Annotated in this window: 220 protein-coding genes, 15 tRNA genes, 1 rRNA gene, 3 pseudogenes and 2 riboswitches; of the genes and pseudogenes, 175 read left to right on the plus strand and 64 right to left on the minus strand. The window is 46.5% G+C overall.

All coding sequences use genetic code 11. The features are described 5' to 3' along the window. The first annotated feature begins 180 nt into the window (after positions 1–180). The 16 genes from ACEN8J_RS01550 (at position 181) to ACEN8J_RS01625 (ending at position 4582) form a co-directional block, all read left to right on the plus strand. A 23S ribosomal RNA gene (locus ACEN8J_RS01550) occupies positions 181–3107 on the plus strand. A gap of 65 nt (positions 3108–3172) precedes the next feature. After that, positions 3173–3248: transfer RNA gene (locus ACEN8J_RS01555), tRNA-Asn, on the plus strand. A 3-nt stretch (positions 3249–3251) separates the two neighbouring features. Further along, positions 3252–3343 (plus strand) — tRNA-Ser (locus tag ACEN8J_RS01560). 17 nt (positions 3344–3360) lie between these two features. After that, positions 3361–3432: transfer RNA gene (locus ACEN8J_RS01565), tRNA-Glu, on the plus strand. Positions 3433–3500: 68 nt separating this feature from the next. Further along, positions 3501–3576: transfer RNA gene (locus ACEN8J_RS01570), tRNA-Val, on the plus strand. A 26-nt stretch (positions 3577–3602) separates the two neighbouring features. Continuing rightward, positions 3603–3679 (plus strand) — tRNA-Met (locus tag ACEN8J_RS01575). A gap of 15 nt (positions 3680–3694) precedes the next feature. After that, positions 3695–3771: transfer RNA gene (locus tag ACEN8J_RS01580), tRNA-Asp, on the plus strand. A gap of 37 nt (positions 3772–3808) precedes the next feature. After that, positions 3809–3881, plus strand: a tRNA-Phe gene (locus ACEN8J_RS01585). A 22-nt stretch (positions 3882–3903) separates the two neighbouring features. Further along, positions 3904–3979: transfer RNA gene (locus ACEN8J_RS01590), tRNA-Thr, on the plus strand. 5 nt (positions 3980–3984) lie between these two features. After that, positions 3985–4070: transfer RNA gene (locus ACEN8J_RS01595), tRNA-Tyr, on the plus strand. A gap of 7 nt (positions 4071–4077) precedes the next feature. Further along, positions 4078–4151 (plus strand) — tRNA-Trp (locus ACEN8J_RS01600). A gap of 17 nt (positions 4152–4168) precedes the next feature. After that, positions 4169–4241, plus strand: a tRNA-His gene (locus tag ACEN8J_RS01605). A 10-nt stretch (positions 4242–4251) separates the two neighbouring features. Further along, positions 4252–4326: transfer RNA gene (locus ACEN8J_RS01610), tRNA-Gln, on the plus strand. A 7-nt stretch (positions 4327–4333) separates the two neighbouring features. Continuing rightward, positions 4334–4405: transfer RNA gene (locus tag ACEN8J_RS01615), tRNA-Gly, on the plus strand. Between the two features lie 12 nt (positions 4406–4417). After that, positions 4418–4492, plus strand: a tRNA-Cys gene (locus ACEN8J_RS01620). A gap of 11 nt (positions 4493–4503) precedes the next feature. Then, positions 4504–4582 (plus strand) — tRNA-Leu (locus ACEN8J_RS01625). A gap of 44 nt (positions 4583–4626) precedes the next feature. Here ACEN8J_RS01625 and ACEN8J_RS01630 read toward each other — a convergent pair. Together ACEN8J_RS01630 and ACEN8J_RS01635 are read right to left on the minus strand one after the other, a co-directional pair. After that, positions 4627–4755: a hypothetical protein gene (locus tag ACEN8J_RS01630; RefSeq protein WP_258012605.1), complete on the minus strand. Its 129-nt coding sequence runs from the start codon at positions 4753–4755 to the stop codon at positions 4627–4629. A 678-nt stretch (positions 4756–5433) separates the two neighbouring features. After that, positions 5434–5577: a hypothetical protein gene (locus ACEN8J_RS01635; protein WP_495594192.1), complete on the minus strand. Its 144-nt coding sequence runs from the start codon at positions 5575–5577 to the stop codon at positions 5434–5436. A 289-nt stretch (positions 5578–5866) separates the two neighbouring features. On the opposite strand from ACEN8J_RS01635, the gene ACEN8J_RS01640 reads away from it, so the two are divergent. The 14 genes from ACEN8J_RS01640 (at position 5867) to ACEN8J_RS01705 (ending at position 17702) form a co-directional block, all read left to right on the plus strand. Beyond that, positions 5867–6388, plus strand: coding sequence for a MarR family transcriptional regulator (locus tag ACEN8J_RS01640; RefSeq protein WP_029518160.1), 522 nt, complete (start codon positions 5867–5869; stop codon positions 6386–6388). After that, complete coding sequence (sufC, locus tag ACEN8J_RS01645; RefSeq protein WP_029518161.1) at positions 6369–7145, plus strand: Fe-S cluster assembly ATPase SufC; 777 nt, start codon at positions 6369–6371, stop codon at positions 7143–7145. Before ACEN8J_RS01640 ends, sufC begins: the two co-directional genes overlap by 20 nt. 23 nt (positions 7146–7168) lie before the next feature. Beyond that, positions 7169–8476, plus strand: coding sequence for a Fe-S cluster assembly protein SufD (gene sufD / locus ACEN8J_RS01650; RefSeq protein WP_495594193.1), 1308 nt, complete (start codon positions 7169–7171; stop codon positions 8474–8476). Between the two features lie 43 nt (positions 8477–8519). Further along, positions 8520–9917, plus strand: coding sequence for a Fe-S cluster assembly protein SufB (sufB, locus tag ACEN8J_RS01655; RefSeq protein ID WP_495594194.1), 1398 nt, complete (start codon positions 8520–8522; stop codon positions 9915–9917). A 314-nt stretch (positions 9918–10231) separates the two neighbouring features. Next, entirely contained in the window at positions 10232–10471 is a 240-nt protein-coding gene (locus tag ACEN8J_RS01660; protein ID WP_013373004.1) for a NifU family protein, read from the plus strand. A 383-nt stretch (positions 10472–10854) separates the two neighbouring features. Then, positions 10855–11406 carry a TetR/AcrR family transcriptional regulator gene (locus ACEN8J_RS01665; RefSeq protein WP_029518165.1) on the plus strand — a complete coding sequence of 184 codons (552 nt, stop codon included), beginning with the start codon at positions 10855–10857 and terminating at the stop codon, positions 11404–11406. 153 nt (positions 11407–11559) lie between these two features. Next, positions 11560–12786, plus strand: coding sequence for an MFS transporter (locus tag ACEN8J_RS01670; protein ID WP_165148432.1), 1227 nt, complete (start codon positions 11560–11562; stop codon positions 12784–12786). 127 nt (positions 12787–12913) lie between these two features. After that, positions 12914–13225 (plus strand): LiaF transmembrane domain-containing protein, encoded by a 312-nt coding sequence (locus tag ACEN8J_RS01675; RefSeq protein ID WP_013311898.1) that lies wholly within the window; start codon positions 12914–12916, stop codon positions 13223–13225. A gap of 84 nt (positions 13226–13309) precedes the next feature. Further along, on the plus strand, positions 13310–13981 hold the full coding sequence (locus ACEN8J_RS01680; protein WP_013311897.1) for a PspA/IM30 family protein: 672 nt from the start codon (positions 13310–13312) through the stop codon (positions 13979–13981). A 7-nt stretch (positions 13982–13988) separates the two neighbouring features. Next, on the plus strand, positions 13989–14477 hold the full coding sequence (locus tag ACEN8J_RS01685) for a PspC domain-containing protein (protein ID WP_029518167.1): 489 nt from the start codon (positions 13989–13991) through the stop codon (positions 14475–14477). Then, positions 14477–15181, plus strand: coding sequence for a PspA/IM30 family protein (locus ACEN8J_RS01690; RefSeq protein ID WP_013311895.1), 705 nt, complete (start codon positions 14477–14479; stop codon positions 15179–15181). The genes ACEN8J_RS01685 and ACEN8J_RS01690 overlap by 1 nt, the downstream gene beginning before the upstream one ends. A gap of 149 nt (positions 15182–15330) precedes the next feature. Next, positions 15331–15978, plus strand: coding sequence for a cell wall-active antibiotics response protein LiaF (gene liaF, locus ACEN8J_RS01695; RefSeq protein ID WP_165148438.1), 648 nt, complete (start codon positions 15331–15333; stop codon positions 15976–15978). A 16-nt stretch (positions 15979–15994) separates the two neighbouring features. Then, positions 15995–17074, plus strand: a complete 1080-nt coding sequence (locus ACEN8J_RS01700) for a sensor histidine kinase (RefSeq protein ID WP_165148441.1) — start codon at positions 15995–15997, stop codon at positions 17072–17074. Further along, a complete protein-coding gene (locus ACEN8J_RS01705) occupies positions 17052–17702 on the plus strand; it encodes a response regulator (RefSeq protein ID WP_013372995.1) in 651 nt (216 codons plus the stop codon). Before ACEN8J_RS01700 ends, ACEN8J_RS01705 begins: the two co-directional genes overlap by 23 nt. Positions 17703–17777: 75 nt before the next feature. Here ACEN8J_RS01705 and ACEN8J_RS01710 read toward each other — a convergent pair whose 3' ends face one another. Next, complete coding sequence (locus tag ACEN8J_RS01710) at positions 17778–18242, minus strand: hypothetical protein (protein ID WP_029518171.1); 465 nt, start codon at positions 18240–18242, stop codon at positions 17778–17780. A 249-nt stretch (positions 18243–18491) separates the two neighbouring features. On the opposite strand from ACEN8J_RS01710, the gene ACEN8J_RS01715 reads away from it, so the two are divergent. The 3 genes from ACEN8J_RS01715 to ACEN8J_RS01725 all read left to right on the plus strand — a co-directional run bounded on the left by ACEN8J_RS01715 (position 18492) and on the right by ACEN8J_RS01725 (position 22879). Further along, positions 18492–19256: a YwmB family TATA-box binding protein gene (locus ACEN8J_RS01715; protein WP_495594195.1), complete on the plus strand. Its 765-nt coding sequence runs from the start codon at positions 18492–18494 to the stop codon at positions 19254–19256. Between the two features lie 187 nt (positions 19257–19443). Beyond that, a complete protein-coding gene (gene zwf, locus ACEN8J_RS01720) occupies positions 19444–21000 on the plus strand; it encodes a glucose-6-phosphate dehydrogenase (RefSeq protein WP_029518173.1) in 1557 nt (518 codons plus the stop codon). 298 nt (positions 21001–21298) lie between these two features. Continuing rightward, entirely contained in the window at positions 21299–22879 is a 1581-nt protein-coding gene (locus tag ACEN8J_RS01725; RefSeq protein WP_029518174.1) for a peptide chain release factor 3, read from the plus strand. Between the two features lie 151 nt (positions 22880–23030). On the opposite strand, the gene ACEN8J_RS01730 is transcribed toward ACEN8J_RS01725, so the two are convergent. Beyond that, positions 23031–23264: a small acid-soluble spore protein SspI gene (locus tag ACEN8J_RS01730; protein WP_016819939.1), complete on the minus strand. Its 234-nt coding sequence runs from the start codon at positions 23262–23264 to the stop codon at positions 23031–23033. 160 nt (positions 23265–23424) lie between these two features. Between ACEN8J_RS01730 and ACEN8J_RS01735 the strand changes: the two are divergent. The 3 genes and pseudogenes from ACEN8J_RS01735 to ACEN8J_RS01745 form a co-directional block, all read left to right on the plus strand. Next, positions 23425–24090 (plus strand): annotated as a pseudogene (locus ACEN8J_RS01735) (potassium channel family protein); the annotation flags it as partial. Positions 24091–24167: 77 nt separating this feature from the next. Then, positions 24168–24956, plus strand: coding sequence for a TrmH family RNA methyltransferase (locus ACEN8J_RS01740; protein ID WP_029518175.1), 789 nt, complete (start codon positions 24168–24170; stop codon positions 24954–24956). 292 nt (positions 24957–25248) lie between these two features. Beyond that, positions 25249–25728, plus strand: coding sequence for a DinB family protein (locus ACEN8J_RS01745; RefSeq protein WP_495594196.1), 480 nt, complete (start codon positions 25249–25251; stop codon positions 25726–25728). Positions 25729–25899: 171 nt separating this feature from the next. Here the strand turns inward: ACEN8J_RS01745 and ACEN8J_RS01750 are convergent, their stop codons facing one another. Then, positions 25900–27213: a hypothetical protein gene (locus ACEN8J_RS01750; RefSeq protein ID WP_029518181.1), complete on the minus strand. Its 1314-nt coding sequence runs from the start codon at positions 27211–27213 to the stop codon at positions 25900–25902. A gap of 262 nt (positions 27214–27475) precedes the next feature. On the opposite strand from ACEN8J_RS01750, the gene ACEN8J_RS01755 reads away from it, so the two are divergent. From ACEN8J_RS01755 to yunB, 15 genes are all read left to right on the plus strand, one after another. After that, positions 27476–28663, plus strand: a complete 1188-nt coding sequence (locus ACEN8J_RS01755) for a M20 metallopeptidase family protein (RefSeq protein ID WP_341039994.1) — start codon at positions 27476–27478, stop codon at positions 28661–28663. Between the two features lie 28 nt (positions 28664–28691). Next, positions 28692–29531, plus strand: coding sequence for an enoyl-CoA hydratase/isomerase family protein (locus ACEN8J_RS01760; protein ID WP_341039992.1), 840 nt, complete (start codon positions 28692–28694; stop codon positions 29529–29531). Positions 29532–30131: 600 nt separating this feature from the next. Then, positions 30132–30422: a hypothetical protein gene (locus ACEN8J_RS01765; RefSeq protein WP_318628421.1), complete on the plus strand. Its 291-nt coding sequence runs from the start codon at positions 30132–30134 to the stop codon at positions 30420–30422. Positions 30423–30549: 127 nt separating this feature from the next. Next, entirely contained in the window at positions 30550–30645 is a 96-nt protein-coding gene (locus ACEN8J_RS01770; RefSeq protein ID WP_238796269.1) for a transposase, read from the plus strand. 888 nt (positions 30646–31533) lie between these two features. Continuing rightward, positions 31534–32973: a 6-phospho-beta-glucosidase gene (locus ACEN8J_RS01775; RefSeq protein ID WP_069012595.1), complete on the plus strand. Its 1440-nt coding sequence runs from the start codon at positions 31534–31536 to the stop codon at positions 32971–32973. 276 nt (positions 32974–33249) lie between these two features. Continuing rightward, entirely contained in the window at positions 33250–34080 is an 831-nt protein-coding gene (gene licT, locus ACEN8J_RS01780; RefSeq protein ID WP_029518185.1) for a BglG family transcription antiterminator LicT, read from the plus strand. Between the two features lie 251 nt (positions 34081–34331). Further along, complete coding sequence (locus tag ACEN8J_RS01785; RefSeq protein WP_029518186.1) at positions 34332–36221, plus strand: beta-glucoside-specific PTS transporter subunit IIABC; 1890 nt, start codon at positions 34332–34334, stop codon at positions 36219–36221. Positions 36222–36441: 220 nt separating this feature from the next. Beyond that, positions 36442–37932: an alanine/glycine:cation symporter family protein gene (locus ACEN8J_RS01790; protein ID WP_029518187.1), complete on the plus strand. Its 1491-nt coding sequence runs from the start codon at positions 36442–36444 to the stop codon at positions 37930–37932. Between the two features lie 184 nt (positions 37933–38116). Then, on the plus strand, positions 38117–38686 hold the full coding sequence (locus ACEN8J_RS01795; RefSeq protein WP_495594197.1) for a bifunctional transcriptional activator/DNA repair enzyme AdaA: 570 nt from the start codon (positions 38117–38119) through the stop codon (positions 38684–38686). A gap of 16 nt (positions 38687–38702) precedes the next feature. Beyond that, the gene (locus ACEN8J_RS01800; RefSeq protein WP_449292288.1) at positions 38703–39245 is read left to right on the plus strand and encodes a methylated-DNA--[protein]-cysteine S-methyltransferase; all 543 of its coding nucleotides are present in this window, start codon (positions 38703–38705) and stop codon (positions 39243–39245) included. Then, positions 39235–40050 (plus strand): SPL family radical SAM protein, encoded by an 816-nt coding sequence (locus ACEN8J_RS01805; RefSeq protein WP_165148462.1) that lies wholly within the window; start codon positions 39235–39237, stop codon positions 40048–40050. The genes ACEN8J_RS01800 and ACEN8J_RS01805 overlap by 11 nt, the downstream gene beginning before the upstream one ends. 63 nt (positions 40051–40113) lie before the next feature. Further along, positions 40114–40731, plus strand: a complete 618-nt coding sequence (locus ACEN8J_RS01810) for a DNA-3-methyladenine glycosylase family protein (RefSeq protein ID WP_495594198.1) — start codon at positions 40114–40116, stop codon at positions 40729–40731. A gap of 19 nt (positions 40732–40750) precedes the next feature. Further along, the gene (locus tag ACEN8J_RS01815; protein WP_495594199.1) at positions 40751–41440 is read left to right on the plus strand and encodes a DNA alkylation repair protein; all 690 of its coding nucleotides are present in this window, start codon (positions 40751–40753) and stop codon (positions 41438–41440) included. Between the two features lie 89 nt (positions 41441–41529). Beyond that, positions 41530–42462, plus strand: coding sequence for an aldo/keto reductase (locus tag ACEN8J_RS01820; RefSeq protein ID WP_495594200.1), 933 nt, complete (start codon positions 41530–41532; stop codon positions 42460–42462). Positions 42463–42588: 126 nt separating this feature from the next. Continuing rightward, positions 42589–43398, plus strand: a complete 810-nt coding sequence (gene yunB, locus ACEN8J_RS01825; protein WP_165148474.1) for a sporulation protein YunB — start codon at positions 42589–42591, stop codon at positions 43396–43398. Positions 43399–43444: 46 nt separating this feature from the next. Here yunB and ACEN8J_RS01830 read toward each other — a convergent pair whose 3' ends face one another. After that, the gene (locus ACEN8J_RS01830) at positions 43445–44551 is read right to left on the minus strand and encodes a M23 family metallopeptidase (RefSeq protein ID WP_340956786.1); all 1107 of its coding nucleotides are present in this window, start codon (positions 44549–44551) and stop codon (positions 43445–43447) included. Between the two features lie 246 nt (positions 44552–44797). On the opposite strand from ACEN8J_RS01830, the gene lipA reads away from it, so the two are divergent. Together lipA and ACEN8J_RS01840 are read left to right on the plus strand one after the other, a co-directional pair. Continuing rightward, positions 44798–45700 (plus strand): lipoyl synthase, encoded by a 903-nt coding sequence (gene lipA, locus ACEN8J_RS01835; protein ID WP_029518195.1) that lies wholly within the window; start codon positions 44798–44800, stop codon positions 45698–45700. Positions 45701–45724: 24 nt separating this feature from the next. After that, entirely contained in the window at positions 45725–46639 is a 915-nt protein-coding gene (locus ACEN8J_RS01840; RefSeq protein ID WP_495594201.1) for a YutD family protein, read from the plus strand. 58 nt (positions 46640–46697) lie between these two features. On the opposite strand, the gene ACEN8J_RS01845 is transcribed toward ACEN8J_RS01840, so the two are convergent. Both ACEN8J_RS01845 and ylbJ read right to left on the minus strand, forming a co-directional pair. After that, on the minus strand, positions 46698–47501 hold the full coding sequence (locus tag ACEN8J_RS01845) for an NAD kinase (RefSeq protein WP_013372943.1): 804 nt from the start codon (positions 47499–47501) through the stop codon (positions 46698–46700). 66 nt (positions 47502–47567) lie between these two features. Continuing rightward, on the minus strand, positions 47568–48863 hold the full coding sequence (gene ylbJ / locus ACEN8J_RS01850; RefSeq protein ID WP_340886357.1) for a sporulation integral membrane protein YlbJ: 1296 nt from the start codon (positions 48861–48863) through the stop codon (positions 47568–47570). Positions 48864–49275: 412 nt separating this feature from the next. Between ylbJ and ACEN8J_RS01855 the strand changes: the two genes are divergently transcribed. Together ACEN8J_RS01855 and ACEN8J_RS01860 are read left to right on the plus strand one after the other, a co-directional pair. After that, positions 49276–49653 (plus strand): globin domain-containing protein, encoded by a 378-nt coding sequence (locus ACEN8J_RS01855; protein WP_029518198.1) that lies wholly within the window; start codon positions 49276–49278, stop codon positions 49651–49653. 21 nt (positions 49654–49674) lie between these two features. Further along, positions 49675–50406, plus strand: coding sequence for a DUF2225 domain-containing protein (locus ACEN8J_RS01860; protein ID WP_049817024.1), 732 nt, complete (start codon positions 49675–49677; stop codon positions 50404–50406). 88 nt (positions 50407–50494) lie between these two features. Here ACEN8J_RS01860 and ACEN8J_RS01865 read toward each other — a convergent pair whose 3' ends face one another. Both ACEN8J_RS01865 and ACEN8J_RS01870 read right to left on the minus strand, forming a co-directional pair. Beyond that, positions 50495–50731, minus strand: coding sequence for a hypothetical protein (locus ACEN8J_RS01865; RefSeq protein WP_029518200.1), 237 nt, complete (start codon positions 50729–50731; stop codon positions 50495–50497). Next, entirely contained in the window at positions 50728–50898 is a 171-nt protein-coding gene (locus ACEN8J_RS01870) for a YycC family protein (RefSeq protein ID WP_014277894.1), read from the minus strand. Before ACEN8J_RS01870 ends, ACEN8J_RS01865 begins: the two co-directional genes overlap by 4 nt. 97 nt (positions 50899–50995) lie before the next feature. Here ACEN8J_RS01870 and ACEN8J_RS01875 point away from each other — a divergent pair, with 97 nt between their 5' ends. Together ACEN8J_RS01875 and ACEN8J_RS01880 are read left to right on the plus strand one after the other, a co-directional pair. Beyond that, on the plus strand, positions 50996–52783 hold the full coding sequence (locus ACEN8J_RS01875) for a M3 family oligoendopeptidase (protein ID WP_029518201.1): 1788 nt from the start codon (positions 50996–50998) through the stop codon (positions 52781–52783). A gap of 261 nt (positions 52784–53044) precedes the next feature. Next, positions 53045–53446, plus strand: coding sequence for a hypothetical protein (locus ACEN8J_RS01880; protein WP_013311862.1), 402 nt, complete (start codon positions 53045–53047; stop codon positions 53444–53446). Positions 53447–53591: 145 nt separating this feature from the next. On the opposite strand, the gene ACEN8J_RS01885 is transcribed toward ACEN8J_RS01880, so the two are convergent. Then, positions 53592–53828: an alpha/beta-type small acid-soluble spore protein gene (locus tag ACEN8J_RS01885; protein WP_013311861.1), complete on the minus strand. Its 237-nt coding sequence runs from the start codon at positions 53826–53828 to the stop codon at positions 53592–53594. A gap of 90 nt (positions 53829–53918) precedes the next feature. Further along, complete coding sequence (locus ACEN8J_RS01890; protein WP_165148483.1) at positions 53919–54884, minus strand: aldose 1-epimerase; 966 nt, start codon at positions 54882–54884, stop codon at positions 53919–53921. A 453-nt stretch (positions 54885–55337) separates the two neighbouring features. Between ACEN8J_RS01890 and trpS the strand changes: the two genes are divergently transcribed. After that, entirely contained in the window at positions 55338–56327 is a 990-nt protein-coding gene (gene trpS / locus ACEN8J_RS01895) for a tryptophan--tRNA ligase (protein ID WP_029518204.1), read from the plus strand. Between the two features lie 43 nt (positions 56328–56370). Here the strand turns inward: trpS and ACEN8J_RS01900 are convergent, their stop codons facing one another. Continuing rightward, on the minus strand, positions 56371–56538 hold the full coding sequence (locus ACEN8J_RS01900; RefSeq protein ID WP_007431986.1) for a hypothetical protein: 168 nt from the start codon (positions 56536–56538) through the stop codon (positions 56371–56373). A gap of 121 nt (positions 56539–56659) precedes the next feature. Here ACEN8J_RS01900 and ACEN8J_RS01905 point away from each other — a divergent pair, with 121 nt between their 5' ends. Continuing rightward, the gene (locus tag ACEN8J_RS01905) at positions 56660–56881 is read left to right on the plus strand and encodes an alpha/beta-type small acid-soluble spore protein (protein ID WP_013311857.1); all 222 of its coding nucleotides are present in this window, start codon (positions 56660–56662) and stop codon (positions 56879–56881) included. Between the two features lie 255 nt (positions 56882–57136). Here ACEN8J_RS01905 and ACEN8J_RS01910 read toward each other — a convergent pair whose 3' ends face one another. Next, the gene (locus tag ACEN8J_RS01910; protein WP_039272715.1) at positions 57137–58120 is read right to left on the minus strand and encodes a metal-dependent hydrolase; all 984 of its coding nucleotides are present in this window, start codon (positions 58118–58120) and stop codon (positions 57137–57139) included. Between the two features lie 203 nt (positions 58121–58323). Here ACEN8J_RS01910 and cyoE point away from each other — a divergent pair, with 203 nt between their 5' ends. Then, on the plus strand, positions 58324–59268 hold the full coding sequence (gene cyoE / locus ACEN8J_RS01915) for a heme o synthase (protein WP_013311855.1): 945 nt from the start codon (positions 58324–58326) through the stop codon (positions 59266–59268). An 88-nt stretch (positions 59269–59356) separates the two neighbouring features. On the opposite strand, the gene ACEN8J_RS01920 is transcribed toward cyoE, so the two are convergent. The 3 genes and pseudogenes from ACEN8J_RS01920 to ACEN8J_RS01930 all read right to left on the minus strand — a co-directional run bounded on the left by ACEN8J_RS01920 (position 59357) and on the right by ACEN8J_RS01930 (position 61290). Then, positions 59357–59701 carry a toprim domain-containing protein gene (locus ACEN8J_RS01920; protein ID WP_029518206.1) on the minus strand — a complete coding sequence of 115 codons (345 nt, stop codon included), beginning with the start codon at positions 59699–59701 and terminating at the stop codon, positions 59357–59359. A gap of 166 nt (positions 59702–59867) precedes the next feature. Next, positions 59868–59936, minus strand: a pseudogene (locus ACEN8J_RS01925) (YjcZ family sporulation protein); the annotation flags it as partial. A 184-nt stretch (positions 59937–60120) separates the two neighbouring features. Then, positions 60121–61290: an MFS transporter gene (locus ACEN8J_RS01930; protein WP_029518208.1), complete on the minus strand. Its 1170-nt coding sequence runs from the start codon at positions 61288–61290 to the stop codon at positions 60121–60123. Positions 61291–61513: 223 nt separating this feature from the next. Here ACEN8J_RS01930 and ACEN8J_RS01935 point away from each other — a divergent pair, with 223 nt between their 5' ends. From ACEN8J_RS01935 to ACEN8J_RS01960, 6 genes are all read left to right on the plus strand, one after another. Beyond that, a complete protein-coding gene (locus tag ACEN8J_RS01935; protein WP_029518209.1) occupies positions 61514–61996 on the plus strand; it encodes a hypothetical protein in 483 nt (160 codons plus the stop codon). Between the two features lie 16 nt (positions 61997–62012). Continuing rightward, positions 62013–63164 carry a transglutaminase domain-containing protein gene (locus ACEN8J_RS01940; protein ID WP_318627989.1) on the plus strand — a complete coding sequence of 384 codons (1152 nt, stop codon included), beginning with the start codon at positions 62013–62015 and terminating at the stop codon, positions 63162–63164. A gap of 19 nt (positions 63165–63183) precedes the next feature. After that, a complete protein-coding gene (locus tag ACEN8J_RS01945; protein ID WP_340933115.1) occupies positions 63184–65256 on the plus strand; it encodes a peptidoglycan D,D-transpeptidase FtsI family protein in 2073 nt (690 codons plus the stop codon). Positions 65257–66300: 1044 nt separating this feature from the next. Then, on the plus strand, positions 66301–67848 hold the full coding sequence (locus tag ACEN8J_RS01950) for a radical SAM/SPASM domain-containing protein (protein WP_340933113.1): 1548 nt from the start codon (positions 66301–66303) through the stop codon (positions 67846–67848). Positions 67849–67915: 67 nt separating this feature from the next. Continuing rightward, positions 67916–68125 (plus strand): hypothetical protein, encoded by a 210-nt coding sequence (locus ACEN8J_RS01955; RefSeq protein ID WP_340933111.1) that lies wholly within the window; start codon positions 67916–67918, stop codon positions 68123–68125. Between the two features lie 451 nt (positions 68126–68576). Then, positions 68577–70430 carry an ATP-binding cassette domain-containing protein gene (locus ACEN8J_RS01960; RefSeq protein ID WP_495594202.1) on the plus strand — a complete coding sequence of 618 codons (1854 nt, stop codon included), beginning with the start codon at positions 68577–68579 and terminating at the stop codon, positions 70428–70430. A 246-nt stretch (positions 70431–70676) separates the two neighbouring features. Here ACEN8J_RS01960 and ACEN8J_RS01965 read toward each other — a convergent pair whose 3' ends face one another. Further along, positions 70677–71030, minus strand: coding sequence for a BlaI/MecI/CopY family transcriptional regulator (locus ACEN8J_RS01965; protein ID WP_080902358.1), 354 nt, complete (start codon positions 71028–71030; stop codon positions 70677–70679). A 328-nt stretch (positions 71031–71358) separates the two neighbouring features. Between ACEN8J_RS01965 and ACEN8J_RS01970 the strand changes: the two genes are divergently transcribed. The 6 genes from ACEN8J_RS01970 (at position 71359) to ACEN8J_RS01995 (ending at position 77433) form a co-directional block, all read left to right on the plus strand. Next, a complete protein-coding gene (locus ACEN8J_RS01970) occupies positions 71359–71601 on the plus strand; it encodes a hypothetical protein (RefSeq protein WP_340933107.1) in 243 nt (80 codons plus the stop codon). A gap of 12 nt (positions 71602–71613) precedes the next feature. Further along, positions 71614–71820, plus strand: a complete 207-nt coding sequence (locus ACEN8J_RS01975; protein WP_495594536.1) for a hypothetical protein — start codon at positions 71614–71616, stop codon at positions 71818–71820. Positions 71821–72218: 398 nt separating this feature from the next. Continuing rightward, on the plus strand, positions 72219–74297 hold the full coding sequence (locus ACEN8J_RS01980; protein WP_495594203.1) for a peptidoglycan D,D-transpeptidase FtsI family protein: 2079 nt from the start codon (positions 72219–72221) through the stop codon (positions 74295–74297). A gap of 82 nt (positions 74298–74379) precedes the next feature. After that, entirely contained in the window at positions 74380–75129 is a 750-nt protein-coding gene (locus ACEN8J_RS01985; RefSeq protein WP_029518213.1) for a Cof-type HAD-IIB family hydrolase, read from the plus strand. 51 nt (positions 75130–75180) lie between these two features. Then, entirely contained in the window at positions 75181–75660 is a 480-nt protein-coding gene (locus ACEN8J_RS01990) for a DUF456 domain-containing protein (RefSeq protein WP_318627993.1), read from the plus strand. Between the two features lie 138 nt (positions 75661–75798). Further along, on the plus strand, positions 75799–77433 hold the full coding sequence (locus ACEN8J_RS01995) for a putative polysaccharide biosynthesis protein (RefSeq protein WP_340933105.1): 1635 nt from the start codon (positions 75799–75801) through the stop codon (positions 77431–77433). A 17-nt stretch (positions 77434–77450) separates the two neighbouring features. On the opposite strand, the gene ACEN8J_RS02000 is transcribed toward ACEN8J_RS01995, so the two are convergent. Beyond that, positions 77451–78740: a DUF2515 family protein gene (locus ACEN8J_RS02000; protein WP_318627995.1), complete on the minus strand. Its 1290-nt coding sequence runs from the start codon at positions 78738–78740 to the stop codon at positions 77451–77453. Positions 78741–78979: 239 nt separating this feature from the next. Here ACEN8J_RS02000 and ACEN8J_RS02005 point away from each other — a divergent pair, with 239 nt between their 5' ends. The 8 genes from ACEN8J_RS02005 to ACEN8J_RS02040 all read left to right on the plus strand — a co-directional run bounded on the left by ACEN8J_RS02005 (position 78980) and on the right by ACEN8J_RS02040 (position 87060). After that, a complete protein-coding gene (locus ACEN8J_RS02005; RefSeq protein ID WP_029518216.1) occupies positions 78980–79324 on the plus strand; it encodes a thioredoxin family protein in 345 nt (114 codons plus the stop codon). A gap of 219 nt (positions 79325–79543) precedes the next feature. After that, positions 79544–80473, plus strand: coding sequence for a COX15/CtaA family protein (locus ACEN8J_RS02010; RefSeq protein ID WP_029518217.1), 930 nt, complete (start codon positions 79544–79546; stop codon positions 80471–80473). Between the two features lie 130 nt (positions 80474–80603). Further along, positions 80604–82370, plus strand: a complete 1767-nt coding sequence (locus tag ACEN8J_RS02015; protein WP_208332629.1) for a UbiD family decarboxylase — start codon at positions 80604–80606, stop codon at positions 82368–82370. 51 nt (positions 82371–82421) lie between these two features. Continuing rightward, positions 82422–83147 (plus strand): Cthe_2314 family HEPN domain-containing protein, encoded by a 726-nt coding sequence (locus tag ACEN8J_RS02020; RefSeq protein ID WP_029518219.1) that lies wholly within the window; start codon positions 82422–82424, stop codon positions 83145–83147. Positions 83148–83272: 125 nt separating this feature from the next. Then, a riboswitch (SAM riboswitch) is annotated at positions 83273–83412 on the plus strand. Between the two features lie 136 nt (positions 83413–83548). Next, entirely contained in the window at positions 83549–84571 is a 1023-nt protein-coding gene (locus ACEN8J_RS02025; protein ID WP_340886339.1) for a methionine ABC transporter ATP-binding protein, read from the plus strand. Further along, positions 84568–85236 (plus strand): methionine ABC transporter permease, encoded by a 669-nt coding sequence (locus tag ACEN8J_RS02030; RefSeq protein ID WP_025723588.1) that lies wholly within the window; start codon positions 84568–84570, stop codon positions 85234–85236. Before ACEN8J_RS02025 ends, ACEN8J_RS02030 begins: the two co-directional genes overlap by 4 nt. A gap of 74 nt (positions 85237–85310) precedes the next feature. Further along, positions 85311–86153 (plus strand): MetQ/NlpA family ABC transporter substrate-binding protein, encoded by an 843-nt coding sequence (locus ACEN8J_RS02035; RefSeq protein WP_029518221.1) that lies wholly within the window; start codon positions 85311–85313, stop codon positions 86151–86153. A 142-nt stretch (positions 86154–86295) separates the two neighbouring features. Further along, positions 86296–87060, plus strand: coding sequence for an SDR family oxidoreductase (locus ACEN8J_RS02040; RefSeq protein ID WP_029518222.1), 765 nt, complete (start codon positions 86296–86298; stop codon positions 87058–87060). 91 nt (positions 87061–87151) lie between these two features. Here the strand turns inward: ACEN8J_RS02040 and ACEN8J_RS02045 are convergent, their stop codons facing one another. After that, positions 87152–87397 carry a NifU family protein gene (locus ACEN8J_RS02045; RefSeq protein WP_013311836.1) on the minus strand — a complete coding sequence of 82 codons (246 nt, stop codon included), beginning with the start codon at positions 87395–87397 and terminating at the stop codon, positions 87152–87154. A gap of 87 nt (positions 87398–87484) precedes the next feature. Here ACEN8J_RS02045 and ACEN8J_RS02050 point away from each other — a divergent pair, with 87 nt between their 5' ends. After that, the gene (locus tag ACEN8J_RS02050; protein WP_023990179.1) at positions 87485–87742 is read left to right on the plus strand and encodes a YuzB family protein; all 258 of its coding nucleotides are present in this window, start codon (positions 87485–87487) and stop codon (positions 87740–87742) included. A gap of 84 nt (positions 87743–87826) precedes the next feature. Here the strand turns inward: ACEN8J_RS02050 and ACEN8J_RS02055 are convergent, their stop codons facing one another. Further along, positions 87827–88894 (minus strand): NAD(P)/FAD-dependent oxidoreductase, encoded by a 1068-nt coding sequence (locus ACEN8J_RS02055; protein WP_029518224.1) that lies wholly within the window; start codon positions 88892–88894, stop codon positions 87827–87829. A 204-nt stretch (positions 88895–89098) separates the two neighbouring features. Further along, complete coding sequence (gene mqnE, locus ACEN8J_RS02060; RefSeq protein WP_029518225.1) at positions 89099–90205, minus strand: aminofutalosine synthase MqnE; 1107 nt, start codon at positions 90203–90205, stop codon at positions 89099–89101. A 371-nt stretch (positions 90206–90576) separates the two neighbouring features. Between mqnE and ACEN8J_RS02065 the strand changes: the two genes are divergently transcribed. The 4 genes from ACEN8J_RS02065 to ACEN8J_RS02080 all read left to right on the plus strand — a co-directional run bounded on the left by ACEN8J_RS02065 (position 90577) and on the right by ACEN8J_RS02080 (position 94153). Continuing rightward, positions 90577–90936, plus strand: a complete 360-nt coding sequence (locus ACEN8J_RS02065) for a HesB/IscA family protein (protein WP_013311832.1) — start codon at positions 90577–90579, stop codon at positions 90934–90936. Positions 90937–91539: 603 nt separating this feature from the next. Further along, on the plus strand, positions 91540–91905 hold the full coding sequence (locus tag ACEN8J_RS02070; protein ID WP_340886337.1) for a hypothetical protein: 366 nt from the start codon (positions 91540–91542) through the stop codon (positions 91903–91905). A 94-nt stretch (positions 91906–91999) separates the two neighbouring features. Continuing rightward, positions 92000–93526 (plus strand): sigma-70 family RNA polymerase sigma factor, encoded by a 1527-nt coding sequence (locus ACEN8J_RS02075; protein WP_495594204.1) that lies wholly within the window; start codon positions 92000–92002, stop codon positions 93524–93526. Between the two features lie 183 nt (positions 93527–93709). Continuing rightward, the gene (locus ACEN8J_RS02080; RefSeq protein WP_069012664.1) at positions 93710–94153 is read left to right on the plus strand and encodes a ferritin-like domain-containing protein; all 444 of its coding nucleotides are present in this window, start codon (positions 93710–93712) and stop codon (positions 94151–94153) included. 20 nt (positions 94154–94173) lie between these two features. Here ACEN8J_RS02080 and ACEN8J_RS02085 read toward each other — a convergent pair whose 3' ends face one another. Beyond that, positions 94174–94881, minus strand: a complete 708-nt coding sequence (locus ACEN8J_RS02085) for a DUF421 domain-containing protein (protein ID WP_069012613.1) — start codon at positions 94879–94881, stop codon at positions 94174–94176. Positions 94882–95074: 193 nt separating this feature from the next. Next, entirely contained in the window at positions 95075–95953 is an 879-nt protein-coding gene (locus ACEN8J_RS02090) for a LysR family transcriptional regulator (protein ID WP_029518230.1), read from the minus strand. A gap of 149 nt (positions 95954–96102) precedes the next feature. Here ACEN8J_RS02090 and ACEN8J_RS02095 point away from each other — a divergent pair, with 149 nt between their 5' ends. From ACEN8J_RS02095 to ACEN8J_RS02110, 4 genes are all read left to right on the plus strand, one after another. Next, on the plus strand, positions 96103–97032 hold the full coding sequence (locus ACEN8J_RS02095; RefSeq protein ID WP_029518231.1) for a DMT family transporter: 930 nt from the start codon (positions 96103–96105) through the stop codon (positions 97030–97032). An 84-nt stretch (positions 97033–97116) separates the two neighbouring features. Beyond that, complete coding sequence (locus ACEN8J_RS02100; RefSeq protein ID WP_039272697.1) at positions 97117–97731, plus strand: hypothetical protein; 615 nt, start codon at positions 97117–97119, stop codon at positions 97729–97731. A 105-nt stretch (positions 97732–97836) separates the two neighbouring features. After that, on the plus strand, positions 97837–98127 hold the full coding sequence (locus ACEN8J_RS02105) for a hypothetical protein (RefSeq protein ID WP_069012616.1): 291 nt from the start codon (positions 97837–97839) through the stop codon (positions 98125–98127). A 313-nt stretch (positions 98128–98440) separates the two neighbouring features. Beyond that, positions 98441–98761, plus strand: coding sequence for a hypothetical protein (locus ACEN8J_RS02110; RefSeq protein ID WP_023990165.1), 321 nt, complete (start codon positions 98441–98443; stop codon positions 98759–98761). A 157-nt stretch (positions 98762–98918) separates the two neighbouring features. On the opposite strand, the gene ACEN8J_RS02115 is transcribed toward ACEN8J_RS02110, so the two are convergent. The 3 genes from ACEN8J_RS02115 to ACEN8J_RS02125 form a co-directional block, all read right to left on the minus strand. Continuing rightward, entirely contained in the window at positions 98919–99776 is an 858-nt protein-coding gene (locus tag ACEN8J_RS02115; protein ID WP_495594205.1) for a 1,4-dihydroxy-6-naphtoate synthase, read from the minus strand. Beyond that, the gene (locus ACEN8J_RS02120) at positions 99777–100439 is read right to left on the minus strand and encodes a futalosine hydrolase (protein WP_495594206.1); all 663 of its coding nucleotides are present in this window, start codon (positions 100437–100439) and stop codon (positions 99777–99779) included. Positions 100440–100639: 200 nt separating this feature from the next. Continuing rightward, positions 100640–100885: a hypothetical protein gene (locus tag ACEN8J_RS02125; RefSeq protein WP_029518236.1), complete on the minus strand. Its 246-nt coding sequence runs from the start codon at positions 100883–100885 to the stop codon at positions 100640–100642. 307 nt (positions 100886–101192) lie between these two features. On the opposite strand from ACEN8J_RS02125, the gene ppk1 reads away from it, so the two are divergent. Continuing rightward, positions 101193–103301 carry a polyphosphate kinase 1 gene (ppk1, locus tag ACEN8J_RS02130; RefSeq protein ID WP_029518237.1) on the plus strand — a complete coding sequence of 703 codons (2109 nt, stop codon included), beginning with the start codon at positions 101193–101195 and terminating at the stop codon, positions 103299–103301. On the opposite strand, the gene ACEN8J_RS02135 is transcribed toward ppk1, so the two are convergent. Further along, entirely contained in the window at positions 103261–104796 is a 1536-nt protein-coding gene (locus tag ACEN8J_RS02135) for a Ppx/GppA phosphatase family protein (protein ID WP_029518238.1), read from the minus strand. The two genes, ppk1 and ACEN8J_RS02135, sit on opposite strands and share 41 nt — an antisense overlap. 216 nt (positions 104797–105012) lie before the next feature. On the opposite strand from ACEN8J_RS02135, the gene ACEN8J_RS02140 reads away from it, so the two are divergent. Both ACEN8J_RS02140 and ACEN8J_RS02145 read left to right on the plus strand, forming a co-directional pair. Then, positions 105013–105669 (plus strand): YheC/YheD family protein, encoded by a 657-nt coding sequence (locus tag ACEN8J_RS02140; RefSeq protein ID WP_165148519.1) that lies wholly within the window; start codon positions 105013–105015, stop codon positions 105667–105669. A 282-nt stretch (positions 105670–105951) separates the two neighbouring features. Further along, positions 105952–106095, plus strand: a complete 144-nt coding sequence (locus tag ACEN8J_RS02145) for a sporulation histidine kinase inhibitor Sda (RefSeq protein WP_007431918.1) — start codon at positions 105952–105954, stop codon at positions 106093–106095. A 160-nt stretch (positions 106096–106255) separates the two neighbouring features. On the opposite strand, the gene ACEN8J_RS02150 is transcribed toward ACEN8J_RS02145, so the two are convergent. Then, positions 106256–107260 carry an NAD(P)/FAD-dependent oxidoreductase gene (locus tag ACEN8J_RS02150; protein WP_340933088.1) on the minus strand — a complete coding sequence of 335 codons (1005 nt, stop codon included), beginning with the start codon at positions 107258–107260 and terminating at the stop codon, positions 106256–106258. A gap of 231 nt (positions 107261–107491) precedes the next feature. Between ACEN8J_RS02150 and ACEN8J_RS02155 the strand changes: the two genes are divergently transcribed. From ACEN8J_RS02155 to ACEN8J_RS02170, 4 genes are all read left to right on the plus strand, one after another. Further along, the gene (locus ACEN8J_RS02155) at positions 107492–108682 is read left to right on the plus strand and encodes an NAD(P)/FAD-dependent oxidoreductase (protein WP_025724040.1); all 1191 of its coding nucleotides are present in this window, start codon (positions 107492–107494) and stop codon (positions 108680–108682) included. 134 nt (positions 108683–108816) lie between these two features. Beyond that, positions 108817–109323, plus strand: a complete 507-nt coding sequence (locus ACEN8J_RS02160) for a MarR family winged helix-turn-helix transcriptional regulator (protein WP_165148528.1) — start codon at positions 108817–108819, stop codon at positions 109321–109323. A gap of 113 nt (positions 109324–109436) precedes the next feature. Continuing rightward, positions 109437–110774: an HlyD family secretion protein gene (locus ACEN8J_RS02165; protein ID WP_495594207.1), complete on the plus strand. Its 1338-nt coding sequence runs from the start codon at positions 109437–109439 to the stop codon at positions 110772–110774. Then, the gene (locus ACEN8J_RS02170; protein WP_495594208.1) at positions 110771–111937 is read left to right on the plus strand and encodes an ABC transporter permease; all 1167 of its coding nucleotides are present in this window, start codon (positions 110771–110773) and stop codon (positions 111935–111937) included. Before ACEN8J_RS02165 ends, ACEN8J_RS02170 begins: the two co-directional genes overlap by 4 nt. Before the next feature lie 81 nt (positions 111938–112018). On the opposite strand, the gene hemQ is transcribed toward ACEN8J_RS02170, so the two are convergent. Beyond that, on the minus strand, positions 112019–112798 hold the full coding sequence (gene hemQ / locus ACEN8J_RS02175; RefSeq protein WP_051718004.1) for a hydrogen peroxide-dependent heme synthase: 780 nt from the start codon (positions 112796–112798) through the stop codon (positions 112019–112021). Between the two features lie 345 nt (positions 112799–113143). On the opposite strand from hemQ, the gene ACEN8J_RS02180 reads away from it, so the two are divergent. The 4 genes from ACEN8J_RS02180 (at position 113144) to uvrC (ending at position 118350) form a co-directional block, all read left to right on the plus strand. Next, positions 113144–114661 (plus strand): replication initiation and membrane attachment family protein, encoded by a 1518-nt coding sequence (locus ACEN8J_RS02180; RefSeq protein WP_495594209.1) that lies wholly within the window; start codon positions 113144–113146, stop codon positions 114659–114661. Positions 114662–114714: 53 nt separating this feature from the next. Beyond that, on the plus strand, positions 114715–115662 hold the full coding sequence (gene dnaI, locus ACEN8J_RS02185; protein ID WP_029518246.1) for a primosomal protein DnaI: 948 nt from the start codon (positions 114715–114717) through the stop codon (positions 115660–115662). A 125-nt stretch (positions 115663–115787) separates the two neighbouring features. Further along, positions 115788–116105, plus strand: a complete 318-nt coding sequence (gene trxA, locus ACEN8J_RS02190; RefSeq protein WP_010347861.1) for a thioredoxin — start codon at positions 115788–115790, stop codon at positions 116103–116105. A 160-nt stretch (positions 116106–116265) separates the two neighbouring features. Continuing rightward, positions 116266–118350, plus strand: coding sequence for an excinuclease ABC subunit UvrC (gene uvrC / locus ACEN8J_RS02195; RefSeq protein ID WP_318628006.1), 2085 nt, complete (start codon positions 116266–116268; stop codon positions 118348–118350). Here uvrC and ACEN8J_RS02200 read toward each other — a convergent pair. Beyond that, positions 118319–120049, minus strand: a complete 1731-nt coding sequence (locus ACEN8J_RS02200) for a CPBP family glutamic-type intramembrane protease (protein ID WP_495594210.1) — start codon at positions 120047–120049, stop codon at positions 118319–118321. The two genes, uvrC and ACEN8J_RS02200, sit on opposite strands and share 32 nt — an antisense overlap. Before the next feature lie 261 nt (positions 120050–120310). After that, positions 120311–120464: riboswitch (cyclic di-AMP (ydaO/yuaA leader) on the plus strand. 413 nt (positions 120465–120877) lie between these two features. On the opposite strand from ACEN8J_RS02200, the gene ACEN8J_RS02205 reads away from it, so the two are divergent. Continuing rightward, complete coding sequence (locus tag ACEN8J_RS02205) at positions 120878–122218, plus strand: TrkH family potassium uptake protein (RefSeq protein WP_340933078.1); 1341 nt, start codon at positions 120878–120880, stop codon at positions 122216–122218. An 18-nt stretch (positions 122219–122236) separates the two neighbouring features. Further along, positions 122237–122914, plus strand: coding sequence for a potassium channel family protein (locus ACEN8J_RS02210; protein WP_023990146.1), 678 nt, complete (start codon positions 122237–122239; stop codon positions 122912–122914). Positions 122915–122919: 5 nt separating this feature from the next. Here the strand turns inward: ACEN8J_RS02210 and ACEN8J_RS02215 are convergent, their stop codons facing one another. Next, positions 122920–123825: a LysR family transcriptional regulator gene (locus ACEN8J_RS02215; RefSeq protein ID WP_029518250.1), complete on the minus strand. Its 906-nt coding sequence runs from the start codon at positions 123823–123825 to the stop codon at positions 122920–122922. A 226-nt stretch (positions 123826–124051) separates the two neighbouring features. Here ACEN8J_RS02215 and ACEN8J_RS02220 point away from each other — a divergent pair, with 226 nt between their 5' ends. From ACEN8J_RS02220 to ACEN8J_RS02250, 7 genes are all read left to right on the plus strand, one after another. Next, on the plus strand, positions 124052–124726 hold the full coding sequence (locus ACEN8J_RS02220) for a succinate dehydrogenase cytochrome b558 subunit (protein WP_449292277.1): 675 nt from the start codon (positions 124052–124054) through the stop codon (positions 124724–124726). Between the two features lie 94 nt (positions 124727–124820). Beyond that, positions 124821–126566 carry a succinate dehydrogenase flavoprotein subunit gene (sdhA, locus tag ACEN8J_RS02225; RefSeq protein ID WP_061830109.1) on the plus strand — a complete coding sequence of 582 codons (1746 nt, stop codon included), beginning with the start codon at positions 124821–124823 and terminating at the stop codon, positions 126564–126566. Between the two features lie 18 nt (positions 126567–126584). Then, a complete protein-coding gene (gene sdhB / locus ACEN8J_RS02230; protein ID WP_039272681.1) occupies positions 126585–127352 on the plus strand; it encodes a succinate dehydrogenase iron-sulfur subunit in 768 nt (255 codons plus the stop codon). A 171-nt stretch (positions 127353–127523) separates the two neighbouring features. Continuing rightward, positions 127524–128333: an AAC(3) family N-acetyltransferase gene (locus ACEN8J_RS02235; RefSeq protein WP_449292295.1), complete on the plus strand. Its 810-nt coding sequence runs from the start codon at positions 127524–127526 to the stop codon at positions 128331–128333. A 64-nt stretch (positions 128334–128397) separates the two neighbouring features. After that, the gene (locus tag ACEN8J_RS02240; protein ID WP_495594211.1) at positions 128398–129342 is read left to right on the plus strand and encodes a metallophosphoesterase; all 945 of its coding nucleotides are present in this window, start codon (positions 128398–128400) and stop codon (positions 129340–129342) included. A 104-nt stretch (positions 129343–129446) separates the two neighbouring features. Further along, positions 129447–130187 carry a metallophosphoesterase family protein gene (locus ACEN8J_RS02245; protein WP_318628009.1) on the plus strand — a complete coding sequence of 247 codons (741 nt, stop codon included), beginning with the start codon at positions 129447–129449 and terminating at the stop codon, positions 130185–130187. Between the two features lie 51 nt (positions 130188–130238). Next, positions 130239–130847 (plus strand): GNAT family N-acetyltransferase, encoded by a 609-nt coding sequence (locus tag ACEN8J_RS02250; protein WP_495594212.1) that lies wholly within the window; start codon positions 130239–130241, stop codon positions 130845–130847. 353 nt (positions 130848–131200) lie between these two features. Here the strand turns inward: ACEN8J_RS02250 and ACEN8J_RS02255 are convergent, their stop codons facing one another. Further along, a complete protein-coding gene (locus tag ACEN8J_RS02255) occupies positions 131201–132079 on the minus strand; it encodes an NAD-dependent epimerase/dehydratase family protein (protein ID WP_495594213.1) in 879 nt (292 codons plus the stop codon). A gap of 99 nt (positions 132080–132178) precedes the next feature. Between ACEN8J_RS02255 and ACEN8J_RS02260 the strand changes: the two genes are divergently transcribed. Further along, entirely contained in the window at positions 132179–132397 is a 219-nt protein-coding gene (locus ACEN8J_RS02260) for a hypothetical protein (protein WP_430025358.1), read from the plus strand. A 253-nt stretch (positions 132398–132650) separates the two neighbouring features. On the opposite strand, the gene ACEN8J_RS02265 is transcribed toward ACEN8J_RS02260, so the two are convergent. From ACEN8J_RS02265 to ACEN8J_RS02275, 3 genes are all read right to left on the minus strand, one after another. Next, a complete protein-coding gene (locus ACEN8J_RS02265; RefSeq protein WP_165148567.1) occupies positions 132651–133391 on the minus strand; it encodes a GTP pyrophosphokinase in 741 nt (246 codons plus the stop codon). 155 nt (positions 133392–133546) lie between these two features. Beyond that, positions 133547–134356 carry a histidinol-phosphatase gene (locus ACEN8J_RS02270; protein WP_029518259.1) on the minus strand — a complete coding sequence of 270 codons (810 nt, stop codon included), beginning with the start codon at positions 134354–134356 and terminating at the stop codon, positions 133547–133549. A gap of 60 nt (positions 134357–134416) precedes the next feature. Beyond that, a complete protein-coding gene (locus ACEN8J_RS02275; RefSeq protein WP_023990132.1) occupies positions 134417–135319 on the minus strand; it encodes a LysR family transcriptional regulator in 903 nt (300 codons plus the stop codon). Between the two features lie 429 nt (positions 135320–135748). On the opposite strand from ACEN8J_RS02275, the gene ACEN8J_RS02280 reads away from it, so the two are divergent. From ACEN8J_RS02280 to ACEN8J_RS02300, 5 genes are all read left to right on the plus strand, one after another. After that, complete coding sequence (locus ACEN8J_RS02280; RefSeq protein WP_029518260.1) at positions 135749–136207, plus strand: chemotaxis protein CheX; 459 nt, start codon at positions 135749–135751, stop codon at positions 136205–136207. A gap of 39 nt (positions 136208–136246) precedes the next feature. Beyond that, positions 136247–137026, plus strand: a complete 780-nt coding sequence (locus ACEN8J_RS02285; RefSeq protein WP_069012634.1) for an SDR family NAD(P)-dependent oxidoreductase — start codon at positions 136247–136249, stop codon at positions 137024–137026. 122 nt (positions 137027–137148) lie between these two features. After that, positions 137149–138540: a DEAD/DEAH box helicase gene (locus tag ACEN8J_RS02290; RefSeq protein WP_029518262.1), complete on the plus strand. Its 1392-nt coding sequence runs from the start codon at positions 137149–137151 to the stop codon at positions 138538–138540. An 18-nt stretch (positions 138541–138558) separates the two neighbouring features. Next, on the plus strand, positions 138559–139305 hold the full coding sequence (locus tag ACEN8J_RS02295; RefSeq protein WP_013311782.1) for an ABC transporter ATP-binding protein: 747 nt from the start codon (positions 138559–138561) through the stop codon (positions 139303–139305). 2 nt (positions 139306–139307) lie between these two features. Next, positions 139308–140531 (plus strand): ABC transporter permease, encoded by a 1224-nt coding sequence (locus ACEN8J_RS02300; RefSeq protein ID WP_039272674.1) that lies wholly within the window; start codon positions 139308–139310, stop codon positions 140529–140531. A 111-nt stretch (positions 140532–140642) separates the two neighbouring features. Here ACEN8J_RS02300 and ACEN8J_RS02305 read toward each other — a convergent pair whose 3' ends face one another. Beyond that, complete coding sequence (locus ACEN8J_RS02305; protein ID WP_023990126.1) at positions 140643–140759, minus strand: hypothetical protein; 117 nt, start codon at positions 140757–140759, stop codon at positions 140643–140645. A gap of 206 nt (positions 140760–140965) precedes the next feature. Between ACEN8J_RS02305 and ACEN8J_RS02310 the strand changes: the two genes are divergently transcribed. Beyond that, positions 140966–142243: a sensor histidine kinase gene (locus tag ACEN8J_RS02310; RefSeq protein ID WP_029518264.1), complete on the plus strand. Its 1278-nt coding sequence runs from the start codon at positions 140966–140968 to the stop codon at positions 142241–142243. 101 nt (positions 142244–142344) lie between these two features. On the opposite strand, the gene ACEN8J_RS02315 is transcribed toward ACEN8J_RS02310, so the two are convergent. After that, the gene (locus tag ACEN8J_RS02315) at positions 142345–143643 is read right to left on the minus strand and encodes an aminotransferase class I/II-fold pyridoxal phosphate-dependent enzyme (RefSeq protein ID WP_029518265.1); all 1299 of its coding nucleotides are present in this window, start codon (positions 143641–143643) and stop codon (positions 142345–142347) included. Between the two features lie 180 nt (positions 143644–143823). On the opposite strand from ACEN8J_RS02315, the gene ACEN8J_RS02320 reads away from it, so the two are divergent. Further along, a complete protein-coding gene (locus ACEN8J_RS02320; protein ID WP_069012637.1) occupies positions 143824–144609 on the plus strand; it encodes a helix-turn-helix domain-containing protein in 786 nt (261 codons plus the stop codon). Between the two features lie 187 nt (positions 144610–144796). Here ACEN8J_RS02320 and asd read toward each other — a convergent pair whose 3' ends face one another. Together asd and ACEN8J_RS02330 are read right to left on the minus strand one after the other, a co-directional pair. Beyond that, a complete protein-coding gene (gene asd, locus ACEN8J_RS02325) occupies positions 144797–145594 on the minus strand; it encodes an archaetidylserine decarboxylase (RefSeq protein ID WP_029518267.1) in 798 nt (265 codons plus the stop codon). 88 nt (positions 145595–145682) lie between these two features. Then, on the minus strand, positions 145683–146810 hold the full coding sequence (locus tag ACEN8J_RS02330; protein ID WP_029518268.1) for a YheC/YheD family endospore coat-associated protein: 1128 nt from the start codon (positions 146808–146810) through the stop codon (positions 145683–145685). A gap of 204 nt (positions 146811–147014) precedes the next feature. Between ACEN8J_RS02330 and ACEN8J_RS02335 the strand changes: the two genes are divergently transcribed. Both ACEN8J_RS02335 and ACEN8J_RS02340 read left to right on the plus strand, forming a co-directional pair. Next, entirely contained in the window at positions 147015–148178 is a 1164-nt protein-coding gene (locus ACEN8J_RS02335; RefSeq protein WP_495594214.1) for a glycosyltransferase family 4 protein, read from the plus strand. 113 nt (positions 148179–148291) lie between these two features. Next, positions 148292–149071, plus strand: a complete 780-nt coding sequence (locus ACEN8J_RS02340; RefSeq protein ID WP_495594215.1) for a WIAG-tail domain — start codon at positions 148292–148294, stop codon at positions 149069–149071. Positions 149072–149201: 130 nt separating this feature from the next. Here the strand turns inward: ACEN8J_RS02340 and ACEN8J_RS02345 are convergent, their stop codons facing one another. Continuing rightward, on the minus strand, positions 149202–151001 hold the full coding sequence (locus tag ACEN8J_RS02345) for a M4 family metallopeptidase (RefSeq protein ID WP_209949722.1): 1800 nt from the start codon (positions 150999–151001) through the stop codon (positions 149202–149204). A 468-nt stretch (positions 151002–151469) separates the two neighbouring features. Next, positions 151470–153248 carry a M4 family metallopeptidase gene (locus ACEN8J_RS02350; protein ID WP_069012639.1) on the minus strand — a complete coding sequence of 593 codons (1779 nt, stop codon included), beginning with the start codon at positions 153246–153248 and terminating at the stop codon, positions 151470–151472. A gap of 559 nt (positions 153249–153807) precedes the next feature. Here ACEN8J_RS02350 and ACEN8J_RS02355 point away from each other — a divergent pair. From ACEN8J_RS02355 to ACEN8J_RS02440, 18 genes are all read left to right on the plus strand, one after another. After that, a complete protein-coding gene (locus ACEN8J_RS02355; RefSeq protein ID WP_069012640.1) occupies positions 153808–154737 on the plus strand; it encodes a glycosyltransferase family 2 protein in 930 nt (309 codons plus the stop codon). Then, complete coding sequence (locus ACEN8J_RS02360) at positions 154734–155669, plus strand: glycosyltransferase family 2 protein (protein WP_069012641.1); 936 nt, start codon at positions 154734–154736, stop codon at positions 155667–155669. Before ACEN8J_RS02355 ends, ACEN8J_RS02360 begins: the two co-directional genes overlap by 4 nt. Next, complete coding sequence (locus tag ACEN8J_RS02365; protein WP_069012642.1) at positions 155666–156466, plus strand: glycosyltransferase family 2 protein; 801 nt, start codon at positions 155666–155668, stop codon at positions 156464–156466. The genes ACEN8J_RS02360 and ACEN8J_RS02365 overlap by 4 nt, the downstream gene beginning before the upstream one ends. Next, positions 156463–157194 carry a sugar phosphate nucleotidyltransferase gene (locus ACEN8J_RS02370; RefSeq protein WP_029518275.1) on the plus strand — a complete coding sequence of 244 codons (732 nt, stop codon included), beginning with the start codon at positions 156463–156465 and terminating at the stop codon, positions 157192–157194. The genes ACEN8J_RS02365 and ACEN8J_RS02370 overlap by 4 nt, the downstream gene beginning before the upstream one ends. Before the next feature lie 72 nt (positions 157195–157266). After that, on the plus strand, positions 157267–158727 hold the full coding sequence (locus ACEN8J_RS02375; RefSeq protein WP_069012643.1) for a glycosyltransferase family 2 protein: 1461 nt from the start codon (positions 157267–157269) through the stop codon (positions 158725–158727). Positions 158728–158846: 119 nt separating this feature from the next. Further along, on the plus strand, positions 158847–159134 hold the full coding sequence (locus tag ACEN8J_RS02380) for a hypothetical protein (protein ID WP_013311765.1): 288 nt from the start codon (positions 158847–158849) through the stop codon (positions 159132–159134). Positions 159135–159163: 29 nt separating this feature from the next. Further along, entirely contained in the window at positions 159164–159496 is a 333-nt protein-coding gene (locus ACEN8J_RS02385; protein ID WP_029518277.1) for an alpha-helical endospore appendage domain-containing protein, read from the plus strand. Continuing rightward, positions 159496–159846, plus strand: coding sequence for a hypothetical protein (locus ACEN8J_RS02390; protein WP_039272663.1), 351 nt, complete (start codon positions 159496–159498; stop codon positions 159844–159846). The genes ACEN8J_RS02385 and ACEN8J_RS02390 overlap by 1 nt, the downstream gene beginning before the upstream one ends. Beyond that, positions 159794–160153 (plus strand): FliH/SctL family protein, encoded by a 360-nt coding sequence (locus tag ACEN8J_RS02395; protein ID WP_069012644.1) that lies wholly within the window; start codon positions 159794–159796, stop codon positions 160151–160153. The genes ACEN8J_RS02390 and ACEN8J_RS02395 overlap by 53 nt, the downstream gene beginning before the upstream one ends. 182 nt (positions 160154–160335) lie before the next feature. After that, positions 160336–161427: a CgeB family protein gene (locus ACEN8J_RS02400; protein WP_029518280.1), complete on the plus strand. Its 1092-nt coding sequence runs from the start codon at positions 160336–160338 to the stop codon at positions 161425–161427. 33 nt (positions 161428–161460) lie between these two features. Further along, positions 161461–162594: a CgeB family protein gene (locus tag ACEN8J_RS02405; protein ID WP_029518281.1), complete on the plus strand. Its 1134-nt coding sequence runs from the start codon at positions 161461–161463 to the stop codon at positions 162592–162594. 60 nt (positions 162595–162654) lie between these two features. Continuing rightward, the gene (locus tag ACEN8J_RS02410) at positions 162655–164316 is read left to right on the plus strand and encodes a glycosyltransferase (RefSeq protein WP_495594216.1); all 1662 of its coding nucleotides are present in this window, start codon (positions 162655–162657) and stop codon (positions 164314–164316) included. 121 nt (positions 164317–164437) lie between these two features. Then, entirely contained in the window at positions 164438–165529 is a 1092-nt protein-coding gene (gene wecB, locus ACEN8J_RS02415) for a non-hydrolyzing UDP-N-acetylglucosamine 2-epimerase (protein WP_069012646.1), read from the plus strand. Then, entirely contained in the window at positions 165522–166508 is a 987-nt protein-coding gene (locus ACEN8J_RS02420) for a polysaccharide biosynthesis protein (protein WP_029518284.1), read from the plus strand. Before wecB ends, ACEN8J_RS02420 begins: the two co-directional genes overlap by 8 nt. After that, the gene (locus tag ACEN8J_RS02425; protein ID WP_069012647.1) at positions 166505–167359 is read left to right on the plus strand and encodes a dTDP-4-dehydrorhamnose reductase family protein; all 855 of its coding nucleotides are present in this window, start codon (positions 166505–166507) and stop codon (positions 167357–167359) included. Before ACEN8J_RS02420 ends, ACEN8J_RS02425 begins: the two co-directional genes overlap by 4 nt. Then, positions 167320–168318 (plus strand): NAD-dependent epimerase/dehydratase family protein, encoded by a 999-nt coding sequence (locus ACEN8J_RS02430; protein WP_029518286.1) that lies wholly within the window; start codon positions 167320–167322, stop codon positions 168316–168318. Before ACEN8J_RS02425 ends, ACEN8J_RS02430 begins: the two co-directional genes overlap by 40 nt. Next, positions 168315–169031, plus strand: coding sequence for a glycosyltransferase (locus tag ACEN8J_RS02435; protein WP_029518287.1), 717 nt, complete (start codon positions 168315–168317; stop codon positions 169029–169031). Before ACEN8J_RS02430 ends, ACEN8J_RS02435 begins: the two co-directional genes overlap by 4 nt. Positions 169032–169059: 28 nt before the next feature. Further along, complete coding sequence (locus ACEN8J_RS02440) at positions 169060–170259, plus strand: glycosyltransferase (RefSeq protein WP_069012648.1); 1200 nt, start codon at positions 169060–169062, stop codon at positions 170257–170259. Here the strand turns inward: ACEN8J_RS02440 and ACEN8J_RS02445 are convergent. Further along, positions 170256–170633 (minus strand): hypothetical protein, encoded by a 378-nt coding sequence (locus tag ACEN8J_RS02445; protein WP_029518289.1) that lies wholly within the window; start codon positions 170631–170633, stop codon positions 170256–170258. The two genes, ACEN8J_RS02440 and ACEN8J_RS02445, sit on opposite strands and share 4 nt — an antisense overlap. Before the next feature lie 175 nt (positions 170634–170808). Between ACEN8J_RS02445 and ACEN8J_RS02450 the strand changes: the two genes are divergently transcribed. The 4 genes from ACEN8J_RS02450 to ACEN8J_RS02465 are packed head-to-tail and all read left to right on the plus strand — an operon-like array spanning position 170809 to position 174735. Further along, positions 170809–172050, plus strand: coding sequence for a sialidase family protein (locus ACEN8J_RS02450; protein WP_342434440.1), 1242 nt, complete (start codon positions 170809–170811; stop codon positions 172048–172050). Further along, positions 172050–173276 (plus strand): sialidase family protein, encoded by a 1227-nt coding sequence (locus ACEN8J_RS02455; RefSeq protein WP_069012650.1) that lies wholly within the window; start codon positions 172050–172052, stop codon positions 173274–173276. The genes ACEN8J_RS02450 and ACEN8J_RS02455 overlap by 1 nt, the downstream gene beginning before the upstream one ends. Positions 173277–173309: 33 nt before the next feature. Continuing rightward, positions 173310–174530, plus strand: a complete 1221-nt coding sequence (locus ACEN8J_RS02460; RefSeq protein ID WP_069012651.1) for a glycosyltransferase family 4 protein — start codon at positions 173310–173312, stop codon at positions 174528–174530. A gap of 31 nt (positions 174531–174561) precedes the next feature. Beyond that, positions 174562–174735 carry a hypothetical protein gene (locus tag ACEN8J_RS02465; protein WP_165148594.1) on the plus strand — a complete coding sequence of 58 codons (174 nt, stop codon included), beginning with the start codon at positions 174562–174564 and terminating at the stop codon, positions 174733–174735. A 65-nt stretch (positions 174736–174800) separates the two neighbouring features. Here the strand turns inward: ACEN8J_RS02465 and ACEN8J_RS02470 are convergent, their stop codons facing one another. After that, the gene (locus ACEN8J_RS02470) at positions 174801–175223 is read right to left on the minus strand and encodes a hypothetical protein (RefSeq protein WP_029518293.1); all 423 of its coding nucleotides are present in this window, start codon (positions 175221–175223) and stop codon (positions 174801–174803) included. 25 nt (positions 175224–175248) lie between these two features. Next, the gene (locus tag ACEN8J_RS02475; RefSeq protein WP_029518294.1) at positions 175249–175596 is read right to left on the minus strand and encodes a hypothetical protein; all 348 of its coding nucleotides are present in this window, start codon (positions 175594–175596) and stop codon (positions 175249–175251) included. 245 nt (positions 175597–175841) lie between these two features. On the opposite strand from ACEN8J_RS02475, the gene ACEN8J_RS02480 reads away from it, so the two are divergent. The 3 genes from ACEN8J_RS02480 to ACEN8J_RS02490 all read left to right on the plus strand — a co-directional run bounded on the left by ACEN8J_RS02480 (position 175842) and on the right by ACEN8J_RS02490 (position 178172). After that, complete coding sequence (locus ACEN8J_RS02480; RefSeq protein WP_029518295.1) at positions 175842–176489, plus strand: DUF1796 family putative cysteine peptidase; 648 nt, start codon at positions 175842–175844, stop codon at positions 176487–176489. Beyond that, entirely contained in the window at positions 176482–177108 is a 627-nt protein-coding gene (locus ACEN8J_RS02485) for a DUF1796 family putative cysteine peptidase (RefSeq protein WP_340886304.1), read from the plus strand. Before ACEN8J_RS02480 ends, ACEN8J_RS02485 begins: the two co-directional genes overlap by 8 nt. 131 nt (positions 177109–177239) lie before the next feature. Next, entirely contained in the window at positions 177240–178172 is a 933-nt protein-coding gene (locus ACEN8J_RS02490) for an NAD-dependent epimerase/dehydratase family protein (protein WP_029518297.1), read from the plus strand. 66 nt (positions 178173–178238) lie between these two features. Here ACEN8J_RS02490 and ACEN8J_RS02495 read toward each other — a convergent pair whose 3' ends face one another. The 5 genes from ACEN8J_RS02495 to ACEN8J_RS02515 all read right to left on the minus strand — a co-directional run bounded on the left by ACEN8J_RS02495 (position 178239) and on the right by ACEN8J_RS02515 (position 183833). Then, a complete protein-coding gene (locus tag ACEN8J_RS02495) occupies positions 178239–178565 on the minus strand; it encodes a PTS sugar transporter subunit IIB (protein ID WP_029518298.1) in 327 nt (108 codons plus the stop codon). 29 nt (positions 178566–178594) lie between these two features. Continuing rightward, on the minus strand, positions 178595–180031 hold the full coding sequence (locus ACEN8J_RS02500) for a glycoside hydrolase family 1 protein (RefSeq protein WP_340956708.1): 1437 nt from the start codon (positions 180029–180031) through the stop codon (positions 178595–178597). Between the two features lie 70 nt (positions 180032–180101). Next, positions 180102–181397, minus strand: a complete 1296-nt coding sequence (locus ACEN8J_RS02505) for a PTS sugar transporter subunit IIC (protein WP_495594217.1) — start codon at positions 181395–181397, stop codon at positions 180102–180104. An 18-nt stretch (positions 181398–181415) separates the two neighbouring features. Continuing rightward, the gene (locus ACEN8J_RS02510) at positions 181416–181784 is read right to left on the minus strand and encodes a PTS lactose/cellobiose transporter subunit IIA (RefSeq protein WP_029518301.1); all 369 of its coding nucleotides are present in this window, start codon (positions 181782–181784) and stop codon (positions 181416–181418) included. A gap of 123 nt (positions 181785–181907) precedes the next feature. Then, the gene (locus ACEN8J_RS02515) at positions 181908–183833 is read right to left on the minus strand and encodes a BglG family transcription antiterminator (RefSeq protein ID WP_029518302.1); all 1926 of its coding nucleotides are present in this window, start codon (positions 183831–183833) and stop codon (positions 181908–181910) included. A 159-nt stretch (positions 183834–183992) separates the two neighbouring features. On the opposite strand from ACEN8J_RS02515, the gene ACEN8J_RS02520 reads away from it, so the two are divergent. Beyond that, the gene (locus ACEN8J_RS02520; protein WP_029518303.1) at positions 183993–184391 is read left to right on the plus strand and encodes an Rrf2 family transcriptional regulator; all 399 of its coding nucleotides are present in this window, start codon (positions 183993–183995) and stop codon (positions 184389–184391) included. Between the two features lie 114 nt (positions 184392–184505). Next, positions 184506–185411: an NAD(P)/FAD-dependent oxidoreductase gene (locus ACEN8J_RS02525; protein ID WP_029518304.1), complete on the plus strand. Its 906-nt coding sequence runs from the start codon at positions 184506–184508 to the stop codon at positions 185409–185411. A gap of 113 nt (positions 185412–185524) precedes the next feature. Here ACEN8J_RS02525 and ACEN8J_RS02530 read toward each other — a convergent pair whose 3' ends face one another. Then, the gene (locus ACEN8J_RS02530) at positions 185525–186553 is read right to left on the minus strand and encodes a LacI family DNA-binding transcriptional regulator (RefSeq protein WP_029518305.1); all 1029 of its coding nucleotides are present in this window, start codon (positions 186551–186553) and stop codon (positions 185525–185527) included. Positions 186554–186797: 244 nt separating this feature from the next. Here ACEN8J_RS02530 and ACEN8J_RS02535 point away from each other — a divergent pair, with 244 nt between their 5' ends. Genes ACEN8J_RS02535 through ACEN8J_RS02550 form a run of 4 tightly spaced genes read left to right on the plus strand, consistent with a single transcriptional unit; the run spans position 186798 to position 192126 of the window. Continuing rightward, positions 186798–188078, plus strand: coding sequence for a glycoside hydrolase family 140 protein (locus ACEN8J_RS02535; protein WP_069012657.1), 1281 nt, complete (start codon positions 186798–186800; stop codon positions 188076–188078). 33 nt (positions 188079–188111) lie between these two features. Next, complete coding sequence (locus ACEN8J_RS02540) at positions 188112–189146, plus strand: Gfo/Idh/MocA family protein (protein ID WP_029518307.1); 1035 nt, start codon at positions 188112–188114, stop codon at positions 189144–189146. 11 nt (positions 189147–189157) lie between these two features. Beyond that, positions 189158–190267, plus strand: coding sequence for an ethanolamine utilization protein EutH (eutH, locus tag ACEN8J_RS02545; RefSeq protein WP_029518308.1), 1110 nt, complete (start codon positions 189158–189160; stop codon positions 190265–190267). A gap of 5 nt (positions 190268–190272) precedes the next feature. After that, on the plus strand, positions 190273–192126 hold the full coding sequence (locus ACEN8J_RS02550; protein WP_029518309.1) for a beta-glucoside-specific PTS transporter subunit IIABC: 1854 nt from the start codon (positions 190273–190275) through the stop codon (positions 192124–192126). Between the two features lie 91 nt (positions 192127–192217). On the opposite strand, the gene ACEN8J_RS02555 is transcribed toward ACEN8J_RS02550, so the two are convergent. The 4 genes and pseudogenes from ACEN8J_RS02555 to ACEN8J_RS02570 form a co-directional block, all read right to left on the minus strand. Next, complete coding sequence (locus ACEN8J_RS02555; RefSeq protein WP_029518310.1) at positions 192218–193312, minus strand: glycosyltransferase family 4 protein; 1095 nt, start codon at positions 193310–193312, stop codon at positions 192218–192220. Positions 193313–193363: 51 nt separating this feature from the next. Next, positions 193364–194458 (minus strand): tetratricopeptide repeat-containing glycosyltransferase, encoded by a 1095-nt coding sequence (locus ACEN8J_RS02560; RefSeq protein ID WP_069012658.1) that lies wholly within the window; start codon positions 194456–194458, stop codon positions 193364–193366. Positions 194459–194516: 58 nt separating this feature from the next. Beyond that, the gene (locus ACEN8J_RS02565; protein WP_495594218.1) at positions 194517–195608 is read right to left on the minus strand and encodes a glycosyltransferase family 2 protein; all 1092 of its coding nucleotides are present in this window, start codon (positions 195606–195608) and stop codon (positions 194517–194519) included. A 198-nt stretch (positions 195609–195806) separates the two neighbouring features. Continuing rightward, positions 195807–197021: pseudogene (locus ACEN8J_RS02570) on the minus strand (NTTRR-F1 domain); the annotation flags it as partial. Positions 197022–197648: 627 nt separating this feature from the next. On the opposite strand from ACEN8J_RS02570, the gene ACEN8J_RS02575 reads away from it, so the two are divergent. The 4 genes from ACEN8J_RS02575 to ACEN8J_RS02590 are packed head-to-tail and all read left to right on the plus strand — an operon-like array spanning position 197649 to position 201815. Then, positions 197649–198764 carry an ABC transporter ATP-binding protein gene (locus ACEN8J_RS02575; protein WP_318628030.1) on the plus strand — a complete coding sequence of 372 codons (1116 nt, stop codon included), beginning with the start codon at positions 197649–197651 and terminating at the stop codon, positions 198762–198764. Next, complete coding sequence (locus ACEN8J_RS02580; protein WP_029518315.1) at positions 198761–199483, plus strand: ABC transporter permease; 723 nt, start codon at positions 198761–198763, stop codon at positions 199481–199483. Before ACEN8J_RS02575 ends, ACEN8J_RS02580 begins: the two co-directional genes overlap by 4 nt. A 5-nt stretch (positions 199484–199488) precedes the next feature. Beyond that, a complete protein-coding gene (locus ACEN8J_RS02585) occupies positions 199489–200880 on the plus strand; it encodes a GldG family protein (protein WP_318628031.1) in 1392 nt (463 codons plus the stop codon). Beyond that, the gene (locus ACEN8J_RS02590; RefSeq protein WP_069011012.1) at positions 200877–201815 is read left to right on the plus strand and encodes a DUF4340 domain-containing protein; all 939 of its coding nucleotides are present in this window, start codon (positions 200877–200879) and stop codon (positions 201813–201815) included. Before ACEN8J_RS02585 ends, ACEN8J_RS02590 begins: the two co-directional genes overlap by 4 nt. Positions 201816–201890: 75 nt before the next feature. On the opposite strand, the gene ACEN8J_RS02595 is transcribed toward ACEN8J_RS02590, so the two are convergent. After that, entirely contained in the window at positions 201891–202088 is a 198-nt protein-coding gene (locus tag ACEN8J_RS02595; RefSeq protein ID WP_230585117.1) for a YvrJ family protein, read from the minus strand. 192 nt (positions 202089–202280) lie between these two features. On the opposite strand from ACEN8J_RS02595, the gene ACEN8J_RS02600 reads away from it, so the two are divergent. Genes ACEN8J_RS02600 through ACEN8J_RS02610 form a run of 3 tightly spaced genes read left to right on the plus strand, consistent with a single transcriptional unit; the run spans position 202281 to position 203536 of the window. Continuing rightward, positions 202281–202637, plus strand: a complete 357-nt coding sequence (locus ACEN8J_RS02600; protein ID WP_029518319.1) for a hypothetical protein — start codon at positions 202281–202283, stop codon at positions 202635–202637. Then, positions 202580–202822: a helix-turn-helix domain-containing protein gene (locus ACEN8J_RS02605; RefSeq protein WP_080658658.1), complete on the plus strand. Its 243-nt coding sequence runs from the start codon at positions 202580–202582 to the stop codon at positions 202820–202822. Before ACEN8J_RS02600 ends, ACEN8J_RS02605 begins: the two co-directional genes overlap by 58 nt. A 54-nt stretch (positions 202823–202876) precedes the next feature. Continuing rightward, positions 202877–203536, plus strand: a complete 660-nt coding sequence (locus tag ACEN8J_RS02610; protein WP_039272637.1) for a hypothetical protein — start codon at positions 202877–202879, stop codon at positions 203534–203536. 72 nt (positions 203537–203608) lie between these two features. Here ACEN8J_RS02610 and ACEN8J_RS02615 read toward each other — a convergent pair whose 3' ends face one another. Further along, entirely contained in the window at positions 203609–205186 is a 1578-nt protein-coding gene (locus ACEN8J_RS02615) for an esterase/lipase family protein (RefSeq protein ID WP_165148673.1), read from the minus strand. Between the two features lie 194 nt (positions 205187–205380). Here ACEN8J_RS02615 and ACEN8J_RS02620 point away from each other — a divergent pair, with 194 nt between their 5' ends. Beyond that, the gene (locus ACEN8J_RS02620; RefSeq protein WP_029518322.1) at positions 205381–206370 is read left to right on the plus strand and encodes a YhcN/YlaJ family sporulation lipoprotein; all 990 of its coding nucleotides are present in this window, start codon (positions 205381–205383) and stop codon (positions 206368–206370) included. A gap of 104 nt (positions 206371–206474) precedes the next feature. On the opposite strand, the gene nagA is transcribed toward ACEN8J_RS02620, so the two are convergent. From nagA to ACEN8J_RS02635, 3 genes are read right to left on the minus strand one after another with little or no spacing between them, the layout of a single operon-like run. Then, entirely contained in the window at positions 206475–207695 is a 1221-nt protein-coding gene (nagA, locus tag ACEN8J_RS02625) for an N-acetylglucosamine-6-phosphate deacetylase (protein ID WP_029518323.1), read from the minus strand. After that, complete coding sequence (gene nagB / locus ACEN8J_RS02630) at positions 207692–208420, minus strand: glucosamine-6-phosphate deaminase (RefSeq protein WP_029518324.1); 729 nt, start codon at positions 208418–208420, stop codon at positions 207692–207694. Before nagB ends, nagA begins: the two co-directional genes overlap by 4 nt. A gap of 1 nt (position 208421) precedes the next feature. Continuing rightward, a complete protein-coding gene (locus tag ACEN8J_RS02635; protein WP_029518325.1) occupies positions 208422–209288 on the minus strand; it encodes a MurR/RpiR family transcriptional regulator in 867 nt (288 codons plus the stop codon). Positions 209289–209645: 357 nt separating this feature from the next. On the opposite strand from ACEN8J_RS02635, the gene ACEN8J_RS02640 reads away from it, so the two are divergent. The 12 genes from ACEN8J_RS02640 to ACEN8J_RS02695 all read left to right on the plus strand — a co-directional run bounded on the left by ACEN8J_RS02640 (position 209646) and on the right by ACEN8J_RS02695 (position 221998). Next, complete coding sequence (locus ACEN8J_RS02640; RefSeq protein WP_013311713.1) at positions 209646–209924, plus strand: acyl carrier protein; 279 nt, start codon at positions 209646–209648, stop codon at positions 209922–209924. A 49-nt stretch (positions 209925–209973) separates the two neighbouring features. Next, a complete protein-coding gene (locus tag ACEN8J_RS02645) occupies positions 209974–211167 on the plus strand; it encodes a radical SAM/SPASM domain-containing protein (protein ID WP_069011016.1) in 1194 nt (397 codons plus the stop codon). A 55-nt stretch (positions 211168–211222) separates the two neighbouring features. Then, a complete protein-coding gene (locus tag ACEN8J_RS02650) occupies positions 211223–212599 on the plus strand; it encodes a preATP grasp domain-containing protein (RefSeq protein ID WP_069011017.1) in 1377 nt (458 codons plus the stop codon). A gap of 17 nt (positions 212600–212616) precedes the next feature. Then, on the plus strand, positions 212617–212862 hold the full coding sequence (locus ACEN8J_RS02655) for an acyl carrier protein (RefSeq protein WP_029518328.1): 246 nt from the start codon (positions 212617–212619) through the stop codon (positions 212860–212862). Beyond that, the gene (locus ACEN8J_RS02660; RefSeq protein ID WP_039272632.1) at positions 212855–213985 is read left to right on the plus strand and encodes a hypothetical protein; all 1131 of its coding nucleotides are present in this window, start codon (positions 212855–212857) and stop codon (positions 213983–213985) included. The genes ACEN8J_RS02655 and ACEN8J_RS02660 overlap by 8 nt, the downstream gene beginning before the upstream one ends. 69 nt (positions 213986–214054) lie before the next feature. After that, positions 214055–215047 (plus strand): ABC transporter ATP-binding protein, encoded by a 993-nt coding sequence (locus ACEN8J_RS02665; protein ID WP_029518330.1) that lies wholly within the window; start codon positions 214055–214057, stop codon positions 215045–215047. Then, complete coding sequence (locus ACEN8J_RS02670) at positions 215037–215843, plus strand: ABC transporter permease (RefSeq protein WP_029518331.1); 807 nt, start codon at positions 215037–215039, stop codon at positions 215841–215843. The genes ACEN8J_RS02665 and ACEN8J_RS02670 overlap by 11 nt, the downstream gene beginning before the upstream one ends. A gap of 1 nt (position 215844) precedes the next feature. Continuing rightward, positions 215845–216657: an ABC transporter permease gene (locus ACEN8J_RS02675; RefSeq protein WP_029518332.1), complete on the plus strand. Its 813-nt coding sequence runs from the start codon at positions 215845–215847 to the stop codon at positions 216655–216657. A 49-nt stretch (positions 216658–216706) separates the two neighbouring features. After that, on the plus strand, positions 216707–218239 hold the full coding sequence (locus ACEN8J_RS02680) for a hypothetical protein (RefSeq protein ID WP_495594219.1): 1533 nt from the start codon (positions 216707–216709) through the stop codon (positions 218237–218239). 17 nt (positions 218240–218256) lie between these two features. After that, entirely contained in the window at positions 218257–219417 is a 1161-nt protein-coding gene (locus ACEN8J_RS02685) for a hypothetical protein (protein ID WP_029518334.1), read from the plus strand. Beyond that, positions 219414–220502, plus strand: coding sequence for a Gfo/Idh/MocA family oxidoreductase (locus ACEN8J_RS02690; RefSeq protein WP_495594220.1), 1089 nt, complete (start codon positions 219414–219416; stop codon positions 220500–220502). Before ACEN8J_RS02685 ends, ACEN8J_RS02690 begins: the two co-directional genes overlap by 4 nt. 83 nt (positions 220503–220585) lie before the next feature. Then, positions 220586–221998, plus strand: coding sequence for a type III PLP-dependent enzyme domain-containing protein (locus ACEN8J_RS02695; protein WP_495594221.1), 1413 nt, complete (start codon positions 220586–220588; stop codon positions 221996–221998). A gap of 214 nt (positions 221999–222212) precedes the next feature. On the opposite strand, the gene ACEN8J_RS02700 is transcribed toward ACEN8J_RS02695, so the two are convergent. Genes ACEN8J_RS02700 through efeO form a run of 3 tightly spaced genes read right to left on the minus strand, consistent with a single transcriptional unit; the run spans position 222213 to position 226314 of the window. After that, positions 222213–224042 (minus strand): FTR1 family iron permease, encoded by a 1830-nt coding sequence (locus ACEN8J_RS02700; protein WP_495594222.1) that lies wholly within the window; start codon positions 224040–224042, stop codon positions 222213–222215. 24 nt (positions 224043–224066) lie between these two features. After that, entirely contained in the window at positions 224067–225431 is a 1365-nt protein-coding gene (gene efeB / locus ACEN8J_RS02705) for an iron uptake transporter deferrochelatase/peroxidase subunit (protein ID WP_495594223.1), read from the minus strand. A 4-nt stretch (positions 225432–225435) separates the two neighbouring features. Beyond that, positions 225436–226314, minus strand: a complete 879-nt coding sequence (gene efeO / locus ACEN8J_RS02710; protein ID WP_025721876.1) for an iron uptake system protein EfeO — start codon at positions 226312–226314, stop codon at positions 225436–225438. A 304-nt stretch (positions 226315–226618) separates the two neighbouring features. Here efeO and ACEN8J_RS02715 point away from each other — a divergent pair, with 304 nt between their 5' ends. The 5 genes from ACEN8J_RS02715 (at position 226619) to ACEN8J_RS02735 (ending at position 229192) form a co-directional block, all read left to right on the plus strand. Then, positions 226619–226846, plus strand: a complete 228-nt coding sequence (locus ACEN8J_RS02715; RefSeq protein WP_007431813.1) for a helix-turn-helix domain-containing protein — start codon at positions 226619–226621, stop codon at positions 226844–226846. Between the two features lie 429 nt (positions 226847–227275). Further along, the gene (locus tag ACEN8J_RS02720) at positions 227276–227758 is read left to right on the plus strand and encodes a hypothetical protein (protein WP_029518339.1); all 483 of its coding nucleotides are present in this window, start codon (positions 227276–227278) and stop codon (positions 227756–227758) included. A 141-nt stretch (positions 227759–227899) separates the two neighbouring features. Continuing rightward, positions 227900–228391 carry a hypothetical protein gene (locus ACEN8J_RS02725; protein ID WP_013311697.1) on the plus strand — a complete coding sequence of 164 codons (492 nt, stop codon included), beginning with the start codon at positions 227900–227902 and terminating at the stop codon, positions 228389–228391. An 86-nt stretch (positions 228392–228477) separates the two neighbouring features. Next, positions 228478–228741 (plus strand): hypothetical protein, encoded by a 264-nt coding sequence (locus ACEN8J_RS02730; protein ID WP_029518340.1) that lies wholly within the window; start codon positions 228478–228480, stop codon positions 228739–228741. A 64-nt stretch (positions 228742–228805) separates the two neighbouring features. Continuing rightward, positions 228806–229192, plus strand: a complete 387-nt coding sequence (locus ACEN8J_RS02735) for a hypothetical protein (protein WP_176715708.1) — start codon at positions 228806–228808, stop codon at positions 229190–229192. 72 nt (positions 229193–229264) lie between these two features. On the opposite strand, the gene ACEN8J_RS02740 is transcribed toward ACEN8J_RS02735, so the two are convergent. Next, on the minus strand, positions 229265–230620 hold the full coding sequence (locus tag ACEN8J_RS02740) for a dipeptidase (RefSeq protein ID WP_495594224.1): 1356 nt from the start codon (positions 230618–230620) through the stop codon (positions 229265–229267). Positions 230621–230686: the final 66 nt, after the last annotated feature.

The raw sequence follows: 230686 nt of genomic DNA on the forward strand, positions 1-230686 counted from the left end.
AAAGCCGGGGAGAATATTGCACCTTGAAAACTGGATACCGAAACGAAATTGCGTTTTAGAATATTCCTTTAAGCTGATCTTGTGTAAACAAGTGAAATAAAGGTAGCTGCCTTGGATTTCATTCACACGTAAGTGTTGAACCGAAATTCAAAGCAAATCGTATTTACGATGTAAATACTAGGTTAAGCTACAAAGAGCACACGGAGGATGCCTAGGCGCCAGGAGCCGACGAAGGACGTGGCGAACAACGATAAGGCCTCGGGGAGCTGTAAGCAAGCTTTGATCCGGGGATGTCCGAATGGGGAAACCCGGCTGTCTTCATCGACAGTCACTACTCACTGAATTCATAGGTGAGTGAGAGGCAGACCAGGGGAACTGAAACATCTAAGTACCCTGAGGAAGAGAAAACAATAGTGATTCCGTCAGTAGCGGCGAGCGAACGCGGATTAGCCCAAACCAAGGAGCTTGCTCCTTGGGGTTGTGGGACGTCTCACATGGAGTTACAAAGGAACCGGTTAGATGAAGAGGTCTGGAAAGGCCCGCCAGAGAAGGTAAAAGCCCTGTAATTCAAAACTTGTTCTCTCCGAGACGGATCCCGAGTAGTGCGGGGCACGTGAAACCCCGTATGAATCCGGCAGGACCATCTGCCAAGGCTAAATACTCCCTGGCGACCGATAGTGAAGCAGTACCGTGAGGGAAAGGTGAAAAGCACCCCGGAAGGGGAGTGAAATAGATCCTGAAACCGTGTGCTTACAAGAAGTCAGAGCCCTATTTATGGGTGATGGCGTGCCTTTTGTAGAATGAACCGGCGAGTTACGTTCCCGTGCAAGGTTAAGGTGAAGAGCTGAAGCCGCAGCGAAAGCGAGTCTGAATAGGGCGAATGAGTACGTGGACGTAGACCCGAAACCGGGTGATCTACCCCTGTCCAGGGTGAAGGTGCGGTAACACGCACTGGAGGCCCGAACCCACGCATGTTGAAAAATGCGGGGATGAGGTGGGGGTAGCGGAGAAATTCCAATCGAACCCGGAGATAGCTGGTTCTCCCCGAAATAGCTTTAGGGCTAGCCTCGGAAAGAAGAATCGTGGAGGTAGAGCACTGATTGGGTGCGGGGCCCGCAAGGGTTACCAAGCTCAGTCAAACTCCGAATGCCATAGATTTAGTTCCGGGAGTCAGACAGTGAGTGCTAAGATCCATTGTCGAAAGGGAAACAGCCCAGATCATCAGCTAAGGTCCCCAAGTGTGTGTTAAGTGGGAAAGGATGTGGAGTTGCACAGACAACCAGGATGTTGGCTTAGAAGCAGCCACCATTGAAAGAGTGCGTAATAGCTCACTGGTCGAGTGACTCTGCGCCGAAAATGTAACGGGGCTAAACACACCACCGAAGCTATGGCTTGATGCTTGCATCAGGGGTAGGGGAGCGTTGAATGCGGGTTGAAGGTGTACCGTAAGGAGCGCTGGACTGCATTCAAGTGAGAATGCCGGTATGAGTAACGAAAAGATCTGTGAGAATCAGATCCGCCGAAAGCCTAAGGGTTCCTGAGGAAGGTTCGTCCGCTCAGGGTAAGTCGGGACCTAAGGCGAGGCCGATAGGCGTAGTCGAAGGACAACAGGTCGAAATTCCTGTACCACCGTAATCCGTTATGAGCGATGGGGTGACGCAGTAGGGTAGTGACGCGGACGGATGGATGTCCGTCTAAGCAGTGAGGCTGATGTGTAGGCAAATCCGCACATCGTAAGGCTGGGCTGTGATGGGGAGCGAAAATTGTAGTAGCGAAGGTCATGATCTCAGACTGCCAAGAAAAGCCTCTAGCCAGGAGAAGGTGCCCGTACCGCAAACCGACACAGGTAGGCGAGAAGAGAATTCTAAGGCGCGCGGAAGAACTCTCGTTAAGGAACTCGGCAAAATGACCCCGTAACTTCGGGAGAAGGGGTGCCTCGGTAGGGTGAATAGCCCGAGGGGGCCGCAGTGAAAAGGCCCAAGCGACTGTTTAGCAAAAACACAGGTCTGTGCGAAGCCGCAAGGCGAAGTATACGGGCTGACGCCTGCCCGGTGCTGGAAGGTTAAGGGGAGTGGTAAGCTCGCAAGAGCGAAGCTATGAACCGAAGCCCCAGTAAACGGCGGCCGTAACTATAACGGTCCTAAGGTAGCGAAATTCCTTGTCAGGTAAATTCTGACCCGCACGAATGGCGTAACGACTTGGGCGCTGTCTCAACGAGAGATCCGGTGAAATTTTAATACCTGTGAAGATGCAGGTTACCCGCGACAAGACGGAAAGACCCCATGGAGCTTTACTGCAGCTTGATATTGAATTTGGGTACGATCTGTACAGGATAGGTGGGAGCCGTTGAGCCTTGAGCGCCAGCTTGAGGGGAGGCATCCTTGGGATACCACCCTGATCGTATCTAGGTTCTAACTTGGTACCGTGAACCGGTGCGAGGACAGTGTCAGGTGGGCAGTTTGACTGGGGCGGTCGCCTCCTAAAGAGTAACGGAGGCGCCCCAAGGTTCCCTCAGAATGGTTGGAAATCATTCGAAGAGTGCAAAGGCAGAAGGGAGCTTGACTGCGAGACCTACAAGTCGAGCAGGGACGAAAGTCGGGCTTAGTGATCCGGTGGTACCGCATGGAAGGGCCATCGCTCAACGGATAAAAGCTACCCTGGGGATAACAGGCTTATCTCCCCCAAGAGTCCACATCGACGGGGAGGTTTGGCACCTCGATGTCGGCTCATCGCATCCTGGGGCTGAAGTAGGTCCCAAGGGTTGGGCTGTTCGCCCATTAAAGCGGTACGCGAGCTGGGTTCAGAACGTCGTGAGACAGTTCGGTCCCTATCTGTCGTGGGCGTAGGAAATTTGAGAGGAGCTGTCCTTAGTACGAGAGGACCGGGATGGACGTACCGCTGGTGTACCAGTTGTTCCGCCAGGAGCACCGCTGGGTAGCTATGTACGGAAGGGATAAGCGCTGAAAGCATCTAAGCGTGAAGCCCCCCTCAAGATGAGATTTCCCAGTATGTAAGACCCCTTGAAGACGACGAGGTAGATAGGTTGGGGGTGGAAGTGCAGTAATGCATGGAGCTGACCAATACTAATCGGTCGAGGGCTTATCCTAAGATAAAACGCAATGAGTTTCGGATCCAGTTTTCAGGGTGTAACCTTGAAACAAATGCTTAATATTCCCTGATAGCTCAGTTGGTAGAGCACTCGACTGTTAATCGAGTTGTCACAGGTTCGAGTCCTGTTCGGGGAGCCATATGGAGAGGTGTCCGAGTTGGCCGAAGGAGCACGATTGGAAATCGTGTAGGCGCCAAAAGCGTCTCGAGGGTTCGAATCCCTCTCTCTCCGCCATAATTCATTTGTAGCATGGCCCGTTGGTCAAGGGGTTAAGACACCTCCCTTTCACGGAGGTAACAGGGGTTCGAATCCCCTACGGGTCATAAAAATATCATAAAAAAACTTGTAATAAAAAATTTATTATGGTATAATATGAAAAGTGTTTCGGTGTGGAGGCTTAGCTCAGCTGGGAGAGCATCTGCCTTACAAGCAGAGGGTCGGGGGTTCGAGCCCCTCAGCCTCCACCATTTGAAAATTTAATATTTATTATTGTCGCGGGGTGGAGCAGTTCGGTAGCTCGTCGGGCTCATAACCCGAAGGTCGCAGGTTCAAATCCTGCCCCCGCAACCAATTAAAAATTATTATGGAACTGTGGTGTAGAGGCCTAACATGCCTGCCTGTCACGCAGGAGATCGCGGGTTCGAATCCCGTCAGTTCCGCCATTAGTATTATAACGTGTAATGAAGAGCCTTATTCTAAGGCTCGGTAGCTCAGTCGGTAGAGCAGAGGACTGAAAATCCTCGTGTCGGCGGTTCGATTCCGTCCCGAGCCACTTTTAATTGAATATTTTATGTGCCGGTGTAGCTCAACTGGTAGAGCAACTGACTTGTAATCAGTAGGTTGGGGGTTCAAGTCCTCTCGCCGGCACCATTTTTGGAGGATTAGCGAAGTGGCCAAACGCATCAGACTGTAAATCTGCTCCCTTACGGGTTCGGTGGTTCGAATCCATCATCCTCCACCAGTTTTATAGGGGCATAGTTTAAAGGTAGAACAACGGTCTCCAAAACCGTTGGTGTGGGTTCAATTCCTGCTGCCCCTGCCAATTATTCATTACTTGCGGCGGTCGTGGCGAAGTGGTTAACGCACCGGACTGTGACTCCGGCATTCGTGGGTTCAAGCCCCATCGGCCGCCCTTTACTTATTGGGGATTAGCCAAGCGGTAAGGCAACGGACTTTGACTCCGTCATGCATAGGTTCAAATCCTATATCCCCAGCCATCTTTATGCGGACGTGGCTCAGCGGTAGAGCATCGCCTTGCCAAGGCGAGGGTCGCGGGTTCGATTCCCGTCGTCCGCTTTGTTACACTCTGGCGCCATAGCCAAGTGGTAAGGCAAAGCTCTGCAAAAGCTTTATTCCCCAGTTCAAATCTGGGTGGCGCCTCCATAATTGAATACGCCGGCGTGGCGGAATGGCAGACGCGCTCGACTCAAAATCGAGTGGGAAACCGTGGAGGTTCGAGTCCTCTCGCCGGTATTAACTAAAAGAGTTCATTAGAGACATTCTCTAGTGAGCTTTTTTTATTTGAGCTTTAGTACCCCACTCATTGCTTGAGCTGAAGACACCTTTGAGTTGTATTCCAAATGCGAATAAATATTTGCCGTTGTTGCATAATCGCTGTGGCCTAACCATTCCTGAACTTCTTTCATGCTTACCCCTAATACATCTACATAAATATACTCCAGGTATTCAAGACAATAAGAATTGTCAGAAGATAAGCGATAGGATTCCTGTTATTCCTTCATACGAATCAGAAGCTCATAGAACGTGTCCACCAGTGGCAGATTACCGGATAGAGTAGCCGCTTTTACTCTTACAGCATATCTTCGTTTTCAACCGCGAGTGCTTGTCCTTCCATATGAGAATTCTTCCTGGCTTCCTGAAGCAAGATTTCGGCTCTTTTCTTGGTTCCTTTTATCTTAAGCCCCGTAGGGATCCATTTTGGTTATCGTTTACCATTCTCATCTTTACAGTTAGGCGGATGTCCCGTTGCGCTTTCTCCTCTTCCAACACCTCCAGAGGGTGAACCCGATCCTTTTTCAAATACCGGTTGAGCTTCGGAATGGATTTGCTACAAAAGTGGTAGCTGAATCCGCCGATGGATTGCTTTAGCGCCCAGAAGGTACATTTGTTTTTGAACCGGGCGGTATAAAGTTCGATGATCTAGGTCGCCTCCAGTGTCAGATCGGTGCTGGCTAGAATGGAGCATCGCCTGTTCGGATTCACCAGCAATAACCACAGTTTTTGGTTACTCTTTGGTCCCATAACATATCCACCACAGGTAACTGACGGATTATTCATTGCCATACATGCTCACGATAGCGTACTCAAACGCGGCGATACGGCTTTAAAACAGCTCGGCCAAGCACCACCTTCGTCCTCTTTTTACGGTAGCGACCCCAGTCTGTGGCAGGTGTACCATGACGTTCATAGGCAACGGTATTGGACTTGGCTTCGGTTACCAGATCCATCCGGATGCTGCCGAATTGGTTCCATTGTTCAACCCCCGCAAAGCAGGATTGATCAGAGGTATTTAAAACTATTTCCGGGACGTGCCCTAGTAAAAACACAGCATGAGGCCTATGACAATGACAACAAACCCGTGAAATGCGACTTCAAAATTACGTCACATTTAACACAATTGATATTGATTATCAATATCAATTGTGTTAATATAATTTTGTTTACTAGTGAACAAAAAGATCTAATGGAGACACTGAACTTGGTCTCAACTACTACAAAAGAGGGGAGATTGGGAAATTGGAGTTTCAAAATCATTTTAAAGGTCATCTTTACGAGCAATATATTAAAATGCTACATCTGAATGAGCTGTATACTGAACAAGAATTTAACTCGTTTCGGCAACAGGCCAGAAAGTACCAGATTGACATGCTTTCCAACAATATTACTAGTGTGCACGTTATTGATTGCATTGGTGATTATGAACCGATAAATCATACCGGGATTGTGGAGAAGATGGGGTTGTCCAAAGCTAGCATTACTAAAATTAGTGCAAAGCTGCTGGAAATGGGCTTCATTATGAGAAGTCAACTGAACAGCAATCGTAAGGAGATTTACTTTAGTTTAACGGATAAGGGAAGACACGTTTATCATTTGCATAAAGAAATGCACAAAGAAAAAGAAGAAAGGTTTTACCAATTCATTGAATCCTATTCAGAGGTTGAGCTGCAGACTATTGGAAAATTTATGAGTGATTTGGTGGCGCGTGCCGAAGAATACTCCGAAGGGAAGTTTACGATAAATGACGACATTAAAGATTGAGGAATTAAGATCCAAGATTGAAGGGAAAGAAATTTTAAAAGGGCTCACACTGGAGATTCATGGCGGAGAGATTCATGCGATTATGGGGCCTAATGGGACGGGAAAAAGTACATTGGCTTCAGCTTTAATGGGCCATCCCAAATATGAGGTTACTGGCGGTAAGGTGACATTGGACAATGAAGACCTTCTAGAGATGGAGGTGGATGAGCGTGCCCAGGCAGGCTTGTTCCTCGCTATGCAATACCCAAGTGAAATTGCTGGCGTGACCAACTCGGATTTTCTCAGAAGTGCCATCAATGCACGGCGTGAAGAAGGCGATGAGATATCCCTAATCCGTTTTATCCGTGAAATGGAGAGCAAAATGAAGGGGCTGGAGATGAACCCGGAATTTGTGCATCGTTATTTGAATGAGGGATTCTCTGGCGGTGAAAAAAAGCGGAATGAGATTTTGCAAATGATGCTACTTGAACCCAAGTTTGTGATCCTGGATGAAGTGGACTCAGGGCTTGATATTGATGCACTGCGTATTGTGGCCAATGGCGTAAATGAGATGCGCAGCCCGGATAGAGGCTTTTTAATCATCACCCATTATCAACGACTGTTGAATTATATTACCCCGGATTTTGTGCATGTCATGATGCAAGGCCGGATAGTTAAATCTGGCGGTCCGGAGCTTGCCCACCGTTTGGAGGCTGAAGGGTACGATTGGGTGAAGGAGGAACTTGGGATTACGGATGAGACGGTAAGGGATGCTTAAAAGCCGGAGAGGAGGAACAGCACGTGGATATACAAGCTAGAGTTTCAATGAATGTGGACGATTTACGCGCATGGTCAAGCGCTAAGGATGAACCTCGTTGGCTGATTGAACGCCGCGTTCATGCACTCGAACTGGCAGGGACGCTGGAGTTGCCTAAAGTGGAGAAAATCAATCTTGAAAAATGGGATATCTACGAAAGTGGAGATTACAAAGCTGAGAATGCGTGGTCTAGTTTGGAGGAAGCGCCGGAGGTTGTTCGAGGTTTGGTTGCTTCTCCGGTGAAAGGCGGACTAATCGTTCAGTTCAACTCGGATGTAGTGTATACGAAATTGTCCGAGAGCTTAGCCGCCCAGGGAGTCATTTTAACGGATCTGCATACTGCGGCAAAAGAGCATGAGGAGCTGGTTCAACGTTATCTCTTTCAGGCAGTAAAGCCAGAAGAACATCGTTTATCTGCTGCACACAGTGCCTTATGGAGTGGTGGCGTTTTTCTATATGTCCCAGACGGTGTAGAGGTTGAAGCACCTATTCAAGCGATCTTTCTTAACGATACAAGCGATGTGTGTTTTGCTCCTCACGTCTTAATTGTGGCAGGGAGCAACAGCAAGATCACTTATGTGGATAATTGTGTATCGAGTGGTGATGATGTCAAGGTATTGCATAACGGTGTGACGGAGGTCTTCGCGGGGGCGGGCTCAAAGGTGCAAGTAGCTTCGGTTCATCAGCTTGCTGCAACTACAATAGATTTCACCCAGCGACGGGCGGTCGTTCTTGCTGATGGGGGTGTGGAATGGATTATCGGTGAGATGAACAATGGTTATACCGTGAGCGATACCAAGACTTTGCTACAAGGCAACGGGGCAGTCTCCGACAATAAGGTGATTGCTATTGGCACGGGCAATCAAAAATCGAGCTATACAACTCAAGCTCAGCATTTTGGCAGAAGCTCGGTAAGCCAGATGATTACGCGTGCAGTCATGCTTGAAGAAGCTACGGCCATTATCAACGGCATTACAAAGATTGAAAAAGGTGCAACCCATTGTGATGGTCAGCAAACAGAACGCGTGCTTATGCTAAGTCCTAAAGCTCGCGGCGATGCCAATCCGATCCTGCTGATAGATGAGGATGATGTAACCGCGGGTCATGCTGCATCCGTGGGGCAAGTAAATGCAGAGCAAATCTATTATCTGATGTCGCGCGGGATATCACGGAGTGAAGCCGAACATCTTGTTATTTTCGGATTTCTCGCTCCTGTCATTTCGGAGATCCCGCTGGAAGGTGTTCGCAGTCGTCTAAAAGATTTAGTGGAAGGCAAGCTCGGCAGATCATAGCAAATCAAAATGAATCTTGAAAGGTTAAAAAGGAGTGATACTAATGGCTAAAAAAGCACCAGATATGGGCGAATATAAATATGGGTTTCGCGACAAGCACCCGTCTATTTTTCAATCTGGAAAAGGTCTGACGGAAGAGATTGTCCGGGAAATTTCCCGGATCAAGGAAGAGCCGGAGTGGATGCTCAATTTTCGGTTGAAGGCTTTGAATCAATTCTACAAAATGCCGATGCCTGAATGGGGAGCGGATTTGACCGGGCTAAATCTTGATGACATCCAGTATTACGTTCGCCCTTCTGAAAAACAGGGAAAGACCTGGGAGGAGGTTCCTTCCGAGATCAAAGCAACCTTTGACAAGCTGGGAATCCCTGAAGCGGAGCAAAAGTTCCTGGCGGGCGTATCCGCTCAATATGAGTCGGAAGTAGTTTATCACAGCATGCGGAAAGAGCTGGAGGATCAGGGCGTTATTTTCCTTGATACGGATAGTGCATTAAAGCAATACCCCGAAGTGTTTAAGCAACATTTTGGGACGATCATCCCTCCCGCCGACAATAAATTTGCGGCGCTTAATAGTGCGGTTTGGTCAGGCGGTAGCTTTGTATACATTCCGAAGGGTGTTCAGTGCGAGGTACCTATACAAGGTTATTTCCGTATTAATTCTGAAAATATGGGTCAATTCGAGCGGACATTAATTATTGCCGAAGAGGGCAGCTTTGTCCATTATGTTGAAGGATGTACAGCACCTATTTATAGTACCAGTTCTCTGCATAGTGGAGTTATTGAAATTATTTGCCGGAAAGATTCCCGTGTCCGTTACACGACCATTCAGAATTGGGCTCCTAATATCTACAACTTGGTAACCCAAAGGGCCGTGGCAGAAGAAAATGCCACAATGGAATGGGTGGACGGCAACATCGGCTCCAAGGTAACAATGAAGTATCCGGCAGTATTATTGAAAGGACGGGGAGCCAAGGGGTCCATCCTGTCTATTGCCGTAGCCGGTAAAGATCAGCATCAAGATGCTGGCGCGAAGGTAATTCACCTTGCTCCCGAGACAACATCTACGATTATATCCAAATCCATCAGCAAGCAGGGCGGAAAAGTAAACTACCGAGGGTTGTCCAGCTTCAGCCGCGATTCCGCAGGGTCCAAGTCCAATATTAAGTGCGATACGTTGATATTGGACAACATGTCAACATCAGATACGATTCCGTACAATGAAATTAAAAACGACCAGATTACTTTGGAGCACGAGGCAACAGTATCCAAAGTGTCCGAGGAACAATTGTTTTACTTAATGAGCCGCGGGCTTACAGAACAAGATGCTACACAAATGATTGTAATGGGCTTTATTGAACCGTTTACCAAAGAATTGCCAATGGAATATGCCGTTGAAATGAATCGGTTGATTCAATTTGAGATGGAAGGAAGCATCGGTTGATTCATTAATTTAATAGATCAAACCTTTATCATTCTTTAAAGAGGTGCTAGTAATGAAGAAAAATAATTCGGACGATTCAGAACTAGCTCAAATTACCCGAGAGATACGAAAACTTCAGTTCTGCTTCAATATGCTGTCAGGATTGAGCGCAAGTTGTGGTGTGATGATACCTTTAGACTCTATTCTTACGCTTATAAGGGAACTTTCGGATCAAGAGGTCACTCTTAGGCAAAAAACCAAGGATCACTCAGACGATCTAGGGTGAAAAAAGGTCTGAATTGACGGTTGGTAAAACAATGGGAGGAGTTGGCATGATGGATGAAAATGGAGTTTTATTCGATGAAGTATCGGAAGTTCTTCTCAAACTACGTCCTTTCTTACTGCGTGACGGTGGAGATGCTGAACTGGTCGAAGTTGAGAACGGTATAGCAAAATTAAGATTTTTGGGAGCTTGCAATGGTTGCCCAAGTGCTACGATTACGTTAAAGGTTGCTATTGAGCGCGCAATTCTTGAGGAAATTGATGATATTAAAGAAGTTGTACAAGTATTCTAAATTCCTTGATACTGAGCAACTGAGTTAGTCCTGTCGCAGACCATAGCCACGGAAGTTGATCCCGCTGCTCAATACCAAAGTACATCGACAGATTACCTTGCGGGTCGAAATCGACGAGCAACGCTTATCCCCCTTCATTAAACAAGGTATTATCAAGATTGTATTCGGTATCGAGTGGGAAACCGTGGAGGTTCTAGTCCTCTCGCCCATACACAAAAGGGTGATAAAATGCTTAAAGGCATTTTATCATCCTTTTTATTATATATTCATGATTTTGGCAACAAGGTTAACATGGATTTGACCAGCGCTTTGATCTTATCGTAAGATGATGGTACTGAAAAAACTTTTCTAGTTTACCGAGCGCGAAAGAAATGAGGAAGAATATGCAGGAAAGAATTTTGGAGGCTTTTGTAGATGAAGTTCATGAAAATGGATTGAAATTTACGATGGATGATCTTGCGAAAAGACTCGCTATTAGCAAGCGTACGTTGTATGAAAACTTTTCGTCTAAGACGCTTATTTTAGAAACACTTATTGAGCGTACAAATGATGATATGATTCGAAAAACTGAGCAGATTATCCAAAATAATGAGTTATCTTTGTTAGACAAGATTAAGCAGTCGATTAGGGTCATGCCTCTGTATTATAAGTTTTACGATTTAAGGATATTGGACCAGATGAAAAAGTATTATCCTGAACAATGGAAAAGGGTACATGCCGATTTAAATGATTGGTCTCCGATTAGAACATTAATTCAGGAAGGCATCCGAGAAGGAATTATTGTGAACAAAAATGAGGCTCTGATCATGAAGCTTATTATTGAATCTGTAAATTTAACGCTTGATCAGCGTTTCTTTCTGGATAACAGTGTGACGGTAGAGGAAGCTACTTATTCTATTGTAGATATTTTGTTGTTCGGTTTGGTCGAAAATTAAAAAATAGCCTCAACAATATGCTGCATATTTGAAGAGGCCACTTTTTTATATGAAAACTAAGAAAACATTTTTAGTTTCAATTGTTTTTTGAAAAGGGATAATGAAGTTTACCTGATATCGAATAAAGAGATACGGAAAAGGAAGGGTGGAAATATGTCTATACTCACAAGAAATCGAGGAGCAATGCTGTTATTGATGCTTAACATTTTTTTGGCGTTCATGGGGATTGGCTTAGTTGTCCCTGTATTACCTAAATTTATAAGTGAGCTAGGGATGAATGGTTCTTCGATGGGACTGATGGTTGCAGCTTTTGCGTTGACTCAGCTTTTATTATCACCATTGTCAGGAAAGTTGTCTGATCGTTATGGACGTAAAAAATTGATTGTTTCTGGGATGTTCATCTTCATGTTATCAGAGCTTGTTTTTGGACTGGCTCATTCCATTCCTACCCTGTTCATAGCACGAATCATGGGTGGAGCAGGGGCAGCGTTGCTGACTCCTTCTATAATGGCCTATGTCGCTGACGTGACCTCGTTTGAGGAAAGAGGCAAGGGAATGGGCATGATCAATGCGGCGATCAACACAGGCTTCATAATCGGGCCAGGGATTGGCGGATTGCTTGCCACATATGGAATACGCATTCCCTTCTTTGCGGCAGCTGGAGCTGCGGGAATAGCAGCTATCTTGTCTCTGTTAGTGCTGCCTGAGTCTTTAAGCAAGGAAAAGCAACAATATAATAGAGAGCTTCCACGTCAAAAAGAAAATCTTTTGCAGCAATTTGCCAAGTCATATCAATCTCCATATTTCATGGGTTTACTCATTGTATTTGTCGTTGCTTTTGGGTTAGCGAACTTTGAAACCGTATTTGGACTGTTTGTTGACCATAAATATGGTTTTACACCGATGGATATTGCCATCATTATAACGACAGGCTCCATTTTGGGAGCAGTTGTCCAAGCGACTATATTTGGATGGATCATTAATCGTTTTGGAGAGAAAAAAGTAATTCACCTCTGTTTGGCCATTGGGGGCCTGTTCATTTTTCTAACCTTATTTGCTGAACAGTACGTGATGATTATGCTGACGACCTTCATCATTTTTCTGGCTATGGATATCCTTCGCCCGGCAGTAAGTACTTCTCTATCGCGGCAGGCCGGAGATGAGCAAGGCTTTGTGGCAGGCATGAACTCATCCTATACCAGCTTGGGTAATGTGATTGGACCATTAATTGCAGGACTGTTGTTCGATGTTCATATTAATCTGCCTTATATGGTTGCAGCTATAGCGTTACTGGCTTGTCTCGTCCTTTCACTACGTTCCAAGCAAGCGGGTGAGCAACATTCGATAGCCCGTGCAGCAGAACAGCATAGAGGAGGATAGCCGCAGGTCTATACTCATCCCCGACTTAGGTCTAGGTTCAAAAACCGTCTGGGGTCCGTTTTGTCAAACGCTTGTTCAGCGTACAATAAGGACATAAGCAAGACACAGTGAAAGGCGGTGAGAGATGATGAGAGTTAACAAAGGGAATGGGTTAGCCATTGTATTGATCGTGTTGGGTTCGATTATGCTGCTCGGTAAGTTTACTCCGTTTTTCGGTCACTTTTTAGGACATCTGATTGGTTACTTAATTCCGATAGCTATGGTTATGCTAGGCTACTACGGTGTGAAAAAAGGAAATGCGCTCTTCGGCTGGATCGTACTTGTACTTGGGGTACTGATTTTGCTCGGCAAACTGTCCTGGCTTCTGGGACCACTACTGGCAATCGGGTTGATTATATTTGGTGTTTCCCTGCTGAGTGACCGCAGAAGACGTTACTGATTTTAGCAGTTTAGCGAATGAAGAAATATTGCAGTAACGAAGTTTTAATTATGGGGATACGAATTGTGAAAGGAGCAGATGCAAATGAGTGTTTTTCGAAGAATGCGCGATATTACGGTAGCGACCTTCAATGAGCATTTGGAACAAAGCCAAGACCCAGTGCAACTGATTGACCAGTTCTTGTATAATACCCGCCAGGAAATTGCCGAAGCGGAAAAACTCCATCAACAGTATGCGATGCATACAAGACAGATGAAGCAGCAGTTGGATCATGCATTGTCCATGCAGACCAAACGGGAGGAACAGGCGCTACTGGCTTTGAAAGCTGATGAAGAACATATTGCGAAGCTAGCCCTACAGGAGAAAATGCTATATGCAGAAAAAGAAGAGCAGTATAGAGAATTGTGGGAGCAGAGCCGTGAATCACTACGTGAGCTAGAACAACAGCTAGATACGTTAAAGACAGAATATCAAACGGTACACAGCAAGCGTCAGTATTATGCGGCACGTGTACAGACGTTGAGACTCCAGCAGCAAATGAACGAACGGGCTGGTACATACGGTGGACGAAATGTTCCCCGAATGTTCAACCGCTTGGAAGACCGGGTAGCCGATATGGAAGCAGAAACGATGAGTCTGCGTGATTTACGTCGGGGTGAGGGCGACCATGCACAGGATGCCCAAGGCGGTGGATCGCTGCTCGAACAAGAGTGGGCGAGACTGAAAAGCAAGCTGAACAACAGCGGGAAGGAGTAATTTGATAATGACCCGAATTTACAGATCAAGCCGGGATAGAGTAATAACAGGTGTATGTGGCGGTCTTTCTGACGCAACAGGAATGGACTCAACATGGATTCGTATTCTGGTTGTGATCAGTTTCTTTATTACAGCAGGAACCACATTTATGATTTATGTGATTGCGGCACTGGTTATCTCCAAGGAGCCGAGATCTCCTTTCGATGGAGGATTTGGCCCTGACAGCGGGCCCTACCATCAACAGGATCCACGCTATTATGGCAGTAACAATACAAGATCGCAGTATGGGCAGGGAACTGGTTACAACCAGGGCGGTGCATATGGCAATTCGAACCCGTTTTTTGGTCAAGATGCCCGCAACTCATCCAAATTTAACACAGGTCAGAACAATGACTTGGATTCCATGATGGAAGATATTGAGAAAAAGGCAATGAAAAAAGAATTGGCAGAGTTACGCAAAAAAGTAGAGCAATTTGAGAAGGGAGATCGTAAATAATGGGGATCTTTAAAAGAATGAAGGATATGACAAGAGCATCGGTGAATGAAGTGTTGGATAAAGTGGAAGATCCGATTATTATGTTGAATCAATATCTGCGCGATATGGAGGCGGAAATTCACGAGGCTGAGGTAACGGTTGCCAAGCAAATGGCGAATGAACGACGTATGAAACAGCGTTTAGAGGAAGCGGTACGTGTATCCAATGAGCGTGAGAAGCAAGCCGAATCCGCATTGCGAAATGGTCAGGAAGAAGTAGCGCGCAAGCTGTTGGGAGAGAAGATTTATTTTGTGCAAAAGCAGGACGAATACCGCGACTTGCATACACAAGCTGAGCTTCAAGCAAAAGAATTAGTACAACAGCTTCACGACATGAAAGATGAGTTCTATAAAATGCGCAACAAGCGCAATGAGTTAGTATCCCGTGCTCAAATGGCGAAAGCCAAAAAGCAAATGTCTCAAATCAATAGTTTGCATACGATTGAAAGTGGGTCTGCTTCATTGGGCTTCCACCGTATGGAAGAAAAAATTATGCAAATGGAAGCTGAAGCTGACGTACTGCGTGCTCCTTACCGTCAAGCTCCAGGAGAAGCATATGTTAATCCGGCTGAGGCTGAAAAACAGTTTAAAGTGGATGAGCAGCTTCAACAGCTTAAGTCCAAAATTCAGACAGGTGTTAAACCAGTCGATATGAAGAAGGACTGACTACTCGGAAACAAGACATTATGATATGCTGTATGGAATGGACATTGGTCGATGATCGTGCCTAATCTGTATGGTTCAGGAAAGCCATATGGCGGAATGTTGCGCCACTATGGCTTTTCCGTCCTGTATAAACAAAAAGGGGGTGCAGCATGGAGAGAAGAAAATCAGCCTTGGCACTGGCAGGGATTGGCATCGGGATTATCATTTTATTCGGTCAGTGGATTGGGTTCCTCTCCGTGGTTGCACTGATTCTAATGTTGGCCGGAATATATAAGATCCGCAATTCCAAAATCAAAAAGGGTTACACGATGCTCGCGATTGGTGCTGGATTGCTAGTGCTGGATCATTTGTTCCTGTTTGTGGTAGTTACACTAGCATCATTAGCTATATTCTATTCACGTTCAAGGAAGCTGCATAAAGGTCAAAGCTCCATATTCAAGCACAATTTTATATCGAATCATAAATGGGATGAAGTGCCGTGGAGCCTGCGTAGCACAAGCATATGGCATGTGGTTGGCGATGTGGATGCCGATCTGACGTTGGCTCTACCAGAGGAACGTGAGTCCGTCATATTTTTACAAGGGATCTTCGGTGACATTGATATCACGCTACCGGATAATTACGGTGTAGAGGTGGAGATGTTCGTCCTGTTCGGACAGATTCAGTTTGACCGGGATCATGAGGCGGGGATGCTCAATCGACTGGTTTGGAAGTCTCCCCATTTTGAGCAGAGTGAATATAAAGTGAAGTTTGTCGTTTCGTACTTGGCGGGCGATGTCCGCGTCCGATTTTATTGAATCAGGAGGAGCCGGGATGAATCATAAAAAAACGTCCAACATGGTAACCCGCAGTATGGGTCAAGGTATCCTCCTGTGTGTTGTTGTAGGCGTAGTTGTCTTTTATATGCTGTATACATATGGATATGTGAAGTCGTTTCCAACCTGGGGAATGATATTGAAAGTTGCAGGAGCCGTTATACTGGTGTTGATTGGTACAGGGGCAATGTACGGATTTTATGAGAGCTACCGCTTTAAAAGCAGACTGGAAATGTTGAGAGAGACGTTGCTGATGTGGGAAAAGGGAACCCCTGCACGTGAGTTGCCGCCCCTAGGGCATGATGAACTTGGTAGACTGGGAGAGCAGCTGGAACGGATTGGACGTAAATGGCAGGAACAAGTTACGTCTTTACAACGCTTATCCACGGATAATGCTCAGTTGGCGGAACAGGCACGGATGACTGCGATTGTGGAGGAGCGGCAGCGGCTGGCCAGAGAGTTGCATGATGCCGTATCACAGCAATTATTTGCTATTTCAATGACCGCGACGGCTGTGGGGAGGACGCTGGATAAGGATTTTGATAAAGCACAGCGTCAAGTTGCGCTAATTGAAGAAATGTCTTCTGTGGCACAATCTGAAATGCGGGCGTTACTACTTCATCTACGGCCTGTCTATCTGGAAGGGAAAAGGCTTGAGCAGGGGTTGCGTGATTTGGTACAAGAGTTGCAGGCAAAGGTACCGATGGAGATTGATTTTGAGATTGAAAGCGGAGTACAGTTGGTTAAAGGCATTGAGAACCACTTGTTTCGTATTGTGCAGGAAGCGATGTCTAATACGTTGCGCCATGCCAAAGCAACCCGCATGGAAATTCGTATCGTGCAACGCCCAGATTCCATCAGGCTGACGATTCGGGATAACGGTATTGGTTTTGAGCTGGATGAGAAAAAGCAGACTTCATATGGATTATCCACGATGCAGGAGCGGGTCAGTGAAATTGGGGGAGCGATTCAGTATATAACGGCTCCAGGAAAAGGGACACGGATTGAGGTGTCCGTGCCAGTTATTAATGATGAAAGCGGAAGGAACGATGATCATGGAAACGGAATTACCGATTAGCGTACTGCTGGTAGACGACCATGAAATGGTACGAATTGGTCTTGCGGCGGTGCTGGGGACGGAAGAAGGTATTGAAGTGGTCGGCGAGGCCGGAAGCGGAGAAGAAGGCATACGGTTGGCTTCCGAATACAAGCCAAATGTGATTTTGATGGATCTGGTCATGGATGGCATGGATGGCATCGAAACGACACGCCAAGTAACTCGTCTGCTTCCAGAGACAAAGGTGATTGTGCTGACGAGTTATTTGGACGATGAGAAAATGTATCCGGTCATTGAGGCAGGGGCATTCAGCTATTTGCTTAAAACGTCTCGCGCTTCCGAAATAGCGGATGCGATCCGTGCAGCTGCACGTGGACAGTCCGTACTAGAGTCACAGGTGGCCTCCAAGATGATGAATCGATTCCGCCAGCCACAGGCTGAAGCGCCCGCCCATACGGAGCTGACTGATCGTGAGATGGAGGTACTTCGCCTGTTGGCACAAGGGAAGTCTAATCAGGATATCGCAGACGAGCTGATTATCGGGATTAAGACGGTAAAATTCCATGTCACGAACCTTCTCGCTAAATTAGGAGTGGAAGACCGTACACAGGCGGCGATCTATGCCTATAAGAACGGATTAGCAGAGTAGAATGTAGAATAAACGAATACAAAGAACCGGAGACGATAATAGTTCTCCGGTTTTTTGTGTTCTATAACAAGGTGTTTAGATCAGGAGGAATAAAAAGGCGATTAAAGCCAGATCTAGTGCAAGCCCTGCACCGTATCCATATCCGCCGTACCCACCGCGATAGCCTGCTCTGCCATTTCCATAACTACTATAGCCATTTCCAGCAAATCCGCCTGCGTCATAAGGAAAGGATGGACTCAGAGGTGCATTGGGCGGCTTAATTAAGGCATTTAGTTTGGCAGAGGTACGAACTTTGTTTTTAGGATTCCTTTTTTTCTTTTTAGAGGAAATCTTTTTAGGGGTTTGTTTTCCTTTGTTACTGTAGCTCCCGGCATAGAGACTGCCAGGAAAGGAGGGTGGATATCCGTTCAACATCAGCTTGCCTTTGCTACACCCACTTAAGATGCCGATGTGTCGTGTACCATCACGCATAACGGCACAGACCAGACGTCCACCATGAGGTGCCACACTGGCTTCATTTACAGGATAAATCGGAAACATGATTTCACCTCTTTTGGTGTAAGATGCATTGTGATCATAGTCTATTCTTATGGTGCCTACGATGTATGGTCGAACACCCAGTAGGCAGATGAATATTTTAGAAGGGCTTTGCCGTATTGCTGTGTGTATAAAACCTCTGACAACGGGAATGCTATTGATAGATTCATAGATTTCAAACCAGCCGAAAAAGAAAGTATCCAGAGCGTAGGTGTGGGAATCGGATGGTTGTGTGGAGCGGGAGGAACGATAATGCTAAAAGCAGAGTTGATTAGAAAAGGGATTATTACGATTTTGGTATTAGGAACGGTGCTGGTACTGGCTGGCTGGCGTTACGGAACCCTTCAGACAAACCGATATGATTCCCGCGAGGCAGAAACGGCTTTACGCTCATTGTTAACCATCTCGGACCAGGCCCCGGGTACGCTGGATAAGCTGGTTGTGAAGTGGCAAGGCGATTGGATTTCTAACCATGAAGAGCCGGCAGATGTAGCGGCACAGATAGCTGATCAGCTGAATATACCCACAGTAAACAAACTCGTGGAAAATGGACACACGGTTTATCGTTCTGTTCGTAATAGTGAGGATCTAAAAATCCGCTTAAATGTAATGGAACGTCAAACTGGGCAATGGTATGTAGTCGTTCAACTGGAGAGCAACGATGCAGGACGTGAGCAGTTGATTCAGCTTCATAAACTCTGTGCTGAGCAATTAAAGTCTATGGGGATTCAAGCGCAGTGGAACACGGCCCTTCAGCGTTCGCTGCATACAAAGGAATCCAAAGATCAACTGTTGAAACTGACAGAAGCGAGCTTAACAGGGAACATCTCCATGCAGGCCAAAGAAAGATATACGGATGCGACTACTGTGGCTATATCCTATGAAGCTCCAGAGCTGCCGTTAATGATTCAAAGCGGTGAGCATCAGGTCCAGATTCAGATGGCTGTACATGAAGATAAGGAGCAACAGGATACACGTATAACGCTCGGTTTTCCGCTCATCACGATTGAATACTGACTTATAAGGTAAATTGATGATTCATCGGATAGCTTATCCATGGAGGATATGCTAAAATATCATCAAATCTTTAGTTCCATGTTTTTCGAAAATCAAGTATGATCTTGTATAAATATACACAATACTACATGCGGATTTCGGGGATTGTGGATTGCGGAATCTTGACATGGGAAGAATGAGGTACTACATGGCTGACATACCTGCTAAAGAATCTGTTGTGACGCAAGGCGCAGTTCTGTTTATTTTTGGCGCTACGGGCGATTTGGCTCGTCGCAAGCTTTTTCCTGCTATTTACAGCTTGTACCGCGAAGGCAAGCTTGCTGAGGATTTTGCCGTTATTGGCGTAGCAAGGCGTCCTCGCACAGAGGAAGAATTCCGTAATGACCTGTACGCTTCCATACAGGAGTTTAGTCGCTACAAAGCAGAAAATGATCAAGATTGGCAGGCATTTGCCGAGCATTTTGAATATAAATCGCTTGATATCAACAATGTCGAAGGGTTCCATGAGTTGAGACAGCAGACGGAGTCTATAGAAAGCAAGTTTAACATACCGGGAAATCGGTTGTTTTATTTGGCCTTGGCTCCTGAATTATTCGGAAGCGTGTCTAAGAGTTTGAAAGATGGCGGCATGATGGATGGCAAAGGGTGGAATCGTCTTGTCATTGAGAAGCCATTCGGTTATAACCTCGAATCTGCACAAGAATTGAACGTTGAAATACGAGAAGTATTTGCCGAAGAAGAAATTTATCGGATTGATCACTATCTTGGCAAGGAAATGGTACAAAATATTGAGGTGATCCGCTTCGCGAACGCCTTCTTTGAACCACTGTGGAATAATAAGCATATTGCCAATGTGCAAATTACGCTTAGTGAAACGGTAGGGGTGGAGGAACGCGGAGGTTACTACGATCATTCCGGCGCCTTGCGGGATATGGGACAGAACCATATGCTGCAAATGCTAACGATGATTGCGATGGAGCCACCTAGTCGTTTGTTGCCTGAGGATATCCGTGATGAAAAGGTGAAAGTGCTGCGTTCGCTGCGCCCTTTTGAAACGTCTGACGATGTGAAAACCAATGTGGTGCGTGGTCAATACATCGAAGGCAGTTATCGCGGTCAGCAGTTGCCAGGATATCGCCAAGAAGACAAGGTTGATCCACAGTCAAACACAGAGACTTATTTTGCTTCACGCGTGTTTGTTGATAATTTCCGTTGGGCTGGCGTACCGTTCTATATTCGTACGGGCAAACGTCTCCCTGTAAAAACAACGGAGATTGTTGTGGAATTTAAGAGCATGCCAACGAACGTGTACCTCGGTCAAAAGCATAAGCTGGAACCGAACTTGCTCGTCATTCGGGTCAATCCAATGGAGGGCATTTACATTAAAATTAATGCCAAGAAACCTGGCTCGGAATCAGATATTGAGCCATTGGCTATGGATTTTTGCCAAAGCTGTATGGTGGGTATCAACTCACCGGAGGCTTATGAACGGTTGCTGATGGATGCCATTGAGGGTGATTCGACGTACTTCACGCGTTGGGATGAGGTTGCCACGGCATGGGGATTCGTCGATCGAATCGCCAAAGCATGGCAGCAGACCCCGGATACGCTGGAAACCTATGCTGCAGGCTCATGGGGACCGGAAGGTGCACACAAGCTATTGGAGCAGGATGGCTTCAAGTGGTGGCCGGTTAGCGGTCAGGATGAAGATAATGTCATCTGGCGAGTAGGCGGCGTTCAGTAATCCCGTTTTGTCCTGCATCCCCCTATGTCCTGTTTAGGACGTAAGGGGATGCTTTGCGTTCGGAGTGTGCTATAATAGCTTAGTCTCAGGTTTTCAGTTTGCAACTGATTATAGGTTAAAGGCAGGCTAAAACATGTAAATAGATCGTATTTATAATGAATATGGTAACGGGGTACGCCGAATAATGGGGCTAACGGCAATGAGCCGATGATTTTATGAAAACAGGCGTGCATCATGGCCTTTTTATGAATAGCTTGAGCAGGAATGCAATGGATTTGATCATGAAGGGATATGTGAAATGAGTAAAACAACAGATATACTTCAACAGGAAGTCGACAAACGGCGTACGTTTGCGATTATTTCTCACCCGGATGCGGGTAAAACGACACTGACGGAAAAGCTGCTGCTGTTCGGGGGCGCGATTCGTCTTGCTGGTTCAGTTAAAGCGCGTAAAGCAAGCAAACACGCCACGAGTGACTGGATGGAGATTGAAAAACAGCGGGGGATCTCTGTAACATCCTCAGTGATGCAATTTGATTATAATGGTCACCGCATCAACATTCTGGACACGCCAGGTCACCAGGATTTCAGTGAAGACACGTATCGTACATTAACAGCAGCAGATAGTGCAGTCATGCTGATTGACGTAGCGAAAGGTGTGGAAGCGCAAACGATTAAGCTGTTTCAAGTTTGTGCGAAGCGTGGAATTCCGATTTTCACCTTCATTAACAAACTGGATCGTGAGGGACGCAGTCCTTTTGATTTGATGGAGGAGTTGGAGCAGGTACTTGGCATCCGTTCGGTGCCTATGAATTGGCCGATTGGTACAGGACGCGAGCTGTGCGGTGTCTATGACCGTGTCAAAAATCAGGTCGAGCTGTTTCAGGGAGATGACCATTCCACGATTAAAGTACAAAAAGTGGAAGATTACAATGATCCGATCATTCGTGAGATGGCGGGCGAATATTTGCATGACCAATTATGCCAAGACTTGGAGTTGCTTGATGTCGCGGGTGACCCTTTTGACATGGAGAAAGTACAGCGCGGAGAATTAACACCGGTATTCTTCGGCAGTGCGATTAATAATTTTGGTGTACAAACATTTTTGGAAAACTTCCTTCAGCTTGCTCCTAAACCGGAGCCACGCCGTAGTACAGCTGGGGAAATTGAACCAACAAACGAAAAGTTTACTGGCTATGTATTTAAAATTCAAGCGAACATGAACCCGGCTCACCGTGACCGTATTGCATTTTTGCGTATTGTGTCTGGTAAGTTTCAACGCGGGATGAGTGTTAAGCATGTACGGATGGGCAAGGAGATAAAGCTGTCTCAGCCACAGCAGTTCCTGGCACAGGACCGTGATATTGTTGAGGAGGCTTTTCCTGGCGATATTATTGGATTGTTTGACCCGGGTATTTTCCGTATTGGTGATTCACTCAGCCAAGGTAGCGAGGTTGTGTTTGATGAATTGCCGACCTTCTCGCCTGAGATTTTTGCCAAGGTAACGGTGAAAAATGCCTTGAAGCACAAACAGTATCTGAAGGGTATTGACCAGTTGACCGAGGAAGGTATGATTCAGGTTTTCCGTACGGTAAGCTTTGACGATACGCTATTAGGTGTTGTCGGCCAACTGCAATTTGAAGTATTTGAGTACCGCATGAAGGGTGAGTATGGAGTTGATGTACAGCTTCAGCGTATGCCATTCCAATTTGCACGTTGGATTGTGGATGAGCAGATTGACCCGAGCAAGTTCCGTATTAACTCTACGCTGGTAAAGGATAAGAAGGGCAATTATGTCGCCTTGTTCGAAAACGAGTATGCCATGCGTACGGCTATGGAGAAAAACCCGACAGCTAAGTTTCTAGAAATGGCTCCGTAAGATTGAATAAGCAGAACAGTTTGATCTCAGTCATTTAGTGTATACAACGAATAGTCCACTCGATGTGAATGCGAGTGGACTATTTTCATTTTCGAATACGGGTAAAATAATGAGCACAATTAAATTGGAACAAAAAGTTAAATAGCTAGAGCTAGGTTAAAGGCACGGGTTTGATTTTATCGATTTGTTCATGTGCCAAATGGACGAAATCGTGCTGTTGATTTGGGCTCATATGCTTCCAAGCGATTTCAAGAATGACACCCAATCCAGGCAGAGCGGCTTCAGGTCCGTCCACTGACCCAATAATCATATCCGTAAGATCAGCTTCTGATTTGCCGTGTACTTTGTGAACAATTGCTTGTCGTAAATCCATTGTAATGGGCATGTGTACCTCCCGTATGTTGTAGTAGTGATCGAATGTATTATGGCTTGGGCTGTTGTCCAGTATACATGGAGAAGCATTTGGCATAAGTATGTCAAAATTTATGTTTGTAGCATGATATGCTATACTATGACGGACAGTATGGTGATCGGGAGGTAAAGAAGGAATGGCAAAAAAACAGTATGCGGTTATTGGCATGGGACGTTTTGGTTCCAGTGTTGCCAGTGCGCTGAGTGAGATGGGTTTTGATGTGCTGGCTATTGACTCGGACGAGCAGCGTACACAGGAAATGTCGAATATTGTGACGCATGCGGTGTCTGCCGACTCGACGGATGAGGAAGCGCTGCGAGCGCTGGGTATCCGTAATTTTGACGTAATCGTAGTTGCGATTGGCGAAGATATACAGGCCAGTATTCTGACGACATTGATTCTCAAGGACATGGGCGTACCAGCTCTTGTGGTCAAGGCACAAAATGAGCTGCATGGAAAAGTGTTGCAAAAGATAGGTGCAGATAAAGTCGTTTATCCTGAACGGGATATGGGGTTACGGGTAGCCCATCATTTGACATCCCCCAACATTTTGGATTATATCGAGCTGTCCAAGGACTACAGTATTTTGGAGATGAGAGCCGCCGATTCCATGATTGGAAAAAACCTGAAAGAGTTAGACATACGTGCACGCTTCGGCTGCAATGTGATGGCGATTCGCAGAAATCAGGAAATGAACATTTCACCTTATGCCGAGGATCGTCTGGAGCCGGGTGATGTACTGGTCATTGTGGGCCACAAGGATGACCTGACCAAGCTGGAGCTGGCATTTGCAGCCTAATGAGGGCTTGTGTTCAAGTGCAAGTGATACATCATTTATTTTTATTGAAACGGACAAAGAAACGGAAGGTTAAACGAATGGAAATCATTTCACCGAATAATGCGCGTGTAAAAGAGTGGGCGCAACTGCTGGAGAAAAAGCATCGCACACGGCAGCATAAATATATTGTCGAGGGTATTCATCTGGTGCAGGAAGCGCTGCGTTCGGACGCGGCTGTCGAAACCGTCGCCTATGATTTGGACAAGGGCATTCCCGCCGAGCTGAATGGCCTGGATCCAGCCGACCAGCCGGTGGAATGGGTTCCCGTGTCAGCGGCGGTCATTGCAAAATGCACCGATACGAAGACGCCGCAGTCGGTTTTTGCCATCGTGCGTAAGGAGGAGCGCAGCGCATTCCCGGCATTGCTGGAGCAGCCGGATGCACTGGTAATGGTGCTGGACGGGGTGCAGGACCCCGGCAATGTAGGCACCATCATCCGCAGCGCGGACGCTGCTGGAGCCGCAGGCGTAATATTGGGTCATGGCTGCGCCGACCTGTACAATCCCAAAACGATCCGCTCCACGATGGGATCGTTGTTTCACCTGCCGGTGATTGAAGGCAGTCTGGAGGAGCTTTTGCCGCAGGCCAAAAGTAAAGGTGCCCGCTTGCTCAGCACCTCGTTGGATGCGAGCTTGTCATGCTATGCCATAGATTTGCGTGTTTCCACTTGGCTTGTGATTGGGAATGAAGGCCAAGGTATTTCTGATGCTACCGCGCGCATGGTGGATGAGTCGATATTCATTCCGATGCAGGGGCAAGCGGAATCACTGAACGCGGCGATGGCTTCTACGGTGCTGTTATTTGAGGCCATGAGACAACGAAACTAAGAGAGTGAACACGGGGCTGTGGTTTATAACATCAATTGAGACTAATTATATTATTAAATGAGACTGTTTATACCATCTAAATGAGACAGTCAATGTCCCCGAAAACCCAAGTAGAAGTGGCTTGGTGTTCTTTTTTTGTAAGAACGACTGAAGGTAATTCAAAGTAGGCTGTTACATCTAACATAATATTCATGCTGCGGACTTTCGTCCTGGGTCCGGCATTCGCTGAGTCGTGAATATAGGAACGTTATCCGAAAGAACCCTAAATCGATTAAGAGATGAGGAGCATTTGATGACCTATAAATCAATTTTAATAGATCAATTAACTGCATGTTATAACGAAAAGAGTTGGTTCATTCCTCTTGCGGATATACTGGATGATCTAACAGCAACGGAAGCAGTTACTGAGAATGACAATAAACAAACCATATGGTCTATAGTGAATCATCTTATTTATTGGAATGAAACATGGCTTGAGCGTTTTAAGGCAGGAGAATTTATATTAAATAATGCTATTAACAATGATGAGACATTTTCTTTGACTCAAGATCAATTGAATGATTTAGGCTGGAAGGAAACATTAAATAGACTTGAGAATGTATTTAGCAATTGGAGAGTTATTTTAGAAGAAACAGATGAATCAAAGCTCACAAAACAACTTCCAGAATATTTTAATGCTCCTTGGTGGGGAGTTGTTTCTAATTTAAGTATTCATAATGCATATCATATCGGACAAATCATGTTGTTAAAGAAACAAATTCGAGTTAAATAATGTTTTTAGGTTGTTCGCAGATGAGGGGGCAGCATATGCAGAGCTGGTCGTCCGGCCAGGAAGTGATTTGGCTTGGTAAATCAAGCTCAAAAAAAGGCACGTTTTCAGTTTTGAAAATGTGCCTTTTTTGCCATTAATTTAAAGTCGAAATGGCAAACGTAACAATGAGTGTCATCTGCTTAATTTGCGCCCTTCTTTGTCAAGAAACAACAGTTCGTAGTATTTTTTGGGTCGCCCTTTACTGTTGTCTCGTTTTTCAAATACCGTTTGTACGTATTTACTTTCTTCAATTTTGTTAAGGATACGGTTTGCACCTCTGACGGTCATGGACAGGCACCCAGCAACATCCTCAGAGGATAATTTATTTGTTCTCATGATTTCTGCATAGGACATGATTTTTTGCAAGTTGATGTTGTTTATTCCGATAGTTTTGGCTAACGCGATGATTTCCGGGTCCCCCTGTTCAGAGAACTGTATGACATTCATGCTCCGCATTGGGCCGATAACCTTCTGATCCTCGTTTATAAAAAAGCTGCAGCTGCCCGTAAAGGCTTCCGCCTGTCTGTGAGCTTTGGTGGCGTTAATGTTAGCTTGAAAATATTCATGTCCCGAGCCCCACCCGATCTTCACCTTGTCGCTTATGCGCTCTTCCAGATACTCCAGTAGGGTGCAGTTATGCGCGTTAGTGGTGATTTTCATGAAATTTCCGTAGGTGGTGTATAGTCTGACAAAGCCTTCCGAAATTTGGGCCGTGTCTGCCAGATTCACGCTGCGCAGAAACCTGCCGACAAGGACCTTTAGCTCATGAAGCTGCTCTTCAGATAGCGGATCCGCCGTTCTGGTCGATAAGCATGCGACAACTGCCCTCTGACTCTTAAGCTTGAGGATAGTAATCTCGTTGATGATCTCTCTTATGGTCTCTTTAACGTTTTCCAAAGTGGGCCGGATTAAGATATATCTGACTCCGTGCTTTTTGAGTTCTGGAACAAAGTGGCCGAACGCGGTGATGGACAAGTCTATTTTCTTGTCTTCCCATAGAGTGATATGGTTCTCCAGCATTGTCTCCACCCGTTCGAGCAGATCACCGCTGTCAATGGGCTTTCCCTCATGAGTCAGGTATTGCTGGAATTCGCTGAAAGACTTGATTATATACGCATAATCCACATAGATCCGGGATATATCAAGCCCAGGTTCTGTAACCAGCAGCCGGAAAAGTTCCCTGTAAAGCAGGTTTTCATCATCCTGCAAAATGTGAACAGGTACTTTTTCATCCAGGCATTCCTTATCGATTGACTCGTAAAGCATCCTGCCACTGATCACAAATCCATCCACCGAATCTAAGTTTTTGAGATAGATGTCTGTTGTTTCCCGGAAGTTACTGATTGTAAGAAACCTGAACTGACATAAGGGCCGCATTTCTTCTTCAATGGCGCGGAAATAGTCCATATGGGTCTCAGGCGTGATAATACCCAGCTTGATTTTCATGATAGATTCCTTTCATAAACAGTTCAATCAAAAGAGTTATATCACAATAAATGTGATATTTCAATGTTCCGGCAGCTCTAAAATAATGTTCTTAAAATGTCTTATTTTCTCTTGACAGCGAATGGATTTAAAAGTACGATAAAAGTGTTCTCAAAAAGTCTTAAAATATGAAGGGGGGAATGTTTACTCTGTTCTTACGTTCATTCAATTTGTGCTTTGGGAGATGTTTATTGTGATTGAAGAAGCTGGAGGTTTTTTGAGTATGGCCCATCAGCTGCAGGACAAATTGGTCAAGCACAGGCATCATCTTCATGCGGTTCCGGAACTTGATTTAAGTTTGCCGAGGACAACTGCCTACGTAAAAGAGGTGTTGGAGTCGATGGGGCTTGAGCCTACTCCCGTAGGAGAGTCAGGTCTAATGGTTACGATCGGCGGACAACATGCCGGGAAGGTGATCCTTATCCGTGCGGATATGGATGGGCTGCCCATTCAAGAAGAAACGGAGCTTTCTTTTGCGTCGTTGAACGGAAACATGCATGCATGCGGTCATGACTTGCATACTTCCATGCTGCTCGGAGCTGCGGAGATCCTGAAGGCCAACGAAGAGCAGCTTCGCGGGACGGTTAAGCTTATGTTTCAGCCGGGTGAAGAGACTCTGCACGGGGCAAAGATGATGCTTGAGAATGGGATTCTTGATAATCCTAAGGTGGATGCAGCCATGATGCTTCATGTGTTGACCGGAATGCCAATTCCTATCGGGCAATTTGTAGTGCCTGAGGCCGGTGGAGCTATCTCAGCTTCCTCCGATTGGTTCGAAATCATCATCCGCGGAAGGGGTGCACATGGAGCAATGCCGAGTGCCGCGGTCGATCCGTTAAATGTGGCTGCTCATCTTCATCTGGCGCTGCAGGGTATTCTCAGCCGTGAAATTCCACCAGTTGAGAGTGCCGTCCTTACCATTGGCGTGATGGAAGGCGGAAGTACAAACAACGTGATTCCCGATACGGCCAGAATGAAAGGAAGCGTACGCACATTTAACGCCGCATTGCGGGACAAAATGGAAACCCGTATCCACGACATTTCTGCAGGTATCGGAGAAACTTTTCAGGCAAAGGTGGATGTGATCTATACCAGGGGATGTCCTGAGGTGAAAACGGACAGCGGGCTTAACCGTCAAATGAGAACTACGATTGCAAACACTTTTGGCGCCAGTTCCTTAATCGGTATAACCCAATTGATACCCGGCGGGAAATTAATGGGATCGGAAGACTTCGCATTTGTCTCACAAGCGGTGCCAAGTACCTCAGTATTTCTTAACGCAGGCAATACCGAGGAAGGCTATGGTTACCCTGTGCACCATCCAAAGACGATGTTCTCGGATGAGGTGCTGTACAAAGGGGCTGCGGCTTACGCTGCTTTCGCCAGAGATTGGCTTGAAAGTAATAGATAATATCTCAACAAAACCAGGAGGAATTGAAATGACAGAGAGACGTATGATTGGACCAACCAAATTTGAAGAGTACTCGGAGAAATACAAGGAATTTCTATTAATGACCCGCCGTGCCGGAATCATCGAAGTACGGTTGCATACCGACGGAGGGCCGTACAAGCATTCTTGGGAAGCCCATACGGCATGGTCCCATGCATGGTCAGATATTGGCCGCGACCCTGAGAACGAGGTAATGATTATTTCAGGAACAGGGGATAAATGGGTAATAGGGGACCCTGAGGTCTGGAATACAAAATTTATGGACTGGCCGAAGCAAAAGAAGCTCGAACAGTATCATGAATCGCTGAGACTGCTTGAAAATTTGATATTCTGCATTGACATCCCCACCATCGGGGCGATCAACGGGCCGGGAACGCACTGTGAACTCGCAACTCTCTGCGATATTACCATTTGTACTGAAGACGCGGACTTTTTTGATCCTCATTATCTGGGAGGCACACCTCCCGGAGATGGAATGCTGCTCACACTGCAGAACATGATCGGTTTCAAGAAAGCAGCATATTACGCATACACCGGCAAGAATATCAATGGTCAAACCGCCTTGGACCTGGGCATCGTTAGTGAAGTCCTGCCCCGGGAAAAGCTTCTTCCTCGCGCATGGGAGCTTGCGGAGATGATCATGCAGGCACCGCGTTCAACGAGACATCTGTCCCACTCCATTATATCCCGTCCATGGAAACAAGCCCTGGTCAGTGATCAAGGGTTCCAGCTTGCCCACCAAATGTACGACATGGCCATTGATGAAGAAGGAGCTCTGGAGCGGCTGAAAAAAATGCAAGGACGTCTAATGGGCAAAGAAGTTCATTAGAGCTATGGCGGGACCTACACGATTCGTAGAATACTCGGAGAAGTACAAGGACTTGTTCTTCATGACAGAAATTGATCAATACCGCGAAGCTAAAAATATATCTACCGGATACATTTACACTGTGCTCTATAAGAAAATAAAAGGCATGAATTATTAAAAGATAAGAAAGATTATTGTCTGAATTGAATCCGTATCGTTAAATTACTTTAGATATTCTGAGGACGTTTTTAATTCAAGCTATATGTGGTTAATAACTGCCATAAGACACTTTGAAACAACAATTAAAAATAACACTAACGAGACGACGCTGCAGAAAATATGTAGTGTCGCTTTTTTAGAGGTTACATGTGAAAATCTCTATTCTTAATTTTATTTATGAAAAGATAAAAACTAGATCAGCTAATTAATTTGTTACCCGAAAGGAGAAGGGGATATATTCCTAAAGAGGAAAACCGCATTTTCAGCACGGTGTTTCTTGTCGAGCAACCGTATCTGATAACGGACTGTGGGCCAGAAGTCAAACTTAGCATTGCATTATAGCCGAGTGATTTACGCTTTGGAGGTTGGTAATATTGATTACCAGGAAGGGAGGTTTTCTACATGGAATCTTTAATGTGGAATAATAAAAACTGGCTACAAGAAGACCAAGAATTCTCACCAAAACGGAGAGTAGATAATAAAATCAGCTGGCAAAGGCCTCACATCATCGGAAGTTTTCACAGTAGAAAGATGAAGCGTACTGTCGAGTACCACTCATTGAATGAGTGTTTATTTTATTATTTTCTAGAGGTGGATGTTTCAACATTATATTACTATGTTCAACCCGTTGAAGTCCCCATCCCATATAAAACAAAAAAATTAGAGAAAAAAATTTTGGTTACATGTGCCTGATGTTCTGGTATTTCGAAATGGTTATCCTCCTTTGTTATATCAGATAAAAGAGGCACCAGATGTGGTTCATAACATTAAATGAGACTAATTATATTGTCAAATGAGATAGGAACATCTACGCCTGCACCTGGTCTTTCTTCCGCCCTATAGTCCCAACCTAAATCCAGTAGAGGGGCTATGGCTGTGGCTTAAATCCAATGTGGCGAATAACGTGTTTTTTTAGAGGTTTTATAAGATTAAGCTTCATGTCGGCCAGTTTATGAAACGGATTAACAACTGGAAACAATTCGAGTTTTGAATATTTTGGAAGATACTCTTTAAAATGTCATTTCATTTGAACATCCAAATAGAAAGGTATTTGATTATGATATTCATTAACAAAAAAACTATTAATAAGCTAACTGAATCGCATAGAGAACCTAACATGCTTATCTGCTATTCAACTCCTCAAAGCCTTTCGGCTTGGACAAGTCGAGCTATATTACTCCTAAATAATGATAAAATTATTATCCTTTTCCTCAATCTATTTTCCACTAAAGTAGTACAGAAAGTTGAATTTGAAGTAGCTGATTTACAAGAACAAAAATATCATTCCATATATCTGTCTTCTGCAATATGGTCATTTAACATTAAAGGACAGCATTGGAGGTTCAAGATAATCAAAAAAATTCTTCCTCTTGGCTCTATGCAAAGGGATTTTCTAAATTTCTTGCAACAAAATATCTTAAAATAGCGACTGAGTAGATCAGCGATCTTCGAAAACACGTGCCCTTCCAGACAAAGACGAACAGCCAGGTATCTTTCGTAAAGTCGTTTATCTGGGGTTTCCTTCATGGTTCAATTCACTACCCAATAGGCATTTGAAATCATGCTGTTGTATGATATAACCCACAGGGGCTGCGTGTTATTATATCAAATGAATTTGACAGGTTCCCAAATCTTTGTTAGAGTTTCAAACAAATACGTATAACCTTTTCATGGGATGTTACCGATAGGGCATAACCTGAATTGGCTTGTTTACACGGTAAGTGTACACAGGCTGGTTTGGGTTTTTTTATTGTCTGTCACCCTTCGCTACCCCTTTTATTACACATTTGGAAGGAGAATGTTTATGTCCAGTTATATTTTTCCTAAAGACTTTTTATGGGGCGGTGCTCTTGCTGCCAATCAGGCTGAGGGCGCTTATTTGGAAGATGGTAAAGGATTGAGTCTGGTGGATCTGCTGCCTACCGGAGAGAAGAGAAGAAGCATAATGAAAGGGAATGTTCCTTCACTGACTCCACTTGAAAGCGAATTCTATCCTTCCCACCAAGCCATTGATTTCTATCATCACTATCGTGAGGATATCGCGCTATTTGCAGAAATGGGATTTAAGGCGCTGCGTGTTTCCATTGCCTGGGCTCGTATTTTTCCAACAGGAGAAGACGTTACTCCTAATGAAGCAGGTTTGCAATTCTACGATGATTTGTTCGACGAGTTGCATAAACATGGCATTCAGCCAGTCGTTACTCTCGCTCATTTTGACGTGCCAGTGGATCTGGTCGAGAAGTATGGAAGCTGGCGGAGCCGGAAGCTGGTAGGTCTGTTTGAAACCTATGCCAAAACAGTATTCACCCGCTATAAGGATAAAGTGAAGTACTGGATGACATTTAACGAGATTAACATGCTTCTCCATTTGCCGTTTCTCGGCGCCGGTCTTGTTTTTCAAGAAGGTGAAAACGTTAAACAAATTCAGTACCAGGCTGCACATCATCAGCTTGTTGCAAGTGCGCTGGCTGTAAAAGCGTGTCACGAGATTATCCCAGATGCGAAGATTGGCTGTATGCTTGCTGCCGGCAGCTTCTATCCGTATACGTGTAATCCCGAAGATGTATATCAGGGCATGGAAAAAGACCGCGAGTCCTACTTCTTCATTGATGTTCAGTCACGCGGCGAATATCCTGGTTATGCGAAGCGCTTCTTTAAGGATCATGGATTAAACATTGAGATGGAATCAGGCGACGCAGCCATTCTGAAAGATCACACCGTTGACTATATCGGATTCAGCTATTATTCAAGCCGGACGACCAGCACAGACCCGGAAATCGTCAAGAATATGACCAGTGGTAATGTATTCGGCTCCGTAGCCAATCCATATTTGGATAAGTCCGAATGGGGCTGGACGATCGATCCCAAAGGATTCCGCATCACAGCCAACCAATTGCATGATCGTTACCAAAAGCCTCTGTTCGTAGTGGAAAACGGTTTTGGTGCCAATGATGTGGTTTCGCCTGAAGGAGAAGTTAACGACGATTACCGGATCGACTATCTCAAGCGGCATATTGCCGAAATGGGTGAGGCTCTTCAAGACGGAGTCGAAATTATCGGTTACACAAGTTGGGGACCTATTGACATTGTCAGCGCTTCCTCAGGAGAGATGAAAAAACGTTACGGTTATATTTATGTGGACCGCGACAACGAAGGCGAAGGTTCGTTGAAACGGATTAAAAAGAAAAGCTTCCACTGGTACAAAAACGTAATTCATTCCGACGGAGAAAATCTGGGCGAATAATCGTACCACAAGTAAATAGGATCGGACATCCCGGGCCCACGGGGATTTCCGATCTTCGTTTCTTCATTGAAAGCGTTGACAATCGTTCCTCTTCGGGCTATACTTGACGCAATTCCATCATTTTTAGGATTGTTACTGCGTAGCAGGCAAAACCTAAGCCACAAATAAGAAGATGTTACAGTCTTGTTTATTTGGCGTGCTTCGGTTTTTTTCTGTTTACAATAAATAGGATGGAGCAAGTGTGGCTCTTGCTGGCATATGGAACGGGGGATCAAGATGAACATAGCAAAGGTCATCAACAACAATGTAATCAGCGTCTACCAGACGGACGGTACCGAACTCGTGGTGATGGGGCGGGGGATTGCTTTTAAAAAAAAGCCTGGAGACAAAGTAGACGAAACCAGAATTCAGAAGGTATTTGCTCTGAAAAACAAACAGACGTCCGATAACTTTAAAATGCTGTTACGTGAGGTACCGCTTGATTTGATCATGATTGTAGAGGAAGTCATAAATGACGCCAAGCATAATCTGAATAGAAAGCTGAACGAAAATATTTATGTTTCGCTGACCGATCATATCAATTTCGCTGTTGAAAGATACCGGGAAGGATTGGAAATCAAAAACGCGTTGTTGTGGGAAATCAAGCAGCTATACAAAGAAGAATTTGCGATAGGTCTGAAAACGCTGGAACAAATCAAACAAAAGCTTGATATTGAACTGCCTGTGGATGAAGCAGCTTATATTGCCCTTCACATCGTAAATGCTGAAATGAACGAGGAAGTCATTACAACCATGAGTATCACGAAGTTTATCCAGCAAATTATCAATATCGCAAAGTACCATTTTAAGGTTGATTTTGACGAGGATTCTTTGAGTTATTTCCGCTTTATTACGCATCTGAAATTTTTCGCCCAGCGCGTATTTAAGGGAAATCACTATGAAAATAACTATGACCATTTGTATGACATGATTAAGGAAAAGCACAAGGAAGCAGCTGCTTGTACTGAGAAAATCGGAACCTTTGTAAAAAAAGAATACAATCACGAATTGACGAACGAAGAAAAGCTGTATTTGACTGTGCATATTGAACGAGTGGTGAACAGATAAGTTGAACTTTTTTAGTAAAAAAGAATCAAAAATATATTTAAAATGTTTTTGTTGACAAATATGGTAGATTAAATGTATTATGTGAGTAACAGGAATTTAATAATTTTTAACTGGGATTGTTACTGGTTATGCAGGCAAAACCTAAGTCATGAAAAATTGCGGGACTCAAGTGCCCACCATTTTTCAAGGCTTAGTTTTTTTTGTGTGCCTAAATATGGTAAAAAGCCCCTTAGAACATGGAGGTGTCCATCATGAGTTATGAACAACTTGCTAAAGAAATTGTGCACCTGGTAGGCGGCGAAAAAAATGTAGTATCGCTCGTACACTGCGCCACGCGCCTGCGTTTTGTACTAAAAGATGAGGCAAAAGCAGACAAGGCAAAGCTGGAGAAAACTGATGGAATTATTACGGTCAAGCAGAGCGGTGGCCAGTTCCAGGTTGTGGTCGGCAACAAAGTACCAGAAGTGTATAATGCCATCGGCCAAGTATCCAACATTTTAAATGAAACTGGAAAAGAAGATCATTCAGCTAAAGGCAAGAAAGGGTTTGGCGCTGTAATCGACGTAATTTCCAGTATTTTTGCACCGTTGCTCGGAGTTATGGCGGGGTCCGGTATTTTGAAAGGTCTACTGCTGATTGCGAGTAACCTCGGCTGGTTGGTTCCGAAAGACACTACTTATATGATTTTGTATGCTGCGGCTGACAGCTTGTTTTATTTCCTGCCGCTCTTGTTAGCGGTTACAACGGCACGGAAATTTGGAGGTAATATCTTCGTTGCTCTGACCATCGCCGGAGGGCTGCTTTACCCGACCATTGTCACGTTGAAAACAGAAGGTACACCTACAGACTTTTTCGGTATTCCTATTGTGATGATGAGTTATTCATCTACCGTTATTCCGATAATTTTAGCCGTTATCGTCATGAGTAAGCTGGAAAAATGGTGCAATCGCGTGATCCATGAGAGTGTCAAAAACTTTATTACACCTTTGATTCTACTTGTAATTATGCTTCCTCTGACCCTGATGGTTTTTGGTCCAGTCGGGGTGTATGTGGGCAACGCAATCGCTACCGCGCTCGTTGCTGCGTTCAGCTTTAGTCCGCTGCTGGCTGGAGCAATTCTTGGTGCTTGCTGGCAGTTGCTCGTTATTTTCGGTGTTCACTGGGGTCTTGTACCTGTATTCATTAATAATATTGCTGTTAATGGCAGAGACGGGATCAAACCTTCCGCTGCGGCATCCATCTTTGCTCAAACCGGCGCTTCGTTCGGTGTTATGCTGAAAACGAAAAATAAAAAGCTGAAAACACTAGCGGGTTCCGCTACACTTACCGCTTTGTTCGGCATCACGGAGCCAGCAGTTTATGGGGTTACGCTGCCGTTGAAACGTCCGTTTATTGCAGGTATTATCGGTGGTGCTGTCGGTGGTGCCATTATCGGTCAAGCGGGAACGCAAGCATTTGCCTCCGGCGCACCTGGATTGCTGACCTTGCCGATCTTTTACGGTCCTGGCGGACAAGGCTTCCCAGGATTGATTTTAGGGATTACCGTTTCATTCCTGGTGTCGGCCATTTTGACTTATATTTTAGGTTTTGAAGATCCAGTTGAAGAAGAGGAAACTACTAACAATTCGGCTAAAGAATCGACATCTACAGTTGCAGTTTCTAATGAAGAGGTACTAAGCCCGATTGAAGGAACGGTGGTCGCTCTGTCGGAGGTTCCCGATCCAGCATTTGCTTCGGAAGCTATGGGTAAAGGTATCGCCATCCAACCGACAACGGGCAGAGTCGTAGCCCCGTTCGATGGAACCATCACCGTGGCGTTCAAGAAAAAACATGCGCTTGCAGTTGTTTCGCATCATGGCGCAGAAGTTCTGATTCACGTCGGAGTAGATACGGTCAAGCTGGACGGTAAACATTTTACGTCCCATATCAAAGAAGGCGATCAGGTGAAAGCTGGGGACCTACTGCTTGAGTTTGATGTTGAGCAAATCAGGGCAGAGGGTTATCCTACGATTACGCCAGTTATCATTACGAATTCTTCCGAATATACTGAAGTCCTTCCAATCGCTCAAGGAGAGGTAACGGAGCAGGCCCCGCTGTTGAAACTGTCTAGCGCTCTGAATGAGAAAGAAAGCATTGCCTAAATGTCTTAAGGACAAGGCTCTGATGATCCATATTCCCGGATCATCAGAGCTTTTTTGTCGTCCTTTCAGGTAGCAGATAAGTCGATTTGTAATTGACAATATGTCAATTAAATTAGCTTGTACGGTTGTAAAAACTATTCTATAATTTCTTGTAAATATGAAAAATTTTCTGAAAACATTAACTGAATATGAATTGATGGATCAGGGGGAAATGCAAGGAATGTTAGAGAAGTGGGCAGAGGCAGTAAATGGCGTCATTTGGAGCAATCCTGTGGTATATGTCTGTTTGAGCGTGGGGCTATTATTTTCAATTATGACTCGATTTCTGCAAATCAGACATTTCAAAGAGATGATTCGCCTTGTCTTTAAAGGGAAAAGTTCTGAGGCAGGTGTATCCTCCTTTCAGGCCTTTACGATGGCGTTATCAGGACGTGTAGGAACGGGGAATATTGCGGGGATTGCACTGGCAGTCGGTATGGGAGGACCCGGGGCAATATTTTGGATGTGGGTCATGGCTTTTATCGGATCGGCCACTGCGTTTGTTGAATCTACACTGGCTCAGATCTATAAGGTAAAGCGTGATGGTCAGTATCGAGGCGGCCCGGCCTTTTATATTGAAAAAGGGACAGGCTTAAAATGGTTTGCGGTTATTTTCGCAGTTGTAGCGTTGGTCGCTATGTGTTTACTGTTGCCGGGAACTCAATCGAATTCGATTGCGGTAGCTTTTCATAGTTCGTTTGGTATGGATATGAAGGTTTCCGGGATAGTAGTTGTGGTGTTGCTGGCGCTTATCATATTTGGTGGTGTAAAAAGAATTGCCAATGTGGCACAGGTAGTCATACCCTTTATGGCACTTGGCTACATCCTTGTCTCTTTCTATATTATGATGACGAACATTACTGCGCTTCCCGATGTATTTGCCCTTATTTTTCGCAGTGCCTTCGGTATCGATTCAGTGTTCGGTGGTATAGCAGGGACAGCCATTGCCTGGGGGGTAAAACGAGGCATTTATTCGAATGAAGCAGGACAAGGCTCTGGTGCCCATCCAGCCGCCGCCGCAGAAGTGTCTCATCCGGCAAAGCAAGGACTGGTTCAAGCATTTTCTGTATATGTAGATACCTTTTTAGTCTGTACGTCTACGGCTTTCATGGTCTTGTTTACAGGGATGTACAATGTGAAGGGACCAGGTGGGGGCTATATTGTGCAGCATCTTCCGGGTGTTGAAGAAGGAACTCAATATACACAATCTGCCATCGAATCGGTATTTCCGGGTTTTGGGTCGAGTCTTTTGTCCATTACATTGTTCTTTTTCGCCTTTACCACCATTATCGCCTATTATTATATCGCTGAAACGAATATGGCTTACCTGATTGCCGATCGTAAAGCCAAATGGCCTATGTTCCTGTTAAAGCTGGTTATTCTGGGTTCGACATTCTATGGAACGGTTGTCAAGGAATCTGCGTTGGCGTGGACACTGGGGGATGTGGGGGTCGGTATTATGATGTGGGTGAATCTGATTGCTATGATCCTCCTGGCCAAGCCTGCGCTTCTGGTGCTTAAGGATTACGAACGGCAACGGAGGCAAGGGATAGACCCGGTATTTGATCCGAAGAAGGCAGGGATTTCAAATGCCGATTACTGGTCAAAGGAATATCAGCCTCCTTCAGATGAGTTGACGATCACCGCTAAACCAAGCAAGCTTCAAGCCTAATAAGATAGAGAAGTAAGATCAAAGGTGGCTCCGCGGGGAGTCATCTTTTTTTCGTTATCTTGCCTTTACATTCCAAGAAGGGTACATATGTTCACTATTTAGTTTATAATTTAGACAGAGGGATTTTGAATAATCCTGCCATAGATATGTGGGAGGTCACATTTGCATCAGAGAGGTGATTTGAATGAGTACATCCGATTTATCCATAACTGACGACAAGTGGAGAGCTATCGTAGAAAACGACAAGTCTTATGACGGGATATTTTTGTACGCCGTGAAGACAACGGGAATATTTTGTCGCCCCTCCTGCAAATCCCGACCTCCCAAAAGAGAGAACGTCCGTATATTTAAAACAGCGGAACAGGCATTGGCTGAGCATTTCCGTCCATGCAAAAGGTGTAAACCGACAGGACAACGATTGCCTGATCATGAATGGATCGCACGGGTTACAGAATACGTGAATTCTAACTATATGAAGGACTTAACATTGCACATCCTAGCTGAGATAAGTCATGGAAGTCCGTATCATTTACATCGTACCTTCAAGCGGGTCATGCATCTAACCCCGATGGAATATATACAGCAGACCAGGTTGGAACAAGCGAAGGAGCTGCTCATCTGCTCAGATATATCTGTTGCGGAAGTGGGGGAGAACGTAGGCCTGTCCAATGCACCTTACTTTATTACGTTATTTAAAAAGAATACAGGCTACACCCCATTGCAATATCGCCAACTCAAATCGAAAGCAACATAAAATGGAGGTACACAGCATGGCACATCAAATGAATAAAACGATCTATTGGTCATTGTTGACACATGAGGATTGGAATTTATATATTGCAGCTACATCGGAAGGATTATGTTATGTGGGCTCGCCCAATCATCCTGTAGAGGAATTGTTTTCATGGGCAGGAAGTCGATTTCCCGGTAGCCCTTTAGTTGAAGAGGATGCTGCTTTACAGCCCTATGCCAAGGAGCTGATTGAATATTTCCAAGGGGAGCGCACCCAATTTACATTGCCCTTTGACTTTCAGGGGACTGCATTCCAGCTGGCGGTTTGGAATGCGTTGTGTGATATTCCGTATGGGGAAACACTATCCTATTCAGATATTGCCAACGCTATTCAAAAACCAGCCTCTGTTCGTGCGGTGGGGGCCGCCATCGGTGCTAATCCGATTTTGGTTACGGTCCCTTGTCATCGGGTCATTGGTAAAAATGGAGCTATGACCGGATATCGTGGTGGTTTGGACATGAAGGTTAAGCTTTTGCAGCTCGAAAAGGAAAGAGTGGCGTTGGTTCAGTATGAAAAATGAGTATTACAAATCCCCAAAGACACTTCTGAATAAAGGGACCGGCTTCTTGTCAGGGTATACACACTCGTTGAACCCGTATACAGGTTGTACCTTTGGTTGCTCGTATTGCTATGTACGCCAATTGCCAGTCTCCACATTTCGGAAGGAAGCGTGGGGGACATGGGTTGATATTAAAAATCAGGCGGCAGATATTCTTCGCAAGGAACTTCGTAGAGCCAAATCCAAAGGTAAAGTCACGATTTTCATGTCGTCAAGCACAGATCCTTATCAGCCTGCTGAGTACAAGGAAGAGGTGACCCGGTCTCTGCTGGAGGTGATGGTGGATGAGCCACCAGATTTTCTCTTTTTACAGACGCGCAGTCCACTGGTACGGCGGGATACCGATTTACTGCTCCGATTGGGGGATCGTGTTCGTGTAAGTATGACTGTAGAAACAGATCGAGAAGATATACGCAAACATTTTACCCCGGAAGCTCCTCCCATCCAGGCTCGTCTCCAAACGCTGCATCTCTTAAAGGAGGCAGGTGTACCGACGCAAGCTACGATTGCTCCGATGCTTCCAAGCAGTGAACATTTTGCAGACAAGCTCGTGCCTCTGGTCAACCGTGTCTGTATTGATGATTATTTTATGGGAGATGGCAGTGGGGGGAGACGAACGCGTAGCTTAAAAATAGGTGCGCTGTACGAGTCATTGGGGCTGGAAGAATGGTATCATCCTGCTGCCTATAAGACGGTTTATGAACGTTTTCTCCATGTTTTCCCGAAAGAACAGCTCTACGTGAGCAAAGAAGGATTCGAACCTTGATGGAACAGAAGTCTATGCCATTGAACCAAGAGTGAACCATATAAGGGGGCAGCGGGAGAACGAATGCAAACCGTAATGACCAAAAACTTTGATTATGGGGACAAGGAAATCAATTATCTAAAAAACGTAGACACCGTACTTGGTGCAGCGATGACGCAAATGGGCAAGGTAGAACGGGTGATCATTCCTGACCTGTTTGCGGCGCTCGTTCATGCAATTGTGGGACAGCTTATATCGGCCAAGGCGGTTCAGACCATATGGGCAAGGATGCAGGAGAAGTTAGGCGTGATCACTCCACAAAATATAGCTGTTCAGACGGCTTTAGATATTCAAAGCTGTGGCATCACCATGAAAAAGGCCACATGTATCCTTAATATAGCCCAGTCGATCGAGCAGGACCTGTTGGATTTACAGAAATTATATGAGCTTTCCGATGCACAGGTGATCGAGAAATTGTCCTCGCTGCAAGGGATAGGACCTTGGACGGCTGAAATGATGCTGATGAATTGCATGGAGCGTCCAGATGTCGTCAGTTGGGGTGATATGGCTATTCGACGGGGAATGATGAAGTTGTACCATCTGGATACATTGACCAAGCAGCAATTCGAGGAGTACCGCCGAGTCTATTCGCCTTATGGTTCGGTGGCCTCCATTTATTTGTGGAGTATTTCATTTCGTTAAAAATCAGGGAGTGGAAACGATGGAGAAAACAATCAGAGAACAAATACTGTCATATGTGGATGCGGATTTTCAGAAATTCACGGCTGCATTGCTTCCGACGATTAATAATGTGCTGGGTGTACGTCTGCCAATGCTGCGTAAGCTAGCTCAAAATATCGCCAAAGGGGATTGGCGTCTCTATCTGGAGACTGCTGAAAGTGATCACTTCGAAGAAGTCATGCTGCAAGGCATGGTGATTGGTTCTGTAAAAACGGATATAGAGGAAGTTTTGAGTTATACCGCCAAGTTTGTTCCTAAAATTGATAATTGGTCCGTATGTGACAGTTTCTGTGCTGGATTGAAGATCACGAAGCAACATAAAGAACGAGTGTGGGAGTTTATTCAACCCTACCTACTCTCCAAGAAAGAATATGAAATTCGGTTTGGTGTGGTTATGCTTCTGAATTTTTATATTGAGGAACAGTATATGAACCGGGTGTTTGCTCTGCTAGATCAGACCCATCGTGAGGATTATTATGTACAAATGGCGGTAGCATGGGCGATATCGATCTGTTATATCAAACTGCCTGAGGCAACGATGGCGTATTTAAATCATAATACATTGGATGATTTTACTTTCAATAAAGCTCTGCAAAAAATCACGGAATCATATCGGGTGGATCAGGCCACAAAAACGACCATTCGTAGTATGAAGCGAAAAAGAAAATAGGATGGGGCTCAGCAGCCAGGTACGCACTTTGCCTTTTTTGGAATTTAATAATAAAATGGAAGTAACTTTCGAAAAGGAGATGACGTGAATTGGCAGAGCAAGTGCGTATTGGCAAAACAGATTTATATGTAAAACCAATCGGTTTGGGTGCGAACAAGGTAGGAGGACATAATCTCTTTTCCGGTTTGAACAATGAAACGGGCAAAGAAGTCGTTCGCACAGCTTTGGATAATGGCATCAACTTTCTGGATACGGCTTTTATTTATGGACCTGAGCACTCGGAACGATTAATTGGTGAGGTATTGAAAGAGCGTGGTCAGCGTGATAAAGCTGTTATTGCCACGAAGGGTGCACACAAATTTGTGAACGGAGAGATTGTTTTTGACAACTCGCCTGCTTTTTTACGAGAATCCGTCGAATCTAGTCTGAAAAGATTGCAGACCGATTATATCGATCTGTTCTATATCCATTTCCCCGATGAAGCTACGCCGAAGGCAGAAGCAGTCGGAGAACTGAAGAAGCTTAAGGACGAAGGCAAAATCAAGGCTATTGGCGTATCTAACTTTTCCATTGAACAACTTAAGGATGCGAATAGCGACGGTTATGTAGATGTGCTCCAATCCCAATATAATTTGTTTCAACGGGAAGCTGAGAAGGATCTGCTGCCTTATACCAAGGAAAATGGCATTTCGTTTGTGCCTTATTTCCCGCTAGCTTCAGGATTGCTGGGTGGTAAGTATACGAAAGACATGACCTTCACGGACATCAGAGCGAATAATCCACTGTTTCAGGGAGATACATTTGCTCGTAATTTGGACAAAGTGGAGCAGGTACGGGAGATTGCCAATGCGTTGAATGCAGAGGTTGCTCACGTAGTGCTCGCATGGTATTTGACACGCGATTCAATTGATGCCCTCATTCCAGGTGCGAAGGGGCCGGAGCAGGTGCTGGCGAATCTGAAGACGCTAAATGTCCAATTGAGTCAGGCTGATATCGAAAAGATTGACCATATTTTCAAATAATGAGTGCACCTTATATTTGCAATTATATATTTGTTCCATCTAGAGGAGCTGCCGGACGGGCGGCTTCTTTTTCGTCCCTTCCTTGCATATCCTTGTAGGGTAAGTTCAACGCTGCGGGGGGATCGGATGATGAGAAGACCGCAATGGCACAGCGCGCCCAACAGAAGGCGACGCGGCAGACGTAGAGTATTTTTGATTGTGGTACTGGCGCTGCTGGTAGGAATCATACAGGTGGCTGCTTATGTGGAGCAGCATTTGAAGCCGCCTATGATGCATCTGGCAAAAGTGCGGGTCAAACAAATGGCGACGGAGGCTATTAATTCAGCAATTACAGCACAGGTAGAGCAGGGGAAGACAGCTGATAATTTGATCGAATGGAGAACGGATGCACAAGGAAGAACCTCCGGCTTTGTTCTGAATTATGCAGAGCATATGAAAATTACGTCAGACACGCTCAAAGCAGTTAAGGCAACGATGGACAGCATGAGCCATTTTGATGAGAGCGTTCCGATTGGTCAGGCATTGGGCAGTCCATTGTTGGCAGCTTATGGCCCCAAGATTCCTCTAAAGGTGGAGCCGCATGGAGCGATCAAGGTGGATTTAAATACGCGGCAACAGGATGCGGGCATAAACATGATCTTGGTTGAAGTGTATATTCGGATTACGACGGAAGTGTCTGTGGTTATACCGTTTGAGATGCAACCTCAGATTGTGGAGACGGAAATCCCCGTTTCTTATTTGCTGGTGGTGGGCAACGTTCCGATGTACTACTATGACAATCAGGGAAAACCAGTAGGTAAAAATGGTGCAGCCGCTCCGCAGTTGGCGTTGCCTCCCCATTCCATAGAGAGTAGCGGCGCTATAGATTCCAGCATAGTAAGTGTTCCAGAGGTACAGGAAGACCCAAACTCCTCTAGTCAGCCCCCAACGCCATAGAGCAGAATGGAGTGACGTGAGTTGCTCTGGAAAAATAAAAGGGACCCTATGAGGAGGTCCCTTTTGTCTTTCCTTTTTTGAGCGCTTTGCGTTCGGACTGCTCCCACTGTCTTAATAACGGATACGGGTCAAAGGACCAATCTGCCCAGCCATTGTCCCGATATATACCATAGTGCAGATGCGGTGGAAACTTGCCTTGGGTACCAGGTTTTCCATAGCCCGAGCTTCCGACCCAGCCAACCGTCTGGCCAGGTGTAACGACGTCTCCGTTGTGAACGGTTTTGTCAAAGCCGGAAAGGTGCGCATAGTAGTGATAGCGGTTGTTGAGATCTCGGATTCCGATGCGCCATCCTCCAAAGGGATTCCAGCCCTTCATTTCAACTACACCGTAGCAGGTACTGCGAACTGGAACTCCGTAGCCAGCAAACAGGTCAGTTCCTTCATGTATACGGTAGCCCCCCCAGCTGCGACGGCTTCCCCATGTGCTGCGGTAGCTATAAATGCTGCCTAAGGGAAGGGGGAAAGCTTGGCTGACCAGATCCAGCTTGCCATACGTCCGATACAGCTTGGCAAACTGCTGAACTCTTTGAACTGCGCGGCTGTTATGGTAATATTCCCAAACGGCAATACCAAATTCATCCTCGTTGTTTCCATACTTTCCGAGATAAGATGCGATGCTGAACAGCAGATCCTTGTCATTATTGCGGTCAGCAATTCCATCACCCGAACCGTCTTGTCCCAGCCCGGAAAATAGTTCTATGGAACGTGGATTTTGATCCTCCGAATCAGGGTTCATCAAGCCGGACCAGATCGGTCCCGTAATGAAAATACCTATGGTTCGTTCTGCATGCTTGCGATCTTTGGGATGGGCCACCGTAAGTGTACGTTCATACTGGTCGATGGCGGCCAGCCTGTACCAAGGGACTCCTGTCAGGGCTTCGATGGAACGATATAAAGCAAGCCTGGAAATATACATTGAAGACTGTGCATGTTCAGCATCTACATTAACTGTCAGGCTGCTTCCGGCGGACGAGGACTGTAAGTGATTGGCAAGGGCATGGGCAGGAAGCGGACAGGCCGTTGTCAGTGTAGCAGCGCATATCAGCAGCGATAACAGACGAACAGCGCGGGCTGTCCGCGTAGGGTAAGGCACGTGAACCGACCTCCTATAGAAGGGCTTAACCGCCCAGTAAATTCTAGACCCTATTCAATAGCGTGAATAGGGCGCTTTTGTTTAGATTGAGCCATATCCGCCGCTTTTATCCATATAAAAAGTTTACTTTTTTCGGCATCAATGTCATATCAAAAAGGGAACAATGAATGGAGGTTTTTCCATGGCTTTCATGTTATAATGTATGACAATGACAGCTTAAGCTTATCAGAAAGAAGGTCTATGCCATTGTCTAGAAAAGAGAAGGAAGCTAAGCCCGACTGGATTCGTATTAAACTTACGACAGGCGATAACTATCAAGAAATCAAGAGCATGATGCGTTCCAAGACATTACATACCGTATGTGAGGAGGCACGATGCCCTAATATATATGAATGCTGGGCCAATAGGACAGCTACATTTATGATTTTGGGTGATATTTGTACGCGTGCGTGTCGTTTTTGCGCAGTAAATACGGGATTGCCTACGGAACTTGACTTGCAGGAGCCTGATCGCGTCGCGGAAGCGGCTGGGAACATGAATTTGAAGCACTGTGTCGTAACCAGTGTGGCTCGCGACGATTTAAAAGATGGGGGCGCTACTATATTTGCAGAAACGGTTCGTGCGATTCGCGGCCGGTTACCTTTGTGCAGTGTAGAAGTATTGATTCCCGATTTTATGGGCGATATTGAATCGCTGCGAATCGTCATGGATGCCAAACCAGATATTCTGAATCATAATATTGAAACGGTGGAGCGCATGTCCGACAAGGTTCGGGCTAAAGCGAAATACCGTCGCTCTCTGGAGCTGCTTCAACGTGCGAAGCAATTAAATCCGGCTATTCCAACGAAATCAAGCATCATGCTAGGTGTCGGAGAAGAGTGGGACGAGATCTTACAAGCCATGGATGATCTGCGTAAAGTCGATTGTGACATTCTGACAATTGGTCAATATTTGCAGCCGTCCGAGAAACATTTATATGTGCAAAAATATTATCCACCGGAAGATTTTGCGAAGTTAAAGGAAGAGGGATTACAGCGGGGATTCAGCCACGTCGAATCTGGACCGTTGGTCCGCAGCTCCTACCAAGCGCATGAGCAGGTGAAGTCAGCCGCTCAGCATAAGGAAGAAAGCGCCCTTTCGCAGGCTTGATCCGGGAAAGGCGGTCAGAATAGCTTGTTTCAAATCGGTGGTAAAAACTATGAATTGTTGCAGGATCACAAGAACGGATGGAATCCCGAAGCGTTTCGTGATCGGTATAGTGAAGTGCTGGATCGCTATGATTACATTATTGGTGATTGGGGTTACAATCAGCTGCGTCTGAAGGGCTTTTATCGAGACGGCCATCCCAAAGCAAATAAGGATACATCTATAGTGGTACTGGACGATTACATTAATGAATACTGCAATTTTGGCTGTGCCTATTTTGTGCTGCAAAAAAGCCGTGAAGTGATTAATAAAAACGGCGTCAATGATGAAATCGTTGCTCCAGATATTCAGCAGTTGGTAGATGCTCAAAGGGAACAAGCGGGAACGTTAGAAACCGAAGAGCAGCAAGAAGTATTGCAACATACAGCTGGAGAACAGGAGTGGCCGCAACCACAACAGGATTCCACAGCTACGGAGGAATCGCGAGTGGAGCAGCCTCGAGAATTCCGAGAACCACGCGAGTTGCAACGTCGGGAACCGAAGGATGCCCAGGAAGTACGTGAGCGACAGCCGCGTGAAGTTCGTGAAAGTCGTTCATCCAGAGAAGGACGTGAAGGAAATCGGCAACGTGAGCCACGTGAAGCACGTGATTCGCGCCAGCCAAGAGAACCACGTGAAGCGAAGGATGGACGCAATCCGGGTGAAGGGCAGCAAACCCGCGAACCGCGTAGACAGCGCAATCAGCAAGGGAATTTCGATAAAAAGGAATCACGTGGACCACGCTATGAGCGTCAACCAAAGGAAAATCGGGAGGGACGGCAAGTTCGTGTCTCACGTGAACCTGAGGGCCAGCGTCAGACCCATCCAGCTGCTAAAGCCGAAAAAACTGAGGGTAGTAAAAAGAATAAAACATTTACTGCTCCACAACAAAACGGTTCCTGAATTTTCAGGAACCGTTTTGTTTGTAAAAAAAGAGCCAGAGTCGGCTCTTTTACAGGTTCTAATTAAGAAAGGCGTTGCGTACTCGATCCCAAAATGGGAAAGGACGGTAACGAGCGAAGCTGATCTTCTGACTTGCGACCTGACATCGAACAGAGATTAAGTCATCCACAGGAAAGTTCAGGTGATCTACTGTCAATAAAAGACGCTGATCTTTCCGTGAAAAAATATCACAATGATGATGTTTGGGCAGTAGCAATGGCGATCCTAGTGTCCGATACACGCGGTTATTAATGGAAGCGATCTCAGTCAATTGCAATGCTTCAATGGTGGGATGAACCATAGCTCCGCCAAGTGCTTTATTATAGGCGGTCGTCCCTGAGGGGGTAGAAACACATATACCGTCACCGCGAAACATTTCAAAGGTGATATCGTTAATATCTACTTGGGCAACGACAGTGCCATCCACCCCTTTTAACGTAAACTCATTCAAGGCAATAAAAGAAGCATTGCCTGATTTCTTGTGAATTTCCAACTCAATCAGTGGATACTTAACGATTCTCGGGTTAAGCGGTCCCTCAGATCCGCTTTGGCTCATCAGGTGGATTAGCTCCTCCAGCTCGTCCGCACGCCAATCGGCGTAAAAGCCTAGATGACCGGTATGTACACCAACAAAGGCAATATCCGGAATGCGGTCGATGAAGGTATGAAACGCATGAAGCATTGTACCATCGCCTCCAATAGACACGACGATTTCCGGCGATTCGGCATCCAGCTTGAAATTCTTTTCTTGGGCAAGACGGTGAAATTGCTGACTCAAGTCCATGGAGTGCTGATCCCCGCGATCCAGAACATAATATCTCAAGATGAAAAGCTCCTTTGTCATGGGTATATATCGATCATAATCAATTATGAGCAAGAACACAATCGTTCATTGCCTGTGTGTTCTTCTCAAACGTACGTATAAGCGACGGGTACCCACACTCAACCATGAGAGACTAAGCATTCCAGCCAGTATAAAGCCAAGAAACAGCAGACTTTGCAACAGCATGGCGGACGAGAAGCCAGGGGACCATACGATGTCGTATATTGGAAAAAAGACTGGAGAGCTTCCCTGTCCCATCAGAGGCTGCCATAACACGAGAGCGAGCAGTGCCGAGATGAAGCCGTGCGCAGCCCGGGCCAACAAAAATGGCATATAACGAAGATCCGTCATATTTAAAATACTTGCAACCTGCGCATGAACCGATAGCCCGCCCCAGGAGAGCACAAAAGCGGCTGCGGCTACCTTGAATGGTATCGCTGCCGTGGCTTTACCTGCGGCCTGCGCTCCTAAAGTGACTTCGAAAATACCACCCACGATGGACTCCGTTAACGTAGGAGGAAGACCACATGCAGTCAAGAGGTTTGCCGTAAGCAGATGAAGTCCGCTCATTAAACCGGAGTTCGTCAAAGCTTCTAAAATGACGCAGAAGAATACAACTAGCCCTCCTACGACAATAATAAGGCGTAGGGAGGAAGTAATCGCCTCACGGAGTAACTCACCCAATGGACGACCATCTTCCAAACGAGCTGTATGCATGGCATATAATGCTTGGCGTAGGGGTCCAGGCTGTCTATTGCGACCAGCAGCTTTTGTATTTGTGGACTTCGACCAGGCTTTTGGAGTAGGTTGAGGGCGGTCGCTGCGAGTATCTGTTTCCCCTGAACGAGAACCGTGGAAGCGCATAAGTAGCCCGATGATGAGCACACCACCATAATGAGCCGCGCCCAGTACGAGTGCAATTTCTGGTTGATGGAAGAAGCCAACGGAAACCGCACCGATCAAGAATATCGGATCAGAGGAAGTCGTAAATGCGACCAAACGCTCTCCTTCAATGCGTGTGATCCATTTTTGCTCCCACAGCTTGGCTGTTAGTTTAGCTCCAATCGGGTAACCGGATGCACAGCTGACCGCAGCGACAAAACCTCCACAGCCAGGTACACGGAATAGAGGCTGCATCAGCGGATCCAACAGCGCACCTATGAAATGAACAATTCCGAAACCGAGGAGAAGCTCGGAAATAACGAAAAACGGGAATAAAGATGGAAACAGCACGTCCCACCAGATGGCAAGCCCCCGAAGCCCGGCATTCAGAGAAGATTGCGGGTATACAGCCATAAGTATAAATAGGAATAGCAGTGAAAGGATGAGCAGAGGAAGCGAGTAACGACGGTATAGCGACATAGAGGCCCCTCCTTTGGAGTTGTACTATTATACCTATGTCGGGGATGGACAAAGAGTACAAAAAAAACAAAGAAAACGGTTACATTTGTTGCTGTATTTTTGTAAATAGTATGTTAAAATAGGAAAACAACGATCCATAACCTTAAGGATGGAGTGATCAGGATGAGTATCGTTGCCGGTCTGTTCGTATGTGCTTTTGTGTATGTTATTCGTGCCTCTCTCGTCCATTCCGGTGAAGAGGATTGGCGGAGTTATTAATTGTATTTATAGAATGACGAAGCTATGTGCAACGAAGCACATCCTCTTCATATGTTAAATTGATAAAATGACGCTTATTTTTAGCGTCATTTTTTGTTTTTTGTTATAATACGGGTGTATATTTATTACCATAGCACAGAAAGTTGGAGGAAAAGTGAACCCTAGCCTGAGCATTTATGACAACCTTGGGGGCGCGGAAGGTATTCGTGCTATTATTGAGGCCTTCTACCCGAGAGTTTATAAAGATCCGTTGTTAAGTCCCCTGTTTCCTAAAGACATGGAACCGGTTAAGGAAAAGCAGTTTATGTTCCTGAGCCAGTTTTTTGGAGGACCGTCCCTTTTTTCTGATGCATATGGTCATCCGATGTTACGTGCGAGACATATGAAGTTTCCCGTTACGGAGGAGCGAGCAGAGGCATGGTTGTCTTGTATGGCAGGTGCGTTAACGGATACGGGCATTGAGGAGCCGCTTCGTTCCATCATACTTAACCGTTTGTCTGGTCCTGCGCATCATTTTGTAAATACCCCGTAAGCTTGCGGGGATTGCCGAATTTTGGAGAGGGTTGTAAAAACATTGGAACTTGAACCGTTATATCAGATTAAAATCACCTGCACACATTGTGAAGAAGAATTTCAGACATCTCGTGTCAGACCAAGCCTAAAGAAGGCCATTCGTACAGATTCAGATTTTTGCGCTTATTATAAGAATGAAAATCCGGATTTTTATGTCGTAAGGGTCTGTCCTCATTGTGGGTTTACCTCGACAGAGCACTCTACCGTTCAGTTAAGCGATCAGCAAACCAAGATTTTTAGAGATAAAATCGGTAATCGCTGGCAGTCTCGCGAATATGGCGGGCATCGTAGCTGGGAAGAGGCATTAGAAACGTATAAACTGGGTTTACTCTGTGCCCAGGTCATCGGAGAAAAGGAACGCGTAGTAGCCAGTCTATTACAGCATATCGCATGGATGTACAGATACCAGGGAAATGAGGAGCAGGAGCTTCGCTTTCTCAAATTTAGTCTGGATTCTTACGTTCGGGTTTATGAACTGGAGGGTGTCGGGGCGAATAATGCCAAACTGCTGTATCTGATTGGTGAATTGCATCGACGTACAGGGAACTTTAACGAAGCGGTACGCTGGTTTTCGCGTGTCATTAATGACAAAAAGATTATGGATGCAGCCATGATCCGGGCTTCCCGCGAACAGTGGTCTGTACTGCGAGAACAAATGATGGCTAAAAATTTCCAACTGCCGGAGGAAATGCAAGACGCAAGCTCCTCCTGAAGAAATAAAGGTGTGCACTATGGCCGATTTAGGCTCATGGTTCACACCTTGTTTGTAAAACGGGTTATATTCTCTTACAACTCATGAATTAATGATGACGCAATGTGGTATCTGACAGCAAATAATCGTCATCACAATCCACTAAAGTAACCTTGTTATGGCAACATGGAAACACAAGCAGCTTTTTCATACCTTCGTGTATGAGCTTAAGTTCTTTAGGCTTCAGGGGCAGCAATACATTATCCTGGTCGCAAAACGGACAAGACTGTACATAAACGTCTCCCATGACGATGTCATAAGGCCAGGTTTTATGAAAAGGGATCATGATTTGTCCGATTCTCCGCCGTTCGGGTCAGCGGTTTCTTCTTTAGCCAGTTCGGCCAGCTTTTGCATCAAAATGTGCTGGGGTGTATGCATAAGGTGTTCCAGCGGAATACCGAGCTTTTCGGATAATTTCACAGCCGTTTCCGGCGAAATTTGTAAGGGTCTCATTCTGTTTTCCTCCCAATTGTAGTGATTTACTATCACGATGTAGCTTTATTGTATATGAAACCACATGAATTCGCCAAAAAAGAAAGGTGGAACTATTATGAAAACACCGTTAAAGCAAACATGGGATCTGGAATCTATTTTTAGCGGAGGGTCTTCCTCTGCCTCATTCCATGCATTTTTGGAAGAATTGGAAAGCAAGGTCCAACAGCTGCAGTCCCAGCTTAAAGCAGCTAAAGTACCACAAACGGTATTGGATACCGAGCGTCTGGATAGTGTATTGAGTAGCATCCAGGAGCTGTTTAATGGCGCGTCGCAGGCGGGTTCCTTTGTCTCTTGTCTAACTGCTCAAAACCAGCACGACAAGCTGGCTGTTCAACTGGGGGCGCGTGTCAACACGCTGTATGCCCAAGGGAAAAGTGCTTTAGTATCTTTCCAGAACTTGCTGGCACAAACCAGTGAAGACATTTGGCAGAAATGGATGGAGCGCGAAGCTATCCAGCCGATTTCTTTTGTCCTGAACGAATATCGGAACGAAGCACGTGAAAAAATGGCTCCTGAGCTGGAAAGCCTTGCATTGGATCTGGCAGTGGATGGCTACCATGGATGGGGCGACTTCTATGATACCATTGTCAAAAATATGACGATCCCTGTACCAGAAAATGGCGAGATCGTAAACCTGTCTGTAGGTCAAGCAGCTAATAAGCTGGATGAAGCAGATCGCAGCGTACGTAAAGATGTGTTTGCACGTTGGGAAGAGGCATGGGCTCAGGTAGAGGACTATTGCGCGGATACATTGAATCATTTGGCAGGCTTCCGTCTGAAGCTATATGAAAAACGAGGCTGGACAGATGTGCTTAAAGAACCGCTGGAAATCAGCCGTATGTCCGCACAAACGCTGGATACGATGTGGCAGGTTATTAATGAAACAAAGCCTATTGTAGTTAAATACTTGGAGCGGAAAGCAAAGCTGCTGGGCTTAGAGAAGCTGTCCTGGCATGACGTTGAAGCTCCGCTGGGAACATCAACCACTAAAATCCCATACGACGATGCTGCTGTAACGATTGTTGAGCAATTTGGTAAATTTAGCTCGAGAATGGCTGACTTTGCCCAAATGGCTTTTGAGAAAAGTTGGATTGAAGCAGAGGATCGTCCTGGCAAACGTCCGGGTGGTTTCTGTACATCTCTGCGTCTAAGCAAAGAGACCCGTATTTTTATGACCTATGCCGGATCACCATCCAACGTTTCGACACTGGCCCATGAGCTCGGACACGGTTATCACCAGCATGTGATGAATGAATTGCACCCATTGAATCAGAATTATGCCATGAACGTAGCTGAGACGGCGTCGACGCTGGCAGAACTTATTGTATCAGATGCTTTGCTGGAAGCTGCCGAGGGTCAGGAGAAGGTAGCTTTGCTGGAGGATAAAATTCAGCGTGGTGTAGCCTTCTTTATGAACATTCATGCCCGTTTCCTATTTGAAACCCGTTTTTACGAGTTGCGGAAAAAAGGAGTCGTAGGAGCACAACAATTAAGCGAGTTGATGGAACAAGCGCAGCGTGAAGCGTTTAGTGGTATCCTGGATGAGGCTCATCCTCATTTTTGGGCATCCAAGCTGCATTTCTATATTACGGACACTCCTTTCTACAACTTCCCGTACACATTCGGGTATATGTTCAGTGCAGGAATTTACGCTTTTGCGAAGGAAAACCCTGACGGCTTCGCCGACCAATATGATGCCTTGCTGCGTGATACAGGTCGCATGACAGTCGAAGAATTGGCTTCCAAGCACTTAGGTACCGATTTAACACAGGCTGACTTCTGGCGTAATGCTGCGCAAGTTACTGTTCAGGATATTGAGCAATTTTTACAAATGACAAAATAACGGATTTACACTTTTGAAAGGTCTCCTATAAGGGAGGCCTTTTTTGTAATTTTTACAGAAGATGATGAACAAAGTCGCAAAATGTCGAAGTGTAATTAACATTACCTGTTGGCGAAATTTAAAATGATGGATATACTTAGAAAATAGTTATAAATACCCAATTATGTTGGTTTTGATTGTAAGGTTAAAAATCTTCGCATATAATTGAGCCGTAAGACCTATTAATTATTTTCGGACAAGGTATATAGGAGGGTTTTTGTAATGGATGAAGTAGGTCAATTGTCGTTGGCAAGGCAGATGGATATCGTTTTAAAAGAACTGGATAATGAACTGGCGGGTTTGTCGTCAGGCATCGTATTTGTACAAATACGTAACAATGTAGTTGGGAAGTTTGGGATTCGCCATAATCCGCTTGCAGGTAAGGGTGGCACGTTTGCAGCAGTAGAACCGGGGTTATCAGCAAAGCATCGGGAGGATTTTCGGCGTATGGCCCTAGAAACGCTAAATCATAAGCGTAGCTGGACTCATGGTGAGATTGCTTTCGATTTTGCCATCAGACAAGGAACGATTTTGGTAGATGCAACACTGGAGTCCAACTACAACATGGCGAATCTCATGATCCGCTACAACAAGCCTACATACCGAGCGGCTAATTCGGAATAATCATCAATATGAGAATTTTGCAAAATCCTAATTTTAAAAAAGAGAAAAGGCGGCCTTCCTTGGGAAGACCGCCTATGTTATATGCCCGTTATAACGCATTTTGGTAAATTACGATGAACGGAATGCTCATGTGGAATAATGACGCTTATTGACCTGAACGTCCTGATAATTGCTGTTCGGCCAGCTGTACCAAGCGTTTAGTGATATAGCCTCCCAGAGAACCAGCTTCACGGGATGGCATGTCACCGTAGTAACCGTCTGCCGGAATGGTGATGCCCAGCTCTTGTGCAGCTTCATATTTCAATTGTTGCAGTGCGTTGTTGGCTTGAGGAACAACAAGGTTGTTACTGCGACGACTTCTGCCTTGATTAGCTTCATTCATGTGTAGTCACCTCCTTCGGCTGTGATGAGGTTAGTATGCGACAGAGTTATGAAAATATGCGCCGAAGGAAGGAAAGTGACTAGAGGGAAATTACGGATATATGATATGAATCTGAGTTTTGAGATCGATGGATTGCTTAGGCTCCAGACGGATCAGCCCGCCTCCTTCAACAGGATCAGGTAAATTAGGAGCATCTGACAGCCAGGTATAAGGCTCAATGCAAAGATACTGATCGCATTCACCTTTGGTGTATAACACCCAATACTTAAAGTATTGCTCATCTGCTGTGTAGCGGATTTGATAACCATCATCACGAGTCAAAAGAGCTACAGCAGGGCCTTCCGTTGCCCGCAGCAGCGTGTCTAGATTTGTTCCTTTCAGTGAAAGACCCGAAGAGAGCTGTTCCAAGTCATTCAACGAAGTAATCATACCTGTAGGTAGCTGTTCAGCATCCTGCTCATATACGCCGTTCACAGGTAGCTTTAGGCGCCAGCGCTCAGGTTCTCCGTCCACCATAAACCAAGTGTGATATCCCAAGCCAAATGGGGCTGCTTTTTCACCCAAATTGGTTACGCGCAGTGTTTGACTTAATATAGCACCCTGCAAGCGATACGTCATCTCCAGACGCAAAGGAATGGGGAATTGTTCCATCCAGTGCGGATCACTTTCTGTCAAAAGCTCGGTAGTGACACTGCAACCTTCTTCATCCTCTTCAATATCACTGCAGCGCCAGGATTGATTACGATGCAGACCGTGTATATGGTTGTCATTGGCTGTATTTCGGTCGAACTGGTAAGGAACACCGTCAAACTCAAATTGTCCTTTGCGAATTCGGCCAGGAGGAATCAAAATGGGCAAGCCAAAATGATAAGGCTTTTGTAAATAAAAAGCCAATTCTTCCTCACCGGGCCGACGTACGATATCCCTGTCGAGCTTCAGATCACGCACTGAGATAATATTATTCCCGAGGCGAGGGATCATCGTAACTTCCAGTTCACCACTATGTAAAACATACGTGTCGTAACCGTTCCAGTGTTCTTTGGTCACTTGTTTCATATCCATGCTCCTTTGTCCACTATAATCGGTTGAAGCTTCGTGTCATTATGATAACAGATTTTTGATCGTAGGGCACAATCGTCATTTGACAATAACATTATGCGGAATTATCATTAATGTAGTTTAGAAAGTAATGACATGGATAACGCGATGATGAGGACAAGTAAGCTTTCGCATAAGCTCTTCAGAAAGCCGGTGGTGGATGGGAACCGGTGAGCCTGCATTGCTGAATGGACCTTGGAGTGCCGCACAGAACAGGATTTTACAGTCCTCAGTATGACGGCCGATTGCTCCCCGTTAACGGAGCTTTAAGATTGCAATCAGTCATGGCGCATAGCTCCGATAAGCAAAGGCTGACGGCAATGAATAAGGGTGGTACCACGGTCTCGCGTCCCTTGAGGATGCGGGGCCTTTTTGCGTTCTAAATATTGAAATAATCGGAGGAGGAAGAGTATGAAAACTGTACTTTCAGGTATTCAGCCTAGTGGACAACTTACTTTGGGCAACTACATTGGTGCAATGAAAAACTTTGTCAAATTGCAAGAGGATCACCAATGTTACTTTATGGTTCCAGATCTTCATGCGATTACCGTACCGCAGGAACCAGCTCAATTACGCGAGCAGTCGGAGGCGGTAGCGGCATTATTTATTGCAGCGGGTATTAACCCAGAGAAATCCAACGTCTTTTTACAATCCCATGTTCCTCAGCACGCTGAGCTGGGATGGTTGATGACAACACTGACGAATATGGGCGAGCTGGAACGTATGACTCAGTTTAAGGACAAGGCTGCTGGCAAGGATTCCGTAGGAGCAGGGTTGTTCGTATATCCGTCGTTGATGGCAGCTGACATTTTGCTCTACAACGCGGATCTCGTCCCGGTGGGCGAAGATCAGAAACAGCATCTGGAACTGACACGGGATTTGGCTGGCCGCTTTAATCATCGTTATGGAGATTATTTTACAATTCCCGAGCCGTATATCCCTGAAGTAGGGGCAAGAATTATGTCCCTGGATGATGCATCCAAAAAAATGAGCAAGAGTAATCCGAATGCAGGCAGTTTTATTGCGCTACTGGACGAACCGAAAGTCATACGCAAGAAAATCAGCCGCGCTACGACCGATTCTGGCAGTGAGGTTAGATATGATCTGGCCAATAAACCTGAAATTAGTAATCTAATGAGCATTTACAGCCAGTGTTCCGGTTTGTCGCTCCAAGAAGTGCAGGATCGTTATGAAGGCCAAATGTACGGGACATTTAAAAAAGAACTGGCAGAGACGGTTGTGGCTATGCTTGAACCGATTCAGCAGCGCTATCGCGATATCCGGGAATCCGGTGAAATTGGACATATTTTGGCCCAATCCGCAGAGCGTGCACAAGAAGCTGCTGAAGTCACGCTGTCTGCGGTCAAAGAGCGCATGGGCTTTCTGCCACGTCTACGCTAAAGCATATTGAGGCGAAACGAATTAGGCCTTTTATAGGATTGGATTAGGAGCGGCGTTGTCGGGCTTTGACCACGAAACCCCAGCCAATATTGCCGACAGATAATAGCCCCAGTAGAATGGCAAGCCATGCGGAATAACTGATGGATATAGCGGCTGCGGTCAGCAGGACAATGGATGAAACGGCGAACCATAGGGATAAACCTTTGCTCATTGGTAAAAACCTCCAGTGTTCGAATGTTGAATTTCAGGAATAAGTAGTTGTAAGCGAGCCATAATAATCTTGCAAGCTTGCAATGAACCTCACTCACAAAGAACTGAAAGGAGATTCAAATATGAGCAGACGTCGTTCAAACAACCTGCAAGTACCGCAGGCCAACGCCGCTTTACAACAATTAAAATATGAGGCAGCTCAAGAACTTGGCATCACCATCCCTCAGGACGGTTACTTCGGTAATGTTGTTTCCCGCGAAACAGGTTCTCTTGGGGGATATATTACGAAAAAGCTAGTCCAACAAGCAGAACAATCCTTGTCGGGCAGCAGCCGTTTGCAGTAATACACATAAACACTCCATCTTGGAAGCTGTATTATGAGCAACTGTCATGAAGAAAATCCGGAGCGATCATGCTCCGGATTTTTTTTACGCATGGCTTATGACCATTGTGAATCACGCAAGTCCGCTTCGTCAAGAGGGCGCTTTCATGAGATGTGATTTTTGGCGCGAATGGCCATAAAAACAGCAAGCTCCCAGATTAAAGGGGAACTTGCTGTCTCTTGTTCATACGGCTGGTTGTTAGCTTGTAAGCAGATTTTAATTCGTATGCAGGGAAAGGCGTTTTTGCATCTTTTCGTCACTGAGCCATCCGATATAACTGTTGATCAGCCCGAACTGCTTATCCATCGCGACCACAGCCACGAATGGATATTGCCTCCGGTGTCGATACCTCACGTCTCCCCATCGCACAATGTAGCCCCATTCCAGTTCTTCCACCTCGGCAACAGCAAAGGAGGAGAAATAGCGAAATGCCTGCACATCGCGATAGGATTTGGATGCTTCTACGGCAGGATGTGTGGATGGAATTGCGTGTTTCGTCCAAAATAAGTGCGAGCCATTTAATCCGCCAATGTCATAACTTCCATTCTGATGAGCTTTTACCACATGCCACCGGTTCCATGATACGGTGGGAATGATATAATAATTGTCGCCCTCCTGACGCTCGTTGTCCATATTACGTACCGCTTTTCTGGTTATAAAATGACTCCAGGTTCGCCAAATGTAATACAGGCCAATAATGACGTACAGCGTAATAAATAAGGGAGCGGGTGGAATCAATCCGGTGATCCACAGCATAATCGCAGCAACATGGGTGCCAAAAATAAAGGGATCGAAAATATGGATGATATTCCAAGATATCCACTTGTTTGTAAACGGCCGGAATGCCTGTGTTCCGTACGTATTAAATAAATCTGTGAATACATGCAGGCAGACGGCAATCGTTACCCATAATGCTACATGACCTGGGGGCACATCTCTGAAGATCAGGCAAATTAGCCCTGTTATGGACAAGATCCATATCAACCAGAAGGGAATTGAATGCGACAGTCCACGGTGATTGCGAATGTAGGCTGCATTATTTTTCAACCGAAGCAAAGTGTCAAAATCCGGAGCTTGTGACCCTACAACTGTAGCGAGCAGCACCACTGCGGCCAACTTTGGATCTCCGGCGACGACAGGGTCAGTGTAGGCCAGACCGGCCAATCCGATTCCCATGACAAAGTGTGTGGCTGTATCCATATCTGTCGCTCCTTTTGTATTGTTTCCTGTACTTATTACTACCCAAATTTACTGTAAACGATCAGCAGGGGCGATTTGCCATCGGAATTGTGAACGTTTTGTGCGTTTTCTGTCAAACTTTTTGGGGTAGGTATATGATAAAATTTATATCGGAGTTCAACTTACTCCCGAATTCATACATCTCTAAGGGGGAGTTACTCACAATGGATAATATAAGTTATAAGACTTCTTCGGATGCGGCTACCTATTCTGTAAAATCTAAACCACCCGGCAAAGCGGGCACTTGGAAAGATTTTATTACAGTTACCAAGCCAGGCATCCTTCGTACCAATCTGGTTGCAGCCTTTGGTGGTTTTTGGTTAGCATCGCAATGGGACGTTGACTATATAAAGCTAATTCTTACACTTTTAGGTACAATGCTGGTTATGGCATCTTCATGTGTTTTTAACAACTATTTTGACCGTGAGCTGGATTTGAAAATGGAACGTACACGTAATCGCTCACTGCCAACAGGGCGTCTGACCCCTACAACGGTGTTGTCATACGCTATTATTTTGGGTGTTGTCGGGTTAGCTGTTCTATTCTTCTTCTCTGGTGTAAAGGCAGGATTACTGGGATTACTTGGTATGTTCGTCTACGTCGGTATTTATACACTTTGGTTAAAACGTTCATCTACATGGAGTACATCCATCGGCGGTATTTCTGGTGCAATGCCTCCTGTAATTGGTTATGTGGCCGCTTCGGGTCGTATTGATATGGGCGCTTGGCTTTTATTCGCTCTCCTGTTCTTATGGCAGCCGCCTCACTTCTGGGCACTTGCTATTCGCAGAGTTGAGGAATATCGCGCAGCAGGATTTCCGTTGTTGCCAGTCGTAAAAGGTATCCATCGGACCAAAATTCAGATGATTCCTTATATTGTATTGCTGATTCCGGTACCCATCCTTATGTATGCTTATGGATATGCCGGTATGATTTTTATGATCGTGTCCGTGTTACTGTCCGTGCTGTGGGCATTCTATGCCTTTAAAGGTTTTACGATTAAGGAAGAAGAAACGGATTCCTGGGCCAAAAAAGTATTTTTCTTTTCCATTAACCATCTGACACTCAGCTTCTTGCTGATGATCGTCGATACGGTTCATAAATTCTAATGTCATTTTAGAGGCATTTTATAGTACACCATATAGCTGTCCAACAGGCATGAAAGCGGCCTGAGGACAGCTTTTTTGTTATTCAAGACTAAAGAACAGGTGGCGGGTATATAATGTATTCTTCTAATCCTGCTTTTTCCAATTGAGCGATCACATATTCGTCTGGAGTCCCTTCTACGCCAGCGTATCCTTTGCGGGTATACATATGGTAGGCATCTGGAAAAGAGTCTGCAAGCACACCCCTTATTTTTTTCCCTGAGCTGTCATTGTCCATAAATAAATATATTTCGTCGTGCTTGGCTCGCTTGTGGAGGGATTCCAGTTTTATAGAGTTTAGTGTGCCGAAGGTGCATAAAATGTGAACCTCCGGGTCAAGTAATCGGCGAAGTTTGCTGCGGTCATTTTTCCCTTCGACGATCACGGTTATCGCCATTTAAGCTCACCCCTTGTCTGATACATATGCTCGAAATTCCCCGGGAAATGAAGAATATGAGTATAGTGTAGCTCCAAATAGGGTTCTCATGCAAAAAATAACAAAATAGCCTGCCAGAAGTGGCAGGCATGGGTACAAGGGACAACATGTTAGGGCAATTTAGACATTAAAACCAGCAAGTACGGAGAATGATGACGAGCAGAATATAAAGAACAAGAATGGTGCCAGTTGAAGTTCCAAAAACAGGGCAAGGGCTTACAGGATGACAGTGGCTCACAGGCTGCACCTCCCTTTATTAGTGAATGTTCAGTCAAAATAGTCTATGTGGATAGGGGTATAGTGTACTGTGCATCTGCCCTCTGGAACGGCATTTTGGGCTTTAAAGATAGCATTTTAGCATACCCACTGCCTCAGACTAGCTAGGAATGATAAGGTCCTGTGGCAGACAGTGGCGGCGTAGGAGATATGCGCTTAACGGGAACGAATAGCAGGCCAGCCATCAGAATCAGAAATGCGATAAAAAAAGGGGATATGTGATCCGGAAGCTGACCCGCCAGTACAGGCCCGGCAAAGGAGCCGATTGACGTTGCAATGGATTGCAGGGCAAAGGTTTTGCCCAATCGAGCACCTCCAATTCGTATGAAGAGAGAGGCCAGCGCTGGAAAAATGATGCCTTTGGCTGTTCCCAAAATAAACAGGATGATGCCTATTGTCGCTTCGGGCGTGGTGGCGAGTGCATAGAAGCTTAAAGACATCAGAATAATGCCACAAAGTAGCCTTACCATCGGTGAATATTTGTTCAGAAAAAGCAAACTAAGCGTACAGAGTGCTCCCAAACTGATGATGGAAAAAAGCAATCCGGTGGACATCATGGACGCAGAACCGTTATTTCGTAATGGGATCTCATAAAATAAAATGCCTTGTGCGCACGCCAAAACAAAAGGTAAAAGCAGGTAACGCCAATTGAATGGTAACCGCGTCTGTGCTGCCGAGAGTGGAGCAGGTGTCGTATGACCATCAGATAATTGGGCCTGCGGAGCGGGTGCTTTTTTGGGTAAGGTGAAATAAGCCATAAGCCCCGTGATTACGAGAATGATGCCAAGGGAACTAAATGTCTCGCTAAAGCCAAAACTGGCTACGATAAATGCGCCTGCGGCTGGAGACAGAACAGAGGCCAACGTATGGACGACACCATGCCCCGACATATATTTACCCTGCGTAACCGGATGATCAGACAGTTGTGCCAGCATGGCCAGACAGGCTGGAGATAAAAAAGCCAACACATAGCCACTAATCGCACGCAGAAAAAGTAATTCCCACGGTGTATGGATGTACGATTGAATGATCAGGATCAGGCCTGCAGCTGTCAGGCTGAACATAATATATCGGCGACTGCCGTGTTTGTCGACTTTGGGACCTGCCATCAAATTGCCAGGCAGGTGAGTCAGAGAGTAAATCCCCATCATCCAACCGATAAAGGTAGGAGCTGCCCCCAGAGAGATGGCGAATGGCGTCAAAATAGGATATTGCGCATGCAGATCAAAAAAGGCAATGAACAAAAAGAGATACAGCCAGAGGGCTGTTTTCATGTGAATGACCCCCTTTCCCTAATGTAAACTTTCATGTTACTTCGTATTGGCCCTTCCTAAGTTGTACGCTGGATTGGACGAACATAGACCACTTTGTATGGACAAGAATTGAAAGACAAGGTATGTATAAGACCTAAGCTGACAGGACATTGCGTAATCATGTATAATTACAGAGACAATTTTGCAATTCGAATCATGTAGTTGAAAACGGGAGTGTAGCGAAATGGATAAGGGCGTCTGGAGAGAGTTTTTGGAACATAATTGGCAGATTGTTCAAGATAATTGGCTGTATATATTAATTGGGCTTGTCCTATTGTTAGTCATATTGAAGGTTGTAAGAACTCTCATAAAATGGCTGATTGTCATCGTCGTAATTGCAGGCTTGCTTATCTACAGTGGCATTTCCTTTGAACAGGTCGGCAAGGTCGTTACTCAGGCAAAGGATGATGCGATTAACAAGGTTCAGAGCGAGGCCTTGAACATGATGATCAAAGAGGGACGGGATGCCCAATACACATCCAACGCGGATGGTACGTTTTCGGTAACCAGCTCCAACTTGGAAGTGAAAGGTCCATTTGATGGTGACAAGGTCAAGGTATGGTTTCAGGGGATGTCGCTGGGCGAGTGGAGTATGGGCGATACCGTCAAGAAATATATCGAAGGTGCGAAAGGCTCGGCTGTAACACAGTCGCCACAGTCGCCGTAGAGACAGGAGGAACACAATGAAACCATCCTGGCTGGAGCCTATTCTTCATTGGAATGGCGTGACGGTGTTTTTAATTGTCATTGTACTGCTGTCGTTGATTCAGGGCTGGAGACGAGGAGCTTCCAGATCTGTAGGGGCGCTGTTTAGTCTTATTGTGGATGGCATACTGACTGTAGCGGGTATTTTGTGCTCGCTCGGATTAGCCATGTGGCTTTCACCGAAGGTGCAACAATGGCTGGCAGCTTACATGGAGCATTTGCCACAGCGAAAACTAAGCGGGATTGAGCAATTTTATTATACGCTTGTGGCGGGGATAGAGGGTTTTCCGCTGCTGCGATTCGCCGTATTGTTCATGCTCAGTTATGCTATTGCCCAGTTTATACTGCGTGCCATTTATGTGTTGATGGTAGGTGGAAAATCAGATTCCTCTCTCCATGAGCATCCCCAAAAATCGGGCTTTTTCAGCAGGGTGGCAGGGGCTGGAATAGGTACTCTTATTGGTGGAGCTCGCGCCATGATAATCATAGCCCTGCTGTTCATAGGCGTAAGTCTGTACCCAGACAGCGGGTTTAGCAGCTACGTACAAGCTTCACCGATTTATAAGCAAGGTGCGCAATCGGTCATTGAGCCGTTGTCGGGGACTCTGATTAAGGATAAGCTGCCCGTATTTACGCAGGCTGTTACCAAGGAATTGAATGGTATCATGCAGCGCAAATATGAAATAATCGACCGGGACATTCCAAGCGATATCGTTCAGGCAGCGGCCAAGATTACAGAAGGGGCTAGCGGTGACGAGCAAAAAGCTAGAGCGTTGTATGAATGGGTAGGCACCCGTATTAGCTATGATTACAGTAAGGTTGAAGCCTATGAGCAACGTGGTGACTGGCATGAACAGACTCCCAGAGATACGTTTGATACACGTAAAGGAGTGTGCATTGATTATGCCCGCCTTTACTCAATGATGGCTCGTTCGCAGGGGCTACAGGTCAAGGTGGTGACAGGCCTTGGATACAACGGACAGGGAGGATACGGGTCCCATGCCTGGAATGAGGTATATTTGAGCGGACAGAATCAGTGGGTACCGCTAGACCCGACCTGGGCACAAAGTGGAGACTGGTTTAACCCGCCCGGTTTTGCCCAGACACATATCAAGGATAAAGTGATTTAAAGGGAGTGGAGAAGAGCACATGAGAAAGATAGACAACGAGCAGGGAAAAGACAACGAGTCGTCCGACCGAAAAAGATTCAGCTTCAGAATCAACCTGTTCTTTTTCAGCTCGTTCATTATATTTACTGTCATTATCGTAAGACTGGCGATACTTCAATTTGTGGAGGGCCCTCAGCTTAAGCAGCAGGAGACCAGTAATGTGACCAAAAATGTGCCGCTTACGCCGATTCGCGGAACAATTTACGATTCAACCGGACAGAACAGGCTGGCATATTCTACACCAGTACAGTCGCTCTATATCACGCTCTTCAAGAACTACAGTGATGGTATGGAAGAAAAGCGTGATAATGACAAAAAGCTATTGCCTGAGCTGGAGAAAATGACACAGAAGCTGGCGAATCGCTTTGCTGAATATGGGAATAAAGATGAGCCGAAAATGACGCCAGAACAAATTATGGACGCAATGGACCGGAACTATCAACGATTTAGCGGTTTTACGCCTCGTCTGATTAAAACCAATCTTAATAAAGATGAAGTTGCCTATTTCATGCAGCATAAGAGCGAGTTTCCAGGGGTAGATGTTGTTGAGGAAACCGTACGTCATTATGATCCGGATACGGTGGCTGTCCAAACGGTTGGTTACATTAAAAGCTACAAGAGTGCGCGTGAAACTTTGCCTAAATATAAAGAAATTCAAAAATCCATGTCAACGGAAAGCGATCCGGGCCTGATCTATACGGATAATGAATCTGTTGGCTTTGATGGACTGGAATTTCAATATCAGGAACAGTTGCGGGGGAAAAATGGCTACAAGACCGTCCCGATTGATCCGCGTAATATGTCGGAGGGTGTAGATTCTGTTACTCCTCCGCAAAAAGGGAATAATATTTATTCTACGATTAACAAAGAAATTCAGGTGAAGACTGAAAATGCCATTATGGATCAATTGAGATGGCTCCATTCACATGCTGTATCTGGCAAGACTCATCCTTATGCCAAAACAGGCTTTGCTGTAGCCATGGAAGTGGATACAGGGAATGTAATCGCGATGGCCAGTATGCCGGATTATGATGCGAATTATTGGCAAACGGGTACGATTTCAAAAGACAAATATGAAGAAATAAAACATGTGTATCAAAACGCTACAATAAAGAACGTTGGCTCAGGCCAATCTGGACAGCACCCAGATTCTACTGTGCTTCTCGGATCAACTATTAAACCGCTGTCTGTTCTTATTGGATTGGAAGAAGGACTATTTACAACAAATACGTACTATCAAGACACAGGAGCGGCTTATTTCGGACGTAACAACTCCTCACGGGTGCGCAACTCATCTGGTCATGTGTACGGTTCAATGGACCCGGCAACCGCTATTCGCCATTCCTCCAATGCCTTTATGGTCGATATGGTTGGCAAACGATTATATAACAAATACATCAACAATGCCGCAGAAGACCAGGGCGTTAACGTATGGGATCGTTATATGAAGGAATTTGGATTAGGTGTTTCTACTGGAGTAGACTTGCCCGGTGAGTTCCGGGGTTGGCGGGAGTACACGAGTAAATCAGAGTCAGCGCTTTCCAAATTGGCATATGCATCCTTTGGTCAACAAGGTAAATATACACCTATGCAACTTGCCCAGTACACAACAATGATCGCTACCAAGGGCAAACGGATGGAGCCACATTTGGTCAGTCAAATTAAAGATACCAACGGCAATGTAGTTCAAACATTTAAACCGAAGGTGCTAAATGAGGTGAAATTTCCTGATGCATACTGGAATGAAGTCATACGCGGGATGTCAACAGATGTTAGCGCATTTAACGGCTTTCCGTATGACTTTGCTCGCAAAACGGGGACATCTCAGCAGAGTGTAGGCAGAGAACTAAAAGATAACGGGGTATTTATCGCCTTTGCACCACGTCAGAATCCTAAACTTGCAGTAGCAGTGGTCATTCCTGAAGGGGGCTTCGGGGCTTGGAGCGCCGGACCTGTGGCGCGTAAAATCTTTGATGCTTACGACGAAGTGTATGGATTGGACGGTATTCCGAAGAAAAAAACTGGGAATTCAGCAGATAATGATGGAAAGTAAGATTGTAAGAGTAAATAATAAAGATTCATGAATTTTGCGAATAAAATGAGACCAATTATATCTAAGTACTCCAAGAGAGTTCAGCAAGCGTACATTTTGTATGTCTGATAAGAAAATGAAAGAACGGTGGCCCATCATTTGTTTCAAAATGATGGGCCGCTCTACTTATTCTAGAGATATCACAAGCAGTTGTTGTACTTTTTTTTGATCCTACTTTTACTGATAAGGAGATTTTAAAGAAGTTGCAAATATTAAGTCAACTGTTAATGATTCGTTTCATCTGACCAATCCTCGCTTCTAAAAATTTCTGGATTGAAGAATATTGTACATATATCAATCGGTAACAAAAAAATACGAATTTATTAAAAATAACATAAAACGTTACAAATTTATATACACTCTTTAAGGCATAGAGGTATAAAATCAAGTTGTAAGTAAAAAAAAGGAGGGTTTTTAAGCAAAATAAAAAAAGAAAGTCGTGGGTATGGCGAGTCTCTTGTTTTTAACAATCATATCTTCAGCTTATGCAGATGTTTCCATAACTTCTGATACTTATTCTAAAGTTCCTACACAAGAAAATCGTTTAATTAGCACGATGGGTGTGCATACTTTTCCAGAAGAACAATATTTCTTTGGAGATACACTTCTTGTCTCAGTCTATAAAGTAGGAAGTCCTGCCAGTAGATTCTTATACATTACAAAATGCTAAGCAATCTAATAATACTGTTTCCTTTAAAAATCTGTATGATTATCATTATATTAATGTTGAACCATCCTCTTCTTCTATGAAAGGCACTTTTTATGTGGATTACAATTAAAAATTAAATCTATTAGGCTTGTTTAATAGTGTAAAATTCATCTTTTATAATGAGAAAAAAGTTTATTTATGTCAGGTGGACGAACCTCTGTAAATGATTAGCGTATTTTTTTTTTGGTATAACATTTGCTATCTAGATTCCTTAATATAAAAAAGTGTTGATATTTTTATAATTTGTCATTACTATAATATTAAATAGCTGTATTTTATTTGCAGGAGGTAGTGAAATGGATTTATGTAAAGTTAACTTCGGAGACTTTTCAGAACTCTTTAATTACATCCAAGAATATAAAAAAGCAAAACCAGCAAAAACAGCATTTTCCATAGGGAAGATATTTTCAGAACATAACTTTTATTACTTCTACGATAGTGGAACTAGTAAGGTTGTGATGGTTGACAGTAATATAGCTCAGTTGATTGAATTGTTAATTTCCTCTAATAAAAGTTTAGATGAATTAAATCGATTTATTTATTCTCACAACATTGATGTAGACGAATTAATGACTTCAATTAATGAGGAGGATTTATTCAAAGGATTCAATATTAAGCACTTATATAATGACATATCCCTAGAGTATATGAAAAATCAAATGAATATGGGCACAACGCAACTCATTTTAGAATTAACTGGAAAATGCAACATGCGTTGTCGCTATTGTGTATACCATGATGGGTATCCTCACAATCGGACGTTTACTTCAAAAAGAATGTCATCTGAAACGGCGCTTAAATCTATTGATTTCATGAAACTTTATGGGGATCAGCAGGAAGTTTCTATTACTTTTTATGGCGGAGAGCCTTTACTTGAATTCAAGCTATTAAAAGAAGTTATTGAATACTCGAAGATCGCTTTAGCAGGCAGGACTATAAACTTTTCTTTTACTACTAACTTGTCTGTATTAACCCCCAAAATGGCTGAATATTTTTCTACCGTTGATAATTTATCTATTCTTTGTAGTATTGATGGTCCCAAAGAAATGCATGATATGTATCGAGTTTATAAGAATGGCTCCGGCTCGTTTGATGACGTTTTCGAGAAATTCAAATTATTAAATAGTGTAGCTAAAAAAAATGGTAAGGACATGCACATTGCTGCAAATGCGGTGTACATGCCTCCGTTTAGCGTAGAAAAGATTTCTCAAATAGATGACTTCTTTACAAATTTGGATTTTACTCATGAAGATTTTCAATATCAATTAGGCTATGCCGGTGCTGGCACTGTGCCGGAAGAATTGCTTAAAAACTCAGATTTTAATGACCAATCGCTACGACAATGGCAGGATAAGCAAATCGATATTACTAACAATTTGGAAGAATTTAAAGAACAATCTATCTTTAGTTTACTTGATAGAATTCATAAAAGAAGCGTAACAAAAAGAGCTACTAATTTTGTGCCAATGAACAGTTGTTGTGTTGTTGGATCCCGACGGTTATTTGTTTCCACGGATGGAAATTTTTTCCCGTGCGAAAGGATCGGAAACAGTCCTTCAATAGGAAATGTAAATCAAGGGATTATTGAGGAAAAGATTTATAATAAATATGTTTATGAATTTTCCGAAGCTTGGGAAAATATTTGCTCTGATTGTTGGGCTGCTAAACTTTGTAGTAGTTGTTATGTAAATAAAATGGATTCTTCGGGAGTCAGGGAACCTGATCTTGCAGAGTGTGAATATTATAGAAGTACAGCAGAACGTAGTTTAAGGAATTATCACAATTTACTTAGGACATCACCGGAAAAGTTAGCAATCTTTAATGAAGATGTTGCTTTATTATAATTTATTTCTAGGTTTAATTGTTCTCATTTAAACCTAGATAAATACATAAATGAAAGGAGGTGAGAACATGTTGAAAATTATGAATCCATATCAAAAGCAAGCTATTGACAATGAGAGCGTAGCTTTTCGTGATTTCGGACAACTGGGGTACTGTATGTGTAATCGTCAATTAGATAACTATGCAGCTACTAGAGATCAAGGAACTGGTTGTTATTGCTCTTGCGTCGGTGATACAAATAGCGCGTATAACTCACATTATGCAGCATATCCGTCCTAATTCTCAATTAGCGAACTATTCAGCTACTAAAATTTCAGAACCTGGTTGTAGTTGCTCTTGCGTCGATGCTGTAAACAACGCGCATAACTCCGACGCGGCAAGAAACTAAGTTTTACAAACCAAACAGTGTCTTCGTCCATTACCAACGGAGACACTGTTGTATTCAAATCTAAGGTTGTTAGACTGGAGTAATTCTCCAGTAGGCTATGACTTATATTAAAATACAATAACCTTGGTAGATTACAATAAATAAATAATCACCATAATGTGACTGAAAACTCATCATTGAGTGAATTTGAAAACAACTGTTATGTATACAAATTCCAGGTACTTAGATAACTTGGGTGAATTCTCTAATCCATCGACTTTTTTTAATCATACCACATTATTCTTCAGGGTTTAGTCACGTCCTTAGTACTTAGAAAACAATGAATACTGGAGGATAACTGAGATGAAGAAATTCAACAATTTTAGACACTTTAGTAACTACGTTGCTATTATAAAAACAACTCTAAGCGTATTATTCGCTTCTTCAAAAAAATACTTCATATTAATTTTAGTTTTAAGCTCTGTTATGGCTTTACCTGATATCATAAACTTAATTGTATGGCAGCATATAATAGATCAAATAGGTTCTCTTTTAATAAATGACAACAGAGATTATATTAGCATTATATATCTCTTTTTTCTTCATTTCATTATTGTACTAATAAAATTAATTATTAATAAAACTACGAATTATGTAAAGGAAATTTATACTGTATTAGTTGATAAATATATAACAAATAGAACTATTGAAATTGTAGACAGCATGGAAATGCAAGATATTGAAGATCCAAGGCTACATAATGACATCCAAAAAACAAATGACGAGTCAACAGTGAGAAGTATAGGCATTTTGAATAATATTGTTGAGATTATCATGAATATGTCTTTATTCGTTGGTACGATAAGTATTTTGGCATCTTACCAGGTAAGTATCGTGATTATCATCATACTATCAATAATCCCAAGTACAATAATTAATTTAAAATCTATGTCCAAGTTATTTGAAGTGTATGATAAACGATATGAAAAGACTAGATACTATAGTTCTTTAAAGGATATGATAGTTACATATGAGAATTTCAAAGAAATGAAATTATTTTCAAATATATCTTTTATACAGAATATCATTAATAATATTTTTGAACAAATAATTGAGCAGGATAAAAATGTGAAAAAAACATTGACTATTAAATCTACCGTAGGCGATTCAATTCAACAGTTACTGACATATTTGTTCAAAATAATTATAGTTATCAATGGTATTATGAGTAAACTGTCCATCGGTGTTATTATAATGAGCATTGAAACTGCTACCAAACTGCAAAATGCTTTGATCAATTTAATAAGCTATGCTTTAACACTATATGAAAATTGTTTGTATTTATTGAGCTTTGAGAGATTAAATAAAATAAATTTAATAAAAAGCGAGGAAATTAGGGAGGATTTAATAAAGGATTTTGTCGTGGATTCAATTGAGTTTATCGGAGTATATTTTAAATATCCAAGCTCAAGTAGTTATATATTAGAAAATATAAATTTAACATTAAAAAAAGGGTTTGATTATGCTGTGGTCGGATATAACGGGAGCGGTAAAACTACGTTGATCAAGCTCATTTTAGGGTTGTATGCACCAACAAAAGGCGAGATATTAATCAATGGCATTAATAGAACAATGTATGACAAGAAAGCCTATTTCGAGAAAATGAGTGCGATGTTTCAGGATTTTGTGAAGTTTCCGCTAACAATAAGGGAGAATATTGGGATTTCAATGACTAATAATATTAAGGATATGCCAGTTATAATAGAGGCTTCTGTCTTAGGTCAAGCATATGATTTTATTAACGAATTGAATAGGAAATTTGATACAAATTTATTGATTGGATGGGAAAATAGTGAGGATATTTCGACAGGGCAATGGCAAAGACTTGCTATCTCAAGAAGTTTCGTCCGGGAAGCAGATGTTATGGTATTTGATGAACCAACAGCAGCGTTAGATGCTAAGACAGAAAGTGAAGTGTTTAAAAATATGGTAAATAAAAAAACAGATAGGATTAATATAATTATTACTCATAGATTCACTAATATAAAAAATATTGATCAAATAATTGTTATACACGAAGGCAAAGTAGACGCTGTTGGGGATCATGACTTTTTGATGAGCAATAATAAAATATATGCGGAGCTGTATGACATACAAGCAGACAACTATAAAGGATTCATTAAAGAGTCATCTATTGCAGGTGAGTTGTTGAAATAATGTACAACGAAAAGAGCTCAAATCAGTAATCAGTGCTTGACGAAGTGTTCAAAGGGTGAAAGTGGAAAAACATCTGCTACTCCTGTATTATTGTAATTCTCACATAACAACAAAAGAAGGAATAAACAGATGTCTATGCAGTATATCAACAAAATGCTCGATATACTTAAAATTTTTCAGTTTTCAGACTCGTTCTATATGAATTTTATCTTTAACTACGGTGAGATTAAACTTGGATTTGCATAACTACTTCAATTCTTTTAAACATTCTATCTCATTATTTTCTTTGAAATGTTCTACAAAGTTCGATACTGAAAAATTCTTAGCATTTATTTTTAGAATTTGCAACTGGTATGCGGCATATTCTTCTGCACTTATGACAGGCTTATAACTTCTTGTTAGTACGGTGCCGCTATATACAATATCAGCAATTTCAATATATTCCTTTTTCAATAAACTCCGAACCGCTGCTTGAACGGTATTAATACTCAATCCATCCCCTATATCCGCGATGCCTGATGCAGTTAAATTTCCGCCATCTCTCCAAAAAACCAACAACACATCTTGTTCTTTTTGACTGATTCTAGGTAGTTTTTTCATTTCATTCACCTTTCATATAGTAGGTTGTGTTTATTATAATTGTTAAATTACAATATATCAATTTTAATATAGTGATATCATATTTTTTTGTTTTTAAAATCACTATTTTGTTGTTGGGTCAATCTAAGGGATATATGAACTGTGTACCAAGAAGAATAGGAGGAACATGGAAATGAAGAAGAAGGAACGTAGCAAGCTAAAGAACAGGAAATCCAAGTTTGTAAGAATGTCAGCTTCACAATTGTTCTTCTTGGTGTGCTAATAGTAATAGCAAATAAACTGAATTTAGATTCACATAAGGTCTTGCTATTGTTTGGAAAGAACACTTATGTCAGTCCATATATTTATGTCTATGACAGAGAATCTGATCAAGCCATTTATGAAGATAGTTCGGAAGCCAAGTTTATCTGCTTCACTGACAAAAATTATGACTGCAGTTGTTACTCTTGAGCATGTTGATGATTCATCTGCAATCGCTCCGGTAGATCGGAGAACGTTCGGCGAGCTTCTTGCAAGCAACTCTTCTATGGCCGGATTTCGCGAAGATGCAGAGGTTACCTATCAAGACTAGTTATATGGAAAGATTCTCACTTCTGGTAAAGGGGCGGAAAACTCTTTAGCCGTCCACGTTGCGGGGAGTGTAGAAGATTTTGTTCTGATGATGTATGATAAAACCACTGAACTCGGGTTAAATGACACGCATTTCACCAGGCCTGAGGGCCTTCATCGAAATCGATACTTTACAGCAGTACAATTAAAAGATAAAATTTCTTTTCTTTGTAAAAAATAAATTTGAGACATTAGAAAATGCTCAGATCCAAGCAGAGAACATTCTAATTAGTGAGCTCCCTTTGACTTTTAATGCAACTAGAAAGGTATTCAAAACCATGTTTAAGAATATATACAAGGAATCAATTAGTTATACTGATGAAGAAGGTAAAGAAATTGCACGTGGATTTAAGGATGCTCTAGCATCTATGATGAATGCATAACTATCTCATTGACCATAATATTGTACTACGTATTATCATTTCATGAAAGCTTCTCTTAGCCTTTAGGCTGCGGGAAGCTTTTTATGCTTTTTCTACGTTTTCTTACAAAATTGTCATCTGGGAATTCATCGTTTATTGCTTTGGATATGGTAGGATCAGGAATATGCCCTATTGGAAGGAGTAATGACAAGCTAATATGGACAGAGGAAGTTTGGATAAAAAGTTTTCATTCAAAAAGAAAAATGATGAAGAGAATGAAGAGTCACGAAAAAAACGGACGGTTTTACGAACCAACCTACTTTTTTTTGGTGCTTTTGTGCTGTTTGCCCTGATCATTACCAGACTAGCTGTATTGCAGTTTGTACAATCGGAGGAGCTGAAAGGGCAGCAGCAATCCGTAAATACAAAAAATGTCCCGTTAGCCCCGAGTCGCGGCACGATTTATGACTCTACAGGTACGGTTAAGCTGGCGTATTCGACTTCAGTACAGTCCTTGTATGTAACTTTATCTAAGGATTATAGCAAACGTACGGAGAAAGATCGCAAGCCGGGGGAAAAGCTGCTCCCTGAGCTCGATGCTTTTGCTACCAGACTTGCTGCCAAATTAAACGAACTGGGGCATACCGAAGGGGAGCAGCTTAATGCAGAGGAAATAAAAAAGCGACTGGACCCGGACTATAATCAATATAGGGGATTTACCCCGCGATTGGTCAAATCCGACTTGAGTCGGGAGGAAATCGCTTATTTTCTGGAACATCGGACAGAGTTCCCTGGTGTAGAGGTTGTAGAAGAAAGTGTACGCCATTATGACCCGGATCGGGTGGCGGTACAAACGATTGGATATATGTACAAGTTCAAAGGAGCTCGAACGAACCGGCCCAAATATAAAGAGCTCTATGAAGCGAATTCAGAGGTTTTAAAACCGGCACAGGTTTATTCGGAAAGTGAAACGGTCGGATATGATGGCTTGGAGCTTCAGTACCAGGACGAGCTGAGAGGGAAAAACGGATATAAAACGGTAGAGGTCAATCCTCGCAGCATGCCGGAGGGCATTGAATCCATTACTCCTCCTGAAAAAGGACATCATTTATATTCCACCATCAACAAGGAAATTCAGCAGAAAACCGAACAGGCCATTATGGATCAGCTTCGCTGGCTTCATACTCATGCCGTATCGGGGAAGCTTCATCAAGACGCAACCACTGGCTTCGCTGTAGCGATGGAGGTAGAGACCGGAAATATCGTGGCAATGGCCAGTATGCCGGATTATGACTCTAATGTATGGAAAAGTGGGAGTACCCCACCTTCGGTATATGACGAAATTCAGCATAAAATGGGAAACGGAACCATTAAATCCGTCCCTAGCGGTAAAGCAGGTCCACATCCAGAATCCTCGGTACTTCTGGGTTCAACCATTAAACCGCTGACCGTGCTGATCGGGTTGAAGGAAAACCTGTTTTCCCCCGGACAGACTTATCAGGATACGGGAAGTGCGTACTACGGTAAAAATCGCTCCAGCCGGGTTGGGAATTCTAGCGGACATGTGTATGGTTCTTTGACACCTAGCAGGGCAATTGAGGTCTCGTCAAATACGTTTATGGTGGATATGATCGGCAAGCCGATGTATGACAAATACGGAAGTAATGCAGGGATTCATCAGGGAATTGATGTATGGGACAAGTATATGAAGGAATTTGGATTAGGCGTACCAACTGAAGTAGATTTGCCGGGCGAGTGGGCAGGCAGACTTGAGTATATGAGCAAGCATGAAAGTGCGCTGACACGTTTGGTACAGGCATCCTTTGGTCAGCAGGGAAAGTATACGGCCATGCAGTTAGCCCAGTATACAACTGTGCTGGCAACAAAGGGCAAGCGTATGCAGCCTCATTTGGTCAGCAAAATTGTAGATGATCAGGGGAATCTTGTACGTGAATTTAAGCCGAAGGTGCTGAATGAGGTCGCTTTTTCAGATACGCACTGGAATACAGTGATTCGAGGTATGGCTACGGATGTTAAAGCCTTTAATGGATTTCCTTATGATTATGCCCGTAAAACGGGGACTTCCGAGCAGGTGGTGGGACGTACGGTTAAAGATAACGGGGTGTTCATCGCTTTTGCTCCACGTCAAAATCCGAAGCTGGCAGTAGCGGTCATCATTCCTGAAGGGGGCTTTGGTGCGACGAGCGCGGGACCGGTTGCGCGTAAAATATTTGATGCGTATGACGAAGTATATGGGCTAGATGGTACTCCTAAAAAGCCTCTGGCAGCAAAGTGAGGACTTGAATTTTTTTGTGGGCTTCTCTTTTTCATGGTAAAATGTCGTTGGACATAAGGGACATACAGGAGGAAGAGACACTATGGGAGAGAACCAATATAAATACAAACTGCTTGCGCTCGACATGGATGGAACTTTACTGAATGATAATCATGAAATTTCCTTGGAAACGATTAACTGGATTAACAAGGCGATACAGGAAGGGATCCATGTATGCTTGTCCACCGGACGTGCAGCGATGCATGCTCTGCCTTACGGTCAGCAACTCGGCCTGGAGACGCCAATGGTAACCGTAAACGGCAGTGAGGTGTGGAAATCACCCCACGAGTTGTGGCGTCGTTATTTACTTGATAAGGAGCTCGTTCGTAAGATGCACCAGATTGCTGTAGAAACAGGCTCCTGGTTCTGGGCTTACTCAACGGAGGAATTATATAACAGAGATCGTTGGCCGAATACATTGGACACACAGGAATGGCTTAAATTCGGTTATAATACGGAAAATGACGAAATTCGCCACCAAATTTTGCTGAAGCTTCAGGACATGGGTGGACTTGAAATCTCCAATTCTTCAATGACGAATCTGGAAATTAACCCAGCTGGTATATCCAAGGCCAGTGGAATCGCTGAAGTGTGCGACCTGCTTGGCATTACTCTGGAGCAGGTGGTTGCCGTTGGCGACAGTCTGAATGACCTGGCTGTGATTCAAGCGGTTGGACTGGGCGTAGCCATGGGGAATGCTCAGGATACAGTAAAAGAAGCCGCTGATGTGGTCGTGGCTTCGAACAATGACGACGGCATTGTAGAAGTGATCCGCGATTATGTGCTTGTGTAATAAAACGAATGATGCAGCAAGCAGAATAAATGGACGAGAAGGAGGAGGCCCATGGACATTGTAGGCTGGATTGTTGTCATTGTGCTGTTCATTGTGGGCATGGCGGGGGCGGTATATCCCGTATTGCCGGGGGCGCTCGCCATCTATTTTGCGTTTTTTGTATACGGCTGGTTTTTCTCGTTTGCTTCATATAATAAATTGTTCTGGATCATTCAGACGCTAATCGTCGTTGCCCTTTTTATCGCGGATTACGCTGTGAATGCCTGGGGAGTCAAACGATTTGGTGGCTCGCGCCTGTCAGCGATACTGAGTACTATCGGGATTATTATTGGCCCCTTTGTTATTCCGGCATTTGGCCTGATTTTGGGACCATTTATTGGCGCTGTGCTAGGTGAGCTGATAAGCAAAGCCCCGCTGGACCGAGCTATTAAAGTGGGCTTTGGCTCTGTGTTAGGCCTTTTTACCAGCACCGTGATGAAAGTGATTTTGCAGCTTGCCATGATTATTGTATTCTTAATTTGGGTGTTATAACCCGAGATTCATTTTCGTTTATTATGATTTGCAGAGACAGAATCGACATGCGGCTCCGCACCGGTGATGGCTCAGGCCATGACAGTTTGTGCGGGGCTTTTGCATGCGTGTGAACAGCAAGAAAGAAGGGAACGCATTTTGTCCAATAAAGAAACATTCCTTAAAGGTACGCTTATTTTAGCCGCTGCCGCCTTGGTGGCCAGAGTGCTTGGTCTGGTACAGCGTGTTCCACTGGAGCATCTGCTCGGTTCCGTCGGGAACGCCTCGTTTACCATTGCGAACAACGCTTACTTGATGCTGCTCACGGTGGCTACGGCCGGCATTCCAAGCACATTGAGCAAAATGGTTTCAGAACGTTATGCACTGGACCGACCTTCGGAAGCGCGACGTGTGTATCGTGCGGCTTTGATATTCGCGGCTGCGGCAGGCATTATCATTACAGCGCTGCTGTATTTTGGAGCGCCTTATTTTGCCGAGCATGTAGCAGGGGTTCCGCAATCCGCTTTGGCCATTCAGGCTTTGGCGCCAGCATTACTGCTGTTCCCTGCCATTGCTATGATGCGTGGATACTTCCAAGGGCGCGGTAATATGACCGCAGGCGGTATTTCACAAATTGTGGAGCAGGTTGCACGGGTAGCGACCGCTATTATACTCGCTTTTATTATTTTGAAGCTGGGTTATGGAGATCGCGAGGTTGCAGCTGGGGCCTCCTTTGGGGGTGTCATGGGAAGTCTTGGCGCTCTGGCGGTCATGTTGTACTACACGGTAAAATTGCGTCGTCAGGATCGACAGGATCGTCAAGATCAATTCCAAGAGGAAAGCTCCGCGCTACCGATGATGCGCATTTACAAAGATATTTTCAAGCTTTCCATTCCAATTGTATTGTCGTCTCTGACGGTTCCGGCGGTCAACTTTATTGATACGTCGATTGTGGTGAGACTGCTATCTGGTCAAGTGGGATTGGATCAGGCGACTACTCAGTTGGGTTATCTAGGCTCTCGGGCACAGAGTGTGGCGGGAATTCCGCCGATTTTGGCCATTGCGCTCAGTCAATCGCTTATTCCGATCATTTCAGCGGCATTTGCCCGTAAGGATGAGCAGCATTTACAAAATCAGATGACGCTGGCTTTGCGTATCTCTATTTTGACTGGAATGCCGATTGTGCTGGCTTTATGTGTGACCGCTTATTCTATTAATGGTTTACTGTTCAGCTCGCTTGGAGGCAGTGGTATCATCGCTGTTCTGACACTCGGAACGATATTCCAGATTACGATGATGACTTCTAATTCAATACTGATCGGTATGGGCAAGCCGCGTATTTCAATGGTTAATGTCATGGTCGGTATCGTCGTTAAGTTTGCAGCGAGCTGGCTGCTGGCTGGTTGGCTTGGGATTTACGGGATCATTGCCGCAACCGGATTATGTTTCCTCGTGATCACGTTGCTGAATTTGCGTGTGCTTAAAGGGATCGTCTCCTTTTCCATCATGGGCCGTCGCTGGGCAGGGTTCTTAACCGCAGTCGTCGTCTCGGGAGCTGTCGGATACGGTGTAAATGAAGCCTGTATTCTGCTGGTGCATCTGATGCCTGCGCGTGTGGCCTTCTTGATCGCGTGCTGTATTGCCGGGGCAGCTGTACTGGTATGCTACTTGGTGTTGCTGGTTGTATTGCGCGTATTGCGCAGGGACGAGCTGGGCAACTACCCACGTATGTTGCAAAAGGTACTACGTCCGTTAATGCGCCTACAGCGTGAGTCCACAGGACAGCGAGGCTAAAAGAGCTCTCCAGTCTTTCAGTGGAAAGGTTGCAAGCTGTTATGGGCAACGTGGGCCATTGCTGTTTTTTGTATGCCATGGCGATGCTCGTGGCGCATGGCAAATAACAGCGGTCGCCTTGGTTCGCTGAGATGCCCAAGTGTGGAGCCGTCCTGAAACCAGTCATACCGGGGGATTGGATCATAAGTTGTATCGGACCAGACGGCGTTCAGCTCCGGGCTGTACAGACGTTGTCCTGGCGGTAGCCATTCATGTGCTAAAAGCGTTGCACTTTCATCTGGAGAGTGCAACGCTTTTTGTTCATTCGGGGTGAATAGTCCAGGCCAATAGTCGCTGCGTGAACCCGTATGCGGCACACTGTTAGCGAATGCTGATGCCTGGTCCAGCACCTGCTGATGGCCGAAGAGCATAGCATAGAGACTTTTGCCAAAGCCGATCCGCTCGTCCAAATGGCCGAAACGCTCCATCACTAGTCCAGCAAGCCCACCGTTTAGCCCAAGTGGAAATATAACCTGATTAAGCTGGAGCCAGTCATGCAAATAAAAGCCCGGCTTGTGTGTCACAAATTTTTGAAAATACGGATCTTTTACCACACGTCCTTCAATATAGTTTTGTTCATTAATGATGAGCGCCACAGTCAACAGAGAGCTATCACGCCATGCCCAGAAACGTTCCCAAAAGGGCTTCATGAATGGCGAAACGTGAAAATAAGGCAACAAATGAAAGCAACTCCGACCTAAATGACGGCTGTGCATGTAAAGTTGCAACTGCGGATAAGCGTCTTGAAAAATAAGGGCGTTACAGCGCTCCAGTAGCCGATACAGCCATTCCTTTTCCTGTTCGCCGAACAGGTTGCCAATCAGCCCCCCTTTCAGATCGGTCATATGATAGCCGCCATTACGAGAAACCAGGTGGGCCAGTAATGCCCAGTGTAACTCCGGGTAGCCACGATAGCATTCAAGGTAAGCGGCAGTGCGGGTGACGTTGCTGCGATTCTCCTGTGCTGTATCATTCTTGATCCGCTCCAGCAGCTCACAGTCTGTTTCGCATAAGGGCATATTCAGAGAAGAGGGACGCGTAGCGGGTCCGTTCACCAACATTAACGCTTCAGCTTCATTCATAGCGGCCTGTGCCGTATGATAATCCCACGCTAGTTCACGCAAGGGGTAGCGTAATTTGCGGGATTCGGTCCAGGCTGCCCGTTTGCCTTCCCAAGCTTCCTCAGCAACACGGGGAACGGAACCCAGTAACTTTAGCCCTCCCTGAAGCTGTCGAGATGCCGTATGGAGCCATTCGGTAAGAGACATGACTAAATAACCTCCTTTCCAACTGCAAGCATCCCCGTATCCTGCCAAGTAAGTTGGGTATGCTGTTAGGATGTCGTCGTTTATGTGGTGGATTCTTAAGTATATCTTTAGTATGCCTCAATGAGAGGGCTTCCAATCGGCATGTGAGCAGAATGGGGGAGTGTGCAAAAGCTTCACTTGGCGTTACAATAGAAAGTGCAATCTTTTCAGTATAAAAAGAATTTAAGGAGGAATCATCCATGCAAAAAATCGTCTCTCATGAAGACTTTAATAAGGCAATATCCACTCCGGGCGTAACGGTGGCTGTATTTAAGGCGGACTGGTGTGGGGATTGTCATTTCATTGATCCGTTCATGCCTGATGTGGAACAACAATATGCAGATAAGCTTACATTAATTGAGATTGATGTAGAACAGGCCGAAAGCGTCAGTCAAGAGCAGAATGTATTGGGGATTCCTAGCTTTATCGCTTACAGTGAAGGGCGAGAACTGGTACGTCTGGTGAACAGACTGCGCAAATCCCGCGAGGAGATTGAGCAATTTTTGGATCGGGCTGTTGAAGTCCATACGAGCTTGGCAAAATAATGAATGCTGTACATGCATACATGAAGGTTCCAAATTGAATTTTAAACATCAAGACATTCAGAAAGCCGCTTCCTTTCAAGGGGGCGGCTTTCTCACGAACACGTTCACATTTTGTCAACAAAGCTCGTATGTCAAGGAACGATATATCAGTTATAATTACTATAAGTGATCATTTCACAACATATAAAGTGAATAAATATTATATTTGGAAGGATACGGGTGAATTTGAATAACAAAATTAGAATATTAAAATGGCTGGCACTCGTAACATGTATTGTCATGTTTTTGGCTACCTTCGGTGGAGGTGTTGTGACGCGGACGGATTCGGGTCTGGGCTGTGGCCGGGAATTCCCGCTATGCAATGGTAAGCTGGTTCCGGCACATACGATCGCATCCCTTATTGAGTTCTCTCACCGCTCCGTCAGTGCCATGGCCGGGATTCTTTCTATCGCCTCATTTGTTGGCTTTTTGCTGTTTATGAAGCATCGAAAGGATTTACAGCTATTCTCGCTGCTCACGCTCTTGTTTGTGATCATACAAGGTGCAATGGGGGCGTTGGCTGTCATATTCTCCCAATCAGCTGCGGTCATGGGACTGCATTTTGGCTTTGCGCTTATCGCTTTTGCCAGTGCGACTATGATGACGCTGGGGGCCTGGCAGGAGCATGCGGACTCACGCCACACTCCGCGTCTGATTCCTGGGCCTGTCAGTCGGGGCTTTCGTAATTTTATATGGCTATCGACGATCTATACCTATATTGCTGTCTATTCAGGGGCGTTGCTTAGTCACTCGGTCATCCAGAAGGTTGTAAATATTGGAGGCTTCATATCTCCACTGTTGCTTCATCAGATTTCAGCCGGTCTGCTGTTCGTCATTATCTTGGCTGTGGGTCACTACGCATACCGTTATCACCCGAATCACCGGGACATCCGTATATTGGGTGTTGTATCGGTCTTGTTAATCCTGCTTCAAGTGGTGATTGGAATTATCTTGCTGTACGTCAACAGACCTGAAATCTACATGTTTATCGTGCTGGGGCATATGCTGGTGATTGCATCGTTGTTCTCCATCTTGGCTTATCTGAGCTATCGTGTATGGCAATTGTCACCGGATCGCAAGCTTGTTCCGACCCAAGCACAACGTACCTAAGCATTTCATAGATCATAGTGAAGCGGATTTTTTGCCCAAGTGGCGTTTAAACACGTATAATAGCATATAAGAAACAAACCAGGCCCACGAGTTTCTCGAGGGCTTGATTTGCTTAGGAGGAATCGTCCAGTTGATCTACCAGAATTTGCGCCAATTTATTGAAGCACTGCGTAAAGAAAATCATCTTAAAATTATAGAGGCACCTGTCGATCCTTACTTGGAGCTGGCTGAGATTCATCGAAGAGTCATTGAGGAAGAAGGGCCGGCACTGCTGTTCACGAATGTAAAAGGAACTCCGTTTCCTGTAGCCAGTAATCTGTTTGGCACGAATCGCCGTGTGGACATGGCTTTTGGCCCGCGCCCAGAGCAACTGATGGATGCGATTGTAGGAGCAACCAAAACATTGTTTCCACCTACACCCAAAGCATTGTGGAATGAACGTGGCCTGATTAAGGACATGCTAAAAGTAGGCCTAAAAACAGTATCTCATAGCGAGGCTCCTGTATTGGGAGTTCGCCGTACAGAGGCTCCGCTGGCACCACTGCCTAAAGTGACCAGTTGGCATGAGGATGGAGGACCGTTTATTACCCTTCCACTCGTGTATACCGAGAAGCCAGGTCAGCCCAAGGATCATAATCTGGGGATGTACCGCATTCAGATTTATGATGATCAGACGACGGGCATTCACTGGCAAATTCATAAAGGCGGCGGTTTCCATTATCATGAAGCGGAGCTGCGTAATGAGCCGTTGCCTACGACGATTATCATCGGTGGCCCGCCTGCTCTGATTGCGTCTGCCATTGCTCCAGCACCGGAAAACTTGCCTGAGCTGTTGCTGGCTTCGCTTATTATGGGAGGCAAGCTGCCCATGACAGAGGACCCGCTTGGGGGTCATCGGATTCCAGCAGAAGCAGAATTTGCAATCAGCGGTTATGTGCCACCTCATGAACGCCGTCCGGAAGGCCCGTTTGGCGATCATTTTGGATATTATTCATTACAGCATGATTTCCCTGTATTTCATGTCAAACATATGCATCACCGCAAGGATGCCATTTATCCGGCAACCATTGTAGGTAAGCCTCGGCAAGAAGACTACTACCTCGGTGAGTTTTTGCAACGTCTGCTGTCGCCTGCCTATCCGCTTGTGATGCCTTCCGTCAAGTCCCTGTGGGCGTATGCGGAAACGGGCGTACATGCGCTGGCAGCGGCAGTCGTACGTGAAAGCTACTCCCGTGAAGCGCTTGTATCCGGTTTTACCATTTTGGGTCAAGGTCAATTGTCATTGACCAAGTTCCTGATGCTGACAGATCGAGTCATTGATTTATCTGACTTTAACCTGCTGTTAGAAACCATTCTGGAGCGATTTAATCCAGCAAGGGATTTATTTATTTTCAATCACACGTCACACGATACACTCGATTACACAGGCCGCAAGCTGAATCATGGCAGTAAGGCGATCCTGATGGGAATAGGTGAGCCTGTACGTGAATTGCCTCGTGCTTATGAGGGAGGCGATCTGCCGGGCATTCGTGAAATTGAGCCCTATTGCGGAGGGTGCCTCGTTGTGTCCGGCTCTTCCTTTGAGCAGGAGCCTGAACTCGCTGCGCGTGTATTGGAGCGATTAGCTGCGGGTGAGCAAGAGTGGCCGCTCGTTTTCATTGTGGACGATGCCAAGGAAGTCGTTCGCTCTCAAGCCTCGTTCCTGTGGACGGTATTCACTCGCTTTAACCCGGCTACGGATATGTACGCGGACAGCGAAGTGCGTTTGCATCATCTGAACTATAAGCTGCCGATTGTAGTGGATGCGCGTATGAAGCCGGGGTATCCGGATGAGGTGTTACCGCGTGAGGATATTGTTAAGCTTGTAGATCAACGATGGACAAGTTATTTCGCTTGACGCCCTAATTAAACCTACAGCCGGATTTTATATTTATAAGGAGGCGTAAGCATGATACGCAAGCTACTGGGTGAGCCGCCGCGTGTGAACAAGGGCATCCTGCTAGATGCCATGAATAGCATGTCAGATATGTTGAACCTGCTGGAACGGCAAATTCAGGCTGGTGGAGATCCGACCCACGATTTTCGGAAGGCGGATATTTTGACACGCGGTCTAATGTCATCTCTGGATGAACTGGAGCAGAGCCATCATGCTGCCGCCTTTTTCCGTATGAAAGTGAAAGCCGGATATGCTGAAGATATGAGTGAGGATGAAAAATCCGACTATGCATTGTATGTTTTCTTTTATAAAGATGGGTTTGTGAGGGTATTTTCCATTCTGGATAAGCTGGGCAACTGGCTGAATGATCTGTATGATTTAAAAACAGGACAGTATAAGGCGCATTATTCGTATTTTACCGTGTTGCGGCAGCTCAAGTATCTCAAAATGCATCCTGTATTGACCGATAATTTATATGATATCAAGGATACATACAACGATGCGATCAATCGGCTGCGTAAGCGGCGAAATACGGAGATACACTATATGAATACAGAAATGCAGGATGATCTCTGGCAACGACACCGAGCTTTGTATGGAAAAATCCAACTGGAGGACCTTGATCACCATTTGGAAGATTTGCAGCAGGGCTTGGAAATGGTGTGTCGGTCGTTGTCAATCGCCTTTACTTATACTGCGAAACAATGGAAGAACCGGGCAGTACGCCCAAAAATATGATAGAAAATATCCTTTGACAAAGCAATGTAAACTATCTATACTGAAACCTAGTTTCAGAAAAATGCTTGAATTATGTTTTTTTATATAAACTTAACGGACAGCTAAAGCTGGAGTTTAACATATTTTTCTTATCCAGAGAGGTGGAGGGACTGGCCCGATGAAGCCCGGCAACCCGTTTTTTCCCGGTGTAATACACTGGGAGGGAACATGATGGTGCTAATTCCTACAAAACCGCTAGAGTTATAGCGATTTTGGCAGATGAGAAAAGGATCGCAAGGTGGGGCCCTTTTCATTCTGTGAAAGGGGCTCTTTTTTGTATAAATAAATAGCGATTTTATACAATCCTGAGAGATGACAACTGGTAAAAAGGGTAAGGAAGAAGTGAAGGGGGTCGCAGCACGTTGATAGAGCTTAAGCAGTTAACCAAGCATTATGGCAAAGGCAACCGACGCGTAAATGCGCTGTCTGGGTTGAATCTTTCTATACAGCGTGGAGAAATATTTGGAGTGATTGGTCACTCCGGGGCAGGGAAAAGTACATTGATCCGCTGTATTAATTTATTGGAACGCCCTACTTCAGGTGAAGTATGGGTAGACGGGGTAAACCTCACTACTGTGAGTCAATCCCAGTTACAAATGCAGCGCCGAAAAATCGGAATGATTTTTCAGCATTTTAATTTGTTGTCTTCGGCGACGGTATATGACAATATTGCATTTCCGTTGCGGCTGGTAAACACGCCCAAGCAGAAGTTGGACCAGAAGGTTCGTGAACTGCTGGAATTGGTGGGTCTCGAAGAACACAGTGGAAAATATCCGTCACAGCTCTCAGGTGGACAGAAGCAACGGGTAGGAATTGCACGGGCGCTGGCTAGTGATCCTCATGTATTGCTGTGTGACGAAGCGACTTCGGCGCTTGATCCGCAGACGACGGGGTCTATCCTGAAATTGCTGCTGGATATTAATCAGCGTTTTAATTTAACCATCGTGTTGATTACACATGAAATGCATGTCATTCAAAGCATTTGTGATAAAGTTGGCGTCATTCATCAGGGCGACATCGTGGAGCAAGGTCCGGTGGCGGAAGTATTTTTGAAGCCGCAGCACCAGGTAACCAAGGACTTTATCCAGCGGGAGTCAGAACATCCCGAGGAGTTGCAAGCAGCGATTGCGGCAGCAGGTGAGGGCGAGTCGGCGCAGGTGGTGCGTATCTCCTTCTTGGGCAGCAAAACATATGATGCGATTCTGTCGCGTACGGCTCGAAGCACTGGGGTGGATTTTGCGATCTTGCAGGGAACCATATCTACGATTAAAAATGTACCCTATGGTCAGCTAATCGTTCGTTTTGAAGGGAATCATGAGGATATAGAGCATACGCTGCGCGAAGTGTCTGGGCAAGGACTTGATGTGGAGGTGATCGGACAATGAGCGAACTTGATTTTTCACAAGTGAGTTGGGAAGAGCTAGGGAATTCTACGCTGGAAACCCTTCAGATGCTCGGTGCATCCGCATTGTTCACCCTCATTATTGGTTTGCCGCTCGGCATATTATTGTTTCTGGCGAGCCGCTCCTCGTTGACTCTGATGAAGGTGATATACATTGTATTATCATTCATCGTTAACATTTTACGTTCCGTGCCATTTATCATTTTGATCGTTGCACTTATTCCTTTTACACGATCGCTGGTAGGTACCTCGACCGGGGTGTTGGGAACCATCCCACCATTGGTTATCGGGGCTGCCCCATTCTTCGCACGTCTTGTCGAAACGTCTCTGCGTGAAGTGGACAAGGGTGTCATTGAAGCCGCACAAGCAATGGGGGCCTCGACAGGACAAATTATCCGGCGTGTGCTGTTACGTGAGGCACTTCCGGGACTGCTAGCCGCATTAACCATTACCGTCGTTACACTCGTATCCTACACGGCAATGTCCGGGATGATCGGGGGCGGTGGACTGGGTACACTGGCTATCAACTACGGCTATTATCGTTATGAAACGGCTGTAATGATCGTTGCGGTCGTGCTGATGGTCGTATTGGTTCAATTGCTGCAAATGGCGGGAGACCGTCTCGTGCGGCATTATACTCGAAAATAGGGAAAACATATAGATATCCTTATTGATCAGGACGTCTGCTCCTGAATATTACAAATTATTGGAGGGGTAATAACATGAAGAAATGGGTATTGGCTGTATTAAGCTTGACATTAATTGCGGTGCTGGCTGCTTGCGGCACAAAGAGCACAACATCGGATACAAACAATGCGGCCGAAAATACAGGCGGATCACCACGTGAAGTGGAGCTGAAAGTTGGAGCTTCTCCTGTGCCGCATGCGGAAATTTTGGAAGCAATCAAACCTCAGTTGGAAAAGGAAGGGGTTCGTCTTCAAGTCGTTCAGTTTAACGACTATGTACAGCCGAACGTTCAATTGTTTGACAAGCAGTTGGATGCTAACTTCTATCAACATGTACCTTACTTGAATGTTATGAACAAAGAGCGCAAAATGAATTTGGTTTCTGTGGGCGCGGTTCACCTGGAGCCTTTCGGCATCTACTCCCAAAAATATAAAAAGCTTGATGAACTCCCAGATGGCGCAACGGTAGCCATTCCGAACGATGCAACAAACGGAGGCCGTGCATTGTTGTTGTTGGAAAAACAAGGTCTGATCAAGCTGAAAGACGCAAGCAACATTGAAGCTACCGTAAAAGATATTACTGAAAATAAGAAAAACCTGAAATTCAAGGAGCTGGAAGCGGCTATGCTGCCACGTCAGTTGCCTGAAGTGGACATTGCGTTGATCAACACGAACTACGCTCTGGAAGCTAAGCTGAACCCGACGAAGGATGCACTGGCACTGGAAGATAAAGATTCTCCATATGCTAACGTTCTGGTAGCTCGTCCTGATAATAAAGATTCTGAAGCGATTCAGAAGCTGCTTAAAGCTTTGCAATCCCCAGAAACTAAAAAATTCATTGAAGATAAATACCAAGGCGCAATTATCCCGGCATTTTAAGTAGGGAACGAGAACACATTGCACGCAAACCCCAGATTCTCTTGAATAAGAGGACTGGGGTTTCTTTTGGATAGAGTTGTAGGGGAAGCTTAAATATTTTATACTTGGGGGTGACCGTTCTCTGTGAACAGGAGGAAAATTGTTGAGAGATAAAGTCGCATTCATAACGGGTAGTGCCAAAGGTTTAGGTAAAACGACCGCTCTGCGTCTGGCGAATGAAGGCTGTAATATTGCGCTGAATTATGTGCATAGCCAAGCAGAAGCCGAAGCGCTTAAGCGGGTGATTGAGTCTAAGGGAGTACGCTGCCTGTCTTTACAAGGGGATATCACTGTTCAGAAAGATATCACGAGGCTGATTGGTGAAGTCCAGGATCGGCTAGGCGGAGTCGATATTATGGTGAACAATGCTGGACCGTTCATCCGGGAACGCCGCCTGTTTGCGGATTACAGTGTAGCTGAGATTCATACCATGATACAAGGGAATCTGGTCGGTACCATGTTGCTGGATCATTTGGTATTGCCTCACATGCGTAGCCAGCAATGGGGACGTATTATTCATTTTGGCTTTGGTCATGCTGGAGAAGCGAGGGCTTGGCCGCATCGCGCCGTCTACGCAGCCGCCAAGGTGGGGCTGGTGTCTTTTACGAAGTCACTGGCTGTGGAGGAGGCTCCTTATGGCATCACGGTCAATATGATCTGTCCAGGGGATATTCGAGGAGCAAATAAGGAAATGTCAATCGCCGATGTCATCGGCATGCAGGATAAAGAGACACCGCGTGGGCGTCCGGGGAGCGGAGAGGACATTGCGCGAGTGATCGCCTATTTGTGTGAGGAGCATTCGGATTTTATAACAGGCAATATTATGGATGTATCGGGAGGATTGGACCCCATTCGGCCAACCATATAAGCTTGAGTGATCCCTCAGACGCTGTAACACAAAAAAGAGTCTTGAGCTTCGTTACCGAAGTCAAGACTCTCATGATCTTATGCATCAAGCATTAGAATACTTGTACCACTTCTTGGACGCCGTCGACTTCTTCGAGAAGAGCGCGTTCAATCCCTGCTTTCAGCGTGATTGTGGAACTTGGGCAACTGCCGCAAGCGCCTACCAGCTTCAGCTTAACGATGCCGTCTTCTACGTCAACCAGCTCAACGTCGCCGCCATCGCGTTGCAGGAACGGACGGAGCTTATCCAGTACATCTGCTACTTCATCATACATTTGAACGCTTTGTGTTTCGCTCATTAGAATTCAACTCCTTTCCTATACCTTTATTATTATATTACAAAGCGGGCCAAATTAAAATGCCCGTCATCCAAAGCAGGTGAAAAAATGTTAAGACCTATTATTGAGTTTTGCACCAGTAATATGCATTGGGGCACTGATGAAATCATGTCCAAGCTGGAACAGAATCCAGATTATGATGTGATTGAATACGGCTGCCTAAGCAATTGCGGTCAGTGTAACGCGGAACCCTATGCGATGGTCAATGGTGAGATTGTATCCGCAGATTCAGCAGAGCTTCTGTACGAAGTGATTATGAACAAAATTAAGGAAGCTGAAGCATGGGATAACCTAGACTTGGATTGAAATATAATGCTCTGTTAGCCCATACACGCAATATACAAAGAAGACCTGCTTTGGGAGCGGGTCTTCTTTGTTTGTTTAGCATGATCAGCCAAAATGGCGTTTGGACTTCCAGAGCACACCGCTTTTAAGCAGGCGTGGTACACGGCCGCGCAATGAAGTGCTGCCCATAAAGCCATAGCCGAACCCGGCCTTCTTGCCAAGTGCGCCTAATGTACCGCGCAGCTTTAAAGGATGCGGGTGAGGCGTTTGACCTTTCCATAGATCACGTACAATATGTGCGATTTGTTCCCCTTGCACCTCTGCTGCCTGAGCGCTTGGAGAGTAGGGAAGGCTCGCACAGTCTCCGACCACATATACCTCTGGATGATCTGGTATTTGGTAGTAATCGTTGAGCACGATACGACCCTGAGGGTCTTTAGGGACAGCTAAATCCTGCACGATTTTTACTGGCTGAATCCCGGCCGTCCATACCACTGCATCCGTTACAATTTGCTCGTCACGGTTATAAATAGCCCCCGGCTCAATACGAGAAACCGCAACATGGTTCAGGGCATTAACCTGATGCTCCTTGAACCAAGCATGTACATAGGCAGACAAACGTTGCGGGAATGCTGACAGCACCCGCTCGCCCCGATCCATAATGGTAATATTCAAATCCGTGCGGCTTTCACGTAACTCCGCTGCAATCTCAACACCGCTAAGACCGCCGCCTACAATATGGACATGTCCATATGGCTTGATTTCGTTCAAGCGCAGATAGGTTTGGCGGGTATGGTTAAACGACTGGATCGTACAGCTGTGTTCTTCAGCCCCCGGTGTATTGTGAAAGCGGTCGGTACAACCCAACGCAATGACAAGCTGATCATAGGGCAAGGGTTCACCGTCTTGAAAATGGACCATTTTATTCTCCAGATCCATCGAGGTGACCTCTCCGTATTTGCGAATAAGACGTTGCTCATCTGGAAAATGCACCCGCAAATCAAAATCAGAAACCGTACCTGCTGCGAGGGCATAGTACTCTGTTTTCAAGCCCTGAAAGGGCATTCGATCCACTAAAATAACTTGAACATCGTCGGGAATGTGTTTATCCAGCAATTCTTTGGCAATGGTAAGGCCGCCATAGCCGCCCCCCAGAATAACGAAATTTTTCATCAAAATCCGCCTTCCTTTCGCTACCGTGTCCCCGGCAAATGGTCTGGTGTCTCGTCGATCTAACACAAGTTTTTGTTGTTATAAAACCCGAGAATCGGGCCTGCCTGTGGCAGACAGACCAGCGTATTCCGGGGCAGCATGATGCTGCATGATGTGAGTAATGGGGATGATATCCTCGCGGGAAATCTGAATCCGATATTACATTTATTCGAAAACTTCGATTTCGTTATAGAAGGTGTCTCGTTCTACAGGTATGCGTCCTGCACCTTTGACCAGCCAGATCAGCTCTTTACGGGTCAATCCGGCAGGGGTCAACGCACCTGCGGCATGGCTGATCTGCTCGCGCACAATCGTGCCATGGACGTCTGATGCGCCAAAGGTGAGAGCGACCTGCGTCAATTGCGGGCCAATATTAATGAAGTAAGCTTTGACATGGTCGATATTGTCCAGCATCAGGCGGCTGATCGCAATGGTTTTGAGATCTTCGTAAGCGGAGTTACGACGCATAATGTTGGCGTTTTTGCTTTTCGGCTGCATGGACAGTGGAATAAATACCATAAATCCGTTCGTTTCGTCCTGCAATTCGCGAATTTGCAGCATATGTTCAATACGATCCTGATACGATTCGACCGAACCGTACAGCATAGTCGTATGAGTTTTCATGCCGAGATTGTGGGCCGTGCGATGTACTTCGAGATAGCGGTCCACGTTGGCTTTGGTAACACGCATCTTCTTGCGATATTCGTCGGACAAGATTTCTGCGCCACCACCAGTCAGGGATTGAAGTCCAGCCTTTTGCAGCTCCTCAAGCACTTCTTTAATACTCAAGCCGCTTATGCGTGTGAAAAAGTCAATTTCCGCTGCTGTGTAGGCTTTCAGCGTAACGTGGGGATATTTTTCATTCAGCGCCTTCAATGAGTCTACATAGTATTGGAAAGGCACATGATTATTATGACCACCGACGATATGAAATTCTCTTACCCCCGGATGGATGTGTTGCTCTACATAATCAATCATTTCCTGCCCGGACAACGTATAAGAGCCGTCCTCCCCCTGATCCTTGCGGAAATTGCAGAACGCGCAGCGCGCTTCGCATACATTGGTGAAGTACAGGCTCATGTTTTCGATAAAATAAACCTTTTTTCCGTTCTTGCGTAAATTAGCTTCGTTAGCCAACTGACCCAGTGTGAGGATATCGTCAGTTTCATACAAATATATACCATCTTCGAGGTTCAAACGAATCCCGTTCTGTACCTTTTCTACAATTTCCGCCATTCTGCGGTCTGTAAAAGGTGTAACTAATGTGGACATGCCTATTCCTCCTTCAAGTTGCTCTGTGCGAGGCTGTCCGCCAAATCAGCGGCACAAGCGCTTGATGCGCACAGGATGTCCCGTTCCGTCGGTAAAATCCGGCAGCGCGGATATACGATATGTGAAAAATGTTACAATGCCAGGCTACAATGATGAATATCTCAAAATATCGCCTTTGAAATGACAAATTTCCGACAGTTTCTTTTACACACTCTTCACCTATTATAAACCTCACACCACCGGTGTTCAATACAAACGAATAGAAAAACAGGTCTTGAAGCCTGTAAGGGAAGGACATTCCATGACTTGAGCACCTGCAAATAGTGGAGTATACTGAAGGAGAACATGAAGTAAAAGAGGAGGATGGAGCTATGATTAACATCACCGATTCCGCTGCTGAGCGTTTGAAGGATATGCTGGAGCAGCAGGAAACGCCGAATATGTTTTTACGTCTGGGTGTTACGCCAGGTGGTTGCACCGGATTCTCGTATGCAATGGGCTTTGACGACAACGAGACGGATCAGGATATATATATGAACGTACAGGATATGAAGATTGTAGTGGAAAAGGAAAGCATCCGCTACCTGGACGGTCTGGAAATCGACTTTGAAGAGTCTGGAATGTCAGGCGGCTTCACGATTCATAACCCGAATGCCGTAGCTACATGCGGCTGCGGTTCAAGCTTCCGTACAGCTACAGATGCCGGGAAACCGAACGAAGAGCCTTGTTAAGGTAGTTTAAAAGGGTACAATGAAATGAATTGTCTGCAAACCTGCATGATGGGGTGTTAACAATTCGAAAATGTAAATCAAGACCTCCAGAACGGTATAGTCACGTACTATATTCGTCCTGGAGGTCTTTTTTAATATGTAGAGATTACTTACTTAGGATCATTATCACTACGTGTGGATTGGACAAATTTACTCAGGGCATTAAAATGCAACTGTAAAAAGCAAAAGAGCTACGGGTTTAATTTCAATCTTAGAAAAAACACTATATAAAACTAAAAATGCAAAAAAGAGTACTGAGCTATTTACGTTTTGTTTTGTATAAATAGATTTTATAAAATTCATTGTATCACTCTCCAATTTGATTATAAGAATTCAAAACATATAGTATAAGTACCTCATTAACAAAATAGAAGTTAACTTGGTATATATACCATATTGCGAATGTATTCAATGAACGACTTCTTATACATAAATTACAGTATTGCATACAAACATTCAGGACTTATCAAATAAAAAATTCACATTATTTTAATTAGAGTTTTACTTCACTAGAATTTCAGTATAGGAACTTACAATTTAAATTCTGAGGGAGTGAAAGAATATATGAACAATCCAGTTAGTTTAAAAAGGGCTACCATGACATATGGACCTGATGATGATCCTCATATGTATGAATTAATTGAGGGAGTTCTGTATGATCGTAGTTATTTCTTTTATCTTGAACATGGGATACTGTGTCTGCGACATGTAAGAAAGGTAGAACAACCGGACCATCCACATCTTTATGTGGATGGGGAAAGTGGGGGCCTCCAACTAGCGAAGAATGTACAGCGTGGGATTATGGAAGTCGTTACAGAACTGATCGAGCGTTTGCGTAGTAAGGATGGATTGACGTTTTTACTGGACGAACTGCTATGGCTACATGGTCGAAGTCATATTGAACTTAACCTCGTAAAAAATAAAGGATGATATATTTCTGTTGAGAAACTAGCTGATTTGTAACCTTCCTCCACGGAGTTGGCACTTAAGACTAAGAACACGAGAGAAAAGAGGCTAGGGATGTATGAAGGAGTGGGTTGAAAAGGCACGGCAGGGGGATGAAGAAGCGTTCGGGCAGCTAATGCTGCATTTTCGCGGGATGGTCTATGCGGTGTCCTATGACATGCTGAAGGATGTTCATCTCGCGGAAGATGCCGTGCAGGATGCGCTCATAGAAGCTTATCAGAATCTGGAGAAGCTGCAGAACGCGTCCGCTTTTCCAGGCTGGTTCAAGACCATTGTCGTAAGACAGTGCCAGCGAATGCTGCGGCGCAAGCATCATTCGATGCTTCCTCTGGATGAGGCTATGCAGATATCGGGAGGAGTACCGGGTGTAGCAGAAATTGCGGAGCGTAGGGAGGAGAGCCAAGTTCTGCAACAATCGGTGAAGGCACTGTCTGCCAAGCTGCGCGTGCCTCTGCGGCTGTTTTATTTTTACGGCTATTCTCTTCAGGAAATTTCCGATTATCTGGGCACTCCGGTCCCGACGCTTAAGAAGCGGTTGCACGATGCTCGCCGAAAGCTGAAAGGTACACTCCCGGTAGCTGATCTCGTTTCTGTGTTCAATCATTTGTATGAGGGAGGGCAAAACATGCTACATATTGTTAACGGTGATGTTGTAGGCGAGATGTTGAAGCAGGGTGTTGTACAGGGTGATGTGCTTGTATGGAGAGAGGTATATCCGGCAGGACCGATATTTTTAAATCCAGCGGGGGCGGAAGAACGGGCATTGCGGGCCAGGGTCCTAGAAGAATCGATGGGTATTCCGACCAGCGAATATATTACGGGTTGTGAGGAACAGGAGCAGAAACTTCGTGAGTTTATTAAGTATGATGAAGTCGTATTGTGGTTTGAGCATGACCTGTTTGATCAGAGCATGCTCGCCTATCTGCTCCACTGGTTCAAAAGACAGAAACTGGGCCGCACGAAGCTGAGCCTGCTCTGCATTGGGGAGTTTCCGGGAATCGAACGCTTTCATGGCTTGGGACAGCTCACTCCGGCACAGCTTCAGACATTATCCGGTACCTGGCGGACTATTGGGCGGCAAGAAATGGAACTCGGAAGCGAGCTTTGGCAGGCGTATGCTTCTCCTGATCCTGTACAAATGGCTAATCTGCTGGAAAACAAGAAGACAGAATTGGCAGCATCCGGCCTGACTTTTGCCTATGAAGCTTTCACAACGCATCTCAAGCGGCTGCCCTCGGAGCAGAATGGTCTTGGCATTGTGGAACAGACCACGCTTCAGGCCGTTCATAATGAAGTGAATACGGCATTGGAATTGTTTCGTCAGGTAACTGACGTTCTGCATGTGCTTGGCATGGGTGATCTCGAATACTGGAAATTTATTCGTGCTTTGGCGCAAGGCGAACATCCTTTGCTGATCATTGACGGGATTGAGGCGGGCTTGGATTTCAGACAAATTCCGGATTTTCTGAACCGAAAGGTAATTCTGACAGAGTTGGGTAAAGAGGTACTGAATGGATCAGCGGACCGCATTGCAGTTCAAGGGATCGATGAGTGGTTTGGGGGGGCTGCATCTCCATGGACATGAGGTTTCTTGGCGCTGGGATGATGTAGCTGGAGGTTTGATCCGACATTGAAGGATAGCTATCATCAGTATATTCTCCTAATGTTAGGAACCGACATGGGCAGATGCGCATATACTTTCTAAAAACTAACATTAGGAGGAATAAACTTGTATCAAGTACCTTCTTACTGGGGAAATTCATACTATATGCGGGCCGATTTTGTACCGATCTGGAACACAGGATTTCCGAAAGCAGTACAAATGATAAAGGAAGCGGTACAAGGGGAGCGTAACGATGAGTTGTTCTACGATGAATTGATCAATTTGGCACCCTCACAAGAGCAGGTGGCTATTATTGAAAGCATCCGTAATGATGAGCGCGGTCACAATAAAATGTTCAGAGAGATGTATCGGGCTTTGACAGGACAGGAAATTGCAGGCATCAGTAGTGAGCAATATGAGAGGGTGCAATCTTATACAGAAGGTCTACAGCGCGCCTTGATGGGAGAGTTGGGTGCGGTGGAACGATATCGCAACATCTGGTTTGGTTTGCCTGCCGGTATCTATAAGGACACGGTGTACGGTATCATTTTGGATGAGCTTAAGCACGCTGCCAAATACAATTATCTGATTACGTTGAATCTCAGGTAACTATTGACCGAAAGTCAATACTACTCCACATCAATTGGATGCTGGATTTTATCCTTATATTCATCCACATAGAGTTGGCCGTTGCTGCCTTTAACGGCATAGAATACGTCCTCTAACTTTTTGTCGCGGGCCTTCAGTTGAGACAGCAGCCATGATTCGGGAATATGATTGGAGTTTAAATTGCCATGCAAAAGCTGTCCGTCGATTACAAGCTCAATTGGGAACTGTGTGGCATTACCTGCATTCAACTGCAGGTCTTTTAATGTCACGGCTTGCAGTTCCTTTTTCTTTTGAACAGATAGTTTTCCGTTAATCTCAAGGAGGGCGTACTGCACTTCTTCTATATTAAAAATTTCTTTCTGGCGAAGTTGTTGGTTTAAAGAATCCAATGTCATATTATTTTTTTTTAGGTTATCTTCGAGAATGAACCCTCCTTCTATGAGAACGGTGGGTGCTCCCTCTGTCCACATCTTAAAGTTTCTGAATTTCAAAAAAAACTTGGATAAAACATAAGAAGTAATTGTAAAAACAGACAGGGCTATTAATAGGTGGACAACTTCTATTTTTTGGTTAAATGCAAAATTAGCAGCCATAGCTCCTAATATAACTGCCGTTACGAATTCGTGAAAGTTCATATTGGAAAGGGTTTGCTTCCCCAATATTCTCCCAATTAGCATGAGGATAACGAATGCAGAAAAACTTCTGATCAAAATAACGAGATGATCCATGCAAAACCCTCCTAGTTTGAAAATTGCAGGTATTCAGCATATAGGTTACCCGCTGGGATGGGATAATATACCAGTGTAATTAATGCATTATATGTGATGTATAAGCTTATAGGTTAGAAATTTAGCTATTTGGTCGAATGATTTGATTTCTCTGCATATGAATAGACCTCCTTATGTTCATAATCCAATGCTTCTACTGCTTCATATCCGTAAACAGCTCCTGCGCAGTACGCACAAATAACTGTACAGCCAGAGAAGCATTGTGCAGGGATGGTACAGCGATACCGATTTGACGTGTGATCAGAGGTGAAGTCTCCTTGACGGTCAGATCATGGGGGAACGTGGACAAGGCGAGTGAAGAAACAATGCCCATACCCAGTCCTTGTCGAACCATGCTGACCAAGGTGCTGACATTGTGAGTAATGAATTGTGCCTGCAACTGACTTTGTTCGCGTTCAAAACCTTCCATAATGGCGACCTCATGTCCACCTTTACAAAAGATCATATCCTGCTCATTCAAGTCACGGATGGCAATTTTATTGTGCGATTGTAGAGGGTGACCGTCTGGCAGGAGAATAACCATGTCATCCTGACATAATGGGATGATATCTACCTGAGGGTCTGGTAACAGGATGATACCGACTTCGATTTCTCTGGTATGCACCCACTCCTTGACTTCATTCGTGGAGCCTTCATGTAGATCGAAAACAAGGTTCGGATAATGCTGACGAATATGATGAATAATCGGGGGCAGAAAATAGGCTGAGGCAGAAGGAAAGGCACCGATCGTGATCGTGCCCACGTCTAGACCTTTTTCAGCAGCCACCTGCTGCTGTACCTTTTCCATGCTTTGCAGCATCATACGGAATTGCAGCAGTACCTTGTGCCCGATATTTGTCAGCAGCACTCCTTTTTTTCGGTCGCGCAGCAATAGCTGGACACCCAGCTCGTTTTCGATGCTGGCGATGGCATGGCTGACCGCGGGCTGCGTCATATGCAGCTCATGGGCAGTTTGGGTGAAGTTTAGCGTTTCAGCTACACGAACGAAGATCATAATCTGAGTAATGGTCATAAGTGAAAAGTTATCTCCCTTATTGAAAACATTCATTTTATTTATTAGTGACCACAGTATACGCTAGTAAAGCAAAACTTTGCAAACGGCTATTCAGATTTTAGTCGGTAGCAATGAGCGATGAAAAATCTAAGGGAGAGAAGACATCTATGAAAAAATTAACACCTAAAGCTACGTTGTGGCTTGTCTTGATATTAGTGATGGTATGGGGGATCAACTGGCCGTTGACCAAGCTGGCTTTGCCAGATACGCCGCCGATATTTTTTTCAGGAATCCGTACCCTGCTGGGTGGTGTGATTCTGCTATTGTTCGCTATACGTCACCGGGAAACCTTGCGTTTTAGACAGAATGCGTGGACTTATCTTGTGCTGTCCATATTTAATATTGCAGGCTACTATGGCTTGCAGACGGTAGGGCTGCGTTATTTGCCTGCTGGGTTATTTTCCACTTTAGTATTCCTTCAGCCGATCCTGTTGGGATTATTCTCCTGGATGTGGTTAGGGGAGCGCATGTTTCCCCTGAAGGTCATTGGACTGGTACTGGGTTTTGGCGGGGTGATCGTGATTAGCTCTGGTGGAATGGCAGGGCATTTATCTGTACTGGGTATTGTGTTGGGGCTAGCTTCAGGATTGTGCTGGGCGCTCGGAACGATTTATATGAAGAAAAAAAGTCAGCAGCTGGACTCCATTTGGGCGGTGACGATGCAGCTCATTTTGGGAGGGATTATACTCAATGGGATTGGATTTACGACCGAGAAATGGAGCGATATTCACTGGACGACCTCCTTTATCGCAATTCTATTGTTTATTTCGATATTCGTGATTGCGATGGGCTGGATAATTTATTTTAAACTGATCGACAATGGAGATGCAGGAACCGTCGGCTCATATACGTTTATGATTCCGGTGTTGTCCACAGTCTTTAGTATGGTAATGCTCAAGGAATCGCTTACTTTGACGTTTGTTGTGGGGCTGGTGCTGATTGCAGGCAGTGTGTATCTGGTAAATACAGCATCTCCTAGAAAACGAAAGAACCGAAACTCCAGGGCTGATGAAACGAATTCCTGTACAAATGCATAGAAATATGGAATTAGGAAAAATATACTAGATTATCAGAGGAGGGAATAGTAAAATATGACTATATAAGTAGAGAGGAAGTTTGGTATGGGAGAATTAAGCAGTCATGCTCAGTCTGTGGAGCCGCAAGCACATTCTGTTCGTAAGCTCGCAGTTGTAGCAACAGTCATTTCAGGAGTAGCTGTACTAGGATGTATAGCCTTGGCGGTGTGGAATTATAATCTGAATACGAAGGTCAATACTTTAACTAGTGCGAACGCTTCACTAAATAAAACAACACAAGCGTTAACGAAGCAACACAACGATACAGAGGCGCTACTGGGACGAGTTAGATTAACAGCTAACCTGTCAGCCATAACGCATATGTTAGAGCAGACATCTGTCGTTACCGATGATTTTGTATTGGAAAAAGTGACTTTTGATGTAACAGAGGATGGCACGTTGAAGGGTGTGCTACTGAATGTGAACAATCAACCTAATCTTGGTTTTGGCGGTGCTTATCAAGGTTATGGTAAATATAATATGTCCTCAGCTGTATTGACGAAGAAGGCGGAGGAAGTCATAAACATAGCTATGAAAGAGTACGGTACATCTGACAAGCTTCCGGTATGGGATAAGAATACGAGGGTGGAAATGACGGTTCAAAATTATCCGCTTGGGAAGCGGGAAGGCGGCACTTTTAAACTCACCGGTCAGCAATAGGAGGAACCTAATGTATTGATTTTTATGATTTTTTTTACGCAAGGTTTTGTAGAGGGTCTGAGAGAAGGGTATAATGAGCATTATTAGGTCAGGGAGGTAACAGCATTGAGCGTCATTATTTCGCAGCAAATCTCGGCAACGGGCGTGAAGGAATATACGAAGGTGATGAAAACATTTGATTCTCCGTTTACACCTTTAGTTGGACAGAAGATCAGGGACACGGCATTTGGCGATATGCAATATTACGATGTCGAGGACGTATTTATTGATCTAGCGGAGAATGAATATTGGGTTATTCTACCTGCCGTTTTGCTGCATACTGATGATATTGAGGATATACGAGACGCTGTGCGTGAGTATCGTTCACATGGTTGGGAATGTACGAAACCTCTGTAAATGCATACCACTTAGGCATCTATACGGAAACGTCTTTCTTTTGCGAGATAGGCGTTTTTTTGTGTATTTGTGTAGGGGATATTCCTAATGATTGGCATGAAAAGAAAGAATTTATGCTGAAAATGCGCAAATTTTATCATTTTTTATCATAAAACGACAAGTTGGGAAATGAAAACGGCCTTAATGTGTTATACTTAGTATATCAAAGGACAAGAGTCTAAAACGACCGGTAAGGCCCTTTCTTTGAAGAGCCTCTGAAAGGTTCAACGTTTATCCAAAATAAATGGTCAAAAGGAAAAGGGGAAATGCTAACGTGAGAGTGAATTTGAAATTTACCAACAAAGGGCAAGTTGCAGTTGAGAAGTTCAACAATGAGGAGCTTATCGAAATCTTTACCCGCTACATTAAAACGTTAAGCAAGAAGTATGATATCTCGGTTACCGTACCGGAGGATCTGAATGAGCAGATCTTGGAAGAGGGTACCGTGAAGGTCGTGTTGGATAAGATTAATTGTGACATGGACGCTTTTTTCAAGGAGCTGAGCCGGGATATCAAGGTGCCGCTGGTCAAAAGATTGGGTACCAAACTGGATAACGTATTTAAGACCGAGGTTGTCGAGCAGGAACAGAACTAAGGATAGGGATCAAGCGAGTCCGAATGAGGATTCGCCATATGAAATGATAAAACCTCCCGAATGGGGCGCATGGCTAGGCCATGTGCTCGTTCGGGAGGTTTTATATGTTTAAACTACTCTTTTCAGTAGGAAAACATGCAAGGCATGTCTATCCCTTTTAACGTGTTGTTGTGGATGTAGGACGCAGTTGGGCTAAATCAAACGAAGGTACCAGCCCTTCCTGCGCGGCACGACCGAGCAAAGCTTCGATGGCGGCATATCCGCTGTCGCCCAGATTGGCGGTAAAATCGTTAACGTACAGGTCGATATGCGATTGGGCAACATCAGGTGAAAGCTCCTGCGCATGAGACAATACATATTCACGCGAAGCTTCGGGATGCTGCCAAGCGTATTCGACAGAGGCGCGTATCCAGTTTGTGATCGCATCCAGATCCAGCGTACGGCGGGCAATAATAGCTCCGAGCGGGATCGGCAGTCCTGTATCTTCTTCCCACCAGTTCCCCAGATCGACTTGCTTACTAAGCCCGTAGGACGGATACGTGAACCGTGCTTCATGAATAACTAGTCCGGCATCTATCTCCCCGTCACGGACAGCAGGCATGATTTGGTCGAACGGCATCACGACGATCTCGCCGACACCCCCAGGCACATGCTTGGCTGCCCACAGGCGGAACAGCAGATAGGCAGTGGAACGTTCACTCGGAACGGCTACACGCTTGCCGGACAGGGCTTTCGGGCCTTCGACGGTGGAACCTTCCTTGGTCAGCACGAGTGGCCCACAACCCCGGCCCAGTGCGCCCCCGCAAGGCAGCAGGGCATATTCATCCAGTACCCAAGGGAGTGCAGCATACGAAATTTTCATGATATCCAGTCCGTCTGGTGTGATCGCCAGATTGTTGGTGATGTCGATATCGGCGAATGTAATGTCCAGCGCGGGTGCGCCCGGAATCAAACCATGCGCCAGGGCATGGAAGACAAAAGTGTCGTTGGGACAAGGTGAAAAAGCAATTTGCATCTATATAACCTCCGTTAATGTAGAAAATGCGGCTTCCAACGCTTGCAAAGCCTCTTTGATTCGCCAGGCTGCACGGTCACGTGGACCGACAGCATTGGAAATCGTGCGGATTTCCATCGTCGGCAGTTCTAGCCTATTTGCCGCCACGGCCACGCCGTAGCCTTCCATCGCTTCGGCAGCAGCTCCAGGAACGCGTTTGGCCAGCCGTTCCGCTGTTGCCGCCGTACCGGTGGCCGTAGAGACGGTCAGGATCGGCCCCGCGACAGCCATCTGTCCGGCGGCACGCAACGCCTGAACCAATCGCTGCGCGGTGGCAACGTTCACGGCAATTTTGCTTGAGCCGAACCCCAGCTCGTCCACGCTGCTGAAGCCCTCTGCCGTCTCGGCCCCCAGGTCGGCGGCAATGATCGCGTCAGCAACAACGACGCTCTCCAATGCAGCGACCTCCGCGAAGCCGCCACCAATTCCGGCGCTGATGACCAGACGGTAGTCACCAGCCGCCGCCAGTGCTAGCGCGGTTGAAGCCGCCGCGGACGGTGCGCCCACGCCAGCTAGCTCGACCACAAAACGGGTGTCGCCTTTCAGGCCCCGCAGTACAGCTTCCCGTTCGCCTTCAACCGCGGTCATAACCAGGATGCGCTCATCTGATGTTGTATGCTCCATCGGTTGATTCCCCTTTAAATTTAGGTAATATGCTCCCTTATCATACTGCTTTTCGAAACGATGTTCAAAAAAGGTCGACAAAAAAAGCGCTCTGAGGCGCTTTTTGAAAAACTGCAAGATTCAGCAGATATGAAAATCGGTAGTTGTAAACATAAAGCAATTCTAATCTGGAAGAACAGCGCAGGCATAGCATATAATAATTATATCGGCTGATCCTTTGTGATTAGCTGAAACATGGTAATATTGCGGTCATAATGGCTTGGGGTTCCATCTTGATTGCGCACCCGAATCATCTCGCTACTGAATAACTCGATATATCCACAGCCAATCTCACAGTATACACCTGTAGGGTCCTCTTGCCAGACCGTAACGAGGTGTTGAGACAGCGCTGCGGTGAAAAATTCGATGTTTTTTTGCAGTACGCGTGGCGTTTTCTTGGGTTCCATAACGTAAATCCTCCCTATATCATGCCATTTGAAAATCAGCAATTGAACGTGGCTTCTAAGTGGTTACTACACATCATAACGAACATAAACAACAGAAAAAGAAACGGTTTTTCAATCTACTCTATGAAACAGACGTAAACACTGTACCGCTTAATGCTATTTTTGTAAAGCATCCGAATGACCTTTTCAAATATCCAGTTTGTGTTTACACACATTTTACATTGCGTTTACACTGCTGTGATGCTAGTGCGTTTCATCTAATAGTACAATAAAGGGTAACTATACTGCATGAATTGATGGAGGCCATATGTTGATAGAGAGTCAGAATAAGGATAAAGCCGGGTCAGAACGTTACTTTAACCGAGATTTAAGCTGGATTGAATTTAATCGCCGTGTGCTTCAGGAAGCTCAGGATGCAGATACACCGTTGCTGGAGAGAGCCAAATTTTTGGCGATTGTATCTAGCAATTTGGATGAGTTTATGGCTGTTCGTGTTGCAGAGACGCGCGAGAAAATCAAGGCGGGTTTTATGCAAAAGGATTTTACGGGATATACCCCCTCCGGTTTGTACAAACGCCTGATCAAGCGTACTGTCTCAATGGTATCGGAACAATACCGGACCTATCGTGATATTTCTCGCCTCTTGACGAAAAAAGGTCTTTTACTGCTCGAATATGAAGACTTAAATACGACACAGCGCAAGTCGCTGGATGCATATTTTCATGAAATTATATTTCCGGTGCTCACGCCGATGGCGGTCGATCAGAGCCGTCCTTTTCCACTCGTTCACAATAAATACGTATATTTAGCGGTCGTTTTGAGACGTCCGGGGGATACGGAGGAGGATAAACCGCTTTTTGCCATTGTGCAGGTGCCTTCGAATATTCCACGTGTGGTTACAGTGCCGTTACGTTCCAATAGCAAGAAGAAATCATTTATTTTAATTGAGGAACTGATCAAGCATCATATCCAAACGCTGTTCACTGGGTATATCCCAGAGGCCGTTCATGCTTTTCGTGTGACACGTAACTCCGATTTATCCATTAATGAAGAAGAAATCGAAGATTTGCTCGAAGAGATTGAAAAAGAGCTGCGTCGAAGACGACGGGGCGCGCCAGTAAGATTGGAAGTAGAAAAAGGGATTCATCCCTATGCCCTGATGGAGCTTCAACGCGAATTCAAGCTGTTCGACCATGTTTTTGAGGTGGACGGGCCGTTGGATCTGACATTTTTATCGTCTTTTGCCGATCATTTGGAAGGGTATTCGCATTTGAAATTCCCGGCAATCAAACCACTGTATCCGGAAGAACTGCCCCCGCAGGAGGATATTTTCAACGTACTTCGCAAACGGGACGTGCTCGTGTATCATCCGTATGAATCATTCGATGCGGTAACTGATTTTATCATTGAGGCATCAGAGGACCCGGATGTGATGGCAATCAAAATGACCCTGTACCGTGTCAACGGGGAATCGAAGCTGATTCCGGCATTGGCACGTGCGGCCGAATCGGGCAAGCAGGTAACAGTGGTGGTGGAGCTGAAAGCCCGTTTTGACGAGGAACGTAATATTGCCTGGGCGCGTACGCTTGAAAAAGCAGGCTGTCACGTAGTGTATGGGTTGGTTGGCTTGAAGACGCACGCCAAAATCATTCTTGTCATACGCCATGAGCGCAACGCACTCAAACGATATGTGCATGTAGGTACAGGCAATTATAATGAAAGCACGGCGCGTGTGTATACGGATATCGGATTGTTTACGTCGGATCCAGTACTTGGTGAGGATGCCTCCGAACTGTTTAATGAAATCACGGGATTCTCTGCGCTCAAGACTTTGCAAGCTTTTACGGTGGCTCCAACGGGAATGAAGAACAAGCTGTTTGAACTCATCCGTAGGGAAGCAGAGCAAGCATTGGCAGGTAAGCCCGCCCGGATTATTGCCAAGATCAACTCCTTATCCAATCAGGAGATGATCGATGAACTATATGCGGCTTCCCAAGCAGGTGTGAAGATTGATCTTATCATCAGAGGGGTCTGCTGTTTGCGTCCCGGTGTGGAAGGATTCAGCGAGAATATACGTGTCATCAGTATTGTAGACCGCTTTCTGGAGCATTCCAGATTGTTTTATTTTGAAAATGGAGGGAAATCCGAGTTATTTCTGTCCAGTGCGGATTGGATGACGCGCAATTTGACCCGCCGAATTGAACTGATGTGCCCGATTTATGATGACGGGATCAAAGAAATGCTGGCAGATATTCTGCATTTATCGTTAAGGGATAATGTGAAGGCGCGCCAGCTTTTGCCTAATGGCAGCTATCAATTTGTGTCCAGAAACGACAAAGAGGCTCCCATCAGGAGCCAATCTGAAGCGATGAAGGTTAGAAATTGGAAGAAGGTAGAATGGACCACGACAATGTGAGGTTCCACGCCTTTTGGAAATCTTTCGCAACGGATTCTAGTTCTCGTTGTTCTAATATGGGTTCACTCTTGCTTTCCAAACGAAGATGCATTGCGTCATCCCCTGTAGTAGGATTGATGCTGGTAATCATTCCGGACTCACTCCGATCCATGCCAATCGCGAGCTGGAGCAGCGAGCCGAGCCGATGTACACGTTCCTCGTCGGAAGGCTCCAAAATATCCGCATGTGTGCGTAGCAAACGGGGGGTCCGGTTCTTGGGATGGTAATCCGCGATCAACGCGGCTAGTACCGTTTCCCTATGGGATAGACCGCCAATGCCTGCATGTAAGATCCAGAACACGGAATTCTGGCGAAAATGATAGTAATTCAAGGCAGCTCCCGTTTTGTAAAGAGTTGCTGCGGTCAGTAACAAACGTTTGTCCATAGCAGCTGAGGTTCCGCTAGCTAATGTGTCATAGAGCCGGACGGCGTACTCGTTAACCCGCTTGACATGCGCTTCGCTAACCGGGACAGCAAACGAAAGGATATTGCGAATGGATGTGATAAGCGGATTAGCTACCACGGGCTGTTCAGCGTTGACCAGCTCATGAAATAGGCCGTCTCGCAGACCCGCTCCACTGACCAGATACGCGGAGCCTTGAGCAGCTTCAAATATCGTTTTCAATATAATAAGACCCGGTACAATGATGTCGGCTCTGTCCTTGGACAGGCCGGCTGTTTTTTTGCGTTTTTCATAGGGAAGATGGGGCAGACTGCCATAGAAGTAATCGACATCTTCTATCGTCATTTCGTAATGGTGCGTCACAGGAAGTGAGTAATCCTGCCGCTTCTGATTGATTTTAGCCAAAGTACGCAGGGTCCCACCTAGCCCGATGAATGGCAGATCCGGATTGGAGAAGATCCAATCATGATTTTGCAGTGAAGAACGGACAAAGCTCTCCATTTCCTCAATCTGCTGAGGAGACCATTCGCCATTCTTGACCTCACGTCCAAAGCGCCAGTTCATATTGACGGCGCCAAAGGGAAATGACACCGTATGCAGTCGCTTTCGATCGCGGAACAGCGTAATTTCGGTACTGCCACCCCCGATGTCAATGATGATTCCATCACTCACATTCATAGTGTTCACTACACCCAGAAAACCGGCATAGCCTTCTTGCTCTCCGCTCAGTATTTCCAGTGTTAAATTTGTCTCCTCCGCAATCCATTGGACGATTTCGTCCGAATTCGTGGCATTGCGGATGGCTGCTGTTGCTGCTGCACGCATACGGACAACCCCGTGCATATGGCATACCGCCATAAATTGGCGCAACAATGGAGCGATGCTTCGAATCGCCTCCCGTTCCATACGGCCGTTGGCCCCAACCTTTTCGCTCAGTCGGGCAGCTTCTTTGCATTCCTGCACAATGCGATAGGCTCCTGTCTCTGTCATTTCATAGATCACCAGACGTATGGAGTTTGAGCCAATGTCCATGATGCCAATTTTGCTATTCATGAGTTGACCTCCTTGTTGAAAAACGATTTGGCGGTAATTTCCGCTGTTCCGTGCAAATGGTAGTAGATTATTGTCATTGTACCAGTGATATTCGGTGCATGCTACCGTTCGCCATGATCTTGTCGAAATAGACACATGCCGCGGACAATCATCCAAGAATAGAACATTCCTGTTGAGTATGTATAAGTATACCTGACGGCGAAAGGAGAGGGTTAGATGAGACAACTTGCAAGCAAATGGCTAAAGACGAAGGCGCTGCTCCACCATCCACATACCGCCGTTTATATACCGGAAACCTGTCTATATAGTGAAGATCAATTGCGCATGATGCTGCGGCGGCATGCTTTTGTGTTTATAAAACCTGTAAAAGGAGGCGGAGGAATCGGAGTCATGCGTGTGGCAAAGGAGCGTAGGGGATACACCTGCACGCGTATGGAGCACACGCACCGGTTCAGTCATTTTAGAGCACTTGTAATCGGAATCCATAAGCTCCGAATCCAACGCCCATATCTCATTCAACAAGGGATCCAACTGGCAAGTATTCAAGGTAGACCTGTCGACTATCGAGTCAAAGTTGTGAAGGAAGGGCAGAGATGGGATTTTCGTGCGGTAGTTGCACGTCATGCTCGTCCCGGACTGGTCATTACGAATCTGTGCAGAGGGGGAACTTTGCTGAAGGGAACAGATGCGCTTCGAATGATATATCCCCGGCGGCTTGCTACGCGAAAGCGGCGAGAGATCATTGAACTTACACAGCGCTGTATTCCTGTGCTGGAAAAAAGGTTTCCTGGGATTGGACAACTAGGATTTGATTACGGGCTTGATCAGAATGGAAGGGTATGGATTTTAGAGGTTAATACAAGACCTCAATAAATTTCTGTTTTCTTCAATAAAATCCCAATTTAATCTATTAACAAGACGCTAAATATAATATATTTGTATAAATAATAAAAATATTTTTTTTGTGTTCAAGCTTCAAAATTCTGTGTATAAATATTGTCCACATTATCCCCTGTCACATATAAGGGTTAACGACACTTACCAACAATTTATACACAGGATTTCCACAATTGGCTGTGGATAACAGAACGCTTGTTCCGTTTTTGGTATTTTGATAGAATAGATTTTGAAATAAAAGGAAAGGTTGTGTCGAGGATGGCTATGCTGACGGATGAGATGCTTTTGGATTCCTATCAGATGGCAATCGAGCTTAAACTTGAATGTGACTTCATTGCACTGTTGCTGGCTGAAATTCACAAAAGAAATCTAGAGATGAATACAGCCGTAGTCCTTCATTAGACCGGACAAGCTCTCGTACTGCGACTGTAAAGTCATTCAGGGTTCGAATGGCTTTACAGACAATCACTGCAACGAATAGGCACACCGTAAAAAAGGGTATTTCACTCCAAACATTCAAATTTGGAGTAAAATACCCTTTTTTGTCATAGTCTAAACTAGACTACAATTTCATGTTACTGCTGTGACCAGGAGACAACTTGGCATCTGGATCTACATAGACCTTGGCGTTGTTGACTGCCGTAGGGGCTTCACCAAAGCCGACCGCAATCAGCTTGAGCTTGCCTGGATAGGTTGTAATATCTCCTGCGGCGAAAATGCCGGGAATATTGGTTTCCTGGCGAGAATCGACCACGATGGAATTACTTTCGATTTCAATTCCCCATTCAGCAATCGGGCCAAGTGTGGATACAAATCCAAAGTTAACGATCACATCGTCCACTTCGATTTCCTGTGTTTCTTTGGTTTTTACATGAGCAAGAGTGACTTTCGTAATCGTGTCTTCTCCATGCAATTCTGTAATTTCCGTTGGTGTAATAACATTTACTTTGGATGCCAGGAGGTTTTCGACACTGTGTTCATGCGCACGGAATTTGTCGCGGCGGTGAATCAATGTAACCTGTTCTGCAATTGGTTCCAGCATGAGTGCCCAGTCTACGGCAGAGTCACCGCCACCACTGATTAGCACTTTTCGGCCTGCAAATTTGCTCAGGTCGCTAACAAAGTAATGCAGGTTCGTTTTTTCAAAATGTTCGGCACCTGGAAGCTCCAGTCTGCGCGGCTCGAAAGCACCAACACCAGCGGTAATAATAACCGCCTTACCATGATACTCGCCACCTTTGTCTGTTTTTACAATGAAGTGGCGTTCTTCTTTTTTCTCTAACGATACGACTTTCTCTTCTAGCTGCACTTCTGGATTAAAGTGGTTCATTTGTTGAACCAAATTGTTGACCAGTTCCTGTGCAGTTACTTTAGGAAAGCCAGCAACGTCATAAATATATTTTTCAGGATAAAGGGCTGCAAGCTGGCCGCCCAGTTGGGGCATACTTTCAATTAAGGTGACGGATGCCTGACGCATTCCTCCGTAAAAAGCGGCGAAAATACCGGCTGGACCGCCTCCAATAATGATCAGATCGCGGATCTCCGCGCCTGTGGATTGAGTTGTCACTCTAAAAACACCTCCGAAAGGGATAGTATGGAATTTGTAATTATTGAATCAGCCGCATAGAGGTTCAGATAGCCGCCGAACGCATGATTCACTGTTTATCATTATAAACTGCCAGGTTCCGCTTGCAAAGTTAAAGCTATTAATATTTGATGAAGACTTTTTTGTGAGTGTAAATTAACCGTTTTGAGAGAACAGCTTCGAATAATTATGTATATCGGAAGGGGTAAAAGCATGAGCAGTATTCCCAAAATTGTCATTGTGGGCGCCGGATATGGCGGTATATTGACGGCTCAGCAATTGCAAAAGGAGCTCAAGCACAATGAGGCGGATGTCACGCTGATCAACCGTCATGATTACCACTATATTACGACACATCTTCATATGCCTGCGGCAGGTACGGATACGATTGAGCATTCAAGGATTCCGATTGCGCAGCTAATCGATGAGTTCAAGGTGGATTTAGTCAAAGGAACGGTTAAGGAAATCATACCAAAGGAGAAAAAAATCGTGCTGGAGGACGGCTCGCTGTCCTATGATTATTTGGTCATTGGACTAGGCGGGGAGCCAGAAACATTTGGCATTCCGGGGATGGATAAGTTTGCGCTGACGATTCGCAGTATTAACTCCGTTCGCCTGATTCGGGAGCATATTGAATACCAGCTGGCCCTGTATAAAAATGATGGTAAACCAGGTCGCCTCAATTTCGTCGTAGGGGGCGCCGGTTTTAGCGGCATTGAGTTTGTGGCGGAGTTGGCGGATCGTTTGCCACAGCTGGCTAGAGCTTATGACATCGACTTTAACCGGATTCAAATCATTAACGTCGAGGCAGCTCCTACGGCACTGCCGGGGTTTGATCCTGAACTGGTGGAGTATGCGATGGATGTCCTTAAGCGTAAAGGGGTCACCTTCCGCATTGGAATTCCGATTAAGGAATGCTTGCAGGATGGTGTAATCGTTGGTGAGGGTGAGAAAATCGAAGCCTGCACGGTGGTCTGGACGGGAGGGATTCGTGGAAACGGATTAATTGAGAAAGCTGGATTCGAAGTGATGCGTGGAAGGGTGAAAATCGACGATTTTCTGCGTGCACCGGGCCACGATGATATTTTTATTATCGGGGACAGCTCCTTGATGTTTAATCCCGAAGGACGCCCTTATCCACCGACTGCCCAAATTGCGATGCAGCAAGGGGTCCTTTGTGCCAAGAATCTGGCCGCTACTCTTCGCAAAAAGGAGCTGCACAAGTTCGTATTTTCCAATAAAGGGACGGTTGCTTCGCTTGGAAAAGGCGAAGCCGTCGCCGTGGTGGGCAAACGCAAAATAAAAGGTTGGGTGGCCGCACAATTGAAAAAAATTGTCGATCTCCGCTATCTGTTCATCATTGGCGGAATTCCACTGGTACTGAAAAAAGGACGGTTTTTCTAAGGCAAAAAGGTTTCCATGACTCCTAAAAAGGAGCTTGGAGACCTTTTTTATTTCAATGAACAAAAAAAGATATTGACTCATAACTATTCGACGTCGTATAGTATGATTACTAATTACAGAGGGGGAGCTTCACATTGAATTCTGATTTTAAAATCAATGCCGATCCCAGTAGAATACATTTATTGACTGAAAAGTTTCCAAATGTGGACTCCCAATCGTTGAATACGTGGGTACTTTTCGTGCAGGCAGCACATGAAGTGTACAATGGAGTGTCTTCCAGACTCTCGGAATATGGGCTATCTGTAGGCAACCTGAAAATTTTAATGCCATTGTTTTTACATGAACGTGCATTGACTCCATCAGAGCTAGCTGAATATTCAGGGGTTACTCGTTCAACAGTAACCAGCGTAATTGATAAGCTGGAACGGGACGGCATCATCCGAAGAAGTACGCTGACGGATCGACGTATGACCGCGATCTCCTTGACTGGTGAAGGAAAACAGTTAATGACGGAAAAAATTCCGATGTTCATCCAGCTTTTTTCGGATTTAATGAATGAATTTACAAAGGAAGATCATATTCTATTTGCTACGTTATTAAATAAGTTTTCTTCAGGACTTGAACGGATAAAACGGGAATAATCAAATTTCCCGGCTTAAATAGTTAGACGTCGTACTATCAGGTTCCTTATTTGTTTTGACTATTATTTTTTAACTATCATTGGCTAAATCATCATGAAGGAGAGTTTATTGCAATGAATAAAAAGATCATTGTGTACGTGCTACTTGTTGTTGCATTAGGTACCGGAGGTACGCTGATGGCAATGAGCGGCAAGGATGCTGTGAGTATGGCAGCCCAACAAAAAAACACACTGCTTACGGCAGATACCGTAAATGTTGCTTTTCAGGGCGTAGGGGGAAGAGTAAACACGATTGAGGTGAAGGAAGAACAACAGGTGAAAAAAGGGGATGTGCTCATGACCCTCGATCCTGTAGACCTTGATTTGCAAATTGAGAAATTAAAAACGGATATCGCACAGGCTGATGTGAAAATAAAACAGGCTAAAGACGGGCTGCAAAATCAGTCGGAGAAAATTTCAACTTCAGAAAAACAGGGACAATTGGACATTCAAGCCGCGCAAGCAGGAGAGTCCTTATTAAATCAAGGAACACGTGCGGAGGATATTCTAAGACAAAAGCTGGCTATTGAAGCAGCACAGCAATCGTTGGACGCAGCTCTGACAGGAGTAGAGACAGCCAAAAGGAATGTGGAAATCGCGCAAAAAACAGTATCATCCAGACAACAGGCTCTGGACTTGGCTAATGTGAATTACAACCGTATCAAAGCGTTATATGATGGTGGAGCTGGAACCAAAGCAGAACTGGATAACGCCAAAAACCAACTGGATAATGCCCAAATCGCGTTAGATACAGCTAAAGATCAGGTTGAAATTGCCAAAAACCAGATTATAGCGGCTAGCAAACAATCGGACATTGCTAAAAATGGGATCGCTCAGCAGCAAACCGCTTTGGATAAAATGGAGGCTGGCGCAACGGCTGAGGAACGCCAGCAGGCTCGTATCAAAACAGAAAAAGCCAAGGAAGCCTTGACTCAAACCTCGCAAACACGAAAAGATGTTAAGAATAGCGAATACAATGTGGATCTTCTGGCTCAACAAAAGCAGGCATTAAGTGTTCAACTCAAAACTTTGGAATTGCAGCGCGGACGTATGGTGCTGAAGGCATCCGCAGATGGTAAGGTGTCGCGTATTGTACCTAAAATGGGAGAGATCGTTTCTACGGGGGCAACGGGCGTCGTTATTGAAACCAATCAGCTATACTACGATATTTATGTGGGCGAGGATTCCATGTCACAGTTCAAAGCTGGGGGAAATGTGAATACGCACGTCGTAGCTTTAGATAAAGATGTCCAAGGCAAGGTGAGGTACATTACTTCTGCCCCTCAGTATACCAACATGAGAATGAGTCGGGACAAAGGTCTGTCGGATATAAGCTCCTTCCAAGTGCGGGTGGATGTCCAGCGAACATCTGAATTATTACCTGGAATGACGGTAGAGGTTGTGACGAAATGAAGGCGTTTATAGAAGAATGGAAGCTGATGATCAGTGGTAAGATGGTTTTTATCATGCTGCTCGTTCCTATCGTAGTAGCTGTAGCCTTTGGATTTGTTTTTAAAAATAATCAGCTTAACGATGCCTCTGTAGCTGTAGTCGATTTAGATCATAGCAGTTATAGCCGACAGCTTATTAATAAATTGGATGCATCGCAGTATATTGATGTACGCCATGTGCAAGAGAATGAAGCCGATCCGAATTTACTTTTATATAATGAAAAGTTTTTTGCGGTGATTTACCTTCCAGCTGGGTTGGAGGAAAATAGGATCAAAGGAGTTCAGAGCAACATCGGTTTTTATGTGGATAATACGGTAGGTCAGGCTACGGGAAATCTACGCTCGGCAGTCACAGAGATTATGGCGTCGGAAAATGCGATGCTGGCTGGTGGTGGATTAAAGGGTATGGGAATGAGTGACAGCCAGGTTACAGGGCTTACTTCCAATATGCTGCTTCAGCAGCGCCTGTTATATAATCCTACCAATGCTACTTTGATGACCTCAGTTATGGGGTTCATTAATACGGTCATGATTTCACTGATGGGTGCTACTGTACTGACAATTGTCCCGCGATTGCGGGAGCAAGGAAGATTAAAAGAGGAGCTTCAGTTTTCGTATGGTTTGATTCTTAGGGTGTTGCCGTATGCGTTAGTAGGATGTGTGTCCTTTTACCTGTCCATTGGTTTACTTAAGCAAATTGGCGGACTACGCTTTGAAGCGAATGTATGGCAGCTCAGTATTCCATTTCTCCTGTACACGATTACGTTGAGTTTGTTTGCTATGGCTTTAGGGTGGAATGCGGCGAATCCGGGAAAAGCTTCCCCACGCCTCATGCTAATTATACTGCCTTCGTTTTTACTGAGCGGCGCTCAATTGCCAGTAGCTATGCTGCCTACATCGCTGCAATATATTAGTAATATTCTTCCATTGACCTGGCATTTCAAGTTTTTGAGAGGGATGGGCTTCAAAGGTGGGAGCTTAAAATATTTTATTCCTGAGCTTGGCGGCTTTTTGATCCTATTAAGTGGTCTAATGCTTGTTATCTTTATTCAGATCGCTTTGGAGAAAAGAAAGCTGGCGAAAAGTGAGGATACATCCGTAGGGGTCGAGCCTGTGCTGCAATAAAAAAAGGATTCCGCCGTCCCGAAAGTGGGAGTTCGCGGAATCCTTAATTGTATGCTGCGATATGGTACTGACGGTTGTGCTTTACAGCTTCAACATGTCTTCAAATGATTCCTCATTCAACACGCTGCCGACATAGAAGGAGCCAAATTCACCGTAACGGGCACTGACTTCATCAAAACGCATTTCGTAGATTAGCTTCTTGAACTGAAGTGCGTCATCGGAGAACAGTGTTACGCCCCACTCCCAATCGTCAAAGCCGACAGAACCGGAAATGATTTGCTTTACTTTGCCAGCATAGCTGCGTCCAATTAAACCGTGGCTGCGCATCAAGGTGCGACGCTCGTCCATTGAAAGCATGTACCAGTTGTCATCTAGATCACGTTTTTTGTTCATTGGATAGAAACAAATATAACGGGCCTTGTTTAATACAGGCTTCAAGCGTGCGACAATTTGTGGATTTTGCATAGGATCTTCATCTTTGCTCAAATAATTGCTCAGTTCCACCACACTCACATAAGAGTAGGTTTTAGTTGTATATTTGGCGAAGGTTGTTTTGTTAAAATCATTTTCCAGTTTATTGAGGTCTTCCAGCGTTTCGCGCAGGTGCATCATGACAAAATCAGCCTTTTGTCCGACTACAGTATAGACAGCTGAGCTGCCCAGACCCGCTTCCTCGGTAACGTTCCATTCCTTCATAAACTCTTGAAGCTCGTCCAGTGCTCCGGCGCGCTCTTCATCGTCTGCGGTCTTCCATGCTGTCCAGTTGATGGACCGAAAATCGTGAAGCGCATACCAGCCTTCCAGTGTGGAGGCTACTTCGTTAGGTGTTGCTGGGGTTTGTTGAGGTTGATGTTGACTCACGATCTACACTCCTTTACGATCTGTAAATGGTAATCGGCTTAGCCGAAATATGTGTACTTCCTAATATCATTCCTGTATCCAATACGTGATACTTAACCATTATATTGTAGCTCAAAGTAAAGCTTTTCACCAATGAAAGAAGTGTGAAGAATTTTATTTTTACCATGATGCAGGTCACAAAGTCATAAAATAGTTAGTATTCTCGAAAAAAGTAGAACTCAGACGAATACGGCTGCCAAAAAGGAGAACAATTGCCCTTATTTTGTTGGTCCCACCAGAAGGCAAGTATGATAGAATAGAAAAACATCTTGGAGACCGTTATGTCAGGAAAGGAAGAATGTTGGAATGCGGATGAAAAACCTGCTGCACTATACTGAGAACCACCGCTACTGCGTTTATCGGGAATTTGGCTTGAGCGCACTGGATGAATTGATGCTGGGAAGCGTCTATCAGCCGATGGTAGGCGCATTTGCGGTCAGTCTGTATCGACTGTTGTTCCAGCATGTGCCAGTCGGACAAATCGGTTATTCGCCGTTGGAACAGCAGCGTCGCCTTTTTCTGACACTGGGACTGGAGCCGAGTGAGAAGGGACGCAAGTATTTGATTGAACAGACCTCCAAACTGGAGGCCGTCGGTCTGTTACAGACGTCCAGGCTGTATGCACCCGAAACGGACGACTATATGTATGAATATGAGATGCAGCCGCCGCTCGCACCTGCTGAATTTTTCAGAACACAGCATCTCACCCTTTTGTTGAGAGACAAAATCGGTAAGTTTGCAGTGCTTTCTCTGAGAGAATCATTGTGGAGCAGAGAATCTAGCGAATGGTCGCAATCTTCCTATAATAAAGAGAATATTTCGATTCCATTTTATGAGTTATTTGAACTGAATACCCATGTTATAGATTATGAATTGGAGCAGGCGTTGTCCGAGGTGTCTACTAGCCGTCAGACTGGACCACTTGCGTCAGAATCGGAGGAAGCATTGAATTATGCAGATATTATTCTCCGTTTTCCGCGTGAATCTGCCAATCGTAAGCACGTGGAGCGTCTTCGGTTTGAGCACGAGCAGTTAGGCATGGTCAATTACGTTGTTCGCAAATTTGATCTTTCTGTACAGGATATTAGCCGCTTGCTGGATGAGGACGGTATTTTTACCGAAGCAGGCGACTTGTTGCTCGACGAGCTTCAGCTTCGGGCTAGCCAGCACTCCAGACAGGATCGCAAGCGTCAGGAGGAGCAGCAGGTTCAAGCCGCCAAGGTAGTTGCTTTGCGCCAAAGGGAAGCTTCCACATCTGAAGAGCCGCCTGCAGAGCAAGCTGTGGAAATGGAATTTTATGTGGAAGTTCCCCCACAATTCACAGCCAAGTGTGACATTCACCAATATAATATGATGTTGCGCAACGAGCCTTATCGCCGTTTGCTGCAAACCTTTTTCCCCGGCACGGTTCCCGGTAACCTGCTGGATATATTCGAGAAAATTGATATCAGCTATAAGCTGCCAGGCGAAGTCATCAACGTGCTGATCCATTATTTGATGTCACTGCTCGTATCCGGGAGCGATCAGCGGATTAACCGCAACTTTGTCGAGGCCGTTGCTTCCAATATGCTGCTTAAGCAGGTAAACACTTACGAGAAAGCCGTTCAATATATAAGGGATCAAGCTAAGGTAAAAGGAAAACAGTCCTTTGCTTCTCCTTCCGGCGGTCGATCCCGCGCGTATGCCAAAAATAACGGGCCAGCCAAGCCATCCATTCCAATCGTTCAAGATCAACCTTCCGAGGAGTCTGTATCTGAGGAAGAATTGGATGAACTGCTGCGTCTGGCCGAACGAATGCAATCCGGTAAACAGAAAAAGGTGTAGGTAGATTTTAAGGTATCCATAACTCTGCACTTTTTAAGAAAGGAGGAGCGTTCTTGGAATCACTGGGCGATTTGCTGCAGCAGATGCAGAACCCTTCGTTTCGCCAGCGCACTCGCAATGTAGCCGATCAGGTTCTAAATGATCCGCTCGTGCAGGAGTTTTGTGCTGCGCATCCTGATGTGGACGAAACACAATTGCGACTCAACATGAGCATGCTCTTTCAGTATGCCCGAGATCGTCGAAATTGCGACAATTGTCCGGGACTGGAACGGTGTCCTAACGATTTTCAGGGCCACTTTTGCAAGCTGGGCGTGGAATATCCGAATGGAACTGCTGAAATTGTAGACATTCGGACCCCATGTGCGAAGCAGATTGCTTCCCAACATGAGCAACGGGTGCGTGAGCGAATTAAAAGCTTCTATGTGGATGAACGCGCACTTCTGGAGGGATATAACGCCCTTGAAATTGCGCGCAAAGATTCACAACGCATGCCTGCCGTCACACAGCTATTCCGTTACATTGAAGAAACGAAAAGTCAGGGTCTATCCAAAAAAGGACTGTATCTGGAAGGTACGTTTGGTACGGGTAAAACTTTTTTGATGGGCTATTTATTGCACGAGTTGGCCCTGTCGGGTCTGAACGGTGTGATCGTGTATATGCCTGATTTTGTGGAGGACTTAAAGTCCATGATCCAGGATGGGCAGAAGCTGAAGGAAACGACCGAAATGCTCAAAAATTGTGATCTGCTCGTATTTGACGATATTGGTGCCGAAAATTTAAGCCCGTGGGTACGGGACCACGTGATGGGCTCTATTTTGAATTACCGAATGAACCGCAAACCTACTTTTTATACTTCCAATTATTCTTTGCAGGGACTGGAGAAGCATCTCAGCTTTACGAGCAAGGATGGAGAGGAAATGTATAAAGGACAACGCTTGATGGACCGGATTCGTCCTTTTGTAGATGTCATTACCGTAAAGGGAAAAAATCAGCGGGGGTAAGCGTTTATCCGTCTGCTATTTCGATATCTTACAATTAAAAGACTATTGTGATATAATTAAAAGGTGTCGAAATAGACATTACAGGTTATAATAATCTTGACTTTTCTATAAAGGAGGAACATACAATGGCAATTGTTAACGTGTCCGATCAATCCTTCAACGCAGAAGTCGAAGGCACAGGAACCGTTTTGGTTGATTTTTGGGCGCCATGGTGCGGTCCTTGCAAAATGATCGCTCCTATCCTGGAGGATCTGTCCACAGAAGTTGGCGACAGCGTCAAAATCGCGAAGGTGAACGTGGATGAAAATCCAGAGTCTGCTTCCCGTTTCGGCGTGATGAGTATTCCGACCCTGATCGTTTTCAAAGACGGACAGCCTGTTGATAAAGTGGTAGGTCTGAACTCCAAAGAAGCGCTGAAAAGCATGCTTACTAAGCACCAATAATCATCGCATGTGACCCATGCTCCCGCGGGGGCTTGGTGGAGCGGCCATGAAAGGTCAATGCCTCCGGTTGTAAATACCGGGGGCGTTTTTGTGTATTATTCCTATATATTATAAGTAGTTAGTTGAGTAGTCATTAAGAATGGAAGGAGGAACCGGGCAAATGAAACCTTATGCGGAGGACTTGCAGAATCAGGAAAAGGCGCTGGAGAACATACGGCACAAATTAGCGTTACTGCCGGATGCATCAGGCTGTTATCTGATGAAGAATAGCGAAGGCACCATTATTTATGTCGGCAAGGCCAAAGTGTTGAAAAACCGGGTCCGTTCCTATTTTACAGGTAGCCATAACGGCAAGACGCAGCGACTGGTTTCCGATATTCGTGATTTTGAATATATCGTTACAGGCAGTAATATGGAGGCACTCATTTTGGAGTGCAACCTCATTAAAAAGTACCAGCCACGCTATAACGTGCTATTGAAGGATGATAAAACCTTTCCGTATTTGAAAATTACGAACGAGGCACACCCCAAGCTGGAGGTGACCCGTCGCGTTCTGAAAGATAAAGCAAAATATTTTGGACCGTACCCCAATTCCTACGCGGCACATCAGACGAAGAAGTTGCTGGACCGTATGTATCCGTTACGCAAGTGTGGTGTGATGCCCAAGGAAGTGTGTCTGTATTATCACATGCATCAATGTTTGGGGCCTTGTGTGAAAGAGGTCGAGAAGGAAACGTATGACCAGATTGGTCAGGAAATTGGTTCCTTTTTGAGCGGGGGACATGAGGAAATTAAAAAGGATCTTCAGCGTAAAATGCAGGAGGCCGCAGAGGAATTGTACTTTGAGCGGGCCAAGGAGTTGCGAGATCAGATTATCAGCATCGACGCGATGATGGAAAAGCAGAAAATCACCACATCGGATGCGAAAGATCGAGATGTATTCGGTTTTTCAGTAGATAAGGGCTGGATGTGTGTACAGATCCTATATGTCCGCAAAGGTAAAATGATCGAGCGCCATATGTCGACTTTTCCTTTCTACGGTGAGGCTTACAGTGATTTTATGTCCTATGTGACGCAATATTATAGTGACAACCCAGCAGTGCCGCAGGAAATATTGCTGCCGGATTCTCCTAAGCTGATGCAGGCGGAACAGGCTAATGTCGATCAACCGGTTGCGGCAGAAACTGCACTCTACAGTGCACCTACAGCCGATGTTACCGGACAGACAGATGAGAAAGCGATACAAACGGAGACAGAGCGTTCTGCTGACTCACTACTGGTGGCTGAAGAACAGGCAACTTATGCAGCGGCAACGAATCAAGATCAAGCTGGTGACCAAGATGCCGAGATAAAGGAAACAGAAACTCAACTATCCGGTGGACTGGAGGACCCAAGTACGGCGGCTCTCGCTCTGGCTGAATGGTTGGATGTAAAGGTACTTGTACCGCAGCGTGGACTGAAAAAGCAAATGACAGGCATGGCGACGGAAAATGCACGTGTAGCTTTGGATGAGAAGTTTAAGCTGATCGAGCGGGATGAGGAACGAACATCCAAAGCTGCAAGCAATCTCGGACGTGCCATTGGGCTGGATAGCTTGCACCGGGTGGAGGCATTTGATAACTCCAACATCCAGGGTTCCGATCCAGTCTCAGCCATGATCGTGTTTATTGATGGCAAACCTGCCAAGAAGGAGTATCGTAAATATAAAATCCGTTCTGTGCAGGGACCCGATGATTATGAAACAATGCGTGAGGTTATCCGACGTAGATATGAACGTGTGCTTAAGGAAAATTTGGAACGTCCCGACTTGATCGTTGTCGATGGTGGACGTGGACAAATTAAGGCGGCGACCGATGTATTGCAGAATGAGCTGGGTTTGTTCATTCCTGTGTGTGGTCTGGTGAAGGATGCCAAACATAGAACTTCCCAACTATTAGTGGGAGAGTCCTCTGAGGCCGTGACACTTGCACGCAATAGCGAAGAATTTTATCTGCTGCAACGGATTCAGGACGAGGTTCACCGTTTTGCCATTACGTTCCACCGCGAGCAACGCGGCAAATCTATGGTAACTTCCCGGCTGGACTCTATTCCAGGCATTGGCGAGAAACGGCGTAAGTTACTGCTTAAGCATTTTGGATCGCTCAAAAAAATAAGAGAGGCCAGTGTCGAAGACTTCCGGCCTCTCTCTATTGGGGATAAGCTTGCGCGTCAGATTATAGCTGCCCTTCGGGAGGAGGAGTCGTAGAATACGGCTCCTCTTTTTGTATAGGTTCAAACATCATTCGATTTGGTTTTTTAGGACTAAACCAATAAATGATGTAACCCACGATGGCTGGAAGTAAGATCCAGAATAGACCAGCGCTCACATTCACAGTGTCTCCCAGACTCATCACACTAAGTCCCATTAGAATGCTGTCAAAAATAACGTGGCTGAACATAGCGGCAATAAAGCCGTAACGCAGGAACACAAAACTGAACAGCAAACCAAGAAAAGTCAGCTCAACAGGTCTGGAAATCACTGGATAGATCGGATAAAGTGTATGTCCCAGTGCCCAAATCAGCGTGGTGATCAGACAAGCAACAAAAGTATTTTTTACTATTTTTTTGACCATCGGAATACCAAACAGACGGTAGACAGTCTCTTCACCAATACCTGCCATCCAGGCCATAATCGGCAGTAGCCATGGATAAGCCATATTGTAAGGGGATTGCGTGGCATCTGTGGTGGAGAATGTATTAAATGTGCGCTCCAGTATAAAGAATAAAATGGATTGTACCCCGAGCAAAATAAAGGCCCACAAGTAGCCAACATACATACTGCGAAGCACATACAGCCCGTAGCCCGGCTCTTTCGCACGTGGCCATGCATTCAGTCCAACCTGACGCATAAGTCCGTCACCGCCGACCAAGGAGAAGTAGAGCGCTACAGCCATGACGAAGGTAACACCAATCTGGAAAACCATAAGAAATATAAGCATGCCCTTACCGCCTGCTTCTGCTTGCAATAAAGGCAGCATGTTCATGGTCCCAGCTATACTAGCAATAAAGTATATAACGGATAGAACAATGCCGCGTACAAATGAAGTATGTCGTCGGGTGAGTGATGCATACACAATGGCAAGTACACCCAGCGCAAAGCTAAACAGGGCATAACCCGCATAGGTCATCCAATTCGCCCAAAATGTTTGCTTTTCGATATAATCGGTATAGGACGACGGGGCCGAAAAGCTTTGAGTGAAGGAGCGAACATCACCGTTTTCAAAAGTAAAAGCCAGTGTAAGTACCGAGGCGCCGATTTTTTTATCGTCTATGGTATACTTTAATCCGCCTTCTTGTTCAGTGGTCGCGAGCTTTAAATCCGCCGGCTTAAAGCCAAAGCGCTTCACCCATACAGCGGCCGCCTGCTCCTTGGCTTCAAGCGTCATGCCGTCCTCAGCCACACGTACAAGCCTGTTACGTGCTTGTTCATCCGTAGAAATATCAGCCTGCGTGTAATTGGTGCTGGAGGTGATCCGTTTAAAACTAACGACCTTCCCAGTGGATAAATCTACATGAATTTGCAGCTTGCTCTTCGCTGAGGATTCAGGCAGATCGACCCGAAAGGTTTCGTAAGGGTAATTTTTCTTCCATGTACGGTCGTACTGTTGAAGCAGTTTTTCTCTAGATAAATAACCGTACAAATCTGTTTCGGCCTGATAGGTCACCAGAGGCTTCTCTGGCTGTGATTCAGTATATCCCAGCTCGGAGCGGGCGAAGTCCAATGCGTGTATAACCGCTTCTTGTTTGCTGATGACCTTTGCATTCATTACTGATTCTGGACTTGGATTGCTAAGCGAGGGAATAAGCAATTGAAAGATAAAAAAGCAAATCAGGCCAATCCCGCCCAGCAAGCCTAATTTTTTGAAGTTGGCCGTGAGCACGACCGGTTTCCCGATAGGATTCATGAGTTTCCTCCTTAATCTGTAAATAAGAACATCCATTAAAGATATCATACTGCACAGGTTCCCGCCAACAGACCAGCGATATTCATGAAAATAGAGTGAAAGCACTTTAAAGTTCCAATAAAATAAGATAAGCTGCGATTAAACGATGCCCATTCGCAAAATAAAGCCAATTTCACGTTTTTTCGACGAAATCGGTTTTGTGATCTGGATATAGAAGGATTATAATCTTGAGGCAATGCCTATAAAATACATAGGTAATGATATACAGTTGAGCCGAATTTCTATGGGAAAACGGGGGAACCATGTTACTGGGGTGAATTTTACAGCCGATCACTGGTGGATCGGAAGTGTAAATAGGGCATACTGTGCTGCCCGAATCCGTCAGCTAACCTCGTAGGCTATGAGCAGGAACCAAGTCAGGCACTCGGTTTTCCGGTGTCTTTTTTTGTGCGTATAAAAGTGTTTGGATTGGTTAGATAGACCGCTGCGGGTGCAGATTATTCTTCCGATTGCTGTTATCCCCGGATTTTTTGATTGTATACCCCCTTTAATGGTTAAAATCCGGAGATAAAGGCAAACGCTTCACTTCTTCAGAACAATTCTGCCCCCTTCGCTACTGCCCGCCAATAGCACAGGGGACCGAGTAGTGCTTGACATGCATTCTTCCTGTATTCAGGGAATGCTAATTATAGTTAACTAAGGTTTGGAAAAATCAAAAAATTCAGGGGCAACGACGATCGGAAGATCAAATGGAACGCGTAGCGAGCTTACACCGTATTAAATCACTGTTTTTATAGTTTTAAAGATTAGGAGAGAAGTGATGAATAGATGAATCCCAATGCAAGCTGGCTCCGGCTTTCTCCACCGCAGATATTCGTTGCGGGCTTTGCCATTATCATTCTAATAGGTAGTTTATTGTTAATGCTGCCGATCTCCAATACAACAGGAAAGCCACTTGCGTTTATAGACGCTTTGTTTACTGCCGCTTCCGCGACCTGTGTTACAGGGCTTGTCGTAAAGGATACGGGGACCTTTTTTACAACCTTTGGTCAAGTTGTTATCGTGGCGCTCATTCAGATCGGCGGTCTGGGCTTTATGACCATGGCTACCTTAATCGCGCTGGTGTTCAAACGTCGGATTTCCTTGCGGGAGCGCCTCATTTTACAGGAAGCGATGAATCAGACCTCTGTCGAAGGAATTGTCGGATTGATCCGTAAGGTGCTGTTGTACTCGCTGGTCATTGAGGGCATATGTGCTGTAATATTTGCGATTCGCTGGTCGTTTGATATGCCTGTAGGCAGGGCGATTTATTTTGGGATTTGGCATGCCATCTCCATGTTTAACAATGCTGGTTTTGACTTATTCGGGCACTTTCGCAGCCTAACAGGTTATGTATATGATCCGATTGTTAATTTTACAGCCATGTTTTTGATTATTTCAGGCGGCATTGGTTTTGTAGTGATGTCAGACCTGGCAGAATATCGCAAGCGTAAGAGACTGTCCTTGCATACCAAGGTGGTACTCAGCATGACGGGCGCTCTGATTGTAGTCGGCACGCTCGTGATTTTTGTGTTTGAGTTTACGAATCCAAAGACTCTTGGCTCGCTTGATTGGGGTGGTAAACTGCTGGGATCTTTATTCCAGTCTGTTACTCCCCGTACCGCAGGTGCCAATACACTGGACATTGCAGGCTTGCGGCAGGCTACGCAGTTTTTTATCATCATACTCATGTTTATCGGGGCTTCTCCTGGCTCCACTGGAGGCGGGATTAAGACCACAACATTCGCGCTGCTCATTGGAGCAGTGATTTCGATGCTGCGGGGGCGGGAAGATATTGTGCTGTTCAGGTATCGACTTGCGCAGGGACGAATTTACAAGGCTTTGACCATTACACTGCTGGGGCTGCTGTTCGTGATCGGGGTGACGATGATTTTGTCAGCAACCGAAGATCATCATTTTCTGATGATCTTGTTCGAGACGGTGTCTGCGTTTGGTACGGTGGGGCTGTCGATGGGGCTTACACCTGATTTGACAGTCATAGGCAAGCTGGTGATTACCCTGACGATGTTTGCAGGTAGACTGGGGCCACTCACGCTAGCTTATGCACTGGGGCCGAAAAAGGGTAAAGAATTATATCGTCATCCGGAAGGTAAAATGATTATAGGATAAGGGAGTTTTCGAGTAGACATGAAAACGCAGCAGTTTGTAGTTATTGGCTTGGGGCGGTTTGGCTCAAGCCTAGCTTTGCAATTGGTGGATATGGGGTGCGAGGTGCTAGGCATTGACCGGAATGAGGATGTTGTGGACAGTATGAGTGAGATGTTGACACATACTGTCGTGGCGGACGCTACCGATGAAGACTCATTGCGATCACTGGGCATCCGTAATTTCGATTGCGGCATTGTTGCTATTGGTGATGACATCCAGGTAAGCATCCTGACCGCCATTTTGCTGAAGGAGCTGGGTGTGAAAAAGGTCGTAGCCAAAGCCATATCTGTGCTGCACGGGCGTGCGTTAGAAAAGCTCGGTGTGGATCGGATTATTTATCCAGAACGGGACATGGGTATCCGTGTGGCTCACCAGCTAGTCACGCCTAATTTGCTCGATTATTTGGAGTTGTCTAAGGAATACAGTATTGTGGAACTCAATGTACCTGCATGTCTGAACGGCAAAACGCTTGCAGAACTAAATGCTCGCACCCGCTTTGGCTGTAGTGTCGTGGCGCTTCATACGGCGAACGGTATCTTGATCGCACCGACGGCTATGGATCGGCTAAAAGCAGACGATATTATGGTCATCATCGGCTCAAATGACAATATCGGCCGCTTTGAGGATGAGGTTGTTAATGTCAATGAAGAGGGCTAAACTCTCTACACCATACGATAGCCTGCAAACGACGCACGTGTCTCGCTAATCCAGCGTCGTGCTGTCGGACCGAGATCGGTCGTCTCCGAGTAAATGAGGGAGGTCGTTCGGCGTGTCTCCTTCAAATCGGGCAAGTACAATGCAGTGAGTCCATTATCCCTCAGCAGTTCGCTACGCAAATAGGATTTGGGTAGCAAGGCGGAAGCCTTACAGGTTGGAAGCAGGCGTACAATCGCCTCGAAGGAGTCGATTTCCATGCGGATATCCGGCATGATGCCGCTGCGCTGGAACAAGTCATCCGTCAGACTGCGGTACCAGGTTCCTTTGGAGAAAATAATCATCGGCAATCCTTGCAGATCTTTCATCGAGGCCGTTCCTGTCTTAACGGTTAATTCATGTCCAATGGGAACAACGAGCTCCAAATGATCGTCAAATAGCGGAATGCAACGCAGTCCGACTTCATGAATGGCAGACCCGACAATACCGGCGTCTGCTTTTTTGTCACGTACAAAGGCGACGATTTCATGGGTTTTACCGGTGAGCAGCTTCAGCTCGGTTTGAGGATGCTTGCTCATAAAAGCTTCGACAAGGGTAGGCAGCGTTGTCTGGAGTGTCGTGAGACTTGCGCCGAGTGTAAGCATACTCTGGGCTTCATTTTTGTGCTGGGAGAGCTTTTGTAAGAAGCGAAGCTGCCGTTGCCGTTGCTCTAGTGCGAATGTATAAACAAATCGGCCGGTGGACGTAATTTCGAGTCGTTTGCCCCGACGATCAAAGAGATTTACACCCAGCTCTTCCTCTAGCTTGGCAATTTTGCGGGACAGGGCGGGTTGGGACAGATTCAGCAGTTTGGAGGCTTTATTCAGGCTGGACTGCTCGACAATGACGGCAAAAGCGTTCAAATCCTCAAACAAATCATCCACTTCCTCTCTATATGCAAAAAAGACATAATAATTAATACGTATATTGCAATTCCATTATAAGCCGAAAAGGAGTAACATGAAAGCGACACAAGATGTTCACACTTTTGTTTTTCCTAATAAGGGACACCTTGTTGGACATTTCCTGTCGGGAACTGTCATTTTATATGTTATATTACTATTGAAAACGCTATTATTGGGAGAAGGGAGCATGACCTAGATGAGAGGATTTTATTCCAGAAAGCTGCATTCGCTTCTTGGCGTCATTCCGTTGGCTCTATTTTTTGTTGAGCATTTGGTGACGAACTTCACAGCGGTGGAGGGTGGCAAGGAAGGATTTAATCGCAGCGTGGCCTTCCTGAATGGTTTGCCGCTGGTTATTGTACTAGAAACGTTATTCATCTACTTGCCATTACTGTTCCACGGAATTTATGGCTTGTATATCGCTTATCAGGCTGATCCGAATGTCAAAAGGTTCGGCTATTCACGTAACTGGCGCTTTCTGTTCCAGCGTATTTCCGGCGTCATTACGTTTGTATTTATTATCTGGCACGTATACGACACACGCTTTCAGGTGGCTCTGGGTAATGTAACTCATGAGGAGCTAGGCGGGGTCATGCATGGCATCGTGACGAACCCGGTTTATTTCATTTTGTATCTAATCAGTGTCGTTTCGGCATCCTTTCACTTTGCTAACGGACTGTGGGCATTTATGGTCAGTTGGGGGATTACCGTGGGACCACGTGCGCAAAAAGTATCTTCTTATATCTGTATGACCCTGTTCGTGGTGGTGTCTATCGGCTTCATCGCCTCCCTGCTTGCATTCCGCAGCGCGGAATTTCAGGAAATAGCAACTGCCTTGGTGCAATGCAATACTTTTAAACAACTACTGTAAATGAGTCATATCCATTATACATTGTGTTGAAATTCTATTTTCAAACGTAAAAGGGGATTTGGTTAAAAATCCTGAAAAAAAGGAGTGAGCAGAAATGGCAGCATCCAACATTATTGTCGTGGGCGGCGGTCTGGCAGGTCTAATGGCTACGATCAAGGCGGCAGAGGCGGGAGTTCACGTTCATTTATTTTCTTTGGTTCCGGTCAAAAGGTCCCACTCCGTTTGTGCTCAAGGTGGCATCAATGGTGCGGTAAATACCAAGGGTGAGGGAGACTCCCCCTGGATTCACTTTGATGATTCGGTCTATGGCGGGGATTTTCTGGCCAACCAGCCTCCGGTAAAAGCGATGTGCGAAGCGGCTCCGGGGATCATTCATCTCATGGACCGCATGGGCGTCATGTTTAACCGGACACCGGAAGGACTGCTGGACTTCCGCCGCTTCGGCGGTACCCAGCATCATCGGACCGCCTTTGCTGGTGCGACGACAGGACAGCAGCTTCTGTACGCTCTCGATGAGCAGGTACGGCGCTGGGAATCTGCGGGTTTGGTGACCAAGTATGAAAACTGGGAGTTTTTACAGGCTGTACTGGATGATGAAGGCATCTGTCGAGGGATTTGCGGGCAGGATTTGCGTACGATGGAAGTGAAGACTTTTGCGGCGGATGCAGTTATTTTGGCATCTGGTGGGCCCGGGATTATTTTCGGTAAAACCACGAATTCCGTCATTAATACGGGCACAGCTGCCGGTGCGGTGTATCAGCAAGGCGTACGCTATGCGAACGGTGAGTTTATCCAGATTCATCCGACGGCTATACCAGGTGATGACAAGCTGCGTCTCATGTCCGAGTCGGCACGGGGAGAGGGCGGTCGTATTTGGACGTATAAGGACGGTAAGCCATGGTATTTTCTCGAAGAAAAGTATCCAGCTTACGGAAATCTGGTCCCTCGCGATATTGCGACACGTGAAATATTCAGTGTATGCGTTGATGATGGACTGGGTATTAATGGCGAGAACATGGTCTACCTCGATCTGTCCCACAAGGACCCGAAAGAGCTGGATGTAAAACTGGGCGGCATTATTGAAATTTATGAGAAATTCGTCGGTGATGATCCGCGCAAAATTCCGATGAAAATATTCCCGGCTGTTCATTATTCAATGGGCGGCATGTGGGTCGATTACAATCAGATGACCAATATACCAGGCCTGTTCGCGGCTGGTGAGTGTGAATTCCAATACCACGGAGCGAACCGTTTGGGTGCGAACTCGTTGCTGTCAGCCATTTACGGCGGGATGGTGGCTGGACCTAAGGCTGTGGAGTATATCAAAGGCTTGAAAAAATCTGCACAGGATATAGCTACCTCCGTATTTGATGCGGCAGTTCATCAGCAGACGGAGAAGTATGAGCGTATTTTGCATATGGACGGAAAAGAAAATGCCTATGTTCTTCATAAAGAACTGGGCGAGTGGATGACGAACAACATGACTGTGGTTCGTTATAATGACAAGCTGGAAGCTACGATCCACAAGATCAAGGAGCTGAAGGAGCGTTACTCTAACATTAACATCAATGACGCTTCGCGCTGGAACAATGCGGGTGCGGCGTTTACACGGCAACTGTGGAATATGATGGAGCTGGCTGAAGCGATGACCAAAGGTGCGCTGCTGCGCAACGAAAGCCGTGGGGCCCATTACAAACCAGACTTTCCAGATCGCAACGATGAGGATTTCCTGAAAACGACGATTGCGGACTGGACACCGGAAGGACCACAAATCTCGTATGAAGCGGTGGATGTTTCGCTGATCAAGCCACGCATTCGGGATTATTCCAAGAACAAATAACGGAAGGGAGTGTATTAGATGTCGGAGCAAGCAGTGAAGTCGAATAAAACAGTGAAGTTCGTTGTGACCCGTCAAGCTGATCCTAAAGCCAGTCCCTATACGGAAGAATTCGAATTGGCTTATCGTCCGGGAATGAATGTGATTAGCGCGCTGATGGAAATTCAGCGTAATCCGGTGGACAGCCACGGTAAAGAGACGGCTCCGGTGTGCTGGGAGTCGAATTGCCTGGAGGAAGTATGCGGAGCATGCTCCATGGTGATTAACGGCAAGCCGCGTCAGGCCTGTGCAGCGCTCGTCGATAAGCTGGAGCAGCCGATTACGATCGCGCCGATGAACACATTCCCGGTAGTTCGGGATTTGGTCATCGACCGCAGCCGGATGTTTAATGCGCTCAAGAAGGTCAAAGCGTGGATTCCGATTGACGGTACCTACGATCTGGGCCCTGGTCCTAGAATGGCTGAGAAAAAGCGTCAGTGGGCGTATGAGCTGTCCAAGTGCATGACCTGTGGTGTCTGTCTGGAAGCTTGTCCGAACGTCAACGAGAAGACGACGTTCATCGGACCTGCGGCGATATCTCAGGTTCGCCTGTTTAACAGCCATCCGACAGGGGAAATGAATCAGGAAGAGCGGCTAGAGGCGTTGATGACAGACGACGGGCTGGAAGGGTGCGGGAACTCGCAAAACTGCGTACGCTCTTGTCCGAAAGGTATTCCGTTGACCACTTCTATTGCCGAAATGAACAAGGAAACGACCAAGCATATGTTCAAGCGCTGGCTGACTGTATAGCACTAGACAGCGAATAGGTTATGCCCAAACAGGCTTTTTCTCAAACTGGAGAAAGCCTGTTTTTTGCGCTCAGGAATGATGGAGGGTAACATGGAGGAAGGAGCGCGGGATAGCAGTTATGGTATAATTATGGTATTGTGTATCGTTTTTGGAGAAAAGGAGGCTGGACAGGTGACTGTGCAACCGATAACGAATCGACCTGTCACTAGGTCGGATGTATTGAAGGGATTAGAGGATCTGGGGGTTCGGAGCGGCATGACATTGCTTGCTCACTCGTCGATGCGCAGCTTTGGACGCTTTGTTCCAGGCGGGGCCTCGGTCATTCTTGCCGCACTAACCGAAGCAGTTGGCCCGGAAGGGACGCTGGCGATGCCGACACAGTCACATGACTTGACTGATCCCTCGACTTGGATGAACCCGCCTCTGGATGAGTCATGGTGGGAACTGGTACGCGAGGAAATGCCCGCTTATGATCCGGCCTGGACGCTGACCGGAGGGATGGGCGTCATTGTAGAAACGTTCCGTGGCCTGCCGGGAACCAAGCGCAGCGGGCATCCGCATGTTTCTCTGGCGGCACGTGGACCCACAGCTTCGGAATTACTGGCAGCTCATGAGCTCGACTTTGGACTGGGTGAGCATTCGCCCTTGGCGAAGCTGTACGAGGCAGATGCTTATGTAGTGCTGTTGGGCTGCGGACATGACAGCAACACGTCCCTACATTTGGCGGAATATCGAACAGCCTACAATGGACGTGAAGTGATCACCCATCAAGCTCCTATGATGGTGGATGGAGCAAAAGCGTGGGTATCTTTTCAGGATTTTAATATTACCTCAGATGACTTTGAGAAGCTGGGACTTGATTTTGAACGGGACTGTCCCTCAGCTTTTACGCGGGTGAACATTGGGGAGGCTTCATGTTTTTTCGCGAGGCAACGTGATTTGGTAGACTATGCGGAGCAGTGGTTGTCCACCCATCGCTAAAGCTTTTGGACGGTAAGAATTCGAATAAGTAAGATCAAGGAATAGATCGCAAGGGGGAACGCATATGGAGAAGACGCCGCACACCCGCCGCGAGAGTCAGGATGGCCCGCATCAGGGGGCCGCTATCCCTCCCGGTTCTTCGCGGCGTTCCGTTTCAAATGAACCAGCCAATCCTTCGCGCCGCCATTTTTTGAAAAAAGCGGCTTTATCCACAGCCGGAACCGCGCTTCTGGCTGGAGGATATGCTTCCTTATGGGAGCCTAATCATTTGGAAATTACACGCTTCAACTTGTCTATCCCTCGTCTTCCGTCTGCTTTTGACGGAATCAGGGTCGTACATTTCAGTGATGTGCACTTGGGTTTTCACATGGATGAGCAGGATCTACGCGAGCTTGCGGACCGGATAGCAGGTCTGAAGCCAGATTTGCTCTGTTTTACAGGCGATATTGTGGATGACTATGCAGTATCCATGAAGGCTGCTGTTCCAGTTATGGCTTCTATGTACGCCACACTTGGCAAATTTGCTATTCTGGGCAATCATGATTATAGAGGCTTACCCGCCGGAGTACAGGAATTGTATCCGAAAACCGGGTTTACGTTGCTGAGAAACGAGCATGCGATTGTAGAGCTTGCGGGACAGCGTGTAGCTATGGTCGGTTTAGAGGATAACATCATGGGCAAGCCCAATCCGCAGCGTGCCATCCACGGACTATCTGATGAGATGTGCAAGCTCCTGCTGATGCATGAGCCGGACTATGCAGATGTGGCGGCGCAAATGTCCTTTGATCTTCAATTGTCGGGGCATACGCATGGAGGACAGGTACGCTTGCCGGTCATTGGAGCGCCAATGCCGCCTCCGGGTGGACGCAAGTACATCCAGGGATTATTTCATGTGGGAACGGAGAGAATGCCGCTATATGTTAGCCGAGGCATTGGCATGACACATCTGCCGATTCGCGTGCTGTGCAGGCCGGAGCTTAGTGTCATTACACTAAAATCCGGCCAATAGGCCATGATTTTTTTTCATCTTCGTCATATAGTTTGGAACTACATAAAGATGGCTTGAATGTAGTGTAGAGATGTAGTCGTTTCGGACAAAGGAGTGAGGTTCAGATGGATCGTATTGCTGTCATTTCAGATATTCATGGCAATTGGCCTGCCTGTGAGGCGGTGCTGGAGGATATTGCTTCCCGAGGCATTAGCCGTGTGTTTTGTTTGGGGGATCTGATCGGCAAAGGGCCTAGCCCGAGCGAGGTTCTGGATGCTGTCCGTCAACGTTGTGAAGTGGTCGTGCGGGGGAATTGGGATGAGCTGGTCAGTATTACGGATGATCTCAATTTTAGCTGGCAAGCCGAGCGCTTGGGGGCAGAACGAGTGCAGTATTTGGCACAGTTACCGTTTCATTATGATTTCAGAATGAGCGGACGCCGTATCCGTCTGGTGCATGCCTCGCCGCAAAGTGTGTATCACCGTGTGCAGCCATGGGATGAGCCGGAAAAACGGCTTGCCATGTTCGATCCGTTAGCAGAAGAAAATGGAAAAGTTGCTTTTGCTCCGGATGTTGTGGGATATGGTGATGTGCACAATGCTTTTATCCAGCATTTTCAGGGAAAAACACTTTTTAACGTCGGCAGTGTCGGGAATCCGTTGGATGTTACGCAGGCTTCCTACTGCATTTTAGAGGGGGAGATGGGAGAGGAGCAGCCTACGTCCTTCTCCATTCATTTTGTACGTGTACCTTATGATATAGAACTGGCGGTAAAACAAGCGGAGGAAGCTGATGTGCCTTCTTTGCCGTATTATATTCGAGAGCTGCGTACAGGAATTTACCGCGGGATTCAGGAACTGGATTAAGTATGGAAACATTCATTTCTAAAAGCCAATCCATCCGCAGGAGGGAACATTGTGCTGACCAGAGAAATGCTTCGTCTTGGGCTACCGGAGCTTTACACCCGCCGAGTCCGATTGCGCCAGCTAAGAACGGAGGATTATCCCGCGCTGGAACGGATCCTATCCGATCCATTGGTGATCCAATATGTGAATCGAATTCGCAAGCCAGTCTATGCACGAATGCGGCGTCTGGTTGCGCAAATTAAAACTTCTTCCGATTCACTAGATTCCCTGCATTTTGCGGTGGAATGGCATCCGAGAAATACAGAAGAAAGCAATCTACTTAGTGAATCCAATGAGCTTACCTCTTCACCGTTGCTCGGTATCGTCTCTTTTCAGCAATGGAATGAAAGAACGGGGGAGGCGCAATTGGGCTATATTCTGGATCGTCCTTTTTGGGGACAGGGGCTGGGTACAGAAGTGGTGGGAGAAATGTTGAATTTTGGTTTCGGATCTTTGAAGCTCCATCGGATCGAAAGTCGTTGCCAAGAGGATAATCAGGCTTCTATGCGCGTGCTTATTAAAAATAAGATGCGCCTGCTGCGTACCATTGGTGCTTATGATCCCTCAGGAGAGGTGCCAAGTGTATTGGTATTTTCGATGACCCAAGGGGATTATGCATAGAAATGGAAGTGGAATATTTTGTTACAAAGATGAAATATAACTGCAAAACAACTCTAACACAGGACGGGTACAATACAGACATGACCCCCTTTTGAATAATATATGTTGCTGGGCCCGACGATTCGGGTCCTCTTTTTTTGTTATCCTATAGTAGGGCCTTCTCTATTTCTGCGGAAGCGAGTAGCCTTCTTGCCTTGGCTGTGCTCAGTTATATTTCAATTTGTTACAAAAATGAAATATAACTGCAAAGTTACTTTAACATAGAGTGGGTACAACATAAACATGACCCCCTTTGAATCATATATATATATTGCTGGGACCCGGAGCTTCGGGTCCCCTTTTTTTTATGATTTTTAGGAACGGGTCAGGCTGGTTATCAGCTCTGGAAGCCATTCATTTAGGGAGAGAAATGAGTACCCCTCTGACTGGGCTTTGGACGTATCCATGTACCACGATTGTGTAATACCAAATGGAGACATGTGCTCGTCTGCTGTTTTTTCTTTCATCACAGCTTGTTTTCCAGTTACCTGCTCAATGATCGAAATGATCTCCCCAATCCTCACTGTACCGTTGGAGCAAGCATTTACAGGACCTGTAAAAGGAGTGTGACCAAGCCAAAACAGAAAATCTGCGGCTTCATCGGAACGAATAAATGAGATTTGTGCTGCGGCATTAGGTACTCCGATTTCTGTTCCTTCACGAACATGCTCGATATGAAAATGAAGTCTTTTCGTATAATCGTCTGTCCCCAATACAATCGGAAAACGAACAGCAACTACAGGAAATGTAGCTTGCTGCATAAAAACTGCTTCTGCCTGCCGTTTAGCCTCCTGATATGTAAAATCGTCCTTCCCGCCCTTGCGAACCGGGTAAGCCTGAGGGTCAAAGATGCTCTCTGTCAGCACTTCCGGGCTCGAATCATAGACGGATAGGCTGGAGGTCACAATATACCTTTTGGCTGTAGCATCAAAAATGCGGCAGGCTTCGCTGGCTTCATCTGGGGAAAAGCAAATATTATCATAAACAACGTCCCACACTTGCTCACCTACGGCCTCAGCGAGCGCTTGCGGGTCGGTACGGTCTGCACAGATCCGCTGAACGCGGTCACCAAACGAATCGCTTGCTTGGCCCCGTGTGAGGATGGTAACGGAGTTCTCGGAACTCTCTAGCAGACGTTCCACCAGTCTCTTGCCAAAAAAACGCGTTCCACCCAGTACAAGTATCTTTTTCATACTTACATCACTCCTTCTGAAATGGTTTTCATTTATATTAAGATAGACGGACTAATGAATGTAAAAGATACAGGACGTAATGAAAAAGAGGAGGATCATATGCCATACGTAGAGATTCAGGATTTAGAAATGTATTACGAAAAATGGGTACAGCTGCGAGGCAATGTGGCTTTATACTGTGCGGTGAAGCACCCTCAAATGTTCGCCACCGTTACAACCATAGGCTGTAGTGGAGTCGCCTGTCCTGAGGGGGCAGATGAATTTGATTATGCGTCAGAGCGCACAGGATTGGCGCCAATATCCGCAATTGACACGTAGTGAGTTAAGTAGCATTACGTGCCCTGCATTATTTATCGCCGGAGAACATGACGATTTCGTCACAGAAGAGCAGCTTTTAGAATTATGCTCATGGGTTCAAGACTCACGTTATCTAATTGCTCCAGTTGTAGTCATCGACCGCACATGCTTAGAGAGAAGCCGATCTTAATCAATGATTCTATTCTTTCATTTTTGAACAAACATGCGATTCGTTGAACCAATCATTCGCATAGCGGTGGAGCACTGCCTAATCCTACTCTCCTAGAAGCTTCAAGAAATTGGCCGGCACCGTAATTTGCTGATTATTAATCATAATCTTCCGAAGCTCCTCCATGGAGTCCTCTTCACCTCTAGCGTCTTTAATCTCCTTAATCTCACGATGCAGTCGCTCCATTTGGAGATCTAGCGCATTAGCGGAGTCTGCTGCGTTCTTTAATTCACGTGTCAGACTTTCGGGAACGGACTGGTTGTACTTATAAAATATTTTATGCTCCAGGCTGGCCCAGAAATCCATCGCAATGGTTCGAATTTGCACCTCTACGCAGACTAGCTCCTCACAATCCGACATGAATACAGGAACTTGAACCAGCAAATGCAGGCTCTGGTAACCGTTCGGCTTGGGGTTCTTGATGTAATCCTTAATTTCCAGCACCTTCAAGTCACTTTGTCTCTGAAGCATGTTACTGACATCATAAATATCAGAAATAAAAGAGCAAGTAATACGCAAGCCGGCGATATCCTTGATATGATCTTTGATAGCATCCAGCGATAACTCACTATGTTTACGAATCATTTTATTCATGATGCTCTCAGGAGATTTAAGGCGTGATTTGGTATGCTCAATAGGGCTGTAATCGTGTAATGCCTGAAATTCCTGCTTTAATATTTCAATCTTGGTTTCCATTTCGTCGAGCGCAAATTTATAGATTAGCATAAATCGCGTGATGTCATGCTTTAGCTTTTTAAATTTGTCCATAGGATCTTCCAAGTGCATATGTAATTCTCCTCACACATAGATGTCATAATCTTGCTAAGCATTCGCCTTTGCAATGGAATTATTACCTTATAAATTACAATCCCCAACAATTCCATTGCAGCAGCGTTCGTAAGATCAAATGATTTGCGGAGAGGCAATTCCCACCTTGAATTTTAAAGCGCCACAGAAATTTTACGTTTTTCTTTAAAATAGACCCATTCCCGGAAGCCGATATCCTTCAGCATTGCCTTTACTTCTTCCCAGTCATCGCCTACCCGCGAAGGTTTATGGGCATCCGAACCAAAAGTAACCTCCACACCAAAATGGTGCGCTCTTTCTAAAATAGAAGCAGACGGGTACCATCCGCCACTCAGTTTGGTTTTACCCGAAGTGTTAATTTCAATCGCCACATTGGATTCCGCAATTACCTGCAAGGTTTCATCAATGGCTTCATCAGCAGGAATGTCTGAAAAGGCTGGAAAGTTCCCCTTCATTGCGTCAATATGGCCTAAAATCTGAAACATGCCGCTTCGCGCAGATTCCTGAATGAGCGCATAGTAGGCTTGTTTGACCTCGATTTTACGAGCGTCGCTTAATTTGTTCCAACGGTTACGGTTAAAAATGCTGTCCCCTTCGACATTGTGAATCGACCCAATGAGATAATCAAATGGATAAGGAGCCAGAGTGGAACGATATAATTCAGCAAAATCAGGAAAATAATCCGTTTCCAATCCGAGGAGCACGTCAATACGGCCTTCGTATTCTTTTTTAAGCTGTTGTACCTCTTCTACGTATTCAGCAAGCTGTGATTTGGCCATATAAATTTTAGGAAAAGCCTGATCCTGTTCGCTGCCCAGGAAAGGGGAATGGTCCGAAATACCAATCGCTTGTAAGCCCGACTGAATGCCTGCTTCAATGTAATCTCGAATGTTTCCGTCTGCATGACCGCAGCGGAAATGATGGGTGTGCAGATCAAATTTCATAGCCTGTCTTCCTTTCGTAATCAGGGTTTATATTGCGTATGTTGTTCATAGCGAATTACGTTATTCAGAACTGGTGAAATTCGTCTCCGGCATCCCCTTCAGATCACTTAAAAATTGCTGCATGGCTGAGTTTAGATATCGGCCGGATTTATAAATCACTCCTACCGGATGACTAACTTCCAGCTCAGGAATATGGATCATTTTTAATGTGCCTGCACGCAGTTCAGAAGTGACCGATAGTCTGGAAATAATGGCCGCACCGAGATTAATTTCGACCATCCGTTTGACTTCCTCACTGCTGGACAACTCAATCACGACATGAGGCACGATTTGGTGCTTTTTAAATACATCGTCTACGAATTTTCGTCCCACCGTATCAGGAGAGAGCAGAATCAGCGGAATTTCCCGAAGGGCTTCAATGGTAGCATGTGGTTGTGAAGCCAGCGGATGAGTAGGAGACACGACTAGCTCAAAGGAATCGTAATACAGAACCGAAGTGCTTAAATTAGGATTACGTTCGATCAGATAGCCGATGCCAACATCAATAAGTCCGTTCTCCACCTGCTGATAAATCATGGAGGAAGCCATGGATTGAATGGAGGTTTTGATGAGAGGGAACTGATCCTGAAAGTAGGAAAGCACGCGCGGTAAAATTTGAATAGCGATGGATGTTGTGGTACCCAGCGCAATGTGACCCTGTGGTGTTTCGTTTAGATCGTACAATTTTTGTCTTAATTCCTCAACAACCTCTAATATGCGCTCGGCATGTTCCAAAAAAACAGCTCCCCGGTCGGTCAGGGTGACAGGCTGGTTGCGGTCAATCAGGATGGTTTTGAACTCATCCTCTAGACTTTTAATTTGGGCGGACACCGCCGGCTGCGTCAAATTGAGAAGTTCTCCGGCTTTGCGGAAGCTCATCGTTTTGGAAATCATGATAAGTGTTTCGAGTTGACTGATGTTCATGAAGTTCCTCCTCTCTTTTCTTAATCTTATCGCAGCTGTATAGAATGAATATTTTTAGCCAATCCATAGGTTCATATGTAAAACCGTCGTTATGCTTTATTTCATTAAATTATAGGTTATTCGAGCAGGAAGGGCAATGAATCGAAGCAGAGCACCTTAAAGTGTGGTATATTGGGAAATAAAGACTAAAGTCCTGATATCCTTCAAAAATAATCAATCTAAAACCGGTAAGAAGTAAAGATATAGGACATTATTCACATTTTTTGTGGTTTAGCTATAAAAAATTACCGGGTAGCTGTCGATAAGTGATATAGAGAGCATTTTAATGAGGATCGATTCGTTTTACAGTAATATTTAATTAAAAAATTCTAATTTAAATGGGACTTTTGTTGTGTGTCTAAAAGCCCATCGTAAAGGGGCGCTTTGATCGTGAAGGCAGAAGTGATAAATCCTTTTTTGGAGTCGGCGCGACGGGTCATTGAACAATTGATCCAAGTATCTCCTTCATCCGGAAATCTTGGTGTGAAAAATGTCGAGCTGGTGGACGACCACATCTGGATTATGATCGGGATGACCGGACAGCTTAGCGGAAATATTGTGTTCGGCCTGAATGAACAGGTGGCGCTACGTATGGTATCAGCGATGATGGGCGGATTTGTGTTGACTGAAATTGATGAGATGGGAAAAAGCGCAATTTCAGAATTGGGCAATATGATTAGTGGTAATGCCAGTACGATTTTGTCCAGTCAGGGAATTGTCGTGGATATTACGCCTCCGCAGGTCATGAAATCAGAAAACTTGACCACTTTTGTGCCTCAGCGTGCCCTTTATATTCCGCTCACGGTGGAAGGAATCGGTGAGCTGGATATTCAGGTGATGATCTCTTAATATTAAAGGAGCAAGTTTCTTTAATGTGGAGGGATGAGCGTGAGTATACTACAGGACAAGATAGTTGTGATTACAGGTGCATCTAGTGGGATTGGCGCCCTTTGCGCTCAGTTGTTAAGCGAAAAGGGCGCGATTCCTATTTTAACAGCACGCTCGCAGGAGCGACTGAAGCAAGTATCTGCTGGAATCAGCGGCAGACATGAGCTTATCCAACTGGACGTCACCCGCCAGGAGCAGGTAGAGGCTGTTGCTGCACGAGTATTGGAACAGTACGGACGGGTCGATATATTACTTAACAATGCGGGCTACGGAAAGTTTGAGTATTTTAATGAAACCGACCTGACGGAGTTTGAACAAATGATGGACGTGAACTACATGGGTGTTGTTCGCTGCATCAAGGCGTTTCTGCCACAAATGACAGAGCGGGGCCTTGGACAGATTGTCAATGTAGCATCGATGGCCGGGAAAATCGGGACAGCCAAATCGTCTTCTTACACGGCGACGAAGCATGCTTTGCTCGGTTTCAGCAATGCGCTCCGGCAAGAGCTGCGCGGGAGTGGAGTGACTGTAACGACGATTAATCCGGGGCCGATCGACACACCGTTTTTTGAGTTGGCAGATCCTTCAGGAGGATATGTTCGAAATGTAAGCTGGTTTATGCTACAACCTGATAAGGTGGCACGGCATATTGTAAGAGCGATGGAGCTTCGCAAGGAGGAGGTTAATCTGCCACGGTGGGTATCTCCTTTTCTCAAGCTTTATCAATTAGCTCCCAGACTGACCGATAGGCTGGGTCATGGTGTGATGAATAAGAAATAAAAGATGTCCCGTAAGCCATTAGCTATGGTGAGGGACATCTTTTATTTTTGTGATTTGGTAACAGAGGAATTTTCGCATATAATGGAGAGTAACGAATTTACGTATAGGGGTTGGACCTTTTCATGACATTGAATTTTGAATCGCTCGGCGTTGAACAGGATCTGTTGGACAAACTGACTGAGCATGAAATTACACAGCCTTCGCCAGTTCAGGCAGAGGCTATACCGGAAATAATGAAGGGAAAGCATGTATTGGCGCGCTCACAAACTGGCACAGGCAAGACACTGGCTTATTTGCTGCCGCTGTTGCAAGCGATTGATCCGCAGAAAAAGGCTACGCAAAAGCTGATACTAGCTCCAAGCCAGGAACTGGCCATGCAAATTGTACGTGAGGGTCAGCGCTACGGTGAGCATCGTGGAATCCGTGTACTCGGTCTGATTGGTGGGGCGGCTATCAAACGTCAAATCGAAAAGCTCAAGGATCATCCACAGCTTGTCGTGGGCACACCAGGACGTGTACGGGAACTCATCGCTTCAAAAAAGTTGAAAATGCACAATATTACAGCCATTGTTATCGATGAGGTGGATCAGATGTTCCAGCTCGGCGGAGCAGGCGATGTAACCAATATATTGGGCACCGCCCAACGCGATCGTCAATTGGTATTCCTGTCCGCAACGCTGAACGACGAGATTCAGTCGCTGGCGAAACGGGAGATGCGTGAATACGTAGAAATTGGGATTGATCCCGACCAGAAGACGGCCAGTGGATTGGAACACTATTACTTTGTATCCGAAGAACGGGATAAGGTGGATATGCTGCGCCGTCTGGTACGTCATTTTAATCCGAGAAAAGCGCTGGTGTTCGTGAATACAACCAATGCCATCGGGGAGATTGAGGCCAAGCTCAAGCATATGGGGCTGACTACGGCATCCTTGTATGGAGATGCGGATAAAGTCACGCGTAGCAATGTGTTGGCCCGATTCCGTGAGGACAAGCTCAAAGTGCTGGTCGCTTCGGATGTGGCAGCCCGTGGTCTGGATATTGAGGGCCTTGAAATGGTTATTCATTTTGATCCGGCTACGGATAGTCAAGCTTATGTTCACCGTGCAGGACGGACAGGACGGATGGGACGCAAAGGATTGGTGGCATCGGTTGTCACTGACCGTGAAACGTTCATCATGCGTAAGTTCTCCCGTGAACTGGGCATTGACATCGCAGAGCGTGCGTTGCATGGAGGTCGAGTAGTTGTGCCGCGTCCGGCGGATGCCAAGCGTGCACCTGTAAGACCCTCCGAGGCTAGATCCTTATCTAACGGAGCATCGGCGGAGGACCGAAAGGCACCTGTTCGTGCCGAAAACGGACGTCCTGGCAGGAATTCCGCGAACGGTTCAGCTCCAGGCAAGAGCAAAGGTGCAGCCTTGTCCAAAGCAGGAAAAGCACAGCGCGAGCGTGATCGCAAAAACAAGGGTGCACCAAGATGGCTGAAGGAAAAAGGATCAAAACCGAACGAGTAAGGGAGAAGAGGGGGAGCCATGGAACAACAGCCTGTGTTGCAAATTAACGGACTGACCGGCGGATATAGCGCCAAGCGCCCGGTGTTGCATCAGATTTCGCTGGATGTGAAACCGGGCGAAATGGTAGGACTGATTGGTCTGAACGGGGCCGGGAAAAGTACGACCATGAAGCATATTTTGGGCCTGATGACACCGCAGGCCGGAGAAATTCGTGTGCAGGGGCATAAGCAGGATGAAAATCCCGAGGAATATCAGGGAGCCATTGCTTTTGTACCTGAATCTCCAGAGCTGTATCCTGAAATGACGGTGATGGAGCATATGGAATTCACGGCCAGAGCGTACGGAGTTAGCGAAGCAGATTTCCGCACACGCAGTGATCAAATGCTGGACTTGTTCCGTATGCGGGATAAAAGTGGAAGTATGTCGATGCACCTGTCTAAAGGGATGCGCCAGAAAGTGATGATTATGTGTGCATTTTTAGCGGGACCGCCGTTGTATGTCATAGATGAACCTTTTTTGGGTTTGGACCCGCTTGGTATTCGTTCCCTGCTTGACTTTATGTTAGAGATGAAGCGTTCGGGTTCGTCCATTCTACTCAGTTCTCATATTTTGTCCACGATTGAAAATTATTGCGATCGTTTCATTGTACTTCATCAGGGTGCCATCATTGCGCAGGGTACGCTGGACGAAGTGACAGCACAGGCGGGTAAGCCGGGCATGCCGCTGGAAGATGCATTTTATGAGCTGGTACAGGGCAGGGAATGAGCATGGATTTGCAACGTCTGCATAAAGAAAGACGTGTAGCGTTCTGGGGACAGGTGTTGCCTTATCTGGGCTATGTCATTCAGAGCGGTCTGGCGGTGGTGTTCGGCTTTGCACTGATTGCCTTTGCCGCATGGTACACGTCGCTACTAATGCATACTCCACCGGATTTGCCCATCCGCTGGATCATGCTTATTGTGGCTATTCCGATTGCTCATGCGAGCTTTCGTACGTATTTAAACGCAGCGGATATTGTTTTTCTCCGTCCACAGGAGCACGCAATGCACTATTATTTTAAGGCCAGCCGGATTCGGGGTGTGGTGTATAAAATATTCGGTTTGCTATTGCTGTCTATTATCGTGTGGCCGCTGTATATTCGCAGTGATTCCGCGCCTAAGCCGTTGCTACTGACCCTGCTACTGTTCGTGCTATTAAAGCTGCTATTCAGCTACGGCGGCTGGCAAGAGCTTCGTATGGTATCGATTGGCGGGAGTATAGGCTATCGTCTGCTTCGGTGGGTGTTGGCTGTGCTGATGGTAGCCGCATGGCTATGGCAGCCTCCACTACACAGCGTACCATTTATCATATTGGTCGGTGTGGTGTACGTGCTTGTTCTGCGTTTTCCGGTCAAGCTGCTAGTGGCTTGGGAAAAGCTGATTCGTACAGAGGGTATGCAGGCTGCTCGGGTGATGCGCACTTTGGGCTGGTTTGTCGATGTGCCCGCCCTTACGCAGAGAGTGACGCCGCGCCGTTGGCTATCCTGGTTGGGAGGTAACATACCTTGGAACAGAAGGGGAGCGTATCGTTATCTGCTGTTTAAGACGTTCCTGCGCACAGAGCCAGCAGGTATTGTCATTCGGCTCGGGATTCTGGGGTTGTTAATTATATATATCACCCATGCTAGTTGGATTGGTATTGCAGTATATTTATTTTTCATATTCCTCATTGGTGTACAGGTCACTTCACTAAGGCAGTATCACAAGGATTCGTTATGGCTTCAGTTGTATCCGATTCCTGCGCATAGTCGTCGTGCGTCTTTTCTCGACTTTGTTGTTCGGTTGACGTTGCCGGCTGCTGTGGTTCTGTGGCTTCCTTTTCTGGCAAAGGGAACGGAAGATCTACTGTCTACACTGCTCACGTTGCTTGGGGGAGTTGCAGTAGTGTTCCTGCTACGAGGCGCTCAAGCCAAAAAATGGCGTTTGGACGGTCAGGATGAAGAAGAAGTGTGATTTGTATCTATGTGAATAAAGTAAAGGCTAATTCGCAGGCAGCACTTGCTGCTTGCGAATTAGCCTTTTTTTGTACTGCTATCATAGCCGTGGGTGCAGATATCCGTCAGCTTATATAAAGATCGTTTTGCTGATGATAACTAATAAAATGAACAGTACCAGAATTGTTCCTGTGCTTGTGAATGCGCCGTAACCACCGTAACCGCCTCTTGTTTCTTCTGCTCCCATGCTCATTCTCCTCTCGGTCATTGTGATAAAGGATACATCGTATCTTATGAAGTGGATTTTCAGATTGCGTGGGCCATTGCTCAGGTATGTTGCTGAATCGCCTTATATTTTTCATCAGATGTAGGGGAGGAGAGAGGAAAAGACACGTATTGTCGAGAATAGAAGAAGTACGTAATCATTATCACTTGGAAAGTGGGAAAGACGAGATGCTGATAGATAAGCTGCTCGTGAACATATTTCTTGTGTTTGTACCGTTATTGGTATATAGCGCTTTGTCAGATCATCGGCATATGAAACATACCCCGTTGCTTATGGGAGGGGTGCTGGGTGTGTCTTCTGTGCTTTGCCTTATGTTTTCGTATATTTGGTATGGACTATTTTGGGATCTTCGATATGTTCCTCTGATCCTTTCTGTTTTATATTTTGGTCCTAAGGCAGGGCTTCTGAATATAACGTTGATGGTGATGGCTCGTATGTATATAGATCCTGAGTCTATAGTGGTGAGTTTTCCCAGCATGATGTTGTGTTATTTGGGGCCTCTCTTGGTGAGAAAAAAGTTTATGCAGCTCAATAGTATATTGCTTCGGGTGGGCATGAATATGCTAATGAGTATATGGACTAGTATTGCCATGTTTATATTTCTGTTAATACATTCCTGGGTCAATGGAAGGCTAGATAAGGATGAGATCGAGCTGATCCGGGCAATACTCTGGTTCGGTATGATTCAATTCCTAAGCATTGGAGCCTCCTCTTTCTGGATGGAGTTTAGTTTGGAACGGGAAGAAATGAGAAGAAAGATTAAATATGCTGAGCATCTGAATACGTTAGGTGAACTGGCTGCCTCTATGGCTCATGAAGTACGGAATCCATTGACCGTTATTAAAGGGTTCTTGCAAATGGTTCAGTCAGGGCTAGAAGGGAAAAATCGCAGATATATTGCTTTGGCACTAGCAGAGGTCGATCGGGCTGAAAGAATTATTAGCGACTATCTGAACTTATCCAGACCGCAGATTGGGAACACAGAGCTGATGGATCTGTCTGGCATGGTTCAACAGATTGTTTTGCTTTTGAAACCGATGGCGACCAAGCAAGGCGTAAGACTGTATACTGAGCTAAGGAATGAAATATACGTACATATGGATCGTAATCAGCTGTTACAGGCGTTAATACATGTGACGAAAAATGCGATCGAAGCTGCGGATGATGGAGGCAGGGTATACATAAAGCTGGCGATTCAGGAAGAGAAGGCATGTCTGCATATTAGGGATACAGGAAAAGGCATGAGTCAGGAGCATCTGGAGCGAGTGGGTACTTTGTTTTTTTCAACCAAAGAGGTAGGAACGGGACTGGGAACGGTCGTCTCCTTTCGAATCATTGAAGCCATGAACGGAAGTATACACTATGAGAGTGAGCCCGGAGTCGGAACGGAGGTAGTCATCCTGCTGCCACTCGCACAAGAATCAATGCTCGCTGCTGAAGGATAGTTTGTTTCGAAGTGTGACTTACAATGGTTCAGCCCATTAAAAAGCGGTATGCCACAACATCCGGCATACCGCTAATGATGCTATATTGAATCTGTTACATATTATGCGTTCAACAAATCTTGTGCGCCACGGTAAACAATGTCATACAGGTCTTCCAGATACTCTTCCTCGATACATGAGAATGCGATTCGGAGATCATATTCACCCAGCGCAATTGTTCCTACCCCATATTGTTCCAGCAAATGTGTGCGCAGTCGTTCAGCGGACAAGCCGTTCAGCTTAAGGCACATAAAATAACCCGAATTGAAAGGATAGTAGCTCCATACATCTCCGTATTTTCCACTATCGAGCAACGCTTTGACTTTATTAGCCCGCCCCTTCATAATTTGGAACTTTTCATTTTTCTGTTGTTCAAAATCGGGTGATTTGAGGGCATCCAGGACGAAGGTTTGAGATGGGTGAGGACCGCTCGAAATCGTTGCCCGAATAATCCCTAATGTTTTTTGTTCCAGTGCGCTCAGTACATCCTGATGTTCCGAAGCAAAGGTAATAAATCCGACACGGAAGCCCCAAACGAATTCTTCTTTGGTAGCTCCGTCAATTTTGACGGGTAGAATTCTCGGATGAAGTCCAGCTAACTGACCGAATAGTGATTCATGCAGGGAGTCCTCGAAGAACAGACCAAAATAAGCGTCATCCGTCACAACTACGACATTGATGCCTGCTTCTGCGGCTTCCTGAATGGCAGCAACAATCGCTTTACCCTCTTCGACTCCCGGTGTGTAGCCCGTCGGGTTATTCGGGAAGTTCAGCACAACGATTGCTTTGCCGTATTCTTTCTGTGCCAGTAGCGCCTCGCGTAATCCTTCACTATTAAAACGTTGATCCTCTGTGAACAACGGGAAATTCACCAAACGTCCATGACGGCGAATACCGAAAGTCAGCTCATAGTTTTCCCAGTTTTTGTCTGGGTAAATGACAGCGTCCCCTTCATCCGTGAACAGGTCGGCAACGATGCTCAAACCATGGGTCAGCGCGTTCGTAACTACGGGAAGGCCATAACCTTTTCCAGCCAATGAAGGGTTTTCCTTCAGCATTTTGTCACGCCATACACTACGAAGTTCAGGTTTGCCCGCAGGGGGTGCGTAAGGGTATAAATCCTTGGGATTGTAAGCGGACAGCTTCTCCTGAATGACCTCCAAATGCATAGGACCGTTACCTTCCGTAGCAATACCAATCGTGGCGTTGTACTTTTTAGCAAGCTTCCCGGCTTCTGCGGATTGACTCAAAATCCCCTCTTTTGGGAAATAAATTTCTTTCCCTAAAAGAGAAAGCATTTGATATACATGCTCGTTGCCTGTCTGAATGTTTTGGTTTAACTGCGCTGCCAGTGGATTCATTCCCGTTTCATCCTTCCAAGTCATTTTGATTACATATTATAGCATCACACACGGTAAGCGTCACGCAAAAGCATCTGGGAGCATAAAAACGCATTTTTTTGCTTAATGAAGGCGCTGAGCTTATATTATAAATTAACGGGATAGAGGACAACCAAAGATTAACAAGAGGAGGTGCAGATTTTGCTGGATACATCTGCGTCATCGTTTATCCTGTTGTCGGCCTTCGCCAAAATTGTGTGCGAGCCGGGCTGGAAATGGCAGGTACGCGAGAAGCCGATGCCAAACTATGATTTATTCTATGTATGGAGCGGAGAAGGAACAGTGGTCTTAAACGGAACATCGTATCCGGTGAGCAAGGGGAGTTGCTTCCTGTTCAAGCCGGGGGATGATACCCGTGCCACACATAACCCGCAAAAGCCGCTCATACTTACCTATATTCATTTTGATCTCATCGAACAACCAGAGCTAGTCCCTGCAAGCTACCGTATGCTGGAGGAAACGTTCGAGGTAGAGCATATGCTTGCCAGGTACGTTCGACTGCGCCTGGAGCGTGCTTACGGAGCTGACGAGGAAGGCAAGCTGATTCTAAAACAACTGATGATTCATCTGCTGCGTGCGGACCGTAAGGAGCCGCAGGAGCAACAGGCCAGTAACCAGCTCACCGAGGTCATTCGGGAAACGGCCAACTACGTGCGTCAGCATCCGGGACTTCCTCATCGCGTCGAGGATTTAGCTGCACGGGCAGGGCTGTCACCGCGTTATTTTTCGATTAAATTCAAGGAGCTGCTAGGTGTTTCCGCGCAATCTCATATTATCAGCATGCGGATTGAGCGTGCACAGCATCTACTGCTGCATGCGGGAATGAATGTGACCGAGGTGGCAGAGGCTTTGGGGTATCGTGACATCTTTTTTTTCAGCCGCCAATTCAAGCAATACACGGGGAAAAGTCCGTCTGAGATCCGGTAATGTTATAGACGGTGGACAAGCTGTTTCGGATTTAGGCATAATGGGAGTAACGCATGACAAATATAAAGGATAAATTCCAAAAAAAGGACCCGAGCCATTACGCCGGGTCCTTTTTTATATGAGCAATTTATATCATTCGATCCCAATGCTCATATGTGTAGCTATAATCCTGTTATGATATATTCACTTATGCTTTGGGATCATGTCGAAAGCAACCCAGACGTTGTCCCATTTTCACCACATCCCCCAGCTTCAATGCGGGGTCTGGCTCAAACGTACCGTTCTCAGTTAGCAAAACGACGGTTGACCCAAATTCGAAATAGGCGAGATCGTCTCCTTTTGTCCATGAGACGGCTTTATCATCCGTATATTTGATGCTACTCACATTCATTGCGCCAACCTTAACGACCGCCACCTCACCGTATTCGTGGGCGATGTACGTAATCTGTCGTTCATTGCGGCTAAGAACTGCTCGCATATGCTGCAAGCCGAAGTCATTCACTGGGTATACCTTGCCGCGCAGATGCTCTTTTTCTACCAGCGTACCGGATACTGGTGCATGAATGCGATGATAATCCGTCGGGCTGAGATAGAGTACAAAAGCATAGCCGTGTGTGTATTTTTCAAGACGCGGAGAGCGGTTAAGAAGCTCTTCCAGCGTATAGTCCTGCCCTTTGACATTCAAAAGAGTGCCGGACGTAATTGGGCCAGTGAAAGTAATCCGTGCATCCACCGGACTGGTCATCACCTCGGCGTTCGTATCAATCGGGCGCATGCCCGCTTTTAATTTGCGTGTAAAATAGGCGTTCAGAGAACGGTATTCCTTCCATTCCTGTTCAGCCTCATGCGTCTGGATCTGGTACGTACGTATAAAGGTGGGGATAAAAAGTCGGCTTGCACCGCTTTGCGCGAAGGAGCCCACAATCCGGCACACCCACTTGCGCGATGATAGCTCCGTCATGAGCCGCAGCCACTGTTTTGCCATTACAGATCCCCCTTGTTCATTTCCGAGCCGTCTTGGCCGGAACCTGTCCGGCCGCTCTGAACTATATTGACACAGAATGTGACGTAAATCAATACAGTGGACGGCCTGGTGAACGTTCGGTGTCTGACGAAGGCATCCGTTCGAGAAGCCAACGAGCGTAAGCCATCGGCTGAGTGTATGTTTCTTTCCAGACATTGTGCATGCCAGCCTGGCTGAAGCCATAGCGCTGGTCACGACCGTTGCATTCGATAAAAACAATCTTGCCTTCACGGGTAATTCCCAGATCCAGACCGACATCGGCGAGACGAGGAAGGGTTTGTGCCAGTCGGTGCACGATTTGTAACGAGAGCCGCTCTAGTTCATTCATTAACCGGACTGCGTTCGAAGTCTGAACCGTCTCTGTTTGTGATAACACCTCCAGTAAGGAACGGGCCGTCCCCCCCTGTGCCACATTGGAGACAAAGGTGTGGGAAGGAGCAATTTTAGCGAACATGCCTGTCACACCCCAGATACCGCCATATCCGCGCTGAACCGTCACACGGATATCAAACGGACGATTGTTGTACAAAGCAAGCGGTATGGTTTCCTGTACGATATGAGGCACATGCAGCAGTCGTTTGTGTAGAAATAACGGGAGTTCTCCGACATGCAAACGTAGTGTGGACCAACGCTCAGGTATAGAAGGATGTGCACATTGCAAAGTCCAGCCTCCGCGGGAATGCCGCAGACGCATAATTCCTCTACCCACGCTACCGCTACTGGGTTTAATGACAACATCTCCGGTTTCCTCCATTAAGGTATGGATGGAGGAAAGGTTGCCTTGCAAGGTTTTGGGGAGGTGGATGCGTAGCAGAGGGTCTTCCTGCAGAATTGCATGTATATGGTCTTTGGGGAAACGGTTTTGTTCATTAAAAATATAGTATCCCTTTTGTACAAGCTTGTTGATATCTCTAGCATTTTCATTTTGCCGATAGAGAGTCCGATTGTGGATGACCGGCGGCAACGGAAGAGTCATTTGCCGATACTCGTTGCCGTGTTTAACAAAAGCCCGGCATGTTCCGGTCGCTATATGAATATCCTCCAGACGAAGAAAGCAGGGGATGAGCTCGTAGCTTAACCCGGCGTCCTCGTAATTGGCGATGGATTCATATCGCGTCCTCATGGCGGGAATGCCCCGGTAGGTTGCCGGGTTGAGCATGACGCCGACATGCAACATGAGTATGTCCGCCCTCCTTGTAGCACTCCAACTGATCATACTGTGATTGTAGTCCATCATATGTATCAAAGATCGGCCAGGCATGGACGCTAGCCTTGCGGTAAGCCCAAAGTTAGAAGCGAGGCACCTTTCAGGGAGGCAGACGATATGATACAAGATGAGTGTTGCAGAGTGTTGGAATAAGGTCAGAAAGTAGGTGTGGTGATGCAGAGGCCGAAGGTAGCAGTTGTTACACCGGGCTCCTTTGTTATACCTTCGCCCCGCAGCAGTTCTGTGGAGCGGGTAATTGCCCGCATGGTACCGCTGGCTAGTCATGAGCTTCAGGCGCAGATCTATGGCATAAAGGGAGCAGAGGCATCGGATCATGGCGATGTCGACGGAATTCCCTGTATGCGTTTTACGCGGGGAGCAGGTTATATTTCTGAGGTGATTGCCGATTTAAAGAGATGGTCACCAGCGGTAGTAGATGTACACAACCGCCCGGCAGTTGCGTATGCCATTCGCGAGGCTTTGCCCAATAGCCGAGTTGTGCTGACTTTGCATTCGACCACGTTCATCCGGGAGCCTCACCTTGAACGGAAGGACATGGGTAGGCTACTGGCATCAATGGATCGCATTATTGTGAACAGTGCGTATTTGGGAGCAATCGTAGCTTCTGACTGTTCCGAAGCAGTCAGGAAACGCATCGTCGTAAACAAGCTGGGTATCCATCCTGGCGATTTCCTGCCACGGTGGACTCCAGCAGCAGAAGCGGCCAGGTCGGCGCGATTGGACGATTTCGGCTGGTCAGGCCGCCAAATCGTATTATTTGCGGGCAGACTGATGCCAGGGAAGGGCGTTCACCGGCTGCTCAAGGCCCTGCGGCATGTCGTCCGCGCCTGCCCGGGCGTACTGCTGCTCATTGCAGGTAGTGCCTATTACGGGCATGACCGCCTCACGCCGTATACGGCGTCGTTGCATCGGCAGGTGCGTAAACTAAGGTTGGGGAAGCATGTGCAATTCCTAGACTATGTTCCGCATCCAACATTGGCCTCGCTATATCAGCTAGCCGATGTGACCGTTGTTCCTTCAGTGAAGGATGAGGCTTTCGGGCTGGTCAATCTGGAAGCCATGGCGGCAGGAGTGCCTGTGGTCGCTTCACGAATCGGCGGTATTCCAGAGGTTGTACAACACGGCGAGACAGGCTGGCTTGTGTATCCGTCTCATGGTGAGCAGGAAATGGCCGATGCCATCATCAGGCTGCTCCAGCAACCTGGCTTGCGACGACGGATGGGAGAAGCCGGACTTGGCGAGGTACGGAGACAATTCTTGTGGCAGCACTCAGCACAACGCTGGGCACAAATCATAACGGACTGCGCAACGGAGTGACGTAGGCGCTGTTACGCGCATAGGTTATCTTATAGGCATTAGCCATGATACCCAGCCGGGTGAATGAAGCGGAGCGACCGCTGGTTCACTCCTGTGCCAAAGGAGCGGTCACCATGAACCATCGTACGAACCATAGCCCTAAGGATAAAAGAACAGCGCGGCGTAACCCTTCCAATGCGGTTCCCTCCCGCCGTGTTAACAAGGAAAAAGCGGCTTCGACTTCCGGCAGTCCTAGACCGAGCCAGCGCGGGACGGCAACGGTTCCTGCCCCTGTAGAGAAGGATACCTCCGTTCAAGCTGTAGAGGAAGCGGCGTGGAAGAAGCATAAGCTTCCCAAAACGCTAGAGGAAGCGATGCAGATGAATCGAGCATCTGTACTGCTGTTGTCTGTGCCTGAGTCAGATACGGAATGCAGGATGGATAACGATAAACCATCTATTACGACGGAAGATCAGGCAGAGCAAGATTCATTACTGGATTGTTCCATAACCAGTATTCACATTGCGGAAGGAAGACACCGCCCAAAGCAGCGCGTGGTCTTGCCTGAGCAAGATATCGATCTAGCTTTCGATACGGAGAAAGAATTAGACTTGAATGCCATTCGCGACGGATCAGCGACCAGTGACGAGGCTTCTGACGATCATATAGCTTCACCTCAATATGGGAGCATTTCTTTTCACCTCCCCGCACAAGCGGATAGGGGTGAAGTGAGCGTTGTATTTGAGAAACCTTTTGTAGATACACAGTATGTAATCACAGCCAATGCCAGTATACCGGGAGTGATGGTATCCGTCACACAACGTCAGAGGTATTCAGCAGTACTTACTGTGGAACGCATACACTCAGGTCCGCTATGTGAAGGGTTGGTCCTTTGGATTGCGATGGGGCAATAATAAGAAGCCAGGAATATAAGTGTCCATAATCAACTTTATAGTAGAAAAAAGGCGTCCCCTAGTGGGACGCCGTATACATAAGAGAGAAGGGGGTAGACTTGTAATATCGGGGAAGTTTATATTATTACACTTATTTCACACCTACGGCATCAAAAGACTTAATAGCAGAGGTTACGGCTATTGAATTTTCACCATAACTGTCTTTGGCTGTTTGGATAACAGCAGCACGTGCGGTGGAGAAGTTAGACGTGGAAGTCAGATAATTGGTGAAGGCATTATAATAAATATATACGGCTGCATCACGTCCGATTCCATCTACCTTGACACCATGAAAAGTGCCACCTTGTGCCAGTAGATAGTAGGCTTTATTAATAATACCGCTATTAATATGGGCTCCACCATAATCCTCGTTGTTAGGATCAGGATAGAGATTGCTGTAGTGATCGACTTGACCGTATTTGACAGGATCGGAAAGGGAGCGAATGGCATCGCCCTTAATATTAGGGGTATAAGCGACTTTGCCGAAATCCCAATTGGTACGCTCAATGTCGTTGCCTATAATATCTGAGATGGCTTCACTTAATGCACCAGATTCAGCGAAATACACGAGCCCTGATGAATGCTCGGTCACACCGTGTGTCAGCTCATGGGCAACAATTTCAAGGTCGCTGCTAAAAGGGGCAAATAACGTGCCGTCTCCGTCTCCGTAAAGCATGTGAGTGCCACCCCAGTGGGCATTATTGTAGTTCTTTGCGCCGTAATGGACTGCCGAAGCGATGGCCATGCCATGCCCGTCAATGCTGTCGCGTCCAAATCTATCCTTGTAATAATCGTAAGTGCGAATAGCGTAAGCGTGGGCATCCACCGCAGCAGGATCTTCCCATACGTTATCGGAATCTGTATACAGGGTGCCGGGGAGCGTCTCGGTGTTGTGGACGTTATAAGTTAGGATTCCTTTACCACGAGTCGTATCCTTTAGTTGATACTTCTTGCCCGAGGCTGTGGTTTCAAATGTTTTGGTATCGCCGAATACACCGCGCCCTGTGCCGATTACTTCGTTAAGAATGTCATACTTGAATACGATTTTTCCGTCATTAGCGTCAATAAAGTAACGTGTGCGCAGCAGAGTGGGCTGTAGAGTATTAACTTCGGTTACATAGACGAGACGTGTGGAGTCTCCATCGGGATAGATGTACAGTTCTGCTGTAGGGTCCACGCTTGGTTCCAGATTGGCAATCTTGGGAATAGAGGATGCAGGCTCTACCACTTCCAATGTACTGTTCTCCAGTTCAGCTGCTTTATCCAAATCCAAGGAGTCCTTATCAACAGAGATTGAAAATTCATTGTTAGATGCTGTTCCGTAAGTGTCTTTACTTACACTACTTGTACCCTCGTAAGGTTCAGGAACGATTGGGGCGGAGGAAGGGAGAGACTGAACCCGTATAGCTGCATCTTTATAAGCGGTATATACAGCCTCAGTAGCACTGATTTTTGGAGTTGTATTTTCTTTAGCATCGGCTTGTTGATTTTCTGAAATGACAGCTCCCAAATAAGAGGTGATTTGACCAGACTTGTTCACATGGATGGTCTGTTCGGCTCCAAATACGGGAATTCCGTCTACATATTGTTTTAACCGATAATGCTTTGTACCAAATTTGTCACTGGTGCGATCCACGATACGAAATTGCTCGCGCACATGGGAACCGATGTGGGTATCGTCCAGACTCAATAATGTTTTTTGTTGTCGATTTAAAAAGCTCCAGACCAGATTGTCGCCTGTTACCGTTGAAGGAGACTTCCAGTTCACCGTTTGGAATGTTGGCGTAAACTGAGTCGGATCGGGAACAGAATTTTCAGCTGCGGAGGCTCCAGGCGCAATGGCTCCTAATAACATAGCTCCTCCTAGAAGTGAAACCCATACTTTTTTCAATTCATACTCACTCTCCTTAATTAATGTTGGGGTAAAAAACACCCTGTTTGCAGAAGCCTAGCGTCATATATGTAAGTCTTGTTGCTCCTTTGAAACGTGAAGAGGCTGGATAAAAATGACCTTATGTAAAATATTAAGGTTTATTTTTTTTGCAATTTCATCGTCTCGGCTCTGATATTAGCACAGAGGTTGTCGAACGAGAAGATTAATTTTACAAAATACCCCAAAATGAATCTTTAGTCCCTGATTTACAGTTTATTTGTCTTATTTAGTCGAAAATGATCGGAGGGACTCTATGAATATGAAAAGGGCGCCCCTTTGAGGGGACGCCATAAATAAGGGGGGAAGGGGCGCAGACTTGTACACTGCACCCCTATTTTTTCGTCCATTGTATGAGTAGGGCCACATGACAGTTGCACAACGGCAACGGTCTATGGACGAGAATATGAGGATTATAGCGTATATGATTTAGTTTACACCTACAGCATCAAAAGATTTGGCAGCTGCAGTTGCTTGTGCCGAGTTCGCACCGTACAGATCTTTTGCCGCTTGGATCACAGCAGCGCGTGCGTTGGAGAAGTCAGAAGAAGAAGTCAGGTAGTTCGTAAAGGCACTATAGTAAATTTGGACCGCTGCATCGCGGCCAATTCCATTTACAGCTACCCCATGGAAAGTACCACCTTGTGCCAATAAATAGTAGGCTTTATTAATAATGCCGCTGTTCGTATGAACGCCACCGTTATCGGAGCTGCCTTTATACAAGTCGGAATAGTGATCTGGTTGATCATACAGCGTAGGATTTGACATAGAGCGAAGAGCATCGCCTGCAATGTTTGGCGTATAAATATCATCGCCTACAAGCCAGTTTTTACGCTGAATGTCATTGCCGATAACGTCCGAGAAAGCTTCATTTAATGCACCGGACTCTCCGTAATATTCCAAATTCGAAGTATACTCTGTGACACCGTGCGTAAGTTCATGTCCCACTACATCGGGGTCCCCGCTGAAGGCGATAAATGTGCTACCATCCCCGTCTCCATAAGTCATTTGGGAGCCATTCCAGAAGGCGTTGTTGTAGCGGCTACCGTAATGGACTGTCGAACGGAGTTGCAGCCCGCGTCCGTCAATGCTGTTGCGTCCAAATTTAGACTTATAGTAATCATATGTTTTGGCAGCATATGCATGGGCATCCACGCCGGCTGGATCATTCCATACATTATCGGCATCGGTCAGAAGGGTACCTGGGATGCTTTGGCGGTTGGAGGCCGTGTAAGTCACGATACCATTACCGCGTGTTGTATCTTTTAACTGGTAGCTACTACCGGAAGCCGTCGTGTTGAATGATTTGCTATCACCAAGCACACCTTTACCTGTGCCTGTCGCTTCATTAATGATGTCATACTGGAATACGATGCTGCCATCATTGGCATCAATAATGTAGCGAGTACGCAGTGGGGCAGGTTCTAAAACATTGACTTCTGTTACATAAACCAGCTGCAGGTCATCCCCTTTAGGATAGAAGTACAGATCGGCTTTAGGATCTACTTCTGGCTGCAGATTAGCGATTTTGGCAATGGAACTTTTTTCTGTCTCCACCGCTTCAATTTTGCTATCTTTCAAGGCAGACGCTTTATCAAGACTCAGCTCGTCTTTATCAATGGATAGCGTTTTTTCGTTGTTAGCTGCTTCGGCGTAAGTGTCTTTGCTTACACTGCTTTGTTCCTCAGCATCTTTAGAAATCGTATCGTCGGAGGTAGGGAGGGCTTCAATCCGTGCAGATGCTTCTTTATATGCAGTGTAGACCGCTTCAGAAGCGCTGATTTTTGGAGTTGTACCTTGCGTAGCTTCAGCTTGCTGATCCTCAGTAACCACCGCTCCTAAGTAAGAGGTGACCTCACCAGATTTGCCCACATGAATAGTCTGTTCAGCTCCATATACGGGAATCCCGTTTACATACTGTTTCAGCCGATAATGGCTCACACCGGACTTGTCGCTTGTGCGATCAACGATTCGGAATTGTTCACGTACACTAGAGTCGTCCGCACCCAATAACGATTTCTTTTGCCGATTCAAATAGCTCCATACAATGTCGTCACCCGATACCGAGGAAGGGGCTTTCCATTGCTCGGCGTGAAAGGTCGGTGTAAGCTGAGTCGGCCCCGAAACGGAACTCTCCGCTGATGCACCAGACGCGACAGACCCTAACAACATAGCTCCTCCAAGAAGCGAAACCCATACTTTTTTCATTAAAAATTCACTCTCCTCGATTAATGTCAGGATGAATCATCCTGTCTTGAATAAGGCATTGCGCCATTTATGTAGGTCGTGTTGTCGTCTGGAATAGAAGAAAATGGAACATGAAGAGAAATACCGAAGTGTTTTTCATGAAGCGTACGTGAAAAGAGGGTACTGCAGTATGAAGCATGTGGCCTAAAAAGGTGACAAACTCCTCCTTTCCTGTCGTATATAAAGAAAATAGAATAATGGTGGATAATGGAAAAGAATGACTTATGCAAAAAAAACTAATGTTGATTTTTTGAACTCCCATCATCTGGCTCTGATATTAGCACAGAGAATGACAGACGAGAAGATCTATGTCACAAATTTATCCAAAATGAATCTTTAGACCCTAATAACTCACTTATTTAATAGGATTAATAAGTTATGTAAAATAAAGTCGAAAATTGCTATGTCGAAAAGACTCCACGCTTGCCGTTACACACGGCTTTTGGACCGCATAGGTTATGTTGAACTGTCCTAATCATGCTGTCCATCTATACAGCAGGAAGGGAGGTGAGACGGGAGCATGAAGAAGCAGGGAAGAGCTGGATACAAGATCAAACGGAGGCGGCATTCCGGCGCATACTATCATTCTAAGATGTGGCTGCCGTTACGAATGCCGAACATGCATAAGACCCCTGCCATGAGGGAGGTACTCGACACGGAGAGAGGGGCACAGATCGGCGAAGAGCGACCATCTGGACCGTCATCAGTGGGAAAGTTTTTCGTATCTGTCATTATTCCGGCCATGAATGAGCAAAAAACAATCGGAGCTGTGATTCGCGAGGCGCGCCGTGTCCATCCACATACAGAGGTTATCGTCGTTGAGAACGGATCACACGATAGAACGGCGAAGGTGGCAGCAGCGGCGGGAGCTCGTGTACTTTCTTTCCCGGAACCGCTCGGACATGATGTTGGCCGTCGTGTTGGAGCGGAGGCGGCATCCGGACAGATCCTGCTTTTCCTGGATGGGGATATCGTCATTCCCTGCGTTAGACTCCGGCCGTTTATACACGCCATATGTGCAGGAGCGGATGTGGTGCTGAATGATTACCATGGACCTGTGAATCATACGCCCGTACATCCTGTAGTGGAGGCAAAGCATGTATTGAATATCTTGTCGAATCGTGCTGATTTAGGGGGGGCATCTATGACTGGCATTCCACACGCCATTAGTCAAAAGGCTCTAAACAAAATAGGTCCAAAGCCCTTGGAGAAACCTCCTTTATTTCAAGCTATGTCCATCGCTTCCGGGTTACGAGTGGTGACTGTATATGGAATAGCTGTCGGTAAAATAAATGCGACACGTAAAAAACAGAACGGCAAGGACCCGCTGGCAGGTGTAATTGTTCAGGATCATCTGGATGCCATTGCCTGGCTTACATCGCATCTGGGAACGCGTGCGGGCTTTACGGATTTGGAGCGCAAACGGATCAGAGACGAGGTGAAACTGTGAGTAGACCGTATCGCAGAGGGAAGCGTGAAGAACCGAGCTGGGGGGTCAGACGTGTTCAGCGAAAACGAGGAACGACGACTTCAATGCATAGCCGTAGGGTGAGAAAGCCCACACCTCGGGCAACAGGAATGACCAAAGTGACTCCGCCTGTGGAACGCGAAGTTCCGGGAGATATTGTATTACAGGGAACCGCAGCGGCCGTGGTCAGCGCCTGTAATGAAGAGTCAACGATTGACCGGGTGCTGAGCGAGCTGGAAAAACTTCCGCTTACGGATATCATTGTCGTATTGAACGGCTGCACGGACGGCACGCGCTCCACCGTAGCCAAACATCATCCTAATGTGACTCTCGTCAACGTGCCCGATCGACTGGGGCATGATGTTGGCCGTGCAGTAGGCGCGCGTATGACGCAGGCTGATATTGTGCTGTTCGTGGACGGAGATTTGCCGATTTCGGGATCTGATTTGCTGCCTTTTCTCCACGCGGTGGATCAGGGAACGGATGTCGCGCTTAATGATCTGGGCAGACATTTGCCCCCCTATGCCCAGCAAGACAGCGTGACACGGTGCAAAGCATTCCTGAATCGCGTACTGCGCAGGCCGGATCTGGGAGCAAGCTCATTGACCGCCGTACCGCATGCATTATCTCGGCGTTTACTGGATCAGCTTGGCTCAGCCGTGCTTGCCGTACCGCCAAAAGCCCACGCCATGGCAATTCTGTATGGCATGATCGTGGCGGCAGTACATGCTGTCGATGTCATTAAAACAAACCGTAAGCGGACCTTCAATGTTGGCAAAGGGAACGCTATGGAACAGTTGATCGTCGGTGATCATGCAGAGGCACTGACGGCTGTGTTTCAGGTAGCCGGGTATTCCCCGCTCGGGCCTGTTCCAACACGGGTAGACGTTGCCAAAGGGAGGAATGCACAATGAGTCTGACGAGCATCATTATTCCGACTTATAACGGCCTGCATCTGTTAAAGCCGTGTATTGAGGCGATTCGGACACATACGATAGATGTACCGTATGAAATCATTGTTGTGGACAACGCTTCGAATGACGGAACGGATGATTTTTGCGCATCCGAGCGGCTGATCAGCATACGTCTTCCTGAAAACAGGGGCTTTCCAGCAGCATGTAATATGGGGCTCCGGCTGGCTTCGGGTGATCAGTTCGTTATTTTAAACAATGATGTGACGGTTACGCGGGGATGGCTATCGAATATGTTGGCCGCATTGCAGAGCGAAAGCATCGTGGGATTGGTGGGACCGGTGACGAATTGCGTCAGCGGTATTCAGCAGATACACGGCTTGGAAGGAGATTTGGCCAGCTGTCTGAGATATGCGGAGCAGAATAATGTAAGTAATCCCTCCAGGTGGCAGGAGGTTAAGCGGTTGGTCGGATTTTGTTTGTTATTCCGGCGTGATCTGATGGAACGGATCGGATTGCTGGATGAACGGTTCAGTCCCGGACATTATGAGGATGACGATTATTGTCTGCGCGCACGTGTGCATGGCTACAAGCTGCTCATGTGCAACGACTGTTTTGTCTATCACGAGGGGAATGCGAGCTTCTCACGCTCGGAAACTTCCTGGATCGAAGAGCTGATCGAGCGGAACTATCGTTTATTTATAGAGAAATGGAGCATAGATCCCAGAATGTTCATCGAAACTGGAAACGCTGGGGTTGTATGCACTGAACATGCTGTCGAAGGAGGAAGGAAGATATGAAAGGGGTTATTCTCGCAGGAGGAACCGGATCGCGCCTTCATCCGTTGACTACATTACTCAACAAGCATCTGCTTCCGGTCGGCAAGTATCCCATGATCGTATATGGTATCGAGAGGCTGCGACAGGCTGGAATCACCGATATGCTTATTATTATTGGTAAACAATCGGCCGGGCTGTATACCGATTTTTTGGGCAGTGGCAGTGATTATGGTGTCCAACTGACCTACCGGATTCAAGAAAAGGCGGGCGGCATTGCAGAAGCACTCGAACTGGCAAGAAGCTATATGCAGGCAGAAGAGAAATTCACTGTTTTGTTAGGTGATAATTTGTTCAAGGAAGACTTGGGACCTGTGATCGAACGATTCAAGCAACAGCCCCCGGGGAGCGCCAGAGTGTTGTTGAAAAAGGTGGCAGATGCTCGTCGTTACGGGGTACCCGTGTTTGATCCTGAGCGTCCGGAGAGCATTACGCGGATTGAAGAAAAGCCACAGCATCCCCAATCCAAATACTGCGTTACGGGTATCTATATGTACGATACTGCCGTGTTCGATAAGATCCGGCAAATTACACCTTCGGCACGTGGTGAGCTTGAGATCACGGATGTTAACAACTGTTATGCCGCTGAAGGCAAGCTGGAATATGATATTTTACGGCGTTATTGGAGCGACGCAGGAACCTTCGATTCCCTTCAGGAAGCTGGATTGAAAATGAAAGGACTTCTACCTTGATCTCAATGAAACACCATCCTACCGGGCCAGGCATATAGTATAGGCATAATGCCACCCGGAGGAGTGAACGGCATGAAACGCCTGAATATGCAAAGGAAACACAGCAAGCGGCTCGGAAAGAAAGGCTACTGGTCAGGATATAAAAGGGGCCAGGAGCAAGGTAACAGGTTGGGTCAGGCTTCGTTCGGCAAGGTTTTTGAAGGCGTCAGTATTATCATTCCGTCCTGCAATCAGCTTCAACAGCTCCGTGCATGCATTCACCGTATTGAGGAGAATACGAGCCATCCTCACGAAATTATTGTAGTGGACTGCGGCTCGACGGACGGGACATCCACCTATTTGCTCCGTAAAAGCATCGCTGTGCGTTATGCGCTGTTAAAAAAGGATGTGCAAATGATAGGTAGCCTGAATCAGGGGCTGATGATGGCAAAAGGAACAACTATTGTGGTACTGGATCAAAACTCCATGGTGACCCCCGGCTGGTTGGATCGGTTGTTAGGGTGTTTACACAGCGATCCGCGTATGGGTGTTGTTGGGCCTGTAACGAATGGTCCATTCAAAGAACAGCAGATCGAGGTTCCTGATATGAACGAAAATGGAGCACGTCAATTTGCCATGACCTTCAATGTTCCCAAACCGGATGCATGGCGAGAGACCGAAAGCTTGGCTGGATTTTGTTTATTGCTGCGCAGAGAGACACTGAAAAAAACGGGCTACTGGGACGAAGGCTGCCACAGTATTGAGGAGGCCCATGCAGATTGGCTACTGCGTGTGCGTTTGTTGGGGATACGTATGGCAATTGCCGGAGATGCTTTTATCCATTATGAAGAAAGAGATCGGGATACGGTGTATGGTTTTCCTCTAACGACCGAAACAAGCGGTTCAATGGAGGAAAGCAGCCGGAACCGATCCTTTTTTGTACAAAAGTGGGGGGACGCGGATAAGCTGTTCCACAACCTGAAATTCAGTACAGCGGAGACGGACGACCAGATCTCAACAGGTAAGGAAACACACGTATCAGCGGCAAGCTTTTACCCCATCGGAGCGGTTGTTCAGGGACCGTCCGGTGTAGTATTTCGGTTAGAATCGGGAAGAAGGCGGTATTTGCATGGAGTCAGTGCTGCGGGAGGTGAAAACGTGCGCCCTGTCAGATTGTCTCAGCTGGACTTGTTGGCACTTCCCTTGGTAGGGAAGCCGGAGGTCACAGTTTCCGGCAGCACTGATGCACCTGTAGCTGAGTCGCCAGAGGAACCCTTGCCTGTGCTGGCGGCTCCTGAGCTGGGGAACATGTCCATGCTTCCCACACTTCATATCCCGGCCCAACGTAGGCGATGGATCGAGTTACTGTATGCTGAAGGTGGGCAACTGTACCAAATCGGCAACGGTTGGAAAAGACCATTCCTTACCCTCTACGCTGTGATGAGTTGGCGGGCTGAGGACTATCCAATTCAATTTTTGTCCTCTGAAGAATTGTCGGCATTGCCGGAGAAGCAGCCTATTATTGCTCCACCGGTGCTGCACGGGCATCTGTAATGATCTGAATAGGCGCTTTTAGGCGGAACCGACTACTCGCTGCGGCATACGCTGTAGTAGCGGAAAGCCCGTAGGTAATTCGTGCGTTCCGCACGGCGGAGCACATAAAGGAGGGGCTTATGCATAACGAGTTAGATGATTTGCTGATCCACATTTCGCACTCGCAGCAGCAGATGTCAAGGTTGTTGGATGCGGAACGGCAGGTGGTTGTGCGCATGGCGCAGATCATACATGAACTGCCAGATGAGGAGCCGCGTTTTGACGGAATTCCGGGCATTCTCGACAGCTCGGGACAAGTAAACAAAAGCATTGTGGCCTATCTGAACGGCATTGCCGATCTTCAGGAAGCAATGGCTGAAATGCTCGTTCGTGTCGTGAAGGAAACGGCATACCCGGAAGAGGAGTAACGTAACAACCGAGGGCAGGGAGTGAACACATGAGTAGGGAACAAGCAATGATTCACATGCTGGACGCAGCCTCCAAAATGCAGCGGAATGTGTCTATGATCCTGGAGGCCAAGGCGGTCGAAGCAGAAAAAGTGCGTAATTGGGCGCTGAACCATCTGGCGCCCCACGCCTTTGACACCGATGAAGAACAGCTGGGGCGACCTTTGGAGATTCACGAGCAAATGGTGGAAATGCTGGAGGGATTAACGCGGCTTCAGACTGGTCTTTGCAGCAATCTCAAAGCATTGCTGGATCAGGATGAGCAGCAGGGTGGCGGCATGGAAGGGATGATGGGAGGCATGGGCTCGGGGGATATGAACTAATGAGCATGAGGCGTGAACGTGAGATCAAGCTGGATATAATGGAGTCTATTGCTGCCAGCCAGCACGCCGTTGCCCGGATGCTGACCAGTCTTGCGGACTTGACGCCCCATGCGGATATGTCGGCTACCCGTCTGGAAGAAACCATTCGTATACTCAGCAACTACCAGGGCGAAATCACGCAAATGTTGGCGGGTATTCCATTAAGACGACAGGTATATGGAAAACCGACGAAACCGTGGCTCCATGTGCCTGTTCAGAAAAATGAAACCACCACGAGAAAGCAAAGGAGGAATGAAAATGAGCACAAGGTGGGAACGCGCCACTCGGGAAAAAGCCCGCAAAAGACGTAAAGATGCCCGGCGTTCCAGCATTCGCAGATTAAAACGGAGAAGAAGACGTCTGCTTGCTCTAAGACGCCGTAAAAGAGGACATCATTCTGCACGTAGAAGACATCCTCTTTTGCGGCGGCGAAAAAAACCTCAAGCTAACCCGGTGGCAGTCCCTTCTGCGGAGAATCCACAGCCCGGGACTGTTGCATTGGAGCATGATCCGCAGGCATTTCAGCAGGGGTATGATGCAGCTTACAACGAGGGTTTCAATTCAGGCTTTGCCAAAGGTTATGAAGATGGACACCAGGTCGCTTACCAGGCTCAGTAAACTATGCAGAACATCCATGACAGCTAACCCCCCGAAGCTACACAGCTTCGGGGTTATTTGCGGTTCGGCAGTTGGACGGGCAAACGCCAATTTTGTCCGGGCAGTGGCAGTCGTCCATGATGCGTTTGACCCCTCCGCATATAGTTTAGGAGTGACAGAAGTTTATCCTACAACAGGACAGGGTGAAGGATGTGAACGATCAACAAAGCGGAAATGAACGCGAAGCGTACCGATGCGGCTATCGGGAAGGACGCAGAATGGGCGGTTGCACGGCTGCTCTGTCACAGGTCGTGGCCATACAGCCTGCTGTTCGTCATTTGAAAGTGTTGTATATTCCGCAAGGTTTCGCAGCTATAGACACAGGTGTGCAAGAAGCATTAGGCCAAATATGCAGCTCATGCGCCATCGGTACGCCTGCTACGATGCTAGCTGACGCCGAGGCTCAACGTCCAGACCTCGTGCTGGTCATGAACGGGCTGCATGTTTTTCCGGCGGATCATCTGGAGCAGGTACAGCAAATACGAGCCCTAGGCATTCGGACGGCCATATGGTTTGTAGATGATCCTTACTTTACGGAGGATACGGCGTTGATCTGTCAATCCTACGATGTCGTATTTACGCACGAAATTTCTTGCCTGCCGTTTTATCGCGATCAGGGAGTAACGAGGGTTCACTATTTGCCGCTGGCTGCGTCAGCTCGTATCTTTTATCCTCGGCGGGTAGAGCGGGAGCATCAGCATGATATTTGTTTCATTGGAAATGCCTTCTGGAACCGTGTGAAGCTATTCGACCACCTAGCTCCCTTCTTGGCGGACAAAAGAGTGCTGATCGTAGGTGGGCACTGGGATCGGCTGACCCGGCGGGATGTGCTGGAACGCTTTATCCGTCCGGGCTTTATGGAGCCGGAAGAGACCGCTCAATATTATAACGGCTCCAAAATTGTCATCAATATGCACCGCCCGACAGACCCCGGACTGGATAATCGGAATACACACCAGCTTTCAGCGGAGTCCATCAATCCTCGGACATATGAAATTTCTGCTTGTGGCACGCTTCAAATGACGGATGTTCGGAAGGATTTGAGCCGTTATTACCGACCAGGCTATGACATTGAAACTTTCTCTGGAGCAGATGAATTGAAAGTGAAGCTGGACTACTATCTCAAGCATGATTGGGAACGCGAACGCATGGCCTGGCGCGCATTGTACACGACTATGCAAAAGCATATGTACTCCAATCGCATGGAAGAACTGCTGGACAAGGCGATGGCCTAAAGTAAACACCATAAACAGTGAGGAGTGAAAGTGATGACGATATCTACGACAGGACCGTATGACCCGGCTGTTCACCAGACGGCGGCAGCCTCCTGGGAAAAGGGGAGAACTGCGGGATTGCATGACGGATACGACGAAGGATATCTGCGCGGCCGTGCTAACGCAATTGTTGCGCGGATGAAAGCAGTTTTCCCTTTTCGACAAATCCATGTACTGTATGTCGTCTCAGGCAAAGGCCTTCCGTATTCTCCGCTGGATGAGGCGGTCATTACCACATTGCAGAGCATGACGGCTCAGGTTACCGTAACAGACCCACGTCAGCCGGTAGGAGATATTGCCGCTCAGCTCCGTCCGAATCTGATGCTGGCACTGGATGGAATGGATCTTCCGTTGGAGCAGGTTACTGCGGTACGCCAGTTGGGCATCCCCACCGCCATCTGGCTAACGGACGATCCGTATTACACCGACACGACGACCAAAATCGTTACGAATTATGATTATGTGTTCACGTTAGAAATGAACTGCATGGAGCTGTACCGTCAGTTGGGTTGCACGTCTGTGCACTATTTGCCCTTTGGAGCATTTCTGACTCACTATTTCCCCCTCAGCTCGCCCGCTTCGGTACGACGTGAGATTGGGTTTACAGGCTCAGCCTACTGGAACCGCATCTATTTCTTTAATCCGATTATGCCGCAGCTCATGGCTCGTAACATTAAAATCAACGGAATCTGGTGGGATCGTCTCCCAGATTATCAGTCGTATGGCGACAAAATTGAGCTGGGTCGCTGGATGTCTCCGGGCGAGACCAATGATTCGTACAACGGCAGCAAAATCGTAATTAATCTTCATCGTTCCCATCAGGATGATTCGGTGAACAACAACTCACTGAAAATTCCGGGGGCTTCGCCCAATCCGCGTACGTTTGAAATTTCTGCCAGTGGCACGTTGCAACTGACAGATACAAGAGATGATCTGGCTCGTTTTTATAAGCCAGGGGAAGAGATAGAGACCTACAGCTCTCAGCAGGAACTGCTGGAGAAGGTTGAGTTTTATTTGACGCATGAAAAGGAGCGTCGTGAGATTGCTCTGCGTGCTCTGGAACGAACCCTGCGGGAGCACACGTATGGTCACCGGATTGACCAACTGTTGTCGGTCATATTTCCATAAGGTGATTCACACGTCCGGTGGTTGCTATTTTAAAGGAGGTGAACTCCGATCAAGCCGAAAATGATGTTATTCAGCCATGTTAGCAACGTCCGCAGTATTACGGGGGCCGAGAAGCTGCTATTGCAATTTTGTCTAGATATGCGTACGTACTTCGATTGTATTCTCGTAACGCCTGGTGAAGGGCGGCTGACCTCAATGGCCCGCAAGCGCGGAATCACCGTTCTGACACAGAATCTGTTCATGCTGCATGGCATGTATACCCCATATGAGGGATTGGCGCAGGATGCGGAGAATTTGCGGACCCATGTGGCGTATGCACCGTTGTTCCAGATGCTTCGGCATGCTCGACCTGATGTGGTGCTGGTCAATACCTGTGTGAATGTCATGCCTGCAATGGCTGCCCATGAGCTTAATATTCCGGTGATCTGGAAAATTACCGAAGTCATTAACCAGAATGCGCATACGCCAGTTTCTGTTTCTATCATTGAGCGCTATAGCCAATGGGTCATCGGCATTTCTCAAGCTGTAATGCGTCCTTTGCATGGTGGGGGACTGACACGTCCGCATACGGTGTTGTCTCCCTGCCGGGATATGGATATGCCGTCTCCCAGAGAGCATGTGCTGGAACGGAAAAGGAAACGTGAAAAACTGGGGCTGCGGGATTTTCATATTTGCATTGGTTATATTTCTTCCTTTATCTACGAAGCCAAAGGGCTGTTACCTTTTGTCCAAATGGCTCTAAAGCTGTGCGAAACCAATTCGCGGTGTCGTTTCTGGATCATCGGCAGCTCGGTGGACTCGGAATATTACGTAAAATGTGTCTCTTTAATCCGCCAATCTCGTTATAGCCGCCGCTTCCAGTTCAATTCATTCGAGGAATCCGTGTCAACGGCCTATAGCGCAATGGATATTGTTGTGATCCCAAGTATGGTGGAAGAAGGCTTTGGTCTGACAGCCCTGGAAGGGCTAGTTTACGGTAAGCCCGTAGTAGCCTTTGCGCAGGGTGGACTTGTGGAATTGATGGAGGCTACCGGAAATACAGATTTTTTGGTAGAGCCGGGCAACAGCGACATGCTGGCGCAAAAAGTGGGTTATCTGCTCGATCATCCCGAGGAATTGGAACGGATTGGTGTCCGTAACAACAGTGCAGCTACACGTGTATACGGACCTGATTCCTACCGAAGCAGTATGCACCTCATGGTCAGTCAATGGGTATGTCATCATCCGCATTGGTTCCCGTTGATTCAGCAGCCGGGTGGACCTGTATGGACGAGGGAAGGCGAAGGGCTGCGTCAGGTCACCGCTATACCGGAGGGTTATACCAGCACGATTCGAGAATTTCCTGAATCGGTGGTGTGTCAGCTGCCTGTGCTGGGTCTGCCGCCAATCGAATATGCAGCCATTCAGGGCTTGCCACAACCAGCACCCCCTTTACCTGAGTCACCACCCGATTTGCCCCGCGGCAAGCGTAGTATTCGGGCGAGATGGCCAAAGGGCCGTAAGCGTACCAGACTTCGGAATCGCAGGTATAAGAGAAGCGGCGGCAAGAGTCGCCTTAAGAAAATTCACGGGTTCCCGTTGTCGAAGGGACTTTATCCGAAAACCAAGTCCAGACAGAAGCTCAAGCGGAAAATCAAGCACCGGTCACGGCGACACAACGCGCACAAACCGAAGCGAGTCACACTCAAGGCTGGACAGCATACAAAACAACGGTCCGGGTGAACCTACGCCGGACCTTTGAGATGAACGTTAAGCTGGAGCACAGCCAGTCTGCTGGATGGCTATCCTTCATTGAACGCCACAATTCAATGAAACAACGACAGCAAAGGTGGGTTCCAAAACCATGAAAATATTGACCGTGCTCGGCACAAGACCGGAGATTATACGGCTCAGCCTGATCATTCCGAAGCTAGACCGCCATGCAGATGAACATGTGCTTGTGCATACGGGCCAAAATTACACCGAAAGCCTGAGCGGGCAGTTCTTTCGCGAACTGGGACTGCGTGCCCCGGATTATGTACTTCAGGAGAAAGCGGGGACACTGGGCAAACAGTTGTCCGCCATGTACTCGCAGATGGAGGATATTTTAAACAAGGAACGCCCCGATCATGTGCTATTGCTCGGTGATACGAACAGCGCTCTATGTGCCTTACTTGCGGAACGTATGGGTTATCCGGTCGTGCATATGGAGGCGGGGAACCGCTGTTATGATCTGGATGTGCCGGAGGAGAAGAACCGGCGTGTCATTGATGCGATATCTACCATTAATATGCCTTATACGGAGCAAAGCAAGCAGCACCTACTACGCGAAGGCTTCCCAAGCCAACGAATCATACTGACTGGAAATCCGATCTACGAAGTAATGCAGCACTATGAGAAAGAAGTAACCGGTAGTGGGATTTTGAAAAAATTGGGACTGTCGCCGGGAGAATATTTCCTGGTCACTGCCCACAGAGCCGAAAATGTCGACCATCCACCGCATTTGCTGGCTATTTTAGATGGTCTTAACCGGGTAGCCCAGCAGTTCGGGCAGCGGGTCATTTGCAGTATTCATCCCCGGACTGCCGCCCGGATCGCAAGCCATCCGCCGATCCAGCTTGATCCGCTTGTGGAATTTCACGAACCGTTCGGTTTTTTTGACTTCGTTCTGCTGGAGCGGCATGCCCGCTGCGCTTTGACAGACAGTGGTACCGTACAGGAAGAATGCTGTGTCATGGGGGTGCCGACGGTTACGATGCGCCGGACGACTGAACGGCCGGAAACGGTAGATTGCGGCAGCAATATCGTGTCCGGCCTTAATGGCGAGGTTATAGCAAACGCGGTAGCCATAATGACCGGGATGACCCATAAGTGGCAATGTCCCGCAGGCTATCTGGTGGAAGATGTGTCGGATAAGGTAGTTAAATTTCTGCTTGGAGGGAAACGGCATGTTTGAAAACCAACGTATCTTGGTTACCGGCGGTACCGGCTCCTGGGGGCATGAGCTGGTTGCCCAGTTACTGCCGCGTAACCCCAAAGAGGTCATTATCTTTTCACGCGGAGAATCCAGTCAGGTTGCCATGAACAGGCAGTTTGAGGATGAACGACTCAGCTTCTGTATTGGAGATATTCGGGATAAGGATGCGCTGACTACCGCTTGTCAAGGAGTGGACTATGTATTTCATTTGGCAGCGCTCAAGCACGTACCCGTCTGTGAGGATCAGCCCTACGAGGCACTCAAAACCAATGTCGTAGGCACTCAAAACGTAATCGAGGCCGCTGTCGTTAATCAGGTCAAGAAAGTCATTTATATATCGACCGACAAGGCCGCGAATCCGTCCAATTTTTACGGCATGACGAAGGCAATAGGAGAAAAACTGATTGTTTACGCCAATCTGCTGAATAGCGATACACGTTTCGTGACGGTGCGCGGCGGTAATGTTTTGGGCACAAACGGAAGCGTGGTGCATCTGTTCCAAAGCCAGATTCGCCAAAAGGGCAAGGTTTCGATCACAGATATGAACATGACGCGCTTCTTCCTAACCTTGCGTGATGCGATCAGTCTCCTGTTCAAAGCCTCGGTGGAAAGTGTTGGCGGGGAAATTTTTATCATGACCATGCCAACCTGCCGTATTTTGGACTTGGCTGAGGTGCTCATTGAGGATTCAGGTGTGGAAAACGTAGAAATTGTAGAAAAAGGTGTGCGTCCCGGTGAGAAAATTCATGAGATTTTGATGAGCGATTTTGAAAGCCTGACGACGGTAGTCTATGACGAGCAATATTTGGTCATTCTCCCAACGCTGAATATTCCTCAATTAAAGGACCGCTATAATCAGTGCCCTCCCGTGTCATTCAGCAGCTTTAGTTCGGAGTTTAATTTGATGTCGAAAGAGGAGATTCGCAGCATTCTCCAAAGCGGGGGGTTCATCAAATGAAGCTGCTTATTTTGGGTGGTAACGGCATGGCGGGCCATGTTCTGGTGAAGTATTTCCAAAACCAGAGCGGGTATAACGTGTTCTACACCACCCGTGATCCCGAAAATAAAGGTGGTCTGCTGCTGGATGTAAAGGACAGCTTTATGGTGGAGCAGCTGGTACGGAGTGTACGGCCAGACGTTATTATTAACGCGGTAGGTGTACTGAATCAGCATGCCGGGGAGGATCAAATTGCAGCATACCAAATTAATGGGTTGCTGCCACATCTTCTCCGGCGGACAGCGGACAGTATCGGTGCCCGATTGGTTCATATCAGCACGGATTGCGTATTCGAGGGAAATCGGGTACCTGGTTTATATAAGGAGACGGATCAACCCGATGGGACAAGTGCCTATGCTTTGACGAAAATACTCGGAGAAGTAAAGGCCGCAGGGCATCTGACTATCCGTACCTCCATTATCGGGCCGGAAATTCGGCCCAGTGGCATTGGTCTGCTGCACTGGTTCTTGCAGCAGAGCGGAGACGTTAACGGGTATCGCCGGGTCTTTTGGAACGGGGTTACGACGCTGGAATTAGCAAAGGCGATACAGGTGCAGATGAATGAGCCGCTGGACGGACTCATTCATCTGGTTCACCCTGAACCGATCAGCAAGCACGATTTGCTGCTGCTGTTCAAAGATATCTGGAATAGGGAGGATATTCGGATCGTGCCGAAAGATGAGCCGGTGCAGGACCGGACGCTTCGTTCTACCCGGGCCGATCTGCTCTACGATGTTCCTCACTACAGCATCATGCTGAAGGAGCTGCTGGAATGGACGGAAGCACAGCGGAACAACGTCGGCCTGTCATAGTCATTACCGGAGCGGCGGGCTATACCGGGATGCATGCCTGCCGCCATTTTGCAAAGCTCGGCTGGGAGGTAGCGGCGCTGACTCGCACTGCCGCTTCCGTCTCAGAACTGATCTTACTGGCTCGCGATGATGAAAATAACAGCCCAGAGGCGGAGACTCGCAACTGTATTACGCCTTATGTGTGTGACTTGCTCGACAAGAAACGTCTGGGCGAAGTAATTAGACAGATTGCTCCGGATTATGTGCTTCACCTGGGTGGTAAAAATTCCGTCCCTGAATCTTGGGAGAGTCCCCTGCTATACATGGAATCCAATGTACTGTCCACCCTGTATCTGCTCGATGTACTGCGACCTTTCCCCAAAGCCAGAATTGTCGTGGCGGGTTCTCGGCTAAAGACGGCTTTGCAGGCTCCGTATCATCCAACACATCCATACAGCCTTAGCAAAAGCCTTCAAGAGGCAGTCGCGCTCTCGTGGGGCGCGCTGTTCGAACAATCCGTCATGCTGGCAGAGCCTTGCAACTTGATCGGTCCGGGTCCATCTACCGGATTTTGTGCATTACTCGCGGGGTATATCGTTCAGACGGAACGTAGGGAGGGGCAGTCCGCAACTGAAACTGTCCCGTTCCGGGTATCTTCCCGACATGCGCAACGTGATTTTCTCGACGTTCGTGATGCCGTTCGCGCATACGGTGTGCTATTGGAACAGGGTGTGCCAGGCCGAGTGTACTCGGTCTGCACAGGCCGCATTGTGGAACTGGGCAATATCGTGGAACGTATGGTTGCGCTGGCCAAAACATCTATTCCCATACAATGGGGGGATGTGGCAGAGTCAGCATCTACCGAGGCATACCGTGCGAAAGAGCTGGAGGACATGGGCTGGAAGCCGACCATACAGCTGAGGCAATCTCTGGAGGATATGATTCAATACCGCCGAGCCGGAAAGGAAGGAACGATATGAGACCGAAAGTAACGATCGTCATTCCCTTTTATAACTGTGCATATGTGGATCAGGCTTTGCAAAGTGCACTAGAGCAAACTTATGGCCCACTCGAGATTATTGTCGTCGATGACGGCTCCACGGAACATGTTGATATGCTTCAGGCCTATCTTCCTTATATACATTATTTAGGTAAATCCAATGGTGGAACAGCCAGCGCTCTGAATCATGGTATCCGACATGCCAGTGGCGATTATATTGCGTGGCTCAGTTCCGACGATACCTATCATAGGGATAAAATTAACAATCAGGTTTCTTTTATGGTGGAAAACGGTGCGTACATCTCCCATACCAACTTCAATTTCATCAATCAATACAGCCAAGTCACAAGCTACCAGGCAGCCGCCGTGTTTCCGTCTATGACGGAGTTTTACCGTTTTTTTCAACAAGGAAATCCGGTCAATGGATGCACGGTTATGTTTAAAAAGGAGCTGTTTGCACATATCGGTTTGTTTGATGAATTGCTGCCGTACACACATGATCTGGATATGTGGTACCGCGTGATGCTGGCGGGATATCCATTTCCTTTTCTGAACGAGTCCTTGGTTAACTACCGTTGGCATGATGAAATGGGAACCAAAAAATATTGGCCCGCTGTGGAGCGGGAGTACAACATCACCCAAGCACGTTATCGAGATCGCTTCAGTCAGGTATTGAGTGGTTTATCCTCATGAAGCCGAAAGTCTGTCAGGGGGGATTGATATGGTAGATACGGGGATTGTTATGCCACTGTACAAACAGGATATCGGCTATCTGCAAGCTGCAATCTCATCCGTACTAGCCCAGAGCTACAGGGGATTTCGCTTCATCATTGTTATTGACGGAGCGCCGGAAATGGTGGGGCCAGCGCTCTATGCAGCAATGGGAGACCCGCGCGTTCAGTTGGTTACACTCCCTCAGAACCAAGGAGTATCCCACGCCCTAAACCGGGGATTCGATGAGTTGTTTAAAGATCCTGGGATCAAGTATGTGACCTGGGTCTCCAGCGACAATGTTTATAATGCTTCCTTTATTGAACGATTGCGGCAAGAGCTGAAGCAGGGGCCAGACTCACTCGGTCTTGTGTTTTCTACCTTCCGCCAGGTTGACGCATATGGGAACCCGTTGTATGACGAGCAGCATCAACAGGCGTTGATCCGGTACCAAAGTCAGCCACATCACGAATTGCTGAACGCCAGCATTGTTGGGGTTTCATTTATGTACAAAAGCAAATATGCCCTCCAGATTGGCGGCTATCGGCTGCAACCCGTTGAGGATTATGATTACTGGCTGCGGCTGACCGAGACGTGCAATATGAAATTCATCCCGGAGATCCTGATGGATTACCGGGTGAATTCCACATTTAGTGTATCGGCCGGCCTACACAGCCAAAAGGAGCACCGACGCTGGCGGCGCGCATTCCAAATCGCCAAGTATGAGGCGAGAGCACGCCGGGGCATCCCACTTGAAATGACGATTTTAATGCCTGTCACGGATATGGCTCAAGCTGAATCATTGCTGGATAATCTGCTGGAGCAGCACTACAGCAATTGCGTGGTACGGCTGCTGGATTTAACGCCAGAACAGGAAGCTAGCGCTTTCCTGTCGATGATGCTCGACCCTCGGTTAATCGTAACATCACGGCAGCATTATTCGATCCAGGAAGCACTGGTTCAGGCTATTGGTGAAACCACGACTCGCTTTGTTGTATGCTTCGGTGTCAAACCTTATATTGCCGTGACGGATCTACTGTATCTCACGGATTTGTTGCGCCCATTACAGGATACACATGCCTTTTCCTACTATACAGATGACCATTCCACCATCGGCAGCGGACGAGGGGTTCAGTCCGTACCGCCAGAATGGAATTACGTGTATTACACCCACAGATTGCATCAGGCACTGGAACAGGGTGGCTTTTAAATAACAGGGGACAGTGCAGGGATTGTGGTCAGCTCGGACTGGAGAACACGGTGCTCCTGTACAACATTACCAAACTGATCCAGTCCAAAGTTGGAGAGCACGACATTCGCTGGAGCAGCGGAGGCCACGTTGTATTGTACCTCATAGGCAAGAACCCCTTGTATAAAGAAGGTACGGCGGGCAATGGAGTTTGCAGGCAAGTTAACCGATGTCACATACAGTGGTGTCTTGGTATCCGGTACCAGCGAGAAAAAAATTTGGATGGTCACGGTTGCCGCATTTACTGTGTCCTCATTGACCAAGTTCACAACAACATTGGAGCAGGCAGTACCAAAATCTCTAGTGTTCGTCATATAACCGGTTGTAAAAGCCAATCGAATCATCCTCTCAAAAAACAGAATATTGGATAACCCTTGAAGGGATGCTTTTATACTATGAATCTATTGAAAAGAAAGCTTGTATGGTTGTCTCTAGGCTGTGCTGAAAAAAGTACATTTTGATAGAAATACTTCAGGCGTATCTATTTATATAATGAAGGGAATGCTCGCGATGCCTTTGAATTTTCAGGTGACACCCAGCGGCCTGCCCAAATTTGAGCCTAGTGTTGCTGTTAATTTACTGAATCCGAATATTGTTATAGCTGTAGCTGTTGATTTTAGCAGTGGGCCTCCCTTGATTGGACTGTATCGCTCATTGGATGCCGGAGCGAACTGGACGGATACTTTATTGCCGATTCCGCCGGGTTATACAGGAGCCGAGGCAGGAATGGTAGCCTATCTGTTCCCCAATATTTTTATCGTATCCGCGCATGTATTTCCGGGCAATGAAAACGGGGCTGTCGTGATCTACCGTTCTACGGACGATGGAGCCACCTTTGATCCTCCAGTGGTCATTAACCCGGGCTATGGAGATTACATTAATAATGACTGGACTAATATTACGACGGATAATGCGGGGGCAAGTCCCTATCTCGGACACGTCTATGTCACGTATAACCGCCAATATAATGTGGATTTTAATGCTCAATCTGCGGCCTTCTACCAGCGTTCCACCGATGGAGGACTAACTTGGGACCGACCGTTAATGCTCTCCAATATCCAATCCTCAACGGAGCGGCCTGAGCCTGCGGTCGACAAATATGGAAGCGTATATGTCAGTTGGATTCGTACGGGACCGCAAACACCAGCTTTTTTTATCCGACGCTCCTTTGATGGCGGGGCAACCTTCAGCGGGGATATTCTCGTATCCAATATAACGCTTGTGCCCAATCCTTTGCCCGTTCCTGGTTATGACTTTCGGATATTGAATTTCCCCAGCTTGGCCGCGGACTGCTCGGGTGTGCCTTCCACAACAAATACGCTATATGCCGTGTGGCAGGACTTTGGTCAGGGATACAGCAATATTTTGTTGTCCAAATCAAGCGATTTTGGCGGTACCTGGAGTGCTCCGGTCATTGTGACAGACAGCCCGCCCGGCTCGCAAAATTTTTTCCCTGCAATTTCAGTGTCGCCCAAGACGGGACTGGTCGTTGTCGTGTACTATACCAATCGCGTGGACGGCTTTAATCTGGATGTGTTCGCCGCAGAGTCGTCCGATGGAGGTAACACCTTTACGAACAGTCGTCTCACGACGACCTCCTTTAACCCGAATGTCGGTGGAGGCGAATCAGAGCTGATCGGTGATTATATTGATGTCGCCATTGTACCGCCGAACAGCTATATTTCCGTCTGGACAGATACGCGCACAGGCAGTTTGACGATATTTGCGGGTGTACCGGGGGGTGGAGCCTGATGCCGAACGTACAGCTTACGCCTAACGGAAGGCTGGCCCAGGAGCCGAGTGTAGCTTTCAACCTGCTCGACGGTACCATTGTGTCTGCGGCTATCGATTTTACGACAGGGCCGCCGTTGACGGCGGTATACCGTTCAGGTAACGGCGGTGCCTCTTTCACACAGCAGATTTTACCGCTACCAGCCGGCTATGTAGGGGCGGAATCCCATAGCGTCAGCTACGGTTTTCCCAACTTGTTTGTCATAGCCTGTCACGTATTTACCGCAGACGGTTTGAGCGGTACCATCGCCACTTATGTGTCGAGAGACAACGGTAATACATTTGATCCGCCTGTGATTGCCCAGCGAGGGTATGGGACATTTGTCAATAATGTTGAGGTCAGCGTGAAATTCGATACTTCTCAGGTCAGCTCCTATACCGGAAATATCTATTTATGTTATACGCATCAGTACAATCCTGACTTTTTCGGCGGATCAGTCATGTTCTTCCAACGTTCGCAGGATGGAGGGATCACATGGGGGACACCCGTGGTGCTCACCGCTGGCTCCAATCAGATTACGCGGGGGGAAATCACTGTGAGCATTACAGGGGTGATTTATGTCGGGTACATTGTCACGAATCCGGTTAACCAATATCAGGTCATTGTGTCCTTCAATGGAGGGACAGCATTTAGTTCCTCGCTACCTGTATCTTCTGTGGTCCCGGTTCCGAGTCCGTTGCCCGTGGCCGGCTTTGGTTTCAATGTGCTGCCGGCAGCTAACATTGCCGTGGATCGCTCTACGAGCCCGAATCAGGGAACACTTTATGCGGTCTGGCAGGATAATCGGGCAGGGTATGCGGATGTGCTGCTTGCCAGGTCGGTGAATGGTGGGTTAAGCTGGACTGCGCCGCAATCGGTGACAGGGGCCAGTGCAGGGGCACAGCATTTTTTCCCGGCTATTGATGTTTCGCCTGTGACCGGCGTGATCAAGATCGTATATTATACCAATCAAATAACGACCTCTTTATTAGACGTATTTGTGGCCGAATCAACGGACGGAGGAAGTACATTTACGAACCTCAGAATAACAGACAGCTCCTTTAATCCTAACGGGATTAGTCCGGTTCCAGTCGTTACAATCGGTAATTTTATTGATGTAACGATCGTGCCGAATAATGGGTTTTTTGCGGTCTGGACAGATGCGTTATCGGGTTTCCAGCAAATTTACGGAAGTAATGGGGTGTAGCTCAGCGTACGAGACAGAGGAGGTGAGGCTGTTTTGAAAATTTTGTTGGCTACGTACTGGCCGATTCCTCATTTGGGTGGCGTATGGCCCTTTATGATGCAAATTAAACGGAGACTGGAGCTACTGGGCCACACGGTAGACTTGATGGGAAACGGACCGGATACACCTAAATACCATATTGTTTTTGAAGATAGGGAGCTACTGAAGGATCAACTGCTGCCCCTGCTGGATACGAAGCTGAATGAATCGGCTGTCCCTGTATTACATTTGGATTCATGGGTGCAGACGGTGGAAAAGGATCGATACTGTATGGAGCTGGCAGCGGCGTATTTCGGGGTCGAGCAGTATGATGTGATTCACACGCAAGATGTCATTGCGACGCGTGCGCTAAGTCGGGTCAAACGCAAAGATAGCGCGTTGGTAGCGAATATTCATGGCTCGCTGGCTCGTGAAGTTATGATGGCTTTGGAGCGGGATCATGAGGAGGGTTACCGTGAGACGCTGATGTGGAAGTATTATTGGGCGCTAGAGCACTATGGCGCTCTATCCGCGGATATTACCATTACGTCTACAGAATGGATGAAACAGACGCTTGTGCGTGAGTTCGAAGTGCCTGAGCAGCAGATTGCTACTTTCCAATACGGTTTGGATACCGAGCACTTCTGGGAAGTCCACGCCCGGGGAACGGACATGATACGACCTGAGGGGAAAAAAGTTATCATTTGTCCTTCACGGCTGGTCTATATCAAAGGGCTGCATTATTTAATGAGCGCTCTTGGCCTGCTGAAAGCAAGTCGTACGGATTGGGTTTGCTGGATTGTCGGGGAGGGAGATAAAAGGGAAGAGCTTCAAACACAGGCGAAGGAGCTAGGGCTGGAAGAAGACGTGGTTTTTCTGGGGCATCGTGAAGATGTACCTGCTCTTTTACAACTGGCGGACCTTTTTGTTCATCCAAGCATACAGGACAATCAGCCGTTTTCGGTCATGGAGGCGCAGATTATGGGGCTTCCGGCAGTGGTATCGGATGCGGGTGGACTGCCGGAAATGGTGAAGCATGAACACACCGGACTAGTCTCCCCGGTTGGCGATGTGGAGGCACTGGCAGCTCATTTGCAGCATTTGCTGGCACAGGATGAAGTGCGGATAGTCATGGGAAATCGTGCCAAGGCATGGGGGATCGCGCATTGGTCTCTGGATGTTATGATTGAACGACTCGTGAATATTTATGGGCAAGCGCTGAATCAAGTACGTTGAATACGTTGATTCAATAGTTAGGAGGGAGAGCATGACTTTTCCTGTCGTTGGAGACTTGTACAACCGTATTTTTGAAATCCAGCAGTCACACCCGGATTTGAAGGTTGATTACGCAATATGGAACCGAATTAACACTTCGTTGCCAGAAGATTATACGCTGCCGGACGCTGACATTTTAGAATGTCTGAAGCAATCCGCGCCATGAGAATACAGACCCTATAAAAAGGCAGGTTGGGCTTAAAACTCCCACCTGCCTTTAGTTATTTCAGTTCATTGTCCATCCGGGTTCTCGTCCATCGAATCTACATACACAGAGCCTCGAACCATGAGTGGTCCTGTAACAACAGCACGGCGGTCGGCTGATTGTACGGTCAGGCAGTATACATAAGGCTCTCCCTGTGTTCCCGTTTCCTCATAGATTAACTCGGCAAATCCCTCCTGATAACAGGAATCCTGCAACCAGTCCAGCATAGGTCCCCGCTCATCGTTGCGACGCAATCGAATATCCAGCTCCCCGATATCCCAGTTGAGCAGCGGATTTTCCCATGCCAAAGAGACTTCAATGACAATACGTCCTTCAGCTTCACTTGCAGGAATGATCAATGTAGAGAGCACGCTCTCCTGATCGGTAACCTGAAAAGGCAGTGCATATGTGCCTGGCTCAGCTTTGTTTTGAACTGAATATTTCAACATACCTTCTTCCTCCTCTGCCCGTTCATTAGGGTGTCACGGTAAAATGACTGGCTGTACGCTTAGCGACAACGTTCCCGTTTTCCAAAAATTCAGCCAGGATAAACAGCGTTTCTGGATTGTAAATATTCGTGATCACTCGCAGATAAAACGGATTTTGGGCTGCCTCCATATCCTTGAGTTCTAGCACGGAGTCAGCTTCGGGAGAAGGGCCCAGTCGAAGAAGTTGCCGCCTAAAAACGCCACTGTCATTCCCCATTTCCAGCAACACATCGACGGCCCTCTTTTCACGATTGAAAAAGGTCACATGGCAGCTTTGTATATGGGCGCTGTGGTAAGCGAGATGGTGATCGATGGTTAAAAGAAACACGGACATATGATGATGCCTCCTTGAATTCCGTTAGGTTACCAGCCTTAATATGATATGAAAAATAACCGGGATTGGACTGGATAGTTGTACGCCTCTTTGACAAAAAGCGCATCGGTGTCCAACCCTTTTCGCCGTGCTGTGCATGTAATGTAGAGTGGAACAAACTACGGCCTGAAGTCCCTTTTTCGACTACAGAAGAAGGATAGAGTAGGAACTGAGAGAAGGGTCGTATTAAAAAAGGAGGCACGGCTATGAGACTCGCACAGCTGGCAGGGGAATATGAAGCGGTCTTCAGTCTGGGGCAAAACTGTACACCTGCCATTCAATTGGAAAAGAACCGTTTGCGGCCGTTTGCCGGGGTACTGGATTGGATGATGTCTGACACGCTGTCCGATGTGAACCGCTTGCTTGAAAATCGGTTTGCCGGATTTATGGAATTGCCCAATTTGAGTGTCGTTGGTACGAGCCAACTGAATTATATGGTCAGAGATATCGCTTATAATGTGATCTCGGTACATGATTTTCCGCAGGAGCGCAATACGTCCTCAGATCTGGTGACCTATCCCGAGTTCAAGGAAAAGATAGACCGTCGTATTGAACGTTTTTTTGCAAAAACACAGATGGCGAAGCGCAGCTTGTTCGTCCGTATGCTGGGAACCTATGAAGAAGTAGAGGAACTGGAACGTATTTTGTCAGGCATGGTAGCGAATGAATTTTGTTTGTTGGTAGTGAATTGTTCCGGCGTAACGGAGTTGACGGAGGTGGATTGGCAGCTTCCGCATGTATGCGCGGTGGAAATGCCTTTTGCCGATGTATGGAATTACAAGAGTGATCCGCATTGGCGTACTCTTTTTAAAGGGATGACCTTGTCTTCGGAAAGGGGAGGGCGTCGTGCTTGAGCGGTTGCAGGGGGATTATGATGCTGTATTCAGTCTGGGTGGACATTGCTTGCCTTCCATTCAGCTGGATAAAAACGGACTGCGTCCCTATGCCGGTCCGCTGGACTGGATGATTTCCGGTAACTTGTCACAGATCAGTCGCTTGCTGGACGCCCGTTTTGCCGATTTTATGGATGTTGACAGTCTACGTGTCACGGGACATGATTACGGCGAACATAACTTCATGGTCGAGGATGCAAACTATGAGATTATAGCCGCACACCATTTTCCGGTTAGCCAGAATACATCGGAGCAGCTGACTTCCTATCCTGCATTCAAAACGACGCTTGATCGCCGCATCGCACGTCTACTGGATCAATTCACGCTTGCGTCCCGTCTGCTACTAGTTCGTCTTGGAGGCAATCGGGAGCAAGCGGTGGAACTACATGATGTGTTATTACAGAGGATTACACATGATTTTCGCTTGTTATACGTGGATTATACAGGGACTGATGGTGTGACGGAGTTGGATTGGGGATTGGAGCGGCTGGTTTCAGTGGAGCTGCCGCCTGAGGATATATGGAACGGTCAGGATGGGATGTGGCGTTATATGCTGGAAAATGTGAGACTGCACGTCTGAGGTGCTGAGATTCCACAGGCACATTATAGATTGTCTTCGGACTGTGCGTGTGCCTGCGCCAAGCTATAGGGAGTCGCATAACATGATGCGAAGGGAAGTCATATGCTTCGGTTCAAAAGGAGGGTGAGCTAGTGAAGGCTTTGGTCACCGGGGGAGCTGGATTTATTGGTTCTCAGCTGGTACGTGCGCTTGCTGATTCGGACATCAGAGTACATGTGCTGGATAATCTGACGACCGGAAATATGGCAAATGTGGACCCGCGCGCGGTCATGCATATTGCGGATATTCGCAGCTCTGAAGCTAGGACGTTGCTGATTCGGGAAAGCCCGGATATTGTGTTTCACTTGGCCGCACAGGCTGATGTGCAGCAATCCATCCATCAACCCGATGAGGACGCGGATGTGAACGTGCTGGGGACGATTCATTTGTTGCAGGCTTGTCATGAAGCTGGTGTGTCAAAATTCATATTTGCTTCCACATCTGGCGTATACGGAGAGCTGCAAAAGCAATGTATACAGGAAGACGATCCCGTGGAGCCGATTTCAGGCTACGGACTGTCCAAGCTGACCGCAGAATCGTATATTCGACTTTTTTATCGGCTGTACGGTATGAACTACACGATTTTGCGTTATGGAAATGTGTACGGTCCCGGTCAGGCTTCGAAGGGAGAGGGTGGTGTTGTCGCTCTTTTTATGGAGCGGCTGAAAAAAGGAAGCCCCTTGCTCATTCACGGCGATGGGACGCAAACTCGTGACTTTGTGTACGTCAAGGATGTAGTTCGAGCGAATATGGCGGCTATTCATGCAGCGGATCAACGCACAGTACATGTAAGTACGGGACGAACGACGTCCATCAATCGACTGGCCTACGATTTACTGAAGCTGCATGGTTCGTCTGTCCGCCCTGTGTATTCACCAGCGCGAGCTGGAGACATTCACCATAGCTGTCTTAGTAACGCAGTCGCCAGACATTGGCTTCGTTGGGAACCGCTATACGGCATTTCTGCCGGTTTACAGGAAACGTATGTGAGTAGTATGGGCTCAGGCAAAGAAGATATGTCGTGATAAAGAGCGCGCAACTCAAGAAAGAGACTGAGGGAATTCTCAGCCTCTTTTTCATTTGAATAGCAATTAGATGTTCTCGCCAGCCAGCTTAAAGGCTTGATCTAGGATAGCTGCACCGTTCCCTCTACCATAAGCCAACGTGTCAATGACATCTACTGGGATACCATAGGGAGCTGCAATTTCGGTGACTGCCTTTTTACGCATCCGCACTTGAGGTCCGAGCAAAATAGCAATCACGGAATCTGTAATGCCTTCCAGCTCTTCCTTGATGGTGCTTTCGGGGATGGCTTCGATGTTCAGCTCTATGGATCTTGCTGCTGCTTCTTTTTTCATTTTAGAAACCAAAATGGATGTGGACATACCCGCAGCACATGCCAAAATAATTTTTTTCATATTTGAGCGCCTCCAGAATTCATTTTTAACTACTTGTACTCTTCATCCAGATCAGCAATAAATGAGCGTTCTTTGATCGCGGCCTGATACCAGTAGCCGGATTTCTTCAAATGCCGACTTCGATCATTGTCCAGGTTAATTTCTACCAGTCCATAGCGATTTTTAAAAGCATTCATGGGAGAAACGTTGTCTGTAAAGGCCCACAGCATATAACCTGTACAGTTGGAGCCCGCTTCTACAGCTTGTAATGTGTAGTACAAATGCTCTGTTATAAAGTCAATACGATAGTCGTCCTGAATGATGTGTTCCTCATTTTTGAAAGCAGCTTCATTCTCAATACCCATACCATTTTCTGCGACAAACCACTCGATATTGTGATATTCGTTCTTAATGCGCATTCCCATATCGTAAATGATTTTAGGATAAATCTCCCAGCCCCGTGACTTGTTCATTCTTTTACCCGGAAGATCAAAATGCTCATAGTAGTAAGAGGGGTGGAAGGGGGTGTTTTCGTTCCACGCTTTACTCTGCGCTTTGACCCGATGGGGATAATAGAGATTGATTCCGACGTAGTTAACGGTATTTTCCTTAATCACGGCCAGATCTTCCGTTGTAGCTTCAAATGCAATATCATGCTTGCCCATGAGATCGAACAATTCTTGTGGGTATTCGCCTTTAATAAGCGGGTCCAGAAATACTCGATTGTAAAATAAATCATACACATGTGCCGCATACTGGTCATGAGGGGCGCTTGATCGGGCATAAGTGACTTCAGGATTCAGAATAACGCCTATTTTAGCCCCGTGCTGACTATAGTTTTTTGCTTTGAAAAGCTGTACGCACTTTGCGGTTGCCAGCGTTTTATTATAGTTCCATTGCATCCACTTCCGCGTATTTTGTTCATAGGGATAGCGAAGGGCATCTAGATAGACACGAGTCTGTACAACAATGGGCTCATTAAACGTAAACCAGTGCTTGACCCGATCGCCGTACCGTTCAAACACTTTTTCCGCATATTTTACAAATAACTCCACTACATGCTTGGAAGACCAGCCTTCATATTTATCCAGCAGGTAGGCAGGGACCTCATAGTGTTCCAGACAAATCATCGGCTCGACTCCGCTTGCAATCAGCTCATCAATGACCCGGCCCATATAATCCGCATACGTTTCATCCACCACTACATTCTCATAATCCGTTAAGAAGCGGGACCAATTAATAGAAGTACGATAATGGGTTAAGCCAATCTGCTTCATCAGCGCAATATCTTCGGTATAGCGATTATAAAAGTCGGTTGCAACCGCGGGTCCATATCCATTGTGCCAGACATAGCGGTCATTTTTGTACCATTGGTCCAGGAATGAGTCCTGGCCTTCTTTTTTACCGCTCCATCCCTCTGTCTGCCAGGCGGAAGCCGCTGCACCCATGATGAAATTCGATGGAATTTGTATCGTATGTTTAGCCATGACATGTTTCTCCTTTTCATTGTATAAAGAATGCGTTTTCAATTAATTAGTGTATTTCTATAGTAGCGCATTATTCAGTCGTTCGCTTGTTGGCAATTTTGACGAACGGGAAATAAATGATAATCGCTACCACAATGCAAACGATCTGAGTGACGACGGCTCCAATGCTTCCACCTGTAGACAGGTAGGCATTAATAATAGGCGGAGTAGTCCATGGAACCATGACGACGGCTTTACCTGCAAATCCAAGCAACGTCGAGAAGTAACCAATCGTTCCTGTGATGAGCGGAGTAATAATGAAAGGGATAGCCATCAATGGATTCAACATAATCGGAAGTCCGAAAATGACAGGCTCATTAATATTAAACAGACCTGGGCCGAGCGAAAGCTTTGTTATTTCCTTCATATCTTCACGCCTGGAAGCGATCATAATACAAATCAAGAGGGCTAGCGTAATCCCTGAACCACCGATACTCATATATACGTCCCAGAAAGGCATCGTAATAATGTTCGGAATGGGCAGTCCTTGCTCATAAGCAGTCATGTTGACAGTAATCGCGCCAAGCAGCAGGGGTTCACGAATGGGCTTTACCATTTGGTTTCCGTGAATACCGATCACCCAGAAGATTTGCGCAACCAGCATCAGCACCAGTATACCTGGCAGTCCCTGTACTACGGCCTCCAGAGGTTTTTGCACCACATTATAGACAGCATCGTACAGATAGAGTCCCGTAAACTTATGAAAAAAGAATCCAAACATGGAGAAGACAGTCACCGTAATAATGGTAGGAATGAGTGCGGAGAATGAAACGGCCACATTGCTGGGAACACTTTCAGGCATTTTGATTTTTAGCTTGTCGGACTTACCCAGTTTGCTGTATAGCTCGACGGACAGGATGCTTATGAAAATCCCTAAAAACAAGCTCTTGGTATCCGTAAATTGACGGGCTATGACGTCTGTTACTTTTTGCATGTCACCGTTAACCATCAACTCTATCGTGGTTGGTGTCACAGAGATAAAACAGATTAAAGCAAGCAAACCGGGGAAAAGATTTTTCTCACCATTAATTTTTCCTAGCTCCAGACCAATCATGAAAACAGCCAGAATGGTAAGGATATTCAAGCTGGCATAGTTAATGCCTGAGAAAATCGGTTTGTACTCAGCCAGGAATGAGAATGGCCTAAAATGGGCCAAACCATTGACTGGGTCCATGACCATATTGGAAATCAGTACAGCAAAGGCCCCGACAATAATAACGGGCATCAATGTGATAAAAGCTGATTTGATCGCTATAATATATTTAAAATTGTTGATTGCATTTGCTACCGATGTGAGGCCGTCAACCAGTTTGTCTTTGAATGCCATGGGATAGCGTCCCTCCCTCTACGATTTCGGTACGAATTGATCCATGCGTTCATACAGGTCTACAAACTCTGAGGCCATATCGCGAATGGTGAGTGCATTCATCAAATGATCTTGAGCATGTACCATCATGACAGACATCTCTGTTTTTTCACCCGCTGCTTCCTTACGGATGATTCTGGTTTGAATCTTGTGGGAGGACACCAGTTCTTTTTTTGCTGAGGCTAATTCTTCTTTGGCTTCACGAAATTTCCCCGCCTTTGCAAGCTCAATCGCCTCCATGGCGGAGCTGCGTGCATTCCCTGCGTATAATATAATTTGGAATACAATCTCTGTATCATCCATGTCCTCCATGTTCACGTCGTGCTCTGTAGATTCATCATGATTCACGTGATCCTCTCTCCTTTCAATCATCTCGTTCGTATGGCTATTATAATTTGGAATCGCTTTCAACATAACACACATTATTTCCTCTTCTTAACGGAAATCAATCGTTCTTCATACTCCTTATGTTCAACTATTTTTATGCAACACTTCTATGAATTCTGTATACGTTTTGCAGCGAATAAGCTGCTGGACGAGCTGTTCATTATTTAAAATTTCAAGCAAGATATGATACATAGTCTGTAAATCTTCTGATTTCGTACGCTGTATACAGAGCATACAAATAAACTGTACCGGCTTGCCATCCCAATCGATTGCTTTTTGTAATGTACAGATGGCCCAAAATGTGGAATCTGCGAAAGGTTCCATCGGATGCGGGATCGCGACCAAGTTGCCAAATGAAGTGGGGGAAACGGCTTCACGCTCTATTACCGATTGCAGCAGGGGGCCTTTTACAAGATCTGCTTCGTGTATTTTTTCGGCTATAAATTCAAGCACTTGGAGTTTGTTCTCAAACTTCTGCTGAAGAAAGACCAATTTTTTTCGTACATACTGCACAGCAGGAAGTCTGACCTCAGAAATGGCTTGTTCAATTTTAGTAATATCAGAACTGCCCAAAAATGTACTCACATGGATCATAGGGATAGAAAGCGGTTCTGAAATAGGGATCGTGCTAATGACAAAGTCCAGTGTATCCAACGGCATTTGTTTCAGCTTATAAAGTTCAGTGGTTCCCACGATATCCAACCTTGAACCGAAGACCGATTGAAGCTTATAATACAGCAGCTTAGCACTGCCGAGTCCAGAAGCACATACGATCATACATCTTTTGGGTGCATCCTCCATTTTCTTTCTTTCCATCGCGACTCCGATATGAATGGCTAAATATCCAATTTCATTTTCCTCGATGTGTATATGAAGCCGCTGCTTGATGACCTCCGCAGCAATGATACCTGCTTCAAAGGCAAGCGGGTAATTGGCTTTGATTTCATCCAGCATAGGATTACGCAAATTCATTCCGTATTGATAACGGTTGATCACTGGTTTGAGGTGAAGGCAAAATGCAATCAGCAATTCTTGATCGTGTTGAATGTTCATCTTCAACTGCTGATCAATTTGGTCTAGTATTTCGATAGTCAGTTCGTAGATATCTTTATCAATGATCTTTTTAATCTCCACTTCATCCATACGTGCACTAACGACGGTCCTTACACCCAACAGGTGAACAGCAATGTACGCAACTTCAACAAGTGGAAAGGAGGGCTTCATGTTTTGTTCCAAGGCGGATACGATCTCAGTCGCCACCCTAAACTCTTTTTGCGCTTCGATTTTTTTCATCTCTTGCGGATAATACGACACATACCTTTCTTCACGAATTCGCTTACATGCTATAGCAATATGAATGACCAGATTGTTCAGGGCAATGTCCGATAACTGAATATCATGGATCTCAATACGATCCAGAATCACTTCTCTTATGAATTCCATCTCTTCGTTAGAGATCAGAGGAGGGTGGGACATCTGCTGCTCGCCTATTTCATCTGTCCTACTGAATATATAGTCGGAAATGCAATAACGCAGCTTGGCCTCATTCCCTTTGACTCGAATACCATGATAGGGTTTATTCTCCAGAGATAGTCCGTAAGTTGCCAGCAGCTTGCGCAGTTCTTTGAGGTCATTCTGTAAAGTGGATCGACTAACATACAGGATCTCGGCTAAATCATCAAGTTTGACATATGCATTGGTAAGCAATAGCTTTTTCATTAAAAAACGATTTCTAGCTTCAGAAGAACTCGCTAATGGATAGGGCCCATTATTTTCATCATCCTTTAATTGCTTCAGCAGATGATGAAATGCTTGTTCGTCCCGAATCTCTAGCTTGTAGCCTGTTCCTTTAAGGGGTTTAACTGCTGCTCCATGCTTCGACAACAGCGCACCCAATTCCTTTAAATCCGTTCGTATCGTTCGAGAAGATACCTTCAATGCAATTGCCAAGTGTGCTCCTTTGACCATCTGTTCAGCAACCAATATACGAAGAATATCAAAAATACGCACAACGAGCCCCCTCTCTTAGCTGTTTCTGATGAACAGTATACAACGGTTAGAGCGTAACCAAAAGAAGGGTTGACAACAGCGTGAATCCTAGATGATCTTGACACACTCGCAGATTCGGCGATATAGTAGATACAATAAGTCTTTGATTGAGGTGTAGTTATGAAATTTACAAAAGCAACGAATTATGCTCTGCACACTATGCTCATGCTCGTTACTGATTCGTCGGTTAAGCCGGTAGGTGTTCAGCAACTGGCTGAATCCCAAAATGTTTCACCAACTTATCTCTCAAAAATTTTGACGAGGCTTGTGAAGGCTGGAATGATCGAATCCGTTTCTGGAGCCAATGGAGGTTATCGCCTATCCCGTCATAAAGATGATATTACTTTTTTGGATATTATCCATGCCATTGAAGGTACGAATTCTTTGTTTGAATGTGATTTCGTCCACGGTTCTGAGTGCCTGATTCAAGCTGTAATGAGGGAAGCAGAGGAGAAAATGGAACGACATCTAAAAAATACGAAATTGGTCGATTTGGCGCAAAAGCAAGCACAAGTGTAAAGTGAGCGATTTTATATAGAAAGAGGGTGGTTGCCAGTTATGTAAAACGGTGTTTTTTTGGTTCTATCGCAGACATAAAGAGTCTTTAATATCTTTTAAAAGGAGTTGGGTGTTATGCTATACGATTGCGCTATTATTGGCGGAGGGCCTGCTGGGTTGAATGCAGCCCTCGTGCTGGGCAGGGCAAGGAGAAGTGTGGCCTTGATTGATAATAATCGGCCCAGAAATGCGGTTACGCATGCGTCGCACGGTTTTATTACAAGAGATGGCGTAACGCCATCTGAGTTCCGCCGTGTAGCTTATGAGGAAGTGCTGCGTTATCCGTCTGTTCATCATTTGCAAACCGAGGTTGTTTCGATTATGAAAAACGTATCCGGATTTGAGGGGTTTGATTCGTCAGGCCTTCGCGTTCAAGCGCGAAAATTGATATTAGCGACGGGCGTGAAGGAGATATTCCCCAAGATCGAAGGTTTTTATCCGTTATACGGGAAAAGTTTGTTTAATTGCCCTTATTGCGACGGTTGGGAGCTGCGGGATCAACCGCTTGTCCTTGTCTCTGAATCGGCGGCTATATTTCATACAGCCAAACTACTCCTTAATTGGAGCAAGGATTTGATCGTCTGTACGAACGGTCATGCATCCCTGTCGGACGAGCAAAAAGAACGGCTTCAATCCAAGGGGATAGTAGTAATAGAGCAACCTGTTGCGGCGTTCATCGGCCACAATGGAAAGCTTGAGCACGTGCGCTTTACGGATGGCACTCAAGTCCCGAGGATCGGCGGCTTCGTGACTCCCCAGTTTGTACAAAGTGCACCGTTTGGAGAACATTTGGGCTGTGAAAGAACGGAGTCGGGCGGGATCAAGACGGATGAAGCGGGGAGAACCTCCATACCTGGTGTATATGCTGCTGGGGATTCATCGTACTTCATGCCTTCTCAGTTGATTTTTGCCGCGGCCGACGGCAGTCGAACTGCTGCGAGCGTAAATATGGATTTGACAGAGGAAGATTTCAACGAATGACGAGAAATTGAAAATGTCCAATATGGAATCCGATAATAGAAAAGGCCGCCAATATGGCGGCTTTATTCTAAAATCATAGAGAGAGCAAGCAATAATAAACCAATAACCATAGGTCATTCTGTGACTAAACAAGACCTTCTTTCAATAACCTCTGTATTCACAAGAACCTGAGTATGATGCCCCTGATGATGGTTAAGCCTCTCCATAAGCAAGTTTACAGCCGTTCGGGCCAAAATATCCTTTTTCACATGAATGGTTGTGAGTTCCGGGCTAATGACCTTCGCTTCATGTATATTATCAAAGCCCATGATGGAAATTTGTTCAGGCACTCGAATGTTCATTTCCTGAAACGTTTTAATGGCACTGATCGCCATATAATCATTTTCGCAAAATAGGGCCGAAGGTAGCTCGTCCAATTCATGAATAGCTGTTCTAAATGCGTCCTGTGACATCACAAGCATGGGATGCATATCAAATGTAAGCCCATTTTCTATGGAAAGATTGTGCTCCTCTAAAGCCGCCATAAACCCTTCCTTTCGTTTTTTAAAGTTCAGAATTCTGGTACTGGATTGTACGTATCCTATCTTTCTGTGTCCTGACTGAATTAAATATTGGCCTGCCTGATACCCACCGAGATAGTTATTAATAGATACGAAACTGGCATCGACGTGTTCAAAGCAAGTATCCAAAATAACAATATTGGAATGAATGGATTGTATGGAATGAATAATCTCGGAAGTTAAATTGGTGCCAAGTAGAAGTATGCCTGAAGAGGGCTGATCTTTTTCCAAAGTAGATAATTCTTCTTCGAGGCTATGGCTATCAAAAGACGAAAAAATCAAGGTGTTTCCATGTTCTCTCACCTGATTGGTAATATGATGAATTAATTCGTTAAAAAATGGAAGTGAATCATAGTGCTCTGTTACGATGTCTGTATTTTTACAGGCCACAAAACGAATCACATGATGATTTTTAATGGCTTCCTTGTTTGTCTTCATGGTGCGTGGTTTATATCCATGCTCTTGGGCTATTTTTAGAATGTGCTCCTTGGTTTCTTCACTGACTCCGGGTTTGTTATTAAAAGCAAGAGAAACAGCAGATTTAGAAACACCTGCAAGCCTTGCAATATCATCAATTTTCAATGTGGAACCCCCTATTGAACTAAACTACATAAATTATATCATTACTCAGCAAGAAAGTTTAGCTTATAAACTAAACTAAACTAAATAACTAAAAGTAAAAATTTGTTGACCTTTTATAATTTATAATGTTAATATTCAAGTGTAAAGCGCTCTAATTTAGTTTATTTCACGTAAAAAACACATAAGTTTAGTTTTTTATTTAGTTTTGTTTAGAGAATTTTGCGCATACAGCAAGAGAGGAACGGTGATTCATTTGAGTTTAAACATGGCTGAAAATCAAAGAAGTTTTACCAAAGAGGAAAAACCTTTTTTTTATTTGGCAGATACGGTGTGGAGTGTATTTACCAACGCGACGATAGAGGAGTGGAGCGATTATCTTGACTATCGGAAGATGCAAGGTTTCAATGTGTTGCAAATCAACATACTCCGACAATGGGACGCAAGTGAATCGGATCTGAATCTACAGCCGTTTGCATTAATGGAAAATGGGGATTTCGACTACCATACATTAAACGAAGCTTATTTTGACCGGGCAGAAATCATGTTGAAGATGGCTACAGAGCGTGGATTTGTTCCAGCACTGGTTCTGTTGTGGTGTAACTATGTGCCGGATACATGGGCTGAGATGTTCCAAAAAGGTAATAAAATGCCGTTTGAATGCGTTGAACCCTATGTAACGTACGTGGTAAACCGTTTTTCTCCATTTGATCCTATTTTTCTGATTAGCGGGGATAGTGATTTTCCGACCGAACGTGCCAATTCCTATTATTTAAAAGCACTGGATATTGTACAACAATTAAGCCCTGCAAGCTTAACTACGCTGCATATTCAAGGAAGATTGAGAGAAATTCCTCCAGCCTTTGAGAAACACCAGGGTCTTGGATTCTATATGTATCAATCAGGACATAATTCCGAGTTCCAACATGTAGCCCATGAGATTGCTCAACATTTCTATTATAAGCCGGATATACGGCCTGTCATTAATGGAGAGCCATGTTATGAACAAATTAGTTACAGCCGCAATGTGTATGGCAGATACACAGCACTGGATGCCAGAAAAGCGGCATGGCAAAGCCTCCTTGCAGGCGGGGGTGCGGGCATTACCTACGGAGCGCATGGCATTTGGAGCTGGCACAAGAAAGGAAAGAAATTCGGCATTGTAGAAGGGGAAGGATTCGATAGTCCCTATGATTGGAGAACTGCATTGCAATTTGAGGGCGCATGGGATTATTCCTTTATTAAATATCTGTTTGAAATGTACAACCTGATTGGCGTAAAGCCGTTGGATATTGTTTTAAACAAGACAGAGGAAATCAGAGCTGCGGGGAACGAGAATACCATTGTGTTGTATGTCCCGGTTAACACAAAGGTACGACTAAGTATCAACGTGCAGGAATACAAGTTTACAACGATTGATTTAGCCGGGAAGCGGTTTGCTCAAACCGACGTGTCCGTCCAAAAGGATCAATCGGTGCTAGACATGCACAGCTTTGAAAGTGATGTTGTAATCATCGGAACGAAATAAAAACAGAGAAGAATGTGGATGGAGTGAAGCAACATGTGGAAAATCGGCGTTATTGGAACGGGATATTGGTCGGAGAAACATATCAAAGCATGGCAGTTTATCTCGGATGCAGAAATCAAAGGATTTTGTGATCGAAATAAAGGCTTACTTTTTGAAAAAGCAGATCAATTCCATGTCCCTACTGAATATTGTTATACCAGCCTGGAGGAGATGCTAAGCGAAGCGGATATTGATGTCGTGGACATCATTACACCTCCTGAGACACATCTGGAACTGGTTCGACTGGCGGCCGCAGCCGGAAAACATATTATGTGCCAAAAACCTTTTGCCCGTTCTGTTGAGGAAGCTGAGCAGATAGTAAGTATTGCTGAAGCAGCAGGAGTCAGACTTATGGTGACAGAAAATTGGCGTTGGCTTGAACCTTTTCAAATTATAAAAAAATTGCTGGCAGAGAATATCGTTGGAAATATGAATGTTATACGTTATACGCATACCGATTTTTATTCACCGAGGTTTGCTCCGGAAAAAGAGCTGCCGCAGCCATTTTTCAGAGATATGCCCAAGCTTTTGTTTTATGAAATGGGAGTTCATTGGCTGGATACTTGGCGTTTCTTATTCGGTGAACCTCGGCGTTTGTATGCGGAAACCAAGCGGGTCAGTCCATACACACAAGGAGAAGACACGGGCATTATCATGTTAGGTTATGAACATTATTTCGGTCTTATGGACATGAGCTGGGCGACTCGCAGGGAACTGGATGGGCAGCTGTCGGAACAGGTTCTTCCCGATCATAAAGAACAACTGGTGATTGAAGGCGATGAGGCTACCCTAAAACTGTACAACACAGGTAAATTATGTCTCATTAATAATCAGGGAGTCGAAAAAGTATTGGTTGAAAAGACTGAATTAAACTATGAGGAAAGCCATAAAAAGCTACAGGCTCATTTTATAGATTGCCTCAACACGGGAAAAGAATTTCAAACGAGTGGTCACGACAATATCAAGACCCTTCAGCTTGTATTCGACACCTATGACAGCGCAGAAAATCATAAAGTTCATGTGTATTAAGAGGCAACAGGATGTCCATTAACGATATTGTGATGTATGTTATCGCTCTTTTTTTAGTGTTGGGTGCATTGGATCAATGTTTGGGAAATCGCTGGGGTTTGGGACAAGCCTTCAACAATGGGTTTATGACCATGGGCTCTCTTGCTCTGGTCATGATAGGGATTGTTTCCTTGGCCCCTGTACTGGCCGCGTGGTTGATCCCCATTGTTTCACCGTTATATGTGGCAATGGGTGCCGATCCGGCATCCTTTGCTAATACGATATTGGCGGTAGATATGGGGGGATACGCACTTGCGGCAGAAATGGCGCACAGCCAGCAAGCGGGCGTGTTTTCATGGGTTTTTCTAGGGACCATGTTTGGCCCAACGCTCGTATTTACGATTCCGGTTGCCCTCGGCATTTTGGAAAAAGGGGATCATCCATATTTTGCAAAAGGTATCTTGATCGGTATTAGTACCATTCCCGTTGGCTGTTTCATAGGGGGAATGATCGCCGGATTTGACGTGATTATGATTTTAAAAAATCTGATCATTCCCATGCTTCTTTCAATAATCATTATGCTGGGTTTACGTCTATTTACGGAGTATACGATCCGATGGTTCAAGTGGTTTGGTAACGGCATTAGGCTTCTATCCCTTGTCGGTTTGGCAGCGATTGGGGTCGAAACCTTAACTGGATTTGTGATTATTCCCAATATGGCTCCGTTGTCTGTCGGTGTGCAAACGGTTGGAACGATTGCTATTGTATTGGCTGGTGCGTTTCCGTTGGTTGCTTGGATTACAAAAATATTTAAAAATCCGCTTCAACGGGCAGGACGTTTGCTAAACATAGATCCATCGGCTACTGCGGGTCTTGTGGCTAGTCTTGCTCATAATATTCCTACCTTCACTTTAGTTAAAGAGATGGAGCCCAGAGGAAAAGTGATCAGTATTGCCTTTGCTGTCAGTGGATCTTTCGTTCTCGGAGGACATCTTGGCTTTGTAGCTGGAATGGACAAGAATATGGTGATTGCCATGATCGTGGGAAAACTTACAGGCGGGATTAGTGCCGTAATTGTCGCAGTTATTGCACATCCAGCTACTACGAATAGAAAAATAGAAAGCGCATCCAAGAAGGAGTGAACATGATGGATCATAAAAAAACAGCCAAAGAAGTGTTGAGAGCCGTGGGCGGAAATGAAAATGTGAACAGTGTCATTCACTGTGTCACTCGATTGAGATTCAAACTGAAGGATAATCAATTGCCAGATAAAGAAAAGATCAAGCAGATTGACGGTGTCATTACCGTTGTAGAAAGTGGTGGCCAATTTCAGGTGGTCATCGGGAATGAGGTTCCCAAAGTATACGAAGCTCTTTTGGACACCATGGGAGTAAAGCATGGAGATCAGATGGTTGAAGACGATCAAAAAAATGAAAAAGCGAGCCTATTCAGTCGATTTGTCGATGTCATTTCAGGTGTGTTCATGCCCGTTGTGGGTGTGCTCGCTGCTGTGGGGATTCTAAAAGGACTATTGGCCTTATGCACATCCCTGGGCTGGATGACGGATCAGATGGGCACGTATAAAATTTTATATGCGACAGCGGACGCTATGTTTTATTTCTTTCCGGTTATTCTAGGGTTTTCAGCAGGTAAAAAGTTTGGAGGAAACCCGTACCTGTCCGCTGTTTTGGGGGCCGCCTTGGTGTATCCGACCATTACTTCGGCCTTTACGGATAAAACGGCGCTGTCCTTTTTGACCATACCTGTCGTTCTAATTAATTATACTTCTTCTGTTATACCTATCATTATTGGGGCGTTCTTGGCAGCTAAGGTCGAAAAAATGATAAGCAAGTTTGCACCTGCTTCCATTAAAATGTTCATTGTTCCTTTTCTGACCTTGGTCATCATATCACCGATTGTTTTTCTGGTTGTCGGACCGATCGCAACTATTATCAGCGATGGGTTAGCCAAAGGCTCTATGTGGATTTACCAGTTAAGTCCGGCTGTAGCTGGTCTCGTTCTGGCCGGATTCTGGCAGGCTATTATTATCTTTGGTCTCCATTGGGCGTTTATTCCAATTCTCTTGAATAATGTAGTTACGAACGGGTTTGATCCGATTAACGGTATGTTGTTCTGTACTACGTTTGCCCAAACAGGTGCAGCTTTTGCCATTGCTTTGAAATCACGGGACCCTAAATTAAAACCCATCGCCACTTCTGCCACAATTGCGGGTTTGATGGGGGTTACTGAACCAGCTATTTACGGGGTTACGCTCCCCACCAAAAAACCGTTTATTTTAGCCTCGATTGCTGGAGGTATAGGAGGAGCTGCAGCAGGCTTACTCGGCTCAACGGCATATGGATTTGCCTCAGGCGGTATTTTTGGTATACCTCTATTCATTAATCCAAAAGGCATGGATGCAGGCTTCATCGGCTTTATTATATCTTTGGTTGTAGCTTTTGTAGTCGCATTTATTCTGACCTATCTTATCGGTTATAAAAATGCACAATCTGCGTCTGAAATTAAGGTTGCAGATGAAAACAAAGAAGAAGAAAAAACGATATTCAGTCCTCTACATGGTCAATTGATTCCTTTAACCACAGTGAAAGATGAAGCTTTCTCCAGTGGTGCGATGGGTCAGGGAGCCGCAATTATCCCCCGAGAAGGAGTAGCTTACGCACCTTTTAACGGAACTGTTGTTACCGTTTTCAAAACAAAACATGCGATTGGACTGATCTCTGAGGATGGAGTTGAACTGCTCATTCACATTGGAATTAATACGGTCAGCTTGAAGGGAAAACATTTCACTTCCTTTGTGTCTGAAGGAGATACGATTCAAAAAGGGGACAAGCTGATTGAATTCGATCCCAAAGCTATAGAGGATGACGGATATGATATTACCACATCCGTCATTGTAACCAATACAGCCGTGTACACGGATATTTTAGTTGAAGATTCCAAGGATATTCATGCAGGAGACCGCTTACTAAAGATTAGATAGATTCCAATTCCAATATTCAATAATAAAAAAGGCAAGATAAAGCTGACGATGCCCCGTATATAAAAAGGGTTGTCGTCAGCTTTTTTTTTAATTACCTCACACCTAGCGTGTTCATCATCTGTCTGAAGGAACGCACATATTTATCCGGTGCCAACAGGTTAACGATTCGCGCCAGTCCTTTCTTGCGGATAGATTCGCGTTGAGGTACGTTGTTCATCAGGTCTAGTCCTTGCAGTATCGCCTGCAAGATGTCCCCCTGCTGATAAAATTTACCGGTTTCGTTGTGGTCAATGAATGCTCGTACTCCGTCTGAATCAGAGCTTAATACCGGGCAACGACAGGCCATCGCCTCAGCAACTGCATAGCCGAATCCCTCCACCAATGAGGTCGATAGCAAGTAGCCGCCTGAGTCGCCAATCATGGAGTAATACAGGGGCATATTGGCATGAGGTACGCTTTTAAAACGCTCGATAATGGAGGACATGCCAAGCTGAGTAAGCATTTTTTCGAATTGTATTTTATCCTCCGGCTGTGACAATGTTTCATCATAAAACATCCAGATTCGAAGATCCGCACGGTTTTGCAGCATCCAGTAAGAAATATCGACAAAATGCCTCCAGTTCTTGTTGGGCTCTAGCCGTCCAACCCAGGCAATAACCGGATTAGTTGGAGGAGTGTTAGGTACATAATTAAATACGCTGGTATCCAGCACGTTTGGAAACACATAGCGATTAAGCCATGGACACATGGTGGAGAAAAGATTCACTAAATGAGTCGTATCTGGTAGGAGCACTGCATCGGCGTAATTTTGAAGATACGGAACTGCATCTGCAACAACCCAAGCCGCTTCTTCGTGAGGGCCAAAGCCCTGCGATTCATAGATCAATATCCCCTGATAGCCCAACATTCGCAATCTGGGGAGCATAGGGTAGTCCGAAGAGACGATAATTGCATCGTAGCGATGAGTCTCCACCAGCTTTCGAATTTCTTCTTCAGAGGAAGTCGTGAACACTGGAATATCGCCGTGCAGGTTTTGCATCCCTGTACCCTGCTGATAATAGAGAAGATGACATTCGATCCCGTCCTGAATGAGCGCTTTACAACGCTGGCGGTTCAAGGTTTCTACGCCGCCGCTGGGTATATAAAAAGTAAATAGAACTTTGATCTCAATAACCTCCTTTGCCAACCACAAGCTCTAATACCAAGTTATTCAACCAACAGGACGGGGTGTGGGTTTCTATGGAAGCCTGGATTGAATTAGCGCATAATTATGACTGAGGCGAGAATCTTCCGGGGAGCGTTCTGTTGCTTCTTTCGCAAATTCACATGCTTTGTGTAAAAGGCCTAACTCGTAGCAAGCGAGGGCACCAAGATCATACAGCGTGGCGTCCCAGCAAAAATCCTCTTGCATGTACGTATCCGGTCGTGTAGAAATTTGCAGCGCTTCTTCAACCATATGATAGACGGCGGGCCAGTTCCGCGTATGATAGGCCAGCTGAGCCATTTCCGTGTAAGGTTCACGTAAATACGGTGCTTCCGCAATAGCCCGGTATAACCAACGTGTTGCCTCTTGCCATTGTTCACTTGCTTTATAGGCTCTAGAAATAAAGCGCATCGAAGCACTGCGTTCATCTGCCCAGCGTGCCTGCGGCATGGCAAGATGTTGTTGCAGCGTAGCAATGCACTCGTCCCAACGGCCATGATACATATATTCCCGCCCCAAGTAATGCATGTTGCGGTCATCCTCGGGAAACTCGCGCACAGACTGCTCCAGCAGTGGAAGGTATTGGCTGCGGGACTTGTGCGGATCGGGATCATGATACAAGCGGAGCTGGTCTGATCGGATGTTGCGTTCTTTACCCTCTCCGATATATTCAAGCACCTCGTGAACTGGGCGTACCCAGCGGTACCCGTGACGAGTGTGTATTTTTTCTTTCCAGAACCATGTATAAACGGTATCTTGCCCAGGCTGTCCATGTGTAAAGGCATATAGCATCCGGGTAGTTCCTTCCTTCCAGTTGCGTTCCAGCCGCGACCGCCAACCCTCCTCCCAGACTTCGTCCAGATCCGTACAGACACAAATATCTATATCATCAGGGACCAGCCGTAGGGACTCATTGCGAGCTTTGTCAAAACGCCAAGGAGTTACCTCTATACGATGCACCTCTGCACCCGCTTCGTGTAGCAGGGAAACAGTATCGTCTGTAGAGCCGGTGTCCGCTACAATGACAACATCGGCTTCACGCATGGTGTGCATCCAGCGTTTGGCGAATCGGGCTTCATTTTTGCTAATGGCATAGACAGCTATTTTGTACCGATTCGATTGTTGCATTCCGCTTGCTCCTCCTTTGACTTACTCAAAGATTAAGGGGTGAGTGTGGGGGACATTTTTATTGGGGAGGATTCAGGATTGAGCTGAAGAACTGTCGATTATGCAGGACGTACGGGTCGTTGGGAATGTAAATGGCAGCTTGCTCGTTGTGCCAATTCGCACGTGTGTAATCCTTCATCCGAAAATGGCAAATGCATAGCTGGATATGAGGAAACCACGTTTGGTACGCGTCTTGTACCGGGCCCATCGTGTCGGGAGGATTCAGAGTGGTAGCCATGTCGTACCAGTAAATAGCTTTGGAGATCTCATTTTTATGCAAAAAATAATGACCCATCCGACAGCACAGATCAGCCCTGGGCGTATCGAAGGTCAAACTATGGAGAGCCGCCGTAATGCTTTGCTCCAGCTTGCCAAGCTGTTGTAGACAATCAGCCATTTTGCTACATGCACTAATCGCGTCCTCTGCCCAGCATTGTCCAGTATACAGAAAATCCTGGTAAACCTGCACAGCCTGCTCATATCTTTTATTGTCTCTTAACTCGTTAGCGTAATAGTAGAGGTCACGAGGAGAGAAGGCATGACCTTGGGCGAGCAATTTCTCATAGATTCGCAGGTTTCGTCCTGGAGAGACCGTGTGTGTTCTAGTGTGAGTTATGGCGATATCGGCATGTTGAATATTCCCGTTTACGGCGAGGTACTCATGCACGGCTCCGTGCCAATGGAACCCGGCTGACCTTCTAACTAAGCGGTTTCGACGAAAATGTAGGGTGACATTGCCATGATCATCAAAGGCATAGTGATAATTCATAGACACGGAATCCACGATTGGTGTGGCTGAGGAATCAAGGGTTTGCTTCAGCTCAAGCAGCTTGACGGCGTCCTGTTCCTTCAAAATATCATCGGCATCCAGCCAGAGAATGTATTCCTGCGTAGCTTGTTCAAACGAATAGTTACGTGCAAGGGCAAAATGATCTACCCATTCAAATGGAAAAATTCGATCTGTAAAGTTGCGACATATGTCAATGGTCTGATCCTGTGAACCCGTGTCCACGATGTTGATTTCATCCACAATAGGATGGATCGATTCCAGGCAACGGCCAATAGTATTTTGGTCATTTTTGACGATCATGCACAGGCTGATACTGATCAATTGAGTACCACTCCTTTGGGAACCTTCTAAGGATTCAGGTCGAACATAAAGCTTTATTTATCAAGAGGTCTGATTATAGAAGCCCTGCCGCAATCGCGGCAGGGCAAGGATGACAAAGCCTAAACGGGCTGTGCGGCTTTGTCGATAAGGTATGGTACGTCGCTTAAATATAATGTGGTAGAAAAAAGAACGTTAGAGTCCGGTAGGCCCTGTAGGTCCAGTCGGCCCCGTAGGTCCGGTAGGTCCAATCGGTCCTTGTGGACCAGTGTCTCCTGTTGGTCCAATCGGGCCAGTAAATCCAAGGCCAAACGGTCCGGTAGGTCCAGTCGGCCCTGTTGGTCCAGCGGGTCCCGTAGCGCCTGTGTCGCCAATAGGTCCGACAGGCCCGATAGGTCCAGCAGGTCCGGTAAAGCCAGTGGCACCCGTAGACCCGACAGGTCCGGTAACACCTGTGTCACCCGTGGCGCCTGTAGGTCCGACAGGTCCAGTAGCACCTGTATCACCCGTGGCACCCGTAGGCCCGACAGGTCCGGTAACACCAGTGTCACCCGTGGCCCCTGTAGGTCCGACAGGTCCAGTAGCACCTGTATCACCCGTGGCGCCTGTAGGTCCGACAGGTCCAGTAGCACCTGTATCGCCCGTGGCACCCGTAGGCCCAACAGGTCCGGTAACACCGGTGTCGCCCGTGGCGCCCGTAGGCCCAACAGGTCCGGTAACACCGGTGTCGCCCGTGGCGCCCGTAGGCCCAACAGGTCCGGTAACACCAGTGTCACCCGTGGCACCCGTAGGCCCAACAGGTCCGGTAACACCAGTGTCACCCGTGGCACCCGTAGGTCCGACAGGTCCGCTAACGCCTGTAGCGCCTGTGGCACCCGCAGGCCCTGTAGCACCCGTAGGCCCGGCAGGTCCGGCTGGGCCCACAGCTCCAGCTGCACTTGCTTTAACAAGAGCAATAGAATCAATGGCTACATCAGCAGTGTTAGCCAAGGCATTTTTACTAATAACCAAAAAGGCAAAGGCTGCGTTGGCTGGAACAGGAGCTGTTACTTCATACAGGCTTTGCCATGTTCCGTTCACAGCGTCTGGCAATGTGCCTGCGCTCAAATAGGTAGTCAGCCCCGTGCTAAGGAAGCTAAAGGTTGCGTCATAGTAATACAGAAAAATGTTAACTTGAGGACTGGACAGGCTTCCTATTTTTGCAGCTGAGAGGCTTAATGTATAGCTTTCGCCTGGTGCAGCAAAAACGACCTGGGAAAGAGATGCATCTACTGCGCCTCCTGTCAGGATCGCACTATAAAAGTTTGTCTTTTTTACGGATAAGTTAGTGACGGTCACATTTGCAGCGTTCCAAAAAAGGGTAGATCCAGTCTCGAAGTCGCCGTTATTAACTAGATTGGTAAATAGTACGGTCATCGTTTTTTATACACTCCCTTCACACGTTGTAATGATAGTAGATGCGAATCCACGCCGTGGCGAACCGTACAAGTTTACGAGGGCAGATGCGCATTTCCATGTTCACATTTTAGACACATTATTTTAAGCTTCTATTTAAGTGACGTTAAGCTGGAGTTATATGTGGGGGGGTATCATTAGAATTTAAAAGTGTAGCATGAAGTGCGAGGAGACCGCTCCGCGAAGGCTTTGAGCTTCCGATCGCTGTTGCAGTAGGATTCTTCTTTGATTAGATAAGACATATAAAGGTAAGAATCCTACAGCAAAGGCGAACGCTAGCGCTTCTCCAGCTTCAAATCCTTCGCTTCGCTGCTACCTGCTTCCCATGCAACATTTTGGGGGAGGGGAACAGCAGGGAGGAGACCGCTTCGCGAAGGCTTTGGGCTTCCGATCGCTGTTGCCGTGGGATTTTTCTATGATCAAATAAGACATATAAAGGTGAAAATCCCAAGGCAAAGGCGAACGCTGGCGCTTCTCCAGCTCCAAATCCCCCGCTTTGCTGCTACCTGCTTCCCATGCAACATTTTGGGGGGAGGGAAGTAGGGGAGCAGCAGGGAGAAGATTACGATAAAGGAAAGGGTGGAACATGTGCTCAAAGTGCAGCAGGTAAGCAAGTGGTATGAAGGCAACCGGGGTGTACATAAGCTGGATTTTGAAATGCAGCGCGGTGAAATTGTTGGTTTCCTGGGGCCGAATGGTGCGGGTAAAACGACAACCATGCGCATGATTACAGGGTATCTTCAACCCAACGAGGGAGTGATTACGATTGATGGTATCCCGATTCAGGATAAGGGCAGACAAGCTCGTTCCAAAATCGGTTATCTGCCGGAGACGCCCCCTTTGTATGAGGATATGTCCGTAAGATCCTATTTAAAGTTTGTAGCTAGTATTCGGGATGTGCCTGCGAGAGAGCAGAAGCTGCGTATTTCAGAGATGATGTCCAGGCTGGGACTGAATGGGCGGGAAAAACAATTAGTCCGCAGTTTGTCCAAAGGGTATAAACAGCGCTTGGGACTGGCAGGTGCGATTATTCATAACCCGGATTTACTGGTGCTAGATGAACCGACCTCGGGTTTGGACCCCAATCAGATTTTGGAGATTCGTCAGCTCATTCAGGAGATTGGCGAAAATCATACGGTATTGCTTAGCACGCATATATTGCCTGAGGTGGATGCGTTATGCAATCGTGTTCTCATCATCCATGAAGGCAAACTGGTCATGGATGGGCGCCCTGACGCGCTCGGCGGTTCGATGGAAGATGGATTTAAGGTGAAGGTGGAGGTTAAAGGCAAGCGTGAGCAGGTGCTGGATGTCCTGCGTACTTGGGGAAAAGTAGAGGTTGAATCTATGGCGACCACGCTGCCTTCAGCGAACACGGAGCTAAGTGCCGCAGAGTCAGAACTGACCGGATTGCTACTCACAGGAGCCTCCGGTGAGGATTTTCGCGAAGAACTATTTTATGTGCTGTCTGATGCGAAGCTTCCGATTTTGGAGATGAAAAAAGAAAGCCTTAGCTTGGAAAATATCTTCCAGCAGTTAACGACCCGCGAGACGGAAGAAGGTCAGGTCGGCGATCCAGCAGTACAAGACCTACATTCCTCGAAGAATGCAGCCCCTACGGCCATCACGGTGGAGCATGGAGAAGCTGCGTCCAGCAATGATAAGACTGAAGAAGATAAGGATACAGGAGGTAATCGGTCATGAGGCGTTTGTTCGCGGTCTGTCAAAAAGAGCTGCAAGCCTATCTGTGGACACCAACAACGTATTTTGCGCTTGCAGTGTACATGCTGCTGACGGGGTTACTTTTTTATACCAATTTTGTGATGTATCAGCCAAGCATTCTGGACTATCGGCTGGTACTCGGTGACACCTTGTCCATGCTAGTGTTCGTCGTCCCATTGCTCACGATGAGGCTGGTTGCGGAGGAATTCAGGCAAGGTACGGATGAACTGCTGCTTACCTCACCTGTGAGTGTGACGGAAATGATCGTGGGTAAATTTTTAGCGTCGTTGGGCATGTTGCTCATATTAGTGCTGTGCAGTCTAGCGTATCCGGTCGTGATGTCCTTTTATGGGTCGCTGGATTGGACGCTGGTATTAACATCTGTGATCGGTCTGTTTATGCTTGGCGCAGCCATGATGGCGATCGGCTTATTCGCTTCGACGCTTTCACAGCATCAGATGATGTCAGCGGTCGTCAGTTTTATTATTTTACTTGTGTTCTGGATGCTGGATTCGTTTGGTGGACAGACGGGTGCATCTGCGGCGGTACAGCAATGGCTGGAACCTTTTTCACTAACCGCACGGTTTGACAGTTTCACCAAAGGATTGCTGAATGGAGCCGATGTGATGTACTACGTGACGGTGGCGGTACTCTTTTTGCTATTCAGCATCCAAGTGGTTGAACGGAAACGGTGGAGGTAATGAATATGAAAAAATGGCTGGGTCATACCAATAGTGTGGTACTATCGATTGCTGCTGTAGGGATTTTTATTTTATTGACGTTATTTCTGCGTTCGCTGGGTGGCTTTCAACTGGATCTGACGGCAGGGAAGCAGTATACGCTGTCTGACCAAACGTTGACGACCATCCAGGATGTAAAGGAAGACGTACGATTGATTGCCTTTACCGTATCCACCTCGCAAAATCAGAAGCTGAACCGGGATGTTACGGATATGCTGAATGAATACGCCAAGCGTAACAGCAAGCTCAAGGTCGAGCAATACGATCTGAATCAGGAACCGATACTGGCCAAGCAATATGGTGTTACTGCAGCGTCTATTGTGTTGGTGCAGGGGGAGAAGAAACGGGTTATAGATATTGGGAGTCTATTTACGCAAGCTCAGGGGAGTGGTGAAGGGGCATACCAATTTACGGGGGAAGAAAAGCTGACGAGTGGATTGTTGGGATTATCATCTACCCGTCAAGGAAAAGTGGCCTTTCTAACTGGACATGAGGAAATCCCATTGTCCCAAATGACTGAATTAAGTAGCTCACTGTCACAAGATAATGTGAAAACAGAGGAAGTTCAGCTCAATCAGGCGGGTAGTGTACCCAAAGATGCGTCTGTATTGGCTATTGTTGGACCAGAACGTGATATCAGTGCAACAGAACTGAAAAGTATTCGTACGTATCTGAATGGTGGCGGAAAGCTTTTTATGGCACTAGGCTTTCACCCGAACATGGGGTCCGATTGGAAAAACCTTGATGCATTAGCGGCTGATTATGGAGTGAAGGACACTCATGCCATCGTGGTGGATCAAGAACAGACGAATACACTTGGACCGCTATGGACGGTTCCTACCTTCGGCAGTCATGCGATCACCGATAAGTTGGCGGCTTCCAATCTGTACCCTGTTCTTTCATTGTCTATTGCTTTGCAGGCAGGAGAGCAGAAGGATTGGAAGTCGACGCTTTTGATGAAATCTTCTGGAGCTAGCTATGGTGAAACGAATATCCAAGGTCTGCTGAACAACGAAACACAGAAGGATGACAAGGACCCGCAGGGGCCGCTGGATCTCGGTTATGCGGTAGAAGGGAAAGACGGCAAGCCCAAAGCCGTTATTCTCGGAACGTCTGCCCTCTTAAGCGACACTGAGATCGGCACAGGAGGCAATCGAGACTTTGTGCTGAACAGTCTGAATTATGTGCAGGAGCATTCTGATGGGCTCACTATTCGTCCTCGTCAGGAGCAGGATTATAAGGTAGCTTACTTGACTCCTGCACAAGCGAAAACGATATTGACCATATCTGTCATCGGATTGCCGTTGCTGTTCGCGGTCATCGGAATCTTATTATGGTGGAGGCGAAGAAGAGCATGAGAAAATGGATACCCACAGTGCTGCTGTTAGTTGTATTGGGAGCGGGTATAATCTATGCAAAGAGCCAAAACTTTTTTTATGAACAAGCGCCGGCTGCTCGTCAGCTGATTCAGCTTACGCAAGAGAATATTACGTCTTTCGCAATCACTGGAAAGGACGGCAAGTCGGTGGAACTAGAACAACATGATGGCCAATGGAGTATGAGCAAGCCACGGACTTACCCGCTAAACCAATATACAATAGACCATTGGCTAGCGGCGATTCAAAATGTAAAGTTGGGTGAAGTGGTGGAATCTTCCCCTACAGACGTAGCCAAATATGGGATCTCCGCTACCCATGATCAGATTGAGATTAAGACCAAGCAGGGTGACGTTCGTACCTTTGCTTTCGGTGAAACGTTGCCTTCCGGAGATGCTGTTTATGTATTATCAGACAAAAAAGAGATAGCTTCTGTACCTATAGATACTCTTTCAGGGTTATTGCTGGGTGCTGAAGATTTTATAGATACAACGCCGTTCGATTGGGACGATACCAAGCTGAGCGGAATAGAGTGGGAAGGCCAAAATGCTTCATGGATGCTCAAATCCTCCGGTAACAGCGGGACCGGAGACAGTGCCTCCACATCTTGGACGCTGAACGGAAAGTCAGTAGCCAGCGACACGGCGACTTCCCTCTCGCAGCAGATCAAAAACCTGGCCAGCAGTCAGGCCTTGCGCAAAGCCTCTGAGCTGAGCAAGCCTGTCCACCGCTTTACGCTAAGTGTATCGCTGGGTAAGGATGATTCCCAGCTGGTCTATCAGGGCTGGACGCTTAAAGATGATCCAGATACCGTATGGGTTGTACCGCCACAAAGTAACTGGGCTTATGGTCTGTCAGTATCTGACGTGAACCGTACTGAACAGAATGCCCACGACCAAGCTCAGGCTGGAAAATAACCATTAGTAATTAAATTAGCTGCACAAAGAGGCTCCAACGGCGGATGATCGTCGTCTGGAGCTTCTTTGTGTTTGTTATTCGTCAGGTTTGCTGCTTTTGGAAGAAGAGTTGTTAGTGTCGTTTAAATCTTGGATTACTTGAATCAGCTCATGAAGTGAGACGTCCAGCTTATCCAGCTTTTCCTCCATCGTGTGCAGGATGTGCCGCAACAAAATAAAACAAAGTCCAGCCGGAAAGCCTACGTTGGTAACCAGAGAAAGAGCATCATCCATTTGCAATGTATTCCCTCCTTTTTAGCCATATATAAAGGAAGGTAAATTAAACGAACCATATACAACCGATTGTAAAAATAGTATAATAAATAAGAACAAATGTTCTGTTTTTGGTTGTAAAATAGGTTTGGAAATTACCCTATAGTATGAGGATTAGAAAAAGTCAAATCCAAAGAGAAAGGGTGATTTACAATGGATCAGTCTCAGCTAACATTGGTAGAACAATATCGAAAGAAGCTGTACCGCATTGCCTGGAGAATCCAGTATCGTGCTCGGGTACAAACCAATCATGAATTTGTAATGGAAAAGAACGAATCCGTCAGTGCCCCATCTTTTACAGAATCTTCAAACTCTCATATGTACACATTACAGCTTATCAACTCTCTATCTTCTGAGATCGGAAAAATGATCATCTTTGACCTTTACATACTAGATAAAACCGAAGCACAGATTGCAAAAGAGTTAAAGCTATCCCAACAGGCGGTGAATAAATGGAAAAAGAAAATGCTGAAAGAGTTATTTCGGATGCTGAGTTCGTCCAATTGCTAAAATTAGTACAAAGTGGAGATCAGGAGGCCATGTATAGGATACTTCAATTGTTCGAGGAAGACATTCAAAAGACCAGTCGATATATTCGTATGTCCCGTGAAGATGCTGTCCAAAGCATTGTGACTGATTTTATAGAAGAACTGCGACAAGAGTTAAAGACAGTGAAAAGTGGACAATGGATATAGCCTTGGCTATCCTTATCCGTAGGTTTACTTATTTAACGGAGGGCTTATAAGTTTATGATTGATAACAGGGCTTCTTTTGAGAAAAGTATGAAGATGTACCCAGTCAACAGTATTCGTTCCAATGTCATCATTCTTGTTTTATTACTGTTAGATCTGTTTCTGGTTATCCCCTTAGTGGGAAATCCATACATTGCAGTTTACGTGTATGTACTGTTGCCACCGATTGTTTTGATAAACATTTGGGCTCTAGTACTGGTCATCATGCCACGCAAATTGCAATTGAATTACATTTTATTCCGTGGTGTATTTGGTTTAATTTGTTCTATGGGCTTCATGATCATGACACAAAAGTTTGCTTATGGCATGTTGGGTCTGGATACTTCATGGTATTTTATAGGTTCTTTTGCCCTTTATGGAGTCGCTTTGTATTACTTTATAAAATATAATTTGGCGAAATTCAAAGATCCTTCAAAACATAAGAAGAAACCAAAAGTTAAGAAAAAAAACAAGAGAGCGCCTGTAGTGACGATCACCACATTTACTGGGGCTGGTTATCTGATAGCGAATGTTTCCCTCGGATTTGCTACACAACAATTAGTTGCCACAGTATTGATCAGTGTATACTCCATGCTGGCATTTGTTCTTTTTCATTTTATTATGGATTTACACCGCTACTATTGGCTTCATAAGCTGAGGAATCAGACAACAGATTGAACACAATGAAAAAAAGCCTGCAAATGCCCCAACTTAATAGGAATTCGCAGGCTTTTTAGGCTGTAGATTTATTTAGTCGGCATACTTGTTGCCGTCTGCATCAATATAAATGGATTGAACAGCTGTACGGCGGTACGGATAACCTGCCTCTGTGGTGCCGCTAATTTCATAGGTTACAGAATAGATGCCGGGCTTGTCCGCTTTGGATAGCTCAATTTGCCCGTTAGGTTTAACCGTTTTTTGCTGTGCCGTCAAACCTTTAGGTGCAGAAGTGACTCCTTGCTGCGGATCACCATAATATTGAACTTGGTAGGTGACTTGTGTCACGCTGTCCGGGGAATCCTGTGTTTTCAGGTTTAGCTTCGGACCCACTGCATTCAGATTGTATTTCAGTTCAGGAACTTGAACAGCCTGGTAACGTGCAATCAGGAGATACGCTCCTTGATCAGGAACTGTGACGTTCAGTTTATAGGTGCCCGGTTTTGGATTTTGAATGACGGCGTTATGATGCCAGGCACCAGCAAAAATATCGTCATCATAGCCTGCTTTCAGATTAATAATTTCACTAGTACCGTCAGGCTTGGTTAGTTCCAGCTGACTCACACGTTTATCGCTGATCCAGTCCAGATCAATGGATTTGACACCATTTTCAACAGTGAGGGTTTCTGAGGCTTGTCCATTATAATCGCCGCCTCGAATAAAGTATGAATTGTCGATCTCGCTATAGGTGGCTTGTACAGCAGAAGCAGTCAGGGAAGATGCTGAAAGTGATTCAGTTTCCTGATTCAATGCTGGAGTGTTTGCTTGGAGGTAGGGTTGGATCAGGGAGAAAACGTAGGAGCCAGTACGAACCTTGGCATGATCCCAAGATCCGACTTTAACTACACGTCCGCCGGGAAGCTTAGCGTTGTCGACTGTGACCACTCCATCATTCTTACCAAAGGATGAGAGGTAAAGTCCGCCCATTATGTAGGAAGCAGTGCCGCCAGACCAGTTATCACCAGCAAACGTGAAGAATGGAATTGTAGTCGCATTACTGAGTGCATCGGTCTTGGATCGGAAATACTTCATATAAGATGTTTGTAAAGTGGAGGTACCGGGATTTTGTGAGCCGACGATATCTGCCAGCCATCCGGCCCAGCTACTGTAGGCGAGATCTGCAAGTTGTGAGCCATGATGAGGACTGCTGAGGGTGATGACACGTTGTACATAGGGAGCGGCTCCGTTATATACGAGAGCGGTTTGAGTATCCACTCCACCTTTGCTGTGGGCGATAACGATAAGTTTTTTTCCAAAGTGATTACTGATGACCTTAATTTTGTCGGCCAGAAGCTTACCATTGTCCCACATATCTTGGGAGGTGCCATTTGTATCGTACAGATTAATGGTGGCTGTCTGGTATCCGGCGTCACGTGCACGCTGAAGCATATCGTTATTATTCTTGGTCCAGACTTCAGCACTACTGTTCAAACCATGTACGAACAAAAGTGCTGGCTTGGTAGGATCAACGCGATTAGGTGGTGGGCCTTCTACCCAGCTTCCAGCGGGATCTTTCGGGGGTTGGGGGGTAGTGGAACCTGCAAAAGCGCCGACGGGGACAAGAGTTATTGATAACAAAAAAATGAGCATTAAAACAGTGATCTTTTTCAAACTGAAAATCCTCCTTTGTAAAATAAAGTATTTTTCAAGCTTATTATACATGCCATCTTGTGGTAAATCATCAATTGTATTTCATATTTACATTAAAATTTTATTTTTTTAGTCATTTTTTAGTCAGGATATCCCCATGATCCATGGCGCATGATAATCTCGTCACACATTTTATATGTATGGAGGATGAGTTCATGCCAGGAACTAAGAAGGTCATTAGTTTGACGATTTCTGCTGCTTTACTTGCAAGCATGGCTACTTTGACAGGATGTGGGACTGCGAATCATAACGTCCGCACGAACGCTACCCGCTATAACGCACAAAGCACGCACCATATGGATGGAGTGAATCGTTATGGCTTGGATGGTGTGAACCGTAATGGTATGGATGGTGTGAATCGTTATGGGGTTAAGTCGAATGGTATGGACGGGATGTCATTGAATGAAAATGGCAACCGAACCGGACATCCAGTCCGTAATCTGCAAGTCGATCGCAATTTGTCCAAACGTATATCCGAGATGCCGGATGTAAAGTCTGCGACAGTGCTGGTCGGTGAACGACATGCCTATGTAGCCGTTTCCTTGAAAGACCAAGCCAACGGAACAGGTGTCGGTGCTCCAAGTATTGACGGTACTCCAAGTGCAAACAGTACTGGACGTAACGGGAATGTACCGAGTGTGAATGGCGTTAATGGCACTAGAGGAAACCGTACTACGGATACTACAACGCCTGGAATGACAGACAATGGAGTTACCGGGAATGGAACACCTGCGCGTCGTGATGACGGTTTATTTGGTACGATGGGTACAGGATCGTACGGTATGTTGCGTGGCTTAACGGACAACAACAATCGCACAGATAACGGAAACACCACAATCGAGGGAGCAAGAACTGCATATGAACCAAGTGATGCAGTCAAGAGCCGTATCGCGAATAAAGTGAAGCAATTTGCACCTTCGATTGAACAGGTACATGTATCCGCTAACCCGGACTTTGTCAAACAAGCCACTGACTTTACACACAGTGTGCAAAATGGTCATCCGATTAGAGGCTTGAGCAATGGTATGATGGATGTAATTGAACGTGTATTCCCGACCTCGGCGGCTGATACAAACCGTCCAATGAATAATACAGCACCCACACGTCCACAAAATCATACCCCTGCCCCGATGAATCATCGCTAATTCAAACCCTATAATTGTGCAATGCCAAAGAAAGAGCTATCCATCTCAGCGAATACGCTGGTGGATAGCTCTTTAGTTTTGGGAGAATGATAACTATAACTGAATTATTTGCGCAATCCTTTAATCCATACGCCTTGCAGCTTTAAGTCTCCATCCAGTAACAGGATATCTGCTTGTTTACCTGCTTCAAGCGAACCTGTACGATCAGCAATGTGCAAGGATCGAGCCGGATTCAGGCTGGCCATTTGTGATGCCGCAGGAATACTCATACCCACGTGTTGAACCAAATAGCGGAAGCCTTCAATCATCGTTAGTGTGCTTCCGGCCAATGTGACGCCATCCTCCAGTCGTGCTACATCGCCCTGCACAATCACTGGCAAATCGCCGAGTGTATATTTCCCGTCTTCGAGACCAGTAGCAGACATGGCATCGGTGATGAGAATGAGATTATGATCCTGTTTTAACCTAGCGAGCAGGGAAATGGCGGCGGGATGCACATGAATGCCGTCCGCGATGATTTCTGCTTCAATGCGCGGATCAGCAAGTACGGCTCCGGCGGCTCCCGGCTTGCGATGATGCAACGGAGTCATCGCATTAAACGCATGCACCGCATGGTTCAGCCCTGCCGTCGCTGCCTGTTCAACCTCTTCATACGTAGCATCCGTATGACCGAGAGCTGCGGTAATGCCATGGCTGCGCAGCCATGCAATCAGTTCCAGCGCTCCTTCCCGTTCGGGCGCAAGCGTGAGCTGGCGAACAAGGCCCGGGTAGCGCTGCTCCCATTCTGCTACCCATGAGAGATTCGGTGGCACGATATGTTCCGGGTTTTGCGCTCCCGGCCACTTCGGACTGATGAACGGTCCTTCCAAATGTACGCCCTCCAGTTGTGCATATGGCATAGGTAGTGCCATGTATGCGTGAACTTCACTCAATACCCGGTCAATCTGTTCCTTGGGCGCGGTCATCGTGGTAGCCAGCATAGCTGTCGTACCTTGTGAACAGTGAAAGGAGGTGATCGTATCCAGCACCCTCGGATCGGAGTCCATAAAGTCCTCACCGTCCCCGCCGTGAACATGAATATCAATAAAGCCTGGCAGCAGATAGCCTCCTTCCAAACGCACAATTTTGGCGGTTTTCGCTGCGATTTCTTCCTGATTTGCGAAGACTAACGCTGTCCAATCGGCGGGCAAATTCGCTTCTGAACCAGCGTATACAATGGATTGCCCCTCAATGACGACAACCCCTTTTTCAATGATGTCATTCCCAACGACAACTTGCCCATACAGTAGCTGGGGTACGGTACCACTCATTTCATCTGACTTCAATTGAACCATTCTCCTGCCTCCTGATCTAATAAAATAAGTACGTTGGGATGGCATTGCAGCAGGGAAGCCGGACACGCTGTCGTGACGGGTCCAGTTAAAGCCTGCTTTATAATGTCAGCCTTATCCGCACCAAAAGCCACCAGTATAATTTGCTTCGCCTTAAGAATCGTGCCTACTCCCATCGTAACTGCTTGCCTGGGTACAGCATCTATTTCGCCAAAAAATCGAGCATTCGCCGAACGCGTACTTTCTTTTAAATCTACAACATGTGTAGCTCCAGCCAAGCTGTGACCAGGTTCGTTAAAGCCGATATGTCCATTATGACCAATGCCAAGCAATTGCAGATCCACGGGGCCATGATCCAGAATAGCCTGCTCGTGCGCTGCACATTCTGCTGCCAGATCCAGTGCATTCCCGTCAGGGACACGTGTGTGGGGTATCGGAATATCAATATGTTGGAACAAGTGCTCATTCATAAAGCTTCGATAGCTCTGCGGATGTTCTGGGGGAAGACCAACATACTCATCAAGATTCACGGAATAGGCGCGTGCAAAACTGACCTGTCCCTTGCGGTACATATCTGCAAGATGTCGGTAAATGCCAATCGGCGTACTACCGGTGGCCAGGCCAAGCATGGCCTGTGGTTTGGATTGCAGCAAGCTAGCGATCACAGCGGCGGCAGTAGCGTTCAGGTCTTCACGGCTGTTCAAAATGCGTATGTTCATCTTAGTGACCTCCCGGTTGTTTTTTGAGCTTGCTCACTTGTTGATATGAACCTTCCAATCTCGGAATATATTTGTCAAAATCCGCGCTCACCATACCTGTAAACAGAATATCTATGATATGAAGCTGGGCGATGCGGGAGGCCATATCCCCACGTCGCATTCCTTCCTCCAATGAGGAGGAAAATAGCGCAATATCCGCAAGGCCTGCCAGCGTGTTGTTTCCGAAGGAGGTCAGGGATAGTGTCTTGGCCCCTTGTTCCTTGGCGCAGCGTAGAGCCGCAATGGTCTCCTGGGTTTCTCCTGAATAAGAGACGGCAAAGGCTACATCTCCCGCTCCGAGCGAGGAGGCAGAGGTAATCTGCATATGGGAATCTGCAAAGGCAGTGCTGTTCTTGCCAATACGGATGAGCTTCTGGTAAAAATCCTGCGCCACAATCGACGATGTCGCCATCCCATAGAGATCAATGCGGCTCGTGGCTGACAGCCATGCAATAGCCTGCTCCAGCTTGTCGTAATCCAGCAGTCGGGTCGTGTCCGCAATGGATGCGGTGTGGTTCGCCTGAATAGCTTGCACGATTCGGGAAAGTGAATTTCCGGCGACAATATCCTGATAGGATTCTTCACCATTACGGTTGGAATGGGACAACTCGGCGGCCAGCTTCATTTTGAAATCGGGATAGCCTTTAAAATGTAGTGATTTGCAAAACCGTGTAACGGTCGCCGCACTTACACCACAACGCTCTGACAGCTCCCGAATACCCAGATGTAACACATCTTCCGGGGATTGCAGGATGGATTCCGTCAGCTTGCGCTCCTGTACGGGAAGCAGCTCCAGTCTTTGGGCTAATGTATGAAGAATGGGGGACATGAGCTGTGCTCCTTTGGCTGTAGAGTATTTGCGTGAAAATAAATATCGTTTATAAGAATGATATTAAGAAAAACATTTTCACGTGTATTGTAAAATAATTCTGTCGCTCATGCAAGAGATGTGAGAAGAATTTTTATTAAATTTTGCGAAAAAATAGCCAGCGAAAATTGTAGAAGTTATCATACATTAATTTACATATTGCGAGTTTTACTTACAAAACAACCTATTGACTTGTCTCTTCATTGGAGGAGTATAATTGAATAAAGTTCCAGTGAAGGAATTTTTCTAGGAGCTTTCTTTGCAGAGGGCATCGTTGGGTGGAACGAACAGAATCTCATTCACAAGGAGGAGTTTGCTATGCAAAGCCAAGTGATTGAAATGATCAGCGCAGTCAAGGAAGATCCTGAACTGGTCGCAAAGCTGGATGGACATTCGGACATTATTCATGATGCGGGACTGGATTCGTTGCAGTTGGTTCATTTCATGCTGCAAGTGGAGGATGCATTTGATGTGGAGATTGATTTTGATTCCTTTGAGCTGGAGCATTTGAGCTCGGTAGATGCGTTTTGCAGCTACATTCAGGGGATCAGCGATGCGGAACAAGCGCCGCATCTGGAGGGAATGGAGACGGTCTGACGTACAGCTAGGTACATGTGCCTGAAAATCCATTAAACGAGGTGTTAGCATGCAGCCCAAAAGCAATGTGCTGATTGATGAGAAAGCGTTCAAGCTCATCAAGCGTAACCTGAAAAACGCTTCTGTATCTTACCGTAACGCCACACAGGACCCTGCTTTCAAAACGGACATGCCCCAGACGATCGGCATTAAGCTGACTAACCGCTGCAACCTGAGATGTACGCACTGCTTTGAATGGAACGAGGAAGGCTACCATCACCAAATGGATAAAGAAGAACAAAACATGGATCTTGCTCCAGACATGCTCCGGCAAATTTTGAGCGAAACCAAGGAAGCCAAGTCCAGACTGTACATGTGGGGCGGCGAACCAATGTTTCATCGGCGTTTTGATGAAATTTTGGACGTGCTGGCGGAAGATCGGCGCGAAATGACCTTTTGTACAAATGGATTACTTATTGATAAATATTTGGACCGGATTTTGGATTTGTCCGAAAATCTGGAGTTATTAATAGCGATTGAAGGTTTTGAAAGAGAACACGACCTAATTCGCGGTAAAGGCACCTTTCAAAAAACAATGCGGCAGATGGATAAGCTGATTGAACTGCGCGACCAGGGATTGTACAAGGGACGGGTAACTGTCCATGCGGTCATTAACGATAACATGATCGGACGGATGTACGAATTTCTGCAAATGCTGGAGGACAAAAGGCTGGATCTGGTGCTGCTGACGTTCCCCTGGTACATTTCCAAAGAGACCTCCCTCAAAATGGATGAATATTTTACACGTAATTTTTCTTGGCTCCGACAACTCGAAGAAAAAAATATTAGTAGCTGGCATGCTTTCAAATATAAAATCAACCCGGATAACATCGATCCTCTGATGCAGGAACTACAGCGGATCAATGAGCGAGTATGGAACATTCGCGTGCGCTATCAGCCCGGTTTGGATTATGAGGAAATTGATAAATTTATACATGGTGAGGAAATGGTCAGCCGTTGTTCCAATCATTGTTTGGCGCTCACCTCCAGAACAGATATTTTACCAGACGGGAAGGTCATGCCTTGCAAATTTTTCAGTGAGTTCACGATTGGAAGCATGCGTGAGCACAGTCTGAAGGAGATATGGAACTCGGAAGCGTATGAGAAAACCCGTCAAAAGATTAATCATGAAGGATTGACTCCGGTGTGCTCCAAATGCAGCGTATTGTATCTGCACGGGGCAGGCTCTCTGAAATACATTTAGCTTTCTATGAATGTTGTTTGTTACTGGATGGAAGAGAGAGGGATGATGATAAGTCGTGACGACTAAAACAATTAACCTTGTGGAAGCGCTTGCGGATGAACGGGACCATGGAGTCCTGATTTGGCTGTTTAATATCGGTGCAGAGCAAGTATGGCATCCATCCCCCCGCAAGGGGGGCATGGTAGACCGGGATGAACAGCAGGTCGTAAATCGGATGGAGGAAATGAACCTTCTGCTATGTCGAAGTCAGGATGTCATTGTACTTCGGGAATATCCGGATGAGGCGTTTCTGGACATGCTTCAACGGTTGGGCTTTAGCCTGCCGCGTATTGAGGTGCCAGAGCCTTCTGATCCGCTAACGCCGATTTCAGAGCTGGTGCTGGCGGATGAGGCGCTTTTGGCACGACTGCGTACGGTTGCAGATGCAGGCCACAGCAGCAGTGGAGCCAAAGCGTGGCTCGTCCCCTATGCGGTCACACCGCAGGAGGAAGCGATTGCGGAGCTTTGCGGGCTAGAGTTGATTGGCGCTCCATCCGCGGTCAGTGCTCAGGTGAATGATAAAATATTCAGCCGCCTGACCGCGCAAAAGCTTGGTTTTGCTGTCAGCGAAGGCGCTGTATGTACAGACGAATCGGCGATCCGCAGGGAGTGTGCCAGACTGGCTGACTTATCGGATGGACCTGTGAAGCTGATTATCAAGCAGCCGCACGGTGCCTCGGGACAAGGCATGTATATGCTGGACGAGCTGTCCAAGCTGGACACGCTGCTGAGTGTGATGAGGCGCTTTGGCGGCTCGTCGCCATCATCCGGCGGCTGGCTGGTGGAGCGCTGGCACAATAAGCAGATGGATCTGAACTACCAGCTCTGCATTGACGAGGGCGGTGGTGTGACGATGTTTTCGCTAAAAAGGCAAAATGTGGACGGCACCGTATATATCGGATCTCAAGTGCCGGCTGAGATCGGAGATGCGCTGGAGGAAGAAGTGAGACGCTGCGCCTATCAGCTGGGTACGTATCTTTATTCTATTGGATACACAGGAATGGCCTCTATTGACGGTTTTGTTGACGAAGAAGGTTTGCTGGTTCCAGTCATTGAGATAAATGGTAGATTTACGTTGTCTACCTATATTTCGTTTTTGTCATCCGTCCTGGGAGAGCAGCACAAAACATTATCCCGTTATTATCGCAACGTTACCGCCACACCTCTCACCTACAGCCGCTTGTGCGGGCTGCTCGCGGAGGAGGGCTTGCTCTATACGCCCGAACGTCCAGAAGGGGTGTTTGTGTATACGGCGGGTACATTGTCTGGTATTCCTGTGAAGCGGGGCTATGTGAACCGGATTTTCACACTTATTTTGGCAGACAGCTGGCAGGAAGCTGATGCGTATGCGCACAAATTGGAAGGTATCATTGCTGGATTAGGATGCTCATAAATGGGAGGGAATCAAGAATGAAAACAGATGTATACCATGTAGTACCCTTGCTGGAAAAGATTTTGAAGCTGGCTCCGGGCGAGCTGGAACAGTTGACTCCGGATCAAGATTTGCGAACCTTGGGGCTGAATTCCTTATCCGCTGTGGAATTAATCGTAGAGTTGGAAAATGAGCTTGATATTACGATGGAGGACGACGATCTAGTGCTGGAGCATCTATCTACACTGCAAGGCATTGAGCGTCTGCTGAGCAAATATGCATAAGGGCGCCGAAAAGACAAGGTTGATGCAGGGATCCGATATGGAGACTCGTCAAAATTCCGTTGTGGACTATGGTGCAGAAGAAGTGGCAAACGCTCTTCCAGGGAAGCATTGTGTATATTCTTCCCTGCGTACCTCATTGCGGAGGTACGGGGTGACCATGGCCGAATCCGAGCTATTCATGCTGTGTGGGAGTATGTGCGCAGAGTATGGTGGAGATTTGAAGCGCTTCGGGCCTGAGAAATATCCGGAGCAGCTTCAAGAAATGGCAGCCAGTGGTGGACCTGTTATTCGGGTGGAACCGTGGGTCGCTGGTGTCAGTGATGAAACCGACCTGTTGCGGGTACTCACATCGGGCTACGGTACCATGCTGCATACGTCAAGCACCGCTTTAACCTATCACGATGTATATGTGAAAAATTACCCAAGGGGCCACGTGATAGAGTTGTGCGGATTGGACTTGCAAGAACGGACAGCACAGGTGAATGATAGCTTCCTGCTCGATTCCTCGGGACATGCCATGACTTATGTGGGCTCAGCCCGGCTCGACGATCTGATGCAGGGCATTATTGAGTATGCATGGCTGGTGGAGCAGCCTGCCCCGCTTTCGCCAAGTGAGATGCATGCTGCGTGTGCTCACCATATACGACAGTATTTGACTGGACACGAAGCCATCTGGAGAGGCGTACCTACGTCTAATGAGTCGGTCAGTCAAACGGGGAAAGCTGTAACAGGCAAGCAGGTCAAGCGGGGAGATGAGGGGTACCGGGCATTTGTTGATGACTTCCGTCTGTTGGCAGACATGGAGGATCAGGATTTTCGGACGTACTGTCATGAAATCTATTACAATCTGCGATTGGGCAGTGCTCTTCATTTGACGGATTATACAGCTGATTATTGCCTGCTGCACCAAGCCACGCTGGGGCCACAAACACAGCATGTAATTGAATTGGCACAGGGGCTGTACGCGGATTGGCACAAGCTTAATCTGCATATTTACAAAACAGGGCTTCAACTGCGCAAGCATCGGATGCCTGAGATTACGGAACGAGCTTTGCATTTAATTGAAAGACAGCGGCATATGCTGGAGGAACTGATGATTTTAGCAGAGCAAGCAGCCGAGTAGTCCAAGCATTCGGTCGTATCAGACCGTTCATCCAGGTGTCCTGCACAGAGGAAAGAGGAGGGGGATTAATTGCCGTCCATTACATTAAACCAATTGTCGAAAACATTTACGTACTACAAAAAGGAGCCGGGCGTGCGCAAATCGTTGCAAAACTTGTTCAGGCGTGAGCAGCTGACCAAAGAGGCTGTGCAAAATGTCAGCTTTAGCATTGAGGAGGGGGAAATTGTCGGATTTCTCGGTCCAAACGGGGCAGGCAAAACAACGACGCTCAAAATGCTGTCTGGCATTCTCCATCCCACGGACGGGGAGGCATCGGTACTCGGCTTTACCCCGTGGAAACGACAAAAAGAGTTTAAACGTCAATTTTCCATTGTAATGGGACAGAAAAACCAGCTCTGGTGGGATTTGCCTGCAAGCGAGTCATTCGAGCTGAACAAGCTTATCTATGAAATCGATGAAAACCGTTATAAAGAGGCACTGGATGAACTGGTCACTCTGCTTGGGGTGGAGGAGCAGCTTCATGTGCAGGTTCGGCGGCTGTCTCTCGGCGAGCGTATGAAAATGGAACTGATCGCCGCGCTGCTGCATCGTCCACGGGTCATTTTGCTGGATGAGCCGACCATCGGACTGGACCTTGTTTCTCAGCGGCGAATTCGAGAGTTTTTCAAAGCCTATAACCGCACGCACCGGACGACCATCCTGCTGACAAGCCACTATATGAAGGATATTGAGGATTTGTGCAGTAGATCCATCATTATCAGCGGGGGCAGATTGGTCTATGACGGAGACTTACACAAGGTGAACGAGGTCATCGGTGCCCGTAAATTGCTCAAGGTTCGACTGGAGACCCCTGTATCCAACCTAACGTTGGCGAGCCTCGGCAAACTTCGCTCCAACTCGGAGCTGGAGGCGGTATTCGAGCTGGATGCAGAAGATACCTTGGCTTGGTCCAAAAAGATTTTGGACGCACTGCCTGTCGTTGATTTTACGATTGAGGACGTCCCGCTGGAAGAGGGGATAGCCAATTTGTACGATGGGGGCAGGCTGGCCGATGCGAAATAACAAATATGTGAAGGTACTCCAGCTCGGCATGCAAAACGAAATGGAGTATCGGGCTAATTATTGGCTCCAAATGGCGGGATTTATGCTGCCCATCATGACGCAAATTTTTCTCTGGCTAGCTGTATTTGGTTCTTCGGGACAAGCAAGAGTGCTGGGTTATTCTCTGCCAGAAATGCTAGTGTATGTGGTCATGGCGGGAGTCACTGGAAAACTGATTGCTACGGGCTTTGAATACGAAATTGCTACAGATATCAAGGAAGGTGGACTGGCAAAATTCATGGTACAGCCTGTGCATTATTTCGCTTACCGTTTTTGCCGGTTTATCGGAGGCAAAGTCATACAGTCCGCGGTCGTGCTGCTGGCGGCTGCTATTTTGCTGTTATGTCTTAGCCTGGAAGGACAAATCAGCTTCGGGCTATCGTACATCTTGCTTTACATATTGGCGTTGCCGGGAGCGCTTGTGCTTAATTTTGTGGTTTATTATGCGTTGAGCGGCATAGCCTTTTGGGTGACGGAATCGGCGGGACTATTTTATACGCTGTCGCTTGTCATTTACGTAGCTAGCGGTACCGTGTTTCCGTTGACGATTTTTGGAGATGTTTTGGCCCGTCTGTTCAGTCTGCTACCGTTCAGCTACACCGTATTTTTTCCGGTGAATGCGTTGACGGGCAAGCTGACTGTACTGGAAGCCGCTAAAGGCATTGGCGTACAATGGCTCTGGATTGTAGCGCTGGCGGCCCTATCACGCTGGGTGTGGCAAGCCGGGGTCAAACGCTTTGTCTCGGTGGGGGGGTAACATGAAAAATGTTTTCCGAAACGTTAGGCGCTACATCAGACTGTACTGGAAGTTTGTCCAGTTTTCCGTCATGTCGCAGATGGAATACCGCATTAATTTTATAACTGCATTTCTGGTTGAAACGGCTTATTTACTCATCAAGCTGCTGTACGCATCGGTACCATACCGCGCCGGGACGGACATTAACGGCTGGTCTCCTGACGCCATATTGTTATATATCGGCGTGTTTACGATGATGAGCGGATTTTATAGTGGATTGTTCTACAGTAATTTTACAAGCCTGCCTGACAAAATTCGTACCGGCTCACTGGATGTGCTCATGACCAAACCCGTATCGCTGCAATTTATGGTGACACTGCGTCAATTTGAACTGGGCTATACCGTGCCAAATGTAATTGGCGGCGGAATTATGACGGGGATCGGCTGGTATCGACTCGGATTGCCGTTTAATTTTGAAACCGCAGGAGGGTTCTCTGTGCTGCTCGGATGCGGAGTGCTTACGGCATACTCCGTATTTTTGCTCCCCCAACTGCTGGCCTTCTGGATTATCCGCACGAACGGCGTTACGGAGCTGTCCAACAGCATTTTCGAGACAAACTATGTGCCGATGGCCGTGTACAGTAATCTGATTCAGCGTATCGGTTTGTTCGTGCTTCCGGTGTTTGTCATTTGTAATTTTCCGCCCATGTTCATTCTCGGCAAAATGGAACCCGGGTTGGTGGTATGGGCATTTCTCGCACCTCTCTGGCTGCTGGCGATCATCCGCCTGATATGGCAGTTTGCTCTACGTGATTATACGAGCGCGAGTCAGTAGCGCTACCGTGTAGTGGGCCAATAATGAAGCAGGAAAGGAAGCGAATCATATGAATGCGATACCGAATCAGCGTCATTTGTATATGGGAACATTCGAAGCGGAGGCTTACTGGCGGGATGCCCAGTTAGCTTCCCTGCCAGCCCTGCCTGACCGGGCTTCTTCAGCGATTGTAGCAGCCATGGATGAACTGCTGTTCAGCTTTTGCCAGCCGGGAGATGCGTTATTGACCCGTTATGCCATTTCGCCCGTACATCGTCAGTATATCGCGCAGTTGGGCTTTCATCCGGCTGTCAACGAACGGGATTTGACCGATGGCATGGAGCATGCAGGCAATGTATCGACCGCTTCCGTATTTGAACTGCTGGGTAGTCGCAAGGCCGATGCCGGAGAGGGATTTCCTCAACTGGAAGGCTGTGTGCTTAGCCCGTTTGCGGGTTTACCGCATGTGGAGGAGGCTGCACGTGCTTGGGGAATAACACTACATCAGCCACCGCTGGAAACGATTCGCAAGGTAAATGCCAAAACGTATTCCTCTGATCTGAAACGCAGCCTTGGTCTGCGCAACCCGGGTTATATTGTGACTTCGTTTGCAGATGTCGCTGAGGCGGGGCGTAAGCTGCTGCGGGATGGAAGCTTTTTAATCAAGGATGATTTTGGCGTATCGGGCAAAGGAAACCTGCACATTACCTCGACACAAATGCTGGACCGGATCGTGTCGTATTTACGTGGACAGGAGCGCAAAGGCAAACAGGTGCTTTTCCTTTTGGAGCCTTTCCAGGAGAAAGAGCAGGATTTTTCATGCCAATTTACGATTGGTGATAATGGAAGTGTCGATATCATATCTGTACAATGGCTGGCTAACACACAATTCTCCTATCGGGAATCCTTGTCGCCGGACGGGGCTTTTTTGGAGCGACTGGAGCGCGAGGGCTATTTTAGCTTAATGCAGGACGTGGGGCGGCAATTGTATCAGGATGGTTATTACGGCGATGTTTGCATTGATTCCATGACACTTCGTGGTGGGAAGCTGGAGCCTATTATCGAAATTAATGCCAGAAAGTCGATGAGCTTGATCAAGCATCAGCTTGATACTTTTCTGGCCGGAAAAAATATGCGTGGCACGCTGACGAATTATTCACTGTCCCATGATGGCAGTCTATCCTATGAAGAACTGCTGGAGGGGCTGAAAGGTGAAGGATTGCTGTTCACAGGTGAACGTGAAGAAGGTGTCATGCCTCTGGGTGCCAATACGTTATATGTGAACACAGGTGGACGAGATGGCGAGAACAAGATTGTGGGCCATACAAGCACGCCAAGCAGAAATGCAACCGGGCGCGGAGGCAGATCGCCTGCCAAGCAGGTTCGTGTGAGCGGAATTGGGGCCAGCGGTGGCGGATCAGAAGGGATTGGCACGGCTAAGCCGGACTTGAATGGTGAAAAAGAAACCGCTGGAAGCGAACGGGCACGAGGCAAGGGGCGCCTTTATTTGGAACTGGTTGCCGCGAGCGATGAGGAAAAAATGCGATTGACTACAAAGCTGGAGCGTTTTTTGGCAGAGCATCATTTTACAGTGCTGAATTAAACGGGAGGCGTATGAGCATGCGTAGGAGTACCGATAAGCTTATGAAGGTAACGATTTTATGTTCCGGTTTCGGATTGGGCTTTTATACCCCTGGCTTGTTGTTGCAAGCGGGTCTTCGCAGGCTGGGCATGGATACGGCGATTCATGTATTTGAAAATGTACTGCCGGAATCGGCTCGTCTTAAGGTCGACAAAAGCCGCAAAGCTTACCATGACAATTTTGCGGTGGCCTTAATGTCGCAGAAGGTTCCGCAGGATATGCGTAATTCACTGGATCTCGCTGCGATGGAAGTGCTGTTGAACCAATGGATGGAGGAGGATCGGCGGTATTTTATATGCTTATCCGGTCATTGGATGTATGTGTTGGAGGAGTATCGCAAGCGCAGAGAACCTGAGTCGGTGCATGTGGACATCGTGTACATGGATTCGACGCCTTCCCCATCTTGGAAGAATCTAGCCAAGCATAATCCGCATTTTGCAGATGGCTGTGGAGAAACGACCTTTTTTGAAAATGATAACAATAGAGTCAGCTACTATATTGATATTCCGGCTGTGGAGTATGTTCCGTTTGAAGAACGGCAATCCCGCTTATTCGTACATGGCGGCGGTTGGGGGATGGGCACCTACCGTGACAAGGTTGGACGGTTAGAAGAAGCGGGCTGGGAGCTGGATCTGCTGTTGTATGATCAGGATCAACCGGATGAACAGCGGGACAGTATACGCTATTTTCAGATGGATCCGCAGTGGAGGACATGGCAGCGAAATGAAGCCGGGGAGCATACATTTCCACCTTTCGGAGAGGTGAAAAAGGGCGAGAAGACCGTGTATCAGGTCGGACCGGATTACCATAGCATGCTGGACCAAGCCTGTCATGTCCAGGCCATTGTCAGCAAGCCAGGAGGTGGCAGCCTAACCGATTCGTTCGCTACAGCCACTCCACTCATCATGCTGGAGCCATTTGGTGTGCATGAAAAGCATAATGCAGATCTATGGGAACGGCTGGGACTTGGTATGCGGTACGATACGTGGATACAAACCTATGACGGCAGTGCTCAGATACTGGAGGATATGCATCGCAGGATCGTAGAGCTGCGCAGTCGAACGCCGCGTTATATAGAGTCCTATGTGAATAGCATCCAAATGTTAGCAGGCTCACCGGGAATGGAGCAGGGGTCATGAACGCTGCGGCGGCTGCGCAAGAGCCTGCGATGCGAGATATTCGCTTTGGGATCATTGGCTGTTCTGCCATTGCTCCCCGTGCGTTGCTGGAACCGATCCGACATGTTGCAGGGGCACGCGTGACCGCGCTTGCGAACCGGACGGTTGCCAAGGCAGGAGAAATGGCAGATCGTTTTGGCGTCAGTGTCGTTTATCGGCATGCTGAGAATATGCTAAAGGACCCGGAGATCGACGCTGTATATATTGCACTCAGCAACGACTTGCATGCCGAGTGGATTGGCAAAGCACTACGGGCCCATAAGCATGTGCTGGTGGAAAAGCCGTTATGCCTGAATACGGCTGATCTGGCACCCTTGGCAGCTATAGTCGAGCAGAGTAACGTTCACCTGCTGGAGGGTGTCATGGTGCAGCACCATCCGTGGCAGCGTGAGCTGCGGAGGATCGTAGAATCGGGGCGTTATGGTCGTTTATGCTCCATAGAGACGAGTTTATGTATTCCGGCAAAAGAAGGGCATGCGGACAATTACAGATCCCGTCCGGAGCAGGGTGGGGGATGTTTTTGGGATTTAGGCGTGTACTGGCTCCAATTGCTCCAGGCCGTCGTTGGATTAGATCAGGCGGAATTCCACAGTCAATCGGATTTCGATGGTCCGCATGGTTGTGACTGGACATTTCGTGCGCAAGCCCGTTATCCGAGTGGATTGGAGGCATCTGCCCTCTTTTCATTCGAGCGCCCTTATCGCTGTGCTCATGTACTGACCTTTGATTCGGCAGTAGTCACTTTAAAGGACTGCTTTCGAGCAAATTTAGGCTTTTATAAAATGACACTCAAGACGGAGATCAAAAAGAATATCGCGTCAAATATAACGGATGCGGACGCACTGCCTGTGTTATCACAGACATCTTCGCATACCAAAACGGTTTTCGAGCCTATGAACTATTATGTCAATCAGTTGAATACCTTTTGCGGTATCATCCGGGGAGAAGCGGAGCCCATACCATTTCGCGAGGCTGCGGAACGCGTCAGACTGCTGGCAGCCATTCATGAAGCAGCACGCTCGGGCGAGACGATCTATGCAGTATGAGCATGATTGTGTTTTCGAGCGGTGGGAAGCGAATGATGCAAAATACGGAGTATCAAGGCAAAGAGAGGAGGGGAATTCAGTAGATGGATAAAAAGGACGAAGCCTTACTGGAACGATTCGGCGAGCATCCGACGCCATTTTACTATTATGACGGGGACGCGCTGCATGCTCATGTCAGCTCGTTGCTGTCCCGATTGCACCCGGCTGTGCGTGTACATTACGCGCTCAAGGCTAATGGTAACGTAGCCTTGGCTGGGTTGCTACGCTCGTTAGGTTGTGGTGTTGAGATTGCTTCGGCCGGAGAAATGTTCGTCGCTATGGAGGCCGGGTATGCTGCGGAAGACGTGCTGTACGCCGGACCGGGAAAAACAGTAGCCGAGCTGAACGAGGCGATAGCCTATGGAATCGGCTGTATTCATGTCGAATCGGTGAGGGAGCTGCGTCTGCTGGAGGACATTGCGGCCCAAGCGGGCCAGCTTGTCAGGGCAGCGGTTCGCATCAATCCTGATAACGATCTGTCTGGAGCAACGATTAAGATGGGCGGCGTTCCGCGCCCCTTTGGAGTAGATGAAGGACAGCTGGATCACTTTTTTAAGGTGCTGGAAGATTGCCCACACGTCCATTTTCAAGGTATTCAGGTATATACAGGTACGCAAATGTTGAAATCGGATCAGATTTTAGCTTCATTTGCGAATACGCTGCAGTTGGCAGAACGGGTACAGGCTCAGTATGGTGTGGCAATGCATACGGTCAATTTGGGCGGCGGGTTTGGCGTACCTTATTTTGCTCATGAGGAGCCGCTCGATATGGATCACGTCATTGACGGACTGAACGCACTCGCGGAGCAGACCCGAACCCGCATGCCCGGGGTTAAGCTAATCATCGAAAGCGGCAGGTATCTGGTTGCTCAATCGGGCATGTATGTCTGCCGAGCATTGTATACAAAGGAATCCAAGGGAGAGAAGTTTGTCGTGGCTGATGGTGGCATGAATCACTACGCCGCAGCTACTTTTCGAGGACGCCGCATTAGGGACAACTACCCGGTACGAATTATGCGCAGGCAAGTGGGAGAATCGAAAGAACCCAAAGAACGAGAGTTGGAAGCAACCCTACGGATGGGGCAGAGAGACGTTTCTGCTCAAACGGCTGTTGCTGTCGAACAATCATTAGAAGAGGTTGCAAACCGAACAGGAGGGCCTTTGGAAGAAGCATCCATGGAGCTGGAGACGGTAAGCATTGTCGGTCCACTTTGTACGCCCGAGGATTGTATTGTGAAAAAAGCGCAGCTTCCTCCGATTTACGAGGGCGATTATATTGCTTTTCCGAATGCAGGAGCCTATGGATTAAGCTATAGTCCACTACAATTTCTGGGACATGCTACCCCGGCGGAGCTGCTCGATTTTCGTGGGGAGGTACATGTCATTCGTGAACACGGTGACCGCACGGACCTGCTGCGTCATCAGCGCATGATTCCGTTGCCTGAGGATGTGGTATAAGTGAGCATTTTGCATAAATCCCAAGAGCGTTTTTAAATCAGCAATATATAGATCGAAACGCTTTAGTTCGTCTATATATTGTACTTAAGAGCGTTGGGAATCGAATGATGCAAAATGCTGAAGTATGTAAAAAAAACGCCAAACCCATGGGAACCGATACAAATCGGACCTGTGATTTGGCGTTTTTTTACATGATGAGTAGGGTAGTATCGACTTAATGTTGCTTGGAGCTGCGCATTTCCTGACGCACAAGCTGCCATACCATAAAGATCAGTACAGCGATTTGTGGGACAAATGTTTCCCAAGTTGGATACATTCCCAGCCAGCTAATGGACGGAAGCGAGGAGGCAGTGTGCCCCGAAAGCTTGCCAGCCACCTGAAGCGAATGAATACTTTCGCCCAGAAATCGGAATACGAGATAGTAAATCAGTGCAGTGGCAGTCAGGAAAAAGGCGCGAATCGGCAACCGTACACTAAATTTAATGATCGCAAACGCCAGAATGACCAGAATAAACATCGCCGAGCTAATGCCGATCAGCAATTGCGAGGTTTCGATGGCTGGAGCCATACCGACATAAAAGATAGCTGTCTCGGCTCCTTCACGCAGAATTGCGAGCGCAGAAACCGCAAATAGCGACCACAGGCTTCCCCGTGCCAATGCGTTGCCCACGCTGTTTTCCACAAAGCGGTTCCATGCGGCAGCATTGGATTTGCTATGTAGCCAGCTACCAACGGTCAGCATCAGCACGACTGCTACCAGTCCGGTGACACCTTCCAGCAGCTCACGCATGCTGCCCGATGCGGCTGCTGCCACCAGTGTGGTGAACAGCACCGCCAGAATTCCGCTCAGCACCAGCCCCGTTCCAGCTCCTGCCCATATCCATCGTCCAGCCACGGCTTCGCCGCTTTTTTTGGCATACGCCAGCAGAGCTGCGAGCACGAGGATGGCCTCCAGACCCTCACGCAGCAAAATCAGTGCGGCATCCCACGCAGTGTAAGAACGTTCTTCCGTCAACGGACGGAGCCTGTCCAGCATCTGATCAAGAGTCTGTATGGCTTTGTCTGTATTCGGTGGAGAAGACAGCAGATATCCGGAAGCCTCGGTCATTTCATTTTCAATCGCAGTGTAAGACGTCGGATCGGCAATTTGTACATGTCCTTCGACAGAAGGCCACAGAGCGATAAACTGCACTACCTTGTCAGCCGCTTGCTCTGATTGATTAGCTACAGCATCTTGGCGTGCGGATTTGAGCAAGGTGACTGCATCGCCCAAGGAAGCTGTCGAACCATTCGTCGTTCCGGTAGCCGTATTGCCTGTATTCGTTCCTTGACCTGTGTTCATAGATTTGCCCTGACTATAATCAGACAACAGAGTCGTTAATTCCTGCATTTCCCTGAGAGCCTGTTCTTGGCGAATGGGCTCAGCTTGCATGGAGATGCGAATGAGACTGATTTTAGTTTCGAGCGAACTGTATACCGGAAAATTGTCCAAACGAATCGGTGTTTCTACCTGATACCAGGCTTTGACGATTCGGTCGTAATCCACCCGGGCGGCAGCCCAATCGCCTTTTTGCATGGCGGCCAGACTGCCCTTCGCCATGGGAAGCAGTTTTTCCGCTGCTTTGGCTCCAGCCGGGGCTGGTTTGTCCCCTTCGGCAGCAGTGACGTACTCATTGACCGAGCGCGCTAGCACGGATAAGGCAGCTTTCGCTGATTCCCCGCCGCCACTGGCGAGTGTCTGCTCCGCATCGGTGAGTGCTTGATCTACAGTCGCGATGTGAGCTGAATCTCCACCATTTGTCTTGGAGGCCTCCCACAGCGTGCGGAATTCTTTCAGATCCTTGGAGGCTTCCGTCCATTGGGCTTGTCCCGCCTCCACCAGCGCTCCGCCTACTACAGGCATTAGCTGATCATTGGTGACAGCTTTGGCATCTGTTTGTGCAAAAGCGACCGACCCGGAACCGGAAATGAACGGAGTTACGGTCAGCAGCAGAGCAGCCACCAACCCCAACACCCATCCCAAGCTTTTATTACGCCGATTCATATAAATCCCCTTCCTTGCCTGCTGCTAAAATAACGTATCCCCGATGTAGCCGCCTTGCGATACACCTGGGAAGCAGGCGAACACCGCACTGCCTTTGTGTACAATGTATTCGTTCAGCTTGTCATTGCGTGCAAGTTTCTCCTGAATATGAACGAACTGCTTGAACAGATCACGCTGGTAGCTGATGAACAGCAGCCCGGCATCCAGCTGTCCAGTTTGCTTGTCCAATCCGCTTGAATACGAATAAGACCTCCGCAAAATGTTAATGCTCCCGTCCCCATGAGCCAAAGCCACATGAGAGGTAGGAGGCGTAACTGGCTTGCCTTCCGGATTTTTGGCTGCCAGATCAAGCTTGTCCAACTCCTTGACCTTACCGAGTGGGGCCCCGCTGCTGCGATGACGTCCAAAAGTATCCTCCTGGTCGCCCAATGTTGAGCGATCCCACACCTCTACCCGCATGCGTACGCGGCGTACAGCCATATAGCTGCCGTCGCCCATCCATGCTGGTCCGTCACTGGTCTGTGTCCACACCAGCCGATTCATCTCGTCTGCCTTGGAGGTGTCCGGGTTCCCCGTACCGTCCTTGAAGCCCAGCAAATTGCGTGGTGTGCTTCCCGCAGGATCAGCTTGTGCAGTCCGCTGAAAGCCTTCCTGCGTCCAGCGAAGCACCGCCGTTCCTCTGGCGATACGCGCCAAATTACGCAGGGCATGGAAAGCGACCTGCAAGTCATTGGCACATACCTGCACTCCGATATCGCCACCGCACCATTGCTCCTCCAGGGCATCCCCTTGAAAACGGGGCAGCTCACGGAACCCGGCAGGTTTAAGCCCTGCCAGGCCATATCGTCCATCAAAAAAGGATGGGCCCACACCAAAGGTGATCGTCGTGCGGGATGGCGACAATCCTGCCGCCTCGCCCGTATCGGACGGAGGGAGGTTGAGGTTTTCATTATCGTTGCCAAGGAGCACGCCAGAAGTCATTGTAGCGCTTGCTTCCGTCCAGGCTTTGAAGAGGCTACGCACCTGTTCCTTGTCGCTGGTTGTTAGATCGAAAGCGGCGAAGTAGATGAAATCCTGTGCCGGAGTCACAATACCTGCCTGATGCTTCCCGTAAAAAGAGATTACATCTTTGGTATCCGCATCCGTCATCATGCTTTCGAGACGTTGACTGGCTGACAGCACGGCTCCCACGCCCCCGCCGCCAAGCAGGAGACCTAGTCCACCTACCCCGGCCAGCTTCAATAGGTCTCGGCGTGATACGGATTTGCTTTTTCCTGACGGATCATCTTTCACTAGCTTCGCATCCTTTTTTACCAGATCGCCCTGTTCATTATGGGATTCCGCATACTGCGGCTTTTCTTGCCCTTTTTGCCGCTTAAAGCCTTTCATATCATTACACTCCTAACAATTTCCCCATTTGGGACAACGGTTCTGCCAAGGCATCGAGGTTTTGGCTCAGCTTTTTAACTTCTTCCGGTTTCAGTTTTGTATACGATACATAGCCTTCTCCGTCCTTGAAAGGAGCCAACTCCTGCTGTAAGGCCGTAAAGCGCTCACCGATTTGTTTTTCCAACGCGGCATCTTTTTGGTTCAGATCTGTTTTCAAAATGTCATATATCTTTTGTGCGCCCTCTACATTGGCTGCAAAGTCGTACAAATCCGTATGGGAATATCGTTCCTCTTCACCCGTCACCTTCGAGGTAGAGACTTCATTCAACAACTCGACTGCACCCGTTACCATCAGGCTGGCGTCAATATTAACTGTTTCTACTTTGGCGCGCAGCAGCTTGGCATCACTCAGTAGTCGGTCGGAGAACTCGTCCATTCCTTTGGTTGTGTTTTCTTCCCATAATGTTTTTTCAATCCGGTGAAAGCCGCGCCAATCCGCTGCATCCACATCACCGTCACGTGCATCAATATTTGGGTCAAGATCACCCAGCGCTTCTGCAATTGGTTCAATCCGTTCATAGTACATGCGTGCAGGAGCATACAGCGCCTTGGCTTTATCCAGCTCGCCAGCTTTGACCGCGTTCGTGAATTCTTCTGTCTTCTTCACAAACGTATCGCATTGCTCGATGGCATAGGTGCGGTAAGCTGCTACCGCTTGATCAAAATTGGGAGCAGAAGCGGCAGGAGTCGTTGTCTGTGTTGTGGCTCCTGCATCTTTGGTCGTTGCAGCAGGCTGCTGAGTAGCAGTTCCGGTTTGTCCGCAACCTGCGAACAGAATAGAAGAGACCAGCACTCCGGCCGGTACGGCATAACGTAGTTTCATAATCAATGAACACCCTTTCTGGCCAAACTGGCCTTGAACCATAGTCTGTTGCGATATCTATATCAAATTATCATTTTGATAATGATTATCAGTCGCGGTTTTTCTTATCATAAGGCTGGCCCATATGCCTGTCAATACATAAATTAGACGCAGAGTCCAACCGTCCATCGAAGGGAGTTAGTAGGGTGCCTATGCCCATTTTTATCCGCATATTGAACCATACCTAAGCGCATGACATAAAATGTGTTGACTGTATCCCTTAACCTTGTTACACCACACAAAACCCGAGCAAGGAGGGGTGAAATTGACGAAGGGTAACGACCATAAAAACAAGTTTTTGTTAACTCACCGTGAACGTGAAGTATTTGAACTGCTCGTGCAGGACAAAACAACACGTGACATCGCCGGACAGCTATTTATTAGCGAAAAAACGGTCCGAAACCATATTTCCAATGTAATGCAGAAACTGAACGTAAAAGGTCGTTCACAGGCGGTCGTGGAATTAATCAGGCTTGGCGAATTAAAAATCTGACCTCTCGTTCCTTGCGGGGTACAAAGTCTTCTCGATGATCCTTCGACAATGAAGGGTGGTCGGGAAGGCTTTTGTTTTGTGGTATATAAAAAAGTAAAACGATTAAACCGCTGAAATATGTGGGAAATTGCGTGTAAATGATGTACTATATATAGAAGGAAGAAACTACCATTGGAGATCATGGTAAACTAGCAGAAGTGATCAAATCAGAAGAATTACCACAAAGTTATACAAGGCTAGAAATGCATTCGGTGATAGTCTAAGAATATAAATCCCTACAAAAACAGTATTCAGCATGACGACAGGATGGAAGATGGATTGAAGAAGAATCACAAGGCAGAAAAAGCTCGTTGCTTCAGGTAGCCGGAAGTAGCTTTTGCCTAGAGCTACCTGTGGTATATTCTTGATCGGAGGTGAATGTTAAGACATATGACACCCAACCAACACTTGATGACTTATACGCTGAACAGCGGTATAAAGGGAACTGTCGACCTATCCAGTAAGCAGGTGCAGGAATGGATCAAAGCATATCGAATTGGCAGCAAGTTTGTAACGGTTGTGGGAAAACAGTATTTTGGTTTAAACCCTGAGTTGGTAGCAGATTTCAAGGTACATAATGAATACTCGGAGCAGAGAGAACACATATTCATAATACAGCCCGTAATGGAACACAAAGCTGTAGAGCTGGACCCACTGGTAGAGGCGTACAGCCAGTATAAAACATTAATTCAGGTAGAATGTAAATGTGGTGCTTCCTATATAGAAGAGTCACCGCATAAAAGAACCAAGTGGTCATGCAAGGAGTGTAATAACATTGTGTTCCTGGATCGTAAAAAGGGCATGGTGGATACGGATAAAGGCAAGGCGTGGTACATGACCAACAAATACTATGTGGAAAGACAAAGCAACTGACAGATTGTCAGTTGCTTTCTAACCATATACTCACAATTGTTGTGTGCCTACCCAAATGATATAAGTCTTTTGGCAAATAATAAAATTGATGTTTTTTGCGCTTTGTAGTACATTATCAAGTGTATTATAAGGAGGCTTCTCATGTACGGACATAGACAAGATGATACTTTATACATCATGACTTACACATTAAATAGTGGTATCAAGGGCACAGTGCCTTTGTCTAATCAACAGATACAGGAATGGCTTGAGTGTTACAGAATCGGTAAGAAATTTGTAACCGAGATTGGCAAAGAGTACTTTGGACTGCATGCGGAACTGGTGGCTGATTTTAAAGTGCATAATCAGTATTCAAGCTATCAGGAGGTTATTATCCCCATTCAACAACCGGATACTGGCCTAAAAGAGTTGTCCCAGGCTTACAAATCAACAGAAACTTTAATTAAAGTAGATTGCAAATGTGGTACATCGTATGTTACAGAATCTCCCTTTAAGCGGACCAAGTGGTACTGCACCAAATGCCGGGAGATTGTTTTTCTCGACAACAAAAAGGGAATGGTGGATACTTCCAGAGGCAAGGCCCATTATATGACCAATAAGTATTTTGTGGAACGGGAAACAACTGGCGTATAAGCCGGTTGTTTTTTTGTTCGCAAGGTTTGTGTACGTCCTGACTTTTCAAAGCCATTGCGCTATAGTGAAAAAGGGGGCTTATGGAAATGTGGAGTATTTTGCTGAATCACGTTTTGTTGATAGGATTCCTGGCTGTTTTGATTCAACGGATCTATAAGCATCGCTTTCATCAGCAAAATGGTAGCAATTTTCTGCTATGCTTGTGGGGGATCTTGCTTAATCGGTACAATAGCTTGTTTGAACTGACCACGTTATATACGGTGTATACCGTTTTTTTTGCTGTAGGTGCATTGTGGTTTGGAGGTTGCTGGCTTGTGCAGCTATTGGAAAAGGGGAAAGATAAAGCTTGATATAAATGATAGTCAGGTGGTGAACGTCATCCGGGAAGATCATACGAATGGTGCAAGAAACCGCATGAGCACGAACAATGTGTACATACACGAAACGCTTCATTTGGAACAAATCATAAGTGACCTGCGGGTGATGGGCTATGTGGCTTTTCATCATCATCCGCAAATCACAGGTGACCTTGAAGAGCTGGAGGCGTTAAAAAAGCAACTATTGTCGTTTTTCCAACAGCATCATGTATTGTGGATTGAGCTTGACCCGCTAACACAATATGTGGTGGTGAATAACATGGGGAAGGCCACGGTGCTGAAACTCATGGGTCGGAAAATGAACCCGCTACGGGATCTGAGAGCAAACGCTGCTTTGGCTGGACAGCCGCTGCATGAGTTCGATCGGGAGATAGAACGGCTCAATCGGCTGGCTCATCTGTTGCGCTATACCCGTTTTTCTTAAGCGACAGAACTAACGAAAAAAAGCATTCACGAAGCAAGGATGGTGCCATGCTGTGAATGCTTTTTAGTTTACTTACACCGATTTCAAAAACTCCACAATCGTCAGCAGACCCTTGTCAAAATTGTCCAAGTTGAAATGCTCGTTGGGCGCGTGCAGGTTCTCATCTGGCAAGCCGAAACCCATCAGCACGACTGGGGCAGTCAGCACACGGGAGAAAGTCTCCACGATTGGGATGGAGCCTCCATCCTTGGTAAAGAGGGCACGCACACCGTATACCTTCTCAAAAGCATCGGCCGCCGCTTGCAGAAACGCGTGTGACGGGTCGATGTTAAAGGCGTTCGCTTTTTCGCCCTGTTGAATATCCAGGGTAGCTCCTGCCTGAACATGGGCGCGCAAATGGCGCTCGATTTTGTCCAGAATATCTTGCGGGTTCTGGTTAGCCACCAAGCGGCACGTAATTTTAGCGTGAGCTTCTTTCGGAATGACCGTTTTCGTACCTTCCCCTTGGAAGCCGCCGTATACGCCGTTCAGTTCCAGTGTCGGACGAGCCCCCACACGCTCAACGAAGCTGAATCCTTCTTCACCATAGAGGGAATCAAGTGCAAGATCTTGTTGCAGCTTGCTCTCATTGAAGCCTTGCTTCACGAATTCTTCTCTCATCTCTGCCGATAATGGAGCAACATCGTCGTAGAATCCTTCGACGCTTACGCCGCCTTTGTCGTCATGCAGGGTTGCCAGCAAGGACACCAGAGCATGCAGGGCATTCGGCACGCCGCCACCGAAAGAACCGGAATGTAGATCTGTGTTCGCCGTGTGAATGGCAACTTCCAGTGAACATAGACCACGCAAACCTGTGCAAATGGCAGGCTTTCCTTTTTCGATCAAGGAAGTGTCGGACACCAGTACAGCATCGGCAGCCAGACGTTCAGCTCCAGTTTGCAAAAACTCAAGCAAGTTCGGACTGGACACTTCTTCCTCGCCTTCAATGCAAAATTTAATGTTTAACGGCAATTTGCCTTCCTGCTTCAAAATGGCCTCAACTGCCTTAATGTGCAAGAAAACCTGTCCTTTATCATCTGTCGCTCCGCGCGCATACAATTTTCCATCACGGATGGATGGCTCAAACGGTGGCGTTTCCCACAGGTGAAGCGGGTCTACGGGTTGTACATCATAGTGTCCATACACAAGGATCGTTGGTTTACCAGGTGCGTGCAAATGATCCGCATATACCAGCGGGTGCCCTTTGGTCGGAATGATTTCAACGTTTTCCAGACCGGCAGCAGTCAGTTTGGCAGCCAGCCAATCAGCTGCTTGGTTAATGTCCTTTTTGTGCTCCGATAATGCTGAGATACTTGGAATGGACAACCACTCCTGTAACTCGCCCAGTTGTTGCTCTCTGGCTTTTTTAAAATATTCAGAATAACTCATAAACTATGTATCCTCCTTTTTCAATGTAAATCGTGTGAATGTTGCGCTATCCTCCGAACCGAGGTC

This window comes from Paenibacillus sp. Paensp38, assembly GCF_059491915.1.

Excerpts from the sequence above, each read along its gene's own strand:
- ACEN8J_RS02125 (WP_029518236.1), bottom strand. The coding sequence starts at position 100,885 with ATGGAACCCAAGAAAACGCCACGCGTACTGCAAAAAAACATCGAATTT.
- ACEN8J_RS01680 (WP_013311897.1), top strand. The coding sequence starts at position 13,310 with ATGAGTGTTTTTCGAAGAATGCGCGATATTACGGTAGCGACCTTCAAT.
- ACEN8J_RS02200 (WP_495594210.1), bottom strand. The coding sequence starts at position 120,049 with ATGAATCCTATCGGGAAACCGGTCGTGCTCACGGCCAACTTCAAAAAA.
- ACEN8J_RS02550 (WP_029518309.1), top strand. The coding sequence starts at position 190,273 with ATGGATCATAAAAAAACAGCCAAAGAAGTGTTGAGAGCCGTGGGCGGA.
- ACEN8J_RS02065 (WP_013311832.1), top strand. The coding sequence starts at position 90,577 with ATGATTAACATCACCGATTCCGCTGCTGAGCGTTTGAAGGATATGCTG.
- ACEN8J_RS01775 (WP_069012595.1), top strand. The coding sequence starts at position 31,534 with ATGTCCAGTTATATTTTTCCTAAAGACTTTTTATGGGGCGGTGCTCTT.
- ACEN8J_RS02395 (WP_069012644.1), top strand. The coding sequence starts at position 159,794 with ATGAGCACAAGGTGGGAACGCGCCACTCGGGAAAAAGCCCGCAAAAGA.
- ACEN8J_RS02420 (WP_029518284.1), top strand. The coding sequence starts at position 165,522 with ATGTTTGAAAACCAACGTATCTTGGTTACCGGCGGTACCGGCTCCTGG.
- ACEN8J_RS01980 (WP_495594203.1), top strand. The coding sequence starts at position 72,219 with ATGGACAGAGGAAGTTTGGATAAAAAGTTTTCATTCAAAAAGAAAAAT.
- ACEN8J_RS02095 (WP_029518231.1), top strand. The coding sequence starts at position 96,103 with ATGAAAAAATTAACACCTAAAGCTACGTTGTGGCTTGTCTTGATATTA.
- ACEN8J_RS01790 (WP_029518187.1), top strand. The coding sequence starts at position 36,442 with ATGTTAGAGAAGTGGGCAGAGGCAGTAAATGGCGTCATTTGGAGCAAT.
- ACEN8J_RS01920 (WP_029518206.1), bottom strand. The coding sequence starts at position 59,701 with ATGGCGATAACCGTGATCGTCGAAGGGAAAAATGACCGCAGCAAACTT.
- ACEN8J_RS01755 (WP_341039994.1), top strand. The coding sequence starts at position 27,476 with ATGGCCCATCAGCTGCAGGACAAATTGGTCAAGCACAGGCATCATCTT.
- ACEN8J_RS02410 (WP_495594216.1), top strand. The coding sequence starts at position 162,655 with ATGATGTTATTCAGCCATGTTAGCAACGTCCGCAGTATTACGGGGGCC.
- sufB (WP_495594194.1), top strand. The coding sequence starts at position 8,520 with ATGGCTAAAAAAGCACCAGATATGGGCGAATATAAATATGGGTTTCGC.
- ACEN8J_RS02455 (WP_069012650.1), top strand. The coding sequence starts at position 172,050 with ATGCCGAACGTACAGCTTACGCCTAACGGAAGGCTGGCCCAGGAGCCG.
- ACEN8J_RS02000 (WP_318627995.1), bottom strand. The coding sequence starts at position 78,740 with ATGTCTCTTACCGAATGGCTCCATACGGCATCTCGACAGCTTCAGGGA.
- ACEN8J_RS01965 (WP_080902358.1), bottom strand. The coding sequence starts at position 71,030 with ATGAAAAAACTACCTAGAATCAGTCAAAAAGAACAAGATGTGTTGTTG.
- ACEN8J_RS02580 (WP_029518315.1), top strand. The coding sequence starts at position 198,761 with ATGAGGCGTTTGTTCGCGGTCTGTCAAAAAGAGCTGCAAGCCTATCTG.
- ACEN8J_RS02170 (WP_495594208.1), top strand. The coding sequence starts at position 110,771 with ATGAAGGCGTTTATAGAAGAATGGAAGCTGATGATCAGTGGTAAGATG.
- ACEN8J_RS01960 (WP_495594202.1), top strand. The coding sequence starts at position 68,577 with ATGAAGAAATTCAACAATTTTAGACACTTTAGTAACTACGTTGCTATT.
- ACEN8J_RS01760 (WP_341039992.1), top strand. The coding sequence starts at position 28,692 with ATGACAGAGAGACGTATGATTGGACCAACCAAATTTGAAGAGTACTCG.
- ACEN8J_RS02115 (WP_495594205.1), bottom strand. The coding sequence starts at position 99,776 with ATGCAAATTGCTTTTTCACCTTGTCCCAACGACACTTTTGTCTTCCAT.
- ACEN8J_RS02315 (WP_029518265.1), bottom strand. The coding sequence starts at position 143,643 with ATGAATCCACTGGCAGCGCAGTTAAACCAAAACATTCAGACAGGCAAC.
- ACEN8J_RS02210 (WP_023990146.1), top strand. The coding sequence starts at position 122,237 with ATGAAAACGCAGCAGTTTGTAGTTATTGGCTTGGGGCGGTTTGGCTCA.
- ACEN8J_RS02030 (WP_025723588.1), top strand. The coding sequence starts at position 84,568 with ATGAGCGAACTTGATTTTTCACAAGTGAGTTGGGAAGAGCTAGGGAAT.
- liaF (WP_165148438.1), top strand. The coding sequence starts at position 15,331 with ATGGAGAGAAGAAAATCAGCCTTGGCACTGGCAGGGATTGGCATCGGG.
- ACEN8J_RS02540 (WP_029518307.1), top strand. The coding sequence starts at position 188,112 with ATGTGGAAAATCGGCGTTATTGGAACGGGATATTGGTCGGAGAAACAT.
- ACEN8J_RS01660 (WP_013373004.1), top strand. The coding sequence starts at position 10,232 with ATGGATGAAAATGGAGTTTTATTCGATGAAGTATCGGAAGTTCTTCTC.
- ACEN8J_RS01725 (WP_029518174.1), top strand. The coding sequence starts at position 21,299 with ATGAGTAAAACAACAGATATACTTCAACAGGAAGTCGACAAACGGCGT.
- ACEN8J_RS01675 (WP_013311898.1), top strand. The coding sequence starts at position 12,914 with ATGAGAGTTAACAAAGGGAATGGGTTAGCCATTGTATTGATCGTGTTG.
- ACEN8J_RS02740 (WP_495594224.1), bottom strand. The coding sequence starts at position 230,620 with ATGAGTTATTCTGAATATTTTAAAAAAGCCAGAGAGCAACAACTGGGC.
- ACEN8J_RS02680 (WP_495594219.1), top strand. The coding sequence starts at position 216,707 with ATGAATGCGATACCGAATCAGCGTCATTTGTATATGGGAACATTCGAA.
- ACEN8J_RS02500 (WP_340956708.1), bottom strand. The coding sequence starts at position 180,031 with ATGGCTAAACATACGATACAAATTCCATCGAATTTCATCATGGGTGCA.
- efeB (WP_495594223.1), bottom strand. The coding sequence starts at position 225,431 with ATGAAAGGCTTTAAGCGGCAAAAAGGGCAAGAAAAGCCGCAGTATGCG.
- ACEN8J_RS02260 (WP_430025358.1), top strand. The coding sequence starts at position 132,179 with ATGCCATACGTAGAGATTCAGGATTTAGAAATGTATTACGAAAAATGG.
- ACEN8J_RS01885 (WP_013311861.1), bottom strand. The coding sequence starts at position 53,828 with ATGAATGAAGCTAATCAAGGCAGAAGTCGTCGCAGTAACAACCTTGTT.
- ACEN8J_RS01745 (WP_495594196.1), top strand. The coding sequence starts at position 25,249 with ATGACCTATAAATCAATTTTAATAGATCAATTAACTGCATGTTATAAC.
- ACEN8J_RS02050 (WP_023990179.1), top strand. The coding sequence starts at position 87,485 with ATGTTAAGACCTATTATTGAGTTTTGCACCAGTAATATGCATTGGGGC.
- yunB (WP_165148474.1), top strand. The coding sequence starts at position 42,589 with ATGATGAGAAGACCGCAATGGCACAGCGCGCCCAACAGAAGGCGACGC.
- efeO (WP_025721876.1), bottom strand. The coding sequence starts at position 226,314 with ATGAAACTACGTTATGCCGTACCGGCCGGAGTGCTGGTCTCTTCTATT.
- ACEN8J_RS01950 (WP_340933113.1), top strand. The coding sequence starts at position 66,301 with ATGGATTTATGTAAAGTTAACTTCGGAGACTTTTCAGAACTCTTTAAT.
- ACEN8J_RS02685 (WP_029518334.1), top strand. The coding sequence starts at position 218,257 with ATGCGTAGGAGTACCGATAAGCTTATGAAGGTAACGATTTTATGTTCC.
- ACEN8J_RS02075 (WP_495594204.1), top strand. The coding sequence starts at position 92,000 with ATGAAGGAGTGGGTTGAAAAGGCACGGCAGGGGGATGAAGAAGCGTTC.
- ACEN8J_RS01690 (WP_013311895.1), top strand. The coding sequence starts at position 14,477 with ATGGGGATCTTTAAAAGAATGAAGGATATGACAAGAGCATCGGTGAAT.
- ACEN8J_RS02290 (WP_029518262.1), top strand. The coding sequence starts at position 137,149 with ATGACATTGAATTTTGAATCGCTCGGCGTTGAACAGGATCTGTTGGAC.
- licT (WP_029518185.1), top strand. The coding sequence starts at position 33,250 with ATGAACATAGCAAAGGTCATCAACAACAATGTAATCAGCGTCTACCAG.
- ACEN8J_RS02220 (WP_449292277.1), top strand. The coding sequence starts at position 124,052 with ATGAGAGGATTTTATTCCAGAAAGCTGCATTCGCTTCTTGGCGTCATT.
- ACEN8J_RS02450 (WP_342434440.1), top strand. The coding sequence starts at position 170,809 with ATGCCTTTGAATTTTCAGGTGACACCCAGCGGCCTGCCCAAATTTGAG.
- ACEN8J_RS02355 (WP_069012640.1), top strand. The coding sequence starts at position 153,808 with ATGAAGAAGCAGGGAAGAGCTGGATACAAGATCAAACGGAGGCGGCAT.
- ACEN8J_RS02305 (WP_023990126.1), bottom strand. The coding sequence starts at position 140,759 with ATGGGAGCAGAAGAAACAAGAGGCGGTTACGGTGGTTACGGCGCATTC.
- ACEN8J_RS01985 (WP_029518213.1), top strand. The coding sequence starts at position 74,380 with ATGGGAGAGAACCAATATAAATACAAACTGCTTGCGCTCGACATGGAT.
- ACEN8J_RS01880 (WP_013311862.1), top strand. The coding sequence starts at position 53,045 with ATGGATGAAGTAGGTCAATTGTCGTTGGCAAGGCAGATGGATATCGTT.
- ACEN8J_RS01940 (WP_318627989.1), top strand. The coding sequence starts at position 62,013 with ATGAAACCATCCTGGCTGGAGCCTATTCTTCATTGGAATGGCGTGACG.
- ACEN8J_RS02035 (WP_029518221.1), top strand. The coding sequence starts at position 85,311 with ATGAAGAAATGGGTATTGGCTGTATTAAGCTTGACATTAATTGCGGTG.
- ACEN8J_RS02100 (WP_039272697.1), top strand. The coding sequence starts at position 97,117 with ATGGGAGAATTAAGCAGTCATGCTCAGTCTGTGGAGCCGCAAGCACAT.
- ACEN8J_RS02675 (WP_029518332.1), top strand. The coding sequence starts at position 215,845 with ATGAAAAATGTTTTCCGAAACGTTAGGCGCTACATCAGACTGTACTGG.
- ACEN8J_RS02240 (WP_495594211.1), top strand. The coding sequence starts at position 128,398 with ATGGAGAAGACGCCGCACACCCGCCGCGAGAGTCAGGATGGCCCGCAT.
- ACEN8J_RS02310 (WP_029518264.1), top strand. The coding sequence starts at position 140,966 with ATGCTGATAGATAAGCTGCTCGTGAACATATTTCTTGTGTTTGTACCG.
- ACEN8J_RS02590 (WP_069011012.1), top strand. The coding sequence starts at position 200,877 with ATGAGAAAATGGATACCCACAGTGCTGCTGTTAGTTGTATTGGGAGCG.
- ACEN8J_RS01815 (WP_495594199.1), top strand. The coding sequence starts at position 40,751 with ATGGAGAAAACAATCAGAGAACAAATACTGTCATATGTGGATGCGGAT.
- ACEN8J_RS02595 (WP_230585117.1), bottom strand. The coding sequence starts at position 202,088 with ATGGATGATGCTCTTTCTCTGGTTACCAACGTAGGCTTTCCGGCTGGA.
- ACEN8J_RS01705 (WP_013372995.1), top strand. The coding sequence starts at position 17,052 with ATGGAAACGGAATTACCGATTAGCGTACTGCTGGTAGACGACCATGAA.
- ACEN8J_RS02505 (WP_495594217.1), bottom strand. The coding sequence starts at position 181,397 with ATGGCATTCAAAGACAAACTGGTTGACGGCCTCACATCGGTAGCAAAT.
- ACEN8J_RS02560 (WP_069012658.1), bottom strand. The coding sequence starts at position 194,458 with ATGCAACAATCGAATCGGTACAAAATAGCTGTCTATGCCATTAGCAAA.
- ACEN8J_RS02020 (WP_029518219.1), top strand. The coding sequence starts at position 82,422 with ATGATACGCAAGCTACTGGGTGAGCCGCCGCGTGTGAACAAGGGCATC.
- ACEN8J_RS02135 (WP_029518238.1), bottom strand. The coding sequence starts at position 104,796 with ATGAATAGCAAAATTGGCATCATGGACATTGGCTCAAACTCCATACGT.
- ACEN8J_RS02600 (WP_029518319.1), top strand. The coding sequence starts at position 202,281 with ATGGATCAGTCTCAGCTAACATTGGTAGAACAATATCGAAAGAAGCTG.
- ACEN8J_RS02145 (WP_007431918.1), top strand. The coding sequence starts at position 105,952 with ATGGCTATGCTGACGGATGAGATGCTTTTGGATTCCTATCAGATGGCA.
- ACEN8J_RS02085 (WP_069012613.1), bottom strand. The coding sequence starts at position 94,881 with ATGGATCATCTCGTTATTTTGATCAGAAGTTTTTCTGCATTCGTTATC.
- ACEN8J_RS01665 (WP_029518165.1), top strand. The coding sequence starts at position 10,855 with ATGCAGGAAAGAATTTTGGAGGCTTTTGTAGATGAAGTTCATGAAAAT.
- ACEN8J_RS02005 (WP_029518216.1), top strand. The coding sequence starts at position 78,980 with ATGCAAAAAATCGTCTCTCATGAAGACTTTAATAAGGCAATATCCACT.
- ACEN8J_RS01970 (WP_340933107.1), top strand. The coding sequence starts at position 71,359 with ATGTCAGTCCATATATTTATGTCTATGACAGAGAATCTGATCAAGCCA.
- ACEN8J_RS02425 (WP_069012647.1), top strand. The coding sequence starts at position 166,505 with ATGAAGCTGCTTATTTTGGGTGGTAACGGCATGGCGGGCCATGTTCTG.
- ACEN8J_RS02660 (WP_039272632.1), top strand. The coding sequence starts at position 212,855 with ATGCATAAGGGCGCCGAAAAGACAAGGTTGATGCAGGGATCCGATATG.
- ACEN8J_RS02635 (WP_029518325.1), bottom strand. The coding sequence starts at position 209,288 with ATGTCCCCCATTCTTCATACATTAGCCCAAAGACTGGAGCTGCTTCCC.
- ACEN8J_RS02480 (WP_029518295.1), top strand. The coding sequence starts at position 175,842 with ATGAGACTCGCACAGCTGGCAGGGGAATATGAAGCGGTCTTCAGTCTG.
- ACEN8J_RS02140 (WP_165148519.1), top strand. The coding sequence starts at position 105,013 with ATGAGACAACTTGCAAGCAAATGGCTAAAGACGAAGGCGCTGCTCCAC.
- ylbJ (WP_340886357.1), bottom strand. The coding sequence starts at position 48,863 with ATGTCGCTATACCGTCGTTACTCGCTTCCTCTGCTCATCCTTTCACTG.
- ppk1 (WP_029518237.1), top strand. The coding sequence starts at position 101,193 with ATGTTGATAGAGAGTCAGAATAAGGATAAAGCCGGGTCAGAACGTTAC.
- ACEN8J_RS02350 (WP_069012639.1), bottom strand. The coding sequence starts at position 153,248 with ATGAAAAAAGTATGGGTTTCGCTTCTTGGAGGAGCTATGTTGTTAGGG.
- trpS (WP_029518204.1), top strand. The coding sequence starts at position 55,338 with ATGAAAACTGTACTTTCAGGTATTCAGCCTAGTGGACAACTTACTTTG.
- ACEN8J_RS02080 (WP_069012664.1), top strand. The coding sequence starts at position 93,710 with ATGCGGGCCGATTTTGTACCGATCTGGAACACAGGATTTCCGAAAGCA.
- ACEN8J_RS01715 (WP_495594195.1), top strand. The coding sequence starts at position 18,492 with ATGCTAAAAGCAGAGTTGATTAGAAAAGGGATTATTACGATTTTGGTA.
- ACEN8J_RS01630 (WP_258012605.1), bottom strand. The coding sequence starts at position 4,755 with ATGAAAGAAGTTCAGGAATGGTTAGGCCACAGCGATTATGCAACAACG.
- ACEN8J_RS01865 (WP_029518200.1), bottom strand. The coding sequence starts at position 50,731 with ATGATCCCTTTTCATAAAACCTGGCCTTATGACATCGTCATGGGAGAC.
- uvrC (WP_318628006.1), top strand. The coding sequence starts at position 116,266 with ATGAAACCTTATGCGGAGGACTTGCAGAATCAGGAAAAGGCGCTGGAG.
- ACEN8J_RS02525 (WP_029518304.1), top strand. The coding sequence starts at position 184,506 with ATGCTATACGATTGCGCTATTATTGGCGGAGGGCCTGCTGGGTTGAAT.
- ACEN8J_RS02265 (WP_165148567.1), bottom strand. The coding sequence starts at position 133,391 with ATGCACTTGGAAGATCCTATGGACAAATTTAAAAAGCTAAAGCATGAC.
- ACEN8J_RS01710 (WP_029518171.1), bottom strand. The coding sequence starts at position 18,242 with ATGTTTCCGATTTATCCTGTAAATGAAGCCAGTGTGGCACCTCATGGT.
- ACEN8J_RS01810 (WP_495594198.1), top strand. The coding sequence starts at position 40,114 with ATGCAAACCGTAATGACCAAAAACTTTGATTATGGGGACAAGGAAATC.
- ACEN8J_RS01955 (WP_340933111.1), top strand. The coding sequence starts at position 67,916 with ATGTTGAAAATTATGAATCCATATCAAAAGCAAGCTATTGACAATGAG.
- ACEN8J_RS02335 (WP_495594214.1), top strand. The coding sequence starts at position 147,015 with ATGCAGAGGCCGAAGGTAGCAGTTGTTACACCGGGCTCCTTTGTTATA.
- ACEN8J_RS02070 (WP_340886337.1), top strand. The coding sequence starts at position 91,540 with ATGAACAATCCAGTTAGTTTAAAAAGGGCTACCATGACATATGGACCT.
- sdhA (WP_061830109.1), top strand. The coding sequence starts at position 124,821 with ATGGCAGCATCCAACATTATTGTCGTGGGCGGCGGTCTGGCAGGTCTA.
- ACEN8J_RS02725 (WP_013311697.1), top strand. The coding sequence starts at position 227,900 with ATGTACGGACATAGACAAGATGATACTTTATACATCATGACTTACACA.
- ACEN8J_RS02730 (WP_029518340.1), top strand. The coding sequence starts at position 228,478 with ATGTGGAGTATTTTGCTGAATCACGTTTTGTTGATAGGATTCCTGGCT.
- ACEN8J_RS02670 (WP_029518331.1), top strand. The coding sequence starts at position 215,037 with ATGCGAAATAACAAATATGTGAAGGTACTCCAGCTCGGCATGCAAAAC.
- ACEN8J_RS02495 (WP_029518298.1), bottom strand. The coding sequence starts at position 178,565 with ATGAAAAAAATTATTTTGGCATGTGCTGCGGGTATGTCCACATCCATT.
- ACEN8J_RS02440 (WP_069012648.1), top strand. The coding sequence starts at position 169,060 with ATGGTAGATACGGGGATTGTTATGCCACTGTACAAACAGGATATCGGC.
- ACEN8J_RS01795 (WP_495594197.1), top strand. The coding sequence starts at position 38,117 with ATGAGTACATCCGATTTATCCATAACTGACGACAAGTGGAGAGCTATC.
- wecB (WP_069012646.1), top strand. The coding sequence starts at position 164,438 with ATGAAAATATTGACCGTGCTCGGCACAAGACCGGAGATTATACGGCTC.
- ACEN8J_RS01910 (WP_039272715.1), bottom strand. The coding sequence starts at position 58,120 with ATGGATACAGCCACACACTTTGTCATGGGAATCGGATTGGCCGGTCTG.
- trxA (WP_010347861.1), top strand. The coding sequence starts at position 115,788 with ATGGCAATTGTTAACGTGTCCGATCAATCCTTCAACGCAGAAGTCGAA.
- ACEN8J_RS02585 (WP_318628031.1), top strand. The coding sequence starts at position 199,489 with ATGAAAAAATGGCTGGGTCATACCAATAGTGTGGTACTATCGATTGCT.
- ACEN8J_RS02475 (WP_029518294.1), bottom strand. The coding sequence starts at position 175,596 with ATGTCCGTGTTTCTTTTAACCATCGATCACCATCTCGCTTACCACAGC.
- ACEN8J_RS02245 (WP_318628009.1), top strand. The coding sequence starts at position 129,447 with ATGGATCGTATTGCTGTCATTTCAGATATTCATGGCAATTGGCCTGCC.
- ACEN8J_RS02380 (WP_013311765.1), top strand. The coding sequence starts at position 158,847 with ATGCATAACGAGTTAGATGATTTGCTGATCCACATTTCGCACTCGCAG.
- ACEN8J_RS02655 (WP_029518328.1), top strand. The coding sequence starts at position 212,617 with ATGAAAACAGATGTATACCATGTAGTACCCTTGCTGGAAAAGATTTTG.
- ACEN8J_RS01875 (WP_029518201.1), top strand. The coding sequence starts at position 50,996 with ATGAAAACACCGTTAAAGCAAACATGGGATCTGGAATCTATTTTTAGC.
- ACEN8J_RS02270 (WP_029518259.1), bottom strand. The coding sequence starts at position 134,356 with ATGAAATTTGATCTGCACACCCATCATTTCCGCTGCGGTCATGCAGAC.
- ACEN8J_RS02295 (WP_013311782.1), top strand. The coding sequence starts at position 138,559 with ATGGAACAACAGCCTGTGTTGCAAATTAACGGACTGACCGGCGGATAT.
- ACEN8J_RS02405 (WP_029518281.1), top strand. The coding sequence starts at position 161,461 with ATGACGATATCTACGACAGGACCGTATGACCCGGCTGTTCACCAGACG.
- ACEN8J_RS02330 (WP_029518268.1), bottom strand. The coding sequence starts at position 146,810 with ATGTTGCATGTCGGCGTCATGCTCAACCCGGCAACCTACCGGGGCATT.
- mqnE (WP_029518225.1), bottom strand. The coding sequence starts at position 90,205 with ATGTCCACATTAGTTACACCTTTTACAGACCGCAGAATGGCGGAAATT.
- ACEN8J_RS02700 (WP_495594222.1), bottom strand. The coding sequence starts at position 224,042 with ATGAATCGGCGTAATAAAAGCTTGGGATGGGTGTTGGGGTTGGTGGCT.
- ACEN8J_RS01740 (WP_029518175.1), top strand. The coding sequence starts at position 24,168 with ATGGAAATCATTTCACCGAATAATGCGCGTGTAAAAGAGTGGGCGCAA.
- ACEN8J_RS02695 (WP_495594221.1), top strand. The coding sequence starts at position 220,586 with ATGGATAAAAAGGACGAAGCCTTACTGGAACGATTCGGCGAGCATCCG.
- ACEN8J_RS02055 (WP_029518224.1), bottom strand. The coding sequence starts at position 88,894 with ATGAAAAATTTCGTTATTCTGGGGGGCGGCTATGGCGGCCTTACCATT.
- ACEN8J_RS02340 (WP_495594215.1), top strand. The coding sequence starts at position 148,292 with ATGAACCATCGTACGAACCATAGCCCTAAGGATAAAAGAACAGCGCGG.
- ACEN8J_RS01805 (WP_165148462.1), top strand. The coding sequence starts at position 39,235 with ATGAAAAATGAGTATTACAAATCCCCAAAGACACTTCTGAATAAAGGG.
- ACEN8J_RS01800 (WP_449292288.1), top strand. The coding sequence starts at position 38,703 with ATGGCACATCAAATGAATAAAACGATCTATTGGTCATTGTTGACACAT.
- ACEN8J_RS02640 (WP_013311713.1), top strand. The coding sequence starts at position 209,646 with ATGCAAAGCCAAGTGATTGAAATGATCAGCGCAGTCAAGGAAGATCCT.
- ACEN8J_RS02610 (WP_039272637.1), top strand. The coding sequence starts at position 202,877 with ATGATTGATAACAGGGCTTCTTTTGAGAAAAGTATGAAGATGTACCCA.
- asd (WP_029518267.1), bottom strand. The coding sequence starts at position 145,594 with ATGGCAAAACAGTGGCTGCGGCTCATGACGGAGCTATCATCGCGCAAG.
- sdhB (WP_039272681.1), top strand. The coding sequence starts at position 126,585 with ATGTCGGAGCAAGCAGTGAAGTCGAATAAAACAGTGAAGTTCGTTGTG.
- ACEN8J_RS02390 (WP_039272663.1), top strand. The coding sequence starts at position 159,496 with ATGAGCATGAGGCGTGAACGTGAGATCAAGCTGGATATAATGGAGTCT.
- ACEN8J_RS01890 (WP_165148483.1), bottom strand. The coding sequence starts at position 54,884 with ATGAAACAAGTGACCAAAGAACACTGGAACGGTTACGACACGTATGTT.
- nagB (WP_029518324.1), bottom strand. The coding sequence starts at position 208,420 with ATGAACATACGCATTTTGAACAGCCGTGAAGACCTGAACGCTACTGCC.
- cyoE (WP_013311855.1), top strand. The coding sequence starts at position 58,324 with ATGGATAATATAAGTTATAAGACTTCTTCGGATGCGGCTACCTATTCT.
- ACEN8J_RS02300 (WP_039272674.1), top strand. The coding sequence starts at position 139,308 with ATGGATTTGCAACGTCTGCATAAAGAAAGACGTGTAGCGTTCTGGGGA.
- ACEN8J_RS02370 (WP_029518275.1), top strand. The coding sequence starts at position 156,463 with ATGAAAGGGGTTATTCTCGCAGGAGGAACCGGATCGCGCCTTCATCCG.
- ACEN8J_RS02120 (WP_495594206.1), bottom strand. The coding sequence starts at position 100,439 with ATGGAGCATACAACATCAGATGAGCGCATCCTGGTTATGACCGCGGTT.
- ACEN8J_RS02520 (WP_029518303.1), top strand. The coding sequence starts at position 183,993 with ATGAAATTTACAAAAGCAACGAATTATGCTCTGCACACTATGCTCATG.
- ACEN8J_RS01670 (WP_165148432.1), top strand. The coding sequence starts at position 11,560 with ATGTCTATACTCACAAGAAATCGAGGAGCAATGCTGTTATTGATGCTT.
- ACEN8J_RS02365 (WP_069012642.1), top strand. The coding sequence starts at position 155,666 with ATGAGTCTGACGAGCATCATTATTCCGACTTATAACGGCCTGCATCTG.
- ACEN8J_RS02090 (WP_029518230.1), bottom strand. The coding sequence starts at position 95,953 with ATGACCATTACTCAGATTATGATCTTCGTTCGTGTAGCTGAAACGCTA.
- ACEN8J_RS01900 (WP_007431986.1), bottom strand. The coding sequence starts at position 56,538 with ATGAGCAAAGGTTTATCCCTATGGTTCGCCGTTTCATCCATTGTCCTG.
- ACEN8J_RS01905 (WP_013311857.1), top strand. The coding sequence starts at position 56,660 with ATGAGCAGACGTCGTTCAAACAACCTGCAAGTACCGCAGGCCAACGCC.
- ACEN8J_RS02165 (WP_495594207.1), top strand. The coding sequence starts at position 109,437 with ATGAATAAAAAGATCATTGTGTACGTGCTACTTGTTGTTGCATTAGGT.
- ACEN8J_RS01990 (WP_318627993.1), top strand. The coding sequence starts at position 75,181 with ATGGACATTGTAGGCTGGATTGTTGTCATTGTGCTGTTCATTGTGGGC.
- ACEN8J_RS02735 (WP_176715708.1), top strand. The coding sequence starts at position 228,806 with ATGAGCACGAACAATGTGTACATACACGAAACGCTTCATTTGGAACAA.
- zwf (WP_029518173.1), top strand. The coding sequence starts at position 19,444 with ATGGCTGACATACCTGCTAAAGAATCTGTTGTGACGCAAGGCGCAGTT.
- ACEN8J_RS02720 (WP_029518339.1), top strand. The coding sequence starts at position 227,276 with ATGACACCCAACCAACACTTGATGACTTATACGCTGAACAGCGGTATA.
- ACEN8J_RS02470 (WP_029518293.1), bottom strand. The coding sequence starts at position 175,223 with ATGTTGAAATATTCAGTTCAAAACAAAGCTGAGCCAGGCACATATGCA.
- ACEN8J_RS02620 (WP_029518322.1), top strand. The coding sequence starts at position 205,381 with ATGCCAGGAACTAAGAAGGTCATTAGTTTGACGATTTCTGCTGCTTTA.
- ACEN8J_RS02385 (WP_029518277.1), top strand. The coding sequence starts at position 159,164 with ATGAGTAGGGAACAAGCAATGATTCACATGCTGGACGCAGCCTCCAAA.
- ACEN8J_RS01930 (WP_029518208.1), bottom strand. The coding sequence starts at position 61,290 with ATGAAAACAGCCCTCTGGCTGTATCTCTTTTTGTTCATTGCCTTTTTT.
- ACEN8J_RS01785 (WP_029518186.1), top strand. The coding sequence starts at position 34,332 with ATGAGTTATGAACAACTTGCTAAAGAAATTGTGCACCTGGTAGGCGGC.
- ACEN8J_RS01730 (WP_016819939.1), bottom strand. The coding sequence starts at position 23,264 with ATGCCCATTACAATGGATTTACGACAAGCAATTGTTCACAAAGTACAC.
- ACEN8J_RS02430 (WP_029518286.1), top strand. The coding sequence starts at position 167,320 with ATGGACGGAAGCACAGCGGAACAACGTCGGCCTGTCATAGTCATTACC.
- ACEN8J_RS01870 (WP_014277894.1), bottom strand. The coding sequence starts at position 50,898 with ATGAGACCCTTACAAATTTCGCCGGAAACGGCTGTGAAATTATCCGAA.
- ACEN8J_RS02645 (WP_069011016.1), top strand. The coding sequence starts at position 209,974 with ATGCAGCCCAAAAGCAATGTGCTGATTGATGAGAAAGCGTTCAAGCTC.
- ACEN8J_RS01750 (WP_029518181.1), bottom strand. The coding sequence starts at position 27,213 with ATGAAAATCAAGCTGGGTATTATCACGCCTGAGACCCATATGGACTAT.
- ACEN8J_RS01700 (WP_165148441.1), top strand. The coding sequence starts at position 15,995 with ATGAATCATAAAAAAACGTCCAACATGGTAACCCGCAGTATGGGTCAA.
- ACEN8J_RS01765 (WP_318628421.1), top strand. The coding sequence starts at position 30,132 with ATGGAATCTTTAATGTGGAATAATAAAAACTGGCTACAAGAAGACCAA.
- ACEN8J_RS02155 (WP_025724040.1), top strand. The coding sequence starts at position 107,492 with ATGAGCAGTATTCCCAAAATTGTCATTGTGGGCGCCGGATATGGCGGT.
- eutH (WP_029518308.1), top strand. The coding sequence starts at position 189,158 with ATGTCCATTAACGATATTGTGATGTATGTTATCGCTCTTTTTTTAGTG.
- ACEN8J_RS02275 (WP_023990132.1), bottom strand. The coding sequence starts at position 135,319 with ATGAACATCAGTCAACTCGAAACACTTATCATGATTTCCAAAACGATG.
- ACEN8J_RS01685 (WP_029518167.1), top strand. The coding sequence starts at position 13,989 with ATGACCCGAATTTACAGATCAAGCCGGGATAGAGTAATAACAGGTGTA.
- ACEN8J_RS02255 (WP_495594213.1), bottom strand. The coding sequence starts at position 132,079 with ATGAAAAAGATACTTGTACTGGGTGGAACGCGTTTTTTTGGCAAGAGA.
- ACEN8J_RS01935 (WP_029518209.1), top strand. The coding sequence starts at position 61,514 with ATGGATAAGGGCGTCTGGAGAGAGTTTTTGGAACATAATTGGCAGATT.
- ACEN8J_RS02465 (WP_165148594.1), top strand. The coding sequence starts at position 174,562 with ATGACTTTTCCTGTCGTTGGAGACTTGTACAACCGTATTTTTGAAATC.
- ACEN8J_RS02690 (WP_495594220.1), top strand. The coding sequence starts at position 219,414 with ATGAACGCTGCGGCGGCTGCGCAAGAGCCTGCGATGCGAGATATTCGC.
- ACEN8J_RS02375 (WP_069012643.1), top strand. The coding sequence starts at position 157,267 with ATGAAACGCCTGAATATGCAAAGGAAACACAGCAAGCGGCTCGGAAAG.
- ACEN8J_RS01635 (WP_495594192.1), bottom strand. The coding sequence starts at position 5,577 with ATGGATCTGGTAACCGAAGCCAAGTCCAATACCGTTGCCTATGAACGT.
- ACEN8J_RS02205 (WP_340933078.1), top strand. The coding sequence starts at position 120,878 with ATGAATCCCAATGCAAGCTGGCTCCGGCTTTCTCCACCGCAGATATTC.
- ACEN8J_RS01945 (WP_340933115.1), top strand. The coding sequence starts at position 63,184 with ATGAGAAAGATAGACAACGAGCAGGGAAAAGACAACGAGTCGTCCGAC.
- ACEN8J_RS02180 (WP_495594209.1), top strand. The coding sequence starts at position 113,144 with ATGCGGATGAAAAACCTGCTGCACTATACTGAGAACCACCGCTACTGC.
- sufC (WP_029518161.1), top strand. The coding sequence starts at position 6,369 with ATGACGACATTAAAGATTGAGGAATTAAGATCCAAGATTGAAGGGAAA.
- ACEN8J_RS02045 (WP_013311836.1), bottom strand. The coding sequence starts at position 87,397 with ATGAGCGAAACACAAAGCGTTCAAATGTATGATGAAGTAGCAGATGTA.
- ACEN8J_RS02605 (WP_080658658.1), top strand. The coding sequence starts at position 202,580 with ATGGAAAAAGAAAATGCTGAAAGAGTTATTTCGGATGCTGAGTTCGTC.
- ACEN8J_RS02435 (WP_029518287.1), top strand. The coding sequence starts at position 168,315 with ATGAGACCGAAAGTAACGATCGTCATTCCCTTTTATAACTGTGCATAT.